The sequence below is a fragment of the Pseudomonas reinekei genome (assembly GCF_001945365.1).
Lineage (GTDB): Bacteria > Pseudomonadota > Gammaproteobacteria > Pseudomonadales > Pseudomonadaceae > Aquipseudomonas > Aquipseudomonas reinekei.
This window is the reverse complement of record NZ_MSTQ01000002.1, coordinates 286867-491272: the sequence shown is the minus strand read 5'-3', so window position 1 is coordinate 491272 and position 204406 is coordinate 286867. Positions and strand designations below refer to the sequence as shown.

Below are 204406 nucleotides of genomic sequence, written 5' to 3'. Positions count from 1 at the left end.
ATGGTGCGAGAGGCCGTCACGATCTACAACCAAGAGCGGCCGCACCTCTCTTTAAAATACAAAACGCCCGATGCGGTGCATCGGGCGTTAGGGTGAAACAGGTGTAAACCTATTTCAGGACTAGACACAGTGAACCATTCGCCGGTTTTGAACGTTACCCGGTAAATGCCTTTCTCCAATGACTTTCCATCCGGATAGAACTCAGGGATCCGGCCTTGATCGTTGGTTGACGCAGTGTTGAGCATATCCCAGTTCTGGCCATTCTTTTTCTCCAGGGTCACCTTGACTGCCGGGGAAGGTAGCCCGTCCTGTAGATTCAATACATGTACGCTCAGGGGATTTGCCGCAGCTGATGCCAGCGAGGAGAGAGCGCTCAATACGGCGCCTGCGAAAAACAATTTCATTACTTTCATGATCGTCTCTTAATGAGTGGCAGTTAAAATTTTTGAAATGGCTGTCAAAGCACAGCCTTCGTCGAATGCTGCTCCTCCAGCACCGGCGACACCGATTGCACCGATAACCTCTCCCTCGACCAACAACGGCACGCCGCCGCCGAGCAGTAACAACTCAGGCACAGTGTTCAGGTTTTCGGCATCGGCAGTACTGCGAGCACGTTCTGCCAGCAGCCTCGTTGGTGTCTTGGTCGACAGCGCCGTAAAGGCTTTGCGCTGCGCTGCCAACGTGTTGTGCGGGCCGACGTTGTCGTCGCGTTGTACGGCGACCAGATTACCGCCACGGTCGACGACAGCGACAACGCCTGATCTGCCCTCCAAATGGCAGGCTGCCAATGAGGCACTGGCCAGGTTATTCGCCAACGCCAGCGTAATATCCTTGCGCTGCGCAACTTGATTATCGGGTGCCGCAACTGCAAACGTAGAGCTCACCGCCAATGTGATCAGCAATGAGGTTGATCCGGTTGAACGCATGCCTTTCCCCTGGTTGAGCGTGACTGAAAAATCGTCAGGCATAATGAGCCGCTCATCCCGACAGGATGATTGCCCCCGGATTACCAATTTGTAATGTGAGAGGGCGGCATATCGGCTTAGCCTATGCGCCTGTTCTGGAGGAAAAGATGCGTATCCTGATCGTTGAAGATGAAGCGAAAACTGCCGATTACCTGCACAAAGCCTTGAGTGAGTCCGGGTATGCAGTGGACGTCGCTTTGAATGGTCTGGATGGCCAGCACTTGGTGCAAGAAAGTGAATACGACTTGATCATTCTCGACGTAATGCTCCCCGGCTTGGACGGCTGGCAATTACTTCAGATCATCCGGCGCAAGTGGCAAACGCCTGTGTTGTTCCTCACTGCACGTGACTCCATCGACGACCGGGTCAAAGGATTGGAACTGGGAGCAGATGATTATCTGGTCAAGCCTTTCTCCTACGCCGAGCTGCTGGCGCGCGTGCGTACGTTGTTGCGCAGGGGGCCGCCTCGCGAGGTTGAACAGTTTCTTGTTGCCGATCTGAGTCTGGATTTATTAGGGCGTAAGGTCACTCGCAACGGCCAGCGTCTTACCCTGACCAACAAGGAATTCGCGCTACTGCATCTATTGCTCAGTCGAGAAGGAGAGGTGCTATCACGCGCGCTTATTGCCTCCCAGGTGTGGCAAATGAATTTCGACAGCGACACCAACGTTGTTGACGTCGCCATCCGCCGGCTGCGGGCAAAGGTGGACGATCCTTACCCGCTCAAGCTGATCCATACTGTTCGCGGTATTGGCTACCTGCTTGAGGTGCAATCTTGAAACTCGTGCCGAGCGCCTTGAGTGTTCGCCTTGCCGTCATGTTTGCCTTGGTCAGCATGCTACTGATGGGCTCTATCGGGTTTTATCTTTATCAATCGTTACAGCGAGAGATAGCCTGGCGCGATGACCAGGCTTTGCTTGGACGGTTACAACGCATGCAAGCGTTGATCAACGACAGCGACAGCATCGAAACGCTGCGCGGCCGGCCAAAGCTTTATGAAAACATGCTGGGAAATCGTGACAACCTGTTATGGATTGTCGATGACGCGGACAAGGTGTTAATCGAAATCAACCCTGCCCAGTTGGTCTTGCCCAAGTTGCAGGCTACCCCAACGGCGCAACTGGGTGACGGCAACTACGCTGAGCCCGTCCGTCTGGCCTGGCTGACGGTCGTCAATGGAGACCGCCATCTCACCCTGATTGCCGCCAAGTTGCTGATTGAGCGCGAGCAGATGCTCAGCGTCTACCGATTCAAGCTTTGGCTAGCCTTGTCCGTCGGTGCTCTACTCGCCTTTGCGCTCGGCTGGTGGGTCAGTCAACGTGGCTTGCGACCGGTGCGCCAACTGGCTGTGCGAGCCGCTGGAATTGATGTTCAGCATCTGCATCTGCGGTTGGATGACTTCAATGAGCTGAGCGAGCTCCAGGTTCTCAGCAAAGCCCTCAACCAGATGTTGGCGCGACTTGAAGACGGGTTCGCTCAACTCTCCCGTTTCTCGGAAGATCTCGCTCATGAGATGCGTACGCCATTGAGCAACCTGATGGGCCATACCCAGCATATGCTCAGACATGGCCGCACTGTTGATGAGTATCAGAACCTGCTGGTCTCCAATCAGGAAGAATATGAGCGTCTGGCACGAATGATTGACAGCATGTTGTTTCTTGCGCGTACCGAGCAGTCACATATCTCGATCAAACCTGAGCGGGTGGATCTACCCGAACTCAGTGCGCAGTTGTGCGAGTATTTCGAAGGCGTCGCGCAAGAGCGAGATATCCAGCTCATTGATCAAACCAACGGTGAGTTGGTGGCAGATCCGATCTTGATCCGTCGAGCATTGGCTAACGTGCTTGCCAATGCGCTGCGCCATGCGACGCCCGGTACTGCCGTAATCATCACCAGCGAGCGTCGGGAAAACATGCTCGAACTCAGCGTGCACAACCACGGTGATCCGATTGCTCCGGAGCATCTGCCACGCCTGTTTGAACGCTTTTACAGGTGTGACCCATCACGGAATCAACCAGACGATTCCGGCGGCCTGGGCCTGGCAATCGTTCGGTCGATTATGCAAGTGCATGGCGGGCGCGTGAGTGTTGATAGCTCTGAAAGCGGGACAAGCTTTTGCCTGGCGTTTCCCCTGTAAAACCAGTGGTCGACTTTCAGGTCCAGCGGCAGCCATTGGGTGACGTTTCAAAACGACTCCCCGGCATCCAGTTTGGCGAGCAGTTGCTCGCCCCGTTCCCAAAGTGCTTGTTGCTTGAGTTCAGTCATGCGGTCGAGGTTTTTGTAGACCATGCCCATGCGCTGATTGCTGCGCAACAGGTCGCTGTGACGCATCAGGAAATGCCAGTAAAGCGCATTGAAAGGGCAGGCATCGTCCGTCGTGCTTTCACTGACGTTGTACGCGCAGTTACGGCAGTAATCCGACATGCGCTTTATGTACTGGCCACTGGCGCAGTACGGCTTGGAACCCAGGTAACCGCCATCGGCGTGCATGACCATGCCCAAGGTATTGGGCAGCTCAACCCAGTCGAACGCGTCCATGTAGATCGCCAGGTACCAGTCGCAAATCTGCTTTGGCGCAATGCCGGCCAGCAGCGCAAAGTTGCCGGTCACCATCAGCCGCTGAATATGGTGGGCATAGGCATGTTTCAGAGTTTGACCGATCGCCTGGCCCATGCAGTTCATTTTAGTGTCGCCCGTCCAGTAGAAATCCGGAAGCGGCCGGCTGTTGCCAAACAGATTGCCGTCGGCGTAGTCGGGCATTTTCAGCCAGTAGACGCCCCTTACATATTCACGCCAGCCGATGAGTTGACGGATAAAGCCTTCCGCGGCGTTCAGAGGTATTTGGTGCGCCCAGTACGCCGCCTCGACGTCGCTGCACACCTGACGCAGATCCAGCAGGCCAATATTCAGCGCGGCGCTGATGCGCGCATGAAACAGGAAGGGCTCGTCACTGGCCATTGCATCTTGATAGTCGCCGAAGGCCGCCAGACCCCAATCGAGGAAGTAGTCCCACAAGGCTTGGGCATCAGCGTGGGTCACCGGGTAGTCAAAGGTGTCGAGAGCCCCGTAGTGGCCGGAGAAGTTATTTGCCACCAGTGCCAGCACATCCTGGGTGATGGCATCGGCCGAAAAGCGCAGGGGAGAGGGCGCTCTGATGCCTTTGGGCAGGGCTTTGCGGTTCTCGGCATCAAAGTTCCAGGCGCCGCCGACCGGGCTGCCATCACCATTGAGCAGCAAACCGCTTTTACGCCGCATCTCGCGGTAGAAGAACTCCATGCGCAGCTGCTTTTTGCCTTCGGCCCAGGACGAAAATTCGGCGCGGGTGCAAAGAAAACGGCTATCGCCATGCCACTGTATTGGTAAGCCACAGTCCTTGAACGACTGCTCCAGACGCCAGTCACCGCACTCGGTCAGGTGCAATTCCTGGGGTTGCAGCAGTGACTGCAAACGCCGTAACTCGCCGGGTAACGATCCGCTGTTGTGCGGGTCATTGAGGGTGACGTAGTGCACGCGCAGACCGCGCTGCCTCAGCGCCTCGGCAAAATGGCGCATCGCGCTGAAAATCAGTGCGATTTTTTGCGGGTGATGGGGCACATGGCTGGCTTCTTCAATCACCTCCGCCAGCAGCACCGTATCGTGCTCGGGGTCCAGCCCCTGCAATGAGGCCAGGTCGAAGGACAGTTGGTCGCCCAGAACCAGGCACAGTCGGCGAACTTTGCTCATTTAACGGTCCCCGGCCAACTGTGACTCACCAGGGCGCTGCCAGCGAGAAAGGAATGCGCATTGGCTCGACGGGCCCGTCACGTGAGCCGCACATTTCATCGTGAACGCAATGCTGTACAAGTACGCAGGGGAATGGAGGGACAAGCTGCAATAATTCGCGCAGGTGATTGACGGAGCGAAGGTGCAAAGGCTTCGCTGTGTCATCCAGCAAGGTGAACTGGCCGTGATCGAACCTTACTCGCGCCAGATAAAAACCGCCTTCCAGCGAAAGCAACTCCAACTCTCGTACTTCACCCTTCGTAGCTCGTTCACTCAACGTTTGCAGGTTCAAGATGTACTCCTTGCTAGCCGAGTCGGCCTATCAGTTGCAAGAACTCGTGACGCGTAGCGGGCGACTCGCGAAAGGCGCCCAGCATCACAGATGTGGTCATCACCGAGTTTTGCTTTTCCACGCCTCGCATCATCATGCACATGTGCTTAGCCTCAATGACCACAGCCACGCCGGCGGCATCGGTGATGAGTTGAATGGTCTCGGCAATTTGTTTTGTGAGGTTTTCCTGGATCTGTAAACGGCGGGCGAAGATATCGACCACGCGTGCGACCTTCGACAAGCCCAGGACCCTACCGGTGGGGATGTACGCGACATGAGCTTTGCCGGTGAACGGTAGTAGGTGGTGCTCACACAATGAATACAGCTCGATATCGCGCACGATGACCATTTCATCATTGAGCGATTCGAACAGTGCGCCGTTGATGACTTCCTCCAGGCTCATGGTGTAGCCGTTGCACAGGTATTGCATCGCCTTGGCAGCACGCTCGGGCGTGTCGCGCAATCCTTCTCGCTCAGGGTTCTCGCCTACGCCGACAAGAATGTCACGGTAATGCTCGGCTAATGATCGATTCATTTGTGGTCCTCGCAGCCATGCTGCGCTTTATGTGACGGCCATCCCTGACAGTAGGGGCTTATCTGCTGTGTCAGTGGCTAACTGTTTTCTTGTACATTTGTGGTTGTCGTGTATAGGTTTTGTATAAGATAGGCCTAAAAAAACGAGCTGACAATGTGCGTCATGTTGGCGCGGTGACAACCACGCGCCAATGCCAATGGCAGCTGGAGAGCCGCGTCAGCGAAGCCGGAATCGCGCTGAGTCGCTGGGCACGTGCGTTGTTCGGGCATGTCGTCGGTGTCCGTTTTTTTCAGGGTCAGTCGAATTTGAGACGAAAACTATACAAATCCAATATTTGGTATAACTTTTAAAGGCGTTCATTGAGTCTTATCGAGGCCTTCGCATGACCAGGCAGCCGGACCGCTTGATCCGTCGCGTTATCTGTTTCGTTCTGATGCTCCAGAGCGCAGAACTGTTTGCTGATTGGCGCGAGGCTTTACCCGATGCTCGTCTGTTGGGGCGCGGGGACATGCGCATCTTTGGTTTTTCTATCTACAGCGCGCAATTCTGGAGCCCGCGTCTGATTGCCGGTCAACCGCCGGGTGCGGATGTGCCTTTTGCCCTGGAACTGACCTACCGGCGCGCTGTAAGTCGCGATGATCTGGTCGAGGCCAGCATCAAGGAAATTCGTCGTCTTTCACCCAACACGCTGACTTCAGAGTTGTTGAATCGCTGGGAGTGGGAAATGCAGCAGGCGTTTGTCGATGTGCGTGAAGGTGATCGCATCACCGGAGTCTATAAACCTGGAGAGGGCGCACGTTTTTACGTCGGCGAGAAACTGCAACATGTCGTGAAGGATGCTGCGTTCGCCAAGGCTTTCTTTGCGATCTGGCTAGACCCGCGAACACGCAACCCGGAGCTGCGCGCCCAATTGCTGGGTGCAGAAAAACCCTGAAACCGTTGAGGAAGAGCCCATGTCGAAGCTTTGTATGTTGCTGTTATGCATTGCCCTTGCGAGTTGCAGCCGGGTGGATGTGCATACCTACAGCCAGGAAACGCCCACGCTTGAGTTGCGCGAATTCTTCGAGGGGCGGGTCGAAGCCTGGGGTATGTTTCAAAAGCGTTCAGGCGAGGTCACCAAGCGCTTCCATGTGGTAATCAATGGCCACTCCGAGGGCAGCAGGCTGATCCTCGACGAATCGTTTACCTACAGCGATGGTACCAAGCAAAAACGGGTGTGGACGCTAACCCCTGATGGCCCTGGCCAATGGCGCGGAACCGCTGGCGACGTGGTGGGCGAGGCGCGGGGTGAGATGGCGGGAAATACACTGCGCTGGAAATACGTGCTGAGCCTTCCGGTGGATGGCACGGTGTACGAGGTTCACTTGGACGACTGGATGTACCTGATGGACAAGAACACCATGATCAATCGATCGTTCATGACTAAATTCGGAGTGGAGGTCGGTCAGATCACCTTGTTTTTCCGCAAGCAGCCTTGAGGCAAAGGGACTGCTGTGCGGCCATCCGGTGCAATGCCGGCATCAAACATCGCTGATCGAGCAAAAACGGCCTTCACTGATCTGCCGGCGGATTCACCCTTGTTCGATCAAGCCGAGATTGTGGTCTCCAATGGCTGGATGAAAAGTGCTTCGGCGTTTGAAGCGAACAAACCGGTCACCCGGGAAGAGTGGGTTGAAGCCGCCAGGGTTCTGGTTGCTCAAGGTCGGGTTAAAACGGTGATGCCTGAAACGCACAAGGGCACGACAGTACGCCGTGATGAAGTGGCCGAACTGATCGCCCGAGCTTATGCGCTGGGCCACTGAATGGGTTCGAAAGCCCTGGATCAGATTGAGATGTTTGTGCTCTCCAGGCTGTCGGCCACGGCCTTTGGATTGGACACCATCACAACGTGTGAGCCACCCGATCTGGCTGGGGTTCCGTCAAGGCGTGACCCCTTGTCCCACAGAAAACAGAAGGCACATATCTTGGTTTTGCTAACAATCACATTATCGATAGCTAGCAAAAGAGGGCTTTTGAACCATGATCGCCACTTCCAGTCGCGCTGTGATCTGTACGCCCCATGCCGATGCCAGCGCCGCTGGTATGCGCATTGGAGGATTCCCACTCAAGGCATTGGTTTCGACTACAGTAGAAAGACTCTGCATAAAGCCATAACAAGACGGAGAGTTTTTCATGCGAGTAATCAAACGCTTTAGCCTCTTTGCGGCCACCGCTGCATTGACAGTCTCATGCGCAGCTAACGCCGCACCTGTGTTCATAAACATCCTGACAGGTGGTACTAGCGGGGTCTATTACCCCATTGGGGTTGGGCTGTCACAGATATACAGCGATGGCATTCCAGGGGCGAAGACGTCTGTCCAGGCGACCAAAGCCTCAGTGGAAAATCTCAACCTTTTACAAGCCGGTCGTGGGGAGCTCGCTCTGGCACTGGGGGACTCTGTCGCTGATGCAAAAAATGGCGTGGAGGATGCCGGATTTAAGGCCCCACTGACTAAGTTGCGAGCCATTGCAGGTGCTTATCCGAATTACATTCAAATTGTTGCGAACAAAGAGTCCGGCATCAAAACCCTGGCGGATCTGAAAGGGAAAACCATCTCCGTCGGCGCCCCGAAATCCGGTACCGAGCTGAACGCGCGTGCGATCTTCAAAGCGGCGGGATTGACGTACGAAGACATGAGCAAAGTTCAATACCTGCCCTTTGCGGAGTCGGTCGAACTGATCAAGAACCGCCAGTTAGACGCCACGCTTCAGTCTTCGGGTTTAGGAATGGCGGCCATCCGCGACCTTTCCTCAACCATGCCATTGAACTATGTCTCCATCCCTCCTGATGTGGTTTCGAAAATCGGCAATGCTGCGTATCAGCCTGCACAAATTCCAGCCAATACCTATGACGGACAGCCCGAATCGGTGCCTACGGTGGCGATCACCAATATCTTGGTGACACGCGAGGACATTTCGGATGACCTTGCCTACCAGATGACCAAGCTGATGTTCGAGAACCTCACCCGTTTAGGCAACTCTCACTCAGCCGCCAAGGACATCAAGTTGCAAAACGCTGCCAGGAATTTGCCCATTCCACTTCACCCCGGCGCCGAGCGCTACTACAAGGAAGCTGGAGCGCTGTAATCCTGAAATGCGCCACGGGGATGGTCGCTAGCGCGATAGAGCGGTTCGTACCCCTTCAATGTAGTTTTGAGGCAGGTACCCAATGAGCGAAGATCATCAAGGCATCGCCGCCAACCCACGCGACTGGCCAAAGACGCTGTTCTACGTGGCGTTGTTGTTTTCAGTTTTCCAGATTGTCACCGCTGCGTTTGCGCCGGTTTCCAGCCAGGTGCTGCGTGCGGTGCACGTTGGTTTCCTGCTATGGGTGGTGTTTCTGAGTTACCCGGCGTATGGCAGAGCTCGTCCGTGGCAGCCGTTGGCCTGGATATTGAGCCTCGCCGGGATTACCACTGCCTTGTATCAATGGTTCTTCGAGGCGGATTTGATCCAGCGTTCAGGTGACCTGACATCTGCAGACATGGTGGTTGGGCTGGTATTGATCGCATTGGTGTTTGAGGCGGCTCGACGGGTGATGGGTATCGCATTGCCTGTCATCTGTGGACTGTTTTTGGCATACGGTCTATTGGGTGAATACCTGCCAGGCGACCTGGCACATCGAGGCTACGGATTCGATCAAATCGTCAACCAGTTGTCATTCGGCACCGAAGGTCTCTACGGGACACCCACCTACGTTTCCGCTACCTATATTTTCCTGTTTATTTTGTTCGGTTCCTTTCTCGAACAGGCGGGCATGATCAAATTGTTCACTGACTTCGCGATGGGACTGTTTGGCCACAAACTCGGTGGGCCGGCAAAAGTATCGGTCGCGTCATCGGCTTTGATGGGGACGATCACAGGCTCAGGCATTGCCAACGTTGTCACGACCGGACAGTTCACGATTCCATTGATGAAGCGCTTTGGCTACAAGGCAGCATTTGCGGGCGGCGTAGAGGCGACTTCGAGCATGGGCAGCCAGCTGATGCCACCTGTGATGGGGGCTGTGGCCTTCATTATGGCGGAAACAATTAATGTCCCGTTTTTCGAGATCGCCAAAGCTGCGTTAATTCCAGCCATCCTGTATTTCGGTTCGGTGTTCTGGATGGTTCACCTTGAGGCAAAACGCTCCGACCTTAAAGGGTTACCCAAAGACCAATGTCCCAGTGCATGGGGTGCGGTAAAGGAAAGCTGGTATTTGCTGATTCCGCTTTTTGTCTTGGTCCACCTGCTGTTTTCCGGCCGCACGCCGTTGTTCTCCGGAATGGTGGGTCTGGCGCTGACAGCCATCGTTATTCTCGGTTCGGCAATCATTCTTCGGGTGTCCAGTTTCGCGTTGCGATGTGCGTTCTGGATCGCTCTTGGCGTCCTCTGCGTGGGTTTTTTCCAGCTGGGTATCGGTGTGATCTTTGCGGTGATCGCCTCGTTAGTGGTCAGCTGCTGGTTCATTCAGGGAGGCCGGGAAACCCTGAGTATTTGCCTGCATGCCCTGGTCGAAGGTGCTCGTCATGCTGTGCCGGTCGGTATTGCTTGCGCGCTGGTGGGGATCATCATCGGCGTAGTGTCATTGACGGGCATAGCCTCGACCTTCGCCGGCTACATACTGGCCATCGGCAGGGATAACTTGTTGTTGTCACTGATATTGACGATGGTTACCTGCCTGGTGCTGGGTATGGGTATCCCGACGATTCCCAACTACATCATCACCAGTTCGATTGCAGCACCCGCACTGTTGGAGTTGGGTGTACCGCTGATCGTGTCGCACATGTTCGTTTTCTATTTCGGAATTCTTGCAGACCTTACTCCACCGGTTGCCTTGGCTTGCTTTGCCGCAGCGCCCATCGCCAAGGAAACAGGATTCAGGATCAGTCTGTGGGCGGTTCGTATTGCTCTGGCCGGCTTTGTCATTCCGTTCATGGCGGTCTACAACCCTGCGCTGATGATGCAAGGCGACAATTTGTGGATGACTGCCTATATGTTGGTCAAGACGATGTTGGCCGTTGGCCTTTGGGGAATGGCGTCCACAGGTTATCTGCAACAGAAGATGCCGGTTTGGGAGCGTTTATTGTGTTTCGCGGCGGGCGCCTTGTTGGTCGTTGCGCTGCCGTTGACCGACGAAATCGGATTTGTGCTGGGTGTGTTGCTGATACTTCAGCATGTCTGGCGGTCTCGCCGTGTCGGACTGGCCAGAGCATGATCGGCTTGTGCCTGGGTCTGGCGGGCGTCGCCTGGGCCCAACTCCCGATCTCAAGCTTTACACTGGCTTGGAATCACACAATCGAAAAAATTCGTTGGGAAGAAGACTACCGTGTCTCGCTACAGGGACTTGTGCTCACCGAGGCCAGGGTCAAGGGAAACGGCGCAGGCATGGAAATTCCCCCGGAGGCCAGGTTGGAAAAAGGCAGTTGGCACTATCAACGTCAGCTGCCGCCCTTGCAGCCTCTGAGTCTGGGACGCTCCCCGCAAGCAGGTGACTACCAGTTATGCTTCGATCAGCAATGTCATGAGATGGACGAGTGGCTGGGGCCACCCGCCAGCAATCCGTCCTCCGTGGAGCTATGGAGTTGCTGGACGGACTCAGGGCAACATTAAGTGGCCAGTGTCACAAACGAGAAGGCCCTGTCCGGATACTGACGAACGTCCAGCACCCGGACAGGCAGGCATCAACTCATGCCCAGCCAGTTAGGCAAAGCCAGGGAGATCCAGGGCACGTAGGTAATCAGGATCAGGAACAGCAGCAGGATCATTAGCCAGGGCATGGCGGCTCTGATGGTTGCAGGCAGCGTCATGCCCGTCACAGCAGAGGTCACGAACAGGTTCAGACCCACGGGCGGCGTGATCAGGCCGATTTCCAGGTTCACCACCATAATGATGCCCAGGTGAATCGGGTCGATACCCAGCTTCATGGCGATGGGGAAGAGGATCGGTGCCAGGATCAGGATGATGGCCGAAGGTTCCATAAAGGCCCCGGCGATCAACAGCACAATGTTCACCACCAGCAGGAACGTCACTGGTGTCAGCCCCGCTTCAATCACCCACGCGGTGATCTGTTGTGGTAGCTGCTCAGTGGTCAAGACGTGCGCGAAGAGCATGGCGTTGGCAATGATGAACATCAGCATGATGCTCAGCTTGGCCGAGTCCAGCAGGACTTTTGGTGTTTCGCGGAACGTCAGGTCTTTGTAGACGAACAAGGCGATGAAGGCCGAGTAAACGGCCGCCACTGCCGCAGCTTCGGTTGGGGTAAACATCCCGGAGTAGATACCTCCCAGGATGATGAACATCAACAGTAGACCCCAGATCGCCTTGCGTGCCGTGCCAAGCCATTCACGGAACGTCGCGCGCGGCATGGCGGGCAGATTTTTCTTAACGGCGACGATGTAGATCGCCACCATCAACGCCAGCCCCAGCAGCAGGCCCGGTATCACGCCCGCCATGAACAGCTTGCCGACAGAGGTTTCGGTCGCGGCCGCGTAGACCACCATGACGATCGAGGGTGGTATCAGGATGCCCAAGGTCCCCGCGTTACAGACGATCCCCGCGCCAAAGGCCTGCGGATAACCGGAGCGGACCATGCCGGCAATGGCAATTGAACCCACTGCGGCGACCGTGGCCGGGCTCGATCCGGAAAGAGCAGCGAACAACATGCACGCCAACACGGCAGCGATGGCCAGACCACCACGGATATGGCCGACGCAGGCATTGGCAAAGTCAATCAGCCTCCGAGCCACACCACCGGTGGTCATGAAGGCCCCCGCGAGGAGAAAGAACGGGATGGCCAGCAGCGTGTAGTGCTCCGACGTCTCGAACAGTTTGATTGCCAGTGAGCGCACGGAGTCCGGGCTGAAAAAAACGATGGTCAGTGAGCCTGCCAACCCCAGGGAGATGGCAATGGGAACGCCGATGAACATCAGCACGAACAGTGATACAAACAGGAAGGCAATGGTCATGACTTGTCATCCTCGTGTTCGGTCAGTTTCATCGCATCGGCGGCTTCATCGGCCAGGCCCAGGCCGGTCTGCCGGTTCTGCAGGATACGCACGAGAATTTCAGCAAACCGGATGAACACCAGGGCGAACCCTACGGGGACGATCAACCCTATGTGCCATTGCATGATCCCGTACTGGCCCAAGTCTTCGGCGCCTATTTGGGCCTCCATCAGGGTCTGGATCCAGCCAAAACTGGCAATGCTGAGCAATCCGGCATAAGTCAGGCAGAAAAGACAGGCAATGATACCAATAAGCCGTTGCACCGGTTTGCTGGCCAGATTGACCAGCGCGTCAACGCCGATATGGCCCGCTGTGCGCACGCCATATGACAATCCGAAAAAAATCAGCCAGCCAAACAGGGCTTTGGTCAGTGAGGTGCTCCAGGTCATGGCCTGCGCCATTCCCATGACCCCGTCGCCGATGGCGAACAGCGATTCGCTGGCGCCTTGCCAGCTCTCGGCGAGGCTGTAGAACAGGGTGTAGAGGTTGTTGAGGACAACGTAGACGAATGTTACCAACGTCATGGCCGCCAGAAGGAAGACAATGAAGCCTTCCTCGAAGTGTTCCCAGATGCGCCGAAGAGCATTCATGGATGGCATCTCCTGTAGCAGACGACAGGCAGGTGCTGTCAGGGCGGCAACGCCTGCCGACGACCGATCATTGAGCCTGGTTGGCGGCTTCAGCGGCAGTGATCAGCTCGGCGCCGATATCGCCTTCGAATTTTTTCCACACCGGTTTCATCGCAACACGCCATTGATCGCGTTGTTCAGGTGTCAGGATGATAATTTCGGTGGTTTTGGCCGCGATGATGCTCTGCTTGGCATCCTGGTTCAGTTTCTCTGCCTCTTTGTTCACATGAGCGGTGACTTCGACGAGGATCTTGTCCAGCTCGCTGCGAAGCTCCGGCGACAAACCGTTCCAGAACTTGGTGTTAGTGATCAGCATGTAGTCCAGTACGCCGTGGTTGGATTCGGTGATGTACTTCTGTACCTCATGCATTTTCTGGCTGTAGATGTTCGAGTAAGGATTCTCCGCGCCATTGACGACCCCGGTCTGCAATCCCTGATAAACCTCGGCGAAGCTCATCTTGCGCGGATTGGCGCGTATGACCTTGAACTGTTCCTCGAGCACGGCAGAGGCCTGCACCCGGAACTTCAGGCCACGGGCATCACCCGGCACACGCAGCGCTTTGTTCGCGGACAGTTGTTTCATCCCGTTGTGCCAATAAGCCAGCCCTGTGATGTTTTTATCTTCCATGGACTTGAGCAGTCCCTGGCCCTGCGGGCTCAGTTGGAAGCGGTCAACAGCGGTGATGTCATCAAACAGGAAAGGCAGGTCGAACAGTTGAACGGTCTTGGTGTAGTGCTCGAACTTGGCCAGCGACGGTGCAATCATCTGTACGTCCCCGAGCAATAAGGCCTCCATCTCCTTGCCATCGCCAAACAACGAGGAGTTCGGGTAGACCTCGACCTTGACCTTGCCGGGCAAGCGTTCTTCCACCAGCTTCTTGAATAACAGGGCACCCTGGCCCTTGGGTGTCTGCTCTGCAACGACGTGGGAGAACTTTATAACGACCGGATCAGCAGCCATGACCATGTTCATGGTGCCAAGGGCAAGGGCACAGGCAACTGCTTTCCACATAGGTTTGAACATTGGGGGGATTCCTCTTGTTTTAGTTTTCGTACAGTTCCACGCTCTGAAAAGCATGTGCATGTCGGACAAGAGCAAGTCTAGGCAGAAAACTGGAATTTGGAGGGAGATGGCTGAATGTAGTTAGAAATCCTGTATGTAATAAGGTATTCCCTTGGAAACAACCTTTAACAATTGCTGTTTGTGACGATTGCGATAAGGGTTAGCGGTTTTGACCCAGGCTACCGGAAATCAATGATCTCGGCCGGACCGCAGTCAGACCAACTGCGACGGCACCGGAGCGAGCCTGCTAGCTGAGTGAGCGGGTGCAACAAAGCTCAACTACGAATAAGCGCCCAGAGACCAGCGTTCAATTTGTCAGTTGCAGTCTTGGAAGTCTTGCCAACGAGCAAGTTTCGGGACGGGTTCATAGTGATGAATGCTCGATCGACAGATTTTTTCCTGGGTAACGCCTCAGAATCGCCAGGTCATGTTGCCGGTCAGGGCTTGAATCCAGGCATTGTCGAACTCACCGGAGAGTTGATTGCCCGAGATTTCCTTGGTCTGGTCCACCGGCATGTCGCCGAGCCAGACCATGGCCCAGCTGACGTTGATGTCGGTGTCATTGTTCAGCGCGTAGGTAGCGCCAGTGGCGATGCGCCAGGATTCGCCCATGGGCACGATCACGCTGCGTTTGCTATCGGAGACGGCGCTGCTGTCGTAAGCCACGCCGACATTCCATAGCCATTGTTCGGTGGCCTGGTACTGCGCGCCAAGGGACAGGTGCCACGTGTCCTTGAACCCGGCGTCGACCGACTTCGACTGCGCGCCAAATGCCGTGGTGTCGACCTGTACGCCGATCTCGCCGAACTCTGACCAGTCCTGCCAGTTAGCCGAGGCCAGCAGGGCCCATTGCCGGTCCAGTTGCTGGAACAGGCTCAGGGTTACGGTCTGCGGAACCGTCGTGTCGAGTTTGGTGTTGGTATCGTTGATGCGTTCCAGCAGCCGGCCGTCGCCTTTGACATCCAGGCGGTCCTCGAAGTCCAGGTCGACTTTACTGGTGTAAGCCAGGCCGATACGCGTGCCGGGTTGCGGCGCATAGATCACGCCGACGTTGGCGCCATAACCCCAGGCGCCGTCCTCGTACTTGTACTGACCATCAGTACGATCGGTGAAACCCAAGGGGGAGCGGTCGATGGCGGTTTGCGCCTGCAGCATGCCGTACATGGCCTTGATACCGACGCCCACCGACCATTGTTCGTTGAAGCGATACGCCACACTGGGCACCAGGGACAAACCCAGCAGGCTGGAGTTTTGTGCGAAGTAGCGCCCGGACCAATCGTTGTCATAGTTGACCGCCAGACCGAAATCACCGTACTGGCCGAAGCCGACGCTCCAGTGGTCGTCCAGTTCATGGCTGATGAAGAAACTGCCACCGGGAATCGGATCGAGCGCGTTGCCACTGCCGCTGCCGGCAGAGTTTGTGCCGGCGTCGCGATCGAAGCTCAAGTCGCCATACAACACCTGCAAGCCACCGGTGATTTGTGTGCCTGGCAGGTAACTCATGCCCGCCGGGTTGCTGGCGATGGTCGATGGACCCTGCGCGCGAGCGGCGGCACCCGCGTTGGCCAGGCCAGCATTATCGGTGCCGACTTCGTAAAGCATAATGCCCCCGGCCCAGGCTTGCTGGCAGCACAGCGCAAGGAGTGTAACGGATGGCAAGGCAGCGGTTCTGATTGGCATGGTTGACCTCGGTACTGTCCACTGTCCGAAATGGCGACCCCCTGATGAGGCCGCCATGTTTCGCCTGTCTGATCAGTTGCCGGCTGGCATCGGCAGGTTGATCCCTTCTTTTTTCAGGACGTCACGCACGTACTGGAATTTCTGGTATTGCGACAGTTCGATCGGCCCGTCGTAACCCATGCTTTGCAGTTTGCGGGGTGGGTAATCGACGTAGGTTTTCATCAACTTGATGATCGCCCCCGTGATCGGCACCATCGTCCATGTGCGTTCGGTGAAGTTGTTCATGAACAGGTCATAGCGCTCTTGCGGGTCTTGCCACAAGTCGAAGACCTGCGGCACGGTGGCGACATACTTTTCGGCGCCTTTCCATCCCAAATTGGAGTCCACGGCCAAACCACCGGTTTGCGCGCCGTCATCACCGCGCAGGTTGAACACCGCCTTGTAGTTACCGACACGGGCCGCGCCTGGTGACAGTTCGTTCTCGGTAAAGTAGAACCACTCTTTGCGCGGTGAAGGGCCACTGCCGGTGAGTACGGGCGTCATGTCGTAACTGTCGAAGATGATCGGCTGTCCTTCGCGATCTTTTTCCGGCAACTTCACGCCCGCCACGGAAGCGAACGTTGCCATCAGGTCCAGACCACCGAGCATTTCGTGGTTTTTGCTGTCGGGCTTGATCTTGTCTGGCCAGACGGCAATCGCCGGTACCCGGTTGCCGCCTTCACGCACCGTGCCTTTGGTGCCGCGGAACGGCGTGTAACCAGCATCCGGATAAACATCCTGCCAGGCCCCGTTGTCGGTGGTGTAGACCACCAGGGTGTTCTTATCCAGGCCGAGTGCCTTGAGCTTGTCGATGATGCGGCCAATGTGGGTGTCCAGTTCGACCACGGAGTCGGCGTATTTGGACTTGGACATGGACTTGTGAACGAACTCCGGTGCCGGCATGTTGGGCTGGTGCACTTTCATGAAGTTGACGTTGATGAAAAACGGCTTGTCCGACTTGGCCGCGGTGTCGAGAAACTCCAGGGCGGCTTTTTCGACGTAGTTATCAAAGAACGGAATGCCCACCACGCCGGGTTTGCCGTCTACGACAGGGGTGTCCACGTACTGGCCGTTGACCTTGAATTCTTCGACCGGTTTCTCCCCCGCCTTGCCAGACAAGGCGCCCTTGGTGACCCGTTGGAACATCTCACGGGTTTCCGGATCCATGTCCGGGAACCAGGTCGGGTCTGCGTAGGTGTAGGCATTGAGGTGATACAGCCCGACGTATTTCATCACGTCGTAACCCTGCGCATTGGGCAGCGCATAATCGGCTTCGCCCAAGTGCCATTTGCCGGTGAAGTAGGTGTCATAGCCGCCGGTTTTCAGCACCGATGCCAGTGTCCACTCGGCGGCTGGCAAACCACCGCCCTGGCCCTGGAAGGCCACGGTGGTCATGCCGCTGCGATTGGGGATACGCCCGGTTTGCATAGCCGCCCGACCCGGAGTGCAGCTGGGCTGGGCATAAAAAGAGTAGAAAGTGACCCCTTCTGCCGCCAGTTGATCGATGCTGGGCGTGGGCATGCCCCGACCGACCCCTCCGCCGTAGGGGCCCAGGTCGCCATAGCCGGTATCGTCGGAGACGATAAACAGGATATTGGTCTTTTCCGTTTGTGCCGCATGGGCCAGTCCACTCAATGACAAAAGCGCAGCGAAGACTATTGAGCGTTTGAAACGATCCGATAGCTGTTCCATACCAGGATTCCTCGTTGTTGCTGGGTGCTGGCAACAGGGTGATGTGTGCACATCAAATTGACCCTTGGTGCATTGACCACCGAGTAATTAGCCTAGGTACTGCGTACAGAATCATTTCCCCCTGATACATGACCGTGCACGGATTAAGGCGCAGGGAAGAGTCTAGTGCGGTTTTTTCAAATGAACGGGCGATTGCGGTGTTTTAGTGGTTGATGTAACGCCAGGATTACAAGCTGGATTAACACCACAATGAACACGCTAAACATAATCGCCACCTATAACGCGACTCAACCACGTATGACGCTGGCTACTTCACGCCTTCCAGGCAGTGGGTTGCCTGTAAAAATTTTACGAAAAATTTACGGGGTCTTCAGCGTTGGTATCCAATACTGCGCGGTGCTAATTTGGAACGCTTTTGTCATGTCCCTCGCAGCCATTCGGCTTATCGGCTTCATCCTCGGCATTTTCCTGATCACGCTGGCTACCAGCATGGCTATTCCCATGATCACGCTGGTGGTTTATGAACGTAGCGACGATCTGTCAGCCTTTCTCTGGTCGAGTCTGATTACCTTCATCTGTGGCCTCCTGTTGATCGTGCGGGGACGCCCGGATACTGGCCAGCTTCGTCCCAGGGACATGTACCTGCTGACTACCGCAAGCTGGATAGTCGTGTGCACTTTCGCAGCGTTGCCAATGGTGTTCATCAGCGATATCAGCTACACCGACGCATTCTTTGAAACGATGTCCGGCATCACAACTACTGGCTCGACTGTAATCACCGGTCTGGATAGCGCCTCCCCCGGCTTATTGATATGGCGCTCCATGCTGCACTGGCTGGGTGGTATCGGCTTCATCGGCATGGCTGTGGCAATCCTTCCACTGTTGCGAGTCGGCGGCATGCGTCTGTTCCAGACAGAGTCCTCAGACTGGTCAGAGAAAGTGACGCCGCGCTCCCATGTGGCAGCCAAGTACATTCTTTTGCTTTATCTGGGACTTACCGGGGTTGGCGCTCTGGCGCTCTGGCTCGCTGGAATGACGCCATTTGAAGCGGTCAACCACGCAATGTCGTTGATCTCTACTGGCGGATTCTCCACTTCGGACGCCTCGCTTGGGCATTGGACGCAGCCAGCGATTCACTGGATAGCGGTGGTCATCATGATTCTGGGTAGCCTGCCCTTTACCTTATACGTCGCAACATTGCGCGGCCATCGGCGTGCGCTGCTGAAGGATCACCAGGTACGCGGATTCCTTGGATTCCTGATTGTCACCTGGCTGGCTGTGGGTACATGGCTGTGCTTTCACAGCGACTACGTTTGGTGGGATGCCTTTCGCATTGTGGCGGTCAACGTGACCTCCGTCGTCACGACCACAGGAGTTGCAGTGGGTGATTACACACTATGGGGTAGTTTTGCCGTTCTGTTGTTCTTCTATCTGACGTTTGTCGGCGGATGCTCAGGCTCCACGGCTGGCGGACTGAAAATCTTCCGCTTCCAAGTTGCTGCAGCCCTACTCGTGAGTAGTTTGAAGCAGTTGATCCATCCTCGAGCCGTGATTCAGAAGAAGTACAACGGTCACCCCATTGACGAAGAGATCTTGCGCTCGCTTTTGACCTTCTCGTTTTTCTTCACCATCACGATTGCCGCCATCGCTTTGGGCCTGGCTCTCATTGGGCTTGACTGGACAACCGCGTTGAGCGGTGCCGCCACAGCGGTGTGCAACGTCGGGCCGGGGCTTGGCACCATCATTGGGCCGGCTGGTAATTTCTCATCATTACCGGATGCCGCCAAATGGCTGCTCACCGTGGGAATGCTCCTGGGAAGGCTGGAAATCCTCACGGTGCTGGTACTCGTGACGCCGGTTTTCTGGAGATATTGACCCGGCCAAACGAGGACGAGCAAGGGCGGTTGATGCCTTGTTGCCCATTACGTGTCGCAGGGTGGCGAACACGGTTCGGTGATCTCTGCCACATCGCGCTCCTCATGGGTGATCAGCATTGCCGTAAGCGAACATCGGCAAGCGCTGCAGCATCCAGTTCAGCAGTTCTTGAGCAGGTGCCGCCAGTGGGCGTCCGGATTTCACCAACAATTTCGCCTCGACCCCCTGGAACAATGGATGGTCGATGGCCACGGCCGCGAGGCTGCCCTGTGCGATTTCCCGATAGGCCGCCACCTCGCCCAGCAGCGAAGCAAACTCGCCGGATGCAACAAGGCGCTTGAGGGCGGCCAACGAGTTGCTGACCAGGGCCGGACGGACCTCTATCTTTTCGGCGTACTCGAGCATTTTCAGCGCATGACCGATACCGAAAGTGGTGGGCGTCAGCACCAGTTGGCAGTCGAGCAAATCGGCGACAGTTGCCATTGTCCCTTTCAGGGCCAAGGGATGGTCCGGGCGAACCAACAGCATCACGGGTTGGCGGGACGTCGCTCGATAATCGATGTGAGGGTGGGGAGGAGGGTTGTAAGCCAGGCCGATATGCGCGCGGTTTTCCGCGATTTCGTTGAGGACGTCGTCAACGGGCAGGATGTCCAGCCTGATATCGAGCTTGGGATACTGTTTGCAGAACGGCGCGAGTACGTGGTCGACCAATGTATCGACGTAGCCCTCGCTGATGACGACCCGCACGTGTCCCAACTGTAGACCCTTGATCGCCTGGAGCTGGTCTTCAAGCTTTTCCTGGTGCGATCGATAGCCTCGCCAGAATTCCAGCAGGTGCGCGGCTGCTTCGGTGGGCTGAACGCCACGGGCCAGGCGTTCAAACAGCCGGGTGCCGAGTTCTTCCTCCAGCAGTTTGATCTGACGCGTGATCACTGACGGGGAGGTGTTGATGCTGTCCGCTGCGCCACGGATCGATCCGTGGGTCAGCACCTCATGAAAATACCGCAAGCGTTGCTGGTTGATTTCGCGCATGGAGGGTGTCCTTCGAGATTCTGCGTTGCTCACAGGGCAACGGTATACGAACATAGTTGCTCTTGCTGCTGTTTATGCCGTCGGCGCAACATCTTTGGACACGTCAGACCCAACAAGAAAAACTGGAGACTCGCATGTCGACCATCGTGACGCCCGTAGACAGTGCCGCCCTCGCAACGTTGTACCGCAAACTCAATTGGCGCCTGTTACCACTGCTGTTCGTTTGCTACGTCTTTGCGTATCTGGATCGCATCAACGTCGGCTTTGCCAAACTGCAGATGCAAAACGACCTCGGGCTGTCGGACGCCGCTTATGGTGTCGGCGCAGGTGTGTTTTTTCTGGGGTATGTGCTGTTCGAGATACCCAGCAACCTGATGCTGCCTCGAGTGGGGGCGCGAAAAACCTTCAGTCGCATTCTGGTGTTATGGGGCATCACATCGGCCTGCATGCTGTTCGTGCGCGACGTGCCAACGTTCTACGCCATGCGCTTTCTGCTCGGCGTTTTTGAAGCCGGTTTTGCACCGGGGATGATCTATTACCTGTCGTGCTGGTACGGCCCCAAGCGGATGGCCCGGGCCATTGCCGTCGTGTTCATCGCAGGTCCGGCGGGCGGAATAATCGGCGGTCCGCTCTCGGCCTGGCTGATTTCCACGTTTGAAGGCATCGGTGGCCTGGCGGGGTGGCAGTGGATGTTCCTGATCGAAGGGTTGCCTTGCGTGTTGCTCGGAGCGTTTGCTTATTTTTACCTTTGCAACCATCCCGCCGAGGCGCGCTGGCTGAGCGTCGAGGAAAAGCAAATGCTGCAGCGTGAACTGGGCGTTTCTGCGGCAGGGGCTCACTCGTTCAGAGCCGTGCTGCGCGATCGCAGAATCTACATCCTGGCGTGCGCCTACTTCTGCATCATATTTTCGATCTACGCCATGAGCTTCTGGCTCCCGGCGATCCTTAAAGCGCAAGGCATCCACGACATGATGCAGCTGGGGTGGTGCGCCGCGATTCCGTACGTGGCAGCGGCAGCCGGCATGTACTGGATCGGCCGCCGCTCCGACCGTTTCGGCGAGCGCCGCTACCACTGCGCGGTCCCGGCAGGCGTCGGGGCAATACTGATACTTTTGTATCCTGTTGCCGATGGGAACCTGGTGTTATCAATGGTTCTACTGACGCTGGCAATCGCCATGATGTTCATGGCCTACACGGTCTTGTGGGCAATGCCCTCGGAACTCATCAAGGGCGAAGCGGCAGCGGGCGGCATCGCGCTGATCAACACCATCGGTCTGTCCGGCGGCTTCTGGGGCCCGGCAGTGATCGGTTGGGCAAAGACATCAACGACAAGCATGAACCCTGGCATCGTCGCTGTCGGCTGCGTGTTTCTGTGCGCCGCGTTCGTGATCATCGCGAGCAAACCGCTGGCGCACCGCGAGCGGGTCTTGAATGCACCGCAGACTGATCGGGCGCTTTGAACTTCACACCCACCATGTTCCGCAAGGAACCTTTCCAAAGAGAGAACGCAGATGCTTTTACATCTATCGACCTGGGCCGAAATCGCAAAATTTCTCGAGCGCAGCCGCACCGTAGTCATCCCGATCGGTTCCAACGAGCAGCATGGGCCTACTGGATTGTTGGGCACGGACTGGATGTGCCCCGAAATCATCGCCCATCAGGCGCAGGCGTCAGCGGACATTCTGATTGCCCCGACCTTTAACATCGGCATGGCCCAGCATCATTTGGGTTTCCCGGGAACGATCTCGCTCAGGCCTTCGACATTCATAGCCGCCATCGGTGACTGGACGCGTTCGCTGGCTGCCCACGGCTTTGAAAAAATCTTTTTTCTCAATGGTCATGGCGGCAATATCGCGTCGATCGAAGCGGCGTTTTCGGAACTTTACGCCGAGGCGAGCTTTGCACGTCGTCCGGCGGGTTTTGCCTTGAAGCTGTGCAACTGGTGGGATCTGGAAGGTGTCAATGACCTGGCGAAAGACCAGTTCCCGACAGGACACGGCATTCATGCAACGCCTTCGGAAATTGCCGTGACCCAGTGGGCCTATCCGCACGCCATCAAATCGGCTGACTACTCACCACAGATCGCCAATTGGGGGCCGATTCGAGAGGCTGCCGATTTCCGCGCCCGTCATCCGGATGGCCGTATGGGATCGGACCCGGCGCAAGCGTCCCCGGAAAAAGGCCGGCAACTGGTGATGATGGCAGCACAAGGCCTGGTGAAGGAAGTGCAAGCCTTCAGCCGCGAGCCGATGCCAGGCTGAACCGCGCACGTGTCATTCGACCTGGCCAACGCCTGGGCATAACGGGCGTTGGTGCTCATCGCGGGTAAACCGCACTCGATCAGGTACGCCACGATGTGGAAGATCAATCATAGTTACATTGATGGAGCATTCCTTCCCGTTCAGGGGAATGAAACGGTGCAATGCATCAACCCGGCGACCGAGGCGGTCATCGGTACGCTCACCTTGGGCAACCGTGAAGATGCCAGGCGCGCCATCGCGGCGGCTTCGCGTGCTCAAGTCGCGATGGGCCGCACGTCCAAGGCCGAGCGTATCGAGATGCTTGAGCAGTTGCAGGCTGCCGTACTGGCGAGCACGGATGAGATTCGCGAGACCGCCATCGAGGAGTACGGTGCGCCGTTCGCTCGAGCGCAATGGGTCAGTCGCTACGCCTCGCAGTCATTTGCCAATGCGGCGCAGGTGTTGAAAAACTACGACCTGACTCGCTCGGTCGGCGACGCTACCGTGGTGATGGAGCCGGTCGGCGTAGCGGCGTTGATTGCCCCCTGGAACAGCACCGCCGGGACGATATGCAGCAAACTGGCATCGGCCATTGCAGCCGGCTGTGCCTCGGTCATCAAACCGAGCGAGTTGAGTCCCTTGCAAACCGATGTGCTGGCCCAGGCGTTGCATCGCGCCGATTTGCCCAAAGGGGTTTTCAACATTCTATTGGGGCGAGGCGGTGATGTCGGTGACGAACTCAGCACCAGCCCACACATTGCGAAAATTTCCTTCACGGGGTCCACCGCCACCGGGAAACTCATTGCTCGCGCCGGTATCGAGACCATGAAGCGAGTGAGCCTGGCGCTCACGGGGAAGTCGGCCTCTATCGTTCTTGAGGACGCCGATCTCGACACCGCCATTCCCCTGGCATTGAATGCTGCCTTCATGAACAACGGACAGGCGTGTGTCGCCGGCACGCGCCTGCTGGCGCCGCGCAAGCACGTCGAAGACATCATCGACCGTGTTAAAAGCCTGGTCGAAGCGATGGTCGTCGGCGATCCGCGCGATCCCGCCACCGTTATCGGGCCTCTGGTCAATCGGGCCCAATTCGACCGCGTGCAAGGTTTCATCCGCCGCGGGCAGGCGCAAGGCGCGACGCTGATTACCGGCGGGGAGGGAAGACCGTTCGGCCTGGACAAGGGCTATTTCGTCAGGCCCACAGTCTTTGCCGACGTCAGCAGTGACATGGACATTGCGCGAGAGGAGATTTTCGGCCCGGTGTTGTCGATCATTGCGTATGACTCGCAAGAACAGGCGATCGATATTGCCAACGACACGCTCTACGGCTTGCAGGCCTATGTGTTTTCCCGGCAACCGGAACGTGCCCGAAGCCTGGCGTCCCGGCTGCAGGCCGGCTCGGTGTTGATCAACAGAATCGCGCCAGAGCTGCTTGCGCCGTTCGGCGGGGTCAAGCAGTCCGGTGTCGGCCGGGAGTTCGGTGTCTTTGGGCTGGAAGCGTTTCTTGAGGCCAAAAGTATCGTGGCGGATTAGCCCCGGGTTGTGCGGGAAATTGTGTTCGCGCCTGGTCAAGTCGAAAGACAATGATGGCGAGGCCGCAGAAGCAGGCGGATCCGTCTGCTTCTGCGCAACGTATGGATTCAACCCAGGCGTTCAAGCGCCTGTGCAACGCCCGCCCCATACTCCGGATCGGCCTGAGTGCAATGGTCGATATGGCGCTGTTTGGTTTGTGCCGATGCGCCGCTGATCGAACGCGCGGTGTTCTCGAACAACGCCTGTTTTTGCATCGGGTTCATGAGCCGGAACAGTGCGCCGGGTTGGGAGAAATAATCCGCGTCTTGCCGATGGTTCCAGTGCCCGGCGCGGCCTTGCAGATCTAACGGCGGCTCGCGAAAGTCCGGTTGTTCTGCCCATTGCCCGTGACTGTTTGGCTCATAACCCAAGGTGCTGGCGGCGTTGCCATCCGTGCGCATCTGGCCATCGAGGTGGAAGCTGTTGACCGGGCATCTCGGGGCGTTCACCGGAATCTGATGGTGATTGACGCCCACGCGATAACGTTGCGCATCGCCGTAGGAAAACACACTTGCCTGGCGCATCTTGTCGGGAGAAAAACTGATGCCGGGCACGACGTTGGCCGGATTGAACGCCGCTTGCTCGAGGGGGAAAGCTGATCTTGCGGGCGTTACAGGCATGGCGCAGAGAGCCGAGAAAACAGGCAGACCAGCAAATGGCGAACAATTGCTCGGGATTGGTGCCTGTTCCGGGCGCGCCGGGCGGGGAAAGCTTGAGATCGAGTCGTCCATCATGGCTGCGGCCGCAGCCCTCACGCCCGCCTGTTGTGTAGGTATGGCCGGTGTAGAGGGTTTTTTCGATATTGATCATGCGTACTTCCTGGCTTTAGAGCGCGGTATCGAACGTTCGAATCACGTGACGTGCAAGGCTTCACGGCGGTTGCGCGTCGCCACACTGGCAGGCAGATCAAACGCGGCTTCTGCATCCGGTGTTCCAAGTAGCGTGGAGCGTGCGATGTCGAGAATCCACGACCGGAATGGCAAGTTCGGGTCGTATCGTGGCTGTCCGAGATAGAGCGCCTTGAGGGCTTGCTGAGCCAGGTTCGCCGTCTCTCCCTGCTTGATCCGCCCGGCTTGCACCTGGCCTTCATAAAAGGCGATGAATAAGGGAGTTACCGTCGCGAAAAGTCGGAGTGACTCACGTTTGTCACGTCGGACAACGGCATCCATCAAGGCATGCAACTCGTCGTTTCCAAGTCGCTCAGCTGTGCTCAGGCAACCCACGCGAAAACCTTCGGCCATGATCGGATACCTCGGCGTCATCTGTTCAACTGCTCAGGCAACCGGGGCACAGCGAGGTTGCCAGACCTTGAGTGGTGAGACTCGAGCATGACGACATACGATGAGGCGTACCAGTTAGGCGGTGTTAGCGCTTAATAGCGGGCACGCTGGCTGGACACGAGCGCCGCATGTCGGGCCTTAATCTTCCTGACTGCGACTGTATTGCAGCAGCCGATCGGTCTCGGTCTTGACCACCAGATAACACTCGCAACTGAGTTGTTCGAGGCGGGTGCGGTCGAGCACCGTGATCTGTCCTCGGCTGTACTCGATGACGCCCTGGCGCTGAAGTTTGCCGGCGGCTTCGGTGACGCCCTCGCGGCGTACGCCGAGCATGTTGGCGATCAGTTCCTGGGTCATGTTCAGGCGATTGCCGGGCAGGCGATCCAGCGATAACAGTAGCCATCGGCACAATTGCTGATCGATCGAGTGATGGCGATTGCACAGGGCGGTCTGCGACATTTGTGTGATCAGTGCCTGGGTGTAACGCAGCATCAGCAGGAGCAGATCGCCGTGGCGGTTGAACTCTTTCTTGAGCTTTTGCCCCGGCAGGCGAAAGGCGACACCGGCGCTTTGCACCACCGCCCGGCTGGAGGTGCTTTCGCCGCCCATGAACAGGGCGATGCCGATCAAGCCTTCATTGCCGACCACGGCGATTTCCGCGGACGAGCCGTTTTCCGTGACGTGCAGCAGCGAAACGATGGCGTCGGTCGGGAAGTAAACGTGGCACAGGGTATCCCCGGGTTCATACAGCACATCACCCAGCCCGAGGCTGACCTGCTCCAGATGCGCAAGCAGGCGCTGCAGGTCGTCGGCTGGCAGCGCCGCGAGCAGGTGATTGTGGGTTGGCTGGGGTGAGGCAGGCATGGACAGGACACCGTGGCGCGAGTGAGTACCGGGTCAGGGTACTCCCATGCACGCCACGGCTGGGGATCAATGTCTACTCATCGGCCGCATGCGCGTACTCCAGCGCTTGAGGCCCGGGCAGGCGGGCGCGACAATCGACCCGAACCCAACGCTCCAGGCCATCGTCTTCCAGCGTCAGCACATTGCCGTTCAACGGCTGGCCGTCGAGGGTCATCGAGGTGAGGGCCGAACTGCCCTGATGCACATCGAAGTGGTAAAGGGTGCTGCCGAAGCGGTAGTGCAACTTGAAGCCCGGCCAGTCGGCGGGTATCAACGGTTCGAGGCTCAGCGTGCGACCGCTGCGTTGCACGCCGAGCAATGACTCGACAATCAGCCGATACATCCAGCCGGCCGACCCGGTGTACCAGGTCCAGCCGCCTCGCCCGGCATGGGGCGGGGCGCCGTAGACGTCGGCAGCCATGACATAGGGCTCGACCTTGTAAGTGTCTATTCGCGCGACGTTGGCAGGGGCGGCCGGGTTGATCAGGTCCAGCACTTCCCACGCTTTCCCGGCATCCCCCAATTGTGCGAACGCCATGCCCGCCCAAACGGCCGCGTGGGTGTACTGCCCGCCATTCTCGCGCACACCGGGCACGTAGCCCTTGATATAGCCCGGGTCGAGCGCACCCTTGTCAAACGGTGGGTCGAGCAGGAGCACGGCGCGAATGTCACGTTTGATCAGATGCTGATCCAATGCCTGCATGGCCTTGACCTGGCGCGCGGCAGAACCGGCTCCGGAAAGCACCGACCAGCTTTGTGCAATGGAATCGATGCGGCACTCTTCATTGCTCGCCGAGCCGAGCAGTTGCCCGTCGTCGAACCAGGCACGGCGATACCAGTCGCCGTCCCAGGCGCTGTGCTCAAGATTGCGTTGCAGTGCCTCGGCGCTGTCGCTGCAGCGTTTGGCGAAGGCCTGATCACCGTGCAGACGAGCGGTCAGCGCAAATTGCATCAACACCTGGTAGCTGAAGAAACCGAGCCAGACACTTTCACCTTCTCCCAGATGACCGACGCGATTCATGCCGTCGTTCCAGTCGCCGCAGCCCATCAGCGGCAACCCGTGATGGCCACGGCGCAGGCTATGTTCGATGGCACGCACGCAGTGTTGATACAGGGATTCTTGCAGTGGCGAAGTCCCCGGGAGGTCGTAGTAAGACTCTTCACCGGCTGACAATTGGCGTCCTTCCAAGTAGCCGGCGTGCTCTTCCAGTACCGCTACATCTCCAGTCATTTCGACATAGCGGTTGGTCGCGGCCACCAGCCACAGGAAGTCGTCGGAGCAAGCGGTGCGAACCCCTCGGTTCATCGGCGGGTGCCACCAATGCTGCACGTCACCCTCTGCATACTGATGACCGGCACACAGCAACAGATGCGCGCGAACGGCCGCAGGAGCGGCATGGATCATTGCCATGCTGTCCTGCAACTGATCGCGAAAGCCGATGGCACCGCCCGATTGGTAGAAACCGCTGCGGGCCTGGAAGCGGCAGGCGATGACCTGATACATCAACCAGCCGTTGACCATGACATCGACCGCCGGCGCACCGGTTTCAATACGTATGGCCCCGAGCAGGGAGCGCCAGTGTTCGCGCACGCTGTGCAATTGCTCGGCAGCGACCAGCTTGCCCCGATAGCGCTGCACCAGTTGGCTGGCAGCGTTGCTCGAGGTGGCTGCGCCCAGGCGCAGGATCACTTCCTTGCTCTGGCCATCGGCGAGCTCGACCGACACTTGCAGGGCAGCACAAGGGTCCAGCCCGCCGCCCATGCGCCCGGACAAACCGGCATGTTGCATCGCTGCTGGCGAGGCCAGGGTGCCACCGCGACCAACGAATTCCGTGCGATCGCCGCTGACGCCGTGATCGACCGTGTCGGTGTCGAAGAACGCCACCCGCTCGGAAAACTCCAGCGAGTAGGCGTTGCGGGCGAAGAGGGCGCCTGTGGCAGGATCGGATTGCGTGACCACATGCATCGCCGACTTGCTGCGCAGATCGCCCAGCACCCATTCCACGTACCCGGTGACCGACAGTGACCGGCTGCGCCCCGAGCGGTTGCTCAGCAGTAGTCGCATGAACTTGATCGGTGCATCCAGCGCGACATAGATCCACAGCTCGCTGTAGATGCCGTCTTCTTCATGTTCGAACACGCTGTAACCGAAACCGTGGCGGGTCTGGTAGGGGCCTTTGCCGGGGCAGGGTTGAGGGGCGGCAGACCAGAAGTGCCCGGTCTCTTCGTCGCGCAGATAAATGGCTTCACCGCCGCAATCGGTGACCGGGTCGTTGTGCCAGGGTGTGAGGCGATACTCATGGGCGTTTTCGGCCCAGGTGTAGGCGCTGCCGGTCTCCGAGACCACCGTGCCAAATTGTGCATTGGCGATCACATTGACCCATGGTGCCGGCGTCGCGTGGGGCGCCAGCCCGCTGATGATGTATTCACTGCCATCGGCGCTGAATCCGCCATACGCGTTGCCCAGCAGCAGTGCTGAAGGTTTGGGCCAGGCCACCACCGGGCTCGCTTGATGGCTGCGTTTTGCAATGAATGGCGCGTGCACCGGCGATACCTTGCGGCGATGAATCTGTTCGGCGAGGCTGCCCGAACCTTCGTTCAATACCAGTCTGGCGACCGAGAGCACCAGCACGCGATCTTCGTTCGATAGCTGTTGCACTGCACGTACAAAAATCCCCCCCGGGCGATCGACCAGCGTGGCTTCACTGCCTAACGTGATCAGGCCCATGATCGCGTCCTGCAATTGCTGGCGATAACCGGCCTGGTCTTCGTTCCAGATCAACAGGTCGACCACCAATCCCTTTTGCCGCCAGTAGGCGTGGGCCTGAATCAACTGCCGCACCAGAGTGATGTTGTCCAGGCTCTGGATTTGCAGCAAGACGATGGGCAGGTCGCCAGAGATGACCTGACCCCAGAGCCCCGACTGATTGCGTCGATTGGCGATCAATACGGCGTTGTCGGCGCGCATCGAGGCGTTCGCATACAGCAGCGACGAGGCCATCTGTTCGAACAGCCGAGCGTCGGTCAGCGAGATGTTGAGTTGGCGCAGCAACACTTGGCTATGGGTCCAGGACAGGTCGAACACCCGGTCGGCGAGGTGGCGGTCGCGGTATTTGTTGATCAGGTAGAGGCAGTCGTCCCGGGTGTCGGCGACGCCGGTGACCAGGTCGATGGTGGCTTGTTGGCCAGGTTGCAGGGTAAACCGGCAGCGGACCGCGACCACCGGGTCCAGCACCGGGCCCGCACTGCCGGACAAGTGCACACAATCGGCGTCGAGGGCGGCCGGTGACACCAGGCTGCGCCCGCGGCCGATGAACCGGGCACGGTCGGTTTCATAGGAGATCGCATCGATGTCCACGCCGTGTGCCGCCAGCAGATGGCACATCCACGGCGTCGCTTCGTCGCTGGACCGTGGGCGGCGGCTGCAGACAATTGCCTGGAGCGCCGGCAGCAGTTCGGTTTGCACGAACAGCTTGCTGAACGCCGGATGCATGGCATCGCTGGCCGGGGATGTCAGCACCACCTCGGCATAGGTGGTGATTTCCAGCGTCCTGGCCGATGACGCGCGGTTGGTGACCCGCAGGCGGCGCAGTTCGATGTCGTCTTCTGGCGAGACGACAATCTCCAGGTGAGTGTCGAAATCCAGGTTGCGCGCACGGAATTCCGCTCGGGAGTCACTGAAGATCGCCTCGTGACTCTCAGGCTTTTGCAACGTTGGCTGATGCGCGGTCGACCAGACCGCATTGGACTGCACGTCGCGCAGATAGCAGAACATTCCCCAGTTGTCCTGGGACGTGTCTTCCTGCCAACGGGTGACGGCCATGTCATGGCGGCGGCTGTAGCCACCGCCACCGCTGGTGAGCATGACGTGGTAGCGACCGTTGGACAGCAACTGCACGGCCGGACGTTTACTGCCCGGGTCAGCGAACACCCTAAGCCCGGGGTCCTGGCCCTGGCCTTGATCACCGGGCACGGGCGACTGAGCCGTCTGCAGGTACGGCGCAACGGATTTTGGCACTCGTTCCTGCAACAGCAGGAGGGCTGATTGCAGCGCCGGGTCAGCCTCGAATCGTCGTTGCATGGGTTGATCGAGCAAGCGGCTGGTCAAGGCCAGCAGGCTCATGCCCTGATGGTGAGCCATGAACGAGCGGACCACGGCGTTGCTCTGGCCACGGGGTAAGCGTGCCTCGGTGTAGTCCACCGCTTCATACAAACCGAACCGCCCCGACGAGCCTTGCAGGGCGAGCCGTTGCAGGTTGGTGCAAGCCGCATCGGCATCGACCATCAACGCCAAAACGCTGGCGTAGGGCGCGATCACCACGTCATTGCTCAACCCGCGTTGAAGCCCGAGGGCCTGAACGCCGAAGGCGCGATACTGATAATTGAAATGCGCATCGAGGGTGTAATAACCCGATTCCGAAACACCCCACGGAATCCCCAGCAAGTCGCCGTGTTCGATCTGTACCGCTACGGCGGCGCGGCAAGTCTGGTCCAGCAGGCTGCCGTCATAGTTAGGCATTACCAGCATGGGCATCAGGTATTCAAACATCGAGCCCGACCAGGACAGCAACGTCGGCACACCCGCGTTTTCCCCCAGAAGCCTGCCCAGGGTGAACCAGGCACGCTGGGGAATTTGTCCTTGAGCGATGGCCACGTAATTGGTCAGCCGCACTTCGGAGGCCAGCAAGTCGTAGTAACCGCTGTCGAGCCTGAGTTCCTCGGCGTTGTAGCCGATGACGAACAGGTCGCGCTGATTGTCGTAAAGCAATGAAAAATCCATCTGCGCCAGCGAGGTCGACAGCGACGCCAACCGCTCCAGATGCTCCAGCCGCTTGCTGGCGATACCGCGCACCTGTTCGATTTGAACGAGATGCTCGGCCGCCCAGTCAGCGGGGTTCAGCGCGGCCCATTGGCGCAAAGCGCCCGGCGGCTGCATGGCGGCCAGCGGGGCAGGGAGGCGAAAGCGCTGCAGTTCTTCGGTCCAGTCGCTGCATTGGCGCAGAAACGTTTCGCGCCAGTAGAGGCTTTCCTCGTCGGTGTCTGCGGGGGTGGCGTTTACCATCAGGCGAGCCGTGTTCAGCAGGTCTGTCAGGATCTCGGTTGTCATGACGGGCGAGGCATGCTCAAGGGCGTTGGTCAGTGGAATCAGGGCGGTTTCATCCGCGCCCGAGTCGCGCCGGGCATCTGCCAGGATGTTCAGGGTATCGCGCAGGCCTTTGACCACGCAGGGGCCGAACATCGGGGCGTCTGCAAGCTGTCTCAGGCCGACGCTCAAAGTCAGCAGCAGCCCCGCCAGGTTGCCGCTGTCGACGGTGGAGACGTACTGCGGGTGCAGCGGCTGCAGGGTCTGCGTGTCGTACCAGTTGTAGAAGTGCTGCCGATAACGTTCCAGGCCGTCCATGCTGTCCAGCGATGCCGCCAGGCGCGACAGCAGCCGTTCGGTGCTCAAGTAACCGAAGTCGTGCGCGGCCAGATGCGCAAGCAGAGACATGCCCATGTTGGTCGGTGAGGTGCGATGGGCAATCGCGGGCTTCGGTTCTTCCTGCACGTTGTCCGGTGGCAGCCAGTGATCCTCGGGCCCGACGTATTGATCGAAGAACGCCCAGGTCTTGCGCGCCAGCAACCGCAGGAAGCGCAATTGGTCCGTCGACGGTGCGAATGTCGACTGCCTGGGCGGCGAGCTGAGCCGCCAGGCGATCCACGGCCCCGCCAGCCATGCCAGCAGCAGTGGACTGGCGATGGCCAGCGTCTGTGGATTATCCGTCAGCAGACCCAGTGCAACGAGGACCACCAGCGGCTGAATCCACATCTGCCGATAGAGAGCGGACAGCCGGTTTTCAGTGGCACGCTCCACCTCCCGAGAGGGCTGCCATTGCAACAGCAGGCGTCTGCTGAAACCGATTCGCCACAACGAGCGCAGGAGCGCGTCGGCGTTGTAGAACATCTCGAAGGGCAGCCACGCCAGGGTCAGACCAGCCCGGGCCAGGTCCTGTCCCAGATCGCCGAGCAACGCGCGCACGTATTGGCCGTAGGGCACATCGGCGACCGGTTGCATCAGGTCGGTCACCGCCCGCAGCAGCGGTTGAATCACCAGCAACCCGATCACGGTCAGCGTCCAGTTGAAAGGCGCGCTGCTGGCAAACCATCCCCATGACAGCATCAGCACCAGCGCCAGTGGTTCCAGGCTGCGGCGCAGATTGTCGAGAATCTTCCAGCGCGCCATCACGCTCAGCCGGTTGTGCACCCAATTGCCGTCGGCGTTGCGTACCCAGGGCAATGTCCACGGCAGCAGTTGCCAGTCGCCGCGAACCCAGCGATGCCGGCGTTTGACATCAGCCCCGAAGCGCGAGGGGTATTGCTCGTAGAGTTGCACATCGCTGAGCAGCCCGGAGCGTGCATAACAGCCTTCGATCAGGTCGTGGCTGAGGATCTGGTTGTCCGGCAGGCAGCCTTCCAGGGCCCCGGTGAACGCATCCACATCGTAGATGCCCTTGCCGATGAACGAGCCTTGCTGGAACAGGTCCTGATAAACGTCCGACACCGCCCGGGTATAGGGATCTACCCCAGCGTCGCTGCCAAACAGTCGGGCGTAGACCGAGCGCGTGGCGCTGGTCAGGCTGATGCCCACTCGCGGTTGCAACACCGCGTAGCCGGAGACGATCTGCTCGCCGGCACGATCAAACAACGGCCGATTCAACGGGTGCATCATCGCCGCCACGCATTGGCGGGCGACATCGCGGGGCAGCAGGGTGTCGGTGTCCAGGGTGATCACGTAACGCACCGTGCTCAGCGGGCTGATGTCGCCGACGATGGCATCGAAACGGTCCTGTCCCTGACCACGCAAGAGGGCGTTGAGCTCGATCAGCTTGCCGCGCTTGCGCTCATGGCCCATCCACACCCGTTCGCCTGCGTTCCAGCGCCGCGGCCGGTGCAGCAGAAAGAAGCGGTCGCTGAGGCCGTCCGCATATTTCTGGTTGAGCAAGGTGATTGCACGGGTGGCCTGGGTCAGCAACTCGGTGTCCTGGGCCTCGGTTTCCTGCGCGGCATCGAGAAAATCGCTGAGCAAGGCGAAATACAGGTTGCTGTCGCGGTTGGCCAGAAAGCGCACTTCAAGGCCTTCCACCAGTTCGTCCACATCGGCCAGGCTGGCGATCAGCGTCGGGATCACCACCAGGCTTCTCGCCTGATCGGGAATACCTGAGGCGTAATCCATTTTCGGCAAAACCGCCGGCACCAGACTGAAGGTCACCAACCAGTTGATCAGGCCGATCGCCAGTCGACTGGTCATGATCAGGCAGGGGATCGCCAGTAACACAAGCGCCGCATCGGCCATCCCGTCGCGCCGCGCAGAGGCCAACAGTGGCCAGGCGAAGATGAGCGTGAGAAAAGCCACCGGCGCCAGGTAGAACATCAGTGGCGACAGCTGCAACAAACGGTTCCAGCGCTCATGGAGTGGCACCCGGGCGCCAAGTTTTCGCTCCAGCGTGGGCAGGCCCGCGCTGATCAGGTAATACCCGACATGGCGGGCCAGCACTGGACAGGCAACCTTGGCCTGTGCGCTGGCGGCGAGGTCGATCGCGGTGCGGGCGACCTGGATTTCCGAATGCTGGGGGCTTCTTCGGGCGAGGCGCTCAATGACATGTCGATAGCTGTCCCGGGTGCTGAAATCCATCTGGGTATAAACGGCCGCCGGGTCTTCCCTGAGTATCTGGTCGACATGACTCATCGACTCGACGAACTCGCGCCAGTCAGTGGCGGACAGGAAACGCAGGCTGGCAATGCTGTTGCTGATGGACACCTGGTCCGCTGACTGTTGTTGCGCGTCGAGCTGCACCTGGCGTTCGATACTGGACCCGGTCTCGCTGAGCAGCTGCTCGATCCAGTTCAAGGGCAGTGCCAGGGCAGCGCTCTGGCCCTGCAGGCGACGGGTGAACTCGGCGACAAATGCGGCGGTGATCGGTGGCGCGGAGCGGGCCATGTCGGCCACGGTCAACACCACGCTCTTGATGTCGCGTTCCGAGGTTTCGATCAGGCGCTCGGCCCAGTCATCGGCCAGGTTGCGGTCATCGGCGTTGGCCATGACCCGCGAGGCCACTCGCCGCAGGTTTTCGATCAGCGCCAGACGCAACATGATCGGTACCGCCCACAGCTCTCCCAGCGCCAGCGGCATCACGGTCTGATAGGAAACAATGAAGCGGCACAGGCTTTGTTCATCAACGCGACCGTCACCATGGGAAATGGTCTCCAGTGCGATGTCGTAGACCCGAGGCAGCCCGGCGGACGGGCCGTTGATCAAGCGTGGCAACTCCCGGCTGTAGCCTTTGGGCAAGTGCGTGCGGGCGGTACGAATGTGCTCTTCGACCAGAAAAAAATTGTCCAGCAACCATTCCGCTGCGGGCGTTACCCGGCGGCTGGACAACTGCCCGTTGGCCAGCGCGGTACAACTGCGTTTGAGTAATTGTTCGTTGTCATCGAGCCTGCGCAGCATCGAGTCCCGCGAGGACAGCGAGGTCAGACGATGCTGCCCGGCCAGGATGATGCCGTGGCAGGCCATCTGATCGGCACTGAAAAGCTCCGAGCGCAGGATCGGCTCGTACTTGAATTTAGGGAGGGAAAACTGCCCGGTTCGCCTAAAGCCGGGCGAACGAGTAAACACCCTTTGGATGCGTGTCCATATGCTGTTCATAAGGTCCTGTGCCAGAAACGCACGCCTGAAATTGCGCGCATTTGAAAGGTGCGCCAACGCATTGCGCCAGCACCGAGCAGCGCCTTTTTGACGTAGCTTTTCAGCCTCGAGTGTGAGGGGCAGGAGGGCGGTTGGTCTGTTCGTTAGCGAACATAGCGAGCGTGGAGGCAGCGAAGCACCAGTTAACGTTGAACAACTTACTGGAAAGAACGGACCTGCATCTGGGGCACATTGAAGATCTCGAAGCGGACCAGTCCTACGACGCCGCCACGTTGATCGGTGTCCTGCATCATCTGGAGGGTGATGATGCCAAACACCAACTGTTGCAATCCATTCGGGCTCATCTGAAGTCGGGTGCGCCGTTGATTGTCGCGGGAAATCAATACGCATATGCCAGCCAGCCCCTATTGCTGGCTGCCTGGGGCCAGCGGTGGCGACAGCAAGGGGCTAGCCCGGATGAAGTGAAGGTCAAACTGGGGAAAATCCTCCAGGGCGCCGCCCCGCCACACTCTGATGATGGCCACACAACTGCGGCCTGAACTGGACAGCGTCAACAAGGAGCTGATCCTGATCTCGGCGTATTTCGTCCCGCAACAGCCGAGCATGCGCTACTTGCTCGGGCGTGCCGACGCCGGTGTTGATGTGCGGCTGCTGACCAACTCACTGGAAGCCACCGATGTACCGGCAGTGCACGGCGGCTATGCGCCATACCGCAAAACCCTGCTCGAACATGGCGTGAAGCTCTATGAGCTGCGGCGCCAGCCGGACGATCCCAGTGGCGGCTCTTCCTTCGGTTTCAGCGGCGGTTCGGACTCCAGCTTGCACACCAAGGCCATCATCCTCGACAAGCAGAAGGTGTTCATTGGTTCCTTCAATTTCGACCCGCGTTCAGTGTTCTGGAATACGGAGGTCGGAGTGCTGGTCGACAGCCCTGAATTGGCAGGTTACATGCGCAAGCTGGCAGAGGAGGGCATGGCGCCGGCCGTGAGTTACCAGGCTCGCCTGGAAAAAGGCGAAATCGTATGGATCGCCGAAGACGACGGCCGCCTGTATACCCTGCGCAAAGAGCCCGGCGGCAAATGGCGCAGCTTCAAAGCCTGGCTCAGCGAAGCGATTGGTTTGGAGAAAATGCTTTAGATCGAACGAGCGAAAAAGGGGGGCAGATTACAAGTTCTGTCCCCCTTTTTCCTCGCACTTACGAGATGAGCGATGGCTCCACTGCAATCACGATTTTTCCTTGAAGGCCGTTGTTGGGACTTTCCAACCGGGCGTGGGCGAGCGCAAGGTCGGCGAGTGAATAGACAGCGCCGACGTGTGGGCGCAGCTGACCGCGCTCTATCAAGGCGCTCAACTCGTCAAGCTTGCCGCGGTTTTGTCGCGTGAAAACGAAGTGATAACTCGCGTTCTTGCCCCAGGCCTGAACGACGTTTTGTGGTTGTGCAATGTCGACGATCGTGACCACGCGGCCCAGTTGTGCGAGTGCGTCGGGGCTGCGCGTCAAGGCGTTGCCGCCGATGGTGTCGAACACGACATCAACGCCACGACCACCCGTTTCCCGCATGACGGCGTCGACATAGTCTTCTTTTTCGTAGTCGATGATTACATCGGCGCCCATGTTCCGTGCGAACTCAACGTTTGCTTCGCGCACGGTCGTGAACACTTTTGCGCCTATCGCTTTTGCGAGCTGGATCGCCACATGGCCGACCCCGCCGGCACCGCCGTGTATAAGAATGCTTTCCCCGACTCTGAGCGCTGCACGCACGACCAGTGCTTCCCACGCCGTCCCGCCCACCAGGGTCAGGCTCGCCGCCTCGAGGTGGCTGAGTGAGGCAGGCTTCTTGCCGATAATGTTTTCGGCTGCGACGTGGTACTCGGCATAACTTCCCGGACCGTCAAATATTTGCGGGGTGTACCAGACTTCGTCTCCTGGCACGAAGTTCGTCACACCCGGCCCAACGGCTTCGACGACGCCGGAAACGTCGTGTCCGGTAATGGTGGGCAGTGCGACGAGGTCGGGGTAATCGCCACGTCGAACCTGGTAATCCAACGGATTGATGGAGGTGGCGTGTACCCGCACCAGAACTTGTCCCGCATGCGGCACCGGCTTGGGCACATCGCGCAGTTCAAATGATTCGGGGCCGCCGAATGCTTTAAGGATCATCGCTTTCATTGTGAAACCTCATATCGATAAAAAGGGATATCGAGATATCTCGATATCATGCGGTAAAAAATTACAGCTCTTTCCCTATGAGCTCAGCAAGAACACGGATGGTTGCTTCGTTTCGCTTGTAATAGGTCCACTGACCGATGCGCCTGACTTCGACCAGGCCCACCCGCTGCAGGGTTGCAAGGTAGCCAGACACCGTCGACTGCGACAGCCCGATACCTTGCTGAATACTGCTGACGCAGACGCCCACCACGAGAACGTCACCCTCATCCTGAGGAGGGAAGTTCTTTGCGGGATCCTTCAACCCTTGCAAGATTTCAAGTCGCGTAGGGTTTGAGAGGGCTTTGAAGATTTCGAGTAAGTCCATGAGCTGAGGATATCGAGATTTACCGATATGTCAATACGAAAAATCAGAACCTCATTGAGCGTTGAACCCGGCCACTCGATCCTCATGACAATCGGCCAACAGCGCCACACTTCAACCCCGCAAAACCCTCAAAGCAACCGATCAATGGCAGAATCCCCTCACTTTGATCGATTTGGAGAACTTCATGCTTCGTGTGTTTGAACGAAGGCTAGACCCGTTTCCTCCTGACGAGGTACCACCGCCACCCGACGGTCTGGCCCGCTTCCTGTGGGCCTGTACACGGGGCGCCCGCGGTTACGTCCTTGCGCTTGCGCTGCTCAGCGCCGCGGTGTCGATTTACGAAGCCTGGCTGTTTTCTTTCCTCGGCCAGGTCGTGGACTTACTCTCGACCTGGCAGGCGGGCGGGGAGGCGGCGGCCCAGGAAAGTCGCGTGTTATGGGGCATGGGCATCGTCATGGTGACCAGTGTCGGGCTGGTGGCGTTGCGCACGATGGTGCAGCACCAGATATTGGCGATTAACTTGCCGCTGCGGTTGCGCTGGGATTTCCATCGTCTGATGCTGCGGCAAAGCCTGTCGTTCTTTTCCGATGAGTTTTCCGGCCGGGTCACCACCAAGGTCATGCAGACGGCGCTGGCGGTGCGCGACGTGCTGTTCACCCTGATCGAGATCGTGCCCGGGATCGGGGTGTACTTCATTGCGATCATCGCCCTGGCCGGCGGCTTTGCGCTGAAACTGATGTTGCCGTTCGTTGCCTGGGTCGTGTTGTTCGCGCTGGCCATGCTGTACTTCGTGCCCCGCCTGGGGAAAGTCGGGCAGGAGCAGGCCAATGCGCGGTCGATGATGACCGGGCGTATCTCGGACGCCTACACCAACATCACGACAGTGAAACTGTTCTCCCACTCCAATCGTGAAGCGCATTTCGCGCGTGCAGCGATGGAGGACTTCAAGCTGACCGGCTTCCGACAGATGCGCCTGGTCAGCCTGTTCGAGATCGTCAACCAGGCGTTGGTGGTAGCGTTGATCATGGGGGCCGGTGGTTATGCGCTGTGGCTATGGCACCAGGGTGAGGTCGGCGCAGGTGCCGTGGCGGCAATCATCGCCATGGCTTTGCGTATCAACGGCATGTCGAACTGGATCATGTGGCAAATGACCTCGCTGTTCGAGAGCATCGGCACCCTGCAGGACGGCATGGCGACGCTGACCCTCGGTACCAAGGTGCAGGACGCGCCTGACGCCGGCATGCTGGTGACCTCCGGCGGCGCGGTCACCTTCGACAAGGTGAGCTTCAACTACAACGGCGAACGCCAGGTGCTCGATGGCCTGAGTCTGAACATCCGCCCGGGCGAAAAAATCGGCCTGGTTGGCCGCTCCGGCGCCGGCAAATCCACACTGATCAACTTGCTGCTGCGCTTCTATGACGTCGACAGCGGGGAGATCCGCATCGACGGGCAAAACATCGCACACGTGACGCAAGACAGCCTGCGCAGCGCCATCGGCATGGTCACGCAGGATACCTCGCTGCTGCATCGTTCCATTCGCGACAACATCGCCTACGGCCGTCCGGATGCGACCGACGCGCAAATCCGCAACGCCGCGGCCAATGCCCAGGCCGATGAGTTCATCAGCCAATTGAGCGACCGGCAAGGTCACACCGGCTACGACACCTTGGTGGGCGAGCGGGGCATCAAGTTGTCGGGCGGCCAGCGCCAACGCGTGGCGATTGCCCGGGTGATGCTCAAGAATGCGCCGATCCTGCTGCTTGACGAGGCCACCAGTGCGCTGGACTCGGAAGTCGAGGTGGCCATTCAGGAAAGCCTCGATGAAATGATGCAGGGCAAGACCGTGATCGCCATCGCCCATCGGTTGTCCACGATTGCGGCCATGGACCGGCTGATCGTCATGGATGATGGCCGCATCATCGAGCAGGGCACCCACACCGAATTGCTTGCCAGAAACGGCGTCTATGCGCGGCTGTGGCAGCATCAGAGTGGTGGGTTCCTGGGTGAGGACAAGGGCGTGGTCGAGGCGGTGGATCAGGCTTGAGCGAGGGCTTACGACGACAAGGCCTCAAGTAGTAGTTGTAACTTGTTACGAATGGACGTGGGCCACATGGCCCTTTGCCAATCGACGTTCATAAAATCGTCACAAATATGTTGCAGAGTTCGGGAGCCCGTAATCACAAGGATATTTTTCGATGAAAAGTTTCATGAAGTCTGCTGCGCTAGCCATCACGGTTTCTCTTTGTGCCAGCTCGGTGTCGTTCGCTGCGGAAAGCGTTCGCCTGACAGGTTCCGGCGCCAGTTTTCCGGCTCCGATTTACCTGACCTGGTTCAAGGATTTCAGCAAGAAAACCGCTGGCGTGACCGTGGATTACCAATCCAAGGGCAGCGGTGCGGGTGTACAGGACTTCTTGAACAAAACCGTCGACTTTGCGGCCAGTGACTCGGCAATGAAGGACGAAGACATTGCCAAGGTCGCCGAAGGCGCGCAGTTGCTGCCGATGACAGCGGGTGAAATCGTGCTCGCCTACAACCTGCCGGGCAATCCCAAGGGCCTGAAGCTGCCACGCGACGTTTACTCCAACATCTTTCTGGGCAAGATCACCCGCTGGAACGATCCACAGATCGCCGCCGCCAACCCGGACCTGAAACTGACCGACATGCCGATCACCGTGGTCGTACGTGCTGACTCCAGCGGTACCACCGCCGTATTCACCAAGCACCTGGCGACGATCAACCCGACGTTCCAGAAAGACTTGGGTGAAGGCAACACCGTCAACTGGCCAGCCAGCGACAAATTCATCAAGTCGCCCAAGAACGATGGTGTGACGGCCACTGTGCGTCAGACCCCGGGCGCGATTGGCTACATCGAATACGGCTTCGCCAAACTGGCCAAGGTTGACTTCGCCCAGTTGCAGAACAAGGCCGGCAATTACGTTGTGCCGAACGCGGAAAGTGGTGCAGAGGCGCTGGCGGCTGTGAAGATGCCTGAAAACCTGGTGGCCTGGCTGCCTGATCCGGACGGTGCCAAGTCTTACCCGATCACTTCCTACACCTGGATGATCTTCCGCAAGCAGAACGAGAACCCGGCCAAGGCCAAAGCCATGCGTGAGATGGTCGAATACAGCCTGACTGAAGGTCAGAAAATTGCCGATTCGATGGGGTACATCCCTCTGCCGCCATCGGTGGTCGATCAGGTTCGCAAAGCTTCCGCCAACATCCAGTGACGCTCGCGAAGTCTCTCTCGGCGTGAGCTTTCAGCCTCGCCGAGGAGCTTTCCCCTACGCTCCGGAATAGCCCATGATCCAGCCATTTGTCGTACCGGTTAACCCGGATTCTGCTTGCCGTCCACCGTCTACCAAGGATTTTCTGGTTGACCGAACCTTCCGCGCGCTCGCGCGCATCGGTGTGGTTCTTATCCTGGCGCTGGTCTTTGCCTTGGTGTTCGAGGTAGGACGCAAGGCACTTCCAGGCATGGAGAAACACGGACTCGACGTTCTTTTTGGAACGGTATGGGACGTGAACCAGGGCAAGTACGGCATTCTGCCGGCCATTTGGGGAACGCTCTACAGCGCCTTCATCGCTCTATTGATAGCCGGTGTTTTCGGTGTCAGCATGGCGATTTTCCTGACCCAGGACTTCCTTCCCGCGCAACTGGCGGCCATTTTTCGCACCATCGTCGAATTGCTCGCGGCCATTCCCAGCGTCGTTTATGGTCTGTGGGGCATCTACGTGGTGATCCCGGCCATTCGGCCCCTCACGGAATGGCTTAACAGCGAACTTGGCTGGATACCTTTTTTCGGTACGACCTTGAGCGGACCGGGACTGTTACCTGCCGCGCTGGTACTGGCCATCATGATTCTGCCGACCATCGCTGCCGTTTCGCAGGATGCCCTCACGGCTGTTCCGATGAAAACCAAACAGGCGGCCTATGGCATGGGGACCACCCATTGGGAAGCGATTCTCAAGGTGATGGTGCCATCCGCAGCCACCGGCATTTTCGGTTCCCTGGTCCTCGGCCTGGGCCGCGCGCTGGGTGAAACCATGGCGCTGGCCATGCTGGTGGGCAACGCGAACAATATCTCGCTTTCTCTGTTTGCCCCGGCCAATACGCTGGCGGCCTTGTTGGCGCTGAACTTCCCCGAAGCCGGCCCGAACGAGATCGAAGTGTTGATGTACGCCGCACTGGTACTGATGTTTATCACGCTGCTGGTGAACGTCATCGGTTCCATGATCATGGTCTATGCCCAGCGTGGTACTAAATGATGACTGACATCACGTCCTCTACAGCTGCTTTTCCAAGCCTGCAACGCAAGTTCGAAGGCCGCGCCCTGCGCAGCCTGGTGTTGACCACACTGGTCTGGGCGGGCGCTCTGGTGGCGAGCGTGCCGCTGATTTCCGTGCTTTATATGCTGATCACCCGTGGCGGTGCTCGCCTCAGCCTGGAAGTGTTCACCGAGCTACCGCCGACCGGTTTCGAGATGGGCGGCGGCTTCGGCAACGCGATGGCGGGCACCTTCGTCATGGTCGGTATCGCGGCGGCGATCGCGGTGCCGGTCGGCATCATGGCGGCCATCTTTCTGGCGGAACTGGGGCCGGACAGCAAGCTGGCCAATGCTGCACGCTTTGCCGCCAAGATGCTCACGGGGCTGCCTTCGATTTTGGCCGGTGTATTCGCCTACGCCCTGGTGGTGATGACCACCGGTACTTACTCGGCTCCGGCGGGCGGCGTGGCATTGGCAGTACTGATGCTGCCTATCGTCGTGCTCACGGCTGAAGAGTCGATGCGCATGGTGCCCAAGATCATGAAGGATGCCGCCTACGGTATGGGCTGCACCCGCTCGCAGGTGATCTGGAAGATCATCTTGCCTACCGGCCTGCCGGCGATCCTGACCGGCGTAATGCTCGCGGTTGCGCGCGCAGCCGGCGAAACCGCGCCGCTGTTGTTTACCGCGTTGTTCAGCAACTACTGGATCTACCACGACGGCAGTCTGGCGGTGATGAATCCGACTGCATCGCTGGCCGTACTGATTTACAACTTCTCCGGCATGCCGTTCGACAATCAGCTTGAGCTCGCTTGGGCGGCCTCGCTGGTATTGGTGATGATCGTGCTGTTCGTGAATATCGTCAGCCGAATTTTCGGCAAGCCAAAGTTTTAAGAATGGGAGCAAACAGTGTGAACGTATTATCTGCGCAAAAAGTCGCCCCGTTCGAGGCCCAGGCCCCTGTGGTCATGGACTGCAAGCTGGACAAGATTTTCTACGGCAACTTCATGGCCGTGCGTGACAGCCATGTGCCGATCGAAAAAAACAAGATCACCGGGTTCATCGGTCCGTCTGGCTGCGGTAAGAGTACGGTGCTGCGCAGCCTCAACCGGATGAATGATCTGGTAAAAGGCTTTCGCTTCGAGGGCCATGTGCATTTCCTCGGGCAAGACGTCTATGGCAAGGGCGTGGATCCAGTGGTCGTGCGCCGCTATATCGGGATGGTGTTTCAGCAACCCAACCCGTTTTCGATGAGCATTTTCGATAACGTCGCTTTTGGCCTGCGCCTCAATCGCTACCAGGGCGATCTGGGTGACCGCGTGAAGCACGCCCTGCAAGGCGCGGCGCTGTGGGACGAGGTCAAGGACAAGCTCAAAGTCAGCGGCTTGTCCCTTTCCGGTGGCCAGCAGCAACGCCTCTGTATCGCCCGCGCCATCGCGACCGAGCCGGAAGTTTTGTTGCTGGATGAGCCGTGCTCGGCACTCGACCCGATTGCCACTCGCCGTGTCGAAGAATTGATGGTCGAGTTGAAGAAGGATTACACCATCGCGCTGGTGACTCACAACATGCAGCAGGCGATCCGTGTCGCTGACACGACGGCATTTTTCTCGGTGGATATTTCCCAGGGTACGCGTACCGGCTACCTGGTTGAGATGGGCCCCACTGCACAGATATTCGACAACCCGCGCGAACAAATGACAAGCGATTACATCAGCGGCAAATTCAGCTGACCCGCAATCATCCGGTCAAGGCCGACGCAACTGTCAAACGACAGTTGCGTGCATCCGGTCGATTTTCCTCTCAGCCATCTCTCAGGATTATCAATGTCTGCAAAGCGTCGTCTTGACTTGCCAGCGATTGAACGTGCACTGCGTGACGTGCAAGGTCGCTTTGCCGAGCTCAGCAGGCACTTTACCGAGCCGCGTGATCCCTTGACTGACGAAGTGCTGCGTAATGTGCTCGATGGCTATGCACTGATTGACGACTACGTCGCTCGTGGCGTCGACCTGTTCGATCTTCAGCAACTGAATCTAATGCTGGAGATCAATGCCACCGTTCTCTGTGGTCGCGACCCGGCACGCCGCCTGGAATACGCTCAGCACCTTACTGCCACCGAGGAACACTTCTTCAACAACGTTGAAGGGGGAATCAAGGATTTGTACAACTGGTACAGTGCGTATCGCAGCGAATCCATCTGGAAGCGTGCGGCCGGTGTCTACGTACGAATACTCAGCAAGCCGCAGTTGTTCATCGAAGGCAATCACCGCACCGGATCGCTCATCGTCAGTTATTTGCTCATGCGTGCGGGGCTGCCTCCATTTGTGCTGACGCTGGATAACGCCGAAGGTTACTTCAACCCCTCATCGGTCATACGCAACTCCGCCAAACATGGCGTCAAGGCTTTGTACGAATTGCCAAAGATCAAGAAAAAATATGCAGCCTTCCTGGAAGAACAAGCGCCTGATCCAAAGGAATTTTTTGTGAGCGACAAACCAGTGCCCGTCTATCTGGGTGGCGAATGATGAGCAGGTATCCGATGCCCGACAAGTGCCGGGTTTCCAGCAGTCGAGTGTGGCAATCCATCAAGGATTCTCTTGCGATGCACGCATTCAGGCGTCAGCGCATACGTATCTCGTTTGATATCGATGACACGCTGGCCTGTCAGCTCCATCACTGCGCCGTCGAGCAAAGCAGGCTGCCGGCCTGTGTTCATCGTTGGCTGGGCGAGCCTTTGCGCACAGGAACACGCGCACTGACTCGAGAATTACGCCGTCAGGGATGCAGTATCTGGGTCTACACGTCGTCCGGGCGGACACCGTCCTACATCAGGCGTTGGCTATTACTGTACGGCATCCACGTTGACGGTGTGGTCAACAGTGTCCGGCATAGCCATGCCCTGACGGCGCACGGGCTGTCGAACTCCCCGTCGAAGTTTCCACCGGCATTCGATATCGACTTGCACGTGGATGATTCAGAGGGCGTGCATATTGAAGGCTGTGATCACGGTTTTCGCGTCGTGGTGGTACGTCCGGATGACGAGAACTGGGCGCAGAAAGTGTTGAATGCCGTCGCTGAAGTCCAGGCTCAGCTGGCTAGACAGCAACCCTACAGATACAAGGCGCCTGAGCGCGAACGCGGGACGGCAGCGCAGGCACCTCTGTGGATGGGCAGGTGACAGTTGCCTGTCATGCGCGGCTTGCCTGATCACGGGTACGGTTCGACGGACAGTGATGAGTATGGGGGCCGACATCTTCCAGGACGATGTTAGCCCCTGAGAGTGCCAACCTCGCGCATCTGGCTTGGCGGCACCTTATAAAAACGAGCCCACGCCCGCCGTAACTGGCGCGCCGATGCGAATCCAGCGCGCTCGGCGACCGCTTCGATATCAAGCTGCGAGCCGATTAACAACTCTCGCGCCAGTGCCACGCGCATGCGATTGATGTACTCCGCAACACTCATGCCCGTGTGTAGGTTGAATAGCCGTGAGAGATTGCGCGAGCTCGCACCCGTTACGTGCGCCAGTGTCTCGACCGACCAGTCTCGCGTTGGCTCTGCCACCACGGCATCCTGTGCGCGGTGTATGGTGGGATGAATATGACTACGCCCTTCAAGCCAGGGCGATAGCTGCGGATCAGCGCCTGCGCGGCGCAGATAGACCACCAGGTATCGGGCCACTGCAAGCGCGACGGCATGACCGGTGTGCTGAGTCACGATGTGCAGCATCAGATCAATACCGGCCGTAATGCCGGCGCTCGTCAGTCGCTCGCCGTCCTCCACATACAGTCGATTTTCCTTGACCCTGGCGAGCGGGGCGGCGCTGGAAAGTTCTGCAATGCAGGCATGATGGGTGGTGCAGTCGTGGCCGTCCAGAAACCCGGCCCGGGCAGCTACAAGGGCGCCAGAACAAATCGATACCAAGCGAATACCGGGCTTGATTGTCCGTCTGAGCCACGCTGCGATCGTCGCTTCGTGCATAGCCGAAGCCGCGTCTTCTTCAACACCGACAGATCCGTTGCCGGGAAGAGAGGAGGCGCTGTCGAGTATCTGATCCGATGTTCCGGGCAATACCACCAGAGCACCACTCGGCAACGGGTCGGGCAACGATTCAATGCCGTTGATACCCAACCCGATAGAACTTGTCACCGAAGGCATCGTACCAACGTAGCGCACACGATAGTGCACGGCATCCTGCTCAAGATTAGCCTTGCGCAGTACCTCGATAGGTCCGGCCACATCCAGCAGCAGGACGCGCGGCGGTACGACAACAATAACCTCGATCACAACCGGATGCCGCGCACAGGTAATCATGCGACTGCTGTACCCCCTGGGCTCGGCAATGCCTCTGCGGCCCCCGCTAGCGCCTCCTTGACAGTGGCAACCCGGACGAAGCGTCCACTCAATACCAGTTTGGTACGGGCATGCAGTTCATCAGCGCTCCATTCACGGCCAGCGTCGTCGGTCATCGGGAAAGTAAGCGTCGCCTCGCTGACGAAATCGACGTTGTAGCCCAGGTCGTACGCGTGTCGAGCGGTGGTTTCACAGCACTGCTCGGTGCGGATACCAGAAATGATGACGCGGCGGATGCCGTGCGTGTTCAGCCAGACATCGAGGCCGGACCCCACCAGTGCACTGTGTCGCGGCTTCTTGAAGATGGCGTCAGGCTCAATGTTGAGCGGCGCCATGGTCTCGACGAGGCCAGATGCCTCGGAAAACGGACCGGTACCCTCCGCATGAAAGACCTGAAGCACCGGCATGCCGGCGGCTTTCGCGCCATCTATCAGCGGTTGCAGGTGAGAAAGAAAGGTCGGCAAGCTATCTTCGTCCCAGTAAGGAGCAGCGCGAAACGACTCTTGTACATCAATGACAATCAGTGCAGTTTTCTGAGCGGACATTATGGCATTCCTCAGCGGGTTGGTAGGGAGCAAGGTTAGCCCTGCCGTACAGCGCCCGAAACGCCTGAGGCGGACGAATTCAGGACATTTCACGCCAATCACTCTGAGGTGCTGTCGATGCAGCTGGGGTGAAGATCCTCCTGCGCCCTCAACCGCTTCCGGCCCTTTCCTTGTTCCCCTTTTCCCGCTTGAAAATGCGATGCGAGTCACGCCTCTCGACGATAACGTCCTGGCGATTTCCCGTGGATGCGCCGGAACGCGACACCGAAGGCTGCGTCGGATAGATACCCGAGAGAGGCGGCAATCTTCGAGATACTTTCAGCGCTGTTACGCAAGCGTGTCGCCGCAACACGCATTCGCCAACGGGTGGCGTACTCCACTGGCGCCTGTCCTACCCGGGTTTTGAACACCGCAGCGAAACTGGAGCGCGACATGCAAGCGATATCGGCCATCTCTCCCAGTCGCCATATTTTTTCAGGCTGCCGATGGATCGCTCGGAGCACGGGCGCGATGGATGAGTCTCGCAACCCACCCAGCCAGTTCAGGTCTGCGACATCAGCGGTCAGTACGTGATGCCGTAACGCGTGCACGAAAATCATCCGTAGCAGGTCGTTGCACATAGCGAACGCGCCGACCTGGCTAGACTGCCATTCTCGATCGAGCTCGTCGAGCAACCAGGCGAATGACGACGCGCTTGTAGATTTTGCCTTGATCACCACGACAGAAGGCAGCAGATCTATCAGTTCAACGGCGCCAGGGCTGTCAAACGAGACGCTACCTCCCAATAACTCCACGTCGTTACCGACCCCGAACGTCGCTGTCATAACGTTGTCAGTGAAGACTTCAGCGGCATCTATCGGTTCAACGTCTGGTCCACTGGCCAATATGAAAGGTGTGCGTGCAATCACGAAGCAGTCTCCTGCTCGTAGCAGACACGGGGCCTTATCCTGCATCAAAAGCCAACACTCACCATGCCTCACCACGTTGAACTTCAATTCGATGGGTTTAAAGCGCAGGGCCCAGATGCCGCCGGCCTGTAAACGAACAGAGCAAGCTGCGCGCAGGCCAGCAACAGCGAGTACGTCAGATAACGGGTCGGTAACAGCTTTTTGGATGATCACGATAAAAAACAGGACTTAGTGAACTGGTTCGTCCAGACAGCCTAAAGAAAAATGGCGCTTTCCGAAACCCAAATGGGATTTATCAAATGACCAGCGCGCAAAAACCTGTCGAAAGTTCATTCACCGCCGCCAGCACCGCATCCGAAGTGATGGCAGGGGTGGATTTAACTGGCCAACTGGCAGTCGTGACAGGTGGCTACTCTGGAATCGGTCTCGTCACTGCGAAGAGTCTCGCCCTTGCCGGTGCGCAGGTCATCGTACCGGCCCGAGATATTGAACGTGCCCAGGCAGCCATGGAGGGTATCGAAAATATTTCGATTCACGAGATGGACCTCATGAATCCAGAGTCGATCCATGAATTCAGTCAGCGTGTAGCCAGCCGTGGGCGGGCCTTATCGCTGCTGATTAATTGCGCGGGTGTTATGGCCGCGCCTTTGATACGCGATGCCGATGGCCATGAAAGTCAATTTTCCATTAATCACCTCGGTCACTTCCGTTTGACATGCGCACTCTGGCCGATGCTGGTTGCGGCAGGTCAAGCCAGGGTTGTGTCGATGTCGTCCCGAGGCCATCAAATTGCGGGAGTAGATTTCGATGATATTGATTTTCTCCAGCGACCGTATGACAAATGGGTTGCTTACGGGCAATCCAAGACGGCCAACGCGCTGTTTGCAATAGCGTTGGACCGCCGGGGTCGCAGTCATGGCGTGCGCGCATTTTCATTACATCCTGGACAAATTTTGACTGATCTGGCGCGTCACCTTAGCGCCGAAGAAATCGCCGGGTTCGATGCGTTAGATGAGCAAGGACGGCCACGAATTGCTCCCGAAGCGGGGATGAAGACTGTTGAACAGGGCGCCGCGACCGGACTTTGGTGCGCGACGAGCAAAGCGCTGGACGGGAAGGGGGGCGTTTATTGTGAGGATTGCAATGTTGCGCCCATCAACGAATCGGGAACGGGCCGTAAGGGCGTGAAAGAATGGGCCGCAAACGCCGATTTCGCTGAGCGCTTGTGGACAATCTCGGAGCGCTGGACAGGGCTGACTGTCGATTGAGTAAAAATTCCTCACCCCGTGTTTGGGTTCGACAAGCGATTTTCCAACCGAGAGCGATCGACCCGAACAAGCAGTGGCCCGTTTGGATTGCCCCGGGCCGAAACGCAAACGCCACGGCAAATACCGCAAAGGTCTTGAGCAGCGCCGCACTGGCATTGCCACTGGGGAAAAATTGCTGGGCGATGGTGGTGGCCAGGAAACCATAGACGGCGAAATCGAACCACTCGACGAAATTGCCGATACCGGCCGCCACGATCACTCTTCTCAGGGTTTGCGGGCTGACTTGTTCCGTAGTTGTGCTCGTCATGCTTGACCTCGCCAGTTCGTCGGTAAGCGAACGATTATCGAGGCAGGCGCCGCAGCGGTTCAGTTCAAAAATGTCGTTCACGTAGTCAGAACCGACGATGCCTGATCGGCGTGCTCAAGGACACAGCCTCGCGCGGCGGTTCCCAGAGCCTGCACGAGCAGATCAACAGCGGCGACCGCCAGCAACACCAACAACTGCCCGCCCGGGGGCGCGCCCAAGGCATAACCGGTGGATTGCAGGTCATGAAAATCGTCGGTGCCCAACATAACGAAGTCGCCACTCAATCCCGAGCCATCTTGTCATTTGCCAAGGCTTAGGGCAGGGTCGATAACACGGACATCTCTGCCGAAGGAGTCAACCATGTCAAAGGTCTATCCGAGTATCGATCCCGAAGGGCTGGTCGAGTACTCAGTGGTCTACACCGACCGCTCGCTCAACCACATGTCGCAGTCATTTCAAGGCGTGATGAAGAGCATTTCCAGCACCCTGAAACAGGTCTACAACGCCCAGGCTGTTGCGGTGGTTCCGGGCAGTGGCACCTTTGGCATGGAAGCGGTGGCGCGCCAGTTTGCCTCCGGCCAGCAATGCCTGGTGATACGCAACGGCTGGTTCAGCTATCGCTGGAGCCAGATCCTTGAGATGGGCAACATCCCGGCGGCCACGACGGTGCTCAAAGCCCGGCCGGTGGACACGGGTCGCCAGGCGGCCTACGCCCCACCCCCTCTGGACGAGGTGCTGGCAGCCATTGCGGCGCAAAAGCCGAAGATTGTCTTTGCCCCCCATGTTGAAACCTCGTCAGGGATTATCCTGCCCGACGAGTACCTGCGTGCCGTCGGCGACGCCGTGCATGAGGTGGGTGGTCTGTTCGTGCTGGACTGCATCGCTTCAGGCACGCTTTGGGTGGATATGCAGAAATGCGCAGTCGACCTGCTGATCAGCGCTCCCCAGAAAGGCTGGAGCGCCTCACCTTGCTGCGCCCTGGTGATGCTCAGTTCGTTGGCCCTCCAGCGCATCGAACAGACGCAGAGCAGCAGCTTCGCCTGCGACCTGAAAAAGTGGCTGCAGATCATGCAGGCCTACGAACAGGGCGGCCATGCCTACCATGCGACCATGCCCAGCGATTCCCTCGCGCGATTCAACGACGTGATGAAAGAGACGCAAGCTTACGGTTTCGACAAGGTCCGCGCCGAGCAACAGGCGCTGGGCGATCGGGTGCGCGCCCTGTTGACCGGCAAAGGCTTCAAAAGCGTGGCCGCTGCCGGCTTTCAGGCCCCTGGCGTCGTGGTGAGCTACACCGATGATGGCGACATCAAGAACGGCAAGAAATTTGCCAGCCACGGCCTGCAGATCGCCGCCGGAGTGCCGTTGCAATGCGACGAGCCGGCCGACTTCCAGACCTTCCGAATCGGTCTGTTCGGACTCGAAAAGCTGCACAACATCGAGCGTACGGTCAGCACCCTCGAGCAGGCACTGGACGAGGTGATGGGGGACGACTCGCACTGACTCAAAGCAGGCTCCACGACACCCCGAGGTACATCGCCATGCCTTCACCGGGCGTGGATCGCGCCGCGTCGAGCCCTTTGTCGTCGTAGCCCGGGGTGACGGTGGCGGCGTAGTGCTTGTCTGTCAGGTTGCGCATGTCCAGCCACGTCTGCCAGTCGCCCTTGGGCGCGTTGTAACCCAGCGTCGCACCGAATATCGCGTAGGGGTCGGCGTAGTAGCTGTTGGCGTAGTCGACTGCAACCTTCGATACCCACTGCGTGTTGAACGCCGCGAACAAACCCTGTGGCCAGTCGTAGCGCAGTTCGCCCTGGTAGTAGTGCATCGGCAGGCCCGGCAGGCGGTTGTCGCCGAAGCGCTCGTCGTCGCGGTAATGGAAGTCACTGAAGGTGTAACTCTGGCGCAGGCTCAGTTGGCCGCCACGGTCCGGCGACCACAGGGTGCTCAACAGGCTGGCTTCCACACCCTGATGCACGGTCGGGCTGGCGTTGAGTTCATAGGGCGTGGTGGCGTTGGCATCCGGTAACACCGAAAGCAACTCGTTGTGCACTTGGGCGTAATACCAGGCCAGGCTCCATTGGCCCATCGCGCTGTCGCCGCGACCTCCGAGCTCCAGGGTGGTCGCGGTCTGGTTTTTCAGTTCGATCGGATCGCGCTGGGCACCCGTGGCCGGGCCCGTGCCAGCCGGGAATCGAACGTTGGAGCTGTAGATCAGCGACCAGGGATGCGGGGCCTCGACGGAACGACTGAGGTTGCCGAACAGTTGCAGGTCAGGCGTCAGTTGATAGCGCAGTCCCACGCGCGGGGCGTAGTCCCAATCGCTCAGGCTGGTCTTGCCGCCCGTTTCGGGGTAGGTCACCGCACTTTCCCGGCGGGTGTAGAGGGCGGCAAGGCCGGTGGTCAGCCACAGGTCGTCGGCGATCTCCAGATCATTGCCCACGTGCAGCACGCTGTCCGAACCCTGATAGGTGAAATCGCGGATGTGCGTGCCCGGCGCGTAACCGGCAGTGTTGCCGGTGGGAATGCGCACCTGCTCGCTGGCGCCGGCGTTGGGCAGGTGCTTGGTCACGCGCAGGCCCAAGGTGCTTTGGCTTTGCAGGCCCCAGAGGGTATCGCGACGCTTGTAATCGAACGTGCCGCTGACATCGGTGTACGCGACCTTCAGGCGGTTGGGACCTTCGCGTAAATCCATCGGGTAGTCGTGGTAGACAAGGCCGGTCTGGATGCTCGAATCGTCATCGATATAGAAGGTGGTCTTGTTGCCGATAAACGTGCTGCCGGGTTGCTCACGGCGGTCATCGCGCGACACGTACGCGGGGTTGGCGGCCCGAGGATCGTGTTCGATGGAGTGCTGGGTTACCCGGCCGGCGAGGTCGTTGTCGGTCTGGCGGTAGCGCAGGTAGAAGCGGGTTTCCAGGTTCGGGTTGAAGCGATAACCAACGTTGGCAATCACCCCCTGGCTATCGCTGGCGGTGTGGTCCTGATAGCCATCGGCATTGGAGTCGGTCATCGACACGTAGTAATCGAAATCGCCCAGAACTTGCCCGGAGCTGACCTGGCGTTGCTGATAGCCATGGCTGCCGGTCGCGTAGCGTACTTGCAACTTCGGCGCGTCGTAGCCGGTGTGGCTGACGTAATCGATGGCGCCACCCAGCGCCAGTGCGCCCCTGTCGAAACCGTTGGCGCCGCGCAGCACTTCCACATGATCGAGCCACAAGGGTTCCAGCAACTCATAGGGCGTGCCGCCGGGGCCGGTCAGCGGCAGACCGTCGAGCATGGCGTACAACCCCGAGGCGTGGGCGCCGGGAGCACGATTGATCCCCGAACCACGGATTGAAATTTTCACCCCTTCGTTACCCGCCGACTGCGCATAAATCCCTGGCTGGTAAGCCAGCACATCCTGATTGCTGGCCACGCGGCCCTGCAGAGGGCGGCGCATGTCGACCACGTTGCTGCCGCCGGGCACTTGCGCAAGCCGCTCCTTGGCCTGTTCGATCGACAGATCTTCGCCACTTTGATCCTCAGCCCCGATCAACACTTGCCCCAGTTCAAGGCCCTGGGCCCCGACCATGGTCGGGCAAGCGAGGGCCAGCCCCAACAGCGCAGCGGGGAAGGAAGTGGGCGAGGGCATCGAACGAACTCCAGACATTAGACACGGGCAGTGAACACTGCGACGTAAGAATGAACGAAGGGAGCACATGGGAAATTTGCTTTTTTCGTTGAACGAGAACGGGGTGGGGCGGGCAAGCCAGTCTCGTCATCGATAAACGTCTTCAGTCATGCCGGCATAACGTCGCTGCCTTCAACCAACAGCATGCGGTATTCAGCGCCCTTCAGACGATGCTGGCGCGCTTCCTGATAGGCCGGGCTGGCGTACCACGCGCGTGCTGCGGCCATGTCGGGAAAACGCAGGATCGCAACGCCTTCCGCCGAGGGGCCTTCGAGCACTTCGAACTGGCCGTAGAAGGCGACGCGGGTGATGTCGTGGCCCGTGCGGGCGGCGGGGGCTTTCTGCGCATACGCCTGCATTTGCGCGGCGTCTTTGGTTTCTTCGCGGATGAAAATGACGTAGGCGGACATGGTTAATTCCTCAGTGAAATCATGCACAGTGCAAAAGCGGGTAGAAGCCGGATTCAAGCCCTGCCGCAGTATCCGGCAGGGCTCGCGTCAGGGCATGCTCAGCGCAACGCTTCAACAATGGTTTTTGCCAACAGGGCACTGGAGGCGGGGTTTTGCCCGGTCAGCAGGTGCCCGTCGACCACGATTTTTTCCTGCCACGCCGCGGCCGACGAATACTCGGCACCTTCGGCACGCAATGCGTCTTCCAGATTGAACGGCACGTCTGCCTGTGCGTAGCCGGCTTCTTCTTCGTTGGAGAACGAGGTCAGCTTGCGGCCGCGAATCAGCGGGGTGCCGTCCTCCCGCTTGGCGCCGAGTAAGGCCGCGGGGCCATGGCAGACGGCTGCGATGATTTTGCCGCCGTTCCAGGCTCGCTCCACCGCACGCTTGACCTCAGGATCGTTGGCAATATCCACCATCGGGCCCAGGCCGCCAGGGAAGAAGATCGCGTCGTAGTCCAGCACATCCACGTCCGACAGCTTGCGGCTGTTGGCCATGCGCCGGATCGCAGCGCTGTTGCGGAATGCCCGTTGCGCCGGATCGCTTTCGTCGTAACCGTCTTCCGGTGGCGTGCCGCCCAGTGGGGATGCGTATTCCACCGCCACACCTGCTTCGGCGAAGACCTCGTAGGGGTGAGCGACCTCAGGGAAGAAGTACCCGGTGCGACGCTGATTCGGGCCGATTTCGGCGGTGTTGGTCAGGATGAACAGGACGTGTTTGATGCTCATGATGAATTCCTCGAGATGAACAGGCTGCAATGGATTTGGCGGATCGCTTTGGATGGGCTAACTTTGCCCCATGCCCAGATATTCGAGAAATTTACTTATCTGATTTCAGATATTCACAGAGCGTTATGAGTCATGCGATACGATCTCAATCTGCTGCCGGTGTTCATGGCGCTGATGGAAGAGCGCAGCGTTACCCGCGCGGCTGTCCGTCTCGGCATTACCCAGCCTGCGTTGTCGAACGCACTGAATCGGCTGCGCGACACCCTGCGCGATCCTCTGTTCATTCGTGAGCGCTATGGCATCAAACCCACGCAGTTCGCTGAAGAGATCGCCCCGGTGATCCTTGAAACCCTGGCCAGGCTCGATGAAGTGATCATCGGCCGACAGCATTTCGATCCCGCCACGTCCACCCGGCAGTTCAACATCGCGCCGAACAGTTTTGTCGAGATTGTTCTGATGCCGAGCATCATCGCCAGACTTCGCCAGCAGGCGCCCGGGGTCAAAGTGTCCCTGACGCCCTACGGCAATGACCTGACGGAGACGGGAGTGATCTCGGGAACGACCGACATGGCGCTGGGGCGCATCATCGATCCGCCGGACAATTTGATCGTTCAGCATTTGATGGACGATGGCCTGGCCTGCGTCGTGCGCGCCGACCATCCCGATATCGCCGACAGCCTGTCGCGCGAGCAGTACGAGCAGTTGCGGCATGTCAACGTGCTGCCGCCGGGACGGATGCGCGTCGGCCTTTTCCAGGCACTTGAGCGACAAGGACTACGACGTGACCTGGCGATTTCCGTGACGCATTTCCTCGCGGTGCCGGAAATCATCGCGATGACCGATTACTGCGCGACGCTGCCTCGACTGATTTGCCGGCAGATCGCCAAAGACCCGCGGCTCAAAATCGTGCCGTCGCCTGTCGACCTCGGCAGCTTTCCCGTCGAGATCGCCTGGCATGTGCGTTATCGGCAAGACCCGGCGCACCAGTGGTTGCGCCAGCTATTGGTGGAAACTGCGTCTGAGCTGACCGGGGAAACTCTAGAGCCCAGTGAGTGAAAGCGCGGTAAGCGGTGCTCCGGAAAGCACCGCTTACCGCCTTCTGCGTCAGGCGCCTTGCGGAGTTTCTCCGCGTGCCAGTCGAGCGTTGATGTCTTCGATGATCGCCGGCAGTTCGGCGATGGTGTCGATCAGATAATGTGGGCGCGACCCTTCGAACATCTTGGCGATGCGAGTGCGTTCTACCGCCAGTTTGTCTGAGGGCAGGGCTTTGAATTGGTCGTAGGTCAAACCCAGGGCATTGCCGGAACAGGTCAGGGCCACGGTCCACATCCCGGCGCTACGGCCTTCGAGGATGCCCGGCCAGGTGTCATCGACCTTGACGCAGGCAGCGACGTCGCTGATCCCCAGGGCAATCACGTTGGCCAAGGCCTGTGCCGGGTGAGGCCGACCGTTGGGTACTTCGTCGGTGGCGACGACGTGATCGGCGACGTATCCGTTGTGGCGCGCAAGCTCGACCACTTTAGCCATGACCACCGCCGGGTACCCGGAGCAGGAGCCGATCTTCAGACCCTTGTCACGCAAGGCCGCAATGGCGTCCAGGGCGCCGGGGATCAGCGCCGAGTGCAGGGCGATCTTCTCGATTTGCAGCGGCATGAACCGCTCGTACAGTGCGGTGACATCGTCATCGGTGGGCAGGCGATCAAACGCTGCGCGGTAACGTTCGGCGATCTGCGGTTGATTGCACAGCGTGCGGATGTGATCCCACTTGCCCATGCCCATCGGACCCCGTGCCTCCTCCAGCGAAACGGCAACGCCGAATTCGGCAAACGCTTCGACGAAAATCTGCGTGGGGGCGAAGGACCCGAAATCGACGACGGTACCCGCCCAGTCCAGGATGACGGCTTGCAGCTGTGATGGTTGTTGGTAATTCATGGTGATTCTCCATTTTTTGTTGTGGGCCGGCCGTCCCTCTTGTGATCAAGAAGTAAGCCAGTGAGGTGGATCAGAGTGAGTCGCAATCAGGTGGTCGGCAGTGGGCCGGAATCGAACAGTTCGGCGATCATCGGCCGGTTCCTGCGAATGCCCAGGCAGCACAGGTGGTAGTCGATGGAAAACGGGTGATTGACGAACGTGATCGGCTTGGTGCCTGGGGTTTCGGCGTACTCGACCGCCGAGACGAAACCGATGCCGATGCCCTTGGCGATCGCATGCACGATGGCTTCACGGCTGTTGAGTTGCATGACGCAATTGAGTGCAACACCCAGCTGCTTGCAGCTTTCTTCAACCAACTGACGGGTGCGTGAGCTTTTCTCGCGCATGACCCATTTTTCATCGCTGATTTGTTCAACGTGCACTTCTTTTTGCCGGGCCCATGGGTGGTCGTCACGGACCACGGCAATGATCGGATAACGTCGGTACAGCTGTGTATCGAAGCGTTGGTCGAATTCGGAAAGCGCCAGAATGGCCACGTCGATATCGAAGTTGAACAGGCGGTCCAGGGTTTCCTTTTCAGGCGAGAACGAGGTTTCCAGTTCGATGTCCGGGTGCCGTTGCATCAATTCATAGGTCAGGTTCATCGCAATCGGCGGCGAGACCGCACCCAGTCGCAGCATACCAAGCTTGCGTTGCTTGAAACTTTGCAGCAATTGCACGGCTTCATCCTCCTGACCGAACAGCCCCTGGGTGATTGCATAGAGCTGGTGACCCGCTGAACTCATTTCGATAAAGCGGCCCCGGCGATGGAACAACTCGACCGAAAAGCGCTTCTCCAACGCATCGACCTGTTCACTGACGGTCGGCTGCCCGACGCTCAGGTACTCGGCGGCGAGGGTGAAACTGCCGGTCTTCGCCACCGCGTGAAAAGAACGCAGCCACTTGTGGTACTGGTACATGAAATGATCCTGTTCCTGGGTCGTCGCTTGTCGTTCTAGCCGCTACGTCCGCCATCAACGCCTGATGAACAGCGCGACTAAGGCGCTGCACAGGCAGGCAGCGGTGACCACGATGAAAATCAACGACGTGTTGCCGGTACTGTCGAGCATACTGCCGATCAGCGGTTCCGCCAGGCCGGCGAACAGATAGGACGAGAAGTTCATCACGCCGGTGGCGGTACCCGCGCGCTTGGCACCCACCAGGTCCGGACACAACGCCCAGAAACTGGAAGCGGGGCCGTAGACAAAGAAACCGCAGAGAAATAGCGCCACCAGGCCGGTTGCGCTGTGCGGCGCCAGGGTCCACATCCACAGGCTGGTGCCGGCACCGAGGACCATGTAGAGCATGATCGCCAGGTAGCGTTTGGAGCCGAACAGTTTGTCGGAAATCCAGCCGTTGCTGAGGGCGCCGATGGCCATGCCGACCGGCAGGGCAACGGTGATCCATTTGGGATCGAGCAGGCTGTCGCCACTTTTCCAGTCGGCGCCGAGGAAGTGCACCGGCACCCAGACGATCAAGCCATAGCGCGCGGCGTTCTGAAAGCCGAGGGACAGTGCAGCAATGATCAGGCGGAAGTTCTTCAGGACGGCCTTGTAGCGTTGCGCGGAGGTCTCGGTTTCACCGTGGGCGACTTCGTGACCTTTGTCGTCGGCGTTGGCCACGCCGGTGTCGGCCAGTGGTTCAAAACCCATGTCCTGCGGGCGCTCACGGGCCACCAGGTAAAAAATGATGCCGCCGGCCAACATCAGCAACACCGGCAGACGGAAGATCCAGCGCCACTCCAGTTGCATCACTTCCAGCACAACGATCGAGGTGACGTAGGACAGCACGGAGGCGCAACCGGCCGCGAACACATAAAAGCCATAAACCTTGCCGCGCTCTCCGGTGCTCCACCAGTTGGAGATCAGTCGACTGCCTGGCGCCCAGCCCAGCGCCTGGAAGTAGCCGTTGGTTCCCCAAGGCAGGATCAGCCCGGCAAAACCGCTGGCGAAACTGGTCACCCAGTTGGCGCCGCAGGACAGCACCGCGCCGAGGGTCATGATGCGCCGGCCACCGAATTTGTCGGCCAGGTTGCCATTGATGGCCTGGCCGATGGCGTAGGCCCAGAGCATGGCGGCCGATGCCCAGCCAAGGGTTTCCTTGGACAGGCCGAACTCGGCCTGGATGCCGGGTATGGCAAAGCCGAACGTTTGCCTTCCGGTGTAGAAAAACAAATAACAAAACATGGCTGCCAGCAGCATGCGCCACTGGGCGACCCGGAACGATGAAGTGTTTACGGCAAGGCCTGGCATGGTTTGGGCACGATTCATGATCTTTTCCTTATTCTTGTTGGTTCCCGGCGACTTGCATCGCGGGGTGCACTCTTTTCAGGTGCAGCAGGAAATCGTCGCGGCTCGTTACGCCGCTGGCAGTGCTGTGTCGGGGGCTGGCAGGACCTAGGCCGCTCGTGAACCGATGAAGTTCTTGCCGCGTGCACCTTGCATCGCGAAATCGATCATTTGCTGGGCCTGCGTGGCCGTGACGCCGTAGTCGGCGAACTCGGTTTTCACATTGAGGCTGTGCAGAAAGTTGCGCAGCCGGTCCTGGGCGCGGTGCAGGTCATTGCCGAAAATGTGCTGGAGGGTGCGATCGCGTGCTTCGTCATGGCCCCAGGCAAGTCCGAGTACCAGCGGCAGCGTGAAGGAGCAGGCGATGCCATGGGGCAGGCCGTGGTGCAGGGTCATTTCATAGGAAATGGAATGGGCCAGGGCGGTCTTGGTGTTGGAAAACGCCAACCCCGCCTTGAGCGCTGCCAATGCCATGCGGCTACGCAGTTCCTTGTTGGACAGGTCACGACTCAGGAGCGGCAAGCATTCGAGAATGTCCGAGATCGCGGAGACGGCGAAGGTGTCGGAAACCGGATTGGCGTTGATGTTCCAGACTGACTCCAGGGCATGGGACAAGGCATCCAGCCCCGTGGAGATGGTGACGCTGCCGGGAACGGTCAGCATCAACTCCGGGTCGACGATCGCCACCGTCGGCCAGGTACATTCCAGGTGCAGGGAGTATTTTTTGTGGCTGGCAGCGTCCCAGATCGTAGCCCAAGGCGTGACTTCACTTCCGGTGCCCGCGGTGGTCGGCGCCGCGATCAGCAGCTTGCTGCGCGGCGGGGTAAAGGGCTTTCCCGTTGCCAGCAACGAGAGCAATTCGTCAAAGGCCCCCGACGCGGTCCCCACGATCAAGGCTTTGGCTGTATCAATGGCACTGCCACCGCCGACCGCCAGCACTGTATGGCAATCTCCAGCCTCTTGCCAAAAGCGCTCATACGTACCGCGCAGTTGGGCGACATCCGGATTGGGTTGCACATCCTCGATCACATGGACCAGGCGATCGCCGAGCAGATCCTGGATTCGGTTAACCAGTCCCAACCCGCGGGCTTCGGGAAAGGTGACGAGAGTGACTTTCTGATTTTCGGTGAGGGAGACAAGCTCCTGCAGGCTACCCCAGCCGAAACGTGTATCGACGGGATTGTGGAATCGGGCAGTCATGGCGGGTCCTTGGTTCTTGTTGTTGGAAGTGGCTCCATGCTCGCGGCCAGGCATCAACTGCACAAATCGATAATTCGCAGGTTCGCATCGGCTGAGCCGATAACAAAGCGTGCATCGGACGCCGACTGCGTCAGCGTCACGCACATAACGGATACGACGCCAGAACGGCGTCGTGGAAGGCGTAGCGTTGTCGGCAGACCTTGCTGTTACGGCTTCGGCTCTTTGACTTCGTCTGGCGAGCCGCTCGATGTCGCGGCATCTTTTTCCGCGGCACTTGTATCAGCCCCGGAGTTGGAGCCCGATGCCTCTTCGCCCTTTTTGTCGGCCTTGTCCGCGTTGGATTCAGCGCCTTGAGCATGGTTGACGCCCGGCAGGGCGGCAGGAGGAACGGCGGAGTCTGAGCCGGTTTTTTCAGCGGCGAAGGCGAAAAGCGAGCCGGTCGACATCAGGCCCGCAAGCAGGAACACAGCGGCTTTACGATTCATGATTCGAGTCTTCCATAGAAGGGGATGTACAACGTTGGAAGAGTGGGCGACGGGAAGGTGCTGAGCGGCTGACCAGCGGTAATCATCGACTAGTCACAGGCATCGGCGACCGCTTTTTCGGCGCGATTGAGTTCCTGCTTGATGTCCGTGGTGATGCGCTGTTTTTTCAGCTCTTGACCCAGGAACGGTTGGTCGCCTTTGGATTTTACTTCCGCATCTTCGGCAACGATCTGCGCTTCGATGACGGCCGAATGCTCGTCGATCACCGCATTGACCTCCGCTTCGTTACGGGCGGTATCCAGCGCGCGAACCAGTTTGCCGGCCTCGGCTTTTTCGGCCTCGGCATAGCCTTCGACCGACAGTCCGGCGGTCATGGCCCGGGCCTGGGTTTTCAGGTCTTTGAGATGTTCCTGGTTTGCCAGGCACACCGCTGCCTGGCGTTGGCTTTCGACCTGCTCCCAACGGTTCAGCCCATAGATGCCGGCGCCCACAACGAAGAGGGTCAGGGCGACACCCAGTACTTTGCTTTTCATATTTCACCCCGCGTGCGCGCCGCGAAACAGTCTTCCGCCATCGTCGGCTGAGTCCATTCAAGGATAAAAAAGCGTAGCAGACCCCGTATCCAGTTTGCTCGATACATTCTTTACCGGTTGGACATTCGACGAGAGGAGGGCACCTCACGAAGCACCCTCCTTGTGATAAGGGTATTACCTAGCGTACTGAGGCAAATCCCGTGAACAAGGGGATTTGCCTCAATACCCCGGATCCGGGCGCTGGCATAGGCTGGCGCAATGGGAAGCCGTCGATGGCTGACAATTGCCGGAGTGGGTTATGCGTTTTTTTGAACTGATCACGTTAACGGTGCGCGTACGTACGGTGGCGGACGCCCTGGCGCGTATCGAGCTCGCGTTGCTACAGCCTGAGGTGGGCGGCACGTTGATGGGGTGCTGGGCTTCGGAGCTGGGCAAGCTGAACCAGATCGCCGTGCTGCGCGGTTATGCCGACGAAAACCTCAGACAAGCGGAGCGCGAGCGGTTTCTGCTGGCGGGGGATGTGTTCGGCATCGGTGCGTTCATCACCGATTTGCGCATTGAAAACTACAGCCTGTTTCCTTTCCTCGAGCCCCTGCGTGCCGGTCAGCACGGCCCGTTCTACGAACTGCGAGTCTACGACCTGATCAGCAGCGGCCTGCAACCGACCCTCGACGGTTGGCGCAAAGCCATCGAAGCACGCACCGCCGAACCGTATTCACCGGTGTATGCGGCCTTTTACGCCACCGACGGCTCGCTGCCGCGCTACTTGCACATCTGGCCATGGACGACCCTTGAACAGCGCCTGCAAGTGCGCACCCAAGCCGTCGCCGACGGCGTCTGGCCACCAGAAAACTCCGGCCCGCAACTGCAGGACATGTGCTCGACGATTTATCTGCCGGCGAAGTTTTCGCCGTTGCAGTGAGGCGATTTTCTGCGGCGGTGGCTCAAAATCGATCCAGCCTGTAAGCCGCCATTGTCGGTAATCCATGGCTCTGGAAAATGCTCGTCGGTGAGGCCAATTGAGCGATCAGTTGCGCGGTGACCGCCGCTTGCGTCAACCCCAGATGCTGGTGCCCGAAGGCGAGCAGTACCTTGCCGTCGCACGCGCTGTCGATGATCGGCAGCGAGTCGGGCAGGGACGGGCGAAAACCCATCCACGGCGTCGCCGCCTCAGCGTTCAGGTCTCGACGGAACAGGCCTTTGCTCAGGCGGTGCAACTGCCATGCGCGCTCCATGCTCGGCGGGCTGTCGAGGCCGGCGAACTCGACGGTGCCGGCCAGCCGCAGCCCGCCTGTCATCGGCGTCATGATGAACTTGCGCTCCAGCGAGGTGACGGCGAACGGCAACCGCTCACGCTCGTGGGGCAGCATCAGGTGATAACCGCGCTCGGTGTCCAGCGGCACTTTTTTACCGGTCAGCGCCTGGGTGAGTTGCGCTGAATGAGCGCCGCAGGCGATCAGGACCCGGTGGCTGCTCAGTTCTCCCTGATCGGTGATCAGCGACACCCCCCCAGCATCCAGATGTCCGTCCTGCACCCGGCGCTTGAGAAATTGCACACCACAGGCTTTAGCTGCGTGGACCAGTTCGCAGACCACGCGATAAGGGTCGAGGAAATGCCCGGTGCGCTCGAAGAACAATCCCCCCTGCAGGTGTTCGCTCAGTTGCGGTGCGGCATCGCGCACGGCGTTGGCCTGCCAGCGCTCGACCGGCACCTGTTGCTGGCGCATGCGCGCCTGCAGCGCTTCAATCGCCGGTTGCGAATCGGCGCGTTCGAACACCAGCAACGAACCGTCCTCCTTGAGCAGGTCGGGACGGACGATCGTCTGCAACAGCCGTTGCCACGCGCCGAGGCTGCTTTCATTGAGCGCGCGTATGCCGGCCACCGTGCGCTGGAATGGCGCCGGACGCAGGTTCAACAGTAGACGGGCAAACCACGGCAGGGCGCGCGGCATGTACTTCCAGTCCAGGCGCAACGGCCCCATCGGGTCCATGAGCATGGCAGGCAAGCGTTTCAGGATCGACAAGTCCGCGATGGGAAACACCTGCTCGGTCGCCAGATGCCCGGCATTGCCGAACGAGGCACCATGGCCGGGCTCCTGCTGGTCGATAACCGTCACCCTCAGTCCCTGACGCGCCAGTTGCAGTGCGCAGGCGACGCCGATGACTCCCGCACCGATGACGGTTATGTCGTGGCGATTGTTGGCAGTGGAATCGTTGGGCATGTCCTAGGCCTCGACGTTCTGCTCGGCCGACCAGTGTTCGTACCACTGGCGGAACAACGTGTACTGGTTCTCGGCATAACGACGCTGGGCATCGCTGAGGGCATCGGTTTCGTTGAAGTGCAGGGCGTATTCCTTGTCGCCGTTGAGCACCATCAGGTGCTTGTAATAGAGTACCAGGTCGCAGCCTTCGTCGAAGGACGACAGCACCGCCAGGGCCGCTTCCAGTTCCCGAGCCTGACGGCGGGCCCTGGCATCGCCTTTCGCGGCTTGCTTGCTCAGGGCCACCAGTTGCAGCACTTCGCGTGGCAACGCATTGCCGATACCGGTGATCGCGCCGGTGGCGTTGCAGTTGACGAAGCCGTGCACCACTTGGGTGTCGACACCAACCATCAAGGTTACGTCGTCGTCCTGGGAGGTGATGTGTTCAGCGGCGTAGCGCAGGTCGGCGGCACCCCCGAATTCCTTGAAGCCGATCAGGTTCGGGTATTCGCGACGCAGTTCGAAGAACAGCTCCGCACGGGTCGCGAAGCCGTAGTAAGGGCTGTTGTAGATCACGGCCGGCAACCCCGGGGCCGCCTTGAGAATCGCCGCAAAGTGAGCTTTTTGCGCGGTAGCCGACGCGCCACGGGACAGCACGCGCGGAATGACCATCAGGCCATGGGCGCCGACTTTGGCGGCGTGGGCGGCGTGGGCTACCGCTTCGCGGCTGTTGACCGCCCCGGTGCCGACGATGGTCGGGAGGCCGGCGGCCACCAGACGTGCCACGCCTTCCTGACGCTCGGCTTCGGTCAGCAGCGGCCAGTCGCCCATGGAGCCGCAGTACACGATGGCGCTCATGCCGATGTCGATCAGCTCGCGACCCTTGGCCACCAGTGCGTCGAAGTCCGGTTTGCGCTCGGCGGTGCAGGGGGTCATCAATGCAGGCATGCAGCCAGTGAAAATGTTGTCGCTCATTGTTGTAACTCCTTGAGGCGTTCATTCAGATCTGTTGAGGGGGCAGGTGCCGCAATGGCTGCATTCGGCGAGGGCTCAAATGCCCCACGCAAAGGGATCCTGTTCGTCGATCAGCAACGTGGCATCGGCGGTCATGTAGGCGCGACCGGTGATGGAGGGGCGCACGCGTTCGCCTTCCCATTCATAGCTGCCGACAAACTGGCTGCCAGTGATGCTGGCCTGGACCCAACGCTCACCGGCAGCGAGTTTTCCGTCGGCCGCCAGACAGGCGAGTTTGGCGCTGGTGCCGGTGCCGCAGGGCGAACGGTCATAGGCTTTGCCCGGGCACATGACGAAGTTGCGGCTGTCGGCCTGAGCGTCGTCGGCGAACAGCTCGACATGATCGATCAGCGCGCCGTGTTCGCCATGGATGCCTTGCGCTTCAAGCGCCTTGAGCATTGCCCAGGTGTATTCGGTCAGGGTTTCGACGTTGTCCATTCGCAGTGTTTTGCCGTGATCGGAGACCAGGAAAAACCAGTTGCCGCCCCAGGCGATATCACCAACGACACGGCCATGGCCGGGCACGTTCACGGGCACCTGCTGGCGGAAGCGGTAAGCCGGGACGTTGCGCAGCGTGACGGTGCCGTCTGCATGCAACGTGGCGTTGACCGGGCCGACCGGCGTATCGATTTTGTGCTCGCCAGAGCCGATCAGCCCAAGGTGCTGCAATGAGTTGACCAGGCCTATGGTGCCGTGACCGCACATGCCGAGGTAGCCGTTGTTGTTGAAGAAAATCACACCGCACACGGCATCCGGCGATACCGGTTCGCAATACAGCGCACCGACCAGCACGTCGTTGCCACGGGGTTCCAGCAGGCAGGCGCGACGCCATTGGTCATGCTGGTCGCGCAGGCTATCGCGCTTCTCGACCATGGTGCTGCCCGCCAACGGCGGAAAGCCTTTCATCACCAGGCGAGTGGGTTCGCCGCCGGTGTGGGAATCGATGATGTGTACCTGTTTCATAGACCGTCCAATGAGGTGGGCATCGGGTGACCGAATCAGCACCCTGGCGGTAAATGCCCAGGGCGCAAGCGGCAACGTGTTCTGCACTGCGCGGATACAGATTGAACTCGCCGGGGCGGGGGCGATTGATGGTTTTTGCAAGTCGCGATGACGAAATCGGCACAATGCCGGGCGCTGATCCGTGGCGCCGATCTCGTCTCGACAGCGCTCCGGCCTTGGGGCAAGCTGCCGGACTTTCGTCGATCCGGACCGAGGGAGAGAGACTCATGACGCAGAACGCCTTTGCGATCCTGTGCCAGGCCAACGAACGGCATCGCCCTGAAACCATGGAGCAATTGCTGGCAGGCGTGGCGCTTGTGCTACCGATGCTGGACGTCATCCCCAACGCCGCGATCTTTATCAAGGATGTTCAGGCACGCTACGTCATGGCCAATCAAACGCTGGTGCAACGCTGCGGCCTCAAACACTTGCAACCGTTGCTGGGCAGAACCAGCGCCGAGGTTTTTCCCGAGCAATTGGGGCCTGGCTACACCGAACAGGATCGACGGGTGCTGGAGCAGGGTTTTGTCCTGGAAGATCAGCTGGAACTGCATCTGTACGGCAGTCGCGAGCCTGGTTGGTGCCTCACGCACAAACGGCCGCTGTACAACCGCAAGGGTGAAATCATGGGCCTGGTGGGCATTTCGGTTGACCTGCAATCGGCCAGCGACACCCATCCGGCGTACCAGCGCCTGGCAGCGGTCGACGAACACATCCGCAGCCATTTTCACCGTCGCGTCAGCCTTGGCGAGCTGACGCATATCGCCGGCATTTCGGTGGCGCAACTGGAAAGGTACTGCAAGCGCGTGTTCCACCTGACGCCGCGCCAGATGATTCAGAAAGTGCGCCTGGAACACGCGCATCGTCTGCTCCACAGCGATATGCCAATCACCGATGTCGCCTTGCAGTGCGGCTACACCGACCACAGCGCGTTCACCCGCCAGTTCAAGGCGTTGACCGGTTTCACCCCGCGCCAGTATCGCCAGGCTACGGGCGGTTGAAGAGGGCCGGGATTTCTCTTCTGACTTGCCATGTCGAGCGTTTGACCTTGGACTAGACTCACGCGGTGAGGGTGCGAGTCGAGTCTCCAGCAACGGGCTGCCTAACGTCAGTCACTGGCAATTTTGAGGTCTTGGTCATGGCGAAGGATAAAAAAAAAGCGGCTAAGGGTTCCACAGAAGGTCCGAAGTTGAAGAACAAGGACTATCTGGAACAGCTGCGCCGGTTGCACGTCGAGATGGTCAAGCTTCAGGAGTGGGTGAAAGAACGCGGCATCAAGGTCTGCATCGTGTTCGAAGGGCGCGACGGCGCGGGCAAGGGCGGGACGATCAAGGCCATCACCGAACGGGTCAGCCCCCGGGTCTTTCGTGTGGTGGCGCTGCCTGCGCCGAGCGAGCGTGAAAAAAGCCAAATGTATGTCCAGCGCTATTTGCCACACCTGCCGGCGGCGGGCGAGGTGGTGATCTTCGATCGCAGTTGGTACAACCGCGCGGGCGTCGAGCGCGTGATGAACTTCTGCAGCCAGGAACAGGTAGACACTTTCCTCAAGTCCGTCCCTCTCGTGGAACGCGCCATCGTCGACTCCGGGGTCATCCTGCTCAAGTACTGGCTGGAAGTCAGCCCCGAAGAACAGACCCGCCGCCTCGAAGCGCGCATCAAGGACGGGCGCAAAATCTGGAAACTGACGCCCATGGACCTCAAGTCGTACAGCCGCTGGTTTGACTACTCGCGAGCCCGAGACGACATGTTCGCAGCGACCGACTCCGATCACGCGCCTTGGCTCGTGGCCGACTCCAATGACAAGCGTCGCGCGCGGCTCAACATCATCAGCGATTTGCTCAGTCGCATCCCCTATAAGGACGTGCCCCGCGACAAGGTGGTGCTGCCCAAACGGCAGAAGCCAGGCGGCTATCGGGAACCCGATTACCCGCTCAAACGCATTCCCGAGAAATTCTGACCGTTACCGTCAGCGAACCCGCGACTCACAGAAAAGGGCCACTGTCCCATGAGCCATTCGGATGCTTCGCCTTCCGATCCGGAACCGGGCCGGATCGCACGTAGAGACACGGCGGGCGATCAGTCTGGCTGGAGTCGCTGGTTTCCCGGGCTGCGCACGCTGCGTGGCTATCACCTGTCATGGTTGCGCCACGACCTGGTTGCCGGCCTGGTGTTGACCACGATGCTGGTGCCCGTCGGCATCGCCTATGCGGTAGCCTCCGGGGTGCCGGGTATTTATGGCCTGTACGCGACCATCGTTCCGTTGCTGGCCTATGCGCTGTTCGGTCCCAGCCGGATTCTGGTGCTGGGTCCCGACTCATCACTGGCGGCAGTCATTCTTGCCGTTGTCTTGCCGCTGTCCGGAGGTGATCCGCAGCGGGCCATCGCACTGGCGGCGGCGATGGCCATCGTCTCGGGGGCGGTGTGCGTGCTGGCCGGCATTGCCCGTTTGGGATTCGTGACCGAGCTTCTGTCCAAACCGATCCGCTACGGCTACATGAACGGGATCGCCCTCACGGTCCTGATCAGCCAGGTACCCAAACTCTTCGGCTTCAAAATCGAATCCGAAGGCCCATTGAGAAGCCTGTGGGAGATCGTGACTGCGATCATGGACGGCAAAACCAACTGGATCACTTTTGCGGTCGGTGCTGCCACACTGGTGATTATCCTGCTGCTCAAGGGTCATAAACGCGTGCCCGGCATCTTGATTGCCGTGGTTGCCGCTACGGTCGCCGTGGCCGTACTGGACCTGGCGGCAAACGCCGGAGTATCGGTGCTCGGCTCTCTGCCACAAGGCTTGCCGGGTTTCGCCATCCCCTGGATCACCCGCGCCGACATCGTCCCCGTGCTGATCGGCGGGTGCGCCGTGGCGCTGGTTTCCTTCGCCGACACCAGCGTGCTCTCCCGCGTCTACGCGGCGCGGACCCGGACCTACGTTGACCCGAACCAGGAAATGGTCGGCCTGGGTGTCGCCAACCTGGCCGCCGGTTTCTTCCAGGGGTTTGCCATCAGCAGCAGCTCATCGCGCACGCCCGTGGCCGAAGCCGCGGGCGCGAAAACCCAAATGACCGGTGTGGTCGGCGCGCTGGCCGTTGCGCTGTTGTTGGTGCTGGCCCCCGATCTGCTGCGCGACTTGCCCAACAGCGCCCTGGCTGCGGTGGTCATCGCATCGGCCATCGGCCTGATCGAGATCACTGACCTGCGACGCATCTATCGCATACAGCGCTGGGAGTTCTGGTTGTCGATCGTCTGCACCGTCGGCGTGGCCGTGTTTGGCGCCATCGAAGGTATTGGCCTGGCCATCCTGATCGCGGTCATTGAATTCCTGTGGGATGGCTGGCGTCCGTATTCCGCTGTGCTGGGGCATGCGCAAGGGGTCAAGGGTTTTCACGATACCCAGCGCTATCCCGACGCGCGCCTGATTCCCGGTCTGGTGCTGTTTCGCTGGGATGCCTCATTGTTTTTCGCCAACGCCGAATTATTCCATGACCGGGTGATTGATGCCCTGGCGGCCTCGCCGACGCCGGTGCGCTGGCTGGTCATCGCCGCAGAACCCATCACCAGTGTGGATGTGACCTCGGCCGACATGCTCGCCGAACTGGACGAAACCCTGCGCGCAGCGGGCATCAAGTTGTGCGTGGCTGAAATGAAAGACCCGGTCAAGGACAAGCTCAAGCGGTTCGGACTGTACACGTTGCTGGGGGAGACGGCGTTTTTTCCCACGGTAGACGACGCGGTCGGCAGCTATCTGCAGAGTCATTCGATGGGCTTGGCGGGGTGGGAGGGTGATGGACGCTGAGGGGTGTTTGCGCTGACCGACGCTTACAGCTCAAACAGCTGAACTCACCCCGGCACCTTTGTGATCGATTGTCCTCACAACCATTTGAACCGCGCCGGGAATCTCGCGACAAAGCATGTTCCCGTGGTGATCGTCGAGGACACACTCAAGGTGCCGTTATGGGCCGTAGCGATTTGCGCGGCGATGTACAGCCCAAGGCCCAACCCTTCACCCCGTTGTCCGGCTTCGGAGCGGGAGAAGGGTTCGAACAGCAGCGGCATCAAATCGGGCGCAATGGGTGGGCCCTGGTTGGTCACCGAGAGAACGATTTCATCGTTCTCTGAACGGGCTGTCAGGATGATCGGTGTTGCGGTGGAACCATGGGTGACCGCGTTTCCAAGAAGGTTTGAGAGCAACTGGCTGATGCGTAGCGAATCGCAATAGACACCCTTCGGCACGTCTAGCGAATGAACGATGTTCGCGTGGGGATTTGAGGCTTGCACTTCTTCAAAGGTCAGTCGAAGTGTGCGTTCCAGATCATCCACCAGCTTACGCTGAATGGGTATGCCGCCACCCAGCCGTCCCCGCGCGAAGTCCAGGACGTTTTCGATCAGTACGCCCATTCGCGTCGAGCTGTTGCGGATCGCGCCAATCAGGCTCAGCGAGCGTTTGTCCTCTGTTTTGGTTTCCAGTAAATCTGCACTCATGCGAATCGCGCTGAGCGGCGTTCGCAAGTCGTGGCCGAGCACCGCGATAAATTGTTCCCGCAGTCTGCCGAGTTCATTGACGCTTTTCAGTTCCGCTTTGGTCGCCTCCAGACGACGTTGGGTGTCGAGGCTCATGGCGATCAGTTGGGCGAACAACGTGAGGGTTTGCGCAATGGCGGGCTCGTCGAGGTTCGCCGGAACTGAATCAATCGCGCACAGCGTGCCAAAAAAATCACCGTTGGCTTTGATGATGGGAATGGAAATGTAGCTTTCCAGTCCATAGGTTTTTGGCGTGTGGTGCCGCGAAAAAACCGGGTGCGTGCTGGCGTGACCGAAAATGACCGGCGATCGGTGCTGGCGAATTTCGTGACAGATGGTTGATTCCAGGACCAGCTCCCCACCGGGCTTCAGGCCGAACTCGATGGAGTCATCGACAGCGCACGCCACCCAGTTTTGTTCGGTGACCCTGGCCACCGCCGCGAAGCGCATACCGGTGAGGTGTTTGACCATGCTCAGAATCACCGGCACCGCGTCAATGCTGCGTATGGCTTCAATGTCCAGGGAGAACTGTGGGCTAGTCATGGGGGGCGCGTCGAAGGAGGTTGAAGAGAGAATAATCACCTTTGCCGGACACTTCGATCCGTTTTTGCGGGCGCCGACCGAATACGCCTTTGGCCTGCTAATAAATCTGCGCCTTGCTCATCAACTGCGTTGAGCGCCCGGCAGAGCTCCACCGGCTATTGAAATGCCCTCCGGCCTTGTTGGTTGCGGACTGATTCCGGCTGCTCAGCCGATCTGAAATCTCGGCTGAGCGTGACGCTACGCATGTTCAATGAACTCCTGCCACTCGTCTGCCTCTGAACATCAAGAGCACTTCGACGCGCGTTCATATCCTGCCTTTCGCCAGTTGCTCGGCAACCCCCCGTATTCAGCCGTCCACCAGGGAGCGTCGGCGATGAGCAACGCCGCAAACTTACAAAACCTGCTGATCAGGTTCGCAGCCCGCCCCGTGAGTTCATCACCGGACACCGAGCTGCCACAGCTCATGCAGAAACTCATCGACAGCGGATTCGCCTCCCTGCCGATGCCCGGACAAGGCCTGACGCTGGAACGATGGCGGACGCTGGCCGCCGTAGCCGCAAGCGATCTGGCGTTGGTCAAATTATTCGAAGGCCACACTGATGCGATGGCCATCATGGCCGAGCTTGAACCCGACGAACCCATGCCTGCCGGCGTCTGGGGCACTTGGGCCGCCGAACCGCATTTCGCCCGGGTCAATATCATGGATCGTCAAGGCGACCGCGTGTATTTGCACGGGCGCAAAGCCTGGTGTTCCGGAGCGCCAATGCTTGACTGGGCGTTGCTCACGACCTGGGATGAACAGCATCGACCGCAACTGGTCGCCGTGGATTTGCGGCAATCCACCATCAGCCGACTGGACGATGCCTGGCAGGCAGTTGGCATGGCCGGTACGGCCAGCGTCGATGTGGCGTTCAAAGGTGCGTTGGGGCGTTGTGTCGGGATGCCCGGCCAGTATGTGGATCGCCCCGGGTTTTGGCAGGGCGGTGGAGGGATAGCCGCCTGTTGGTACGGGGCAGCGTGTGCGCTTGCCGGGTACCTTCGCGAGCATTGTCGCCAACCACACCACGACGCGCATGCCGCCGCGCACCTTGGCGCCGTCGATGCAGCGCTGTGCAGCGCGGCGGCCTGCTTGCGCGACACGGCGATGTGGATTGACGCCAACCCAAGGGTCTCGGCGCAAATACCTGTACGGCGATTACGCACCCAAGTGGAAAGCGCAGTCAATGTAGTGCTTGAGCAGGTGGGGCGTGCGCTGGGTGCTACGCCATTTTGTCGCAATGCTCACTTTGCCAGGCTCGCTGCTGATCTGCCGGTGTTCATCCGGCAAAGTCATGGACAGAAAGATCTCGCGGCACTGGGTGAGCTGATCGCTGTGCAACCGGCGGATGGGTGGCGGCTGTGAGCGATGAAGCGCCTGAGGCAGAAAACCTCATTCGGGGGAAGGGCACCACGCTGGCCGAATGGCAGGCCTGTCCGGCGCTGGCGGACGTGCAGACCATCACCCATCAGCAACTGATCCCCGATGGACGGCGTCTGGTCGTCGTCGCCCCGCACCCTGACGATGAAGTCCTCGGCTGCTCTGGCATCCTGGCCGGGATGAAGGGCAGGGAGGCTGATGTGGTGATGGTCGCGGTGACCGATGGCGAAGCGAGTCATCCTGGGTCCCGGGAGTGGCCAGTTTCACGGTTGCGTGAACAGCGCCCGTTGGAAAGCACCCGCGCCCTCGACCGGTTGGGGCTCGATGGCAAAGCCTTGAACTGGCGGCGCTTGGGGCTACCGGATAGCGGTGTGCCTGGGCACGAGCTGCAGTTGGTCGAGCGGCTGCTGGAATTGATACGGCCCGGTGATCGAGTGGTGACCACTTGGCGATCGGATGGGCACTGCGATCATGAAGCAACCGGCAGGGCCGCGGCGTTCGCGGCATCGCAGCGTCATGCATGCCTGATCGAAGTGCCGGTCTGGGCCTGGCATTGGGCACGGCCACAGGACTCGAGAATCCCCTGGGCGCGCGCGCGCAAGTTGATGCTCGATGCAGACGTATTGGCGCAAAAGCGTCAGGCGATCAACGCCCACGTCTCACAAGTCAGCCGCGCTGACCGGGCCTTGGCGGTGCTGGATCGCGAAACCATCGAACGGCTGTTACAGCCCTTTGAACTGGTGTTTCCATGAGCGTATCGCCCGATTATTTTCAGCAGATGTTCAACGCCAGTGATGACCCCTGGTCGTTCCGCACCCGCTGGTACGAAAAGCGCAAACGTGAACTGATGCTGGCGAGTCTGCCGCGACAGCGATATCAGCGGGTTTATGAACCCGCCTGCGCCAACGGTGAGTTCAGCGCGCTACTGGCCGAGCGCAGTGAATCGCTACTGTGCCAGGACATCATCGAAAAGGCAGTCACGCTCGCGCGTGGACGGTTAAGTCACTTGTCCCATGTCCGTGTCGAGCAGGCCCGCATTCCCGAGGATTGGCCGCAGGGCACCTTTGATCTGGTCGTCTTGAGTGAAGTCGGCTACTTTCTGGATGCCAAGGCCTGGCGGCACGTGATCGAGAAAACGTTGCTGAGCCTGGGCCCTGAAGGCGCGGTGCTGGCCTGTCATTGGCTGCATCCGATTGAGGGATGCTCGCAGGATGGTCATGGGGTTCACGCCGCGCTGGCGGAACACCTGCCTCTGCACCGTCTGGTGCGTCATGAGGACAAGGATTTCCTGCTTGAATACTGGAGTCGCAACCCCGCTTCGATTGACCTCGCCGAAACCTGCGAATAGCTATTGGGCCAACGACTGTAGATAGTCGCCAAAACCTTCGCGACAACGGCTGTTTTTGCGCGCGCTGGTGATCACCCGGTTACTTGCCGTCCACAGGATATTCGCGCCGCAGCGCTCCAGATCAGAAACCAGTTGCACATCTTCGTGGGCAGCCAAGGCCTTGAATCCGCCCGCCCTGCGATAAGCCGCCGAAGAAACGCCAAGATTCGCCCCATGGATATGACGATGGCCGTCCATGGGGCGGTAGTGGGCGTGGTAACGCTCACGCACCCCATGGGGATGTTCCGACCAGTCGCTGACCTCGACCAGCCCACACACGGCATCCACATTGAAGCGAATTTGATCGGCGAGCCAGGTACTGGGAACCACCGTATCGGCATCGGTGAACGCCAGCCAGCGTGCGTCCACCGCCAGCAGATGCTCGGCGCCGTGTGCCCGGGCCTTACCGACGTTGCGATGAGTGCAGGTCAATGTCATCACCCCATAGGACTGGGCGATGTCCAGTGAAGTGTCCGTGCAGTCGTCCAGTACGATCAGGATCTTTACTGCTTCGTCGCCAAGGCCCTGGTGAAACGCCGCCTCCAGCAGTGACTCGATGCATTGGTTCAAAAGCCGCTCTTCATTGTGCACCGGGACAATGACTCCAATCATTTGAAGGCCTCCATAACGCCTGCACCCAATAGCCGGCTTCTCGATGTCGACCGGTGCGCAGGGCGATTGGTTGCAATAAACGTGTGGAGGAAAAGTACAACACCGGCCCAGGGCCGGTGTTGTGCTTTGCTCGTGGTGTGCGGATGTGGGGGCAAGCAAACAGCGCCCCCGTCAGCGTGACCCTTAGAAGCGATACCTCGCCGAAGCCGTGATGCTGCGCGGCGCGCCGTAGGTCAGGGCACCGTAGGCGTCGAAGATGTCGAAGTACTTCTCGTCGGTGACGTTATTGGCATTCACTTGGGCCGAGAGATTTTCGGTGATCTCGTAGCGAGCCATCAGGTTGACCAGTGCATAGGCATCTTGTTGGATCTTCTCGGAGTTGCCGGCCGGATTGACCGCGTAGGTGTAGATGGAGTCCTGCCAGTTAACGCCGCCGCCAATGGTCAGCTTGTTGAAAACACCGGGCAGCCGGTAGGTGGTAAAGGTGCGTAGCAGCTTGGTCGGGTACAGCGTGTTGACGTCGTCGCCGTTGGCATCTTCAGCCTTGAACTGGGTGTAACCCACCGATGCGTTCCAGTCTGTCGCTAGCTCGCCGGACACCTCCAGCTCGAACCCCTTGCTGGTGGCGCCTTCACTGGCCTCGTAGGCAAAACCGCCGACCGGGTTCGAAGGATCAATCAACTGACCTGTGTTCTGCCCCAGGTTATCCTGCTTGATCTGGAAAATCGCAGCGGAGGCGTTCAAGCGGCCACCGAAGTATTCACCCTTGAGACCCAGCTCGGTGCTCTCGCCAACGATAGGCTCCAGTTGCTGGCCACTGCTGTCGCGTACGGATTGCGGCAGGAAAATTTCCGTATAGCTGGCGTAGGCCGAGAGGTTGTCGTTGAGGTCGTAGACGACACCTGCATAAGGCGTCAGCTCGTGGTCGACATCGACCTTGCTCACCTGCGAGAAGATGTCATCGCTGGTCTTTTCGTACCAACTCTCCCGCGCGCCGAGAATCACTTTCAAATCCTCAGTCACATTCAGGCGGGTTGCTGCGTACAGTCCCTTCTGGCGAGTCTCGCTGTAGCCGTAGTCGGTCCTCGCGCCCCAAACCGGTTCAGGGAAATGGCCGTTATAGGCATCGAAATCGGCGACCCCGTCAAAGCCGGTTTGCGCATTGAGTGAGTCGGCGTCGAACTTCTGCTTGCTGTCCACATAACCAAAGGCCAGTTCATGCTCGCGGCCGAGCAACGAGAAAGGGCCATTGAAGCGGATACCGTAGTCGTCCTGGGTGGTCTCGGTCTTGTAGGTCGCCGGGAACGACGACATGCCGGAACTGCCGTTCCTGCCTGGATTACCGGACAGGTACAACAGGGAAGAGTCGCCGGTACGCTCGCCACGGTTGTAGCTGAGGTTAACCTGCCACTCGTTGGCAAAGGTGTGATCGAGGTTGACGAAGTAAGTCTCGAAGGTTGTATCCCACTTGCTCCAATCGGCAGAGGTGGTCTTCGAGCGACTCCAGTTGGTGCGACCGCCGTCTGCATACCAGACGGGCAAGCCGCCCCACATCGGCGACTCGGCATTGCTTTCCTGCCGGCTCAAACCGAACCAGAGCGTGGTGTCGGGCGTCAGGTCGATGTCCATCGTGCCGTATAAGGTCTGGCGCTTGTTCGAGTTCATATCGATCCACGTGTCACCCTCATTGGTTTCACCGACCAAACGAGCACGAATCGTGCCTTCCTCGTTCAGCGCCGTCGACACATCGGCTTCGACGCCATAGGTGTCCCATGTGCCGGCGCTCAGTTCCAGCGAGCCTTTCAAGGCCGTACTGTTGGCGCGTTTGCGTACCATGTTGATGGACGCGGATGGATCACCGGCACCGGTCATCAAACCGTTGGCGCCGCGCACGATTTCAACACGGTCATACATGGCCAGGCTGCTGAAAATCTCCCCCGAACTCCATGGCTGCTCGTAAATGGTGGGCACGCCGTCGATCATCAGCGAGTTGAGTTCAAAGCCCCGTGCGTTGAATTGCGCCCGGCTTGTCTCGTAGCGGTTGACCGATACACCGGTAGCGTTGTTCATCACGTCGAGGATCGTATTCAGATCCTGATCCTGCATGCGTTGTTGGGTGATGACGCTGACCGACTGGGGCGTTTCGCGCAGTGACAGGGTCAATGGCGTGGCGGTGCGCGCTGCTTCAGTCGTGTATGAGTGGGTGTCTTCGGTGACAGCACTGCGTACGCGTGTGGCTGTCTCCGTGACAGCGATAGGCGCCAGGACCACAGGACTTCCAGTCTCCGTCTGTTCAGCCGGTTCTGCCGCTTGCACGCAGGGTGCAGTCATGGCGATACCGGCTGCCAGCATGTGCACAGTAAGAGCCAGTGGACGAAGGGCCGAAGGCGAGTGCGGCGTCACGGGATGAAGTGAACACAGGGAATATGGCGTGGTCATGCGAGCTCACATCTGATTAGGTAGTAATGAGAATCGATATCATACGCAACTAAGTATTATTTGATAATGGGATGTGCAGGTAATTGAGATTCATTGTCATATTTGGTTTGTGGCACCGCCCCTGGGGTTTTAGTTTCCCGACGTGATTAACCCGACGACCTCCACCGCAGCGTTGTCCAAATAACGCTGCATTTGCGCGCTGCTCTTTCGATCTGCGGCCAGTGCGGGCACAATGCGCATCCTTTTTTGGCTGGCCTTGCCGGAGGCCTCGAAATGATCAAGACACCGTACTACCTCATCGATAAACAAAAGCTTCTGGTCAACATGCAGAAGATTGCCTACGTGCGCGAGCAATCCGGCGCCAAGGCCTTGCTGGCACTCAAGTGCTTCGCCACCTGGTCGGTGTTCGACCTGATGCAGCAATACATGGACGGCACCACGTCGTCGTCGCTGTACGAGCTCAAGCTCGGTCGCGAGAAGTTCGTTGGCGAAGCCCATGCCTACAGCGTGGCCTGGGCCGACGACGAGATCGAGGAGATGCTCGATAACTGCGATAAGATCATCTTCAACTCCATCAGCCAGCTGCAGCGCTTTGCCGAGCGTTCAGAAGGCAAGACCCGCGGCCTGCGCGTTAACCCGCAGGTGAGCAGCTCCGATTACCTGCTGGCCGATCCGGCGCGCCCGTTCAGCCGTCTGGGCGAGTGGGATCCGGCGAAGATCGAAGGCGTTATCGACCAGATCTCCGGTTTTATGTTCCACAACAACTGCGAGAACGGCGATTTCGGCCTGTTCGACCAGATGCTCAACACCATCGAAGAGCGCTTCGGCTCGCTGCTGCACAAGGTCAGCTGGGTCAGCCTGGGCGGCGGCATTCACTTCACCGGTGAGGGTTACGCGCTGGATGCGTTCTGCGCGCGACTCAAGGCGTTTTCGCAGAAGTACGGCGTGCAGGTTTATCTGGAGCCGGGCGAAGCGGCGATCACCAACAGTGCCTCGCTGGAAGTGACCGTGCTTGACACCCTGTACAACGGCAAGCACCTGGCGGTGGTGGACAGCTCCATCGAAGCGCACCTGCTTGACCTGCTGATCTATCGCCTCAACGCCAAGCTGGCGCCGAGCGAGGGTGATCACACCTACATGGTGTGCGGCAAGTCTTGCCTTGCCGGCGACATCTTCGGCGAGTATCAGTTTGATCGCCCGCTGGCGATCGGCGATCGACTGTCGTTCATCGACACCGCGGGTTACACCATGGTCAAGAAGAACTGGTTCAACGGCCTGAAAATGCCGTCCATCGTAGTGAAACAACTCGACGGTACAGTCGAAGTGGTTCGCGAATTTGGTTATGAAGACTACCTGTCCAGCCTTTCGTAAGCGGACAAATTAAAGGAGAGATCAAGCAATTGAAAAAGAACGTTCTTATCATTGGTGCAGGAGGTGTCGCCAAGGTGGTGGCCCACAAGTGCGCGCAGCACAACGATGAACTCGGTCGTATTGCTATCGCGTCGCGCAACATCTCCAAATGCCAGGCCATCATCGAAAGCGTCAAGGCCAAGGGCAGTCTCAAAGTGCCCGCCGATATCCAGGCCTTCTCGCTCAACGCCCTGGATGTGGAAGCAACCAAGGCGCTGATCCGCGAAACCGGATCACAGATCGTTATCAACGTGGGTTCCGCGTTCCTGAACATGTCGGTGCTGCGTGCCTGCATCGATACCGGCGTCGCTTACCTGGACACCGCTATTCACGAAGAACCGGGCAAAGTCTGCGAGACGCCGCCTTGGTATGGCAACTACGAGTGGAATCACCTCCAAGAGTGCCAAGAGAAGAACATCACCGCCATTCTCGGTGTGGGTTTCGACCCGGGCGTGGTCAACGCCTATGCCGCACTGGCGCAACAACAGTATTTCGACCGCATTGATTCGATCGACATTCTCGACGTCAATGCCGGCTCCCATGGCAAATATTTCGCCACCAATTTCGATCCGGAAATCAACTTCCGCGAATTCACCGGGCAGGTGTGGAGCTGGCAGAACAGCCAGTGGACCAGCAACACCATGTTCGAAGTCAAACGCACCGACGACTTGCCGGTCGTCGGTTCGCAGAACCTGTACCTGACCGGTCACGACGAAGTGCACTCCCTGTCGAAGAACCTCGACGTGCCTAATGTTCGTTTCTGGATGAGCTTCGGCGAGCACTACATTAACGTGTTCACCGTCCTCAAGAACCTCGGCCTGCTGTCCGAAAAACCGGTCAAGACCGCCGAAGGCCTGGAAGTGGTGCCGCTGAAAGTGGTCAAGGCCGTGCTGCCTGATCCGAGTTCGCTGGCGCCTGGCTACACCGGCAAGACCTGCATCGGTGATCTGGTCAAGGGCACCAAGGATGGCCAGCCGCGCGAAGTGTTCATCTACAACGTGGCTGACCACGAAGAAGCCTTCGCCGAAACCGACAGCCAGGGCATTTCCTATACCGCTGGCGTACCTCCTGTCGCCGCGGCCCTGCTGGTTGCCCGTGGCGAGTGGGATGTGCAGCGTATGGCCAACGTCGAAGAACTGCCGGCTGAGCCGTTCCTCAAGGCGCTGGACATCATGGGCCTGCCGACCCGCATCAAGGACGAGAATGGAGACCGTCCCTGGAACTGAGGCGCCTGAGCCTGCCCGCAGGCAGGTGAGTCTGGTTCCTGGCTCCATACGCAAAAACGCCGCTCTTTGAGCGGCGTTTTCGGTTGTGTGAATGGTTTTCGGTAAAGCCCGGTATTTCCAGCTTGTCACTACGGTAGTGCATAGATCTTGAATAGCTTTTTGGCCGCATCGCTGGCCCCGCCCAGGTACTTGTCGAATGCCTGTTCAATCTCGCCGGAGCGATACATTTCACTCAGCGCGGTGTCGACCAGCAGACGGAAATCTTCATCCTCTCGATCCACTGCCATTGCAGTCGGTGCGTACTCAAACATTCGCTCCAGCACCACCAGGTTTCCCGCGGGGTAATTCCTGTCCAGCAGATGCTTGAGCATCATGCGCTCAGCGAAGAACGCATCGGCTTTGCCATCGGCAACCAGCTTAAGACCTGCATCGGCGTTCTCTACTGTCACCAGAGTGGCCACAACACCCAGCAATCGCATCTGCTGTTGTATCCACGTCTCGGTTATACCGCCAGCGATGGCGGCGTATGTCTGATTGGACAGGCCACGGTTTACAGTGGCTCGCCACGTTGGCCCGGTATGAGCCACCTTGCCATCCAGCGCATTGAGCAAGGCTTCGGATGAATCCTGGCGCACCACTGCCGCGAGACCGGCGGTGTAGATCGGCACCGAGTAGCTAACCCTCTTGCGCCGTACCAGTGTGGGTGGCGTCGGCGTACAGAGAATGTCGATTTTCCCCGAACTGACGGCAGTCATCTCGTCGCTCATGGAGACAGGCTGGTACTGAATACTCAGCTCGGGCAACCCCAGATCGGTCTTGACCCTCTCGGCAATCTTCAGACAGAGATCGATGGCATAACCGCTTGCTTTATCGGCTGCCTGATCACTAAAGGGCGCGAAGTCAGGCAAGTAGCCGAGGGTAAACGTATGACTCGCGCGTATGCGCTCAAGCGTATTGCCATGGGCCATTACCGGTATCAGTGCAACCAGGCAGACGAGTAGCAGGTTGTTGGCGTTGCTCAGTTTCACGTTCATGCGCGGCTCCTCGAATTCAGATGTCTGTGCTGTCCTGAAAATTGCGATCAAGGGCTATCGATCCGGGGGGACGCGGGCGCAGGGGCGTCGACAAACCGTTTAGCGAGGAACGCGTAAAGCAGATAGCCGAACACCAGGACAAGGATGCCGCCGAACACGGCGTCTTTGCCGCAGGCATAAAGCGCGTAGAGGGAATAGGCCACGGCAACCACCAGCAGCAGAGTGTTGCGTGTGTATACGCCTGCACTGACTTTGGCTTTGTACATCATGACCAGCAGCCCGGTTGCAGCCGTCACATAGGGGATCAGGTTGGTCACCGCTGCGAGGCTGACGAGTTTTCCGAACTGCGCACTCGCGTTGGGCGAAATGGTCGACAGCGCCATCAAGGTCTGCAGCACGCCACAGACCAGCATCCCGACGATGGGGGCATTGCGTGCGCTGACCTTGCTGAACAGTTTTGGGAACATGCCCTGGTCTGCGGTCATCTTGGCGGTCTGCGCCAAAGTGAACTGCCAGCCCAACAACGAACCCACACAGGCCATTATCGCGAGCGCCATGATGATGTAGCCGACCGTGGGGTTGAACATATGCGCATAAACGAGCGCGAAGGGGGCTGATGAGTTGGCCAGTTCGGCATTGGGAATGATGCCCTGAATGACCGTCGTCGATAGCACATAGACTGCTGCTGCCCCCAGTGTGCCGAACAGGCAGGCCAGCGGCACGGTGCGCTTGGGGTCTTCCACTGCATCAGAGGCTTGGGCAGCTGACTCCATGCCGAGAAAGGCCCAGAGGGTCAGAGGAATCGCTTTGCTGATCGCTTCGGATATCGGCAGGTCGTTCGGGTTCCAGGCGGCGATTATCAGATCGGGTTTGAACCAGAACCAACCGAAGATGCTCAAGCCCGCTACCGGGATGATCACTCCCCAGACAGTCACCGCGCCAATCCTGCCCGTGATGCCAGGGCCGCCAAAATTTGCCACGGTGGTTAACCAGAGCAGGCCGACCGTTCCAACGAATAATGGAATGGCGCCACTTCCCAGCCAGGGCATGAACGACGTCATGTACCCGACTGCGGAGATGGCCACCGCCACGTTGGCGATGGCCAGCGACAGAAAATACAAATACGAGCAGAGGAAAAAACCTGACTTTGCGTGCGCCTCTTCGGTGTAGGCGGATAACCCGCCTGAGCGCAGACAGTAGATGCCACATTGGGAGAAACAATACGCGATGGCCATGGAGCCGACCGCGGTGACGATCCATGACAACAATGAAACAGCCCCGAGTTGGGCCATGCTCGTCGGCAACATGATGATGCCTGAGCCCATCATGTTTACCGTCACCAGTGTGGTGAGCCCCATGAGGCTCATTTTCTTGCTTGAGTCGGTCATCGGAAACCCCTCGATTTGCGCAACGCGTCACCGCTCAGCCATCGAACGCACCGGGAAGCAGGCTCAGGCTCCCGACGAAAATGGCGAGGGGCATTCTGACCAACTGCCTGAAAACGCTCACGCTTCTGCCCATACTTTGCGCTGTGAGGGTTGCTCGGACAGACGCTTGGTCACGCTCTCGTCACAACACTAGTACAGGCAGACGGTGGCATTTCTGACAATTATCAATCAGCACGATTTGCCAGTCGTGAGACCCATGGATTGGCACTCAAGCCATGCAGCAGCACGCTGAGTAAAACGGTACAGGCGGCTACAGCGACCAAAGTACGACCGGCTTGCAGAGGGTAGTCCAATATCATTACCGCGAAGACGATGCTTGCCAGACCTCGTGGGCCGAACCAGCCGATGAACAGGCGGGTTTCGAAATCGAAGCCGGTTCCTGTCAGGCTGATGAGTACCGGCAGTATGCGAATCACGGTCAGACTGAGCACTGCATACAGCCAGATATTCAGCGTAAAACTGCTCCAGGCCCAAGGGATCACCAGCGCGCCGAATACGACCCAGGTAATGACCGATAGCAGGCTCGCGAACTCTTCGCTGGCCTTGAGCAGATTGTGCTTTTGTTCAAAAAACAGGTAGCTGGCGAGCAGCCCTCCAACGAACGCGGCGATAAACCCGCTACCGCCGAGTGCTTGTGCGGTGGCAAAGCAAAGCAGGGCTAACCCTGGGAGCGTCAGCTGCGACCACATGGGGGTTTGCCAGTGATGTTTTCGAGAGTAGCGCTGCAACAGCCAGGCAATGAAAGTAAGGGCGGCGCCGATGAGAGCGCCGATACCAAGCGCCTCGACAAACAGCTCCACCGCCAGCGAGAGGGGAGAGTGCGCCTGCTCTTCGACCAACAGGGCCAGGAACATCAACAGCACCGGGACGCAGATGCCGTCATTGAGCCCGCTCTCCACATTCAATCCTTCACGCACGGACGCCGCAACCTTGGGATTGCTCACTACAGCTTTACCCAGTGCCGCGTCGGTGGGCGCCAGAAGGGTTGCCAGTATTGCCAATTCTATCAAGGGTATCTGCGGGAACAGCCAGATGCCGACCAGCCAGCCGCTTAGCATGGTCAGCGGCAGGCCGATCAACAATAAGCGCAGCGGTAATCCTTCGTGCGCTTTCAGAACCTTGAGGTCGGCGCTGGCTGCATCACTGAAGAGCACAATCGCCAATGTCAGTTCTGCCAGAATTTTGAGACCTTCTCTGTCAATCCGTGGTTGCAGAATGCTCAGAAACGCAGGGCCGAGAATCAGACCGGCCAGCATGAACATCAGAGGTCCATTGAGCAGGCGTGACTCGAAACGACCCGCAAATATGCTGTAGGTCAGAAGGAAAGCGGCAAGCAGGGCCAAGTTCTGATACATGATGACTTGCCTGTCCTGGTTGATACCGTAGCAACGGCCGTGTTGGCATTCTGACGCGGATGTTCAAAGCGCTGACCGACAGATTGCCTGGGCTTGACCGACTATCCCGACTTCATGCATTGCTCACGTTCGGCGACGAAGCGGTTGCCACCGGTTTTCATCACGCCAATGCAGGAGAAGAGGTAAAGCAGGTTGAATTCATTCACCGCTGTGTCATCTGATTTAAATCAATCATGACCAGATTCCATTCCGGAACTTTTATCAACGTCATGTCTGTCTGGAACTTGAGGCCGTAGCCATCCATCCGAGGTCTCCTTGCCACCGTCTTCTGCAAACTGACATTTTCGACAAAAGATTCGTCATGGAGTACAACGCCAAAAGAACCACGTTGCCGCAAGAGGCCAAGAGGCCAACAATTTGAGGAATGAATTTTTCTCCTGATTACGGGTCATCGATTTCTGGCACCATGTGTTATGCCGGCTCGACGGTTTTGCGCATTGAGAGTGGCGCAAAATTTATATCTGATAGAAAACAGCAGAGGGACAAGATTTGAACCAGCTTAAACGCCTTGAAAGCGGAATCGATGGCCTCGATACCCTTTTGAAGGGAGGCCTGATCGCCGGTTCGTCCTACATCATTCAAGGGCGACCAGGTTCGGGGAAGACCATCCTGGCAAATCAGATCGGCTTTAACCACATCAAGCAGGGCGGTAGTGTCCTTTTTGCGACTTTGCTTGCCGAGCCACATGACCGGCTCTTTCAGTTTCTCTCCACGCTCAGTTTTTACGATGAGGCTCAAGTCAATCAGAGCATTCAGTTTGTCAGCGCATTTGATACCCTGGAAAATGAGGGTTTAGACGCGGTAGTCAAGTTGCTGCGTCGAGAGATCAGCCGGCAAAAATCTACTCTTCTCGTTCTTGACGGACTTTTGAACGCTCGATCCAAGGCCGAGTCGCCTCTGGATACGAAGCAATTTATTTCTGAATTACAAGGGCATGCCGCTTTCGCGGGATGCACCGTATTGTTTCTGACCAGTTCCCAGCTTGATGAGGGAAGCCCGGAACACACCATGGTCGATGGTGTAATTGAAATGGGTGAGGAGTCTGTAGGCTCTAAAACCGTCCGGCTGATCAAGTTGCGCAAGACGAGAGGCAGTGGTGCGATTGCCGGTGCCCACGAATTCGAGATCAATCAGGACGGTATTGCCGTTTACCCCAAAATTGAAAGCCTCCTGGGTGGGTCATCGTTGCATGACAGTGATCATCTCAGTCTGATCAGTAGCGGCATTCCGTCTCTTGATAGTCAGATAGGGGGCGGTCTTACAACATCGTCCGTCACGCTGATAATGGGGCCATCCGGTGCGGGGAAAACCTCATTGGGGATCCAGTTTTTGAGCGGCGCCACCCAAGATGAACCCGGCTTGTATTTCGGTTTTCATGAGTCACCGCAACGAGTGCGAATCAAGGCAAGGGCGCTTGGTCATGATTTTTCGGCATTGGAAAAATCGGGTGCCATGCATATTGTCTGGAACTCGGTCTCTCAGGGCATGATTGATCGTTCCTCCTATGAGCTATTGAAACTCGTTGAGCAAAAAAACATCAAGCGCGTTTTTATCGATAGCCTTGTCGGGATGTCCAGACTCGCGATTGACCAGAGTCGAGTGAACGAGATCTTCACAGCCTTGCTGGGAGAACTGCGTTCGCGCGGCGTGACCATAATGGCCACCTGGGAAACACAGCGCATGCTGAATGACCTGCCCGGCGCCACAGCTCCTGATTTGTCGGGCCTGATGGATAATCTTCTGCTTATCCAATTCAGCCGCAACGGGACTGAACTTCAACGCCAGCTCTCCATTCTCAAGATCAGAGACAATGCTTACGATCCCTCGCTGCTCGAGGTCGTTATGGGGAATGCCGGAATCACGTTGAAGAAGGTTTGAGATATGCGCAAGGCAACGAGACAGCGGTCTGCTCCAATGAGTCGCTTACGGTTCTCGAAGCTGGCTTGGGGCATGATTAGAAAATGACCACAATTCTGATTATTGATGATGAGTACCTGATTGCCGATATCTTGAGCTTTGCGTTAGAGGATGAGGGGTTTTTGACCGTAACCGCTGGGAGCGGCACGAGGGCTCTTGAGATTCTCGACAGAGAAAAGCCCGACCTGATCATCACTGACTTTATGATGCCGGGTTTGACGGGGCTTGAATTTGCGGAAGCGGTGAAGGCGAAGGATGATCTCAAGACTATTCCGATTATCCTCATGAGTGGCGCTCAGGCGCATCTGGGAAATGCACGATCAGATTTGTTTGTCAGCGTGTTAGAAAAGCCATTCAACATCGACCTGGTAGTCTCCAAAGTCAAAGACATTCTCAACACCTGAGCATCAGGCATTCCGTTTCATTGCAGTCAACCTTGGCAATGCTTTCTGCCAGCCTGAAGTAAGCTCCATTGGTAATTGCAACGCTCGCAACCTGCGTTATTGCTGTATGTCGGAACGGCCGCAGGAGCGACTCTTTTTCTGCTGCGTGTGCGATCGAGTGTTCACAATTTTAATCTCGTGCTTGAGATAGCTGCCCCGTCTTCAGGAATCAGAAGCACAGCAATAGAGGTATGCGTATGGACGCCCTATGGATCTCGGTCGCGGTTTTTATGTGTCTGCTTTCGGCCTCGCTCATCATGATGCATTGGTATCCAAAACTGGCTTCCCGACATAGAGATGACGACACCAACACCGTGGTTCGGTTAGTGGCCAATATTTTCGTCGTCATGACCTCGCTGGTTTTTGGGCTAATGATCAATTCAGCCAAAAACACTTTCGAGTCTATTGATTCAAGTTTTCATTCGTACGCAACCAGCCTGATCATTTTTGACCGTACTTTGCGGGGCTACGGGGAAGCAACACACGATACGCGGCGCCGACTGATCACTTATCTTGAACGTGCTATCGAGAATCCATATCGAGGTGACGAGGCGCTGCAGCACCGCAACAGCGAGGCGGCGAGCTACCTGGATGACATCGGAAAATCATTGATCGGAATAAAACCTGCGGACCGTTTCCATGAAACGATGCTCCAGGATATTCGTCAGCAATACCATTTGCTCATCGAACAGCGCTGGAGGATCGTCGAGCAGTCTGAGGGCGCGATTCCGGGCCCTTTGATCGGCATGTTAGTCGCTTGGTTGACACTCATCTTCGCTAGTTTTGGATACCGAGCACCGCGAAATTCCATGGTCGTTGGAATGTTCACCATCTCATCATTGCTCATTGCCGCTTCGGTCTATCTTGTATTGGACATGGATATTCCATTTCATGGCCCCATACAAATTTCCGATCAACCGCTTCGCAGAGCGCTCGCGGAAATGCAGCTTTAATAAATGAGCTGCAGGTGCATCAACCCATCCACAGCAATCAACGTTGCCCAGTCCGGGTGCTCACATCCACCCACACGGCCAACACCAGAATGCTGCCCTTGACGATCATCTGCCAATAACTGTCGACGTCGAGCATGGACATCCCGTTGTCCAGGCTGGTGATGACCAGCGCGCCGAGGAGGGCGCCGTAGACGGTCCCGGAGCCGCCACGCATGGAGGTGCCGCCGATGAAACAGGCGGCGATGGCGTCGAGCTCGCCCATGCTGCCAGCCGAGGGCGAACCGGCGGCCAGACGTGCGGTGTTGACCACGCCGGCGAGGGCGCACATCACGCCCATGATCCCGAAAATCCAGAGCTTCACCGCCTGCACGTTGATACCCGACAGGCGTGTCGCTTCCATGTTGCTGCCCACGGAATAGACGCGTCGGCCGAAGACGGTCTGGCTGGTCATGTAGCTGAATGCGCCCAGCAGAATCAGCAGAAGCAGGACCGGCACGGGAATGCCGTCATAGCTGTTGAGCGTGTGGACAAAGCCGGCCAGCACGGCGCCGATCAACAGCACGCGTACTACGTCACGCACCAGTGAGTGTGCCGCCAGGCCGTGAAGGGCGCGGTTGCGCCGTTGTTTCCAGGTCAGGAGCAACGTCAGCGCGAACAGCACAACGCCCAAGCCTGTGCCGACCGTGTGGGGCAAATAACCCTGGCCTATGTAGACGAGTTCCGGCGATACCGGGGCGATGGTCGTGCCGCCGGTAATCCCCAGCAAAATCCCCCGGAAAGCCAGCATGCCCCCCAGCCCGACGATGAACGACGGAATACGCAGATAGGCAGCCATGTAGCCGTTGGCGAGGCCGATCAACAGGCCGCACAGGGCAACAAGGCTCAGGTTGGCCAACAGCGGTATATGGTAGATAACGTCGAGAATAGCGGCGACGCCACCGAGCAGGCCCAGCAATGAGCCGACTGACAAATCGATCTCGCCGCTGATGATCACCAGCACCATGCCGCAGGCGAGAATTCCGGTAATCGACATCTGGCGCAGCAGATTGGAGAGATTGCGCGGTGTCAGGAATCCGCCGTCGGTCTGCCAGCTGAAGAACATCCAGATAAACGCCACGGCAAACACCAGCGCGAGCATTTTGTAGCGAGTGAAGAGTTGTTTGACCTGATTCATTTACGCGGTTTTCCGATCATTATTGTTATGGCTTTCAGGCTGGCTGAGTGCGGCGGCGAGCACCTGTTCCTGGGTGAGTCCGTGGTTGATGAAGTCGCCACGTAACTGTCCTTCGCCGATCACCAGGACGCGGTCGGAAACACCGAGCACTTCGGCCAGCTCAGACGACACCATGATGATCGACACGCCTTCGGCCGCCAGCGCCCCCATCAGTTTATAGATCTCGTACTTGGCACCGACATCCACGCCTCGGGTGGGCTCATCGAGAATCAGGACCCGGGGCTTGGTCAGCAGCATCTTCGCCAATACGGCTTTTTGTTGATTGCCACCGGACAGGCTGGTGATCGGCAGGAACGGGCTCGCGGTCTTGAGGTGCAGGCGCGAAATTTCTCGACCGATGCTTCCCTGTTCCGCTTCGGCATCGATGCGGGTCAGTTTCGAGTAACTGTCCAGCACGGCCAGGGTGATGTTCTGGCCGACGCCAAGGTCTGGAATGATGCCCTGACGCTTGCGGTCCTCAGGCACCAGGCACAGACCGGCACGGATTGACTTGAGCGGCGTGCGGGTGTCGATGAGTTGGCCGTCCAGCCAGACTTCGCCTTCGTGGCTGCCGGGGTAGGCGCCGAACAGCGCTGTCACCAGCTCGGTGCGGCCTGCACCGACCAACCCGGCGATGCCGAGGATTTCCCCGTGTTTGAGGCTGAACGAAATATCGTCGACCCGTTTGCGCTTGGGGTTGTCGACGTCGTAGCAGGTGATGTGGCGGGCCTCAAAAATCACCTCGCCAATGTCGTGTGGTTCGGTGGGGTAGAGGTTGCTCATTTCCCGTCCGACCATCTGGGTGATGATCTGTGGAATATCCAGGTCGGCCATGTCGGTCGTGGCGATGTGTTTGCCGTCACGGATCACCGAAATGGTGTCGCACACAGCGGCCACTTCATCGAGCTTGTGGGAGATGTAGACGCAGGCGACACCCTTGGTTTTGAGGTCGCGGATGATGTCCAGCAGCACCTCGATTTCCGAACGGGTCAGGGCTGATGAAGGCTCGTCGAGGATCAACAGGCGCGCGTGTTTGTTCAGTGCCTTGGCGATTTCCACCAGTTGCTGATGGCCGCCGCCGTATTGCGAAACCGGCAACGATACGTTCATGTCCGGCACTTTCAGTTCACGCATCAGGGCTTCGGCGCGGTGGATCATCGCCGGGTAATTCATTCGGCCACCGGGCAGCGTCAGTTCATGGCCCATGAAAATGTTCTCGGCCACCGACAGATCGGGAACCAGCGTCAGTTCCTGGTGAATGATGACGATACCGGCGGCTTCCGTTTCGCTGATCGATTGCGCCTTGAGCGGTTGACCGTCCCAGAGGATTTCACCGTCCCAGGTGCCATGGGGATAGACCGCGGAAAGTATCTTCATCAACGTGGATTTGCCGGCGCCATTCTCGCCGCACAGCCCGAGGCATTCCCCTGGCTTGACCTTGAGGTCGATACCATTGAGCGCTTTGACACCGCCGAAGGTTTTGACGATACCGTTCATTTGCAGCAGATAATCGGACATGGCAGAGGGCTCGTATAACAAAGACTCACATCGCACTGATCTTTGTGGGAGCGAACCTGCTCGCGATGGCTTCAGCACATTCAATCGCGATGCAGGCTGAACCACCGTCTTCGCGAGCAGGCTCGCTCCCACAAGTGTTTCGCATAACCAGGGATTGATGCCTTGGTCACTGTCCGGCTATCTGCGCCTTGGTGTAAAACCCGTCCTGTTCCAGGAGGTCGATGTTGTCCTTGGTCAACGGTGTCGGAGTGAGCAGGATGGTGTCGACTTTTTTGCTGCCGTTGTCGTACTGCGAGCTGTAGGCGGGTTTCTCGTTACGGGCCAGTTGCACTGAGAGCTTGGCGGCTTCGGAGGCGATGAGTTTAAGCGGTTTGTAGACGGTCATGGTTTGCGTGCCGGCGATCACTCGCTTGACTGCCGCGAGGTCGGCGTCCTGCCCCGAAATCGGCACCTTGCCGGCCAGTTGCTGAGAGGCCAGTGCCTGGATGGCGCCGCCTGCCGTGGCGTCGTTTGAGGCGACGATACCGTCGATTTTGTTGTCGTTGCGGGTCAAGGCGTTTTCAACAATGCTCAACGCTTCGGTAGGGTTCCATTCCTTCACCCATTGCTGGCCGACGATCTTGATATCCCCCTTGTCGATGGCCGGTTGCAGCACTTTCATCTGACCTTCGCGCAGGACTTTTGCGTTGTTGTCGGTGGGCGCACCACCGAGCAGAAAGTAGTTGCCCTTGGGCGCCGCTTGCAGCACGCCGCTGGCCTGCATCTCGCCGACCTTTTCATTATCGAAGGAAATGTAGGCGTCGATATCCGCGTTGAGTATCAGGCGGTCATAGGACACAACCTTGATGCCGGCTTTCTTCGCTTCGGCCACTGCGTTGGTCAGCACCGTGGCGTTGAACGGCACGATGACAATCACATCGACGCCACGGGAAATGAGGTTTTCGATTTGCGAAATCTGCTTTTGCTCGTTGGCATCGGCTGACTGTACGAAGACCTTGGCGTCCATCTTTTCCGCCGCCGCAACGAAGTAATCGCGGTCCCGTGACCAGCGTTCCAGCCGTAGATCATCAATGGAGAAACCGATTTTCGGGTGGGCAGAATCGGCCATTACTGGCAGCGAAAGCAGCGCCAGGGCGCTGGCCAGTAGCGCGCGTTTTACATTCTTCATGGTGGTGCGTCCTTTTATTTTTGTTTGAAAGACACTGCCTGACGATGAATCTCGGGCTGATAGAACTGTAGAGAATCGGCAGGCGTAGCGGGCACAGATTTGTCGTGCGATTGTCACAGCGTCGTTACGCCCCAAGACCCTGCAGGCGATCAGCGATAGATGAACCGGTTGACGAGGTTTTCGAGCATTTCCTGCCTGCCGCTGACGGCCTGTGGATTCAGTTCATGGGCGAAGGCATGTTCGGCCAATGATTGAAGGTCGAACTCACCCGTCAGCACCGCCTGCCCGAACGGCTGGTGCCAGCCGGCATAGCGTTGATCCTTGAGCACCTGAAGCTGGTCGTTCTGCACCATGGCGGCTGCCCGTTCCAGGGACTGCGCGAGGACGTCCATTGCGCCGACGTGACCATGGAACAGATCGGTCTCATCGAGGCTCTGGCGGCGAACCTTGGAGTCGAAGTTGTAGCCACCATTGGTGAAACCGCCGGCCTTGAGAATTTCATAGGTGACCAGGGTCATTTCTTCGACGCTATTGGGGAACTGATCGGTGTCCCAGCCGTTTTGCGGATCACCGCGGTTGGCGTCGATGCTGCCGAAAATCCCCAGCGAGACGGCCGTCGCCACCTCGTGATGAAAACTATGACCGGCCAGGGTGGCGTGGTTGGCCTCGATGTTGACCTTGATTTCCTTTTCCAGGCCGAACTGCTGGAGAAAGCCGAACACGGTGGCGCTGTCGTAATCGTATTGGTGTTTGGTTGGCTCCTGCGGTTTGGGTTCGATCAGCAGGTCGCCTTTGAAACCGATCTTGTGCTTGTGCTCGACCACCATGCGCATGAAGCGGCCCAGTTGCTCGCGTTCACGTTTCAAGTCGGTATTGAGCAGGGTTTCGTAGCCTTCGCGACCGCCCCACAATACGTAGTTGGAGCCTTTCAGGCGTTGGGTCGCGTTCATGGCGCTGAAGACCTGGGCAGCGGCGAAGGCGAACACTTCGGGGTCCGGGTTACTGGCGGCGCCGGCGGCAAAACGCGGATTGCTGAAGCAGTTGGCGGTGCCCCACAGCAGCTTGATGCCGCTTTCTTCCTGATGGCGCTCCAGGTGATCGATCATTTGTGCAAAGTGGTTGCGGTACTCCTTGAGCGAGTTGCCTTCCGGGGCGACATCCGTGTCGTGGAAGCAGTAATAATCGATACCCAGTTTGGAGAAGAACTCGAACGCGGCTTCTGCCTTGCCAATGGCCAGCTCCATCGGGTCGCCGGCATGTTGCCATGGGCGCTTGAATGTACCTGCACCGAACACGTCGGAACCTGGCCAGACGAAGGTGTGCCAATAACAGGCAGCCATGCGCAGGTGTTCGCGCATGGGTTTGCCGAGGATGACTTTGTCGGCATCGTAATGACGGAAGGCGAGGGGAGAATCGCTGGCAGGGCCTTCGTAGCGAATCTTGTCGACATCGGGGAAGTACAGCATTGGCAATGTCCTTGTTGTTCTTGGCGGTGTCTCGATACTAGCAACGGCCCCCTGCCTGCTGATTATGAAAATCACCAAAGCAGAGTGCGATTTTGCGTATTGAGATTCGTCGTCTGCGCGCCTAGTCTGTGCGGACCGCCTCCGTGACAGAGGCCCCGGAACAAGCATAAAAATAATGAAAACAGTACCGCCTGTTCACCGCATCGCACTGTTGTTCAACGGGAGCAAGATCTATGACCGGGGCATCATCAGCGGCATCGGTGATTACCTGAGCAGCACCCGCGCGTCCTGGGACCTGTTCCTGGAAGAGGACTTTCTCTGCCGGTTGAAAGGGATCGAGCGCTGGCAAGGTGACGGGATCATTGCCGACTTCGACGATCCGCTGATTGGCGAGGCGCTGGCCGACATCAAGTTGCCGGTGGTGGCAGTGGGTGGTTCCTATCAGGATGAGCGTGCCTACCCGAAAGGCATTCCTTACGTCGCCACCGACAATAGCGCACTGATCACCCTGGCTTACGAACACTTGATCGAGGCGGGGCTGCAGCGTTTTGCCTGCTTCAGCCTGCCTGAAGCGCAGGCCAATCGTTGGGCCCAGGAACGGGAAAAATCCTTTCGACGACTGATGCAACGTGACGGCTTGCACGCCGAGGTCTATCGCGGCATGGGCACCAGCGCACCGCTCTGGGACAGCGCCGTCGAACAACTGATCGCCTGGCTCCAAAGCCTGTCAAAGCCCATCGGTATCATTGCTGTCAGTGACGCCCGCGCCCGCCAGTTGCTGCAAGCCTGCCTGACCGCCGGAATCGCCGTGCCGGAGCAGGTGGCGTTGATTGGTATCGACAACGATCCCCTGACACGCAGCCTGACCCGAGTCCCCCTGAGCTCGGTCATACAGGGCACCGAAGCCATGGGCCGCACCGCCGCGCAACTGCTGCACCAGATGCTGCACGGCATGCCGTCCACTGGCAGGCAAATCCTGATCCCGCCGGATGCGGTCAACGTACAGGTGTCGAGTTTGCACCAACCATTGGGCAACCCCTACGTCATGCAAGCGCTGCTGTTCATCCGCCAATATGCGTGCCAGGGCATCAAGACCGCGCAAGTGGCGGCGTATGTCGGTGTCTCGCGCTCATCGCTGGAATCGCACTTTCGAACTGAGCGAGGCTGCAGCGTGCACGACGAGATCCTGCGTTTCAAATTGGCGGCGGCTACGAGCGGGTTGGAAAATACCGACACCGCGATTGCGGACGTTGCCCGCACTTGCGGCTTCAAATCTGCACAATATCTACACACGGTGTTTCGTCGTGAGTTTGGATGTACGCCTCGTGAATATCAGCAGGGTGCACGGTATGACCTGCCGTCCGCTTCCGGACGGTCACTGTAATGTTCATGGCTTGTCCTCCTGGTTTAAGGAGGACAAGGGGGGATCGAGGGCAAAGCCATGGCCCGTTCGATCAAGCCATCGCCACCTCAAGGGTAATCGTCGCGCAGAAACCCAAATGGCACAGGATCCCAACACCATAGAAACAGTTCGCCTTTGATTCGATCAAAGGTGTTCATCCTCGGCACTGACACTGATCTTGGCTTCTTGGGCGAAGCGAAACAGACCCACACCAAGGAAGAAGGTGGCGATTATAAAAAGAAGGCCGGCACCATAGGCGTACTTGAAGCCCATGAACTCAGTTAAAAAGATGATAGCGAGCAGCAGCGTGGCGCAAAGTCCGCCGCGCAAAGAAGAGAGGATACCAGCGTTCAATAAGGTAGCCCGTCGCCTCAGTCTCTCCAGATCAGCTCTGAGGTGCGCACGTCTCTGGTCGTCTTCGGGGATCGCGTTGAGTACACGTGTACGGTCGATGACAGCGGATAACCTCGAAGTCATTAACGAAACGAACGCAGCAATTGCACCAAGGAAAAATGTAGGGGCTGTGGCTTGTGAAAAGATGTGGGACAACCGCACAGCGTCAGGAATGAATTCGTTCAATTGAGGGTCCGCCCAGGTTCGTCGGAGCGCGCGCAATCTGAATCGCCCCGTGCCTTGAATTCATGACTTACTCTTTGCCGCTTTCGATGGCTTGCTGGGCCTGTTTCAGTTTCTCGATATCGGCTTGGCTCAGCTCGGGGCGGTCAATCTTCAGGGTGATTTTATTCAGCTTGCCCGTGAAGGTAAAAGGCGGCAGATAGTCAGCGTCGTTGACCCCGGTGAGGGAGTCAGATCCGATATCCAGACTTTCATCCCAGGCCAGGGTGAAGGGAAGGCTGTGCTCCATTTTGTGTTGGTCGACTACTTTGCCGTCCACCTTGAGGGTGCCCATTCCGCCGAGACCGACCCCTGAAAAACTGTTGAACGCGAGCGTTGCAGCGCCGAGACCGTCGTACTTGAAGTCGAACTCCAGCACATGTTTGCCCGGTGTGAGCGCGTCGGCACCGGCCCAGCGTACCCGCTCCAGATCGATCAGGTTCCACAGGAATACCGGTTTGCTCTTCACGAGGTAGAAGCCGTAGCCCGCGAAACGCCCGCCCTGGGTGATCAACATGCCTTCGGCACCGTTATCGCCAACTTCCATCTCGGCGGTGTAGGTGTAGGACGTATTCAGCACGCTCGGCGCATCGCCATTGGGTGTGCCCGTCAGAGGGTGTTCCCAGGTGAAGATGTTGCGTCCGGCCGTAATGCTCGGTCTCGGCGCTATCATCCGCGGCAGTACCGAAGTGTCGAGCGGCAATACCTGATAATTGCGGGCTTCATCCATGAACATGGCCTGCAACTGCTTGAGCTTCTCCGGGTTCTGCAACGCCAGATCGGTAGACTGTGAGTAGTCCTCGTTCAGGTTGTACAACTCCCATTGCATCTGCATGGGGTCGGAAGCTTTGGCGGTCATATTCCAAGGGGGGCGCACCACTTTGGTACTGGCCATCCAGCCGTCGTGGTAGAGCGCGTGGTCGCCGAGCATTTCGAAGTATTGAGTCTTGTGGGCAGAGGGCGCCTGGGCGTTTCCCTTGTCGAAGGAGTAAAACAGGCTGTTGCCTTCGATGGGTTTCTGGGCAATGCCGTTGACTGTGTTCGGCGCACTGATGCCGGTGGCCTCCAGGATGGTCGGCACAATGTCGATGACGTGGTGGAACTGGGTACGGATGCCACCCTTGTCGGTAATCCGTGCGGGCCAGGAAATGGCCATGCCCTGGCGCACGCCGCCCAGGTGCGATGCGATCTGCTTGACCCATGTAAAGGGTGCATCAAAGGCCCAGGCCCAGCCCGCAGCCATGTGGTTGTAGGTCTGGTCGGTACCCCAGGCGTCATAGTATTTCTTCAGTTGCAACTCGACCGGTATTTGCACGCCGTTGAACATGGCGACTTCGTTAGGAGTGCCCAGCATCTGCCCTTCAGAGCTTGTGCCATTGTCGCCGGTGATATAGACGATCAGGGTGTTGTCCAGTTTGCCCATGTCCTCGATGGTCTGGATCACACGGCCGATTTCGTGGTCGGTATAGGCCTCGTAAGCGGCGAACACCTCAACCTGGCGGATATACAGTTTCTTCTGGTCGGCGTTCAGGCTGCCCCAGGCGGGCAACAGATCGCTGGGCCATGGGGTCAGTTTGGTGTCCGGCGGAATTACGCCGAGCTGTTTCTGGTTGGCAAAGATGGTCTCGCGTAGCTGGTTCCACCCCCCATCAAAGAGGTGCATGTCGCTGATCTTCTTGATCCACTCCTGCGTCGCATGATGTGGCGCGTGGGTGCCGCCGGGTGCGTAGTAGACAAAGAATGGGCGGTCAGGGGTCAGGGCGTTCATGCGCTGCATGTAATCGATCGCATCGTCGGCCATCGCCGTGGTCAGGTTCCAGCCAGGCTTGCCTTCGAATGGATAGATTTGTGTGGTGTTGCGGAACAGGTTGGGCTGCCACTGATTGGTGTCGCCGCCGATAAATCCATAGAAGTACTCAAAACCCATACCGGTTGGCCACTGACCGAATGGACCGGCCTGGCTCGCTTGAAAGGCAGGGGTGTTGTGATCCTTGCCGAACCAGGAGGTGTGGTAACCGTTATCTTGCAAAATCCGGCCGATCGTCGACGTATTTTTTTCAATGATGCTGTTATAGCCGGGATAACCGGTGGCCGTTTCGGAAATAGTCCCGAAGCCAACGGAGTGGTGGTTGCGTCCGGTGATGAGCGCTGCGCGGGTAGGAGAGCAGAGCGCGGTGGAGTTGAATTGGGTGTAGCGCAGGCCGTTGGCTGCAATGCGATCCATGGTTGGCGTTGGAATCACCCCGCCGAAGGTGCTGGATACCCCGTAGCCGGCGTCATCGGTGATGATCAGCAACACATTCGGCGCGCCCTTGGGCGGCACGATGGTCGCCGGCCAGTAGGGGGTGGAGCTCTGCGCAATCTCGGTGATCGTGCCCCCGAACGGCATGTCGGGCGCCGGTAGCTGCTCGCCGGAAATGACCCGGGTGGTGCTGGTCGTGCCTGGGGGACCATTGAGTTGGTCGGCCTGTGGGTAGTTGGTGTACGCGCCGAAGGCAAGGCATAGCAGCAGGGGGGAGAGAGTTCGCAGTGCCGAGGTTGAACATGGAGGGATCATCATTGGCACCTGGTGAACACAATGCTGCGGATGGGTTGCCGCTCGGGCAGAGAACGTGCGCGATTAAAAGTGGCCTGTGTTGGTGTTGCCTTTATTGATATTTGTCAATTTAACCAGTCTTACCAAATGCATTGGATCAGCGATTGGCCGCACAATCCTCGCTGGCTGAGAAACCAATGGACGCGCAGATGCAGGTCAAGAACAAACGCTGGGGCATTGCCATTGTTGCAGTCGGACTCCTGAGTGTCGGCTTGGCGCTCGCGGCGTATCAACACCTTCGTGATCCATCGCCGATGACGCTGGGGGATGGAAATAATGGCCCCTCGGAGATGGTCTGGATGCCTGCTGGCGAATTTTTGATGGGCAGCGATAACAAGCAGGCGAAGCCTAGCGAGGGGCCTGCCCACAAGGTTCGGCTCGATGGTTTCTGGATTGACCGTCATGATGTCACTAATGCCGATTTCGCCCGCTTCATTGCTGAAACCCGTTACGTCACCACTGCCGAACGCAAGCCTGAATGGGACGATCTGAAAGTGCAGCTACCCGCCGGTACTCCAGAACCGCACGACAGCGTCCTGGTGCCTGGCGCATTGGTTTTCGTGGGCACGGACCGGCCAATCCCCCTGGATGATTTCAGCCAGTGGTGGGCATTTGTTCCCGGGGCTGACTGGCGTCACCCGTTGGGACCGGACAGCACCGTCGAGGGCAAGGAAAACCATCCGGTCGTGCAGGTCTCGCATGAAGATGCAAAGGCGTACGCGCAGTGGGCACATAAACGTCTGCTGACCGAAGCTGAATGGGAATACGCCGCAAGAGGCGGACTGCAACAAGCGGACTACGCGTGGGGCAATGACTTCACGCCGGGGGGGCAAAAAATGGCCAATACCTGGGACGAGGTACAACCGTTTCCAATTATCGGGTCCAGTAATAAATTCAAGATTGGCACCAAACCGGTAGGAAGTTACAAACCTAACGCGTACGGGCTGTACGACATGTCCGGGAACGTTTGGCAGTGGGTTGCCGACTGGTATCGTACTGATGCCTTTAACCTTGAACTCAAACGTCAGTCCGCTGGCGGCGTTTCATATAACCCGATGGGTCCGCCTGACAGCTATGACCCTGCGCTCGGAGTAACGGCCAACGCGCCTCAGCGTGTGATTCGAGGTGGATCTTTTCTTTGTAGCGACAGCTACTGCACGAGCTTTCGAACCAGTGCCAGGCAGGGGGCGGATCCTATGAATGCCATGTCGCATCTCGGGTTTCGCTTGGCGATGAGCAATGATCAATGGAAAAAGATCCACTGAAGACAATCCGCACGCCGATGCCACGCCTTGCCGTCGAAAAAGTCCGGATCACGTCATGCCCGAACAGGATCCGATTATTAGGCCCAGGGCCATATTATTCAGATGTTCCCTCTGCTCGATGTAAACATTTGAATCTCAAACGCGTGCTTTTCTACCGTGCAAATCAGGGTCGACTATTCCAACAGAATCGCCCCCTGGCGGACTCTCAGAAGATAACTACGACTACTTTTGATCGTCTTAAGGTTTCAGATTCCATGCTTTGAGTTTTTTTGCAGCGGTGCCGAAGGGCCCCAACTGATAAACCGCTGCGCCAGTGGGCGAGAAAACAAATGACTGGAACGGCTCGGCATTCATCTTGTCGAGATAGTCGCGAGGTGCAACGCCTGTGCTCACATGGGGATTGAAATTCTCACCAGACATCTTCGGGACGAATGTTGATACGTATTGGATGAGCGCCGCGTCACTAGCAGGATCGTCATGTGCTGCAGTAAAAGCACCGATAGAGCCGGACTCAACCGTGAAAGGCTCCACGGCAGTAATGAGGTCCGCTTGCAGCTTGATGATTTCCGGCGTTGGCTTCGCGCAAATTCCGGCGACCCCGACCGCTCCAGCGGGAGCGTAGTAGTACTTGAACGCCTCCAGCTTCATGGCGTTTACGTTGGCGCTGACGAGGACTTTCTCCGCAGCGGCATAGACCTTGTCGAGATCCTCCGTGCGGACGAATCGCTGAATCAGTGTTACATGTGGACGGTGCTCGGCATCCAGAGCGAAACCTTTCGGGAACACAGCGAGCAGTCGGGCGTTATTGGCATCGGAGTATTTGAGCATTGTGCTGTCTGGCTCCAGGAGGATATCGATGGCGGTGACCTTGGACTGTGCGGGCGGGAAAACGGTTTTCCAATCGTTCTTCATGCTGACTACAGTCCAACCGCTCGACTTCGCCTGCTCATCCAGTTCGGTTGGGAAAGCACCCGGTTTGACGTCCGGCAATCCACGAGCCGGACCATAGGCGAATTCGCGCGTCGCATCGTCGTGTAGCACAAGCAACTCGAAACGCGCACCGCTGCCGCCTTGCGTATATTCCAGCATTTCTTTGTCGCCGCGAGAGTTACCAAAAGCGGCGATAGGGCGGCGGCCAATATGCTGATTGATACCGACCGGTTTCTCGCTCTTGTCATCATTGAAATTGAGTTCTGACCGGCGTACGAGCACCGGCTTGCCATCACGCAGTTCAAATGTCGTCTTAACGCTGCTGCCAGTGATCTGTTCTGGCGGGATACCGTAAACCTGCTCGGTCCAGGGCCGCATGAACTCAATGCCACCGCCTGCCACGATGAAGGTCTTGAAACCGTTCTCGCGCAAGTAGGCGAGCAGTTCGAGCATGGGTTGATAGGTCATTTCGGTAAAGCGCTTACCGGTTTTCGGATTTTTCGCCGTCGCGATCTTGATCATGCCGTTGCGAATGGGAACGGAACCGCCAGTCAATGCTGCACGTCCTGCGGTACAGCTTTGTTGGGTGTAATAATCAGTGAACCCCAAACCTTCCCTGGCGATGCGGTCGATGTTTGGCGTCTGGTAACCCATCATCCCGCGGTTGTTATAGCTGGTATTTTCCATGCCGATGTCATCCCCCCAGATAACGAGGATGTTGGGTTGATTGGATTGTGCAAAGGCTGTAATTGATGACAGAAAAATAATTGAGGCAGCGAGCAGCATAACCGTTCGGTTCATGGCTATTACTCCTGAAGAACAATTGCACCGAGCACGCTAATTTTTCGCAGGTTGTTGTAGTGCCGAATGCGCGGGGTACCGATGAATCGATGTTGTTTTTCGAGCTCGCAGGGTTGCCAGCTCATCTAGATCGCTGCTCTGCCAAACGATGGAGCTGCAGTGGGCAAAAGCAATATCTGCGGATTCAGATAGTTCCTCTAATGTCGAGAGGGCCCGGGCCTTTTCCCGCAGCAGGCGTGCAACGTTTTTCAACGTCGCCTGAGTTTTCACGCTGCCGTTACAAACGGATCTGATTTAAATCAACTAACCGGCTATATACGATTGGAGATGGAGCACCGCTGTAGATCATCGGCAGACGGTGACCTTGACGTCGCGAATCAGCTTTTTGATAGGTGCTGGAACGTTGCACCGATGCGATCAAGAGGTTTCGTGCTTTGTGTTGTATGGGCACTTTGAATGACCACTATCGGCCGATTGTGTTGAAAAAGTCGATGTTGATATCCTCAACCGTTCTCGTGGACTGATTCTGGATAGATGCTCATGTTGACTGGCTTGAATCATTTTACGTTGGCGGTTGTGAACCTCTCTCGCAGCATTGAGTTTTATGAGGCTCTACCTGGGTTTAGATTGGCTGCCCGCTGGGAGACGGGGGCCTATCTTTCCCTCGGTGATCTCTGGCTTTGTCTGTCTCTCGATGAGAGTCGTGTGGCGGAAAAACAGCCTGATTACACCCACTATGCGTTTTCGGTGGGGCAGGATGATTTTGAAGAAGTCACCGCTTACTTGCGGCTTCGTAACGTTATTGAGTGGAAATCCAATTCGAGTGAAGGTAACTCGTTTTATTTTTCGGATCCCGATGGGCATCGTCTGGAAGTGCATGTAGGCAGCCTCGCTTCAAGGCTTGAGGAATGTCGGCGCCATCCGTATGCAGGTATGGAGTTTTTTGACTGACCGTTTTCGTCTGATTTTATTGAAAAAGTAGCTCTGCTATCTGGCCTGCGGCAAAATCTCTACGTTGGTCAGCAGGGAAACACGCAGCATGAAGGGACAGTTATCGAGTGGGCAGGAACGACTGTTTTACTCGTTCAACCTTGAAGATCACATTCCCGCCAATCACCTTCTGCGCAGCATTGATCGGTGTCTTGATCTCAGCGACCCACGCCATTACCTCACCGATTTCTATAGCCCGATTGGGCGTCCGTCGATTGATCCTGAACTGATGATCCGCATGCTGATCGTCGGCTACTGCTATGGCATCCGCTCCGAACGGCGGCTGTGCGAAGAGACCCATTTGAACCTGGCGTATCGCTGGTTCTGCCGGTTGAGCCTTGAAGATGAAGTCCCCAACCACTCGACCTTTTCCAAAAATAAGCACGGCCGTTTTCGGGACCGTGATCTGTTTCGCTGGTTGTTCAATGAGGTGCTGCGTCGCTGCATGGACGCAGGTTTGGTCAAGGGCGAAGGGTTTGCCGTGGACGCTAGCATCATCAAGGCGGATGCGAGTCGGCAGCGCGGCGTACCGGGTGACGAACCGGTTAGCTGGAGCGATCCGTCTCTGAGCAGCCGCGCTGTACGTGAATACCTTGAGGCACTTGATGAAGATGCTTTGGCCGAAACGCTGCCGAAGCGTTTGTCACTGACTGATCCTCAGGCTCGCTGGACCGCTGCTCCAGGCGGCCCGGCGTTCTACGCTTATTCCACGAATTATCTGATCGATACCGAGCACGGCGTCATTGTGGATGTGGAACCCACACCAGCTCATCGCACAGCGGAGGTCGAGAGCACCAAGACGATGATCGATCGGGTCGAAGCGCAGTTCGACATCAAGCCGGAAGGCCTCATTGGCGACACCGCTTACGGTACCGCGCCGATGCTGGCCTGGATGGTGGAGGAAAAAAACATCGAGCCGCATGTGCCGGTGTGGGACAAAACCGAGCGCAAGAACGACAGCTTTTCGAGTAACGATTTCCACTGGAATGAAGAGGCCGAGGAATACCGCTGCCCAGCCGGCAACGTATTACGCAGCGAATGGCGAGCCTTCAAAAACGAGCGTTCGCACGTCACCAAAGCTAACACCATCATCTTCCGATCCAGACAGGCCGACTGCGTAGCCTGTCCGATGAAGGCCAAGTGTTGCCCCAACACTGCGTTTCGCAAAATCGCTCGCAGCGTCCATGAAGCCGCTCGTGATGTGGCTCGGCGCATCGCAGCGACGCCGGAGTACGTGCGCTCTCGCCACGAGCGTAAGAAGGTCGAAATGTTGTTCGCCCACCTCAAGCGCATCCTGAAACTGGATCGCTTGCGACTACGTGGCATGAGCGGCGCGACCGATGAGTTCACACTGGCGGCCGCGGTGCAGAACCTGCGACGGCTGGCCAAACTTACATCCCAAGGTCCGCCAGTTACGGGATAGGTGCGCCTGCACTAAGCAAAAAACCTCAAATTAACCCACTAACTGAGCAGAAACGGTCAACGAAGGGCCGAGAAACCACTCAATGTGGTGAGTCGGTTCTTAGGCGATGGTCGTGCCTGAGTTCAGGTCAGCTGAAAATCCGACTTTTTTCAACAGAATCGACCCATAACTGACATTGAAAGCAAGCGCAAAGTGGCCGATTGCTGCCTGTCGCGAAGGGCACCTGGCGACCCTTTAGCCAGTCATCTATATCGTCTGAATCCATGGTGGGTTTCAGCAGTGTTCAGAAGATCTCCAGCTCATGCTGTTACATCACGATGGGCATCGGTCAGAACGCTTGAGCACCGCACTGAGGACGCGTTGTCCGTATAAGCCGACGCCAAGACCCGACACAATTAGAACCACTGCAACGATTTTGTTGGCTGACAGGCTCTCACTGAAAATCATGACTGAACCAAGCAGTCCGAATACCGGCACCAATAACGACAAAGGCGCGACTGTAGACACTGGATATCGTTTCAGAAGTGAATTCCACACCCAGTAGCCGAACAGTGTATTGGGGTAGACCTGGAACAGGATCGACAGGACGGCGCGGTAGTCGAGTTGATTCACCAGTGCGCTGTAACCCGTCGATCCGTTAACAGCGTAATCCAGCGCGAAAAGAGGGATGGGTGAAAACGCACTGGACCACACCAGGAAAGCGAAGACCTGGGTGGTCTTCGCTTTTTTGTTGATCACGTTGGCTGCACTCCAGGCGACCGCTCCCATCAGCACCAATACCAGCCCGGCCGTCGTTACTGTCCCATCAACAATTGAGATGATGCTCAACAAACCACAGGAGGCGATACCCATACCCGCAAGTTGGTAGCGGGAAATCGCTTCCTTGAATATCCATGAGCCCAGCAGGATGGTGAAAAATGCGCTGAACTGAAGCACAAGCGAAGCGATCCCTGCGGAAAGACCAGACTTAATACCAAGGTTAACGACGCCCCAAAGTCCGATACCGAAGACCAGACCGTAACCAATGAGGTAGCGCCACTGCACATCGGGTTTCGGAATGAAAAAGATCGCTGGAAGTGCGCAAAGCGTGAAGCGAATGCCAGCAAGAATCAGCGGGTCAACACTGGTGAGGCCCAGTTTGATAACCGAGAAATTCAAGCCCCATATTGCAGTAATCGAGATTGCGAGCAGTAGGTGCCTGGCTCTCATGCTGATCTTCCTTGATGGGTTGTTGAAAAATGAAACGTGAAAAACCACAGCACCAGGGCAGTAGCGCTGATCAAGGCGCCCAGCAGGCTTACTGCAATCCAGCCCCAAAGCGCATAAACCTGGGTCGCCGCTGCGGCTCCCAGTGCGCTGCCGACCGAGTAGAAGCACATGTAGGCGCCGACCATGCGACTTTGGGCGTCGGGTTGTGCAGCAAAAATGAGGCTCTGGTTGGTGACGTGCACTGCTTGCACCGCGAAGTCGAGCAAGACTACGCCGCAGACCAGTGCGATGAGGGACGTCTCGGCAAACGTGATGGGCAACCAGGACAGTGTCAGGAGCCCCAGCGAAATACCGGTCACTCGCTGCCCCAGGCCTTGATCGGCCCAGCGACCGGCTTTACTGGCAGCAAGGGCGCCGGCGACGCCGGCCAATCCAAACAGGCCGATGGCAGTGTGTGAAAGCGACAGCGGCGGTGCGCTCAGTGGCAGCACCATGGATGTCCACAGCACGGAAAACGCGGCAAAGATCAGTAAAGCCAGAAGGCCCCTGGTGCGTAAGGTGCGTTCGGTGATGAATAGTTTGAAGAGTGAACTGATGAGCTCCAGGTAGGAATCTTTGTGCCTTGGCGCCGCCGCGACAGGAACCACTTTCCACAACACCGTCGCGATGGTCAGCATCAATCCTGAGGACACGAAGTAGACGGCGCGCCAGCCCGCGATGTCCGCAATCAGGCCAGAGGTAAGCCGAGCCAGAAGAATGCCCAGGACAATTCCACTGGTTATTGTCCCGACTGATTGCCCGCGTTGTGAGGGTGTTGCCAGCGCGGCCGCGTATGCCACCAATACCTGAACGACCACTGCCAGCAAGCCCATCATGATCATGGCGCCCAACAGGGCCAGCCATTGCTGTGCTGCACCGACCGCAGCGAGCGCCGCCGCCGACAGCAGTACCTGCGTCAGAATCAGCCGCTTGCGGTTTATCAAATCGCCCAGCGGGACTATGAACAGCAACCCCAACGCGTAACCAACCTGAGTGGCCGTCACCACAACGCCGATCATTGATGAGGCCACACCCAGGCTGAGTGCCATTGAGTCGAGTAACGGTTGCGCGAAGTAAACGTTGGCTACGGTCAGTGCGCAGGTGATTGTTAACAATAACGTCAGCGCCGGAGAAAGCCCTGGAGAGCGGTCGCAGCTGCTGCTCTCAGCGGTATGTGAATGCAGCAATTGCGAAGGATGTCTGGAGAACCGCTTGGTGACTGAGTCGGTATCTGCTGTCATGTGCACCTCCATGGTGCTAATCTGGTTTCAATTAGAAACTAGATTTCATTGTTGCCGCATCAGGTTTTAAATTGCAACCACATTGCGCCAGACTGGTGGACAGACTTGGCCACCCCACACCGCACAAGGTCAAAAAGATGGAAGAATATGCCTCACCACACAGCAGCGAATGCCCGGTAGCAAGGACGCTGGAGGCCATTGGGGATCGCTGGTCGCTTATGATCATCCGCGACGCTTTTGACGACATTCGCCGGTTCAGCGAATTCCAAAAGAGCTTGGGCGTGGCCAAGAATATTCTGGCATCGCGACTGAAGACGCTGGTTGAGGTCGGCGTTTTCGACATTCGACCGGCGTCAGATGGCAGTGCCTACAAGGAGTACGTCCTTACGGAAAAAGGAAGGGAGATCTTTCCAGTTGTGATAAGTCTCAGGCAGTGGGGCGAACGTTTCCTGTTCAAGCCGCAGGAGACGCGTTCCGTGCTGATAGACAAAGAGTCCGGCCAGCCTCTGATGCCGATTGATGTTCGCTCATCAAACGGTCAAAAACTTGGACCGTCTGACTGCCACAGAGTGAGACTTGTTGGCGGCGAGTCGTGAATCGACAGCAGACTTGCCTCCAACCAGAACAATGCCGGGATAATTACAGCCAGTGTGTTGGGCGTAGTTGACATGAGCATGTCCGCTTTTGGCCGGTTCCAGCCCTTCGAGTCAGGCAGAAATCTGCCAGAAGCAGACGATCGCTGGAACGCTCCAGGCTTGATGCTTTTCCGATCATGCTGAAATGAGCATCGTCTCTGTGCAGGAGGAGCGGTGGAGGCTCGATACGTCTTAGGATGTCGCTGCTTTGAGGTCTGAATCCCTCCCGACCTTTCAATAACACTCGATGCGGTTGCGCCCGGCACGCTTTGCGCAATAAAGCGCCTTGTCGCTGCGTGAGAGGCTGGCCTCAGCGCTGACATCGGTTGAATGGAGGGAGGCGATACCTACACTCACCGCCAAGGTTAGACTTTCGTCTCCGTGGTCCAGTGGCGCGCTGGCCAGCTCATCCTGGACTCGTTGGGCGAATATTTTGGCTTCGTTGACGGAAGCATCGCTCAACACCACGGCGAACTCTTCGCCGCCCATGCGACCGGCGGCATCGGTTCTGCGCAGCTGCCTGCAGAGAATGGCCGAGAAGTGCTGCAGCGCGAGATCACCTACCGAATGGCCCCAGCGATCATTAATGGCTTTGAAGTGGTCAAGGTCGAACATCAGGATTACCGCAGGGTAGCCGGCAGAACGCTGCACCCGCGCCAACTCGCTTTCGAGGTGCTGCATGAAATGGCGACGATTGGAGAGTTGCGTCAGGGAATCCGTGCTGGCGAGCACATGCAGCTCGGCTTCGATTAGCTTGCGCTCGGTGATATTGGTGATGATGCCGTGCCAGAGCACGCTGCCGTCCGCCAGTGCCCTGGGACGCGCAGCACCATGACGCCAAGCGGCGCCCCCACCGGGCAGCACTACCCGGTATTCAAGGCTCCAGGGCTTGAGATCCCTCGCGGACGCCTCCAGGGATCCGAGGTAGGCAGCCAGATCGTCCGGGTGGATGATCAGGTGCAGAATGTCGGCATCCTGCATCAGTTGCTCCGGCGTCACTCCGTAAATGTCGCGGGCCCCGATGCTGACGAAGGAAAAACTGTACTGTCCATGCACCTGCCGCAGATTCTGGAAAACCATGCCGGGGACTTCGTTGGTCAAGTCGGTCAGCAGCGCGGCCTTCAGCTGTATCTGTTCCGACAGGGCGTACATGGCAGTGACGTCGGTGGTGGTTCCGACCATGCGCACGGGTTTGCCGGCGCAGTCGTATTCCACAACCTTGCCGCGACTGCAGACCCACTTGTAACTGCCGTCTCGGCAGCGTAGTCGGTGCTCCACTTCGAAAACCTCGGTGCGCCCGTCGATGGCCTCCTGGTATACGGCCAGCACGTAGGCGAAGTCGGTAGGATGGATGCGGGTGTAGGCCTCCGCGGCGTCGTCGCCGACCTCGTTGTTGGTGTAGCCCAGCAAGGCCTTCCAACTACTGGAATAGTTGACTTTGCCGGTGAGCATGTTCCGGTCCCAAACACCGGTGCCGCTGGTGACGATGGCCAGCGCTTTACGTCGCTCGCTTTCGCTAGGAAGCTCAAACTCCGCTCGATCCGACTCCTTCAGCAGCAGCGCCCCAACTGCCAATTGAGCGAACTCCTGCAACCCTTTCTGTTGTTCGGCATCCAGCTCGCGGGGTTGGTCGTGAAGCAGGCAGAGCAGGCCGAGTTGCCCTCCATCTGGCGCCTGCAAAGGGCAGGCAGCGAGAAAGCGCAGCGAGGGAAACGTTTTTGTCAGCTGGTGATTGCGCAGATGCTCGTCGCGGCTGATATCCGGCACGAGCAGCAATGTATGGGCATTGGCATCGGAGGGAAGCGGCATGCGGAGGTCTGGCAGTGTGTCGCGCACAATCGGGCCGGCGCTAGCGCAAAAACGCTGGAGATCCTGGGCGCCGGTTGTCAGCAGGACGGCCAAGACACCGAACTGCCTCCTAACCATATGGAGCAGGCCGTCGAAGCGCTCGTCTCGGGACCCTGCTGGCGACGTGGATTTGCTGGACAACATTCGGATTTTTCCACTCCGGGTTGCGAGTTGTGCCTCTTGGTGCTTATCGGCTTGGATTTGAAAAACTTAATAATAATAGCTTTCTGCCGTCACAATTTCGTTACGCGTACTGTTCCACCGTGACGAACTGGCTGACAGCCACTACCGTTGCCCCGTGGGAATCGAAAGGGGACGGACTCGTGTCACCCATATTGGCAGGCGATGGCCAGCCCCCATGTGGTGAATAAATAGCTCTGGTGTACCTACCTCCCGTCAACCTGACTCGTGCCATAGACGGCCATCTGCTGATTACAGACTTATGTTTACGATTTGATTGACTGCTGCTGGAGGTAATGGGCCGAGTCGAATACGACGGGAATCTATTAGCCGTTTTCTGCCTCATGCGACGGGCAGCTTTGGGTCGCTCTCTGACGCTGACGTCAGGCAACAATCTGTAGACTGCTGCCTACGCACCATTACACGTTGACTAGGGCTTGACCGGATCTGCCGGACGCCAGATTAGCTTGCGGGTGTCATACCCCTGTTGCTGAGCAATCTTTAGCAGTTGCTCGCGGTTGGCGCCGTTAATTTCAGAAGCGCGTGAAAGGACCCATAGATACTCTCTGTTCGGGTGGCCCACCAGTGCGAACTGGTAGGCGGGGTCGTGGTAAAGCACCCAATACTCACCTTTGGTTATTCCTGGTGCGATGCGGCTGAACCAGTTATCAAATCGCACCCACAGTTTGTCTGTCTTGCCGGGCTCCTGCGGTTCGGCAATTCCGCGTGCCTCTTTCCAGTTGCCATCCTGTTCCCTGCAACGATTGGTGACGTCAATGCGGCCATCATTGCGAAGGCCGTAATGCGCTTCTGACTGCTGGCAATTGCGCTGGAAGAACATCGGTAACCTGGCCTGCTCGTACCAGGTGCCCTGGTATTTTTGCAGGTCGACTTGCATGGTAGTCGGAGGGGGTTCTTGGCTTGACCCGGCGCACCCGGCGAGTGCCAAACCCAGGCAGGAAAGTAGAACGGTCTTGCGAATCGACATATAGACCTCCAGATTGTCAGGAGAAACACACATGTCATTGGAGGCAGGCGAGGGTGAAAAGTGCTATCGATTTCTTGGTGGTGGCGTTCACTGTTGGTACAGGCCGATCGCTGCCACGGTCAGGTGGAACGCATGTCCTGGCGCACAAGCCCTCGGTGTGTCGGGAGACGGTGGTGCTGGAGCCAAGACAGATCAGCCCGCAGCACCCACGCCGGGTTCAGCCCGAACGGCCGATCAGGATCGCTTCAATTTCGCCAGCATGGCCACGGCGACGGCTTTCGCCGACTGAGGGTTCTGGCCGGAAATGACTTCGCGGTCTTCGATCACGTGCTCGCTCCAAGGCTTGGCTTCGGAGAAGTCAGCTCCGGCTGCCGTCAGGCCATCCTGCGGGAACAGTTTCATATGGCCGCCGCCCAGGAAGCCTTTGGCCTGCTCTTCTTCCTCGTCAGTGAAGGCCGTGACTTTGTAACCCTTGTAGATCCAATTGGCTGGCGCTGCCGGCTGTTTGCCGGATTCCAGCGCGGACACAAAACCGTGCGCGTCCGGGATTGCCGACAGCATGGCGATGGTGCCGTGGCATGTGAAGCCGGTGATCTTGCCGTTTTCATGGAAGTTGGTCAGCAACTGACCCAGTTGCTTGTCTTTCAGCAGATCCTGCATCGGGATATGGCCGCCAGGCACGAACACGGCATCGAATTTGTCGTATCCGATTTTCTGAACCTGCGCGAAGCTGATGGCCGGCGAGCCGGTCTTCGACGTCAGCTTCAGCGTATCCAGCAGCGCGAGACTTTCCTGGCGGGCCTTTTCATCGCCGCCCCAGAAGTTCACATCATTGGATTTCTGGTCGGCGGTTGGCGCCTTGCCGCTAGGGGTGGCAAACACCACAGTTTGACCCGCCGCGATAAACGTCTGGACCGGTTGCATTAATTCGTTCAGAAAGAAACCTGTCTGCATGACCTTGCCGTCTTTCAGGTTCAGTTGATCCTGATCTGAAAGCACGACCAATACCGTGCCGGCATTGGCATAGTTAGCGGCAGCAGCTAGCAGGGCGGCACTAATGATTTTCTTCACGGGATTCTCCAGTAGGGATGATTGGCTGGAGCCATCTTATTACTGGAGCAGAAAGTGATAGAGCCCCTGAATTGAATTTCACTTGTTACATTGGGTAATCAACATTTGAGATTTCTCTCGTCGCATTATTTTCAAGCGGACTGCCACAATGGCCACCACTTGCCCCAGCACGGTCAGCTCCCGGCGTTCCGGATCGAGCACAAAGTCTTCAAACGCGTATTGCACAGTGAACCTCCCCGACGGAGCGCCGCCAACCCGGCGGTTGGTCGTTGCAACTGACCATACGGCAGATGCAAAACCGCTACAGAATGGCTTTGGACTCAAATCCAAGGGTTCGCCAAGACAAAACCAAGGCTGGCACAAGGACTTGTCAGCTGCGCCCAGGCAATCTGACTCCACACCGACGCAACCCACGCCGTTGCCCAGTGGAGAAAGTCATGAAAATCATCGTCATCGGTGGCTTCGGTCTCAGCGGTTCCAAACTGGCAGGCACCCTGCGGGCGCGCAGCCATGAGGCGCTGGCCATCAGCCCCAACGCAGCCGCAATGATCGTCCACATATCCACAACGCTGCGTACAAGCGCCGCGCCTTCTCGGGGCGGGGCAAGGCCCATATGCTTTGTCTACACCCAAGGCAGTCGGCAACAGCACAGACGCCAGAAACGGGAATCACTGAAACTCCACACTAAGAATAAAGGAGACAGGAAATGCCGAATGCCCTGTTCATTGATGATCTGATTCGCGAACGCAGTGCGAAGCGCGGTTTTCTGGATCGAGCGGTGCCCATGGAGATGGTGAGGGACATTCTGTCGGCGGCCAAGCATGCGCCGAGTTCGAGTAACAGCCAGCCATGGCGTTGCTATGTCATCACCGGCAAGTCCCGCGAGCGCATTACCGAGGCCGCCGTGCAAGCCTATCGCGCATCGCCGGAAGGGCAGGTGCCGGAATATCCCTTTTTTCCGCCAGAGCTGCATGACCCTTACAAGACCCGCTTCCATACCTTCCGCGGGCAACTGGGCGATGCCCAGGGCTGCTGCCGCAGTGACAAGCAAGGACGGCGGCGTGATGTCGAGCGCCAGTTCCGTTTTTTCGATGCACCGGTGGGCATCATCTTCACCATGGACCGACGCCTGGAGTGGGCCAGCTTCCTATGCTATGGCTGCTTCCTGCAGAACGTGATGCTGGCCGCCAAGGGCCGCGGGCTCGATACCTGCCCGCAGCAGATCTGGTCGCTGCAGCACCCTTTGCTGCGCGCCGAACTCAACCTGTCCGATGACCAGATGGTCGTCGCCGGCATGTCCCTGGGCTGGGCCGACAACAGCCTGGCGGAAAACAAAATGACCGTCGCCAGGCTGGAACTCGAAGAGTTCACGACCTTCGTCGACTAAGCACTTCGACAACACCACGTTAATTACCCACGGCGCTGTAAACGCGTTGCGGACCCTGCTTGTCCACGGAAAACTGGAGAATCACATGTCAGCCATTAAAGGGTTTCACCACCTGACCGCCGGCGTCGCCGGCGCCCAAGAGGACGTCGACTTCTACGTGAAGCTGCTGGGACAGAGCCTGATCAAGAAAACCGTGTTGCTGGACGGAGACGAACCGATCTATCACCTGTACTACGGTAATGCCCGGGGTGACGCCGGCACGCTGGTGACCTCGTTCCCGTTCCGCCAGCGCGGCGTCAAGGCCCGTCCAGGCTCTGGCCAGATCCGGGTCATCAACTACTCCGTGCCGAAGAACTCCCTGGACTTCTGGCGTGCCCGTTTCGAAGCGTTCGGCGTGACCTACGACAAGCAAACGGTCACTCGTTTCGGCGAAACACGCCAGCGTTTCCTGCACCCGTGCGGCATCGAATTCGATCTGGTCGCCTCCGACCAGGACAGCCGTACTGCCTGCGTCGCCGCTGACATCCCCGAGCAATTTGCCATTCGTGGCGTGCACAGCATCACGCTGTCGCTGCGCGAGGTGGCCGAGTCGGTCATCTTCATGAAAGACGCGCTGGAGTTCCGCTACGCCGGCGAACAGGGTCCTTATCACCGCTTTGAAACCGCCAGCGGCGCGCCAGGCACCGTCGTCGAGTTCCAGCACGAGCCCGACCGCCTGCAAGGTTCATCGATCTATGGCGAAGGCACGATCCACCACGTGGCATTCGCGGTGGACAACGTCGAACAGCAGATGGCACTCAAGGACAAGCTGATGTCCATGGGGCATATCGACACCTCCGAATCGGTGAACCGCAACTACTTCCGCTCCATGTATTTCAAGATGCCTGGCGGAGTGATGTTCGAAGCGGCGACCACCGACATTGGTTTCACCATCGATGAAGCCGCCGACGAATTGGGCGCCGAATTCCAGACGCCGTCGTGGCTGAGCGAGCGCAAGGAAGAGCTGCTGAGCCGGCTCGAACCGATCTCGATCTGACTCGACACCTCACACCCTGCACCCAGCGATCGCATCCAGCGGTCGCTGTTCACCTTCCTTCCTGCACAGGTTGCATCATGTCCAAACCAAACGTTCTGATCGTGTTCTATTCGCGCACCCGTTCCACCGAAATACTGGCCAACGCCATTGCCGCTGGGGCCGTGGCCGAAGGCGCCGAGGTTCGACTGCGTCGGGCTCGGGAGCTGGTCGGTCCTGAAGTCATGCAGCAGGTTCCGGGCTGGTTCGACAGCGCCGAAGCCATGAACGCCAAATATGAAAAACCGACCGAAGCCGACGCCGAATGGGCCGACGCCATCATCTTCGGCACGCCGACACGCTTTGGTTCGATCTCTTCGGAGCTCAAGGCCTACATCGATGGCCTCGGCGGCCTGTGGTTCGCCGGCAAGCTCAACGGCAAGGCCGGGTCGGTGTTCGGTTCGACCTCGTCCAGGCATGGCGGCAACGAATCGACCCTGCTGTCGATCTATGCCCCGATGGCCCACTTGGGCCTGATCATCGTGCCGCTGGGCTATGCCGATCCGTCGATGTTCAAGGCCGGTACCCCTTACGGCGCGACCCATGTCTCGGTGCACGACACCCTGGTGCCGGATGACGACCACCTGGCCGTCGCCGAGTACCAGGGCCGTCGGGTGGCTTCGGTCGCGCGCTCGTTGCGCTGCGTGCCGTCGGTCACCGAAGCCGCCTGAAAGCGGTGAGTCGCCGGCAGGGTGCTCATCCTGCCGGCAGCAGTTCGACCCAGCCTGGCTGGTTTTTGACCCGCTCCAGCCACTGCCCGATGGCGGTGAACCTGTGCATGTCAAAACCACCCTGGCTGGCCAGCGAGACATAGGCAAACAGGCCCAGGTCAGCCACGGTGTAGTGGTCGCCCACCAACCAGGTGTGTTGCACCAGCCATTGCTCGAGTCGAGCCAGTGCGAGGTAGCCTTCGTTATGGAATTGCTCGATCTGCGCGGCCATTTGTTCGGTGATGCCCTTCAAATGGTAAACCCGGCAAAGCGCCAACGGTTTTTGCAGGTCGCCCTGTTCGAACGACAGCCAGCCCGTGACTTGCGAGCGCAGCCAGGGATCGTCCGGCAGGTAGCGGCTACCCTCTGCCAGGTGCAGCAGGATGGCGCCGGACTCGACGACGGTCCGGCCGTCATCTAGCTGCAACACCGGCACTCGGCAGAAACGGTTGAGTTGCTGGAACTGTGGGGTCAGTTGTTCCCCTTTGGCCAGGTCCAGGGTGATGCGCTCGTAAGGCTGCCCCAACTGATTGAGCAGAATGCGCACCTTCCAGGCGTTGCCCGACATTCGGCTGTCATAGAGTCGCAAGATGTTCGCTCCAACGGGAAATCAGGGGCCAGGCATGACCGCGATGAACCCGCGATCCCGTGCCTGGGACATTTCCCATCCTACCGGATTTGCTCGTGCCTGACGGTGCGCCGTTTGGCACTTCTTGGCGAACGGACACCGGCAGATCAACGCTCAAAAAAGACCCCGATCTTCTACTGAAATCAAAAAAAACGAACCGAAGGAGAGACTGTCGTGGATGTTGATAAAGCAGATGTGACCAAAACCATCGAACAACTCAAGCACATGGCTGCCGCTGTGCGCGTCGGCATGCTTGACCCCTGGCGAAGCACCCTGGTGGGTGATGAGCCTGAGCCGCGTTTTGAACTGTTCCATGCCGCGAGTTCGTTGTGCTCGCAAAAAGTCCGCACGGTCCTGCATGAGAAACAACTGTCCTACCGCTCCAACGACTTGATCATCCTGTGCTCGATGGGCGCTGACGGCGTCATTGCAGCCGAGCATTACAACCCCTCGTATGTGCGCTTGCGACTTATCGCCGGTAAAGAAATGGGGCAGGCATTGGTCAACGGCTATAGCGGGCGTACCTCGGTGGAGACCGAGGGCTTCGATCCCTGTGCGGTACCGTTACTCATCGATTATGTGGCCGGGCGGGTGATCGCGGATTCCAAGCGCATCTGCTGCTACCTCGATGGTGTGTCCCGTGAGCCGTTGCAACTGTTACCGGTCCATGGGGAAGCTCATGCCCAGGCGATGCGCCAGGTCAGCATCGTCGATCGGTTGCCCAATGCCGCGCTGCTGTACGGTTTTCACCCGGACGCTGACCACCGTCCCGACAGCCTTAAGTCGGTGATGGAAACGGTGTATGACTACAAGGTAATAGCGCTGCTAGCCCTGGCTGCGGCCAATGCCGGGGACGCGGGACTGGTGGAGGCCTATCACGCCAAAATTGCCAAGGAAAGCGGGGGTAAAAAGGTCTGCCGCGACGCAGCGTTCCAACGCGCCGCCCGGCAGGATGCCAGCGATTTGCTGATGGTGCTCGAGCAGTCCCTGGGTGCGCAGTCGTTTCCGTATCTGAAGGGTGATGAGTTCTCACTGGCGGACGTTGTCTGGGGTGTCAACCTTATCCGTATGGCCTATCTCGGCCTGGCCTCGCTTTGGGAGAACATGCCCAAGGTTACGCGGTATTTCGAGGCCCTAACCCAACGGCCGTCGCTATGCCGCGAGGCGATTGGCGCGTCCATCGATTCACTGCCGCCTTCAGAGTATTTCGCTGGTTTGTCAGACTGTTCTGCCCGGTGAGCCCGTAGGAGCAAAGCTTGCCCGAGCTGGCGTCGTGTCAGGCGCTAGCAATGTTGAATGTACGGGCGCAATCGCGAGCAAGCTTTGCTCCTGGAGTAATGGCGGGTGCCGGCCGAGTCGAGGCGTTGCTGCTGTACCTTTAGGAGCAAGGTTTGCCCGCGATTGCGGATTCAGATTTGAAACCCGCCCTCAGCTTTTGTGCTTGGCCATATGCGGGCACCCTGTTGGTGGATTGCCGATGAAGGTGCGGGCCGACCAAAGTTCCGGGAACGGAATTTCATCCAGAGTCGGTGCCAGCCAGGCGACGCCTTCGGTGCCGAAGTAGGCGGGGCGGGTACCGAAAGTTCGTCGGGTTGCCATCAGGTGACGGTACTTCCATTGGCTGAACGCCTCGGCGATGTCGGCCAGGGTTTCGCCAATCTGCTGTAACTGGAGGTTGATATCGGGACCGGCATAAATCTCGCGCCATAGCTGTTCGATGGCTTGGCTTGGAACATACGGGGCACTGAAATCACGCGCCAGTACCGCTTTGGGCACATCCATGCCGATGCGGCTGAAATAGGCGAGCAGTTCATCATAGAGGCTCGGTTCGGCCAGGGCCTGCTTGAGTTGTGCCAGGCGCGCCGGTTGCGGTTCGAAATGTTGAAGATGCTCGGCCTGCTTGATCCCCAGCAAATAAACCATGTGTCGATAGGTCCAGCCTTGCAGCGCAGTGTCCTTGCCGTAGGTCGCGGCGGCGCGTGAGAGGATTGCCATCAGGTCGTTCGGCGTCATCCAGTCAATCGAGCGCCAGTTGGCGTCCAGCACCTCTTGATGGCCGACCACCCGCATCAAGGTGCGGTAGACGTGGCCCAGGTTGTTTTCGCGCAATTGGCGTTGCGCCGTTTGCAGTTCCTTGACGATGAGCATCCAGTAGAGCTCAGACACTTGCACGTGGGCGATCCAGGCATGTTCGCCAGGGTGATCGCTGACCGGGGTCTGTAGGGAGTGCAGCACATCAGTGTGCATCCAGGCGCTGTAGGGCGTTTGACCGACGGGGGTGTCGGTGGGAGCGAGGCTCGCGGTATCTAGGGTGTTGTTCATTGTTATTTTCCTGGTCGTGTTCAGCCTGCCAATCAGCGGCGGGGATCAAGAAAATACTAGGGCGAGGGCGCAGGCCTGAGAAGTTGGCCGTGCTGTACGTTAAGTCCCGGATCGGCGAACGATCCTTGCGGTAAATACCCCCTGAATCCTGCCAGAATAACTGTCATTGTCGTCAGACGGTCACGTACTTATGATGAAGCAATCGATGATCGCAGGGCCTCTATTGCGCAGCGGTTAGCATCAATTACCGAGGGCTCATTCCAGAAAAAAAACGCCCCGGTTTTCTCCATCGTGATTCTGCCCAGGTAATGCCCGGATGCTGGATTTGAAAGATGTCTTTTACTTTGTTCAAGTGGTCGACCGAGGTGGCTTCACCGCCGCCGGCAACAGTCTGCGACTTCCCAAATCGACACTGAGCCATCGGGTCCATGAGCTGGAAAACTATCTCGGCGTTCGCCTGCTCAACCGCACTTCGCGCCAGTTCGGCATGACCGACATCGGTACTGAGTTCTACCAGTACGCCATCGCCATGCTCAACAGCGCGGACATCGCCGAAGAGGCGGTGCGCCAACGGCTGGCCGAGCCCAGCGGCGTCGTGCGCATCACCACGGCGGTAGAAATCGCCCAGTTCGCCCTGCGCGATTTGCTGCCCACGTTCCTTGCCCGTTATCCCAAGGTACAGATCGTGGAGATATCCACCGACCGGCTGGTGGACATTGTCGGCGAAGGCTTTGATCTGGCGATTCGCGGGCACATCTCGCCGTTGCAGGACTCGTCCCTGGTCCAGCGGGCGATTGCCAGTGTGCCATGGTTCCTGTTCGCCGGGCCTGAGTATCTGGAGAAATCGGGGGCACCGGCGACCCCGGAGGACCTGGCGCAACACACGACCATTTCGATCGTGCGCGGAGGTTCGCCGCATTGGAATTTGCGCAGCTCGACTGGCCAGGACACCAGCGTGCCTATCGCGCCACGATTCCAGAGCAACGACATGATCTCTACCAAGGAAGCCGCCTGCGCGAACCTGGGGATCGCTGCGCTGCCGGGCTATATCTGCAAGGAAGAACTCAAGAACGGCACCCTGCGACGGGTGTTGCCGGGGTGGATGGTCGCGGACGCACGCATGACCGCGCTGATGCCTCATCGCACCGGGCTGCTGCCGGCGGTAAGGGCGCTGATCGATTTTCTCGCCGTGGAGATTCCCAAGGTCACGACCTTCGACGACGCGTAAGGCACAAGACGTGTGGGAGCGAGCCTGCTCGCTCCCACACGGGGGGCAGTCAGTGGGATTGCTTGCCTTCAGCAGCCCTCAGCCAACAGACTTTCCAGCGCCATCGCAATCCGCAGCAGGCCCGCATCATCGCCCGCTCGGCCGACGATTTGCAGGGAAGCGGGTAGGGGACTGTCGGGCGCCCGCAAAGGTAATGGAATTGAAATGGCCGGAAAACCCGCGAGATTGAAAGGGGCGGTATAGGTCATCAGGGCTTCGCGCACCGTGCCCTGCCAGGCGCCGATGTTCAAGCTCGACTGGCCTACCCGCGGCGCGGTGCAGGGGCAAGTCGCCAGCAATAGATAATCGACACCGGCCATGGCCTGCTCGAGCTTGACGCGCAGTGTTCGGCGCACTGTTTGCGCGTTGGCGTAATCGCTCATCACCACCGCCCTGGACCGCTCGAGACGCTCTACCGTTTCTGCGCCATAGTGACGCTTGATGAAGTCCCAGTCATGGCGAGCAAAGTGGGACACGCCACCCTCCGTCAGGACAATCTGCGCGAAAGCCTGAAACGCCCCCTCGAACAGCCCCGGGGTATCGACTTCGTCGCACCCATACACCTTACGAACACTGTCCACGGCATGCTCGAACGCCTGCGCCACTGCCGCGCTCATGGGCACCGGGTCGACCTGGCTGATAATCTTAAAGCGCGGTGCCACGACTGGCCGGTCATCGGGTGCGATACCCAATGCGGCCGCCAGCAGCATCACGTCCGACACGCTGGCGCCGAGCAACCCCGGATGATCCAGGCTGGGCGCCAGGGCAAAAATACCCTGGGTCGGGAACCGGCCATAGGTTGGCTTGAAACCGGTCACCCCGCACATCGCCGCCGGGATTCGCACCGAACCACCGGTGTCGGTACCCAGGCCCGCGGCGACTGCACCACCGGCAATCGCCGCCGCCGCACCGCCGCTCGAACCACCGGGAATGCAGCGGGTGTCGAGGGGATTGAAGGTGTCGCCGAACTCACTGCTGGAGGTGGTGACGCCCCAGGCAAATTCGTGGGTGGTGGTCTTGCCGATAATGATCGCGCCTTGCTCCACCAATACCTGCACCACTTGGGCGTTGGCCGACGGCACATTGCCCAGGCAGGCGGGCGAGCCGTAGCGGGTTTCCAGGCCTTGGGTGTCGATCAAGTCCTTGACGCCGATCGGCAGGCCTTCAAGGGCTCGCTGGGTACCGGCGGCATAGCGTCGGTCACTGTACGCCGCAGCCTCCAGCGCCGAGTGGCGGGTGATACTGGCAAACGCATTCAAGGTCGGCTGGGTAGCTTGCGCTATTGTCAGCGCCTGCTCGATCAACACTGTCGCGCTGACATTGCCGCTTAGCAGAGCCTGACGCGCGTCACGCAACCCTGACATGCGAGCGATCACCACAGGCGCTCCAGCAGCAGCTCAAGCTTGACCGCCGCGTTGTCGCCCAAGTCCTCGACCTCTTTCGGGTAATTGGCGTTGAGCAACTCGGCAATTTTGCCCAGTTGCGACTTGTCGATGTCAAAGCTGCTGATGCGATGAGGCAGGCCGAGTCTGAGCACCAGACCAGCGACGCGCTCGGCCAATTGTTCGGCGGCCTGCCCGTTGGGCGCCGGCGTAAAAATATCGAGTTTGGCCCCGTAGTGTTCGGCGCACGCGCGGATGACCGGTGCCAGGGTGATGCACGAAGTCATGCTATGGGGAAGGCCGAAAGTACCGCCCAAGATATGACCGATGCGGTGGCTGAGCCCGTAAATCACCGACGCGGGTGAGAAGTAGCATTGCCACGCCGCCAGTTGCAGTTGCAGCAGGTCGTGGGGGGTGACCAGGCCATGGTCGATGGCGAGGCGGGTTTCGAACCGTTCAGGCCAGCGCTCCAGCACGTTGAAGAAACGCTGCAAACCGCTGGCCGACATGATCGCGTGGGGGTGGTCGACGCGGACCTTGCGCATGCCTTCCACCGCGTGATCCATGCCCTTGATCGCCGAGGACAGTAGCAACGAGCGGGGCGTATCCAGCAACAGTACAGGGTCGAGCACCACCACTTTGGGGGTCGTTTCGCGAATGGCGTAACTGCGTTTGAATTTCACCCGACCGGTGGTTTCGGTGATGCCGAAGTAATGGGAAAACTCCGAGCCTGACAGGGTGGTGGGCAGCGCCGCGATAGGCAGGTAAATGCCGGTACGCTGAAAGTGCTGGTACGACACAGCCTTGGCCGCGTCGAGCACCGAGCCGCCGCCCAGAGCAATGATCGACTTGGCGCCGAGGCGAATGCACGCCTGCAAGCCCTCCTGGACTGCGACGTCCGGTACATGCGCCGGCAAATCGGTGAACACGCCCACACTCTGCTGGATGTGCGGTTGCAGCGCGGTCTCATTCAAGGATTCAAGCGGCGCCACCGTGAAAGTAATCGGGCGCTCTATGCCATGGTCGGCAAATCGGGCAACGGCGTCCGCCAGGATGTTTGTGCCCCACAACACCGAATCCTGCGGCAGGCAAGTGAGTTGATTCATTGTTATTGACCTTGTTGGCTGCTGAATACGCCTTGAGGCTGACGCGTGGCGCGCATCGTCACAAGACTGTTGTCCAGAACGTAGCGTCCAGGGTTTTGGACGATCAATTGTTTTGTTGGCTTACTGGCCTTCTGAGTTTTTCTTTTGGTGAATTAATGCAGGGGTTAGTTGCGGGAGTTGGTTGTACGCAGAGTTCTTAAATTGCGAACGATTGGAGTTCGGTTGTTTATTCTAAGTGGGTGATATTGCTTGATTATTTTTCACTTCTTTATGTAATTGATTGATTTGTAAGGTTTTTACTGCCTGATTTAGCCTGTTTTCAAGTGCGGATTGTATTTGAAAATCAGCCGCTACACCGGGCCTCGCAATGTTTTGTCGGCCTGGCAGGGTAGTTTTTAATCGTGACATTTTAAATTGACGGCTCTATAAATCCGTCGAAGTTTCCCCAGCGAGTAACACCCGTAACCCGTCGCGGGAACTCAGCCGTGCGCCCGAACAAAACAATAAGAAGGCTTAAAAACATGAATCGACAATCGTTGTTCAACCTCACCGGTGTTACTTGCATGGCCTTGAGTTGTATGGCGAACGCCAGCGAAGGAGGTGGTTCGTCTTACCCCTTGGGCGCGGAATCCTACATGGCCGGCGCGATGCCTCCCCCGGGTATGTACGGCCAGGTGTTCGTAAGCCACTACGAGGTCGATAGCTTTCGGGGCAACGATGGCAAGAAGCTGCCCATGGATTTCGACCTGCGAGCCGATTGCATCGCCGGCCGCTTTATTTGGGTAACCGAGCAGCAAGTGCTGGGTGGTCAACTCGGCTTTCACCTGATTGCGCCGCTGGTGGACGTCAAGGTCAGCATCAACGACCAGTCGCAAAGCAAAAGCGGCCTGGGTGACATCATCCTCGCGCCTGCCTTGGGCTATCACTACAGTGACAAGATGCACGCGATTTTCGCCGTCGATACCATCGTCCCCACAGGCCGTTACGAACGCAATGACCTGGCCAACACCGGTCGCAACTACTGGGTGATCCAGCCCGTTGTCGCACTGGCGTATGTCGACCCGGACGGCCTGAACGTCGACGTCAAGACGATGTATGACTTCAACTTCGAAAACCCCGCAACCAACTATCGGTCTGGCCAGTCACTGCACATGGACTATTCCGTCGGCTGGGGGATGGGCAACGGCTGGGTGCTTGGCGTGGGCGGTTATGCCCTGTGGCAAACCACCGACGACCGCCAGGACGGCGAGCGGGTGGAGGACAACAAAAGCCGGAGCCTGGCCATTGGTCCATCCATCAAGTACTCGAGTAAAAGCGGCTGGTTCCTCACCGCAAAATGGCAAAACGAAACCGAGGTCCGCAACCGCCCCGACGGTAATGCCTATTGGCTAAAACTGAGCGTGCCGTTCTAGCGCCCGCCAAGCGCCCGGCTGATCAAGCCGGGCGCTTGGCGGGGGGACGATCCCCCTATGGGAGCCAGCTTGTTCGCGATGGCGCTGGGTCTAACGCTGATGATGTTGGAATTGCCGCCCCATCTCCGGTGGTGATCTTGCGTAAGTTCAGGAGATCTGAAATTTCGACTTTTTCAACATGATCGACCAAAGCGGACATTGGCATGGCTACCACTCTATCGGTCAACCGGCATTTAGCCGGGCAGCGGGAGCTCTGCCTTTTCAAGTAAATTAGCGATTTCACAAGTTTATCTTTGGTAGCGCAACGTCTTCCTTGTAGTTCAAACTTCTTGGCAAGAGATTGGATAGCTTGAGGGTTGTTGATCAGCTAGAGATCAGCGCAGGTAGACATCTGAAAGGCAGTTCCGAGAGTTAGCGCCGCTAATTAAAATTTTATTGATATCGAATCCACTACGCTGTTGGAAGATGTCGACGATGAATGAAACGAGTCTGGAAGTGGCAGAGTAAGTGTGAGGTTTTAGCACAATGTATGAAGGTTTGTTGAGCGCGGTGTGCGCAATAAAGCTGCCTATTATTTCGATAAAGCGCTACGTAAACTCACTATGATCATTGGCATTATGCTCCGCTTTGCCTCAGGTATGGCAGTAACGATTTTAACTCTGGATCCATGGAGATATTAGAGTAGTTAATGGTGGCTGCAGTCTTATGATCGGTTTTTTCCAGCTTCAGCCGAAATTCAGAAAAGCATACTTACGTGCTGGCACATCCGACGCTTAGACACCTGCCTGGTTTGTACTCGACTGTGGCAGTGAGAGATTCTGTTTTGTTTTAGCCTGGGCGGCTCGCGCTGAGGTTTTGCGACTGATGAATTTTTAGTGATGATGTCATTATGATACGTATGTATGAGTGTTACTTATGAGGACTGTACGTATGCTCTCTCGTTTCTCACCATTCTAGGGGTATATGGATGTCGGTCATACGAAATATGGGTGTCGCACCGCGTGCTTTTCTGGGCTTCTCGCTAATTGCTCTTTTAGTCATCGCCTTAGGTTTATTTTCAATGAGTCGAATGGCGTTGATCCGGCAAGCCGCCGTCGACATGGAAACAAACATGCTGCCCAGCATCGTGTATTTGGGCGACGTACAGGAAAATACTCTTTATTTACGGATCGTTGCTTCACGCATGGTTAACAACCGCGATCATGCTCAACTGCAACAGATGTATAATTCTCTCCCTGAATATATCCAAAAACTACAAGCAGCGAAAAATGCTTACGGCGCTACTCCAGCCGGTGCTGAAGAAAAATCCACCTTCGCTCAGTTCAACAACTCCCTGGATTCGTACCTGAAGATCCAGGGCGAAGCGCTAGAGCTATCGAAGCAGGACAAGGTGGAGGAATTACGAGCGTTACTCAATACGCGTCTGACTAGCTCTTTAGAAGTGATGTCGGCGAGCCTTCAAAAGCTGATAAACATCAATCAAAATGCGGCAGTCATCTCTTCGAAGGAATCAAGCGAACAATTCGATAACGCCACCCACGCAATCATCGGCACATCGATCATAGCGGTCGTCTTGACCGTATTTCTAGCGTGGCTACTGACCCGCAGTATTGTCGTTCCCCTGGCCCGCGCGCTCGATGCAGCAGAGCAAATCGCCGCTGGCGATCTGACTAAGCCTATTGAAGTAGATGGCAACGATGAGCCGGGTAAGGTGCTAGCGGCCTTGCTGGTAATGCAGCAAAATCTGCGTCGGACGATAGAGCAGATTTCCGGATCAGCGACGCAGTTGGCATCAGCCTCTGAGGAATTGAGTGCGGTAACCGACGAATCGTCCCGAAGCCTGCAAAAGCAAAACAACGAAATCGAGCAGGCCGCGACCGCCGTCAATGAAATGACCGCGGCCGTAGAAGAAGTAGCGCGCAATGCGATTTCTACATCTGAAGTATCGAAGCAATCCAGCGTCTTTGCAGTCCATGGACGTGACCGAGTGGTACAGACCGTCGCAGCCATTGAGTCTATGACCTTTGACGTTCAAAACACCTCCATACTGATTGAAGGCCTGGCGGCGAAGGGGCGTGATATTGGCCGGGTACTGGATGTAATCCGCTCCATCGCCGAGCAAACCAATCTGCTTGCACTTAACGCTGCAATTGAGGCTGCCCGCGCGGGTGAAGCCGGCAGAGGGTTCGCCGTTGTTGCCGACGAAGTCCGGGCACTTGCGCATCGTACTGCAGACTCCACTCAAGAAATCGAGATCATGGTGGCCGGAATTCAAAGCGGCACTGCCGAAGCGGTTCTGTCAATGGCACGCAATACCGATCGCACACAATCAACGTTGGAACTGGCAAATGCTGCTGGCGAGGCTCTGACGCAAATTACCGAGTCGATCTCGCAGATCAACGAACGCAATCAGGTAATCGCCAGCGCATCGGAGGAACAGGCACAGGTGTCCAAGGAAGTTGACCGGAACCTGGTCAACATCCATGACCTGTCTATGCAGACTTCGGCCGGCGCCAATCAAACCAGCGCCGCCAGCAACGAGTTGTCACGCCTGGCGGTTGACCTAAGTGCGATGGTGACGCGGTTTGTAATTTAAGGGCGACTTGTCGCAAACGCTGACTCAGCCTTGTACAACCCGGAGGCGGGTGTCATTCGCGAGTGTAGATGCCCATGGCTTTGCCATGTACTTCAATTTCTGCCTCAAAGGTCAGATCAAGCCGCCTGACCAGACTAAGGGGTGATTCATTGACATGAGTGATAAGTGCCCGGATCCTCGGCTCTCGACGAACTTCAATGGCATAATTCATAGCTGCTGCTGCTGCCGCTGCCTTGCTTGCGAAACCTTGTCCTCCAGAGTGAACGATAAGTGTTCCAGCCGAGTTCCATTACACTTGGCCCCTCGCGAAAGAATGCCCCCACGTTACGCTCAACGAATTATCGCCATCACCGACGAAGGCGACCGGGCTGTGATTGCGTTGGCGGCCTGCCAAGTCTATGTCAAAGCAATAACGCGCTGAGCCGTACCTTATCAGTGCATGTGCCGAGAGCGAGGGGAGGCGAGGCTTATACCAAGGTATAGGTAAAGCAAGATGTGCAGCCGGCCGATACCTGGGTGAGAAAAATCGCCACCCAATTTAAGAAGGACTTCATCATGTTTAGTGCCATCCGCTTGCGTACCAAGCTGTTGCTGCTTGCGTTGGTGCCAATATTTCTATTGAGCATTTTGTTTAGCGCGGTCTCCATGGTGCTTTTGGAGCGGCTTGCGGTACAGCAAGAAGAACTGACTCGTGAACGGCTGGTTGGTGATCATCGTAATGATATTCAGCAGTTAGTGGCTATGGCGAGAAAGGCAATTGAGCCGCTCTATGACCAGTCGGCGAACGGTGATGTGGCTGCTCGTGCAAAGGCCATCGAAGTACTAAAGCGGTTGTCGTACGGAGCCGATGGCTACTTCTGGGGTTACGATGAGAGCGGTGTGCGATTGCTTCAGGGGGCTACAGAAGACAAAATCGGACAGAGCTTCTCTGATTACCGCGATCCTAATGGGCTGTATGCAATTAGAGAACTTGTAGCTGCGGGAAAGAGCAATAGCCATTACGTCGGCTATAGCTTTGTGCTCGGCTCTAGCAATCGGATTGTACCTAAAATTGGATATGCCGAGTATTTGCCAAAATGGGGCATGGTATTTGGTACGTCAATAAACCTTGATGATGTCGACGTTAGCGTAGAGAAGGAGCGAAAGCAATTTAGGGAGAGTATTAACCATTCGCTGTTAGTTATGCTCGGCTCTACGATTGCATTGTTGATTGTGGTGGGCATACTTGCAAAGGGAATGAGCGGCTCGATTTTGCGACCGTTGCTGCAGATCAAGGCCAGCCTTGACGACATTGCCTCCGGAGATGGCAATCTTAGCCACCGGTTACCGGTGGCTAGTGGTGATGAGCTTGGCGAACTAGCATTATCCTTCAATCTCTTTGTTGATAAAATTCATGTTTTGGTCCAACAAGTTGCTGGGACAACCACCGAGTTATCCGGGCTGGTTAGTGCGGTATCCAGTCAGGCGCAACGCTCTGAAAAAGCGATGATTGGGCAACGTCATGAGACTGAGCAGGTAGCGACAGCAATTAATGAAATGTCTGCTGCAGCCCATGAGGTGTCTGCCAGTGCCCAGCGGGCTGCTGATGCTGCACGAGAGACAGACGAGGAGGGAGCGTCTGCCAAATGTGTGGTGGAAGGCAGTGTCGAGAGTATCCATCAATTGGTTGGTGAAGTCCGTAGCAGCAGCGACTCACTGAATAATCTACGCCAAGACGTTCAGTCCATTGTGGGCGTGCTCGAAGTCATTCGCTCGATTGCTGATCAGACCAACCTTCTGGCGCTCAACGCGGCCATTGAGGCAGCCCGGGCCGGAGACGCTGGTCGTGGTTTTGCAGTGGTAGCCGATGAGGTGCGAGCACTGGCGAGTCGTACCCAACAAAGCACTGGCGAAATACAGAGAATGATTGACAGTTTGCATGGCACCACGCGCAATGCGGTGGAGGCTATGAAGCGCGCGAGCGCAATGGGTGAAAGTACGACCGAGCAAGCAATTCGTGCAGGCCAGTCGCTGGACACTATCGCCAAGTTAATCGGCACCATAAACTCGATGAGCGCGCAAATTGCTAGCGCTGCCGAGGAGCAGACGGCGGTGGCGGAGGAGATCAATCGCAGCGTGCACGAAATCTCCGTTGCAGTGGAAGGTGTCGCCGACGATGCCGTGCAAGGTGCCAGCACGGCCCGAGAGTTGAATAGCCTGGGTGGGCGTTTGCAGGTACTGGTCGGACAATTCAAAATTTGAGTGCTTACTGCCGCGCAATACTTCCTGCCCCAGTGGGCGGTATTGCGCTCTTCTTGGCTGGTTATGAGGTTAGCGTAACACCGCGTTACATGAAGATTTTTTAACGGTCAGCAGGACGCCGGAAGAGGCGGGGACTTAGCTATGGAACACATGGCTGACCTGGGATCGCGGCAAAGAGATGGCTGACCTTAAGCGCTTTACGGTGGCTACCGACATAAAGGTCTACTTCTGCGATCCTCATCGTCCTTGGCAACGGGGATCGAATGAGAACACCAACGGGTTGTTAAGGCAGTACTTCCCAAAAGGAACCGACCTTGCGGATCACTCGCAAGCCACGCTCAATGAAGTCGCAAGGCAGCTAAATAGCCGCCCTAGGAAAACACTAGACTACGAAACACCCGCTGAACGATTTAGCCAATCTGTTGCGTCGACCGGTTGAATCCACAGCCGATTGTTGGCTCACTAGAGCCCCCCCCCTACGCTTGCAAAAATCGATCGGGCCGGCATGGGCAAAGGGCACTGGACACCTTGTCATCGATGATCTCCTCGCTGGCCAGACGTCCCACTGCCGCCGCCAAAGTAATTCCAGGGTGCATTGCACAAACGTAGACGCCACCCACTTTGGGTAGATAACCAATGATGGGGATGCCATCGGCAGGCATGGGCCTGAGTCCGACACAAGCCCGTTCCGGATCTATGGAAACAACACCATGGAGTTCGTTCTGGATCGTCTTGGCAGTTCGAAGCGCTATCGCTGCCGGCTGATTTTCCACGGCGTCGTCCAGATAATCTTCTGCCGCCAGCAACGCATCATCCGAACTTTGCCTCACTTCCATATCAGGGCTGGAGATGAGGGTGTGCACGAGGTTGGGTTGTGACTTGTAACGGATGAAAATGGCAGGAGATGCCTCTATTGGCAGGGACACTCCAAGCGTGTCTGCCAGCTTCGTGATGCCTGTCCCGGCTGCCAGTACGACAATATCGGCATCGAGGATGCCTATTGTTGTTTCGACTCCAGTCACCGTTGCACTCTGGGTTACAAAACCGAGCACTCGCGTCTGAGTGAGAATCTTCGCCCCATGCGCCTGGGCACCTGCGATCAACGCATGCGTAGCTGCTACTGCGTCCAGCGCTCCTTCTTCAGCCGCATACAGAGCAGACTGGGGAGGGTTCTTGAGATTTGGTTCCAAGTCGAGAATCTGCGATCGAGACACCAGGTTTGCCGAAGCTTGGTGACCTGAGGTTGGCAGCGCTTCAATCGCCATCACGCTGTAAGACAAGGCGCCTGTCCATCTTATCTCTAGATCTGGCAGCTGCGTTTCGAGTCGGCGGTACTCCTTGATGGCAGAACCGCGCAGTTGCGCGATTGGGTCGGGTTCGGGGTGTGAGGCATTGAGCCAAGCGAATGAGCTGCCAGTCACTCCCGAAGCTATATCTTCCGCTTCTACCAAAGTGACATTCGCGCCTTTACCTGCCAAGTGATACGCCAATGACGCGCCAACGATGCCTGCGCCAATGACAACGACTCGTTTGCCCTGACCATCTCCCATATCAACCTCCGTTTTGTTGATGTGCCGATGGTACGACAGCTGGATGATTTCATTACATGAGAACCTGATCGTTCAGGACGCTTTCTGAGTGTCTGCTACTGGCCGATTTCTGCCTGTTGCCACCGTCAACTATGGGGAGGTAGTTACTCCTTGGTCAGAGTATCGAGACGATTTTCCTGTCCTGGTTTTCCGTCATTGCTGACACTGACAGATTGCCCCTCGCAGCTTCCTGAATGCGATCACTCCACCGGGCAATCATTGGTCGCCTGCGTTCGATGTAGTCCGCCCAGTTATATTGCACTCGTTACGGCATGCGCCCGATCATTCCCCGTCGCCCCATACATCGGCGCCCGCGCCCAGGCCTGCTGCACCAGTTCGACCGACCGAAATATCGCCAGCGCACTGTGGTGGAGCGTCTGTTTGGCTGGTTAAAGGAAAAGCGGCGTCTAAATACGCGATATGACAAGCTGACAGCAGCTTTAGAGCCATGGTGACGCTCGCCTGTATCGAGCGCTGCATGAGGGCCAACTTTTCAGGCAGACCCTAGGTCGTTCTTATCAACGTGACCTACAACGGCGCTGATCTGGTCCGGGAATGTTAAGCGGACATCAACCGGCAAAGTAGCTGTCCGCTTCTCACTATGTCTTAGTCGGCGCTTAGGTCAGCGTGCCGCCATCAACTGTCAAGATGGTTCCGGTGATTTGCCTAGCCGCACCAGAAGCGAGGAATGCCACTGCAGCGGCGATATCCTCCGGCTCACCGTAGCGGCCAAGCGGTATTAGAGCGCGCTGGAAATCGCCGAACTCGCCCTCGGCCGGGTTCATCTCCGTGTTGGTCGATCCTGGCTGGATGAGGTTGACGGTGATGTCGCGGGGCCCAAGCTCTCGCGCCAGACCGCGGGTGAAGGATTGAAGCGCCGATTTGGTCATAGAATAGACCGTCGACGGTCCGACGATCCGTTCAGCGCCTGCGGAACCAATTGTGACAATCCGGCCGCCCTGGCTGAGGTAAGGCATGGCGGCTTGAGATGCCAAGATCGGTGAGCGCGCATTGACAGCGAAAAGTGCGTCGATCTCGGCGACGGTGAAGTCCGCCACGTCCTTGTAAATCGCAATCGCCGCGTTGTTCACCAGGATGTCGAGACCGCCCAATGCCTGAGCGGCCTCATTGACCGACCGTTTGACCGCCTCGGGGTCCATGCTGTCGGCCTGGATCGCCAACGCCTTGCGCCCTTTGCCCTCGATTGTCGCCACAACTTGCGCTGCCCGATCGGCGGCGCGTTCGTATGTAATCGCGACATCTGCTCCCTTTTCAGCCAGCGCGATCGCGATCGCCGCTCCGATGCCGCGCGACGCGCCGGTCACTAGAGCGCGTTTACCAGTTAGTTCACTCATCAATCATTCCTCTTTGTGTCGACAGGGGACATGTTTCGCCCCGCCGCGACGCGGCGGGCGTCCGTGCGGCCTGCCGCCGCACGATTGTTCCGGGTCAGGCGATCAGGACGGGCAGACCGCTCAGGCGGCGGTTGTCCATGTCGTCATGTGCGCGGGCTATCTCGTCGAACGGATAGCGGGCCGTTTCGAGATCGCTGAAAATGCCGGAGCGCATCGCATCCCATAACTGCGAGGTCGCGATTTCGACGGCCGGTCCGCGCACATATTGCGGTGAACCGCCGCTGCGAACATCCACGCCGCGTCGCGCGAGATCGTAGGATGGCGCGGGCTGGCCCGACGCGGCTCCGATCGCAGCAATCACACCACCGTCGCGGATGCTAGCCGCGCCCAGCGCGAAAGTTGCCTGCCCCACCAGGTCATAGACGACATCGACACCGTCTGGTGCGATCGCACGGATCCTGGCGGCGATGTCCGGCTCTCCAGTGTGGAAGGCATAAGTAGCACCTGCCGCGACCTTGTCGAACTTGTCAGGCGATCCGGCCACACCGATAACCGTTGCGCCGAGTGACTTCGCCCAGCGAGACAGGATGGCGCCCACGCTTCCCGATGCGCCCAGTATCAGCACCGTGTCGGTGGATTTGATATCGTGGAGCCCGCGCAGCCCCATCCATGCCGATCCACCCTTTGCCAGAAACGTCGCCGCTGTCTCGTTCGAGATATCGGCAGGCAGGCGAATGAGCGGTGCGGTCGAGATGATCCTCTCGGTGGCATATGCGCTTTCAGCAAAGAAATAAGCAACGCGGTCACCGACCGACAGCCCCTCCACGCCCGGTCCGACCTCGGTGATTGTTCCAGCCGCTTCGAAACCGGGGGCCGCCGGCAACGCCATCGGATATTGGCCCTTTCGTATCATCGTATCGACGAAGTTGAGGCCTATCGCGTCTTGTGCGAGCCTCACCTCGCCGGCGCGCGGCGCGCTGAGCTCCCTTTCGATGATCTGCAGGACGGAGGGACCGCCGATCGACCGCATCTGAATGATTTTTGTCACGATATTGTCTCCGGGCTCGGACGCCGCGCGGTACTTCCGATGAAATAAGAGGTTGGCGCAGCGATGCTCAGTTGAACTTGACGAGGTTGAGAGCAGGCAATGGACCGCCGGGGGAACTGAATCAGTTGGCCGCCTATCGAGAGGGAGACGAGATCGATCACGGCTTCGTTGCCTGCCTTACCGAGCGCCATGGCAAACGCACCTTCGATATTGGCTCCGATGATTCCAACGGTCATGATCCAGTCCTTCCCGGCCAGTTAGCGGTCCTTCTACTCCATCCTTGACCTGATGCTGCTGGCGTCGCAGAAATCCGGTGTTGCTGTTGAACCGAGTATTGCTGGAAAATAGACTCAGGATAAGTCATGAATGGGTTGTTTTAGTTTCAATCAATGCTTGAAGACTGGTGATTATGGAAACCCTTGCAAACCTTGAAGCGTTCGTCCGAAGCGCAGAAGCAAGCAGCTTTTCCGGGGCTGCGCGGCGTCTCTCGATGACTCCGGCTGCCGTCAGCCGCAATGTTGCGATGCTGGAGCGGAACCTCGGCATTCGGCTGTTTCACCGCTCGACGCGGAAGTTAACATTGACCGAAGCGGGGGAGTCTTTTCTGGCAAGCATCGGAGAAAGCCTGAACCACCTTCAGGGGGCTATTGATGGGGCATCACAAACGAAGGGTGAAGCTGTCGGCGTTCTGAAGGTCAGCATGAGTTTGTCGTTCGCCATGGGATACGTTCTTCCCGCATTGCCCGATTTTCTGGCGCGCTATCCGGGCGTTAGACCTGACTGGCATTTCGATAGCCGCAGGGTCGACTTGATTGCGGAAGGCTTCGACGTCGCGATCGGTGGTGGCTTCGACCTCAATCCAGGCATCGTTGCGACGACGCTGGCACCGGTGCACGTTATCGCGGTCGCATCGCCCAGCTATTTTGACGAGCGGCGGCGACCGACAAGTCCTGCCGATCTGGTCGATCATGCGGGGATACTGATGCGGTCTTCGAATTCGGGTCGGGTTAGGCAATGGATGATGCGTGACGCCCAGGGGTGCGAAGAGCACGCGCTGCTCAACGAGACGATCGTGATGAGCGACGCCTTCCCCATGGCGCAAGCAGCGATCGCGGGGCTCGGCATCGCGTTGCTGGCTGTGCCCGATGTGTTGCCGCATCTGGAAAGCGGTGCGCTCGAACGTATCCTCCCGAAGTGGTATGCCGATGCCGGATCGATCTCGCTCTACTATTCAGGCCGTGCGCTCCAACCGTTGAAGACACGCGCCTTCATTGATTTTTATACTGAATACTTCCGCCGCGAGCGTCTCAGCACCCGGTTCGCAGGCAGCCTCATATAGTGCCAACGCGTCCTTGTAAGCTCTGCAAGCTTCGATCGCTTCCTCCGTCATGCGGGTGCAAGCACAATTGCAGACTTCTGCTAAACCGCGGCCCCTGAACCTTTGAATCGCCCTTGATATTGTAGCAATTCGATGGCTGCTTTTGGCCGAAAGCGGTCTACTGAGCATTCAATGCTACCGACGCGCTGTGCTTAGTTTGATTTGTTTAGCACCAACTTAACGGTGTCAGAAGGGTTGGGTTGCGGAAATGCCCGAATAGATGCGGAAACGATCCATAGAGAGAGGAGCAAAATTCCTGAGTGCCAGAAACGACAAAGCCCTGAATAATCAGGGCTTTGTCGTATAAAGATGGCGGAGGCGATGGGATTCGAACTCATGGACCTGTTACAGTCGACGGTTTTCAAGACCGTTGCCTTAAACCACTCGGCCACACCTCCGTTTGCGTTGCGGGCGCCATAATACCTGAATGAAACACACTGTCAAACTCTCTGCATAGCTTGTTACAGGGCGTCTGTTATGATCTTTGCGACTGAACGTTTCAAACCAACAGGAGTGTCGCCATGCGCGAACAGGATTACGCAGTTAATAACAGCGTGCAGGTTGAGCAGCTAGAGGTTAGCCGCGTCCTGCGCAACACATACGGCTTGCTCGCCCTGACTCTCGCATTCAGCGGTGTAATGGCTTTCGTTGCCCAGCAGATGCGTGTTGGCTACCCGAATATTTTCGTGGTGCTGATCGGCTTCTACGGTCTTTTCTTCCTCACCAACAAACTCCGTGATTCCGCCTGGGGCCTGGTGTCGGCATTTGCCCTGACCGGTTTCATGGGTTTCCTGCTCGGCCCGATCCTCAACCGTTACCTTGGCATGCAAGGCGGCGCTGAAGTCGTCAGCTCGGCATTCGCGATGACGGCACTGGTGTTCGGCGGCTTGTCGGCCTACGTGCTGATCACCCGTAAGGACATGAGCTTCCTTGGCGGCTTTATCACTGCAGGCTTCTTCGTTCTGCTGGGTGCAACGCTGGCGAGCTTCTTCTTCCAGATCAGCGGCCTGCAACTGGCGATCAGCGCAGGTTTTGTGCTGTTCTCCTCGGTTTGCATCCTGTTCCAGACCAGCGCGATCATCCATGGCGGCGAGCGCAACTACATCATGGCGACCATCAGCCTGTATGTATCGATCTACAACCTGTTCGTCAGCTTGTTGCAGCTGTTCGGTATCATGAGCCGCGATGACTAATCGTCGGCACTGACAAAAAAACCCGCTTCGGCGGGTTTTTTCGTTCTCGGGTTTGGGGACCGATTCTACAGGCGTCGTTTTAGCCAGGTTTGCAGAGACTTATGCTCAAAGCCTCTATGCCATCGGCGGCAAGCGGCGCTTGACCGGGGTCTTCTTGACGATGGCGGTGTTGGTTTCCGCGTGGGTGTTGAGGCGATCGAGCAAGGTGTCTAATTGCTCCATCGAGCGGACGTGCAGGCGCGCAATGAAGCAGTCGTCGCCGGTGACTTTGTCGCACTCAGTGAACTCGGGTATGGCCATGATTTGCCGTTCCACCTCGTGAAGCTGGCCTGGCAGCGGGCGAATGCGCACGATGGCCTGGAGTTGGTAACCGAAGTATTTCGGGTCGATTTCCACGGTGTAACCCCTGAGCACCCCACGCTCTTCGAGGCGCCGCAGGCGCTCGGCAACGCTCGGTGAAGACAAACCGCTGATTTGCGCCAAGGCCTTGAGCGAGCGTCGCGAGTCTTCCATCAATGCCGTGATCAGCACCTGGTCGATGTCATCTGTCATGACGAAACCTCTATTAGGCAGATCGTAGGAAATGCCTTCGCATGAAAGGCAGATGTCGAGTTTAGCCTTATTTTTGCGCTGGAGAAGCGCCGAAGCGGATCGGCATAATTTGCCCATCAACAAAGGAGTCTGAAGATGGACAAAACAATACGTCGCGGCTCGTTCGAAATGACCGCCGCCATGCTGATCTCCGGAACCATCGGCTGGTTCGTACTGATTTCAGGACTACCGGTACTGGAGGTGGTGTTCTGGCGCTGTGTGTTCGGGGCCGGCACCTTGTTGCTGATTTGTGCAGCGTTTGGCTTCCTGCGTCCCGGGATTCTGACCCGTACCACGTTCCTGCTGGCCGTTCTCAGCGGTGTGGCAATTGTCGGCAACTGGGTGCTGTTGTTCGCCTCTTATTCTCGTGCTTCGATTGCCATCGGCACTGCGGTTTATAACGTTCAGCCGTTCATGCTGGTCGGCCTTGCGGCGATGTTCCTCAACGAGAAAATTACCCTGACGAAACTGGCGTGGTTGGGGGTGTCGTTTCTCGGGATGTTGGCGATTGTCAGCGCCCATGGAGGGCAGGGCGAAAGTGGCGACGAATACCTGCTGGGCATCGCACTGGCGTTGGGTGCGGCATTTCTTTATGCGATCGCCGCGTTGATTATCAAGCGCCTGACGGGCACTCCGCCGCATCTGATCGCGCTGATTCAGGTCAGCACCGGTGTGCTGCTACTCGCGCCTTTTGCACACTTTTCGGCAATGCCACAGGCGCCGAATGCGTGGGCCAGCCTGATTACACTGGGCATCGTACATACGGGCGTGATGTACGTGCTGTTGTACGGCGCGATCCAGAAGTTGCCGACCGCATTAACGGGCGCGTTGTCATTCATCTACCCGATCGCGGCGATCTTTGTCGACTGGTTTGCCTTTGACCACCGTCTGGTGTTGCTGCAATGGGTCGGGGTCGCCGCAATTTTGTTGGCCGCTGCAGGAATGCAGCAGGGCTGGAGCCTGATGCTTCGACGACCTGTCACCCAATAAGCGGTGAAGATACGCAAGGCGCAGCGAGTACGTCGCCGCGCTTTGGAGGATCGCGATGTCTTGAAGCAATTTGGTCAGTTTGTACCGTCAAAGAATGTTTTGATCCGCGCTGGGCTCACGCTGTGATTTGCATAGTAGTTTTGCGCCCCGTTGTTATTGAATGCCTCGGATTTGGAGGAATGGGTGATAAAGACGCCACAGGCTTCCAGCCATCCGGGTGATAGCAGCGCATCTTCGGGCGTCATGTTCCATGCGGATGAACAGTCTTTTTTGAAAACGAGATAAACCTTGATTTGATCACTCCCCATCATTCTAAAGAGCGGAGTGGTGCTAATGTGCTGATCGTTCAAGAGCTGCTCACAGGCAGCCTGAAGTCGAGAGATTTTTTCTCTCCAGTCAGCTTGCTGCAAGTCAACGGTCTCGCACATCGTCGGCAGATGCCAATTGAGCATTTGCGGTTTGGCATTGTCTTCTTCTGGCGGTGTACGAGAGAAGATGGGGAGAGGAACCTGATCAGGGATGAACTGAAAGTGCGGGGTGTTTTTATCGCTGCTGCTTTCAAGGGCATTCTGGACGATGAAATCTCCCGGTTTTGCCCGCTGAATCAGGAACTCAGCCATCTCGGTAAAATAAGTCGCCTTATTTGACAGGTCTTCTTTCTCGCGCCGTCGGGTTTCGTTTAAAAAAACTGCGTTGTTGTACTGCTGTAGTCTGTCTACTGGCGCTTTGTTGAAGGCTATTTCACTGTCGTCCCGGGATTTGCAGAGCAGCAAATCCATTGTCCGAGACATTTCTTCACCCCTGAAAATCCTGGGATCAGGTGTGATGATTTTTTGCCCGTGAAAGTATGGGTTGGTTGGCTCCTGCTCGAGGAAAGGGCGACCGTTCAATGTCAATGCAGTCGGTTGGACTGCGTGTGAATAGAATCTGGAAATTGCGGTGTGATCAGAAAATAATCGAATTTCACGCTTTCGATGGTGCGTGTCGTCAATGCCAAGTTTATCAAGTAACCTTTTTCTCGGCGCTTGAAGTGCTTTTTCAGCGAAGGCTAATGTTCTGGTTTTACCGAGCAAGTCGATCATGTACGGAGATAATTGATCCGAGTCGTCAGGCTGGGCGAGAGGGTGAGTCATTTTTTCAATGTTGCTGCTGCTGTGTCCACGGACCTGGCTCATTTGCGTATGGTCGCGGTTGTCTTTTTTTTCCGTCAATTGCGCTGAGTGCGCCTCCATTGTTGACGTGAGCGGAATGAATGCCCGTACGGTTGATCTGTAATCGTTGCCGATCATTGGTCTTGGCCTTGTTCGTTGTGATGGAAGTAGAGAAGCGTCGGGGGCTCTCTTTTGTCAGAGATAATTAAATGTGGGTTATAGGTTGTTTCTATCGCTTAATATTCGATGGGTGATGAAGTGCTGGAGTAATTGTGGTTTGGGTTCTTTAGCATGGTCTAAAGTGGCACTGGCGATTCTAATGTTGTTCTCGGAGAATACCTGGCTGGCAGCATCCAGATCGTCAAGCATGTAGTAGGTGAAGAGAGTAAGTGTCTGATGGGTCTCAGGTAGGGTAGCTCTGGATCGAAATTGCTCGATGTATTCCTTGGCAAGGGCCGCACGGCTTTCGAACAAACTCACAAACGGGTTGCCTGGATGGACGGCTTTTAAAAGAGGGGTGTAGGTTCTGTAAAGATTGTAAACGTTTTGCGCGACTTCTGTGATTTTCTCGAGTGGGAGAAGATTGTCTTGTTCTGAACCAAATTTTACTTGGGTGAGATCCCTTTCCAGTGGTTTGAAAAAGGCTTCATTGGTTCTCTCTCTGAGCTGGGTACGGGCGGGAAATGCGTCGTTTTCTGTACAGTCAGGCTTAAGCTCCGCGTTCTGATCATAGTTCATCAGCATCGGAATCATCCTGAACAGCGTTTCTGCTTGCCAAGCACTTTCATCTGCAAGGCTCGGTACTTTTTCGAGTACCTCTGGTAGGTTTTCGTAGGTGTTCATCTGCTTGTCGAACAATGGCTTGTTTTTCACTACTGTGAAGTCTTTTTCGAATGTTGCGACGGTCAGGTTTTCAAGAGGTTTGAATTTGCTGCCCTCAATGAGTGCTCGGACTTGGGAGTTGAGAACCTCTTTCTCGGAGGTAAGGCATTCCATGAATTTTTCAGGGCTCGTGGTTTTGAAACCGCCCAGTACGAAGGTCTGTAACGGCGTCAGATTTCGCGCTTGCGACAACGCTTGGCCTGAAAGGAAAGGCTTGCACCGGTCCAGTCCATGAAAAGTCATTAACTCAGAACTTCTGGATTCGCCTTGGTCCTGTCCGTCTTTACTGCTGGCCGACCGATGATGGACGATCATCTCGGTTCGAATACCGGTTTCCAATGGCGTATCGTTATCCGGGTTCTGAATCACTACATAGCTCGCACCGGGCACACCTCGAAATTCAGTTTCCAGATCCTGCAGGTTTGGAAATTTGGTGGCTGCTTCGCTTTGTGTGTAGCGAATGGAGGCTGTGGTGTCATAGGGGAACGCTGCCAGGCACTGTTCTTTGTTGGCTTGGGCAGTTCCTTTTACGCGCGTGGTGATGAGTTTGAACTCCGCTGCGTAGTTACTGTTATCAAAATGAAACATCCATTCCCTGTATTTGCCGTCATCTTTGCTGGCTGGGTTGTCCATGAATCGGAAGTTTGACACGGCGGGAATGTCACCCAATTGGTAGGCAGCTTTAAAGATTTGAAAAGGTGTAAGTTTGGCCTCAAGGCAACGGCTGTCAGTTATAAGTGGCTTGATATTTTGCGTGGCAAAATCAAGCTTTGTGTAGTCTTCTTTTTGGGTGGCATGGTCGCTCATGACTTCATCGTAAAATGCTTTGAAGTTTTCAAAAGTGCTGACGTCAATCTCGCTGACAGATACACCGAATTTCGACCACTCATTCAGAATCGAATGGAAGGGCTCTCTTAAATCTTCGTCTATCAATGATACTAATTTGCAACGAAGTGCGTCAGTCGAAGGAATTTCAGAGATTTGTTTATACTGTGTTTTCTCCACTTCATTTAAATCGGTTATTGCTCTAAAACGATTGGGGATGGAAGTGCTGTTCGAGTATTGAGCGAGAAAAGTACGTACCACGCCAGGCTCTTTTAACATTTCGGCAGGGTTGCACTGAATGATCTTGTTAATAAATTGTATGTTCAGGTCGTGTAATTCTGAGTTTGATAAATTGTGGAGCTGAAGACCTGGTTTTTCCGTGTTTTGTGTTTTTTGAACTAAATAAGTTAGCTTGTTCTTGTCGTCATGTATGAGTTGTTTATTACCTTGAGCGGTTTGTACTTGTATGATTTTGAAGGGGGTGGTTGGTTGGTAGCAAGCAATACTAGTGTTAAGCAATTGGCGTCCTTGTAGTATTATCTTTTATTGGGCGCGCCATTCTAATAAGGGATGTTCTATTGGCTATTAAAAAAAGCTCATTTTGGGGGGCGGTAGCAAAGTTACGGGTGTAAGGTGAGGGAGCTTCGAAAAGCTCCCGTCACATTCAAAAAATGTAGTCAGTGGTCAAAAAGCTCGAACTGCGACCGCTGATGATCTCGCTGATCAGGTCTTTGTTGGTCTCCTGGAATTTGGTTGCCACCAGCGTGCGGATCGAAAACACCCGCAACGCATCGTGCACCGACAAGGTGCCTTCGGCGGAGTTCTTGCGTCCGTTGAACGGGTAGGTGTCCGGGCCGCGTTGGCACTGGGCGTTGAGGTTGATGCGCCCGACCTGATTGGCGAAGGTGTCGACCAAGCGGCCGACGGCCACCGGGTTGGTGCCGAAGATGCTCAATTGCTGGCCGAAGTCCGACTCCAGGACGTAATCGATCACCGTGTCCAGATGGCGGTACGGCACGATGGGGACCACCGGGCCGAACTGTTCTTCCTGGTAAACGCGCATCTGTGGAGTCACCGGGTACAGCACGGCGGGGTAGAAGAACGATGCCCGGGCTTCGCCGCCATTGGGGTTGACCACTTTGGCGCCCTTGCTGACGGCATCGGCCACCAGCGCGTGCAGGTAGTCGACTTTGCCCGATTCGGGTAATGGCGTCAGAGCAACGCCGCTATCCCACGGCATGCCGGGTTTTAGGGTGGCGAGTTTGGCGTTGAATTTCTCGATGAATGCATCGACCACATCCTCGTGGACAAACAGGATTTTCAGCGCGGTGCAGCGCTGGCCGTTGAACGACAGCGAACCGGTGACCGCTTCGTTGACCGCGTTGTCCAGGTCCACCTCTGGCAGGACGATGCCGGGGTTCTTTGCATCGAGCCCTAATGCGGCGCGCAAGCGGTGGGGTTTGGGATGGAGTTTTTTCAGGTCGCTGGCGGCTTTGTTGGTACCAATGAAGGCGAAGATGTCTATCTTGCCGCTGGCCATCAGCGCACTGACGGTTTCCCGGCCGCTGCCGTAGATCACGTTGATCACCCCGGCCGGGAAGCTGTCGCGGAAGGCTTCGAGCAATGGCCGAATCAGCAGCACACCGAGCTTCGCCGGCTTGAACACCACGGTGTTGCCCATGATCAGCGCCGGGATCAGCGTGGTGAAGGTTTCATTCAACGGATAGTTGTAAGGCCCCATGCACAGCGCCACACCGAGCGGGACGCGGCGGATCTGGCCGAGGGTGTCTTGCTCCAGCTCGAAACGACTGGAGCGGCGGTCAAGTTCCTTGAGTGCGTTGACGGTGTCGACGATGTAATCGCAAGTGCGGTCGAACTCTTTTTCCGAGTCCTTGAGGTTCTTGCCGATTTCCCACATCAGCAATTTGACCACCGCGTCGCGTTGCTCCCGCATGCGCGCGAGAAAGCTTTCGACGTGCTGGATACGTTCAGCCACGCGCATCGTCGGCCACAAGCCCTGGCCGCGATCATAGGCACGGACGGCGGCGTCGAGGGCGGTCAGAGCGGTGTCGGCATCAAGCAGTGGCGTGCTGCCGAGGATCACTTGTTCGTCGCCATTGGCTCCGCTCAGGTAAACCGGGCTGCGGACCTGGGCGAGGGGGCCTGGCCAGGTTTTCAGGACGCCATCGACCAGGTAATCGCGCTGCTCGGTCGGACCGTCGAGCCGGTATTTTTCCGGAATGCTGCCGGCCTCGGGAAACAAATTGCCAAGGAGATCTGCTGTGCTCATGTCGCTACCCCGTGTGAGATGTCAGCCGTACGCTGATGGCCTGTCGTTCGGAAATCGCTGCAAAGGTTATACGCCCTAATGACCCGGTTTTTTAAGTCAATCGAGTGGCGACCGGCAGAATAGAGGGGTGGTGATCTGGATCTTGTGCCTCAAGCGTAGACCGCTTTGCCCGGATCTTGAAAGGCGACTTTTGACCTTGGAGCACACAACGCTCGGTGCTGCGGTTAAACTTCGCGTTCTTTTTCAAGGAGTTCATATGAGTCATTACCAGCCGGGCATTCTCGCCACCCCAGTTCCGTCTCACGCCCGTCATATGTTCTTCGCCCTGGAATCCGCCGCTGAACTGCCGGCGGCGCTGGATAAACTGCTGCAATGGGTGGACGGCAAATCGGCGGTGGTGGGTTTCGGTGAGTCCCTGGTCAAGGCGTTGGATGGCAACATCAAAGGCTTGCGCGTGTTCCCGGCGTTGACCGGTGTGGGCGTCGACAACCCCTCGACGCAACAGGCGCTTTGGTGCTGGTTGCACGGTACGGATCGTGGCGAGTTGCTCAATCGCAGCAAAGCCTTTGAAGCCGCGCTGGCACCGGCCCTGCGCCTGGTACAGGTGACGGAAGGCTTCCGTCACCGCGACGGCCACGACCTGACCGGCTATGAAGACGGCACCGAAAACCCTCACGACGAAGCCGCTGTGGCTGCCGCGTTGGTCAGCGACGGCGCTGTCGGTACGGTGGGCGGCAGTTTCGCCGCGATCCAGCAATGGCAGCATGACCTCAAGCGCTTTCACGCCATGCCGTCCCATGAAAAGGACGACATCATGGGGCGCCGTCTGAGTGACAACGAAGAACTCGATGACGCGCCGATCTCCGCACACGTCAAACGCACCGCCCAGGAAAGTTTTGCGCCCGAGGCATTTGTGGTCCGGCGTTCGATGCCATGGATCGAAGGTGGACGTGCAGGCCTGATGTTCCTGGCTTTCGGTTTTTCCCTCGATGCCTTCGAAGTCCAGTTGCGCCGCATGAGCGGTCTGGAGGACGGCATCACTGACGGTCTGTATCGCATCAGCCGCCCGATCACCGGCGGTTACTACTGGTGCCCGCCATTGCAAGATGGTCGACTGGACTTGCGCGCACTGAACATCGGCTGACCCTCCTGGAGTGACTATGAACGTGGTGCGTTGGGGCATGATTGGATGCGGCAGCGTTGCCGAGCGCAAGAGCGGGCCGGCCTTCTACAAGGCGCCTGGCTCGGCGCTGGTGGCGGTGATGGGGCGCCGGCTAGAGGCGGTCAGCGATTATGCGGCGCGCCACGGAATCGAGCGGGTCTACACCGATGTCGATGCCTTGATCGCCGATCCGCATGTGGACGCGGTGTATATCGCCACGCCGCCCGACAGTCACCACGCCTATGCGTTGAAAGTGGCGGCTGCCGGCAAGCATTGCTGCGTCGAAAAGCCGATGTCGCTGAATGCCGGGCAAAGCCGCGAGATGCACCAGGTGTTTGCCGATGCCGGACTGCATCTGTTCGTGTCTTACTATCGACGTTCGCTGCCGCGTTTTCAGCAAGTGCGGCAGTGGTTGCAGCAAGGCCGAATCGGCGAGGTCCGGCACCTGACCTGGACACTCACCAAGGCGCCCTCGGTGACGGATCTGGAGGGCGTCGGCAATTGGCGAACCGACCCTGCAATTGCCGGCGGCGGTTACTTTGCCGATCTGGCAAGCCACGGTTTTGATCTGTTCCAGTACCTGCTGGGCGACATCGTTGACGTCGCCGGCTTTACCGGACGGCAGGCCGGTTTGTATGCCGCCGAAGACGCCGTCAGCGCCAGTTGGCGATTCGCTTCGGGCGCAATGGGCATGGGGTGCTGGAACTTTGTTGCCGACCGCCGCGAAGACCGTGTCGAGGTGATTGGCAGCAAGGGCCGGATCAGTTTCTCGGTGTTCGATGAACATCCTGTGCAGCTGCAGGCAGACGAACACCTCAGCCTCGACATCGAGCATCACGCCCACATCCAGTGGCACCACGTGTTGGGGATGAATGCGCACATCCGTGGGCAAGCGCAGCATCCGGCGGTGGCCGGGGAGGCGCTGAAAACGGATTGGGTGATGGATCAGATCCTCAAGCGCGGCTGAGCTCTTCAATTCCCCTGTGGGGCGGGCTTGCTCATGGCCTTACCTGGCACAACTCCCGCCGCACGCAGCGGGGGTTGATGATTTGAGTTCGCCTGCAGGTCCTCAGTGAACCTGCTGGATGGCAGCTGGCAGGGGTAACTCGATGGGCGTCAGCACCGGTTGCCCGGAGAAAAACGCCACCAGATTCTTGCCCACCAGTTCCACGGTACCTTGGGTCGCTTCCGGCGAAAGTCCGGCAACGTGGGGCGTGAGGATCACGTTGTTCAGGCTCTTGAGCGCATCCGGTACCTGAGGTTCGTTGTCGAAGACATCCAGTGCGGCGCCGGCGATCCGTCGCTGCTCCAGTGCGGTCACCAGGTCGGCAGTGACGATCACGCTGGCCCTGGCGATGTTGACGATGAAGCCTTTCGGCCCAAGGGCATCGAGCACTTGCCGGTTGATCAGGTGTTTGGTGCCGAGCCCGCCCGGCGTGGCTACGATCAGAAAGTCCGAGGCCCGTGCCAGTTCGGTGGGTGTTGAACAGAAGGTGTAAGGCAAGTCGCTGCGATGCTGGCGGTTGTGGTAGCACACACTCATGTCAAAACCGGCATTGGCGCGTTTGGCAATGGCCATGCCGACCGCGCCAAGGCCGAGGATGCCCAGGCGTTTGCCTGCCAGGGACGGGCGCATGATTTTTGGCCATTCACCCCGGCGTACGGCCGCATCGCAGCGAGGAATATCACGTACCAGCGACAACAGCAGGGCCATGGCGTGGTCCGCTACCGAAGAGGCGTTGACGCCGGCACCGTTGGTCACGGTGATGTGACGGTCGGCCGCGGCTTGCAGGTCGACGTGTTCATACCCGGCACCGATCACGCAAATGATCTTGAGGGCGGGCAGGGCGTCTATTTCTTCGGCATAAAGCCCCAGTGGACCGCGGGTCAGTACCGCGTCGATCTGGCCACCGTGTCGGGCAATGGCGGCAGCGCGTTCGGCCGGGGTCGGGGCCAGGATCAGGTGAAACCCCTGATGTTCGAGGATGGGCAGGTAATCATTAATGGTTTCCACCAGTACCAGAACGGTTGCGGGCATGCTTGGCTCCTGTGTGCATCGCAAAATCAGGCTCGAACGTCACTTGAGGTTGCTGGCTGCGGGGCTTTTTGGCAATGGCCAATGCTGCACGTCCTCGCCGCTGCGCTCCTGAGTGTAGGAGCTGGCGAGGCCTGCGAGGGGTTTCTCTTGGCAATTCAGACGGGAGAAGGGGCGTCGGGTTTTGCAGCGGTCAGATAACGGCACACCGTTTCGAGGATTTCATCTGATAGCGCTTCGCCACGGGTGGCGCGGGCGAGTGTCAGTGCGCCGACCATCATCGAATACTGCACCAGCGCCTGCTGGCGGTTTTCGCCGGGATCACTCGATTCCATCAGTTGGCTGAAGGAATCAAGCAGTCTGTTCAAGCCATCCATGAACGGCTCACGCAAGCCGCTTTCCGCACTTTCATGGCACATGTCTCCGGCGAAGGCCACCACCGGGCAGCTGTCCCCGGGGTTATCCCGGCTGTGAGCGGACAGGTACGGTTCAATCAACGCGCGGCGTGATGAGGCTTTATCCTCGCCCGCAGCGGCGCGTTCCCGCCAGCGCGTTCCCACCTGTTTGAATGCCCGCTCGCTGGCCTCCCTGGCCAGCGCTTCCTTGGATTCGAAGTGGCCATAGAACCCGCCATGGGTCAGGCCGGCCGCGGCCATTACATCGACCACGCTGATGCCATGCAGGCCGCGCTCGCGAAACAGCCGCGTGGCGGCCTCGACGATGATTTCGCGGTTGAGGTCGGCTTGCTTGCGGGAAACTCGGGGCATCAGGCACTCACAGTTATCAGGTTTGAATGTCAGAGGGCGTACTGGGCAATGCCATTGCCGAACGACCAGTTCTCTTTCTTCACTTCCACCAGATTAATGAAAACATCTTGCGCACGCACGGCCAGTTGCGAATGAAGGCCATCGACGATGGTTTTGTAGAGCAGTTTCTTCTTCTCCAGCGTTCGCCCTTCACTCAGGGTGATCTGAATAATCACCAGGTTATCGGTGCGCTGGATGCCCAGATACTGCGGATCAAAAATGAAGTGCTGCTCATCGTGCTCGTTGAGGATCTGGAAGTTATCGTTTTCGGGCACGTCGATGGCGCTGCGCAGAGCGGCATAGATCAACTGCCCGATACGTTTGGCGTAAGCGGGATCCTGCTGTTTTTTGATGTCGACTCGAACCAGCGGCATGGGCAGACTCCAGAAGAAATACAGGTGCATTCAAAATACATGACGGAAAACCTTTATCAAGCGCTAACGGTTATTTGGCGATGAAATGCAAACCTGAAAAACACAACACTCCTACCGGGGCCTCAGTGCCTCATAAACTTTGATCTGGCACCACCGTTCCTCACCTAAGTCTTTGCTTCTGTTCACTAATCCCGGACAATCGCGCCCCTGTTTCGGCCATAGCGCAGCCTGTCGGGTATTCCGACGCGTTCTGGCCGGGTGGCAAGTGACCGGAATGTGGAGATCCCACCGGATGAATGATCAGGCCAATAGCGTCAACAAGCGCTATGTAGAAGCGACACCAGCGACGCTTTCCAGCTGGAACCGCCAAGACACCACCTGGATGCTGGGCCTGTTTGGCACGGCGATTGGTGCAGGTACCCTGTTTTTGCCGATCAACGCAGGTCTGGGCGGCTTCTGGCCGTTGCTGGTCCTGGCGCTGCTGGCGTTTCCGATGACGTTCTACGCACACCGCGGTCTGACCCGGTTCGTGCTGTCCGGTCGCGAAGGCGCCGACATCACCGACGTGGTGGAAGAGCATTTCGGCATCAAGGCCGGCGCGCTGATCACCCTGTTGTACTTCTTCGCGATATTCCCGATTCTGCTGATCTACAGCGTGGCGCTGACCAACACCGTGGGCAGTTTCCTTGAGCATCAATTGCACATCACGCCGCCACCGCGCGCCGTGTTGTCGCTGGTGCTGATCCTCGGCCTGCTGGCCGTGGTGCGTTGCGGCGAGCAAATGATCATCAAGGCCATGAGCCTGATGGTTTACCCGTTCATCGTCGCGCTGCTGTTTCTCGCGGTGTACCTGATTCCGCACTGGAACGGCGGCATTCTCGCCACCGCAAGTCAGGTGCCTGCGCCGTCGGCGCTGCTGCACACCTTGTGGCTGGCCATTCCGGTGATGGTGTTCTCGTTCAACCACTCGCCGATCATCTCGGCGTTTGCGGTCGACCAGAAGCGTCGTTATGGCGAACACGCCGAGGAGCGAAGCTCGCAGATCCTGTCCCGCGCCCATCTGTTGATGGTGGTGATGGTGCTGTTCTTCGTCTTCAGTTGCGTGCTGACCCTCTCGCCAGCGCAACTGGCTGAGGCCAAGGCGCAGAACCTGTCGATCCTGTCGTACCTGGCCAACCACTTCAGCAACCCGACCATCGCTTTCGCGGCGCCATTGATTGCTTTCGTGGCCATTTCCAAGTCGTTTCTGGGCCACTACATTGGCGCCAGCGAAGGCTTGAAAGGCCTGATCGTCAAGAGCGGCAAGCGACCGTCCGCCAAGAGCCTGGACCGCATGACTGCAGCGTTCATGCTGGTGGTGTGCTGGATCGTAGCCACGCTCAACCCGAGCATCCTCGGCATGATCGAAACCCTGGGTGGCCCTGTGATCGCGGCGATCCTGTTCCTGATGCCGATGTACGCGATCCGCAAGGTACCGGCCATGGCGCGTTATCGTGGTCAGGCTTCCAGCGTCTTCGTGGCGGCGGTGGGTCTGGTGGCGATTACGGCGTTGATCTACTCGCTGACGGCGTGATCGCCTGGCCTGCTCGCGCAGTACCGTATTGACAGCTACAGTGGCCGCTGCGCGTGATACGCGCAGCGGTTTTTTTCGCCTGTCGGACGGAGATACCGGTTTGTCGAGCGCCTCAACCCCCAGCCCCACCGAACAGCCCCATCGCTGGCAGGATGTTCTCGCCGGGCTATCGATTGCCGGTCTGTTGCTGCCCGAAGCGGTCGCCTATTCGAGCATCGCCGCGTTGGCCCCCCAGGCCGGGGTCATCGCGCTGTTTGCCGGGTTGCTCTGTTATGGGCTGTTCGGCACCAGTCGGTTTGCCATTGTCTCGGCCACGTCATCGGCGGCGGCGGTGCTGGCGGCAGCGACGGCGACCATGGCCAACGGCGACCCGCAACTGCGTTCGACCCTGGCGGTCGGGCTGGTGCTGGTGACCGGCGGGCTGTTTCTGCTGGCCGGGATCTTCCGTTTTGGCAGCGTCACTTCGTTCATTGCCAAACCGGTTTTGCGCGGGTTTGCCTTTGGCCTGGCGCTGACCATCATTCTCAAGCAGATCGCCAGTGTGGTCGGTGTGCAGCTGGTCGACGCCAATCTGGTGCGTTTCGCGCCGCAATTGTTCGAACAATTGCCGCAATGGAACTGGCCGGCGGCCGGTGTGGCGGCCGTGGCGCTGGCATTGTTGCTGCTGTTTTCGCGGTTCCCAAGGGTGCCCGGCGGCTTGCTGGTGGTGGTGATCGGCATCGCGGTGGGCCAGTGGCTGAACCTGTCGGCGCATGGCGTGAAGATGATCGGACTCATCGATCTGAGCCTGGAGGTGCCGAACCTGCCGGTGTTGCCGTTTGCCGATTGGCTGCGTTTGGGCGAAGTGGCGTTTGCCTTGGTGATGATCCTGTACGCGGAGTCCTACGGCTCGATCAGCGCCTACGCGCTCAAACACGGTGACCGCGTCAGATCGAACCGCGACCTGCTGGCGCTGGGGGCCTCCAACCTGCTGTCAGGTCTGTTTCATGGCCTGCCGGCGGGGGCAGGGTACTCGGCGACATCGGCCAACGAGGCGGCGGGCGCCACTTCACGACTGGCCGGAGGCGTGGCGGCGCTGGTGGTGTTGCTGATCGTCCTGACGGTATTGCCCTATATCGCTCTGACCCCGGAACCGATCCTGGCCGCCATCGTCATCCATGCTTTGGCGCGCGGGTTGAGCCTGCAGCCGTTGGGGCGTTATTTCATCTGGCGGCGTGACCGTGTGTTGGTAATGTGCGCGGTGGGTGCGGTGCTGGTGCTAGGGGTGCTGGACGGCCTGCTGGTGTCCGTGGCGATCAGCGTGCTGCTGATGCTCAAGCAGCTGTCGGCGGCCGATCTGCAGATTCTTGGGCGGATCGACGGCGGGCACGACTTTGTCGACGTGCAGCGTCATCCGACGGCGAAAACAGAGCCGGGCGTCCTGATCGTGCGACCGGGTGAAGCGTTGTTCTTTGCCAACGTCGAACGGATTCTCGGCGCCGCATTGCACTTGATCCGGCATTCACCTGCACCGATCCATAGCGTGATCCTCAGCCTCGAAGAGTCGCCGAACCTGGATGGCACCAGCATCGAGGCACTGCAGGAGTTTTTTGTGCGGGTGCATAACGAAGGCAAGAAGCTGGTCCTGGCTCGCCTCAAGGAAGAGGCGCAAGGTGCGTTGGCGGTATTGCCCGAAGTCCAGGCTAATGGTGTGCTGCTGAGCGGGTTGAGTGTGGATGTTGCGGTGCAACAGGCCCTCAAGTACTCCGCGGGACCTGAGTGATGAACTGTGGCGAGTGAGCAAGCGCCCTCGCCACAGGAGTTGAAGTTGGACCGAACGGCATAAAAAAACGCCGCTCATCTCACGATGGGCGGCGTTTTTTATTGCGTTGTAACGTTAGGCTTGAACGACCGGGATGTTGGCGTTCGCTGCAGCTTCACGGAACTCGGCGATCTGGTCGAAGGACAGGTAGCGGTAAACATCAGCCGCCATGCTGTCGATCTTGCCAGCGTATTCCATGTACTCCTCGACGGTCGGCAGGCGACCCAGGATGGAAGCCACCGACGCCAGCTCGGCCGAAGCCAGGTAGACGTTCGCGCCGTCACCCAGACGGTTCGGGAAGTTACGGGTCGAAGTCGACACAACAGTCGAGTTCGGTTCTACACGTGCCTGGTTACCCATGCACAGCGAGCAACCCGGCATTTCCATGCGCGCGCCAGCCTTGCCGTAGATGCCGTAGTAGCCTTCTTCGGTCAGCTGGTGAGCGTCCATCTTGGTCGGCGGCGACAGCCACAGACGGGTTGGCAGCTGACCCTTGACCTGTTCCAGCAGTTTACCGGCAGCGCGGAAGTGACCGATGTTGGTCATGCACGAACCGATGAACACTTCATCGATCTTCTCGCCAGCAACGCTGGAAAGCAGGCGGGCGTCGTCCGGATCGTTCGGCGCGCAGAGCACAGGCTCGTTGATGTCGGCCAGATCGATTTCGATGATTTCAGCGTATTCGGCGTCGGCATCGGCTTCCATCAGTTCAGGGTTGGCGACCCAGGCTTCCATCGCTTGAGCACGACGTTCCAGGGTACGCGCATCGCCGTAGCCTTCGCCGATCATCCAGCGCAGCAGGGTGATGTTGGACTGCAGGTACTCGGTGATCGATTCTTTCGACAGCTTGATGGTGCAACCGGCAGCCGAACGTTCGGCCGAGGCGTCGGACAGCTCGAAAGCCTGTTCCAGCGTCAGGCCTTCCAGGCCTTCGATTTCCAGGATGCGGCCGGAGAAGGCGTTTTTCTTGCCCTTCTTTTCGACAGTCAGCAGACCGTTCTGGATGGCGAAGTAAGGAATGGCATGAACCAGGTCACGGAGGGTGATGCCAGGTTTCATTTTGCCTTTGAAACGCACCAGGATCGATTCCGGCATGTCCAGCGGCATGACGCCGGTGGCAGCGGCGAACGCGACCAGACCGGAACCGGCCGGGAACGAGATGCCCATCGGGAAACGGGTGTGCGAGTCACCACCGGTACCCACGGTGTCCGGCAGCAGCATGCGGTTCAGCCACGAGTGGATGATGCCGTCGCCCGGACGCAGGGAAACGCCGCCGCGGGTCATGATGAAGTCAGGCAGGGTGTGGTGGGTGGTCACGTCGATCGGCTTTGGATAGGCCGCGGTGTGGCAGAAGGACTGCATTACCAGATCAGCGGAGAAGCCCAGGCACGCCAGGTCTTTCAGTTCGTCACGGGTCATTGGACCGGTGGTGTCCTGAGAACCGACGGTGGTCATCTTCGGTTCGCAGTAGGTGCCAGGACGAACGCCTTGGCCTTCTGCCAGACCGCAAGCCTTGCCGACCATTTTCTGCGCCAGGGTGAAACCCTTGGTGCTTTCAGCCGGGGCTTCAGGCTTCTTGAACAGGTCGAACGCTGGCAGACCCAGTTCGGCGCGAGCCTTCTCGGTCAGGCCACGGCCGATGATCAGCGGAATACGTCCGCCGGCGCGAACTTCGTCCAGCAGGACCGGCGTCTTCATTTCGAAGGTGGTCAGGACTTCGTCGGTGCCGTGCTTGCAGACTTTGCCAGCATGCGGGTACAGGTCGATCACGTCGCCCATGTGCATGTTGGAAACGTCGAATTCGATTGGCAGTGCGCCGGCATCTTCCATGGTGTTGTAGAAGATCGGAGCGATTTTGCTGCCGAAGCAGAAACCGCCGGCACGCTTGTTCGGTACGTAAGGAACGTCGTCGCCGAAGAACCACAGAACCGAGTTGGTCGCCGATTTACGCGAAGAACCGGTACCGACCACGTCACCGACGTAGGCGATAGGGAAGCCGCTGTTGCGCATTTCTTCGATCTGCTTCATCGGACCGGTGACGCCTTGTGCGTCAGGCACGATGCCGTCGCGAGCCATTTTCAGCATGGCCAGGGCGTGCAGCGGGATGTCCGGGCGGGACCAGGCATCAGGAGCGGGGGACAGGTCGTCGGTGTTGGTTTCGCCGGTGACCTTGAACACGCGCAGGCTGATCTTGTCGGCCAGGGTAGGGCGGTTCTTGAACCACTCGCCGTCAGCCCAGGACTGCAGCACGCCTTTGGCGTGAACGTTACCGTTCTTGGCTTTTTCAGCGACGTCGTGGAAGGCATCGAACATCAGCAGGGTGTGCTTGAGTTCTTCGGCTGCTACTGGAGCCAGTTCGGCGTCGTCCAGCAGGTTCACCAGGGTCACGATGTTGTAGCCGCCCTGCATGGTGCCGAGCAGTTCAACAGCGCGCTTCTTGTCGATCAGTGGGGATTTGGCTTCGCCTTTGGCGATGGCAGACAGGAAACCGGCCTTTACATAGGCTGCTTCGTCCACGCCAGGCGGAACGCGATTGGTGATCAGGTCAACGAGGAATGCTTCTTCGCCAGCCGGAGGATTTTTCAGCAGCTCGACCAGGCCTGCAGTTTGTTCGGCGTTAAGCGGCTGGGGAACGATACCCAGTGCTGCACGCTCTTCGATATGTTTGCGGTAGGCTTCAAGCACAGTTATTACCCTCATCAGTGGTCCCAAATGGGTGTCCGGGACGCTCATCCCGAAATTGCCGTACTCATGCGCTGCATGACGTTGTGAGCCACTTAGCCAGAATTACCGACAATTCCTTACAGAAGCTGCTTTCAAAGTTTTACGCCTGCAGAACGGGAGCTGATGAGGGTTGGCGTTGGGTTTTTCCCCGCTGGAAAAACCCCTCGCCAACACCGCTCTGAAGGAACGACTGTGCTCGTGACGCTTTGAAAACAGCTTCTAACGGACATTGGCGCCTAAAAAGGCAGGCTGATTCTACGGCAAAAAAAAATTAAAGGTAAGTCGGGGTTTATTGGACTTTGGTGGTGACGCCCGGCAGAGGTCCGTTGACCCTGACCCTTTGATTTTGAGGGGTGATGATTATCGGACAAAGGGCTAACATGCCGGCCTGTTTTGCTTTTTCGCGTTTTGCCTACCTATGCCCAATCAGACCATCAAGACGCCTTGCGTCGGCCTTTGCTCCACTGTTTACGGTGACCTGGTGTGCCGTGGCTGCAAGCGGTTCCACCATGAAGTGATTCACTGGAACGGTTACAACGAGGAAGAAAAGCGCGCGGTGTGGCTGCGTCTTGAGCAGCTTTTGTCCCAGGTGATGGCGGCCAAGGTGGAGATTTTCGACCCGGCGCTGCTCCGCATGCAGCTGGAACAACGCAAGATCCGCTTTGTGCCCCATCAGTCGGAATATTGCTGGGCCTACCAGTTGATCGCGCGGGGTGCGCGGGTGATCAACAACCTGGAAGCCTACGGGATGGTGTTGTTGCCGGAGTTCCGTGAGTGGAACCTGCCGCAGGTGCGTGATGCCATCGATCGGGAGTTTTTCCTGCTGTCCGAGGCGCATTACCAGCGCTACATCGCACCGGGGTTCCTGAAGGACGCCTTCGACGGCTAAATCCCGGTTTCCGTGGCGAGGGAGCTTGCTTCCGCTCGGGCGGCGCAGCCGTCGCAAAACCAGCTGGCGTCGTGTGTCCGGCAGCACGCGAGGGGGGCTTCGCAACCCGACGGGAGCAAGTTCCCTCGCCACACAGGCTGGTCCTCTTCAATGCTTGAATGCCAACTCCTCCAGGTGATCCTCAACCTCCTGCGGCTTGAGCACCAGCACATCGCTCTCCACCGCATCAAGCACCACTTCCGCGGTATTACCGATCAATGTCCCCGATAAGCCGGTACGCGCCACGGTGCCTATTACCGTCACGGCCGCCTGCAGTTTGTGCACCATGAACGGAATCAATACATCCGCCGGGCCCTCGGCGATGTGCAGGTGTTCGTCGTCGATGTCGAACTCCGCCTGAAACGCCTTGCACTGTTCGCGATAGCGCGCCTCGATGGTTTCACTGAGCTGCAACGTCGGGTCGGCCGCCGACAGCATGGGTGACGGATGAGCGCTGATTACGTGCAGATGCGCTTTGGCCAGGCTGGCGATGTCATAGCCGTAATCAATGATGGTGGCGTGCAAATGGCGGTGCTCACTTTCCATATTGCCGACGTCAATGGCCGCCAGAATCACCTTGTCTTTCCACGAGCCGGCAGTTTTCACCAGCAGCACCGGGGAAGGGCAGTGGCGCAGCAACTTCCAGTCTGCGGGGGTCAGCAGCGCCTTTTTAAGCGGGCTGTCAGGGAAGTGTTGCTTGATCACCAAGCCACAACCTTCTGCCTGCTGCACATCGATGATGGTGTCGTGAAGGCTCTGATTCCAGGCCTGTTCGGTGGTGACACTGTAGCCGTCCGCCAGTAACGCAGCCTTGAGCACGCCCAGCATGCCGCTGTGATCGTGCTTGGGATCGCACACCAACAGGTGCAGATGCGCCTGGGTCACCCCGGCAATCAACTTGGCTCGTTTGAGCGCCAGGCTTTCCGAGTGTTCGGGCTCGATGACCACCAGAATGCTGCGAATGGCTTGCATGATCGGAATCTCCTGGAAAAGTAAAAGCATGGCGTTGCACAACTATAGTTCTTGCCCGCCATTCGGCGACTTGATGCATATCAACGGTTGGTAGCTGGTGGTCTGCAGGCAGGCCGGTATAATCGGCGCCCTTCGATTTGAACCTTTTATCCCGTGGGCCACATGATCCTTCCCGAAATTCACGAGTTCCTTGGTTGTCGCACCCCTGACGGCTGGGTCCAGGCCGCGCTGGCCGATCAGGAAACCTTGCTGATCGACCACAAGAATTGCGAATTCAAGGCTGCCAGCACCGCGCTGAGCCTGATAGCCAAATATCACTCCCACGTCGATTTGATCAATATGATGTCGCGTCTGGCCCGTGAAGAATTGGTGCATCACGAACAGGTCATGCGCTTGATGAAGCGGCGCAAGATCGAACTGCGCCAGCTGTCCGCCGGGCGTTACGCGTCGGGCTTGCGCAAAGTGGTGCGCAGTCACGAGCCGGTGAAACTGGTGGATACGCTGGTGGTCGGCGCGTTCATCGAAGCCCGCAGCTGCGAGCGTTTCGAAGCGCTGGTGCCGCATCTGGACGAGGAACTGGGCACGTTTTATTTCGGCCTGCTGAAAAGCGAAGCCCGGCACTTTCAAGGGTATTTGAAGCTGGCTTACCAGTATGGGGACGCCAAGGATATTGCCCAGGTGATCGACAGGGTTCGCGCGGCAGAGCAAGAGCTGATCGAGTCGGCGGATGTGGAGTTCCGGTTTCATAGTGGTGTGCCGGCAGCCGCATAACGTCAGCGGGCCCGCTCTAACACCTGGAATGCAATCCCCTGTGGGAGCGAGCTTGCTGGCGAATAACGATAACGCGGCCTACCTGCCCGCCACTCGCCACAAATACCACGCAGCCACCGTCCGATAAGGGCTCCACGCCAACCCGATTTCAATCATCTGCTTGCGCGTTGGTTGCACCTCCAGCCCCTTGAGCTTTCGATAACCCTCACGCACGCCAAAGTCGTCGGCCGGCAGGATGTCCGGGCGTTCCAGGCTGTAGATCAACAGCATTTCAACCGTCCAGCGACCTACGCCCGGCAGGGTGATCAGGCGTTCGATCAACGCTTCATCGTCCATGGCCAGGGCCGTGGCGTAAGCCGGTACCACGCCGTCCAGTGCGGCCTGGGCAATGCCCTGGATGGTTGCGATCTTGCGGGCGGAAAAGCCGCAACTGCGCATCCGGTCAAAATCGGTGGCAACCAGTTGTTCAGGTCGGGGAAATGTCTGCCCTGGAAACAACGCCAGCATCCGTCCGACAATCGCATCACCCGCCTTGGCGTGCAGTTGCTGGTACGCAATCGCCCGCACCAGCGACTCATACGGATCGCGCGCGGCGTGGGCTTGATGCAGGCACGGGCCGACGGCGGCGACATGGCGTTGCCAGTCGTCGTCGATGGACGCAAGGAACCGGGTGGCGGGTAAATAAGGCTCGGGCATCAAGCATCCTTGCGGGTTGACAAAACAGCGTGCGGTCAAAAAGCCAGTTGCCGGGTGATCTGACGCGCGGCACTTTCCAGCCTGAGCAGAAACGCCTTGCGCGGCTGTCCTCCACCATAGCCCGTCAGCGAGCCGTCCGCACCGATTACCCGATGGCAAGGCACGACAATCGAAAGACGGTTCTGCCCATTGGCCAGGCCCACCGCACGACGGGCTCCGGGCTTACCGAGCCTGGCCGCAATCGTGCCGTAAGTGGTGGTCTGGCCGTAGGGAATGGTCGCCAGTTCAGCCCATACCTGGCGGGCGAATTCGCTGCCGGGAAGGTGCAGCGCCACCTTGAATTGTTTCAGTTGGCCGCTGAAATACTGCGCCAGCTCCTGTTCGATTTGCTGCAGATGCAGGTTGTGTCCGGGCGCCACGGCGTAGCCATAGCGGTTCTGCAGTTCTTCGACTTCCCGGGTCAGCGCCGGACGGTCGAGAAACTCGAGCAGCACCAGACCACGGCGTTCGGCCATGGCGATCATCGGTCCCAGTGGCGTGGTCAGGCGGGTGAACAACAGTGGCTCGCTGTTGGCGGCGCGTCCCGGGGTGGTGTGAAAGGACTTTTTGAAGGCATCGCGAAAGCCGCTGAGGGATTCGTAGCCGCAGTCGAACGCCGCGCTGTCGATGGAATCGCCCTGCTTGATTCCACCCAAAGCCATGCCCAGGCGCCGGGTGCGCAGCCAGGCATGGAAGGTCATGCCGAAATGCTGTTTGAACCAGCGACGCAACTTCAGCGGCTCGATGCCTTCGGCCAGTAGATGGGCATCGGTCCAGCGCTGTTCGGGACCGGCGTCTACCGATTTGAGCAGCGCGTGCACCCAGTCCGGCGCAATGGCGGCGGCGTCCAGTGGCTTGCACCGCAGGCAGGCGCGGTATCCCGCCGACAGGCATTCATCGGCGTGGGCGAAGAACTCGACGTTCTCCGGTTTCGGCTTGCGCGCCGTGCAACTGGGGCGGCAGAAAATTCCGGTGGTCTTGACCGCAGTAAAGAACACCCCCTCGTAGGCGGTGTCGCGGTCGAGCATGGCGCGGACCATCTCGGCATGGGGCGGAAGTAGCGTGCTGTGCAGGTTCATGGGTTGAGCTTAAGGCCGGCGGCGGAACGTCTCCACCGGAAAATCGACAGAGAATTACGCACAGACGCCCCGGGCTCAGATCGACCGTTGATTGACCCGCTTCGACAGCGCTTCAGCGCTCTCCTTGCGCGGGCTTGACCCCTTCGCGATCCGGCGGTGACGACGCACCCGTCAGACACCATGCCTTGAGTTTCATTTGGCGAATTTCCTGGCCCCGGCGACACACAGGATTACCGCGACCGTTACGCCGAGCATGCCGATACTGACATGCTCGTGCAGCAAGGTGGCGGCCAGTGCCAAACCGAAGAACGGTTGCAGCAGTTGCAGTTGCCCGACAGCGGCAATCCCGCCTTGGGCGAGGCCGCGATACCAGAACACGAAGCCGATCAGCATGCTGAACAGCGAAACGTAAGCCAGGCTGAACCAGGCCGGTGCGCTGATCCCGCTGAACGAATCCGGCATCCGCCACCAGGTCAGCGCCGCCATCATCGGCAATGCCAGTACCAGCGCCCAGGAAATCACTTGCCAGCCGCCCAGCGTGCGGGACAACTTTGCGCCTTCGGCATATCCCAGGCCACAGGCGAGAATCGCCAGCAGCATCAGAATGTCGCCTTGGGGGGAGGCGCTCAGGCCCTGGGATACAGCAAAACCCACCACCAGCACACTGCCCAGCACCGAGAAGAGCCAAAACACCGGCCGCGGGCGTTCGCCACCGCGCAACACGCCGAACGCGGCGGTGGCCAGCGGTAACAGGCCGACGAACACAATGGAATGCGCTGACGTCACGTATTGCAGGGCCAGCGCGGTCAACAGCGGAAAACCCACCACCACGCCCAGCGCCACGATGATCAGCGGCACAAGCTGATGGCGTGCAGGGCGTTTTTCCTTGAACAACAGCAGCAGGCTCAGCGCCAGAAACGCCGCGAGGGTGGCGCGAGCCACGGTGAGGAACACCGGATCGAACTCCAGCACCGCCACCCGCGTCGCTGGCAGTGAGCCGCTGAAAATCACCACGCCGATCAGTCCATTCATCCAGCCGCTGGCGTTGCTCTCCAGCGGCCGGTTTTGCAGGTTCGAAGTCCGTTCCATTTGGCTCTCGCTTATTGTCTGGTTGCCGGAAAGTCATGGTAGGGTTGGGTTATCGATACAATCAAAAAATTGTCATGGATACATCCCGGCATGCCTCGATCCCGCTATAAAACCCTGGTTGATACCTTCGCCGTCGACATTCGCTCGGGGCGTTTGCCACCGGGTACGCGGCTGCCGACCCACCGCCAACTCGCCACCGAGCAAGGTCTGGCGTTGGTCACGGCCAGCCGGGTGTATGCCGAGCTTGAGGGCATGGGCCTGGTAAGTGGTGAAACCGGGCGCGGGACATTTGTCCGGGAGACGTCGCTGCCGCCTGGCCAAGGCATTTCTCAGTCCGTGGTGGCGGCGGGGATGGTCGACCTCAATTTCAACTACCCGTCATTGCCGGGTCAGGCTGACCTGTTGCGCCAGGCGCTGCGTCAGCTTGCATTGTCCGGCGACCTGGAGTCGCTGTTGCGTTATCAACCCCACGCCGGGCGGCTGCATGAGCGGGCTTCGGTGGCCCGCCACCTGGGCGAGCGTGGCCTGAACGTATCGGCCGAACAGGTGTTGATCGTCAGTGGTGCCCAGCATGGTCTGGCCGTGGTGATGATGACGCTGCTCAAACCTGGCGACGTGATTGCGGCTGACGCGTTGACTTATCCGGGATTCAAGACATTGGCCGAAACGCTGCACCTGGAGGTGCTGCCCATTCCTGTCACGGCCAACGGGCCGGATTTATCGGCCTTGGACAAACTGTGTCGCAGTCGCCCGGTGCGGGCCGTGTACTCGATGCCCACCTTGCATAACCCGCTGGGTTGGGTGATGGACACCGCGCAGCGCGAGCGCTTGGTGGCGATTGCGCGTCAGCATGACCTGATGATCATCGAGGACGCGGCCTACGCCTTTCTGGCCGAGAATCCGCCACTACCCGTGGCGGAGATGGCGCCGGAAAGGACGGTTTACGTTTCCGGTTTATCCAAGAACATCGCCACCGGGTTTCGCGTCGGTTTTGTCGCGGCACCTCTGCATTGGGTCGCGGGATTCGAGCGCACGGTGATGGCGACGACCTGGAACACGCCGGGGGTAATGACAGCGATCGCCACCGCCTGGCTCGATGACGGCACCGTCTACCAACTGGAAGCGCAAAAACGTGCGGATGCGCAGGCCCGACAAGCCTTGGCGCGCGAAGTGCTGACGGGGCTGGAGACGGTCACTCATCCGTCTTCGTATTTCATCTGGTTGCCATTGGCCGAAGACGCCCGCGCCGACCAGATCGCCATGGCGCTGATGCGCGAGCACGTGTCGGTGTCGCCCGCCGAACCCTTTGCGATCACCCCGCATGTACCACACGCCATCCGCCTGGCGCTGGGCTCGGTGGACATGGACTCGCTTCAACAAGCGTTGCTGAAAGTGAAAAGGGTGGTGGGGTATTACGCGTAGCGCAGGGCAGTTTTCTTCAATACACCCATCGCCGGGCTCTTTACCTTGGGGCTTGGTTCAATTGACGAGAGTAGGTGTGCGATGAGTTTGATCATGTCCATGGCGGCGTTTGCGTTGGCCGCGTCGATCACCCCGGGGCCGGTGAATATTGTCGCCTTGAGTTCGGGGGCGCGTTTCGGCTTCAAGGCCAGCCAGCGGCATGTGGCCGGGGCGACCCTTGGGTTCGTGTTGCTGCTGGTGTTGATGGGTTTGGGGCTGCACAAGTTGTTGCAGCTGTGGCCCGCCATGACCCAGGTGGTGCAATGGGCCGGCGTGGCGTTTCTGTTGTACATGGCCTTTAAACTGGCCGCCGACAACGGGCAGCTGGAGGCGAAGGATTCAGCGCGCGCACCGTCGATGCTGTACGGCGCCGTCATGCAATGGCTCAACCCTAAGGCCTGGCTGGCCTGCGTGGCTGGCATGGGCGCATTCGTCGCCGATGGCGAGGCACGGCTGGTGTGGCAGTTTGCGGCGATCTATCTGGTGATTTGCTATCTGTCGGTCGGCTGCTGGGCCTATGCCGGTACGTTCTTGCGCGGCTACCTGAACAACCCGGCGGGCATGCGCTGGTTCAACCGGACGATGGCGTTGTTGCTGGCGGTGAGTGCGGTTTATCTGGTATTGCCCGAAACCCTGTAGGCGCCAGCAAGCCGGCGCCTTCGAGGAGCCGATCGGTTCAGCCACGATACTGTCCCGGTGTCGCCGCCAAATGCTGTTTGAAGGCCCGCTGGAAATGCGCCTGATCGGCAAAGCCCGCTTCCAGTGCCACGTCGGCGATCAGCTTGCCGTGGCGCAGTTGATCACGGGCGAACTGGATGCGCCGGTTGATCAGAAAGGCGTGGGGCGTCATGCCGTAATGCTGCTTGAATGCGCGGATCAGGTAGGACGGCGACAACTGCGCCGCTTGGCAAATATCTTCGAGCTTGAGCATCTGCGTGCAATGTTCACGGATGAATTCGGCAGCGCGTTCCAGTTTGAAATTCGGTTCGCGCAGTAACTGCTCGACGGGATTGAGGTGTAGTTGCACGTCAGTGAAAAACTCAATCGCTACGCTTTGTTTGCGCAATACGTCCTGCTGCGGATCGACCAGCACTTCATACAACCCCTGCAGCCCCGCAAACAGCTCGGGGTCAGCGGTATGGGTGATCGCGAAACGGCGGAACGCCAGGTCATCGCTGAACCCCAGCTGATGCTGCAATTCGGTCAGCCACGCGGTTTCGACATACAGCATCAAGTACGACCAGGGCTCGTCGTTGATCGGATTGCAGGCATGGACATCGGCGGGGTTCATCAATACCACGGTGCCGGCGCTGACTTCGAAGTGCGCCTGCTCGTGGATGTAGGTGCTGCGCCCGGCGGTGATCGCACCGATGGAAAAGTGCTCGTGGGAATGCCGGGTGTAGCAGACCTCGCGGCCATCGGCGATGGCGCGCGCCTCGATGAAGGGCAGGGCATCGTCGCGCCAGAAACGCGGGGCTTTATCGGTGTCCCGGGGCTTGGAGAGTTTCATGGTCAGTCCTTGGCAGCTTCGCCACGGAGTGTATTAGCTCTCACCGTTAAAGGCTCGCTGCAACGCGGCGATATCGAGTTTTTTCATCTGCATCATGGCCGCCATGGCGCGCTGGGATTTGCTCGTGTCGGGATCTTTGAGCATGTCCATCATCGTTATCGGGACGATCTGCCATGAAACACCGTACTTGTCCTTGAGCCAGCCACATTGCTGAGCCTCGACCGGACCGCCGGCAGACAGCCTGCCCCAAAAGTGGTCGACCTCTTCCTGGGTCTGACAATTGACCTGGAACGAGATCGCCTCGTTGAACTTGAAGTTCGGCCCACCATTGAGGCCGGTGAACGTCTGTCCGTCGAGTTCGAAGCTGACCGTCAGCACTGAACCTTCCGCGTGACCATGAACCTCTTGGCCAGCCTTGCCGTAGTGGGTGATGGCAGTGATTCTGGAGTGGTCGAAGATCGCGCAGTAGTACTTCGCAGCCTCTTCCGCCTGGCCATCGAACCACAGGCAGGGGGTGAGTTTTTGAACGTGGAGCATGGCGGGTCTCCCTGGAAGGTTTTTGCATGCTGGACTAACAGCGTAGCCAGCCTCGGCCTGGCGGGTGTTGCCGTAGATCGATAAAGGTGCAAGCAAATGTTGTAAAAAATAGTCGGTATGACCATTGGTCGAGTCATAAAGACTATTTTTGTATGGGGTCGTTATGACTGCTTTTCATTAAGTGGTTGATTAACAAAGGCTGAATAGCTGGCACGGGACTTGATACGTCTGCAGTACAACTGAACGGCTACAGGAGTACGGAAAATGTTCCATTTCTTCAGCAATGCTCAGAACGTTCTGCAACTGTCCAACCGTGTGCTCGTTGTCGGCCTGGCGATGCTGCTGGCCGGCATCTACGGTGCTTACCTCTACGAGGGGAATCTGTCGATCCTGGCGCTGGTGTCGTTGCATGCCATGACCATCGTAGGGCCGACGCTGCTGAAAATCGGCTACGTCATGCGCCTGCTGTCCCAGCACCGGTTGAGTAAACCTCTGGGCCGGGCGCTGGCCTGATGCGCAATCTGGCGGCTGCTCCCGTTTTCAGTCTTGGCTTTCGTCCGTTCTTTCTGGCGGGAGCCGCGTTCGCCGCGCTGGCGGTGGCGATCTGGGCCTTTTGGCTATACGGCCGATTGCCCGGCGCGAACCCATTGGGCGGCATGCTTGCCTGGCATCGGCATGAAATGCCGTTCGGCTTCGCCGTGGCAATCATCGCCGGGTTCCTGCTGACGGCGGTACCGAACTGGACGGGGCGTCCGGGGCTCAAAGGCTGGCAGTTGATCGGGCTGGTGCTGGTCTGGCTATTGGCGCGACTTGCCTGGTTTCTGCCTGTGTCGCCGACTGTGTTGCTGTGGTTGCAACTGCCGTTTTTACCACTGCTTGTGTGGGTGCTGGGCCGCGATCTGGTGGCAGCCGGCAAGCGTGAGAATTACCCGGTTTTGTTGATGATCACGCTGCTGGCCGGATGTCAGGCGATGACGTTGTGGGGCCTGCGGATCGATGATATCGGCCTGCAACGGCGTGGTGTGCTGGCGGCGTTGTGGTTGGTCGGTGCGTTGATGAGTGTGATTGGCGGGCGCGTTATCCCATTCTTTATTCAGCGTGGCTTGAATCTGCCGGCTTTACCGGCAGCCAATCCCTGGCCAACCCGGGTGTTGCTGGTGAGTGGGTTGTTTGTGGCGCTGACATTCGCGCTCGGCTTGCAGGATGTGCCCAGGCGCTGGATGGCGGCAGTGTTTGGGTTGATGGGGGTTCTGCATGTGTTTCGGCTGTGGCGTTGGCATGACCGAGGTCTGTGGCGGGTGCCACTGTTGTGGTCGTTGTATTTATCTTATGTCTGGTTGGTAGTGGCGATTGTTGCCATGGGTTTGTGGCACCTGGGCTTGATGCCGCAGCAGAGTCTGGCGACTCATTCGCTGGCGGTGGGGGGCGTGGGTGGGTTGATTCTGGCGATGATCGCGCGGGTGAGTCTGGGACATACCGGACGGTTGTTGCAGCCATCCAAGGGGATTGTCTTGGGGTTTGGCATGATTCTGCTGGCTGGGGTGTCGCGGGTTTTGCTGGTGCCGGTTTCCGGGTTGGGACTTGGGGTTTCGGCGCTGTTGTGGTGTCTGGCGTTTGGGGTGTTTTTGCTTTGCTTCACGGGGATTTTGCTCAGGCCCCGGGTTTAAGTCGGCCTATCTGTTTTGCTCTCCCTCAGTGACCGGTGGTCGATACGCCCCGGTCATCCAGTCAATTTGCGCTTAGCTGTAGGGATAACCCAAGGCGCGCGCAGATCCCCGTTCAACACAGCGACGCCCCTTCAGAACACCGTGAGTCTGAGGACCATCGCAATGTTGACCCTGAATATCAATGGCAAGGACCAGGAGCTGGATGTCCCCGCGGACATGCCGTTGCTTTGGGTCTTGCGCGATGTTGCGCACCTGACCGGAACCAAGTTTGGCTGTGGCATGGCCCAATGCGGAGCCTGCACCGTGCACGTCGATGGCACGCCGCTGCGTTCCTGCATTACGCCCGCCACGGCGGTGGCCCACGGGCAAAAAATCCTCACCATCGAAGGGCTTTCCCTCGACGGTTCGCACCCGGTGCAGCAGGCCTGGACCGAGCTCGATGTGGTGCAGTGCGGCTATTGTCAGTCAGGCCAGATCATGGCGGCCGCGGCATTGTTGGCGAAGATCCCCAAGCCAACGGATACCGACATTGATCAAGCACTGTCGGGCAATATCTGCCGTTGCGGCACCTACCCAAGAATTCGTGCGGCGGTCAAACGCGCCGCCGAGCTGGGTTGAGGTGGCCATGAACAATCTCAATCCGTTATCGCGTCGCGGTTTCCTCAAAGGCACGGCTGTGTTGGGTGGTGGGCTGGTCGTCGCGTTTGTCATCCCCGGTGGCCATCGTTTTGCCGGGGCGGCGGAAAATCAGGGCAACGTCTTTGCACCCAATGCGTTCCTGCGTATCGGCAATGACAACACCGTCACGGTATTGCTCGGCCATTCGGAAATGGGCCAGGGCATCTGGACGGGCCTGACCATGTTGATCGCCGAAGAACTGGACGCCGACTGGTCGACAATCAAAGTCGAGCATTCGCCAGCCTCGGCCGCCGATTACGGCATGGCCGGGTTCGGCGGGATGCAGATCACCGGGGGGTCGACCTCGACCTGGATGGAGTTCGATCGCTATCGCCTGGCGGGCGCGGCCGCGCGGCTGATGCTGATCGAGGCGGCCGCCAAGCGTTTCAACGTGCCGCCGTCGCAGATTCGTACCGAGTCCGGCGTGGTCATCGCCGGCGACCAGCGCGCCACGTACGGCGAGTTGGCCGATCATGCCGGCAAGCTGCCCGTGCCGGACCCAGCGTCAATCGAGCTCAAGCAGGCCAAGGACTGGAAGCTCATTGGCAAACCCACCAAACGCCTCGACACGCCGGAGAAAATCACCGGTCGGGCGAAGTTCGGCATGGACGTGCAGTTCGACGGCTTGATGACCGCCATGGTCGCCCGTTCGCCGGTATTCGGCGGCAAGGTCAAATCCTTCGAAGGTGCTGAAGCGTTGGCGATCCCCGGCGTCCACAAAGTGCTGCAGGTGCCCACGGGTGTGGCGGTGATCGCCGATCATTACTGGGCTGCGAAGCTGGGCCGCGATGCCCTGCACGTCGAGTGGGACCTGGGGCCGAATGCCGGGCTCGACAGCCAAAAACTGTTGGAGCGCTTTCGCAAACTTGCCGCCACCCCCGGCTTGCCGGCCAGCAAGGCAGGGGACACCAAGGCTGCACTGGCCAAGGCGACGAAGACGCTCGAAGTCGAATACAGCGTGCCTTACCTGGCCCACGCACCGATGGAGCCACTCAACTGCACCGTGAGCATCACCCAGGACAAATGCGAGATCTGGACGGGCACCCAGTTCCAGACCCTGGACCAGATGATCGCCGGGAAAATCACCGGTCTCAAACCCGAGCAGGTCGAGATCCATACCGAATTCCTCGGTGGCGGTTTCGGTCGGCGGGCCAACCCGACCTCGGACTTTGTCGCTGAAGCGGTGTACGTGGCCAAAGCGGCCGGCGGTCCGGTCAAAACCGTGTGGGCGCGGGAGGATGATATCCGTGGCGGTTACTACCGCTCGGCCTTCCTGCACCAGGCGCAGGTCGGCCTGGGGGCCGATGGAATGCCGGTGGCGTGGCAGCATGTGATGGTCGGGCAGTCGATCATGGCCGGCACTTCATTTGAAGCGACCATGGTCAAGGACGGCATCGATAAAACCTCGGTCGAAGGCGTGGCGGACAGTCCCTACCTGGCGGGAATGACCAACCATCAGGTTGATCTTCACTCGCCGCAAACCGGCATCAGTGTGTTGTGGTTGCGCTCGGTGGGGCACAGTCATACGGCTTTCGTCATGGAGTCGTTGATCGACGAGTTGGCCAGCGCGGCGGGCAAGGATCCGGTGGAGTACCGACGAACACTGCTTAAAGAGCATCCGCGTCACCTGGGCGTATTGAACCTGGCCGTGGAAAAAGCCAACTGGAAGGCTCCGCTACCGGACGGCCATGCCCTGGGCGTGGCGGTGCATGAATCATTCGGCAGTTACGTGGCGCAGGTGGCGGAGGTGTCCCAGGACAATCTGGCGATCCGCGTGCATCGTGTGGTGTGCGCGGTGGATTGCGGGATCGCGGTCAACCCGCAGAGCATCGCCGCACAAATGGAATCCTGCATCGCCTTCGGCCTGGGCTTTACCTTGCACAGCCACCTGACGTTCAAGGATGGCCAGGTGGTGCAATCCAACTACCACGACTATCAAGTGCTGCGGCTCAACGAGATGCCGGTGGTTGAAGTGCACATCGTGCCCAGCAGCGACAAACCCGGTGGCATCGGCGAAGCCGGCGTACCGCCCACGGCGCCGGCAGTGGCCAATGCGGTGTTCGCCTTGACCGGTCAGCGGCTGCGCGAGCTGCCACTGCAATTGTCGGGGGTGTGAAATGAGACGCCATCATTGGTTGCTGGGTTCGCTGACCCTGTTCTGCCTGTTTGTCTACACAACGGAGCTATTTGCCGAAGACAAGGAGGCCCTGAAAGCATTCGACACGGTGCGACAAGTCTTCCAGAGCCCCCGCTGCCAGAATTGCCACATTCCTGGCGATTCGCCGTTGCAATTCGATGCCGGAACACCCCACGCGATGAACGTGGTGCGCGGGATGGACGGCAAAGGGGCGGCCGGTTTGCCCTGCGCCAGCTGCCACGCCGAAGCCAATCCTCCGGCCAGCTACGGCCCCAAGGCGCCACCGGGCGCGCCGCACTGGAGCCTGCCGCCAGCGGCCCACAAAATGGCCTGGATTGGCCTGCCACCCGATCAGCTGTGCAGCATGATCAAGGACCGCAAAACCAACGGCGACCGCGATTTCGCAGCGCTGATCAAGCATGTCAGCGAGGACAAACTGGTGCTGTGGGGCTGGAATCCGGGCGGCAATCGCGCACCGGTGCCAGTCGCGCACGATGTTTTTGTCACGCAATTCAAGCTTTGGGCCGATGCCGGTGGCCCGTGCCCGGTGAGGTAGCTGACCAACGGCCTGTGAACAGGGAGTCAAACCCGCTATCGGGTGCTCTAAAGAACATACCCGCCACTGGAGTATGTGATGCTGATTTCCGGCAAGCTGCACAAGAAAAGCGTCTGCGCCGATCCTTTGCGCACGCCCGCACAGGAGCGCGAGTTGTTGCGCGACCTGGCCCGCAAGGCTGAGCAGGAGTTGACGGGCGTGCAGATGGCAAGCATGGATGAGTTGACCCTGCTGTCCAATCGCCATGGTTTTCTGGCGTTGGCTCAAAGGGGACTGGATGCCTGTTCTCAGCTGGAACGGCCTGCGACGCTGCTGTTCTTCAACCTCGATGATTTCAAGCGTATCAACTACTTATTCGGGCGAGGCGAGGGCGACGATGCCCTGAAAACCTTTGCGGATGTGCTGCGTATTGGCTTCAGGGAAAGCGATGTGATCGGCCGGCTGGAAGGCGCGACCTTTGTCGCGTTATTGACGGGCTCCGGCAGTGTCGATCTTACGGCGATCAAGGCGCGGTTCGAGGAAATGCTCGATGAGCGCAATGCCACGTTGCATCGTGGCTATGACATCAGGTTCAGCATTGGACAGATCGAATACGACCCTGCCGCGCATGGTTTGGTAGAAGCGCTTTTGGCTGAGGCGCAAGCGATGTTGGGCCGCTAGATTTGTGCTGAATTGGCTGGCCCTTTCGCGAGCAGGCTCGCTCTCACATTTGATCAGCGGCGCTCACAATTCCCTGTGGAAGTGAGCGTGCGCGCGATGAGGTCCTTACAACCACCACCTACTTGGCAAAGAGCTGCCCAATATCCTTGAACGCCTTGAATTCCAGCGCATTGCCGCACGGATCGAACAAAAACATCGTCGCCTGTTCCCCCACCAATCCCTTAAAACGAATCCCCGGTTCAATCACGAAGCGCGTCTCCAGCGATTGCAATCGCTCGGCCAATGCCTCCCACTCCGCCATCCCCAGCACCACACCGAAATGCGGCACCGGCACGTTGTGACCGTCGACAGCATTGGTATGGGCAGCTTCCTGCGAGGCGTTCTTCGGCGCCAGGTGAATCACCAGTTGATGACCGAAAAAATTGAAATCGACCCAGTGATCACTGGAGCGGCCTTCTTCGAGGCCAAATACCGAACCATAAAAGTGCCGCGCGGCCGCGAGGTCGTAAACGGGAATGGCCAAATGAAAAGGGGAAAGTTGCATCGGACTAGCCTCGGTCATGTGAAGTCAGATCGAGTTTAGCCTTGTGCAATTTGATCGAAAGACGATAGTTTTTGCGCCGAGCTCAAATTATTTCGATTAATCGAGGGCGATCATGCTGCGAGAACTGAAAACCTTCATCGCGGTGACGCGCCACGGCACGTTCGCAGCGGCCGGTATGCACATTGGCCTGACCCAGTCGGCGGTCAGCGCGCAGATGCGCAACCTGGAGCAGGCCCTTGGCATTCAGCTGTTCGATCGCACCGGGCGCCAGGCTTTGCTCAATGCGGCGGGCCAGCGTGCGCTGCCGATGGCGCGGGAAATCCTCGAGACTTTCAACCGCATGGCGGTCAGCGATGACGTCAGCCAATACCGTGGCGAATTGAAGATCGGTGCCGTGGCGACTGCGCAAACCGGGTTACTGCCTCAGGCGCTGTTACGTTTGCGTCAGCAGGCACCCTTGCTGGAGCCGAAATTGGTGCCTGGCGTTTCGCTCAACCTATTGAGCCAGGTGGACACCGGCGAAGTGGACCTGGCGATCCTGATCAAGCCGCCGTTTGAGCTGCCCAAGGAGTTGTCGGCGCACGTGATCCGCCGCGAGGCCTTCGTGCTGATCGTGCCGGCGGACCTCGAAGGGGACGACCCGCTGACGTTACTCGCTGAACATCCCCATGTACGTTACGACCGCAACTCGTTCGGCGGCCGATTGGTCACGCGGTTTCTAAAGGAACAGCAGATTGACGTGCACGTCGCCCTGGAGCTGGATGAGCTGGAGGCAATCGTGAAAATGGTCGAGTGCGGTTTGGGCGTGTCATTGCTGCCCGAAGCCGGGCTGTGGCTTGACCATGGAGCAAAGGTGCGGGCGATTCGTTTGGGCGAGTTGACGTTTTACCGGGAGATTGTCCTGTTGCAGCGTTACAGCCAGCGCAAGCAGCCGATCCAGCAGTTGTTTGCGAGCTGCCTTTCACAACACCCACCCCTGTGTTTGCCTGCTGAATCCAAGGCATAAAAAAACCCGCCATAACAGGCGGGTTTTTTATCGGCTAACCGAAGATCACTCTTCGATGTTGCCCATGGCCGTGGTGTTGAAGCCACCGTCCACGTACATGATTTCACCGCTGATGCCGGACGCCAGGTCCGAGCACAGGAAGGCGCCGGCGTTGCCGACTTCGTCGATGGTGACGTTGCGACGCAGCGGGGTTTGCGCTTCGTTGGCGGCCAGCATCTTGCGGAAGTTCTTGATGCCGGAAGCGGCGAGGGTGCGGATCGGGCCAGCCGAGACGCAGTTAACGCGGGTACCGTCCGGGCCCAGGGAGCCGGCCAGGTAACGCACGCCAGCTTCCAGGGAAGCCTTGGCCATGCCCATGACGTTGTAGTTCGGCATGGTGCGCTCGGCGCCGAGGTACGACAGAGTCAGCAGGCTGCCGTTGCGGCCTTTCATCATTTCGCGACCGGCTTTGGCCAGGGCCACGAAGCTGTAGGCGCTGATGTCGTGAGCTATGCGGAAACCTTCACGGGTGGTGGCTTCGGTGAAGTCGCCGTCCAGTTGGTCGCCCGGCGCGAAGCCCACGGAGTGCACGATGCAGTCCAGGCCATCCCACTTCTTGCTCAGTTCTTCGAAGACCTTGGCGATTTCTGCATCGCTGGCCACGTCGCACGGGAAGCACAGCTCAGGGCTCGAACCCCAGCCTTGTGCGAACTCTTCGACACGACCCTTGAGTTTGTCGTTCTGATAAGTGAAGGCAAGCTCAGCGCCCTCGCGATGCATGGCGGCAGCGATGCCGGATGCGATGGACAGCTTGCTGGCGACACCGACGATCAGTACGCGCTTACCGGCGAGAAAACCCATGTGTTGCTCCTCTTTTCAGGTTATTGCGCAGTGGCTGGTGCCAGGAAAGCGGCCTCCAGCAACTGCTGTGTATACGGATGTTGGGGGGCGGCAAAAATGCTTTGCGCGTCTCCCTGTTCGACCACTTGGCCATGCTTGACCACCATCAGCTGGTGGCTCAGCGCTTTCACCACAGCCAGGTCATGGCTGATAAACAGATACGTCAGGTTGTACTTGCTTTGCAGTGAACGCAAAAGCTCCACCACTTGGCGTTGCACGGTGCGGTCGAGGGCCGAGGTCGGCTCGTCCAGCAGAATCAACGCCGGTTTTAGCACTAACGCGCGGGCAATGGCGATTCTCTGCCGCTGCCCACCGGAAAATTCGTGGGGGTAGCGGTTCCGGGTTTCCGGGTCCAGACCGACCTCCTTGAGTGCCGCAATGATCGCTTGTTCCTGTTCCGCCTCGGTGCCGATCTTATGGATCCGCAGGCCTTCGCCGACGATCTGGCTCACGCACATCCGTGGACTCAGGCTGCCAAACGGGTCCTGAAACACCACCTGCATCTCTCGACGCAGCGGCCTGACTTGTTGCTGCGTCAGGCAGTCTAGCTGCTTGCCTTCAAAACGGATGGCGCCGGTACTGCCGATCAACCGCAAGATCGCCAGCCCCAACGTCGATTTACCGGAACCGCTTTCTCCCACAATCCCCAGGGTCTGGCCCTGGGGCAGGCTGAAATTGATGCCGTCCACCGCTTTGACGTAATCCACCGTGCGCTTGAGCAGGCCTTTCTTGATCGGGAACCAGACTTTCAAGTCCTCGACCGTCAGCATCGGCGGGCCGATTTCATTGGTCGCCGGTGTGCCGCTGGGCTCCGCTGCCAGCAGGATCCGAGTGTACGGATGCTGCGGCGCGCGGAACAACTCTTCGCACGATGCCTGTTCGACGATGCAACCGCGCTGCATGACACATACGCGATGCGCAATTCTTTTCACCAGGTTCAAATCATGGCTGATCAGCAGCAAAGCCATGCCCAGACGCGCCTGCAACTCCTTGAGCAATTCGAGGATTTTCAGCTGAACGGTCACGTCCAGGGCGGTGGTTGGTTCGTCGGCGATCAACAGCTCCGGCTCATTGGCCAGGGCCATGGCGATCATCACGCGCTGACGCTGGCCGCCGGATAATTCGTGGGGCAGGGCTTTGAGGCGCTTTTGCGGCTCGGGAATGCCGACCATCTCCAGCAGCTCCAGGGTGCGCCGGGTCGCGATCTTGCCGGTCAGGCCCTTGTGGATGCCCAGCACCTCGTTGATCTGCTTCTCGATCGAGTGCAGCGGGTTGAGCGAGGTCATCGGCTCCTGGAAGATCATCGCAATCCGGTTGCCGCGGATGTGGCGGATGGTCTTTTCCTTCAGGTCCAGTAAGTTCTGGCCGGCATACTCAATGGTGCCGGAGGGATGCCGGGCCAGCGGGTAGGGCAGCAGGCGCAGGATCGAGTGCGCGGTCACCGATTTGCCGGAACCGCTTTCGCCCACCAACGCCAGGGTTTCGCCACGCTTGATGTCGAAACTGACGCCCTCCACCACGCGCTGACTGCGGTCACCGACAACGAATTCGACGGCGAGGTCGCGCACTTCGATCAGATTGTCCTGATTCATTTCACTTCCTCGGGTCGAAGGCATCGCGAGCGGACTCGCCGATAAACACCAGCAAACTCAACATCAACGCCAGCACGGCAAACGCGCTCATGCCCAGCCACGGCGCCTGCAGGTTGGATTTGCCCTGGGCCACCAGCTCACCCAGCGACGGGCTGCCGGCCGGCAAGCCGAAGCCGAGAAAATCCAGAGCCGTCAGCGTGCCGATGGCGCCGGTCAGGATGAACGGCATGAAGGTCATGGTCGAGACCATGGCATTGGGCAGGATGTGGCGAAACATGATCGCGCCATTTTGCATGCCCAGGGCCCGCGCCGCACGCACGTATTCCAGGTTACGCCCACGCAGGAACTCTGCGCGCACCACGTCCACCAGGCTCATCCAGGAAAACAGCAGCATGATCCCCAGCAGCCACCAGAAATTCGGCTGGACGAAACTGGCGAGGATGATCAGCAAGTACAGCACCGGCAACCCGGACCAGATCTCCAGAAAGCGCTGCCCCGCCAGATCGACCCAGCCGCCATAAAAGCCCTGCAACGCGCCGGCGATCACGCCGATCAGCGAGCTGAGCAGGGTCAGCGTCAGGGCGAACAGCACTGAGATGCGGAAGCCATAGATCACCCGCGCCAGCACATCGCGGCCCTGGTCGTCGGTGCCCAGCAAATTGTCCGCCGAGGGCGGTGCCGGTGCCGGGACTTTGAGGTCGTAGTTGATGCTCTGGTAGCTGAACGGGATCGGCGCCCACAGCACCCAGGCGTCCTTGGCCTTGAGCAGTTCGCGGATATACGGGCTCTTGTAGTTGGCTTCCAGCGGGAATTCGCCGCCGAAGGTGGTTTCCGGGTAGCGCTTGAGCGCGGGGAAGTACCAGCCATTGTCGTAGTGCACCACCAGCGGTTTGTCGTTGGCGATCAGCTCGGCGCCAAGGCTGGCACCGAACAGGATCAGAAACAGCCACAGCGACCACCAGCCGCGCTTGTTGGCCTTGAACAGTTCAAAGCGGCGGCGATTGAGAGGGGACAGGTTCATCTCAATGCTCCCGGCTTTCGAAGTCGATGCGCGGATCGACAAAGGTGTAGGTCAGGTCTCCGATCAGCTTCACCACCAGTCCCAGCAAGGTAAAGATGAACAGCGTGCCGAACACCACCGGGTAATCACGGTTGATCGCGGCTTCGAAACTCATCAGGCCCAGGCCGTCGAGGGAGAAGATCACTTCGACCAGCAGCGAGCCGGTGAAAAAGATCCCGATGAACGCCGACGGGAAACCGGCAATCACCAGCAGCATCGCGTTGCGGAACACGTGGCCGTAGAGCACGCGATGGTGGGTCAGGCCCTTGGCCTTGGCGGTCACCACATACTGCTTGTTGATCTCGTCGAGGAAGCTGTTTTTGGTCAGCAGGGTCATGGTCGCGAAGTTGCCGATCACCAGCGCCGTCACCGGCAGCGCCAAGTGCCAGAAGTAGTCGAGGATCTTGCCCCCCGTGCTCAGCTCATCGAAGTTGTTCGAGGTCAGCCCGCGTAACGGGAACCAGTCCAGATAACTGCCGCCGGCGAACACCACGATCAGCAGGATGGCGAACAGGAACGCCGGAATTGCATAGCCGACGATGATCGCCGAACTGGTCCAGACATCGAAGTGGCTGCCGTGTCGCGTGGCCTTGGCGATCCCCAGCGGGATCGACACCAGGTACATGATCAGCGTGCTCCACAGCCCGAGCGAGATCGACACCGGCATCTTTTCCTTGATCAGGTCGATGACCTTGGCATCGCGGAAAAAGCTGTCGCCAAAATCCAGCGATGCATAGTTCTTGACCATGATCCACAGACGTTCCGGCGCCGATTTGTCGAAGCCGTACATGTGCTCGATTTCCTTGATCAGCGCCGGGTCCAGGCCCTGGGCGCCGCGATAGGCGGACCCGGCCACCGACACTTCGGCACCGCCGCCGGCAATGCGGCTGGTGGCGCCTTCGAAGCCTTCGAGTTTGGCAATCATCTGTTCCACCGGCCCGCCGGGGGCGGCCTGGATGATCACGAAGTTGATCAGCAAAATGCCGAACAAGGTGGGAATGATCAGCAACAGTCGCCGAAAAATATACGCCAGCATCTGATTACTCCGTGCCCGCAGGGTCGGCTTGCAATTTGGTTTCGATCTCTATGGCCGGTTTGGCATCGGGCTTGACCCACCAGGTGGCCGTGCCGATGTCATATTTAGGCGAGACCTTCGGGTGGCCGATGTGGTTCCAGTAGGCCACGCGCCAGGTTTTGATGTGCCAGTTGGGGATCACGTAATAGCCCCATTGCAGCACGCGGTCCAGTGCACGGGCGTGGGCGACCAGGCTGGCACGGGAGTCGGCGTTGATCAGTTGTTCGACCAACTGGTCCACCACCGGGTCTTTCAGACCCATGGAATTGCGGCTGCCGGGTTTGTCGGCGGCTGCAGTCATCCAGAACTCACGCTGTTCGTTGCCCGGCGAGTTGGACTGCGGGAAGCTGCCGACAATCATGTCGAAGTCCCGTGAGCGCACGCGGTTGACGTACTGCGAGACGTCGACCCGGCGAATCACCAGCTCGATGCCGAGGTCGCTGAGGTTGCGTTTGAACGGCAACAACACCCGCTCGAATTCGGTCTGGGCCAGCAGGAATTCGATGCTTACCGGCTTGCCGGTGGCGTCGACCATCTTGTCATCGACGATACGCCAGCCAGCCTCTTGCAGCAGTTGATAGGCCTTGCGTTGCTGGGTGCGGATCATGCCGCTGCCGTCGGTGACCGGGTTCTGGAACGCCTCGGTAAACACCTGCTCGGGGATCTTGCCGCGGAACGGTTCGAGGATCGCCAGCTGATTGGCGTCCGGCAGGCCGGTGGCGGCCATTTCCGAGTTCTCGAAATAACTGCGGGTGCGCGCGTAGGCGCCGTTGAACAACTGCTTGTTGGTCCATTCAAAATCCAGCAACAGCGTCAGGGCCTGGCGCACGCGCACGTCCTGGAATACCGGCCGGCGCAGGTTGAAGACGAAGCCTTGCATGCCGGTGGGGTTGCCGTTGGGGATCTGTTCCTTGATCAAGCGACCTTCGGTGACGGCCGGAACGTTGTAGGCGTTGGCCCAATTCTTCGCGGTCATTTCCAGCCAGTAATCAAACTGCCCGGCCTTGAGCGCTTCGAGGGCCACGGTGTTGTCACGGTAATAGTCGGTGGTCATGACATCGAAGTTGTAGAAACCGCGATTCACCGGCAGGTCCTTGCCCCAGTAATCCTTGACCCGTTCATAGCGCACCGAGCGCCCGGCCTTCACTTCACTGACTTTGTACGGCCCGCTGCCCAGCGGGGCTTCGAGGTTGCCCTTGTTGAAGTCGCGGTTCGCCCACCAATGCTTGGGCAGCACCGGCAACTGGCCGAGGATCAACGGCAGTTCGCGGTTGTTGCTGTGCTTGAACTTGAACAGCACTGTCAACGGGTCTTCGGCAACCACGTCGGCGACGTCGTTGTAGTAGCCGCGGTACATCGGCGCGCCATCCTTGATCAGCGTCTGGAAGCTGAACACCACGTCTTCGGCACGCACCGGATGGCCGTCATGGAAGCGCGCTTCGGGCCGCAGGTAGAAACGCACCCAGTCGTTGTTCGGGGCTTTTTCCATCCTGGCCGCGATCAGACCGTACTCGGTGAAGGGCTCGTCAAGGCTTTGCTTGGCCAGGGTGTCGTAGATCAGGTCGATGTCGTTGGCCGACATGCCTTTGCTGATGAACGGGTTGAGGCTGTCAAAGCCGCCGAACCCGGCCTGACGGAATTTGCCGCCCTTGGGGGCATCCGGATTGACGTAGTCGAAGTGTTTGAAATCCGCCGGGTACTTCGGTGGTTCGTTGTACAGGGTCAGGGCGTGTTGCGGGGCGGCGCAGGCCAACCCGGCGAACAGCAGGGCGCCGGCCTGCAAGAGCAGGGCGCTGATGGCTTTCATCGATCTTTCTCCGAAGATTTCAGCCACCACGCGCTCAGGCCCAGGGTGTAGGGCGGCGTGGTGACGAAGGCAAACCGGTTGCGGTACGCCAGGCGGTGATAATTGAGGTACCAGTTGGGAATGATGTAGTGCTGCCACAGCAGCACCCGGTCGAGGGCCTTGCCGGCGGCGACCTGCTCGTCTCGGGTCTTGGCCGCGAGCAGTTGGTCGAGCAGTTGGTCGACCATCGGATTGGCGATACCCGCGTAATTTTTGCTGCCCTTGACCGCGACCTGGCTGGAGTGGAAGTACTGCCACTGTTCCAGTCCGGGGCTGAGGGTCTGGTTGAGGGTCATCAGAATCATGTCGAAGTCGAACTGGTCGAGGCGCTGTTTGTACTGGGCGCGGTCTACCGTGCGCAGCTTGGCGTCGATGCCGATGCTGGCGAGGTTTTCGACGTAGGGCTGAAGGATGCGTTCCAGGTTTGGATTGACCAGCAGAATCTCCAGGCGCAACGGCTGCCCGGACGCGTTCTGCAGGCGTTGGCCATTGAGCTTCCAGCCAGCCTCGGCGAGCAGGCTCAGGGCTTTGCGCAGGGTTTCCCGGGGGATGCCCTGACCCTGGGTTTGCGGCAGGCTGAACGGCTCAGTCAGCAAACGGGCGGGCAGTTGCTCGCGGTACGGCTTGAGCAGTAGCCATTCATGGCCGACCGGCAGGCCGGTGGCAGAGAACTCGCTATTGGGGTAGTAACTCATGGCGCGCTTGTAGGCGTCGCTGAACAGTGTGCGGTTGGTCCACTCGAAGTCGAACATCATCCCCAGAGCCTCTCGAACCCGCGCCTCGGCAAACGTCGGGCGACGGCTGTTCATGAACAGGCCCTGGGTCTGGGTGGGGATCTGGTGCGGTATTTGCGCCTTGATCACCTCGCCACGGCGGATTGCCGGAAAGTTGTAACCGCTGGCCCAGTTCTTGGCCTGGTGCTCGATGTAGATGTCGAATTCGCCAGCCTTGAACGCCTCGAACGCCACGTCGCTGTCTCGATAGAACTCGACTTCCATGCGGTCGACGTTGTACTTGCCGCGGTTGACCGGAAGGTCCTTGCCCCAGTAGTCCTTGACCCGTTCGAAAACGATCTGCCGCCCCGGCGTCACCGAAGTGACGCGATACGGCCCGCTACCCAGTGGCGGTTCGAAGGTCGTGGCCTTGAAGTCTCGGTCTTTCCAGTAATGCTGTGGCAGCACCGGTAGCTCGCCAAGGCGCAGGATCAGCAGCGGATTGCCGGCACGCTTGAACACGAAACGGATGCGCTGCGAATTGAGAATGTCGACCCGCAACACTTCCTGAAGATTGGTGCGGTACTGCGGATGGCCTTCCTTGAGCAGCAAGCGGTAAGAGAATGCCACGTCGTAGGCGGTGATCGGCGTGCCATCGTGGAAGCGTGCTTGCGGTCGCAGGTTGAATACCACCCAGCTTCGGTCCTCGCTGTACTCGACCGATTGGGCGATCAGGCCATAGCTTGAGGTGGGCTCGTCGCCGGACGGCGCGTATTGCCCGGTGCCGACCATCAGCGGTTCGTTCAGCTCGTTGATGCCGTACTGCAGGAAGTTCGGCGTGGCGACCGGGCTGGTGCCCTTGAAGGTGTAAGGATTGAGCGTATCAAACGTGCCAAATGCCATTACCCGCAACGTACCGCCCTTGGGCGCTTGCGGGTTGACCCAGTCGAAGTGGGTAAATCTGGCCGGATACTTGAGCGTGCCGAACTGCGCATAACCATGGCTTTCGCTGATCGTCGCGCTTGCGGTGGAGCTCAAGGCCAGGCTGATCAGGAGCGGGAGCAGGGGACGCTTCAAATAAGAAATCCGATCCAGGCGGCTTGGGCTTTGTGGCCCGTACAGTAACAGCTTGTATGGACAGGAAAAAGACGGGGGTTTAATGCGTTGTTAATTGCCAAGGGGTTGAGCCTGCAAGCGGGAAATCTGTGGCGAGGGAGCAAGCTCCCTCGCCACAGCGTTTGCCAAACTACAAAGTCAAAAAAAGCCCCTGGAATCAGGGGCTCGTTTTTAATGCGGATTGGCAACCGTCAACATCTGTCCAGGCTTGAGCGCCTGGCCGACGCGCGGATTCCAGCGCTTGAGATGCTGCATTTCAACGTTGAAACGCTTGGCGACGATGTACAGCGAGTCGCCTTGCTTGACCTTGTATTGGGTCTTTTGCTTCTTGGTGCTGGTCTTGGAGTTGGCGGCAACCACGGTGTTGACGCGTCCCGAGCTGCGTTTGCCGGTGTCTTGCATGACCAGGGTCTGGCCGGGCTTGAGGTTCTTGCCGGACAGCTTGTTCCAGCGCTGGAGATCCTTGACATCGACGTTGTTGGCCTTGGCAATGGAACCCAGGTTGTCGCCGCGCTTGACCCGATAACTGCGTTTGGCACTGGCCACTGCCGTGCTGTCCGCGCCATCGAAGACCGGCTTGAGCGGCTTCTTGCTGATCAGCTCTTCCGGACGCATGGTCTGCAGGCTGGTGGTCAGTAGCTGCGCCTTGGACGTCGGCACCAGCAAATGCTGGGGGCCGTCGATGGTGGTGCGTTGCTTGAAGGCCGGGTTGAGCTGGAACAACTCGTCCTCGTCGATGTTGGCCACCGCGGCGACCTTGGAAAGGTCCATGCGCTGGTTGATTTCGACGACCTGGAAGTACGGCTCGTTGGCGATCGGGTTGAGGTTCACCCCGTAGGCTTCCGGCGCCATCACGACCTGCGACAGGGCCAGCAACTTGGGTACATAGGCCTGGGTTTCGGCCGGCAACGGCAAGTTCCAGTAGTCGGTCGGCAGGCCTAGCTTTTCGTTGCGTTCGATGGCACGACTGACCGTGCCTTCACCGGCATTGTAGGCAGCCAGTGCCAACAGCCAGTCACCGTTGAACATGTCGTGCAGACGGGTCAGGTAATCCATCGCGGCGTTGGTCGACGCGGTAATATCTCGGCGGCCATCATAGAAACGGGTCTGGCGCAGATTGAAGTAACGCCCGGTGGACGGAATGAACTGCCACAGGCCAACCGCATTGGCCCGGGAATAGGCCATCGGGTTGTAGGCGCTTTCAATCACCGGCAACAGCGCCAGCTCCAAGGGCATGTTGCGCTCTTCGAGGCGTTCGACGATGTAATGAATGTAGAGGCTGCCGCGTTCGCCGGCGTTTTCGAGGAAAGAAGGATTGCTGGCAAACCACAGGCGCTGTTGCTCGATACGCGGGTTCACGCCCAGGTTGTCCTGCAACTGGAAGCCCTGGCGCATGCGCTCCCAGACGTCCTGCGGGATCTGCGGGGTCGGCTTTTCGCTGAGCCAGATGGGCTTCTGCTTGGCGCGGGCAGCAATGTTGGGCGTATGTGTCGCTTCAGATTGCGGAGCGTGGCTGGAGCAGCCCGCCAAGGTGGCGGACACAGCCACCGCTATGGCTTGAGCCAAGCGGGTCAATGCGTCTGAATTGATGGACTTACGTATGGATGACGACATTGGCTGGAAGTAAGTTCCGGGCAAAAATGTCGGGCGATTCTAGAAAGCGCACCCCCTGCGGTCAACCATTCAGCGTTTTTGGACCATCGTACAAGCTCTTTAGAACGTGTCTTTCCAGGCTCTGAGCGCCGCAAAAACCATGTCGGGCCGAGAGTTATCGGTGCCGGTCCGTTCGTCCGCTTTTTCTTTAACGGATGTTACGCCGGTACGTAAAAACGGATTTGTGCGCTTTTCCAGTGCGACTGTGGAAGGCAGTGTGATGACCCCGGCTTCCCGCTGACGGGTGACGGTGGCGAGGCGTTCCAGGGTGTCCGGATTGCCCGGTTCGACGGCGGCGGCGAAGCGCAGATTGCTCAGGGTGTATTCATGGGTGCAGTAGACGCGAGTATCCTCGGGAAGGGCTGCGAGGCGCGACAGCGAGGCATGCATTTGTTGCGGTGTGCCTTCGAACAAGCGACCGCAACCGGCAGCGAACAGAGTGTCGCCGCAAAACAGCAGGCCGCTGTGATAGTAGGCAATGTGGCCCAGGGTATGGCCCGGGACGGCGATGACATCAAAGTCATGGCCGAGCACGGTAATGCGGTCATCGTCCTTGAGCGCAACGTCCCGCGCCGGAATGTTTTCGCTGCCCGGCCCGTAGACCTTCGCGTCCGTCGCTTTCTTCAACTGTTCGACGCCGCCGACATGGTCATGATGGTGGTGAGTGATCAGAATATCAGTCAGGGCCCAGCCGGGATTGGCCGCAAGCCAGGCTGATACCGGGGCGGCATCCCCCGGATCGACGACCGCGCAGCGGTGCGTGTCGGGGTCTTGTAACAACCAGATGTAGTTGTCGGTGAAGGCGGGCAGGGCAGTGATCTGTATCATCGTCGGATTCGCCAAGCTGGAAACAATGGCGCATCTTAGAACTTCCTGGCGCGTTGGAGAATGCAATGACCGATAAAGCGTTCGCTCAGGCTGATCCTGACTGGCTGGCGTTGATCAGCACGGCCCGTGACTGGCTGTCCGGCCCCCTCGGGCAATTTTTGCTGGACGAAGAACGGCGCATGCTCGAAGACGAGCTCGGGCGCTTCTTTGGCGGCTACCTGGTGCATTACGGCCCGTCGGCCCAGACGCCGCCATCAGCACCGCAGGTACAGCGCAATGTGCGCCTGGGTGCGCCGTTGCCGGGCGTCGAGATTGTGTGCGAGGAGCAGGCCTGGCCGCTCAGCGAACATGCCGCCGATGTGGTGGTGTTGCAGCACGGTCTGGATTTCTGCCTGTCGCCCCACGGGCTGCTGCGCGAAGCTGCGAGCAGTGTGCGACCTGGCGGGCATCTGTTGATCATTGGCATCAACCCCTGGAGCAGTTGGGGTTTGCGCCATGTGTTCGCCCAGGACGGGCTGGGCAAGGCGCGCTGCATTTCGCCGTCACGGGTGGCTGACTGGCTGAACCTGCTAGGCTTCGCGCTGGAGAAACGCCGCTTCGGGTGCTATCGTCCGCCGCTTGCTTCGCCTGCCTGGCAAACTCGACTGGCGGGCTGGGAGCGCAAGGCCGGTGACTGGCAGTTGTCCGGCGGCGGCTTCTATTTATTGGTCGCGCGCAAGATCGTTGTAGGTCTGCGACCGCTCCGTCAGGAACGTCGCGAACCGATGGGCAAGCTGATTCCGTTGCCCATGGCCAAGGTCAACCGTCGCAATATCGAGCCCTAATACCCCATTTCATTTTCCGACCGGGTTGTCCCGGTCTCGGGCGTTGTCGATCGACGATCGGCGAGCCACCGTATTTTCTGGATAGACTGCATGAGCGATAGCGTAGAACTTTTCACCGATGGCGCCTGTAAAGGCAACCCTGGCCCTGGCGGCTGGGGCGCGTTGCTGGTGTGCAAGGGCGTGGAAAAGGAACTCTGGGGTGGCGAAGCCAATACCACCAACAACCGAATGGAATTGATGGGCGCGATTCGTGGCCTGGAAGAACTCAAGCGTTCGTGTGATGTGCTGTTGGTGACCGACTCCCAGTACGTCATGAAGGGCATCAACGAGTGGATGGCCAACTGGAAAAAACGCGGCTGGAAAACCGCCGCGAAAGAACCGGTGAAAAACGCCGATCTGTGGAAGCAGCTCGACGAGCAGGTCAACCGCCACAACGTCACCTGGAAATGGGTGCGCGGGCACATTGGCCATCATGGCAACGAACGCGCCGACCAGCTGGCCAACCGTGGCGTGGATGAAGTGCGCGGGTTCAAGCAGGCCTGATGACCGAGTCGTCCCCTTCGCGAGCAGGCTCGCTCCCACACTGGATCGCAGGTGAACTCAAGATCTGCGTTCAAGGAGATCAATTGTGGGGGCGAGCAGGCTCGCGAAGGGGACGAGTCGGTGTATCTGAAGATCCCGGCAAGCGTGTTAACATCGCCGCTTTTGCACGATTGACCGATTGAGAGCTGAACACCTGATGGCCACCAGATCCGTTGTACTCGATACCGAAACCACCGGCATGCCGGTGACCGACGGCCACCGGATTATTGAAATCGGTTGTGTCGAGTTGATCGGTCGGCGCCTGACCGGCCGGCATTTTCACGTTTACCTGCAACCGGACCGCGAAAGTGACGAAGGCGCCATCGGCGTCCACGGCATTACCAACGAATTCCTGGTGGGCAAACCGCGTTTCGCCGAAGTGGCCGAAGAATTTTTCGAGTTTATCAAGGGCGCGCAGCTGATCATCCATAATGCGGCGTTCGACGTTGGCTTCATCAACAACGAATTCGCCCTGATGGGTCAACACGACCGTGCCGACATCACGCAGCACTGTTCGATTCTCGATACGCTGATAATGGCCCGGGAGCGTCACCCGGGGCAGCGCAACAGCCTCGACGCCTTGTGCAAGCGCTATGGCGTCGACAACTCCGGCCGCGAACTCCACGGCGCCTTGCTCGACTCCGAGATCCTCGCCGACGTTTACCTGACCATGACCGGCGGCCAGACCAGCCTGTCCCTGGCCGGTAATGCCTCCGACGGCAATTGTTCCGGTGAGGGCGCGGACAACTCTGCAACGGAAATCCGTCGCCTGCCGGCTGGCCGCGCGCCGACCCGCATCATTCGCGCGAGTGAAGATGACCTGGCGCAACACGCGACGCGCCTGGAAATCATCAGCAAATCCGCCGGCGCGCCGGCACTGTGGTTGCAGTTGACCGAGGCGCAAGCCGAAGCTCAGGCGTAAATCAAAAACACAGGTTTTTGTGGCGAGGGAGCAAGCTCCCTCGCCACAAAATAGTGCGCTCGTTGTCCGGGATAGGGCATCTCGCTCGCCACATCCGCTCCAACCCTCTACCCTGAGGTGATTGGCAGGCTCAGGTCTGCCGCCTCAGGACACTGAGCCCCATGTATAAAGATTTGAAATTCCCGGTCCTGATCGTCCATCGCGACATCAAGGCCGACACCGTTGCCGGCGACCGTGTGCGGGGTATCGCCCGGGAGCTGGAGCAAGAAGGTTTCAGTATCGTCTCGGCGATGGATTACACCGAAGGGCGCCTGGTGGCTTCTACCCATCACGGCCTTTCGTGCATGTTGATCGCGGCGGAAGACGCCAGCGCCCACTCCCATTTGTTACAGAACATGGCCGAGTTGATCGGATTGGCGCGGGTGCGTGCGCCGGATTTGCCGATCTTCGCCCTCGGCGAGCAAGTGACCCTGGAGAACGCGCCCGCCGACGCGATGGCCGAACTCAATCAGTTGCGCGGCATTCTCTATCTGTTCGAAGACACCGTGCCGTTCCTTGCACGGCAAGTGGCGCGGGCCGCACGCAAATACCTGGACGGTTTGCTGCCACCGTTCTTCAAGGCCTTGGTGCAGCACACCGCCGACTCCAACTATTCCTGGCACACTCCCGGTCACGGTGGCGGCGTGGCCTATCACAAGAGTCCGGTGGGGCAGGCGTTCCACCAGTTTTTCGGGGAAAACACCCTGCGCTCGGATTTATCGGTGTCGGTGCCAGAGCTGGGTTCGCTGCTCGATCACACGGGGCCTCTGGCGGAAGCCGAGGCACGGGCGGCGCGCAACTTTGGGGCTGATCACACGTTCTTCGTCATCAACGGCACGTCCACGGCCAACAAGATCGTCTGGCATTCGATGGTCGCCCGCGATGACCTGGTGCTGGTGGACCGCAACTGTCACAAGTCGGTGCTGCATTCGATCATCATGACCGGCGCCATCCCGCTGTACCTGTGCCCGGAGCGTAATGAGTTGGGCATTATCGGCCCGATCCCCCTGAGTGAATTCAGTCCCGAGGCGATTCAGGCCAAGATCGACGCCAGCCCGTTGACCAAGGGGCGGGCGCCCAAGGTCAAGCTGGCGGTTGTCACCAATTCGACGTACGACGGCCTCTGCTACAACGCCGAGCTGATCAAGCAGCAACTGGGCAGCAGTGTCGAGGTGTTGCACTTCGACGAGGCCTGGTATGCCTACGCGGCGTTTCATGAATTTTTCAGCGGGCGCTATGGCATGGGCACTGCTCGTGGCGAAGCCAGCCCGTTGGTGTTCACCACCCATTCCACCCACAAACTGCTGGCAGCCTTCAGTCAGGCATCGATGATCCATGTGCAGGACGGCGGTGCGCGGCAGCTGGACCGTGACCGTTTCAACGAAGCGTTCATGATGCACATCTCGACCTCGCCGCAGTACGGCATCATTGCTTCGCTGGATGTCGCCTCGGCGATGATGGAGGGGCCAGCCGGGCGTTCGCTGTTGCAGGAAATGTTCGATGAAGCCCTGAGCTTTCGTCGCGCCCTGGCCAATTTGCGTCAGCACATCGCTGCGGATGACTGGTGGTTTTCCATCTGGCAGCCGCCCTCGGCCGAAGGCATCAATCGCGTGGTCACCGAAGACTGGTTGCTGCAGCCGGACGCTGACTGGCACGGCTTTGGCGGTGTGACGGACGATTACGTATTGCTCGATCCGATCAAGGTCACCCTGGTGATGCCGGGGTTGACTGCCGGCGGCGCGCTCAGTGAGCGTGGCATTCCTGCGGCGGTGGTCAGCAAGTTTCTCTGGGAGCGTGGGCTGGTGGTGGAGAAGACCGGGCTGTATTCGTTCCTGGTGCTGTTCTCCATGGGCATCACCAAGGGCAAGTGGAGCACGCTGCTGACCGAGTTGCTGGAGTTCAAGCGCAGCTATGACGCCAACGTCAGTTTGTCCAGTTGTCTGCCATGCGTGGCACAGGCGCATGTCTCGCGATACAGGGGCATGGGGCTGCGCGATTTGTGCGATCAGTTGCATGCCTGTTATCGCAGCAATGCCACGGCCAAGCACCTTAAACGCATGTACACGGTCTTGCCGGAAATCGCCATGAAGCCGGCTGACGCCTATGATCATCTGGTGCGCGGTGAAGTCGAAGCGGTCTCGATCGATGCCCTGGACGGGCGTATCGCTGCCGTGATGCTGGTGCCGTATCCACCGGGGATTCCGTTAATCATGCCCGGTGAGCGTTTTACCGACACGACCCGCTCGATTATTGACTACCTGGCGTTTGCTCGCACATTCGATAGCAATTTCCCGGGGTTCGTCGCCGATGTACACGGATTGCAACATGAAGACGAGGGCAATGGGCGGCACTACACCGTCGATTGCGTCAAGGAATGAGGACTTTTCCCAGTATGCAACCGGTCATCAATCCGAATCATCCAGGGCTGTCGGTGCGCGTTGCCGACGAAGGTTTTGCCGCCTATATCTGGGGCAGTGATTTCAGTTTTGAGGTCGCCGCTTACGGAACGCCTGAAATGGGGCACCCGGTGGAGCAATGGCGGGTCACGTCAATCACGCCGTATCGCAAATGCTATGGCATCGATCCCGAAGAGTTCAGCAGTTTTCGCGACGCACCGGACAGCGCAATTTTCATGGCGTTCCTTGACGACGAGCCGGTGGGCCATCTAGTGATCAGCACCAATTGGAACGGCTTTGCCCATATCGACGAGCTGGCGGTGCACGCGCCGGCGCGACGTCATGGTGTGGCCAAGGCGCTGCTGGACGTGGCGCAATTCTGGAGTCGCAAGAAGAAATTGCCGGGCATCATGCTCGAAACCCAGAACAACAATCTCGGTGCCTGCCGCCTGTACGAGCGCTGCGGCTATGTGATTGGCGGGATCGACCACCTGCGCTATCGCGGCATCGACCCCCATACCGCTGAGGTCGCGCTCTTCTGGTATCGATTGTTCGATAACCCGCTGGAAAACCCGATCAGTTCGCCAGCATCGCCGCGGCTTGTTCCGTAATGATGGTCAACAAGGTCTGGACGGCGGGCGATGGCTCACCGTTCTTCAAGGTCAACGCATAGAGGCTGATCGGCACGGCGGGGGACAGCGGGCACACATCGAGCCCGGTGGATTTGGCGCCGAGGGCGGTGAACGGGTCGACGATGGCCAAACCTTCACCGGCCTCGACCATGCTGCGCATCATCTGATGGGTCTGCACGCGGGTCTGGATCACCGGTGCCGGACGCAAGCCATGCAGCTTGTTTTCCAGTGCCGGGCTCAGCGGGTCATGGCCTTCGAGGCCGACCATCGTTTGTCCGGCCAGGTCCTGCAGTGAAATGTACTTCTGCTTGGGTTGCAGCCAGCCATGGGGCGCAAGCAGTTGCAGTTTGCCTTGAGCAATCACCTGGCAATCAATGTCGGCACGATCGGGGTCGTGCAGGCTCAGGCCCAGATCGCTTTCACGCAGCAACAGGCTTCTGACGATGTCGCGGGTTGGCTGGGCCAAGAGAGAGCAGGGTGCCTCGGGCAGGCGTCGACGCAGGGTCGCAATACTCTGTGGCAGCAATTGCTGGGCAAGGGGCGGGGTGCAGATGATGCGTAAGGGCGGTGCCAGGTACTGCTTTAGGCTATTGGCCAGGCGTTGCACCGGTTCCAGTGCGTCGTAGACGTGGGCGATTTCGGCCTGCAGCTCCCGCGCCTCGCGGGTAGCCTGCAAGCGCCCGCGCACGCTTGAGAACAGCATGAAGCCCAGTTGACCCTCGGCATCGCGCAAAATACCTTCGACTTCGGCCACTGGCAGCTGCAGCCATTCGGCGGCGGTGCCCAGGTGACCGGTCTGCAAGAGCGCCTGGATCACTTCGATATGGCGTAAGCGCATGCGTGAAGTCCATGTTCAGCGGGTGAAGGAGTCAGTCGCTGAATCCTAACCCAAGTCCGCGCATATGACTTCTGCTCATAACATCGAGTTATGACGCGACGCTGGTCACCGGCTCACGGGTGATGGTGACGCCCGTTTGCACCAGCATGAATTCATTGTCATCGACCTTGTTGACGCGATCGCCAATGGCCAGTTTGTACGTGGTTGCAGGCCCGGAACCGTCTGCAGACGGGGTGGACTCCTGGAACTCGTGTACCGAATAAATGCGGCCTTCCGCGTCTCTTGCATGGAACTGACCGACGAGTACTGCTGCCATCTGCTTAGAACCTCTGGAGATAAAACGCTTGATTTACGGCTTTGTAGACCGCCATCGAGCCAGGTAAGTTTTGCTGCTGAAAAAAAATAATCAGGACGCAGATATACCTGTGTTTACTGGCTGAACCATCGTCCGATCATCTATAACTACAGGCCTCCCCCCACGGACAATCGAGAGTCTTCCATGAGCAATGTCTATAACGTCGCCGTTGTTGTCGGCAGCCTGCGCAAAGCATCGATCAACCGCAAGATCGCGCTCGCCCTGGCCGATCTGGCGCCGGCCAATCTCAAGCTCACCATCGTTGAAATCGGCGATCTGCCGCTCTACAACGAAGATATCGATGGTGATTCACCGCCGGCAGCCTACAGCACTTTCCGGCAACAAGTGAGCTCATCCGACGCGGTGTTGTTCGTCACCCCGGAATACAACCGTTCTGTGTCGGCGCCAATGAAAAACGCCATCGACGTCGGCTCGCGCCCTCACGGCAAGAGCGCCTGGAGCGGCAAACCGGGCGCGGTGATCAGTGTGTCGCCGGGCGCGATTGGCGGTTTCGGCGCCAACCATCACCTGCGTCAATCCATGGTTTTTCTCAATGTGCCGTTGATGCAGCAGCCCGAGGCTTACCTGGGCGGTGCCGGTTCGGCGTTCGATGAAGCGGGCCAGTTGTCGGAATCGGTCAAACCGTTCCTGCAAAGTTTTATCAATGCATATGGACAATGGGTCGAGCAGCACAAGAAGGCCTGACTGAATCTGAGAGGCGGGGGCTTGATCGCAAGCCCCTTGGCCGCTGCGAAATGCTGCTTTACTGCATATTCGAAATTCCATATATTCACGCCTCGTTTGTTCAGAGGCGTGTTCTTCATGTCCGACTCCGCACTCGCGCGGCGTTGCTGATCGCACGTGATGGCGGACCGGCCGGTCCGTTGCTGCTGATTATTTCTCCATTCTTTGAAGGCAGTTGCGCATGTTTGTAGCGTCACTGATTTTTCTGCTGACCATCACCCTGGTGATCTGGCAGCCCAAGGGACTCGGCGTTGGTTGGAGCGCGGTACTTGGCGCGGTGCTGGCCTTGATTTTTGGCGTGGTACACCTGAGCGACATTCCACTGGTGTGGCAAATCATCTGGAACGCCACCGGCACCTTTGTCGCGCTGATCATCATCAGCCTGTTGCTGGACGAAGCCGGGTTTTTCGCCTGGGCGGCGCTGCATGTGGCCCGTTGGGGTAAGGGCAGCGGGCGCAAATTGTTTGCCTATATGGTATTGCTCGGGGCGTTGGTGTCGGCATTGTTCGCCAATGACGGTGCGGCGCTGATCCTCACGCCGATTGTGATCTCCATGCTGCTGGCACTGCGTTTTTCCCCGGCAGCGACCCTGGCGTTCGTCATGGGCGCCGGCTTCATCGCCGACACGGCCAGCCTGCCGCTGGTGGTGTCGAACCTGGTGAACATCGTTTCCGCAGACTTCTTCAACATCGGCTTCAACCGGTACGCGGCGGTGATGATCCCGGTCAATCTGGTCAGTGTCGCGGCCACGCTGGCGGTATTGATGTGGTTTTTCCGCCGCGACATCCCGAAAAACTATGACCCTGAGCAGTTGGAACATCCAGCGTCGGCCATTCACGACAAGGCGACGTTCTACGCCGGTTGGGCGGTGCTGGTGATCCTGTTGCTCGGCTGTTTCGCGCTCGAGCCGCTGGGCATTCCTATCAGTGCGATTTCGGCGGTGTGCGCGGCCTTGCTGCTGGCGATCGCCGCACGCGGCCACAAGATATCCACACGCAAGGTGATCAAAGAAGCGCCGTGGCACATCGTGATTTTCTCGCTGGGCATGTATCTGGTGGTCTACGGCTTGCGCAACGCAGGGCTCACCGGCTACCTGGCAAGCTGGCTCAATGGTTTTGCCGAATACGGGGTTTGGGGCGCGGCGCTGGGCACGGGGGTGTTGACCGCATTGTTGTCGTCGATCATGAACAACTTGCCGACGGTGCTGATCGGGCTGCTGTCCATCGATGCCAGCCAGGCGACCGGTGTGGTCAAGGAAGCGATGATCTACGCCAACGTCATCGGCAGTGACCTGGGGCCGAAAATCACCCCGATCGGCAGTCTGGCGACGTTGCTGTGGTTGCATGTGCTGGAACGCAAAAACATTCAGATCGGCTGGGGGTATTACTTCAAGGTCGGGATTGTGTTGACGGTGCCTGTGTTGTTGGCGACGTTGGCGGCGCTGGCTGTGCGGTTATCTCTTTAAACCGCGATAGCGGTAGTCCAGTCCACTCGGTGCTCAACCTTGCCCCGGCACATTGGGCCAAAGATCCGCTACCAGAAACAACCGCTCGGCCTCTTCCCAGTCGCCACGGGTATTTTCCGTCAATCGCACCAGCAATTGCGCCGGCGCGAGTGGGTCGAGGTCACTCAGCCATGCGCTCAGTTGCCCGGTGTTCCAGGTGTGTTCCGCCGTGTAGTGCGCCGGTGCCAGCCAGGCGTGGCGGGGAAGGGGTTGCCAGCGCCCCGGCAAGCTTTGCTCGACAAAATCAGACCAATCCTTTTGATGCAACCAGCGACCGCGCAAGTGTTGGGGGTGTGCACCGCTCGGCGCCGCCGCTTGCCCCGGCCATGGATAAAGCAAATAACCGCCCAGCCACAGGTGCGCACTGAACTCGCGAATGTCCAGCGACGCCAGCACTTCGCGGCTTTCGGGGCGTGCGGATATGGGCAGTTGATGCTGGCTCAAATGCGCCAGTTTGCGATCCAGCCGATCGTGACAGCCAGGGCCGAGCCATTGCGCGGCGTCATGCCCGTCACCCGATTGCGGGCCCAGATACAGCTTGATCGCCAGCTCCAGGTGATGCACGCCGTCGCGGTCACGCAGCAGCATATCCAATTCGCCCAAGGTGTGGCCTTCGCGGCGGATCGGCAGGTTGGCGGCAATCAGTTCGATGCCTGGCGCATGCTCCACGGCAAATTGCCAGAGTCGCTCATAGTACAAGCCAAGACGACGGGTGCGAGCCTGCGCCAACCAATGCAGCAAGCCATAGCTGTCCTGATCCAGCCGGCGCAGCCATTGTTCCAGACGCTCCGGAGCCTGTACCCAGTCGCTGCCGGCCAGCGGGTGGCGTTGCGGCCACGGTGTGTCGGCGAGCATCGGCGGCGCGAGAATGACCCACGCCAGGTCGCGCACTTCGGGGTGGCGCAGCTGGTGGGGTAACGGGAGCAAGTCTGGAAATAGGATCATCTTGCGAGCATAGCCCGAAACGCGAGCACGCCCTTGAGGCTGAAAGGATTTTGTCTATCAGCGCCTTTCGCCCATAATCGTGTTTTTGTCGCCGCACAGATTCCCAGCAGGAGCCCCATGGAGCAATTTCGCAATATCGGCATCATCGGTCGCCTGGGCAGTTCCCAGGTGCTGGATACCGTCCGCCGACTGAAACGGTTTCTGCTCGATCGTCACCTGCACGTGATTCTCGAAGACACCATCGCCGAAGTCCTGCCGGGCCACGGCCTGCAAACCTCGTCGCGCAAGATGCTCGGCGAAGTCTGTGACATGGTGATTGTGGTCGGCGGTGACGGCAGTCTGCTCGGCGCCGCACGCGCGTTGGCCAAACACAATATTCCGGTGCTCGGTATCAACCGTGGCAGCCTGGGTTTCCTGACCGATATCCGCCCTGACGAGCTGGAAATCAAGGTCGCCGAGGTGCTCGACGGCCACTATCTGGTGGAAAACCGGTTCCTGTTGCAGGCTGAAGTCCGTCGCCACGCCGAGGCCATTGGCCAGGGCGATGCGCTGAACGACGTGGTCCTGCACCCCGGTAAATCCACGCGGATGATCGAATTCGAACTGTACATCGACGGCCAGTTCGTTTGCAGCCAGAAGGCCGACGGCCTGATCGTCGCCACACCGACCGGTTCGACCGCCTATGCATTGTCCGCCGGCGGGCCGATCATGCATCCCAAGCTCGACGCCATTGTAATCGTGCCGATGTACCCCCATACCTTGTCGGGCCGGCCGATTGTGGTCGATGGCAACAGTGAGCTGAAAATCGTCGTGTCCAAGGATATGCAGATTTACCCGCAAGTCTCGTGTGACGGGCAGAACCACTTTACCTGTGCGCCCGGCGACACCATCACCGTCAGCAAGAAAGCCCAGAAGCTGCGGTTGATCCATCCGCTCGACCACAACTACTACGAAGTCTGCCGGACCAAGCTCGGCTGGGGCAGCAAGTTGGGTGGTGGAGGCGACTGATGCTCGATCCCGCGCGTAGCTACGACCTGATCGGTGACGTGCACGGTTGCGCAATGACCCTTGAGCATTTGCTCGACCGGCTCGGTTATCACAAACAAGGTGGCGTCTGGCGCCATGCTTCGCGCATGGCGGTGTTTGTCGGCGACATCATTGACCGTGGCCCGCGGATTCGCGAGGCGCTGCACATCGTCCACGATATGGTCGAGGCCGGTCAGGCACTGTGCATCATGGGCAACCACGAATTCAACGCGCTGGGCTGGGTGACACCGGCGCTGCCTGGCAGTGGCAAGCAGTTCGTGCGCGAACACACGCCGCGCCACGCGCGCCTGCTGCATGAAACCCTGACTCAATTTGAACAGCATCCCGGCGACTGGCATGACTTCCAGCAATGGTTCTACAAGCTGCCGCTGTTTCTCGATGCCGGGCGTTTCCGCGTGGTGCATGCCTGCTGGGATGCCGATCTGATCGAACCGCTGCGGGCGTTGTTTCCCAGCGGTTGCATCGATGAGCATTTCCTCCAGGCTTCGGCCGAGTCCGGCTCCTTTGCCTGTACCGTGTTCGATCGTCTGCTGCGTGGTACCGACATGCGCTTGCCCCATGGCCTGACCATGACCAGCGGCGACGGTCTGGTGCGTTCGTTCTTCCGCACCAAGTTCTGGGAGGACGACCCGAAAACCTACGGCGATATCGTGTTCCAGCCGGACGCCTTGCCTGAGCCAGTGGCCCAGACGCCATTGACTTCCACTGAAAAGAACAACCTGTTGCGCTACGGCGTCGACGAACCCTTGCTGTTCGTCGGCCATTACTGGCGCAGCGGCAAGCCGGCGCCGATCCGCCCGAACCTGGCGTGCCTGGATTACAGCGCCGTGCTCTACGGCAAACTGGTCGCCTATCGCCTGGACCAGGAAACGCGGCTCGATCCGCATAAGTTCGTCTGGGTCGATGTCGAGCGACCTGAGGTTTTGCAATGAAAGAGATGCTGCGATGAGCTCGGTAGCGGTTTTGCGACTGCCCCTGGCGGTGGACCTGAGCGGGTTCGTCAAATTGCTGCAACGCATGCAGGTGCCGCATCGGGTCAGCGAAGAGTCCGGTGAGCAGGTGTTGTGGGTGCCGCAGAACATCAGTGACGACGTCCTGGCGCTCTACGAACGGTTCCCGGCGGGCGATCCCGATCAGCAACTGGATATTCCGCTGGCACAAACCCGCAAGCGTCCGGGCTTCGTCGAGCAGGTGCGCTATGCGAAAGCCACGGCGCTGGTGCTGATCCTGAGTCTGATCGTCGGTGCATTGACGATGTTGGGCGACAACCTCAATACGATGCGCTGGCTGACGTTCCTCGATTTCCGCATCGTCGGCGAATACATCCACTTTGTACCGCTGGCCGACAGCCTCGCGGCGGGGCAGTGGTGGCGACTGGTGACGCCGATGCTGATCCACTTCGGCATCCTCCACCTGGCCATGAATGGCATGTGGTACTGGGAACTGGGACGGCGCATCGAGTCGCGCCAGGGCAGCATCAATCTGGTCGGCCTGACCTTGCTGTTCAGCCTCGTCTCCAACTACATCCAGTATTTTTTCAGCGGCCCGACCCTGTTTGGCGGGTTGTCCGGGGTGCTTTACGGCTTGCTCGGGCATTGCTGGATCTTCCAGTTACTGGCGCCGAACCCCGCCTATCGTCTGCCCCGGGGCGTGCTGGTGATGATGCTGGTGTGGTTGCTGCTGTGCCTGTCCGGGCTGGTCTCGATGATCGGCTTCGGCGAAATCGCCAACGCGGCCCACGTCAGCGGGTTACTCATCGGATGCTTCACCGGTTTGTTGGGCGGTTTGTATAACCGCCGTAAACTGGCCGCCTAATTCAGAACATGCCTTAAAGAGACGGAGACCCAATGTCCTCTTTTAACGAAATGATCAAGAACATCACCCCGGACATCTACCAGAGCCTGAAGCTGGCGGTGGAAATCGGTAAATGGTCCGACGGTGGCAAACTCACCGCCGAGCAACGCGAACTGTCGCTGCAAGCGATGATCGCCTGGGAAATCCAGAACCTGCCCGAGGAAGAGCGGACTGGCTACATGGGCCCGCAAGAATGCAGCTCCAAGTCGATCCAGGTGCCGAATATCCTGTTCAAGTCGGATGCCATCCATTGATTGAGATTGGCCGCGGTGCAATCAGTAAAATGTCGGCGCGCCTGGACGGGCCGAACGTGCAGTACGCATTTCGTCTGGGCGATGTCGAGGTACCGGTCAACCCGTTGATCGGTACCACGGTGCGCCTTGAGTACCTGGGGGCGATCCATTGCACCCATTGCGGACGCAAGACCAAAACCAGTTTCAGCCAGGGTTACTGCTACCCGTGCATGACCAGACTGGCCCAGTGTGACATGTGCATCATGAGCCCGGAACGCTGCCATTACGACGCCGGCACCTGCCGGGAGCCGGAGTGGGGCGAGAAGTTCTGCATGACCGACCACATCGTCTACCTGTCGAATTCATCCGGGGTCAAGGTCGGGATCACCCGTGCCACCCAGTTGCCGACCCGCTGGATTGACCAGGGTGCCAGTCAGGCGTTGCCGATCGTGCGCGTCGCGACCCGCCAGCAATCGGGCTTCGTCGAAGATCTGTTCCGCAGCCAGGTCGCCGACAAGACCAACTGGCGTGCCTTGCTCAAGGGCGATGCCGTGTCGGTGGACCTGCCGCAGATCCGTGACCAGCTGTTCGACAGCTGCGGGCAGGGCCTGCAAGGTTTGCAGGAACGATTCGGCCTGCAGGCGATCCAGACGATTGCCGACGTCGACCCGCTCGAAATCCGCTTTCCGGTCGAGCAGTATCCAGCGAAAATCGTCAGCTTCAACCTGGACAAGAATCCGATTGCCGAAGGCACGCTGATGGGGATCAAAGGCCAATACCTGATCTTCGACACCGGCGTGATCAACATTCGTAAGTACACGGCCTACCAGCTCGCCGTGCATAGTTAAGGACTCCAGCATGCGCACCGAACAACCGAAGATGATCTACCTCAAGGACTATCAGGCGCCCGAGTACCTGATCGATGAAACGCACCTGACCTTCGAGTTGTTCGAGGACCACAGCCTGGTCCATGCGCAACTGGTGATGCGCCGCAACCCCGAGCGCGGCCCGGATTTGCCGCCGCTGGTGCTGGATGGCCAGCAGCTTGAGCTGTTGTCGGTCACGCTGGCCGATCAGGAACTGACTGCAGCGCAGTATCAGTTGACCGAGAATCACCTGACCCTGCACCCGTCCAGCGCGACCTTCACGGTCGATACGAGCGTCAAGATCCACCCGGAAACCAACACGGCACTGGAAGGCCTGTACAAGTCCGGCACGATGTTCTGCACCCAGTGCGAGGCCGAAGGTTTCCGCAAGATCACCTATTACCTCGACCGTCCGGACGTGATGAGCACGTTCACCACCACCGTGGTGGCCGAGCAGCACAGCTATCCGGTGCTGCTGTCCAACGGCAACCCGATTGCCTCGGGGCCCGGCGAAGATGGCCGGCACTGGGCGACCTGGGAGGATCCGTTCAAGAAGCCGGCGTACCTGTTCGCGCTGGTGGCCGGTGATCTGTGGTGTGTCGAAGACACGTTCACCACCATGACCGAGCGCAACGTCGCGCTGCGCATCTATGTCGAGCCGGAGAACATCGACAAATGCCAGCACGCGATGAACAGCCTCAAGAAATCCATGCGCTGGGATGAAGAGGTCTACGGTCGCGAATACGATCTGGACATCTTCATGATCGTCGCCGTGAATGACTTCAACATGGGCGCGATGGAGAACAAGGGCCTCAACATCTTCAACTCCAGCGCCGTACTGGCCCGCGCCGAAACCGCCACCGACGCTGCGCACCAGCGGGTCGAGGCGATCGTCGCCCACGAATATTTCCACAACTGGTCGGGCAACCGCGTGACCTGCCGCGACTGGTTCCAGTTGTCGCTCAAGGAAGGTTTCACCGTATTCCGTGACTCAGGCTTCTCCGCCGACATGAACTCGGCGACGGTCAAGCGCATCCAGGATGTGGCCTACCTGCGCACCCACCAGTTCGCCGAAGACGCCGGCCCGATGGCCCACGCCGTGCGCCCGGACAGCTTCATCGAAATTTCCAACTTCTACACCCTGACCGTGTACGAAAAGGGCTCGGAAGTGGTCGGCATGATCCACACCTTGCTCGGCGCTGCAGGCTTCCGTAAGGGCAGCGACCTGTACTTCGAGCGCCACGACGGCCAGGCCGTGACCTGTGATGACTTCATCAAGGCCATGGAAGAGGCCAACGGCGTCGACCTGACCCAGTTCAAACGCTGGTACAGCCAGGCCGGCACGCCGCGTTTGGCGGTGAGCGAGTCTTACGATGCCACGGCTAAAACCTACAGCCTGACCTTCCGCCAGAGCTGCCCGGAAACCCCGGACAAGGTTGAAAAACTGCCGTTCGTGATTCCGGTCGAACTTGGCCTGCTGGACAGCAAGGGTGGTGAAATCGCCCTGCGTCTGGCCGGTGAAGCGTCGGCGCAAGGCACGTCCCGCGTGATCTCGGTGACCGAAGCCGAGCAGACGTTCACCTTCGTCGATATCGCTGAACAGCCGCTGCCATCGCTGCTGCGTGGTTTCTCGGCACCGGTAAAACTGACCTTCCCATACAACCGCGATCAGTTGATGTTCCTGATGCAGCACGACAGCGACGGCTTCAACCGCTGGGATGCCGGGCAGCAATTGTCGGTGCAGGTGCTGCAGGAATTGATCGCCCAGCAGCAGAAAGGCGAAACCCTGGTGCTGGATCAGCGTCTGGTTTCGGCCCTGCGTTCGGTGCTGTCCGATGAATCGCTGGATCAGGCGATGGTCGCCGAAATGCTCTCGCTGCCAAGCGAAGCATACCTGACCGAAATCAGCGAAGTGGCTGATGTCGACGCCATTCACACCGCCCGCGAGTTTGCCCGCAAGCAGCTGGCGGACGCGTTGTTCGAAGGTTTGTGGCTGCGCTATCAAGCCAACCGCGACCTGTCCAAGCAAACCCCTTATGTGGCCGAGGCCGAGCATTTTGCTCGTCGTGCGTTGCAGAACATCGCGCTGTCGTACCTGATGCTCAGTGGTAAGCCGGAAGTCTTGGCGGCGACGCTGGAGCAGTTCGACGCGTGCGACAACATGACTGAACGCCTCACCGCGCTCGCGGTGTTGGTCAACTCGCCCTTCGAAGAGCAGAAAGCCAAGGCGCTGGCGAGCTTCGCCGAGCACTTCAAGGACAATCCATTGGTCATGGACCAGTGGTTCAGCGTCCAGGCTGGCAGTGTCTTGCCGGGTGGGCTGGAGCGGGTCAAGGCGTTGATGCAGCACCCGGCGTTCAACATCAAGAACCCGAACAAGGTTCGGGCGCTGGTCGGTGCGTTTGCCGGGCAGAACCTGATCAACTTCCATGCGGCGGATGGTTCCGGGTATCGCTTCCTGGCGGATCTGGTGATTGAACTGAACGGCTTCAATCCGCAGATTGCTTCGCGTCAGTTGGCGCCTTTGACTCGCTGGCGCAAGTATGACGACGCTCGTCAGGCGTTGATGAAAGGGGAGCTGGAGCGGATTCGTGGTTCAGGGCAGTTGTCCAGCGATGTGTTTGAGGTGGTCAGCAAGAGTTTGGCTTGATCTTGGCTCTTTTGGACTTGGCGGCCGCTGGGCCGACCAAGGCCTTGGCTGACTGAGTACATATCCATTGCTTCGGTAACGGCAGCTTAGGGTTTCGCCCTTACGGCGACTCACTTTTTTACAAGCGCCTAAAAAAGTAAGCAAAAAACGCTCGCCCCTTGCGTACGGCCCCTCGCTAAGGCTCGGGGTCCCTTCGTTCCGGCATTCATCCGGGGGCATCGCCTCCGGTTGGCTTCGCTTCAACCGCCTCTCGATGTGTGCGGCTTCGCCGCACGGCGCTGCGCGCCCACCCCCGGATAAACGCCTCCACTCAGCCTGCCGAGGGGGCGGGTAAATCAAAAGGGCCGAGGCGGCCTACCGGCCGGCCTGTTTGTTTTGGTGGTCTGCATTCCAACCTGTATGAGCCAGCTCGCGGGCGATGTCGGCCTGACAACCGACCAATCTCCTGGGGTATGTCATCCAGTTGTAGGAGCCAGCTTGCTGGCGATAACGCTATGTCAGGCGCAACGATGTGGCCTGAACAACCGCCATCGCCAGCAAGCCGGCTCCTACAGGGGGAGATGCGCACCAACCAGATAAACAGGTCGGCCGGCAGGCCGCCTCGCGGTGCTGTGGCGGTTTTCGCCCCCTCGTGAGGCCGAGTGGAGGTTCTGCGCAGTGGGCAACCCGGCATGGATGCCGGGTTAGCCGCCCCCGGCCATGGATGGCCGATGGCGGCGGGCCCACGGAGCAGGACCGGAGCGCGGGCATGCCGAGCCACAGCGAGGCACCGAACGAAAGGGGCAAGAGCGCTTTGGTTACTTTCGCGCTTTTCGAAAGTGACCCGCTGTAAGAGCGGAACCATAGGTAGCCGTTACCGAAGAAACGGATATGTACCCAGCCCCCACACCCAGCCCACCTCAACCCCAATCACCCCACCTGATACCCAACCATTCAGAAAAAAACATCTCCCCGCGGTTAACAAAACATAACGTGCCGTCGATTGTCAGCCCTTCAAAAACACCGATAGGATAAGCCAGCTTCCGAAGGGGCTCTGGATTGCGGGTTTCAGGACTATGCTCTGAAACAGTCATTCCGGTGAGCACCCTTACGGCGCCCAGAAAGGTTGAATGACCTAACAATAATAAATGGGGGAAGGTCTATGAGTGAGCCTGTCATGGGTGTGGGTCTCTGCCGCCCGCTGGCGTTACGCAAATTCGCGTTGCTGGCTACAGCGCTCTCGCTGTTGGGCTCTGCCATGCTGTCAGCCCCTGCGCTGGCCGCGGCTGCGCCGGCATCCGACGTTGTTTATTCCATTGAATCGGCCAAGGCCAGCAAAAGCCTGATGCTCGATGTCGTTCACGCAGGCAAGCGCCTGGTGGCGGTCGGGGATCGCGGGCATATTCTCTATTCCGATGACCAGGGCACGACCTGGACGCAAGCCAAGGTGCCGACCCGGGCACTGCTGACTTCGGTGTTTTTTGTCGATGACAAGCACGGCTGGGCCGTCGGCCATGATGCGCAGATTCTCGCCAGCGAGGACGGTGGCGTCACCTGGACCAAGCAATTCGAAGATCTCAAACGCGAATCGCCGCTGCTCGACGTCTGGTTCCAGGACGTCAACAGCGGCTTTGCCGTAGGCGCTTACGGCGCGTTGCTGGAAACCACCGATGGCGGCAAACACTGGGAAGACGTCAGTGACCGCCTCGATAACGAAGACCAGTTCCACCTCAACGCCATCGCTGCCGTCAAGGACTCCGGGCTGTTCATCGTTGGCGAGCAGGGCAGCATGTTCCGCTCCGCCGATGGGGGCCAGACCTGGGAAAAACTCGAAGGTCCATACGAAGGCTCGCTGTTTGGTGTGATCGGCACCGCACAACCTTCTACGCTGTTGGCCTATGGCCTGCGTGGCAATCTGTATCGTTCTACCGATTTCGGCGGTAATTGGGAGCAAATCGAACTCAAGGCCGAACGCGGCGATCTGGAGTTCGGGCTGTCCGGTGGCACGCTGCTCGAGGATGGTTCCATCGTGATCGTTGGCAACGGCGGTTCGGTGATTCGCAGCAAAGATGATGGCGAAACCTTCCAGGTGGTCAACCGCGCGGATCGCATTTCCGTCTCGGCAGTCACGGCGGCAGGCAATGGCAATCTGGTTCTGGCTGGACAGGGCGGCGTTCGCGTCACCTCGCCTGACGGCACCAACGGCACCGAGTCGGGCAAATGAGCCGGGTTAATAATAAGAAGGCGCAGTTATGACTTCCTTGAGCACTCATCACCAGGAAAAGGCGACATTCCTCGAGCGCCTGATCTTCAATAACCGCCCGGCAGTGATCTTTATCTGCCTGTTGGTCAGTATTTTCCTGTTCTGGCAGGCGACGCTGATCCGTCCGTCCACCAGTTTCGAAAAAATGATCCCGCTGGAGCACCCCTTCATCCAGAAGATGATGGAGCACCGCAACGATCTGGCGAACCTGGGCAACACCGTGCGGATTTCGGTGGAAGCCACCGATGGTGACATCTTCTCCAAGGAATACATGGAGACCCTGCGCCAGATCAACGACGAAGTGTTCTACATTTCCGGTGTTGACCGTTCAGGCCTCAAGTCGCTATGGAGTCCGAGCGTACGCTGGACCGAAGTGACGGAGGAGGGCTTCGCCGGGGGGGAAGTGATCCCGCAGAGCTATAACGGCTCCCAGGCCAGCCTCGACCTGCTGCGCAACAACGTGCTCAAGTCCGGGCAGGTCGGCCGCCTGGTGTCCAACGATTTCAAGTCGAGCATTGTCGACATCCCGTTGCTCGAGGCCTATCCGGACCCGCAGGACCAAGGCAAGTTGCTGTCACTGGACTACCGCAAGTTCTCCCATGAGCTTGAAGACAAGATCCGCAACAAGTTCGAAGCGCAGAACCCCAACATCAAGATCCACATCGTCGGTTTCGCCAAGAAGGTCGGTGACCTGATCGATGGCCTGGTGATGGTGGTGATGTTCTTCGGCGTCGCCTTTGTCATCACCCTGATCCTGCTCTACTGGTTCACCAACTGCATGCGCAGTACGGTGGCGGTGTTGAGCACCACGCTGGTGGCGGTGGTCTGGCAGCTCGGGTTGATGCACTTCTTCGGTTTCGGTCTCGATCCTTATTCAATGCTGGTGCCGTTCCTGATCTTTGCCATCGGTATTTCCCATGGTGTGCAGAAGATCAACGGTATCGCCCTGCAGTCCAGTGAGGCGGACAACGCCCTGACCGCCGCGCGCCGGACGTTCCGCCAGCTGTTCCTGCCCGGGATGATCGCGATTCTCGCCGATGCCGTAGGCTTCATCACGCTGCTGATCATTGATATCGGGGTGATTCGTGAGCTGGCCATCGGTGCGTCCATCGGCGTGGCGGTGATCGTGTTCACCAACCTGATCCTGCTGCCGGTGGCGATTTCCTATGTCGGCATCAGCAAGCGCGCGGTAGCCCGCAGCAAAAAGGACGCGACCCGCGAGCATCCGTTCTGGCGCCTGTTGTCGAACTTCGCCAGCCCGAAAGTGGCGCCGGTGTCGATCGCGCTGGCCCTGATCGCATTCGGCGGTGGCCTCTGGTACAGCCAGAACCTAAAAATCGGTGACCTGGACCAGGGGGCGCCGGAACTGCGTCCGGACTCGCGCTACAACAAGGACAACAATTTCATCATCAGCAACTATTCCACCAGTTCTGACGTGTTGGTGGTGATGGTCAAGACCAAGGCTGAAGGCTGCTCGCGCTACGAAGCCATGGCACCGATCGATGAGTTGATGTGGAAGATGCAGAACACCGAGGGCGTGCAGTCGGCGATTTCCCTGGTGACCGTGTCCAAGCAAATGATCAAGGGCATGAACGAGGGCAACCTGAAGTGGGAAACCCTGTCGCGCAACCCTGACGTTCTGAACAACTCCATCGCTCGCGCCGATGGCCTGTACAACAACAGTTGCTCGCTGGCACCGGTGCTGGTGTTCCTCAACGATCACAAGGCTGAAACCCTGGATCGCGCAGTGCACGCCGTGCAGGACTTCGCCAAGGAGCACAACACCGAAAACCTGGAGTTCATTCTGGCGGCCGGTAACGCCGGGATTGAGGCGGCCACCAACGAGGTGATCAAGAAGTCCGAGCTGACGATCCTGATTCTGGTGTACATCTGCGTGGCGGTCATGTGCATGATCACCTTCCGCTCCTGGGCGGCGACCTTGTGCATCGTGTTGCCGCTGGTGCTGACGTCGGTACTCGGCAACGCCCTGATGGCGTTCATGGGTATCGGGGTGAAAGTGGCGACCTTGCCGGTGGTGGCGCTCGGGGTGGGGATTGGCGTGGACTACGGCATCTACATCTACAGTCGCCTGGAAAGCTTCCTGCGTGCCGGCCTGCCGTTGCAAGAAGCCTATTACCAGACCCTGAAGTCCACCGGTAAAGCGGTATTGTTCACCGGTCTGTGCCTGGCCATCGGCGTGTGCACCTGGATCTTCTCGGCCATCAAGTTCCAGGCCGACATGGGGCTGATGCTGACCTTCATGCTGCTGTGGAACATGTTCGGTGCGCTGTGGCTGCTGCCGGCACTGGCGCGGTTCCTGATCAAGCCGGAGAAACTGGCGGGGCAGAAGGGCAACTCGCTGTTTGCTCACTGATCCACGCTGAAATGAAAAAGCCGCAACCTCAGGGTTGCGGCTTTTTTACACCTGAAGATAAACCCAACCTTTGTAGGAACCAGCAAGCCGGTTCCTGCAAGGGGCACGTTTTATTCGGGATCGGCGCCTAGCACCACATTCAACGCACTGCGCGCATCATCCAGCTGCACCAGCGTCGCGTGCCGCGCGCCGAGGGCATCGCGGTTTTCGATGGCGGTGAGAATCGCCTTGTGCCGTGGCAGCGCCAGTTCATGCAGGTTCGGCCGCTGGTTGGAATGCTTCAAGGCCTCGGCGATGGCCACCGACAGCATGTTGCACAGATTGGCCAACAAGTCGTTGTGGGTGGCGTCGGCGATGCGGCTGTGGAAATCCAGGTCTGGTTGCAGCAAGGCTTCGGGTGTCGGCGCGGCTTCCATCCGTTGGTAGGCTTCGCCGATGGAGGCGATGTCGTCGTCGGTGGCAAATTGCGCGGCGAGGGCAGCGGCGGCCGGTTCGATGATGCTGCGCACGCTGGTCAACAGATTGAAGAATTCATTCTGCGGGCTGCTTTGCATCAGCCAGTGCAACACATCCGGGTCGAGCATGTGCCATTCCCGACGCGGTTTGACCACCGTGCCCACCCGCGGGCGGGAATACACCAGCCCCTTGGCAACCAGCACTCGCGTGGCTTCGCGCAATACCGGCCGACTGACCGCATATTCCTCACACAGCAGGGCTTCGGCGGGCAGTTTGTCGTCCGGCAGGAAACGTCCGGAGACGATCTGCATGCCCAATTCCTGGACGATGCGCGAGTGCATGCTTTTGCGGTCGGAGGGTTTGCGGTAATCCATGGGGAGTGGCGCGGTCCTGTGCGATAGAGATGCCGCGCATGATAGCAGGCGCGGCGCAATCTTGAGGCGGGCATGGAGCGAATGTGCGAGCGAGCCTGCTCGCGAAGGCGTCTTATCATTCAGCACTTATATTGACTGACATTATGCTTTCGCGAGCAGGCTCGCTCCCACAAGGTTTTGTGCAATCAGTGAGAGTGACGCGGCACTTCTGCCCCACGGCAGCCGACCAGGAAGTCGAAGTCGCAACCCTGGTCCGCCTGCAATACATGGTCGATGTACAGCTGGCGATAACCGCCCACCAGCAACTGCTGCGGCGGTTGCAGGTCGGCCATGCGCGCGGCCAGTTCGGCATCCGGAATATCCAGGTGCAACCGGCCACTCGCGCAGTCGAGCTCGATCCAGTCGCCTTCTTTTACCGTCGCCAAAGGTCCACCCGCAGCGGCTTCAGGGGCGACGTGCAGCACAACCGTGCCATAGGCGGTGCCGCTCATGCGCGCATCGGAAATACGCACCATGTCGGTCACGCCCTGGGCCAGCAGCTTGGCCGGCAAACCCATGTTGCCGACTTCAGCCATGCCCGGATAACCCTTCGGTCCGCAGTTTTTCATCACCAGAATCGAGTTGGCATCCACATCCAGTTCCGGGTCGTTGATCCGTGCCTTGTACATGTCGAAGTTCTCGAACACCACGGCGCGGCCGCGATGCTGCATCAATTCAGGCGTGGCGGCGGACGGCTTGAGCACCGCGCCGAGCGGTGCCAGGTTGCCGCGCAACACACAAATACCGCCGTCGGCGCGGATCGGGTTGTCCAGGGTGCGGATGACTTCGTCTTCGCCGTAGATCGGCGCGTCCTTGGTGTTCTCGCCGATTGATTTGCCGTTGACGGTCAGGGCATTCGGGTTGGGAATCAGATTGGCTTCGCCGAGACGGCGCAGGACTGCCGGCAACCCGCCGGCGTAGTAGAACTCTTCCATCAGGAAACGCCCGGACGGTTGCAGGTCGACGATGGTCGGCATGCCGCGACCGATGCGGGTCCAGTCGTCCAGATCCAGTTCCACGCCGATGCGCCCGGCGATGGCTTTCAAGTGGATCACCGCATTGGTCGAACCGCCGATCGCCGCGTTGACACGAATGGCGTTTTCGAAGGCTTCCTTGGTCAGGATCTTCGACAGTTTCAGGTCTTCGCGGACCATCTCCACCGCACGCATGCCGGACATGTGCGCCAGCACATAACGGCGCGCATCCACGGCTGGAATTGCCGCGTTGTGGGGCAGGGAAGTGCCGAGGGCTTCAGCCATGCAGGCCATGGTCGAGGCGGTGCCCATGGTGTTGCAGGTACCGGCCGAGCGGGACATGCCGCCCTCGGCCGCGAGGAAGTCGTCGATGGTGATGGTGCCGGCCTTGACCTGTTCGCTGAGCTGCCAGACCACGGTGCCCGAACCGATGTCCTTGCCCTTGTGCTTGCCGTTGAGCATCGGGCCGCCGGTGACGACGATCGCCGGCACGTCGCAACTGGCGGCGCCCATCAGCAAGGCAGGTGTGGTTTTGTCGCAACCGGTCAGCAGCACCACACCGTCAATCGGGTTGCCGCGAATCGCTTCTTCAACGTCCATGCTCGCCAGGTTGCGGGTGAGCATGGCGGTCGGGCGCAGGTTGGATTCGCCGTTGGAAAACACCGGGAATTCCACCGGGAAGCCCCCGGCCTCGATCACGCCGCGTTTGACGTGTTCCGCAATCTGGCGGAAATGCGCGTTGCACGGGGTTAGTTCCGACCAGGTATTGCAGATGCCGATGATCGGCTTGCCGTGGAACTGGTGGTCCGCGATGCCCTGATTCTTCATCCAGCTGCGGTACATGAAGCCGTTTTTGTCGGCGGTGCCAAACCATTGGGCGGAGCGCAGGGTGGGTTTCTTATCAGACATGATCGATTCTCTTATTGTATGACTATATTGTTCGAGCTGAGGCTTAACATAAGCGTAAATTCACCTATTTGGAAGTGTTGTTGGGTAATTAGTAATACTATATAGTCGTTTTCAGCGGAGGGATTGCCCTGGCGATTTATTGCGAGAGGCGTCTCCCGAGGTTCTATAAAAACAACAATCGGAGACCGATCTCATGAGCCAGGAATTGCGGCTTATTCGTCGCATCACGCTGAAACTGATCCCCTTCCTGATCCTGCTGTACCTCATCGCCTACGTGGATCGCTCCGCCGTGGGCTTCGCCAAATTGCACATGGGCGCCGACATCGGCCTGGGTGATGCGGCCTACGGTCTCGGTGCCGGGCTGTTCTTCATTGGTTACTTCCTGCTGGAAATCCCCAGCAACCTGATGCTCGACCGCTTCGGCGCGCGGCGCTGGTTTGCGCGGATCATGGTCACCTGGGGCGCGATCACGATCGGCATGGCCTTCGTCCAGGGGCCCAACAGCTTCTACGTCATGCGCTTTTTGCTCGGTGCCGCCGAAGCCGGTTTCTTCCCCGGTGTCCTTTACTACATCACCCAGTGGTTCCCGGTTCGCCATCGCGGCAAGATCCTCGGGCTGTTCATCCTGTCGCAACCCATTGCCATGATGATCACCGGCCCGGTGTCCGGCGGCTTGCTGGGCATGGACGGTGTACTCGGGCTGCACGGCTGGCAGTGGCTGTTCATCGTCATCGGCGCCCCGGCGATCCTGCTGACCTGGCCGGTACTGCGCTGGTTGCCGGACGGTCCGCAACAGGTGAAGTGGATGAATCAGGCGGAAAAAGACTGGCTCACGGGCGAACTGCAAAAGGACCTCCAAGCGTACGGCCAGACCCGTCACGGCAATCCTTTGCACGCGCTCAAGGACAAGCGCGTGTTGTTGCTGGCGTTGTTCTACCTGCCGGTAACCCTGAGCATTTATGGCCTCGGTCTGTGGTTGCCGACGCTGATCAAACAGTTCGGCGGCAGCGACCTGGTGACCGGGTTCGTGTCCTCGGTGCCGTACATTTTCGGGATCATCGGCCTGCTGATCATCCCGCGCAGCTCCGACCGTTTGAATGATCGCTACGGCCATCTGGCTGTGCTGTATGTACTGGGCGCTATCGGCCTGTTCCTGAGTGCCTGGCTGACGGTGCCGGTGCTGCAACTGGCGGCACTGTGCCTGGTGGCGTTTGCGCTGTTTTCCTGCACGGCGGTGTTCTGGACTCTGCCGGGCCGGTTTTTTGCCGGTGCCAGTGCGGCGGCGGGGATTGCGTTGATCAACTCGGTGGGCAACCTCGGCGGCTACATCGGCCCGTTCGTGATCGGTGCGCTGAAGGAGTACACCGGCAACCTGGCTTCCGGCCTGTATTTCCTGTCCTGCGTGATGGTTTTCGGGCTGATTTTGACCGGCGTGGTTTACCGCTTGCTGGAGCGCAAGCACGTGTTGCCTGCGGATGATTTTGCGGCCAGTGCACGCGGGGCGACCCGTACCTGACCCATAACTGCAAATCACCACTATCCCTGTGGGAGCGGGCTTGCCCGCGATAGCAATCTATCTGGCACATGAATGTTGAATGTGCTGCCGTCATCGCGGGCAAGCCCGCTCCCCACAGGGAGTCAAGTGTGCCCAAGTTCTGTGTTTACAGGAGAAATTTCATGCGTTTGGTTCAATTCGAATTGAGTAACGGCGAGCGCCGCGTTGGCGTGGTCGAGGATGGGCTGGTGCGCGAAGTGCAAGGCGCCCGCACCGTTCGCGACCTGGCCCTGGCGGCGATCGAGGCGGGCGTCGGACTTGAGCAGCAGGTACAGGCCCTGGGCCTGGGCATCAGTCACGATTACGCGCAACTGCTGGCACAACTGCGCATCCTGCCGCCGCTGGATCACCCGGACCCGGCACACATGCTGGTCAGCGGCACTGGCTTGACCCACCTGGGCAGCGCTTCGGCCCGAGACAAGATGCACCAGCAGGCCGGTGACGAATCGGCAATGACCGACACCATGCGCATCTTCAAGTGGGGCGTGGAGGGCGGCAAACCCGCTTCAGGCCAGGCGGGCGTACAGCCGGAGTGGTTCTACAAGGGCGACGGCAGCATCGTCGTGCGTCCCGGCCAGCCGTTCCCGTTGCCGCCGTTTGCGGAAGACGCGGGTGAAGAGCCGGAGCTCAGCGGGCTGTATGTCATCGGCCATGACGGCAAACCCTACCGCGTCGGTTTTGCCGTGGGCAACGAATTCTCTGATCACGTCATGGAGCGCAAGAACTACCTGTATCTGGCGCACTCGAAACTGCGCAGTTGCAGCTACGGCCCGGAGTTGCGGGTCGGCGAATTACCCCAGCATCTGGCCGGCACCAGCCGCATCTTGCGCGACGGCGAAGTGCTGTGGCAGAACGAGTTCCTCAGTGGCGAGGCCAACATGTGCCATAGCCTGGCGAACCTTGAGTTCCACCATTTCAAATACAGCCAGTTCCTGCGCCCGGGGGATGTGCACATTCACTTCTTCGGCACGGCAACGCTTTCGTTTGCCGATGGCGTGCGCACGCAACCGGGGGATGTGTTCGAGATCAGCCAGGCCGAATTCGGCGCGCCGTTGATCAATGGCATCGCACCGGTTGCAGCAGCGTTTGAACCCGGCACCGTCAGCACACTTTGAGGAAAAATGCATGTCCCTGATTCTTGGTCATAACTACATCGGCGGTCAGCGCAGCGCGTTGGGTAGCGTCAAACTACAGAGCGTCGACGCCGAAACCGGCGATGCATTGCCCCATGATTTCATCCAGGCCACGCCGGAGGAAGTCGACGCCGCCGCCCAGGCCGCCGCTACGGCGTTTGCGGCTTACCGTAGCCTGAGCGCTGAACGTCGCGCGCAGTTCCTGGATGCGATAGCCGTTGAACTGGATGCGCTGGGTGATGATTTCGTGTCGTTGGTGTGCCGCGAAACCGCGCTGCCCGCCGCACGGATCATTGGCGAACGGGGTCGCACCAGCGGCCAGATGCGTCTGTTCGCCAGCGTGCTGCGTCGAGGTGATTTCTATGGCGCGCGTATCGACCAGGCATTGCCGGACCGCCAACCGCTGCCGCGTCCCGACCTGCGTCAATACCGAATCGGCCTGGGCCCGGTGGCCGTGTTCGGTGCCAGCAACTTCCCCCTGGCGTTCTCGACAGCCGGCGGCGACACCGCATCGGCCTTGGCCGCCGGTTGCCCGGTGGTGTTCAAGGCCCACAGTGGTCACATGGCAACCGCCGAAATGGTGGCCAATGCGATCATCCGTGCCGCCGAAAAAACCGAGATGCCGGCCGGTGTGTTCAACATGATCTACGGCGGTGGAGTCGGTGAAGCGCTGGTCAAGCATCCGGCGATTCAGGCGGTGGGCTTCACCGGGTCGCTCAAGGGCGGCCGCGCCTTGTATGACATGGCTGCCGCACGTCCGCAACCGATTCCGGTGTTCGCGGAAATGTCGAGCATCAACCCGGTGATCATCCTGCCCGAGGCGTTGCAGGTACGCGCTGAAACCATTGCTCGCGGGCTGTCGGCTTCGGTTGTTCAAGGGTGTGGTCAGTTCTGCACCAGTCCGGGCCTGGTGATCGGCATTCGTTCCGCACAGTTCAGCGCATTTCTCAAATTGCTCACCGACATGATGGCGGATCAACCGGCGCAAACCATGCTCAATGCCGGGACGCTGAGCAGCTACGGCAAAGGCTTGCAAAAGCTCCTTGATCATCCCGGCATCGAACATCTGGCGGGGAGTGCGCAACAAGGACGCCAGGCGCAGCCACAGTTGTTCAAGGCTGATGTCAGCCTGTTGATCAACGGCGACGAAGTGCTGCAGGAGGAAGTGTTCGGGCCGGCCACCGTGGTCGTCGAAGTGGCGGATCAGGCGCAATTGAGCGCGGCGTTGAACGGTCTGCACGGTCAACTGACGGCGACTGTCATTGGTGAACAGGCGGACTTCCAGCAGTTCAGCGAACTGACGGCGTTGCTGGAACAAAAGGTCGGCCGAATCCTGTTCAATGGTTATCCGACCGGCGTGGAAGTCTGTGATTCGATGGTCCATGGCGGGCCGTATCCGGCGACCTCGGATGCCCGTGGCACGTCGGTGGGCACCTTGGCCATTGACCGTTTCCTGCGCCCGGTTTGCTTCCAGAACTACCCGGACAACCTGCTGCCGGAAGCGCTGAAAAACGCCAACCCGCTGCGTATTCAACGGCTGGTTGATGGCAAGCCCTCGCGCGACGCGATTTAACCGCTGGTGACTGTCCTTGTGGGAGCTAGCAGGCTGGCTCCCACAGGTTTGCGTGGAACTGTCATCAAATGCATGAGCTATCATTGCGTCTTTCTCATTTAAAGATTGACTGCCATGACTGCTGTAACAGACACCTTGCTCAACGCCCTCGAACACTGCGGGATGGTGGAAATCGACGGGCTGCATGCCTTCGAATTCGCCCTCGATGAGGACGACAATCTGCACATCGAATGCATGGATGGGCGCAATGCCCTGCACTGGGAATTCACCCCGGCGCAAATCCAGGCCGCGACCTTCGACGTCACGCTGCAAAGCTGGCTGATCAACGACAACAATGGCGAACACCGACTGGTGTGCCTCGGCGATGTCATCAGCGGCGATAACGACGACGATGAGCCTGCGGATGAATAAGCTCTGGCCGCTGTTGATCGCCGGCAGCATCGGCGCGATGGGCGTCCAGGTTGCCTGCGCCGACGACTATCAACTGCTCGTCGGTTCGTACACCGCCGGGCAAAGCGAAGGCATCTATCGGCTGAGTTTCGACAGCGCCACCGGGCAGATCAACGCCAGGCCGCTGCAAGTGATCAAAAGCGAAAACCCGTCCTGGCTGACCCTTTCAAGAGATCAGCGACACCTGTTCGTGGTCAACGAAAATGGCCCGGGTCAGGCCGATCCGGTAGGGCGTGTCAGCAGCTATTCCATCGACCCCAAGAGCCATGCGCTGAGCCTCATCAATCAGGTGCAGAGCCTGGGCAATGAGCCGACGCATTCAAGTCTCAGCGGCGATGCCAGCTATTTGTTCGTCAGTAACTACTCGGTAGCCGAAGACCCGGGCGGCACGCTTGCACTGTTGCCGATTGGTGCGGATGGCGCACTCAAGCCCGTGGTGCAAATGAGCAGCCATCCGGCCAGTCGGGTCAATCCCGAGCGGCAGATGTCGGCGCACGTGCATTCGACGGTGCCATCGCCCGACGGCA

General features: G+C 58.7%; 174 protein-coding genes, 1 tRNA gene and 10 pseudogenes (1 of these 185 cut by a window edge). 93 read left to right on the top strand and 92 right to left on the bottom strand.

Going from position 1 to position 204406, the window contains the following annotated elements:
- Positions 1–96: integrase core domain-containing protein (locus tag BVK86_RS30080; RefSeq protein ID WP_139315762.1), on the top strand; the 96-nt coding region annotated here is incomplete at its 5' end.
- 35 nt (positions 97–131) lie between these two features.
- Here the strand turns inward: BVK86_RS30080 and BVK86_RS04660 are convergent.
- Both BVK86_RS04660 and BVK86_RS04655 read right to left on the bottom strand, forming a co-directional pair.
- Positions 132–413, bottom strand: a pseudogene (locus tag BVK86_RS04660) (hydroxyisourate hydrolase); the annotation flags it as partial.
- A gap of 9 nt (positions 414–422) precedes the next feature.
- Positions 423–926, bottom strand: coding sequence for a GlcG/HbpS family heme-binding protein (locus BVK86_RS04655; RefSeq protein WP_075945328.1), 504 nt, complete (start codon positions 924–926; stop codon positions 423–425).
- A 146-nt stretch (positions 927–1072) separates the two neighbouring features.
- Between BVK86_RS04655 and BVK86_RS04650 the strand changes: the two genes are divergently transcribed.
- The gene (locus BVK86_RS04650; RefSeq protein ID WP_075945304.1) at positions 1073–1744 is read left to right on the top strand and encodes a heavy metal response regulator transcription factor; all 672 of its coding nucleotides are present in this window, start codon (positions 1073–1075) and stop codon (positions 1742–1744) included.
- Positions 1741–3102 (top strand): heavy metal sensor histidine kinase, encoded by a 1362-nt coding sequence (locus BVK86_RS04645; RefSeq protein WP_075945303.1) that lies wholly within the window; start codon positions 1741–1743, stop codon positions 3100–3102. Before BVK86_RS04650 ends, BVK86_RS04645 begins: the two co-directional genes overlap by 4 nt.
- Positions 3103–3149: 47 nt before the next feature.
- Here BVK86_RS04645 and BVK86_RS04640 read toward each other — a convergent pair whose 3' ends face one another.
- The 3 genes from BVK86_RS04640 to folE are packed head-to-tail and all read right to left on the bottom strand — an operon-like array spanning position 3150 to position 5593.
- Positions 3150–4688: a cryptochrome/photolyase family protein gene (locus BVK86_RS04640; RefSeq protein ID WP_075945302.1), complete on the bottom strand. Its 1539-nt coding sequence runs from the start codon at positions 4686–4688 to the stop codon at positions 3150–3152.
- A 25-nt stretch (positions 4689–4713) separates the two neighbouring features.
- Entirely contained in the window at positions 4714–5019 is a 306-nt protein-coding gene (locus tag BVK86_RS04635) for a DUF6482 family protein (RefSeq protein WP_075945301.1), read from the bottom strand.
- A 13-nt stretch (positions 5020–5032) separates the two neighbouring features.
- Entirely contained in the window at positions 5033–5593 is a 561-nt protein-coding gene (gene folE, locus BVK86_RS04630; protein WP_075945300.1) for a GTP cyclohydrolase I FolE, read from the bottom strand.
- A 382-nt stretch (positions 5594–5975) separates the two neighbouring features.
- Here folE and BVK86_RS04625 point away from each other — a divergent pair, with 382 nt between their 5' ends.
- The 6 genes from BVK86_RS04625 to BVK86_RS04600 all read left to right on the top strand — a co-directional run bounded on the left by BVK86_RS04625 (position 5976) and on the right by BVK86_RS04600 (position 11224).
- Positions 5976–6527 (top strand): chalcone isomerase family protein, encoded by a 552-nt coding sequence (locus BVK86_RS04625; protein ID WP_083659299.1) that lies wholly within the window; start codon positions 5976–5978, stop codon positions 6525–6527.
- A 19-nt stretch (positions 6528–6546) separates the two neighbouring features.
- Positions 6547–7071 (top strand): DUF3833 domain-containing protein, encoded by a 525-nt coding sequence (locus BVK86_RS04620; protein ID WP_075945299.1) that lies wholly within the window; start codon positions 6547–6549, stop codon positions 7069–7071.
- 99 nt (positions 7072–7170) lie between these two features.
- A complete protein-coding gene (locus BVK86_RS04615; protein WP_139315750.1) occupies positions 7171–7395 on the top strand; it encodes a hypothetical protein in 225 nt (74 codons plus the stop codon).
- Positions 7396–7765: 370 nt separating this feature from the next.
- On the top strand, positions 7766–8719 hold the full coding sequence (locus BVK86_RS04610; RefSeq protein WP_075945297.1) for a TAXI family TRAP transporter solute-binding subunit: 954 nt from the start codon (positions 7766–7768) through the stop codon (positions 8717–8719).
- An 82-nt stretch (positions 8720–8801) separates the two neighbouring features.
- The gene (locus BVK86_RS04605) at positions 8802–10829 is read left to right on the top strand and encodes a TRAP transporter permease (RefSeq protein WP_075945296.1); all 2028 of its coding nucleotides are present in this window, start codon (positions 8802–8804) and stop codon (positions 10827–10829) included.
- A complete protein-coding gene (locus BVK86_RS04600; RefSeq protein ID WP_075945295.1) occupies positions 10826–11224 on the top strand; it encodes a DUF1850 domain-containing protein in 399 nt (132 codons plus the stop codon). Before BVK86_RS04605 ends, BVK86_RS04600 begins: the two co-directional genes overlap by 4 nt.
- A gap of 71 nt (positions 11225–11295) precedes the next feature.
- Here BVK86_RS04600 and dctM read toward each other — a convergent pair whose 3' ends face one another.
- The 5 genes from dctM to BVK86_RS04575 all read right to left on the bottom strand — a co-directional run bounded on the left by dctM (position 11296) and on the right by BVK86_RS04575 (position 17721).
- Positions 11296–12579 (bottom strand): C4-dicarboxylate TRAP transporter large permease protein DctM, encoded by a 1284-nt coding sequence (gene dctM / locus BVK86_RS04595; RefSeq protein WP_075945294.1) that lies wholly within the window; start codon positions 12577–12579, stop codon positions 11296–11298.
- Positions 12576–13208: a TRAP transporter small permease gene (locus BVK86_RS04590; RefSeq protein WP_075945293.1), complete on the bottom strand. Its 633-nt coding sequence runs from the start codon at positions 13206–13208 to the stop codon at positions 12576–12578. The genes dctM and BVK86_RS04590 overlap by 4 nt, the downstream gene beginning before the upstream one ends.
- Before the next feature lie 67 nt (positions 13209–13275).
- Positions 13276–14271: a TRAP transporter substrate-binding protein gene (locus BVK86_RS04585; protein ID WP_075945292.1), complete on the bottom strand. Its 996-nt coding sequence runs from the start codon at positions 14269–14271 to the stop codon at positions 13276–13278.
- A gap of 450 nt (positions 14272–14721) precedes the next feature.
- Positions 14722–15990 carry an OmpP1/FadL family transporter gene (locus BVK86_RS04580; protein ID WP_075945291.1) on the bottom strand — a complete coding sequence of 423 codons (1269 nt, stop codon included), beginning with the start codon at positions 15988–15990 and terminating at the stop codon, positions 14722–14724.
- Between the two features lie 72 nt (positions 15991–16062).
- Positions 16063–17721: an arylsulfatase gene (locus BVK86_RS04575; RefSeq protein WP_075945290.1), complete on the bottom strand. Its 1659-nt coding sequence runs from the start codon at positions 17719–17721 to the stop codon at positions 16063–16065.
- A 420-nt stretch (positions 17722–18141) separates the two neighbouring features.
- Between BVK86_RS04575 and BVK86_RS04570 the strand changes: the two genes are divergently transcribed.
- Positions 18142–19596 (top strand): TrkH family potassium uptake protein, encoded by a 1455-nt coding sequence (locus tag BVK86_RS04570; protein ID WP_075945326.1) that lies wholly within the window; start codon positions 18142–18144, stop codon positions 19594–19596.
- A gap of 102 nt (positions 19597–19698) precedes the next feature.
- Here the strand turns inward: BVK86_RS04570 and BVK86_RS04565 are convergent, their stop codons facing one another.
- A complete protein-coding gene (locus tag BVK86_RS04565; RefSeq protein WP_075945289.1) occupies positions 19699–20628 on the bottom strand; it encodes a LysR family transcriptional regulator in 930 nt (309 codons plus the stop codon).
- A gap of 134 nt (positions 20629–20762) precedes the next feature.
- Between BVK86_RS04565 and BVK86_RS04560 the strand changes: the two genes are divergently transcribed.
- The 3 genes from BVK86_RS04560 (at position 20763) to BVK86_RS04550 (ending at position 24401) form a co-directional block, all read left to right on the top strand.
- A complete protein-coding gene (locus BVK86_RS04560) occupies positions 20763–22088 on the top strand; it encodes an MFS transporter (protein ID WP_075945288.1) in 1326 nt (441 codons plus the stop codon).
- 51 nt (positions 22089–22139) lie between these two features.
- On the top strand, positions 22140–22889 hold the full coding sequence (locus BVK86_RS04555) for a creatininase family protein (protein WP_075945287.1): 750 nt from the start codon (positions 22140–22142) through the stop codon (positions 22887–22889).
- A 93-nt stretch (positions 22890–22982) separates the two neighbouring features.
- Positions 22983–24401, top strand: a complete 1419-nt coding sequence (locus BVK86_RS04550) for an aldehyde dehydrogenase family protein (protein ID WP_075945286.1) — start codon at positions 22983–22985, stop codon at positions 24399–24401.
- A 107-nt stretch (positions 24402–24508) separates the two neighbouring features.
- Here BVK86_RS04550 and BVK86_RS04545 read toward each other — a convergent pair whose 3' ends face one another.
- The 5 genes and pseudogenes from BVK86_RS04545 to BVK86_RS04525 form a co-directional block, all read right to left on the bottom strand.
- Positions 24509–25060 carry a catalase gene (locus tag BVK86_RS04545; protein WP_408002952.1) on the bottom strand — a complete coding sequence of 184 codons (552 nt, stop codon included), beginning with the start codon at positions 25058–25060 and terminating at the stop codon, positions 24509–24511.
- Positions 25020–25250, bottom strand: a pseudogene (locus tag BVK86_RS30075) (OsmC family protein); the annotation flags it as partial. The gene BVK86_RS04545 and the pseudogene BVK86_RS30075, both read right to left, overlap by 41 nt.
- 41 nt (positions 25251–25291) lie before the next feature.
- On the bottom strand, positions 25292–25681 hold the full coding sequence (locus BVK86_RS04535; protein WP_075945325.1) for a hypothetical protein: 390 nt from the start codon (positions 25679–25681) through the stop codon (positions 25292–25294).
- 177 nt (positions 25682–25858) lie between these two features.
- Positions 25859–26584, bottom strand: a complete 726-nt coding sequence (locus BVK86_RS04530; RefSeq protein ID WP_075945285.1) for a Crp/Fnr family transcriptional regulator — start codon at positions 26582–26584, stop codon at positions 25859–25861.
- A gap of 73 nt (positions 26585–26657) precedes the next feature.
- Positions 26658–35309: a GH36-type glycosyl hydrolase domain-containing protein gene (locus BVK86_RS04525; RefSeq protein ID WP_075945284.1), complete on the bottom strand. Its 8652-nt coding sequence runs from the start codon at positions 35307–35309 to the stop codon at positions 26658–26660.
- Positions 35310–35470: 161 nt separating this feature from the next.
- Here BVK86_RS04525 and BVK86_RS04520 point away from each other — a divergent pair.
- Positions 35471–35824, top strand: a pseudogene (locus BVK86_RS04520) (class I SAM-dependent methyltransferase); the annotation flags it as partial.
- Positions 35808–36446, top strand: a pseudogene (locus BVK86_RS04515) (phospholipase D-like domain-containing protein); the annotation flags it as partial. The pseudogenes BVK86_RS04520 and BVK86_RS04515, both read left to right, overlap by 17 nt.
- Before the next feature lie 58 nt (positions 36447–36504).
- On the opposite strand, the gene BVK86_RS04510 reads toward BVK86_RS04515, so the two are convergent.
- Complete coding sequence (locus BVK86_RS04510; RefSeq protein ID WP_075945283.1) at positions 36505–37479, bottom strand: zinc-dependent alcohol dehydrogenase family protein; 975 nt, start codon at positions 37477–37479, stop codon at positions 36505–36507.
- 61 nt (positions 37480–37540) lie between these two features.
- The gene (locus BVK86_RS04505; protein WP_075945282.1) at positions 37541–37843 is read right to left on the bottom strand and encodes an ArsR/SmtB family transcription factor; all 303 of its coding nucleotides are present in this window, start codon (positions 37841–37843) and stop codon (positions 37541–37543) included.
- Between the two features lie 184 nt (positions 37844–38027).
- Here BVK86_RS04505 and BVK86_RS04500 point away from each other — a divergent pair, with 184 nt between their 5' ends.
- From BVK86_RS04500 to BVK86_RS04470, 7 genes are all read left to right on the top strand, one after another.
- The gene (locus BVK86_RS04500) at positions 38028–39887 is read left to right on the top strand and encodes an ABC transporter ATP-binding protein (RefSeq protein ID WP_075945281.1); all 1860 of its coding nucleotides are present in this window, start codon (positions 38028–38030) and stop codon (positions 39885–39887) included.
- A 151-nt stretch (positions 39888–40038) separates the two neighbouring features.
- Positions 40039–41070: a phosphate ABC transporter substrate-binding protein PstS gene (gene pstS, locus BVK86_RS04495; protein ID WP_075945280.1), complete on the top strand. Its 1032-nt coding sequence runs from the start codon at positions 40039–40041 to the stop codon at positions 41068–41070.
- A gap of 73 nt (positions 41071–41143) precedes the next feature.
- A complete protein-coding gene (pstC, locus tag BVK86_RS04490) occupies positions 41144–42109 on the top strand; it encodes a phosphate ABC transporter permease subunit PstC (protein ID WP_075945279.1) in 966 nt (321 codons plus the stop codon).
- The gene (gene pstA, locus BVK86_RS04485) at positions 42109–43002 is read left to right on the top strand and encodes a phosphate ABC transporter permease PstA (protein WP_075945278.1); all 894 of its coding nucleotides are present in this window, start codon (positions 42109–42111) and stop codon (positions 43000–43002) included. Before pstC ends, pstA begins: the two co-directional genes overlap by 1 nt.
- 74 nt (positions 43003–43076) lie before the next feature.
- The gene (gene pstB, locus BVK86_RS04480) at positions 43077–43838 is read left to right on the top strand and encodes a phosphate ABC transporter ATP-binding protein PstB (RefSeq protein ID WP_218232072.1); all 762 of its coding nucleotides are present in this window, start codon (positions 43077–43079) and stop codon (positions 43836–43838) included.
- A gap of 93 nt (positions 43839–43931) precedes the next feature.
- Positions 43932–44630, top strand: a complete 699-nt coding sequence (locus BVK86_RS04475; protein ID WP_075945277.1) for a hypothetical protein — start codon at positions 43932–43934, stop codon at positions 44628–44630.
- Positions 44631–44707: 77 nt separating this feature from the next.
- Positions 44708–45283 carry a hypothetical protein gene (locus BVK86_RS04470; protein ID WP_092267293.1) on the top strand — a complete coding sequence of 192 codons (576 nt, stop codon included), beginning with the start codon at positions 44708–44710 and terminating at the stop codon, positions 45281–45283.
- Between the two features lie 89 nt (positions 45284–45372).
- Here BVK86_RS04470 and BVK86_RS04465 read toward each other — a convergent pair whose 3' ends face one another.
- The 3 genes from BVK86_RS04465 to BVK86_RS04455 form a co-directional block, all read right to left on the bottom strand.
- Complete coding sequence (locus tag BVK86_RS04465; protein WP_075945275.1) at positions 45373–46416, bottom strand: GlxA family transcriptional regulator; 1044 nt, start codon at positions 46414–46416, stop codon at positions 45373–45375.
- A complete protein-coding gene (locus tag BVK86_RS04460) occupies positions 46413–47000 on the bottom strand; it encodes an isochorismatase family protein (RefSeq protein ID WP_075945274.1) in 588 nt (195 codons plus the stop codon). Before BVK86_RS04460 ends, BVK86_RS04465 begins: the two co-directional genes overlap by 4 nt.
- Positions 47001–47206: 206 nt before the next feature.
- Positions 47207–48121 carry an AraC family transcriptional regulator gene (locus tag BVK86_RS04455; RefSeq protein ID WP_231977875.1) on the bottom strand — a complete coding sequence of 305 codons (915 nt, stop codon included), beginning with the start codon at positions 48119–48121 and terminating at the stop codon, positions 47207–47209.
- An 86-nt stretch (positions 48122–48207) separates the two neighbouring features.
- Between BVK86_RS04455 and BVK86_RS04450 the strand changes: the two genes are divergently transcribed.
- The gene (locus tag BVK86_RS04450; protein WP_075945273.1) at positions 48208–49176 is read left to right on the top strand and encodes an oxidoreductase; all 969 of its coding nucleotides are present in this window, start codon (positions 48208–48210) and stop codon (positions 49174–49176) included.
- A gap of 94 nt (positions 49177–49270) precedes the next feature.
- On the opposite strand, the pseudogene BVK86_RS30070 reads toward BVK86_RS04450, so the two are convergent.
- Both BVK86_RS30070 and BVK86_RS29210 read right to left on the bottom strand, forming a co-directional pair.
- Positions 49271–49483: pseudogene (locus BVK86_RS30070) on the bottom strand (MFS transporter); the annotation flags it as partial.
- Between the two features lie 77 nt (positions 49484–49560).
- Positions 49561–49749, bottom strand: a complete 189-nt coding sequence (locus BVK86_RS29210) for a hypothetical protein (protein WP_139315748.1) — start codon at positions 49747–49749, stop codon at positions 49561–49563.
- A 94-nt stretch (positions 49750–49843) separates the two neighbouring features.
- On the opposite strand from BVK86_RS29210, the gene BVK86_RS04435 reads away from it, so the two are divergent.
- Entirely contained in the window at positions 49844–50986 is a 1143-nt protein-coding gene (locus BVK86_RS04435) for an aminotransferase class V-fold PLP-dependent enzyme (protein WP_075945271.1), read from the top strand.
- A 1-nt stretch (position 50987) separates the two neighbouring features.
- Here BVK86_RS04435 and BVK86_RS04430 read toward each other — a convergent pair whose 3' ends face one another.
- From BVK86_RS04430 to BVK86_RS04420, 3 genes are all read right to left on the bottom strand, one after another.
- Entirely contained in the window at positions 50988–53114 is a 2127-nt protein-coding gene (locus BVK86_RS04430) for a TonB-dependent receptor family protein (protein WP_075945270.1), read from the bottom strand.
- 146 nt (positions 53115–53260) lie between these two features.
- On the bottom strand, positions 53261–53563 hold the full coding sequence (locus BVK86_RS04425) for a DUF1330 domain-containing protein (RefSeq protein WP_075945269.1): 303 nt from the start codon (positions 53561–53563) through the stop codon (positions 53261–53263).
- Between the two features lie 98 nt (positions 53564–53661).
- Positions 53662–54330: a type 1 glutamine amidotransferase domain-containing protein gene (locus BVK86_RS04420; protein ID WP_075945268.1), complete on the bottom strand. Its 669-nt coding sequence runs from the start codon at positions 54328–54330 to the stop codon at positions 53662–53664.
- A 132-nt stretch (positions 54331–54462) separates the two neighbouring features.
- Between BVK86_RS04420 and BVK86_RS04415 the strand changes: the two genes are divergently transcribed.
- Positions 54463–55386 (top strand): LysR family transcriptional regulator, encoded by a 924-nt coding sequence (locus BVK86_RS04415; protein WP_075945267.1) that lies wholly within the window; start codon positions 54463–54465, stop codon positions 55384–55386.
- Positions 55387–55434: 48 nt separating this feature from the next.
- Here BVK86_RS04415 and phnX read toward each other — a convergent pair whose 3' ends face one another.
- From phnX to BVK86_RS04385, 6 genes are all read right to left on the bottom strand, one after another.
- A complete protein-coding gene (gene phnX / locus BVK86_RS04410) occupies positions 55435–56262 on the bottom strand; it encodes a phosphonoacetaldehyde hydrolase (protein ID WP_075945266.1) in 828 nt (275 codons plus the stop codon).
- A gap of 86 nt (positions 56263–56348) precedes the next feature.
- Positions 56349–57221, bottom strand: a complete 873-nt coding sequence (locus BVK86_RS04405; protein ID WP_075945265.1) for a LysR substrate-binding domain-containing protein — start codon at positions 57219–57221, stop codon at positions 56349–56351.
- A gap of 54 nt (positions 57222–57275) precedes the next feature.
- The gene (locus BVK86_RS04400; protein WP_075945264.1) at positions 57276–58571 is read right to left on the bottom strand and encodes an MFS transporter; all 1296 of its coding nucleotides are present in this window, start codon (positions 58569–58571) and stop codon (positions 57276–57278) included.
- Between the two features lie 126 nt (positions 58572–58697).
- A complete protein-coding gene (gene psrA, locus BVK86_RS04395; protein ID WP_075945263.1) occupies positions 58698–59789 on the bottom strand; it encodes an iron-containing alcohol dehydrogenase PsrA in 1092 nt (363 codons plus the stop codon).
- Positions 59790–59995: 206 nt separating this feature from the next.
- Positions 59996–60274 (bottom strand): hypothetical protein, encoded by a 279-nt coding sequence (locus tag BVK86_RS04390; protein WP_075945262.1) that lies wholly within the window; start codon positions 60272–60274, stop codon positions 59996–59998.
- Positions 60275–60363: 89 nt separating this feature from the next.
- Positions 60364–60807 (bottom strand): hypothetical protein, encoded by a 444-nt coding sequence (locus tag BVK86_RS04385; RefSeq protein ID WP_231977876.1) that lies wholly within the window; start codon positions 60805–60807, stop codon positions 60364–60366.
- A gap of 298 nt (positions 60808–61105) precedes the next feature.
- On the opposite strand from BVK86_RS04385, the gene BVK86_RS04380 reads away from it, so the two are divergent.
- Positions 61106–61729 (top strand): NIPSNAP family protein, encoded by a 624-nt coding sequence (locus tag BVK86_RS04380; RefSeq protein WP_075945261.1) that lies wholly within the window; start codon positions 61106–61108, stop codon positions 61727–61729.
- A 22-nt stretch (positions 61730–61751) separates the two neighbouring features.
- Here BVK86_RS04380 and BVK86_RS04375 read toward each other — a convergent pair whose 3' ends face one another.
- The 3 genes from BVK86_RS04375 to BVK86_RS04365 form a co-directional block, all read right to left on the bottom strand.
- Complete coding sequence (locus BVK86_RS04375; RefSeq protein ID WP_075945260.1) at positions 61752–63029, bottom strand: FAD-dependent oxidoreductase; 1278 nt, start codon at positions 63027–63029, stop codon at positions 61752–61754.
- Positions 63030–63032: 3 nt separating this feature from the next.
- Complete coding sequence (locus tag BVK86_RS04370) at positions 63033–63983, bottom strand: dihydrodipicolinate synthase family protein (protein WP_075945259.1); 951 nt, start codon at positions 63981–63983, stop codon at positions 63033–63035.
- A 75-nt stretch (positions 63984–64058) separates the two neighbouring features.
- Positions 64059–64985 (bottom strand): 4-hydroxyproline epimerase, encoded by a 927-nt coding sequence (locus tag BVK86_RS04365; protein ID WP_075945258.1) that lies wholly within the window; start codon positions 64983–64985, stop codon positions 64059–64061.
- Positions 64986–65251: 266 nt separating this feature from the next.
- On the opposite strand from BVK86_RS04365, the gene BVK86_RS04360 reads away from it, so the two are divergent.
- The 3 genes from BVK86_RS04360 to BVK86_RS04350 all read left to right on the top strand — a co-directional run bounded on the left by BVK86_RS04360 (position 65252) and on the right by BVK86_RS04350 (position 68820).
- Positions 65252–66025, top strand: coding sequence for an AraC family transcriptional regulator (locus BVK86_RS04360; protein WP_075945257.1), 774 nt, complete (start codon positions 65252–65254; stop codon positions 66023–66025).
- Positions 66026–66162: 137 nt separating this feature from the next.
- Complete coding sequence (gene ppk2, locus BVK86_RS04355; protein WP_075945256.1) at positions 66163–66981, top strand: polyphosphate kinase 2; 819 nt, start codon at positions 66163–66165, stop codon at positions 66979–66981.
- A gap of 48 nt (positions 66982–67029) precedes the next feature.
- Positions 67030–68820, top strand: coding sequence for a SulP family inorganic anion transporter (locus BVK86_RS04350; protein ID WP_075945255.1), 1791 nt, complete (start codon positions 67030–67032; stop codon positions 68818–68820).
- Between the two features lie 74 nt (positions 68821–68894).
- On the opposite strand, the gene BVK86_RS04345 is transcribed toward BVK86_RS04350, so the two are convergent.
- A complete protein-coding gene (locus BVK86_RS04345) occupies positions 68895–70088 on the bottom strand; it encodes a GAF domain-containing sensor histidine kinase (RefSeq protein WP_075945254.1) in 1194 nt (397 codons plus the stop codon).
- A 373-nt stretch (positions 70089–70461) separates the two neighbouring features.
- On the opposite strand from BVK86_RS04345, the gene BVK86_RS04340 reads away from it, so the two are divergent.
- Genes BVK86_RS04340 through BVK86_RS04330 form a run of 3 tightly spaced genes read left to right on the top strand, consistent with a single transcriptional unit; the run spans position 70462 to position 72853 of the window.
- Entirely contained in the window at positions 70462–71490 is a 1029-nt protein-coding gene (locus BVK86_RS04340; protein ID WP_075945253.1) for an acyl-CoA dehydrogenase family protein, read from the top strand.
- A complete protein-coding gene (locus tag BVK86_RS04335) occupies positions 71487–72257 on the top strand; it encodes a PIG-L deacetylase family protein (protein WP_075945321.1) in 771 nt (256 codons plus the stop codon). Before BVK86_RS04340 ends, BVK86_RS04335 begins: the two co-directional genes overlap by 4 nt.
- Entirely contained in the window at positions 72254–72853 is a 600-nt protein-coding gene (locus BVK86_RS04330; protein ID WP_075945252.1) for an SAM-dependent methyltransferase, read from the top strand. Before BVK86_RS04335 ends, BVK86_RS04330 begins: the two co-directional genes overlap by 4 nt.
- On the opposite strand, the gene BVK86_RS04325 is transcribed toward BVK86_RS04330, so the two are convergent.
- Complete coding sequence (locus tag BVK86_RS04325) at positions 72854–73504, bottom strand: glycosyltransferase family 2 protein (RefSeq protein ID WP_075945251.1); 651 nt, start codon at positions 73502–73504, stop codon at positions 72854–72856.
- A 183-nt stretch (positions 73505–73687) separates the two neighbouring features.
- Positions 73688–75943 (bottom strand): TonB-dependent siderophore receptor, encoded by a 2256-nt coding sequence (locus tag BVK86_RS04320; protein WP_075945250.1) that lies wholly within the window; start codon positions 75941–75943, stop codon positions 73688–73690.
- 273 nt (positions 75944–76216) lie between these two features.
- On the opposite strand from BVK86_RS04320, the gene BVK86_RS04315 reads away from it, so the two are divergent.
- Positions 76217–77314 (top strand): carboxynorspermidine decarboxylase, encoded by a 1098-nt coding sequence (locus BVK86_RS04315; protein WP_075945249.1) that lies wholly within the window; start codon positions 76217–76219, stop codon positions 77312–77314.
- Positions 77315–77343: 29 nt separating this feature from the next.
- Positions 77344–78579 carry a saccharopine dehydrogenase family protein gene (locus tag BVK86_RS04310; RefSeq protein ID WP_075945248.1) on the top strand — a complete coding sequence of 412 codons (1236 nt, stop codon included), beginning with the start codon at positions 77344–77346 and terminating at the stop codon, positions 78577–78579.
- 128 nt (positions 78580–78707) lie between these two features.
- On the opposite strand, the gene BVK86_RS04305 is transcribed toward BVK86_RS04310, so the two are convergent.
- The 3 genes from BVK86_RS04305 to BVK86_RS04295 form a co-directional block, all read right to left on the bottom strand.
- Positions 78708–79613: an amino acid ABC transporter substrate-binding protein gene (locus tag BVK86_RS04305; protein ID WP_075945247.1), complete on the bottom strand. Its 906-nt coding sequence runs from the start codon at positions 79611–79613 to the stop codon at positions 78708–78710.
- Between the two features lie 47 nt (positions 79614–79660).
- Positions 79661–81001 carry a putrescine-ornithine antiporter gene (gene potE, locus BVK86_RS04300; protein ID WP_075945246.1) on the bottom strand — a complete coding sequence of 447 codons (1341 nt, stop codon included), beginning with the start codon at positions 80999–81001 and terminating at the stop codon, positions 79661–79663.
- Between the two features lie 224 nt (positions 81002–81225).
- Complete coding sequence (locus tag BVK86_RS04295; protein WP_075945245.1) at positions 81226–82416, bottom strand: cation:proton antiporter; 1191 nt, start codon at positions 82414–82416, stop codon at positions 81226–81228.
- Between the two features lie 549 nt (positions 82417–82965).
- Between BVK86_RS04295 and BVK86_RS04290 the strand changes: the two genes are divergently transcribed.
- The 3 genes from BVK86_RS04290 (at position 82966) to BVK86_RS04280 (ending at position 85789) form a co-directional block, all read left to right on the top strand.
- Complete coding sequence (locus BVK86_RS04290; RefSeq protein WP_075945244.1) at positions 82966–84354, top strand: ATPase domain-containing protein; 1389 nt, start codon at positions 82966–82968, stop codon at positions 84352–84354.
- Positions 84355–84437: 83 nt separating this feature from the next.
- Positions 84438–84797 carry a response regulator gene (locus BVK86_RS04285; RefSeq protein WP_075945243.1) on the top strand — a complete coding sequence of 120 codons (360 nt, stop codon included), beginning with the start codon at positions 84438–84440 and terminating at the stop codon, positions 84795–84797.
- A 236-nt stretch (positions 84798–85033) separates the two neighbouring features.
- Positions 85034–85789 (top strand): bestrophin-like domain, encoded by a 756-nt coding sequence (locus BVK86_RS04280; protein ID WP_083659298.1) that lies wholly within the window; start codon positions 85034–85036, stop codon positions 85787–85789.
- Between the two features lie 37 nt (positions 85790–85826).
- Here the strand turns inward: BVK86_RS04280 and BVK86_RS04275 are convergent, their stop codons facing one another.
- The 4 genes from BVK86_RS04275 to xylA all read right to left on the bottom strand — a co-directional run bounded on the left by BVK86_RS04275 (position 85827) and on the right by xylA (position 91154).
- Positions 85827–86963 (bottom strand): sugar ABC transporter permease, encoded by a 1137-nt coding sequence (locus BVK86_RS04275; RefSeq protein ID WP_075945241.1) that lies wholly within the window; start codon positions 86961–86963, stop codon positions 85827–85829.
- Positions 86964–88520, bottom strand: coding sequence for a D-xylose ABC transporter ATP-binding protein (xylG, locus tag BVK86_RS04270; protein WP_075945240.1), 1557 nt, complete (start codon positions 88518–88520; stop codon positions 86964–86966).
- A 166-nt stretch (positions 88521–88686) separates the two neighbouring features.
- Positions 88687–89688, bottom strand: a complete 1002-nt coding sequence (xylF, locus tag BVK86_RS04265; protein ID WP_075945239.1) for a D-xylose ABC transporter substrate-binding protein — start codon at positions 89686–89688, stop codon at positions 88687–88689.
- 149 nt (positions 89689–89837) lie between these two features.
- Positions 89838–91154 (bottom strand): xylose isomerase, encoded by a 1317-nt coding sequence (gene xylA / locus BVK86_RS04260; RefSeq protein ID WP_075945238.1) that lies wholly within the window; start codon positions 91152–91154, stop codon positions 89838–89840.
- Positions 91155–91329: 175 nt separating this feature from the next.
- On the opposite strand from xylA, the gene BVK86_RS04255 reads away from it, so the two are divergent.
- On the top strand, positions 91330–92538 hold the full coding sequence (locus BVK86_RS04255) for a XylR family transcriptional regulator (RefSeq protein ID WP_075945237.1): 1209 nt from the start codon (positions 91330–91332) through the stop codon (positions 92536–92538).
- A gap of 162 nt (positions 92539–92700) precedes the next feature.
- On the opposite strand, the gene BVK86_RS04250 is transcribed toward BVK86_RS04255, so the two are convergent.
- Positions 92701–93135 carry a DUF2721 domain-containing protein gene (locus tag BVK86_RS04250; RefSeq protein WP_075945320.1) on the bottom strand — a complete coding sequence of 145 codons (435 nt, stop codon included), beginning with the start codon at positions 93133–93135 and terminating at the stop codon, positions 92701–92703.
- A 67-nt stretch (positions 93136–93202) separates the two neighbouring features.
- Positions 93203–95728 carry an arylsulfatase gene (locus tag BVK86_RS04245; RefSeq protein ID WP_075945236.1) on the bottom strand — a complete coding sequence of 842 codons (2526 nt, stop codon included), beginning with the start codon at positions 95726–95728 and terminating at the stop codon, positions 93203–93205.
- Positions 95729–95871: 143 nt separating this feature from the next.
- Between BVK86_RS04245 and BVK86_RS04240 the strand changes: the two genes are divergently transcribed.
- Positions 95872–97032, top strand: coding sequence for a formylglycine-generating enzyme family protein (locus BVK86_RS04240; RefSeq protein ID WP_231977877.1), 1161 nt, complete (start codon positions 95872–95874; stop codon positions 97030–97032).
- Between the two features lie 237 nt (positions 97033–97269).
- Here the strand turns inward: BVK86_RS04240 and BVK86_RS04235 are convergent, their stop codons facing one another.
- Positions 97270–98763, bottom strand: a complete 1494-nt coding sequence (locus BVK86_RS04235) for a sulfatase-like hydrolase/transferase (RefSeq protein WP_075945235.1) — start codon at positions 98761–98763, stop codon at positions 97270–97272.
- Between the two features lie 540 nt (positions 98764–99303).
- Here BVK86_RS04235 and fos point away from each other — a divergent pair.
- On the top strand, positions 99304–99714 hold the full coding sequence (fos, locus tag BVK86_RS04230; RefSeq protein ID WP_059181040.1) for a fosfomycin resistance glutathione transferase: 411 nt from the start codon (positions 99304–99306) through the stop codon (positions 99712–99714).
- An 88-nt stretch (positions 99715–99802) separates the two neighbouring features.
- Positions 99803–101176 carry an IS5/IS1182 family transposase gene (locus BVK86_RS04225; RefSeq protein ID WP_075945234.1) on the top strand — a complete coding sequence of 458 codons (1374 nt, stop codon included), beginning with the start codon at positions 99803–99805 and terminating at the stop codon, positions 101174–101176.
- A 312-nt stretch (positions 101177–101488) separates the two neighbouring features.
- Here the strand turns inward: BVK86_RS04225 and BVK86_RS04220 are convergent, their stop codons facing one another.
- Both BVK86_RS04220 and BVK86_RS04215 read right to left on the bottom strand, forming a co-directional pair.
- A complete protein-coding gene (locus tag BVK86_RS04220; RefSeq protein ID WP_075945233.1) occupies positions 101489–102385 on the bottom strand; it encodes an EamA family transporter in 897 nt (298 codons plus the stop codon).
- The gene (locus BVK86_RS04215; RefSeq protein WP_075945232.1) at positions 102382–103665 is read right to left on the bottom strand and encodes an MFS transporter; all 1284 of its coding nucleotides are present in this window, start codon (positions 103663–103665) and stop codon (positions 102382–102384) included. The genes BVK86_RS04220 and BVK86_RS04215 overlap by 4 nt, the downstream gene beginning before the upstream one ends.
- Before the next feature lie 137 nt (positions 103666–103802).
- On the opposite strand from BVK86_RS04215, the gene BVK86_RS04210 reads away from it, so the two are divergent.
- Positions 103803–104261, top strand: a complete 459-nt coding sequence (locus tag BVK86_RS04210; RefSeq protein ID WP_075945231.1) for a winged helix-turn-helix transcriptional regulator — start codon at positions 103803–103805, stop codon at positions 104259–104261.
- Positions 104262–104534: 273 nt separating this feature from the next.
- Here BVK86_RS04210 and BVK86_RS04205 read toward each other — a convergent pair whose 3' ends face one another.
- From BVK86_RS04205 to BVK86_RS29765, 4 genes are all read right to left on the bottom strand, one after another.
- Positions 104535–106292 carry a sensor domain-containing diguanylate cyclase gene (locus tag BVK86_RS04205; protein ID WP_075945230.1) on the bottom strand — a complete coding sequence of 586 codons (1758 nt, stop codon included), beginning with the start codon at positions 106290–106292 and terminating at the stop codon, positions 104535–104537.
- A gap of 466 nt (positions 106293–106758) precedes the next feature.
- Positions 106759–107316, bottom strand: coding sequence for a lipocalin family protein (locus BVK86_RS04200; RefSeq protein WP_075945229.1), 558 nt, complete (start codon positions 107314–107316; stop codon positions 106759–106761).
- A 234-nt stretch (positions 107317–107550) separates the two neighbouring features.
- Entirely contained in the window at positions 107551–108387 is an 837-nt protein-coding gene (locus BVK86_RS04195; RefSeq protein WP_075945228.1) for a type 1 glutamine amidotransferase domain-containing protein, read from the bottom strand.
- Between the two features lie 78 nt (positions 108388–108465).
- On the bottom strand, positions 108466–108612 hold the full coding sequence (locus BVK86_RS29765; RefSeq protein WP_157720461.1) for a hypothetical protein: 147 nt from the start codon (positions 108610–108612) through the stop codon (positions 108466–108468).
- 212 nt (positions 108613–108824) lie between these two features.
- Here BVK86_RS29765 and BVK86_RS30440 point away from each other — a divergent pair, with 212 nt between their 5' ends.
- The 4 genes from BVK86_RS30440 to wrbA all read left to right on the top strand — a co-directional run bounded on the left by BVK86_RS30440 (position 108825) and on the right by wrbA (position 111517).
- Positions 108825–109124, top strand: coding sequence for a Rossmann-fold NAD(P)-binding domain-containing protein (locus BVK86_RS30440; protein ID WP_197678081.1), 300 nt, complete (start codon positions 108825–108827; stop codon positions 109122–109124).
- Positions 109094–109774 carry a nitroreductase gene (locus BVK86_RS04190; protein WP_075945227.1) on the top strand — a complete coding sequence of 227 codons (681 nt, stop codon included), beginning with the start codon at positions 109094–109096 and terminating at the stop codon, positions 109772–109774. The genes BVK86_RS30440 and BVK86_RS04190 overlap by 31 nt, the downstream gene beginning before the upstream one ends.
- Before the next feature lie 85 nt (positions 109775–109859).
- Positions 109860–110810: a ring-cleaving dioxygenase gene (locus tag BVK86_RS04185; RefSeq protein ID WP_075945226.1), complete on the top strand. Its 951-nt coding sequence runs from the start codon at positions 109860–109862 to the stop codon at positions 110808–110810.
- A 77-nt stretch (positions 110811–110887) separates the two neighbouring features.
- Complete coding sequence (gene wrbA / locus BVK86_RS04180; protein ID WP_075945225.1) at positions 110888–111517, top strand: NAD(P)H:quinone oxidoreductase; 630 nt, start codon at positions 110888–110890, stop codon at positions 111515–111517.
- Positions 111518–111542: 25 nt separating this feature from the next.
- On the opposite strand, the gene BVK86_RS04175 is transcribed toward wrbA, so the two are convergent.
- Positions 111543–112145: a glutathione S-transferase family protein gene (locus tag BVK86_RS04175; RefSeq protein WP_197678082.1), complete on the bottom strand. Its 603-nt coding sequence runs from the start codon at positions 112143–112145 to the stop codon at positions 111543–111545.
- A 213-nt stretch (positions 112146–112358) separates the two neighbouring features.
- On the opposite strand from BVK86_RS04175, the gene BVK86_RS04170 reads away from it, so the two are divergent.
- Positions 112359–113423, top strand: a complete 1065-nt coding sequence (locus BVK86_RS04170) for a glutathione S-transferase family protein (RefSeq protein ID WP_197678083.1) — start codon at positions 112359–112361, stop codon at positions 113421–113423.
- A gap of 189 nt (positions 113424–113612) precedes the next feature.
- Here BVK86_RS04170 and BVK86_RS04165 read toward each other — a convergent pair whose 3' ends face one another.
- Entirely contained in the window at positions 113613–114506 is an 894-nt protein-coding gene (locus BVK86_RS04165) for a tryptophan 2,3-dioxygenase (RefSeq protein ID WP_075945223.1), read from the bottom strand.
- A gap of 316 nt (positions 114507–114822) precedes the next feature.
- On the opposite strand from BVK86_RS04165, the gene BVK86_RS04160 reads away from it, so the two are divergent.
- Positions 114823–115734, top strand: a complete 912-nt coding sequence (locus BVK86_RS04160) for a LysR substrate-binding domain-containing protein (RefSeq protein WP_075945222.1) — start codon at positions 114823–114825, stop codon at positions 115732–115734.
- A 68-nt stretch (positions 115735–115802) separates the two neighbouring features.
- Here BVK86_RS04160 and BVK86_RS04155 read toward each other — a convergent pair whose 3' ends face one another.
- Positions 115803–117149 (bottom strand): amidase, encoded by a 1347-nt coding sequence (locus BVK86_RS04155; protein WP_197678084.1) that lies wholly within the window; start codon positions 117147–117149, stop codon positions 115803–115805.
- The gene (locus BVK86_RS04150; RefSeq protein ID WP_075945221.1) at positions 117146–118261 is read right to left on the bottom strand and encodes an iron-containing alcohol dehydrogenase; all 1116 of its coding nucleotides are present in this window, start codon (positions 118259–118261) and stop codon (positions 117146–117148) included. The genes BVK86_RS04155 and BVK86_RS04150 overlap by 4 nt, the downstream gene beginning before the upstream one ends.
- A gap of 521 nt (positions 118262–118782) precedes the next feature.
- On the opposite strand from BVK86_RS04150, the gene BVK86_RS04145 reads away from it, so the two are divergent.
- The 6 genes and pseudogenes from BVK86_RS04145 to BVK86_RS04130 all read left to right on the top strand — a co-directional run.
- Positions 118783–119673 carry a SphA family protein gene (locus BVK86_RS04145; protein ID WP_075945220.1) on the top strand — a complete coding sequence of 297 codons (891 nt, stop codon included), beginning with the start codon at positions 118783–118785 and terminating at the stop codon, positions 119671–119673.
- Positions 119674–120640: 967 nt separating this feature from the next.
- Positions 120641–121135, top strand: a pseudogene (locus tag BVK86_RS30680) (MCP four helix bundle domain-containing protein); the annotation flags it as partial.
- Positions 121136–121216: 81 nt separating this feature from the next.
- On the top strand, positions 121217–122269 hold the full coding sequence (locus BVK86_RS30430) for a methyl-accepting chemotaxis protein (protein ID WP_411961625.1): 1053 nt from the start codon (positions 121217–121219) through the stop codon (positions 122267–122269).
- Between the two features lie 555 nt (positions 122270–122824).
- Positions 122825–123652, top strand: a pseudogene (locus tag BVK86_RS30425) (cache domain-containing protein); the annotation flags it as partial.
- Between the two features lie 102 nt (positions 123653–123754).
- Positions 123755–124510, top strand: coding sequence for a methyl-accepting chemotaxis protein (locus BVK86_RS30420; RefSeq protein WP_408002996.1), 756 nt, complete (start codon positions 123755–123757; stop codon positions 124508–124510).
- 154 nt (positions 124511–124664) lie between these two features.
- A pseudogene (locus tag BVK86_RS04130) lies at positions 124665–124949 on the top strand (IS30 family transposase); the annotation flags it as partial.
- A 37-nt stretch (positions 124950–124986) separates the two neighbouring features.
- On the opposite strand, the gene BVK86_RS04125 reads toward BVK86_RS04130, so the two are convergent.
- The gene (locus BVK86_RS04125) at positions 124987–126060 is read right to left on the bottom strand and encodes an NAD(P)/FAD-dependent oxidoreductase (protein ID WP_075945218.1); all 1074 of its coding nucleotides are present in this window, start codon (positions 126058–126060) and stop codon (positions 124987–124989) included.
- A gap of 154 nt (positions 126061–126214) precedes the next feature.
- A pseudogene (locus BVK86_RS30055) lies at positions 126215–126364 on the bottom strand (integrase); the annotation flags it as partial.
- Here BVK86_RS30055 and BVK86_RS04120 point away from each other — a divergent pair.
- Positions 126354–126607 (top strand): annotated as a pseudogene (locus BVK86_RS04120) (transposase); the annotation flags it as partial. The pseudogenes BVK86_RS30055 and BVK86_RS04120 overlap by 11 nt on opposite strands.
- A gap of 109 nt (positions 126608–126716) precedes the next feature.
- Here the strand turns inward: BVK86_RS04120 and BVK86_RS04115 are convergent.
- From BVK86_RS04115 to BVK86_RS29945, 3 genes are all read right to left on the bottom strand, one after another.
- Positions 126717–127454, bottom strand: coding sequence for an SDR family NAD(P)-dependent oxidoreductase (locus BVK86_RS04115; RefSeq protein ID WP_075945217.1), 738 nt, complete (start codon positions 127452–127454; stop codon positions 126717–126719).
- A gap of 94 nt (positions 127455–127548) precedes the next feature.
- Positions 127549–128502, bottom strand: a complete 954-nt coding sequence (locus tag BVK86_RS04110) for a zinc-binding dehydrogenase (RefSeq protein WP_197678085.1) — start codon at positions 128500–128502, stop codon at positions 127549–127551.
- The gene (locus BVK86_RS29945; RefSeq protein ID WP_075945216.1) at positions 128499–128738 is read right to left on the bottom strand and encodes a hypothetical protein; all 240 of its coding nucleotides are present in this window, start codon (positions 128736–128738) and stop codon (positions 128499–128501) included. Before BVK86_RS29945 ends, BVK86_RS04110 begins: the two co-directional genes overlap by 4 nt.
- Positions 128739–128911: 173 nt before the next feature.
- On the opposite strand from BVK86_RS29945, the gene BVK86_RS04100 reads away from it, so the two are divergent.
- Positions 128912–129841, top strand: coding sequence for a LysR family transcriptional regulator (locus BVK86_RS04100; RefSeq protein ID WP_075945215.1), 930 nt, complete (start codon positions 128912–128914; stop codon positions 129839–129841).
- A 349-nt stretch (positions 129842–130190) separates the two neighbouring features.
- Here the strand turns inward: BVK86_RS04100 and BVK86_RS04095 are convergent.
- Positions 130191–130278, bottom strand: a tRNA-Ser gene (locus BVK86_RS04095).
- A 123-nt stretch (positions 130279–130401) separates the two neighbouring features.
- On the opposite strand from BVK86_RS04095, the gene BVK86_RS04090 reads away from it, so the two are divergent.
- A complete protein-coding gene (locus tag BVK86_RS04090; protein ID WP_010461027.1) occupies positions 130402–131073 on the top strand; it encodes a Bax inhibitor-1/YccA family protein in 672 nt (223 codons plus the stop codon).
- Between the two features lie 114 nt (positions 131074–131187).
- Here BVK86_RS04090 and BVK86_RS04085 read toward each other — a convergent pair whose 3' ends face one another.
- Positions 131188–131625 (bottom strand): Lrp/AsnC family transcriptional regulator, encoded by a 438-nt coding sequence (locus tag BVK86_RS04085; RefSeq protein WP_075945214.1) that lies wholly within the window; start codon positions 131623–131625, stop codon positions 131188–131190.
- A gap of 135 nt (positions 131626–131760) precedes the next feature.
- Between BVK86_RS04085 and BVK86_RS04080 the strand changes: the two genes are divergently transcribed.
- Positions 131761–132654: a DMT family transporter gene (locus BVK86_RS04080; RefSeq protein WP_075945213.1), complete on the top strand. Its 894-nt coding sequence runs from the start codon at positions 131761–131763 to the stop codon at positions 132652–132654.
- Between the two features lie 74 nt (positions 132655–132728).
- On the opposite strand, the gene BVK86_RS04075 is transcribed toward BVK86_RS04080, so the two are convergent.
- The 3 genes from BVK86_RS04075 to BVK86_RS04065 form a co-directional block, all read right to left on the bottom strand.
- Positions 132729–133943, bottom strand: a complete 1215-nt coding sequence (locus BVK86_RS04075; protein ID WP_075945212.1) for a hypothetical protein — start codon at positions 133941–133943, stop codon at positions 132729–132731.
- A 78-nt stretch (positions 133944–134021) separates the two neighbouring features.
- Positions 134022–136031: a hypothetical protein gene (locus tag BVK86_RS04070; protein ID WP_075945211.1), complete on the bottom strand. Its 2010-nt coding sequence runs from the start codon at positions 136029–136031 to the stop codon at positions 134022–134024.
- Between the two features lie 145 nt (positions 136032–136176).
- Complete coding sequence (locus tag BVK86_RS04065) at positions 136177–137802, bottom strand: NADP-dependent glyceraldehyde-3-phosphate dehydrogenase (RefSeq protein ID WP_075945210.1); 1626 nt, start codon at positions 137800–137802, stop codon at positions 136177–136179.
- A 256-nt stretch (positions 137803–138058) separates the two neighbouring features.
- On the opposite strand from BVK86_RS04065, the gene BVK86_RS04060 reads away from it, so the two are divergent.
- A complete protein-coding gene (locus tag BVK86_RS04060) occupies positions 138059–138946 on the top strand; it encodes a Dyp-type peroxidase (RefSeq protein ID WP_075945209.1) in 888 nt (295 codons plus the stop codon).
- A gap of 16 nt (positions 138947–138962) precedes the next feature.
- Positions 138963–139931: a Gfo/Idh/MocA family protein gene (locus BVK86_RS04055; protein ID WP_075945208.1), complete on the top strand. Its 969-nt coding sequence runs from the start codon at positions 138963–138965 to the stop codon at positions 139929–139931.
- A gap of 102 nt (positions 139932–140033) precedes the next feature.
- On the opposite strand, the gene BVK86_RS04050 is transcribed toward BVK86_RS04055, so the two are convergent.
- The 3 genes from BVK86_RS04050 to BVK86_RS04040 form a co-directional block, all read right to left on the bottom strand.
- Positions 140034–141002, bottom strand: a complete 969-nt coding sequence (locus BVK86_RS04050) for a 2-hydroxyacid dehydrogenase (RefSeq protein ID WP_075945207.1) — start codon at positions 141000–141002, stop codon at positions 140034–140036.
- A gap of 155 nt (positions 141003–141157) precedes the next feature.
- Positions 141158–141766 (bottom strand): TetR/AcrR family transcriptional regulator, encoded by a 609-nt coding sequence (locus BVK86_RS04045; RefSeq protein ID WP_075945206.1) that lies wholly within the window; start codon positions 141764–141766, stop codon positions 141158–141160.
- Between the two features lie 29 nt (positions 141767–141795).
- A complete protein-coding gene (locus tag BVK86_RS04040; protein ID WP_075945205.1) occupies positions 141796–142179 on the bottom strand; it encodes a tautomerase family protein in 384 nt (127 codons plus the stop codon).
- A 292-nt stretch (positions 142180–142471) separates the two neighbouring features.
- Here BVK86_RS04040 and BVK86_RS04035 point away from each other — a divergent pair, with 292 nt between their 5' ends.
- Positions 142472–143752, top strand: a complete 1281-nt coding sequence (locus BVK86_RS04035; protein ID WP_075945204.1) for a serine/threonine transporter — start codon at positions 142472–142474, stop codon at positions 143750–143752.
- A gap of 100 nt (positions 143753–143852) precedes the next feature.
- Positions 143853–145514 carry a SulP family inorganic anion transporter gene (locus tag BVK86_RS04030; protein WP_075945314.1) on the top strand — a complete coding sequence of 554 codons (1662 nt, stop codon included), beginning with the start codon at positions 143853–143855 and terminating at the stop codon, positions 145512–145514.
- 114 nt (positions 145515–145628) lie between these two features.
- On the opposite strand, the gene acnB is transcribed toward BVK86_RS04030, so the two are convergent.
- A complete protein-coding gene (gene acnB, locus BVK86_RS04025; RefSeq protein WP_075945203.1) occupies positions 145629–148238 on the bottom strand; it encodes a bifunctional aconitate hydratase 2/2-methylisocitrate dehydratase in 2610 nt (869 codons plus the stop codon).
- Positions 148239–148695: 457 nt separating this feature from the next.
- Here acnB and BVK86_RS04020 point away from each other — a divergent pair, with 457 nt between their 5' ends.
- Positions 148696–149166, top strand: coding sequence for a DUF1289 domain-containing protein (locus BVK86_RS04020; protein WP_075945202.1), 471 nt, complete (start codon positions 148696–148698; stop codon positions 149164–149166).
- Between the two features lie 147 nt (positions 149167–149313).
- On the opposite strand, the gene BVK86_RS04015 is transcribed toward BVK86_RS04020, so the two are convergent.
- The gene (locus BVK86_RS04015) at positions 149314–150177 is read right to left on the bottom strand and encodes a universal stress protein (RefSeq protein WP_075945201.1); all 864 of its coding nucleotides are present in this window, start codon (positions 150175–150177) and stop codon (positions 149314–149316) included.
- Between the two features lie 162 nt (positions 150178–150339).
- Between BVK86_RS04015 and BVK86_RS04010 the strand changes: the two genes are divergently transcribed.
- A complete protein-coding gene (locus tag BVK86_RS04010) occupies positions 150340–150948 on the top strand; it encodes a MiaE family protein (RefSeq protein ID WP_075945200.1) in 609 nt (202 codons plus the stop codon).
- 78 nt (positions 150949–151026) lie between these two features.
- On the opposite strand, the gene BVK86_RS04005 is transcribed toward BVK86_RS04010, so the two are convergent.
- The 3 genes from BVK86_RS04005 to BVK86_RS03995 form a co-directional block, all read right to left on the bottom strand.
- Positions 151027–151644, bottom strand: a complete 618-nt coding sequence (locus tag BVK86_RS04005; RefSeq protein ID WP_075945199.1) for a DNA-3-methyladenine glycosylase family protein — start codon at positions 151642–151644, stop codon at positions 151027–151029.
- Positions 151645–151679: 35 nt separating this feature from the next.
- The gene (locus BVK86_RS04000; protein WP_075945198.1) at positions 151680–152762 is read right to left on the bottom strand and encodes a bifunctional transcriptional activator/DNA repair enzyme AdaA; all 1083 of its coding nucleotides are present in this window, start codon (positions 152760–152762) and stop codon (positions 151680–151682) included.
- 192 nt (positions 152763–152954) lie between these two features.
- The gene (locus BVK86_RS03995; protein WP_075945197.1) at positions 152955–153851 is read right to left on the bottom strand and encodes a DMT family transporter; all 897 of its coding nucleotides are present in this window, start codon (positions 153849–153851) and stop codon (positions 152955–152957) included.
- A gap of 90 nt (positions 153852–153941) precedes the next feature.
- Here BVK86_RS03995 and BVK86_RS03990 point away from each other — a divergent pair, with 90 nt between their 5' ends.
- Together BVK86_RS03990 and BVK86_RS03985 are read left to right on the top strand one after the other, a co-directional pair.
- Positions 153942–155273: an aminotransferase-like domain-containing protein gene (locus tag BVK86_RS03990; protein WP_075945196.1), complete on the top strand. Its 1332-nt coding sequence runs from the start codon at positions 153942–153944 to the stop codon at positions 155271–155273.
- A gap of 81 nt (positions 155274–155354) precedes the next feature.
- The gene (locus tag BVK86_RS03985) at positions 155355–155951 is read left to right on the top strand and encodes a LysE family translocator (protein ID WP_075945195.1); all 597 of its coding nucleotides are present in this window, start codon (positions 155355–155357) and stop codon (positions 155949–155951) included.
- A gap of 37 nt (positions 155952–155988) precedes the next feature.
- On the opposite strand, the gene BVK86_RS03980 is transcribed toward BVK86_RS03985, so the two are convergent.
- A complete protein-coding gene (locus BVK86_RS03980; protein ID WP_075945194.1) occupies positions 155989–156822 on the bottom strand; it encodes a helix-turn-helix transcriptional regulator in 834 nt (277 codons plus the stop codon).
- A 33-nt stretch (positions 156823–156855) separates the two neighbouring features.
- Positions 156856–157359, bottom strand: a complete 504-nt coding sequence (locus BVK86_RS03975) for a VOC family protein (RefSeq protein ID WP_075945193.1) — start codon at positions 157357–157359, stop codon at positions 156856–156858.
- A gap of 264 nt (positions 157360–157623) precedes the next feature.
- Between BVK86_RS03975 and BVK86_RS03970 the strand changes: the two genes are divergently transcribed.
- The 6 genes from BVK86_RS03970 to BVK86_RS03945 all read left to right on the top strand — a co-directional run bounded on the left by BVK86_RS03970 (position 157624) and on the right by BVK86_RS03945 (position 163057).
- A complete protein-coding gene (locus BVK86_RS03970; protein ID WP_075945192.1) occupies positions 157624–157872 on the top strand; it encodes a transmembrane sensor/regulator PpyR in 249 nt (82 codons plus the stop codon).
- A complete protein-coding gene (locus BVK86_RS03965; protein ID WP_075945191.1) occupies positions 157872–159026 on the top strand; it encodes an NnrS family protein in 1155 nt (384 codons plus the stop codon). Before BVK86_RS03970 ends, BVK86_RS03965 begins: the two co-directional genes overlap by 1 nt.
- Positions 159027–159188: 162 nt before the next feature.
- Positions 159189–159644 carry a (2Fe-2S)-binding protein gene (locus tag BVK86_RS03960; RefSeq protein WP_075945190.1) on the top strand — a complete coding sequence of 152 codons (456 nt, stop codon included), beginning with the start codon at positions 159189–159191 and terminating at the stop codon, positions 159642–159644.
- Between the two features lie 7 nt (positions 159645–159651).
- Complete coding sequence (locus tag BVK86_RS03955; protein ID WP_075945189.1) at positions 159652–161820, top strand: xanthine dehydrogenase family protein molybdopterin-binding subunit; 2169 nt, start codon at positions 159652–159654, stop codon at positions 161818–161820.
- A 1-nt stretch (position 161821) separates the two neighbouring features.
- Positions 161822–162397 carry a hypothetical protein gene (locus tag BVK86_RS03950; protein ID WP_075945188.1) on the top strand — a complete coding sequence of 192 codons (576 nt, stop codon included), beginning with the start codon at positions 161822–161824 and terminating at the stop codon, positions 162395–162397.
- 78 nt (positions 162398–162475) lie between these two features.
- Positions 162476–163057 (top strand): GGDEF domain-containing protein, encoded by a 582-nt coding sequence (locus BVK86_RS03945; protein ID WP_075945187.1) that lies wholly within the window; start codon positions 162476–162478, stop codon positions 163055–163057.
- Between the two features lie 118 nt (positions 163058–163175).
- Here BVK86_RS03945 and BVK86_RS03940 read toward each other — a convergent pair whose 3' ends face one another.
- Complete coding sequence (locus tag BVK86_RS03940) at positions 163176–163601, bottom strand: VOC family protein (protein ID WP_075945186.1); 426 nt, start codon at positions 163599–163601, stop codon at positions 163176–163178.
- Positions 163602–163713: 112 nt separating this feature from the next.
- On the opposite strand from BVK86_RS03940, the gene BVK86_RS03935 reads away from it, so the two are divergent.
- Positions 163714–164607: a LysR family transcriptional regulator gene (locus BVK86_RS03935; RefSeq protein WP_075945185.1), complete on the top strand. Its 894-nt coding sequence runs from the start codon at positions 163714–163716 to the stop codon at positions 164605–164607.
- A gap of 45 nt (positions 164608–164652) precedes the next feature.
- Here BVK86_RS03935 and fabI read toward each other — a convergent pair whose 3' ends face one another.
- The 8 genes from fabI to gloB all read right to left on the bottom strand — a co-directional run bounded on the left by fabI (position 164653) and on the right by gloB (position 175369).
- Positions 164653–165447, bottom strand: coding sequence for an enoyl-ACP reductase FabI (fabI, locus tag BVK86_RS03930; protein WP_034146538.1), 795 nt, complete (start codon positions 165445–165447; stop codon positions 164653–164655).
- A 20-nt stretch (positions 165448–165467) separates the two neighbouring features.
- The gene (locus tag BVK86_RS03925) at positions 165468–167078 is read right to left on the bottom strand and encodes an ABC transporter ATP-binding protein (protein ID WP_075945184.1); all 1611 of its coding nucleotides are present in this window, start codon (positions 167076–167078) and stop codon (positions 165468–165470) included.
- A gap of 1 nt (position 167079) precedes the next feature.
- Positions 167080–168099, bottom strand: coding sequence for an ABC transporter permease (locus tag BVK86_RS03920; RefSeq protein WP_075945183.1), 1020 nt, complete (start codon positions 168097–168099; stop codon positions 167080–167082).
- Between the two features lies 1 nt (position 168100).
- Positions 168101–169174 (bottom strand): microcin C ABC transporter permease YejB, encoded by a 1074-nt coding sequence (locus BVK86_RS03915; RefSeq protein ID WP_075945182.1) that lies wholly within the window; start codon positions 169172–169174, stop codon positions 168101–168103.
- Positions 169175–169178: 4 nt separating this feature from the next.
- On the bottom strand, positions 169179–171020 hold the full coding sequence (locus BVK86_RS03910; protein ID WP_075945181.1) for an extracellular solute-binding protein: 1842 nt from the start codon (positions 171018–171020) through the stop codon (positions 169179–169181).
- Positions 171017–172837 (bottom strand): extracellular solute-binding protein, encoded by a 1821-nt coding sequence (locus tag BVK86_RS03905; RefSeq protein WP_408002997.1) that lies wholly within the window; start codon positions 172835–172837, stop codon positions 171017–171019. Before BVK86_RS03905 ends, BVK86_RS03910 begins: the two co-directional genes overlap by 4 nt.
- A gap of 222 nt (positions 172838–173059) precedes the next feature.
- Positions 173060–174502 carry a transglycosylase SLT domain-containing protein gene (locus BVK86_RS03900; RefSeq protein ID WP_075945179.1) on the bottom strand — a complete coding sequence of 481 codons (1443 nt, stop codon included), beginning with the start codon at positions 174500–174502 and terminating at the stop codon, positions 173060–173062.
- Between the two features lie 99 nt (positions 174503–174601).
- The gene (gene gloB, locus BVK86_RS03895) at positions 174602–175369 is read right to left on the bottom strand and encodes a hydroxyacylglutathione hydrolase (RefSeq protein WP_075945178.1); all 768 of its coding nucleotides are present in this window, start codon (positions 175367–175369) and stop codon (positions 174602–174604) included.
- Between the two features lie 65 nt (positions 175370–175434).
- On the opposite strand from gloB, the gene BVK86_RS03890 reads away from it, so the two are divergent.
- From BVK86_RS03890 to BVK86_RS03870, 5 genes are all read left to right on the top strand, one after another.
- A complete protein-coding gene (locus tag BVK86_RS03890) occupies positions 175435–176193 on the top strand; it encodes a class I SAM-dependent methyltransferase (RefSeq protein WP_075945177.1) in 759 nt (252 codons plus the stop codon).
- 90 nt (positions 176194–176283) lie between these two features.
- Positions 176284–176736, top strand: a complete 453-nt coding sequence (gene rnhA, locus BVK86_RS03885) for a ribonuclease HI (protein ID WP_075945176.1) — start codon at positions 176284–176286, stop codon at positions 176734–176736.
- A gap of 196 nt (positions 176737–176932) precedes the next feature.
- Positions 176933–177697 (top strand): DNA polymerase III subunit epsilon, encoded by a 765-nt coding sequence (gene dnaQ / locus BVK86_RS03880; RefSeq protein WP_075945175.1) that lies wholly within the window; start codon positions 176933–176935, stop codon positions 177695–177697.
- A 161-nt stretch (positions 177698–177858) separates the two neighbouring features.
- The gene (locus tag BVK86_RS03875) at positions 177859–180114 is read left to right on the top strand and encodes an arginine/lysine/ornithine decarboxylase (protein ID WP_075945174.1); all 2256 of its coding nucleotides are present in this window, start codon (positions 177859–177861) and stop codon (positions 180112–180114) included.
- A 14-nt stretch (positions 180115–180128) separates the two neighbouring features.
- Complete coding sequence (locus BVK86_RS03870) at positions 180129–180743, top strand: GNAT family N-acetyltransferase (RefSeq protein WP_075945173.1); 615 nt, start codon at positions 180129–180131, stop codon at positions 180741–180743.
- Here the strand turns inward: BVK86_RS03870 and BVK86_RS03865 are convergent.
- Positions 180709–181602: a LysR substrate-binding domain-containing protein gene (locus tag BVK86_RS03865; RefSeq protein WP_075945172.1), complete on the bottom strand. Its 894-nt coding sequence runs from the start codon at positions 181600–181602 to the stop codon at positions 180709–180711. The genes BVK86_RS03870 and BVK86_RS03865 overlap by 35 nt on opposite strands.
- An 88-nt stretch (positions 181603–181690) precedes the next feature.
- The gene (locus BVK86_RS03860) at positions 181691–181918 is read right to left on the bottom strand and encodes a hypothetical protein (protein WP_075945171.1); all 228 of its coding nucleotides are present in this window, start codon (positions 181916–181918) and stop codon (positions 181691–181693) included.
- Positions 181919–182101: 183 nt separating this feature from the next.
- On the opposite strand from BVK86_RS03860, the gene BVK86_RS03855 reads away from it, so the two are divergent.
- Positions 182102–182662 (top strand): NADPH-dependent FMN reductase, encoded by a 561-nt coding sequence (locus BVK86_RS03855; RefSeq protein WP_075945170.1) that lies wholly within the window; start codon positions 182102–182104, stop codon positions 182660–182662.
- 220 nt (positions 182663–182882) lie between these two features.
- Complete coding sequence (locus tag BVK86_RS03850; RefSeq protein WP_075945169.1) at positions 182883–184166, top strand: arsenic transporter; 1284 nt, start codon at positions 182883–182885, stop codon at positions 184164–184166.
- A 33-nt stretch (positions 184167–184199) separates the two neighbouring features.
- Here the strand turns inward: BVK86_RS03850 and BVK86_RS03845 are convergent, their stop codons facing one another.
- On the bottom strand, positions 184200–185150 hold the full coding sequence (locus tag BVK86_RS03845) for a DUF1853 family protein (protein WP_075945168.1): 951 nt from the start codon (positions 185148–185150) through the stop codon (positions 184200–184202).
- A 117-nt stretch (positions 185151–185267) separates the two neighbouring features.
- Here BVK86_RS03845 and BVK86_RS03840 point away from each other — a divergent pair, with 117 nt between their 5' ends.
- From BVK86_RS03840 to BVK86_RS03800, 8 genes are all read left to right on the top strand, one after another.
- Positions 185268–186158, top strand: a complete 891-nt coding sequence (locus tag BVK86_RS03840) for an NAD(+) kinase (protein WP_011333623.1) — start codon at positions 185268–185270, stop codon at positions 186156–186158.
- Positions 186158–187129, top strand: a complete 972-nt coding sequence (locus BVK86_RS03835) for a metallophosphoesterase (RefSeq protein ID WP_075945167.1) — start codon at positions 186158–186160, stop codon at positions 187127–187129. Before BVK86_RS03840 ends, BVK86_RS03835 begins: the two co-directional genes overlap by 1 nt.
- Positions 187130–187142: 13 nt before the next feature.
- Positions 187143–188012 (top strand): rhomboid family intramembrane serine protease, encoded by an 870-nt coding sequence (locus BVK86_RS03830; protein WP_075945166.1) that lies wholly within the window; start codon positions 187143–187145, stop codon positions 188010–188012.
- Between the two features lie 32 nt (positions 188013–188044).
- On the top strand, positions 188045–188305 hold the full coding sequence (locus BVK86_RS03825) for a YeaC family protein (protein WP_056855543.1): 261 nt from the start codon (positions 188045–188047) through the stop codon (positions 188303–188305).
- On the top strand, positions 188302–189132 hold the full coding sequence (locus BVK86_RS03820) for a DUF2797 domain-containing protein (protein ID WP_075945165.1): 831 nt from the start codon (positions 188302–188304) through the stop codon (positions 189130–189132). Before BVK86_RS03825 ends, BVK86_RS03820 begins: the two co-directional genes overlap by 4 nt.
- Before the next feature lie 10 nt (positions 189133–189142).
- A complete protein-coding gene (gene pepN / locus BVK86_RS03815) occupies positions 189143–191800 on the top strand; it encodes an aminopeptidase N (RefSeq protein WP_075945164.1) in 2658 nt (885 codons plus the stop codon).
- A 1141-nt stretch (positions 191801–192941) separates the two neighbouring features.
- The gene (locus tag BVK86_RS03805) at positions 192942–194003 is read left to right on the top strand and encodes a WD40/YVTN/BNR-like repeat-containing protein (RefSeq protein WP_075945163.1); all 1062 of its coding nucleotides are present in this window, start codon (positions 192942–192944) and stop codon (positions 194001–194003) included.
- Between the two features lie 28 nt (positions 194004–194031).
- Positions 194032–196416, top strand: a complete 2385-nt coding sequence (locus BVK86_RS03800; RefSeq protein ID WP_075945162.1) for an efflux RND transporter permease subunit — start codon at positions 194032–194034, stop codon at positions 196414–196416.
- A gap of 110 nt (positions 196417–196526) precedes the next feature.
- Here BVK86_RS03800 and BVK86_RS03795 read toward each other — a convergent pair whose 3' ends face one another.
- Positions 196527–197246 carry a FadR/GntR family transcriptional regulator gene (locus tag BVK86_RS03795; RefSeq protein ID WP_075945161.1) on the bottom strand — a complete coding sequence of 240 codons (720 nt, stop codon included), beginning with the start codon at positions 197244–197246 and terminating at the stop codon, positions 196527–196529.
- Positions 197247–197431: 185 nt separating this feature from the next.
- A complete protein-coding gene (locus BVK86_RS03790; RefSeq protein WP_075945160.1) occupies positions 197432–199168 on the bottom strand; it encodes an IlvD/Edd family dehydratase in 1737 nt (578 codons plus the stop codon).
- A 193-nt stretch (positions 199169–199361) separates the two neighbouring features.
- On the opposite strand from BVK86_RS03790, the gene BVK86_RS03785 reads away from it, so the two are divergent.
- The 5 genes from BVK86_RS03785 to BVK86_RS03765 form a co-directional block, all read left to right on the top strand.
- Positions 199362–200684 (top strand): MFS transporter, encoded by a 1323-nt coding sequence (locus BVK86_RS03785; protein ID WP_075945159.1) that lies wholly within the window; start codon positions 199362–199364, stop codon positions 200682–200684.
- Positions 200685–200845: 161 nt separating this feature from the next.
- The gene (gene araD1, locus BVK86_RS03780; protein ID WP_075945158.1) at positions 200846–201838 is read left to right on the top strand and encodes an AraD1 family protein; all 993 of its coding nucleotides are present in this window, start codon (positions 200846–200848) and stop codon (positions 201836–201838) included.
- Between the two features lie 10 nt (positions 201839–201848).
- Positions 201849–203429 carry an aldehyde dehydrogenase (NADP(+)) gene (locus BVK86_RS03775; protein WP_075945157.1) on the top strand — a complete coding sequence of 527 codons (1581 nt, stop codon included), beginning with the start codon at positions 201849–201851 and terminating at the stop codon, positions 203427–203429.
- A gap of 114 nt (positions 203430–203543) precedes the next feature.
- Entirely contained in the window at positions 203544–203840 is a 297-nt protein-coding gene (locus BVK86_RS03770) for a DUF5629 family protein (protein WP_075945156.1), read from the top strand.
- On the top strand, positions 203833–204406 hold the 5' portion of the coding sequence (locus tag BVK86_RS03765; RefSeq protein ID WP_075945155.1) for a lactonase family protein. 596 nt of this gene lie beyond the right edge of the window; the window shows 574 of its 1170 coding nt (coding positions 1–574); it begins with the start codon at positions 203833–203835; its stop codon lies off the right edge, out of view. The genes BVK86_RS03770 and BVK86_RS03765 overlap by 8 nt, the downstream gene beginning before the upstream one ends.

What these genes read in the sequence shown, in the direction of transcription:
- BVK86_RS04655 (WP_075945328.1), bottom strand. Translation starts at nt 926, where the DNA reads ATGCGTTCAACCGGATCAACCTCATTGCTGATCACATTGGCGGTGAGC.
- BVK86_RS04650 (WP_075945304.1), top strand. Translation starts at nt 1,073, where the DNA reads ATGCGTATCCTGATCGTTGAAGATGAAGCGAAAACTGCCGATTACCTG.
- BVK86_RS04640 (WP_075945302.1), bottom strand. Translation starts at nt 4,688, where the DNA reads ATGAGCAAAGTTCGCCGACTGTGCCTGGTTCTGGGCGACCAACTGTCC.
- folE (WP_075945300.1), bottom strand. Translation starts at nt 5,593, where the DNA reads ATGAATCGATCATTAGCCGAGCATTACCGTGACATTCTTGTCGGCGTA.
- BVK86_RS04625 (WP_083659299.1), top strand. Translation starts at nt 5,976, where the DNA reads ATGACCAGGCAGCCGGACCGCTTGATCCGTCGCGTTATCTGTTTCGTT.
- BVK86_RS04620 (WP_075945299.1), top strand. Translation starts at nt 6,547, where the DNA reads ATGTCGAAGCTTTGTATGTTGCTGTTATGCATTGCCCTTGCGAGTTGC.
- BVK86_RS04610 (WP_075945297.1), top strand. Translation starts at nt 7,766, where the DNA reads ATGCGAGTAATCAAACGCTTTAGCCTCTTTGCGGCCACCGCTGCATTG.
- BVK86_RS04605 (WP_075945296.1), top strand. Translation starts at nt 8,802, where the DNA reads ATGAGCGAAGATCATCAAGGCATCGCCGCCAACCCACGCGACTGGCCA.
- BVK86_RS04600 (WP_075945295.1), top strand. Translation starts at nt 10,826, where the DNA reads ATGATCGGCTTGTGCCTGGGTCTGGCGGGCGTCGCCTGGGCCCAACTC.
- dctM (WP_075945294.1), bottom strand. Translation starts at nt 12,579, where the DNA reads ATGACCATTGCCTTCCTGTTTGTATCACTGTTCGTGCTGATGTTCATC.
- BVK86_RS04590 (WP_075945293.1), bottom strand. Translation starts at nt 13,208, where the DNA reads ATGAATGCTCTTCGGCGCATCTGGGAACACTTCGAGGAAGGCTTCATT.
- BVK86_RS04585 (WP_075945292.1), bottom strand. Translation starts at nt 14,271, where the DNA reads ATGTTCAAACCTATGTGGAAAGCAGTTGCCTGTGCCCTTGCCCTTGGC.
- BVK86_RS04580 (WP_075945291.1), bottom strand. Translation starts at nt 15,990, where the DNA reads ATGCCAATCAGAACCGCTGCCTTGCCATCCGTTACACTCCTTGCGCTG.
- BVK86_RS04575 (WP_075945290.1), bottom strand. Translation starts at nt 17,721, where the DNA reads ATGGAACAGCTATCGGATCGTTTCAAACGCTCAATAGTCTTCGCTGCG.
- BVK86_RS04570 (WP_075945326.1), top strand. Translation starts at nt 18,142, where the DNA reads ATGTCCCTCGCAGCCATTCGGCTTATCGGCTTCATCCTCGGCATTTTC.
- BVK86_RS04565 (WP_075945289.1), bottom strand. Translation starts at nt 20,628, where the DNA reads ATGCGCGAAATCAACCAGCAACGCTTGCGGTATTTTCATGAGGTGCTG.
- BVK86_RS04560 (WP_075945288.1), top strand. Translation starts at nt 20,763, where the DNA reads ATGTCGACCATCGTGACGCCCGTAGACAGTGCCGCCCTCGCAACGTTG.
- BVK86_RS04555 (WP_075945287.1), top strand. Translation starts at nt 22,140, where the DNA reads ATGCTTTTACATCTATCGACCTGGGCCGAAATCGCAAAATTTCTCGAG.
- BVK86_RS04550 (WP_075945286.1), top strand. Translation starts at nt 22,983, where the DNA reads ATGTGGAAGATCAATCATAGTTACATTGATGGAGCATTCCTTCCCGTT.
- BVK86_RS04545 (WP_408002952.1), bottom strand. Translation starts at nt 25,060, where the DNA reads ATGCCTGTAACGCCCGCAAGATCAGCTTTCCCCCTCGAGCAAGCGGCG.
- BVK86_RS04535 (WP_075945325.1), bottom strand. Translation starts at nt 25,681, where the DNA reads ATGGCCGAAGGTTTTCGCGTGGGTTGCCTGAGCACAGCTGAGCGACTT.
- BVK86_RS04530 (WP_075945285.1), bottom strand. Translation starts at nt 26,584, where the DNA reads ATGCCTGCCTCACCCCAGCCAACCCACAATCACCTGCTCGCGGCGCTG.
- BVK86_RS04525 (WP_075945284.1), bottom strand. Translation starts at nt 35,309, where the DNA reads ATGAACAGCATATGGACACGCATCCAAAGGGTGTTTACTCGTTCGCCC.
- BVK86_RS04510 (WP_075945283.1), bottom strand. Translation starts at nt 37,479, where the DNA reads ATGAAAGCGATGATCCTTAAAGCATTCGGCGGCCCCGAATCATTTGAA.
- BVK86_RS04505 (WP_075945282.1), bottom strand. Translation starts at nt 37,843, where the DNA reads ATGGACTTACTCGAAATCTTCAAAGCCCTCTCAAACCCTACGCGACTT.
- BVK86_RS04500 (WP_075945281.1), top strand. Translation starts at nt 38,028, where the DNA reads ATGCTTCGTGTGTTTGAACGAAGGCTAGACCCGTTTCCTCCTGACGAG.
- pstS (WP_075945280.1), top strand. Translation starts at nt 40,039, where the DNA reads ATGAAAAGTTTCATGAAGTCTGCTGCGCTAGCCATCACGGTTTCTCTT.
- pstC (WP_075945279.1), top strand. Translation starts at nt 41,144, where the DNA reads ATGATCCAGCCATTTGTCGTACCGGTTAACCCGGATTCTGCTTGCCGT.
- pstA (WP_075945278.1), top strand. Translation starts at nt 42,109, where the DNA reads ATGACTGACATCACGTCCTCTACAGCTGCTTTTCCAAGCCTGCAACGC.
- pstB (WP_218232072.1), top strand. Translation starts at nt 43,077, where the DNA reads ATGGACTGCAAGCTGGACAAGATTTTCTACGGCAACTTCATGGCCGTG.
- BVK86_RS04475 (WP_075945277.1), top strand. Translation starts at nt 43,932, where the DNA reads ATGTCTGCAAAGCGTCGTCTTGACTTGCCAGCGATTGAACGTGCACTG.
- BVK86_RS04470 (WP_092267293.1), top strand. Translation starts at nt 44,708, where the DNA reads ATGCACGCATTCAGGCGTCAGCGCATACGTATCTCGTTTGATATCGAT.
- BVK86_RS04465 (WP_075945275.1), bottom strand. Translation starts at nt 46,416, where the DNA reads ATGATTACCTGTGCGCGGCATCCGGTTGTGATCGAGGTTATTGTTGTC.
- BVK86_RS04460 (WP_075945274.1), bottom strand. Translation starts at nt 47,000, where the DNA reads ATGTCCGCTCAGAAAACTGCACTGATTGTCATTGATGTACAAGAGTCG.
- BVK86_RS04450 (WP_075945273.1), top strand. Translation starts at nt 48,208, where the DNA reads ATGACCAGCGCGCAAAAACCTGTCGAAAGTTCATTCACCGCCGCCAGC.
- BVK86_RS29210 (WP_139315748.1), bottom strand. Translation starts at nt 49,749, where the DNA reads ATGTTGGGCACCGACGATTTTCATGACCTGCAATCCACCGGTTATGCC.
- BVK86_RS04435 (WP_075945271.1), top strand. Translation starts at nt 49,844, where the DNA reads ATGTCAAAGGTCTATCCGAGTATCGATCCCGAAGGGCTGGTCGAGTAC.
- BVK86_RS04430 (WP_075945270.1), bottom strand. Translation starts at nt 53,114, where the DNA reads ATGCCCTCGCCCACTTCCTTCCCCGCTGCGCTGTTGGGGCTGGCCCTC.
- BVK86_RS04425 (WP_075945269.1), bottom strand. Translation starts at nt 53,563, where the DNA reads ATGTCCGCCTACGTCATTTTCATCCGCGAAGAAACCAAAGACGCCGCG.
- BVK86_RS04420 (WP_075945268.1), bottom strand. Translation starts at nt 54,330, where the DNA reads ATGAGCATCAAACACGTCCTGTTCATCCTGACCAACACCGCCGAAATC.
- BVK86_RS04415 (WP_075945267.1), top strand. Translation starts at nt 54,463, where the DNA reads ATGCGATACGATCTCAATCTGCTGCCGGTGTTCATGGCGCTGATGGAA.
- phnX (WP_075945266.1), bottom strand. Translation starts at nt 56,262, where the DNA reads ATGAATTACCAACAACCATCACAGCTGCAAGCCGTCATCCTGGACTGG.
- BVK86_RS04405 (WP_075945265.1), bottom strand. Translation starts at nt 57,221, where the DNA reads ATGTACCAGTACCACAAGTGGCTGCGTTCTTTTCACGCGGTGGCGAAG.
- BVK86_RS04400 (WP_075945264.1), bottom strand. Translation starts at nt 58,571, where the DNA reads ATGAATCGTGCCCAAACCATGCCAGGCCTTGCCGTAAACACTTCATCG.
- psrA (WP_075945263.1), bottom strand. Translation starts at nt 59,789, where the DNA reads ATGACTGCCCGATTCCACAATCCCGTCGATACACGTTTCGGCTGGGGT.
- BVK86_RS04390 (WP_075945262.1), bottom strand. Translation starts at nt 60,274, where the DNA reads ATGAATCGTAAAGCCGCTGTGTTCCTGCTTGCGGGCCTGATGTCGACC.
- BVK86_RS04385 (WP_231977876.1), bottom strand. Translation starts at nt 60,807, where the DNA reads ATGAAAAGCAAAGTACTGGGTGTCGCCCTGACCCTCTTCGTTGTGGGC.
- BVK86_RS04380 (WP_075945261.1), top strand. Translation starts at nt 61,106, where the DNA reads ATGCGTTTTTTTGAACTGATCACGTTAACGGTGCGCGTACGTACGGTG.
- BVK86_RS04375 (WP_075945260.1), bottom strand. Translation starts at nt 63,029, where the DNA reads ATGCCCAACGATTCCACTGCCAACAATCGCCACGACATAACCGTCATC.
- BVK86_RS04370 (WP_075945259.1), bottom strand. Translation starts at nt 63,983, where the DNA reads ATGAGCGACAACATTTTCACTGGCTGCATGCCTGCATTGATGACCCCC.
- BVK86_RS04365 (WP_075945258.1), bottom strand. Translation starts at nt 64,985, where the DNA reads ATGAAACAGGTACACATCATCGATTCCCACACCGGCGGCGAACCCACT.
- BVK86_RS04360 (WP_075945257.1), top strand. Translation starts at nt 65,252, where the DNA reads ATGACGCAGAACGCCTTTGCGATCCTGTGCCAGGCCAACGAACGGCAT.
- ppk2 (WP_075945256.1), top strand. Translation starts at nt 66,163, where the DNA reads ATGGCGAAGGATAAAAAAAAAGCGGCTAAGGGTTCCACAGAAGGTCCG.
- BVK86_RS04350 (WP_075945255.1), top strand. Translation starts at nt 67,030, where the DNA reads ATGAGCCATTCGGATGCTTCGCCTTCCGATCCGGAACCGGGCCGGATC.
- BVK86_RS04345 (WP_075945254.1), bottom strand. Translation starts at nt 70,088, where the DNA reads ATGACTAGCCCACAGTTCTCCCTGGACATTGAAGCCATACGCAGCATT.
- BVK86_RS04340 (WP_075945253.1), top strand. Translation starts at nt 70,462, where the DNA reads ATGAGCAACGCCGCAAACTTACAAAACCTGCTGATCAGGTTCGCAGCC.
- BVK86_RS04330 (WP_075945252.1), top strand. Translation starts at nt 72,254, where the DNA reads ATGAGCGTATCGCCCGATTATTTTCAGCAGATGTTCAACGCCAGTGAT.
- BVK86_RS04325 (WP_075945251.1), bottom strand. Translation starts at nt 73,504, where the DNA reads ATGATTGGAGTCATTGTCCCGGTGCACAATGAAGAGCGGCTTTTGAAC.
- BVK86_RS04320 (WP_075945250.1), bottom strand. Translation starts at nt 75,943, where the DNA reads ATGACCACGCCATATTCCCTGTGTTCACTTCATCCCGTGACGCCGCAC.
- BVK86_RS04315 (WP_075945249.1), top strand. Translation starts at nt 76,217, where the DNA reads ATGATCAAGACACCGTACTACCTCATCGATAAACAAAAGCTTCTGGTC.
- BVK86_RS04305 (WP_075945247.1), bottom strand. Translation starts at nt 79,613, where the DNA reads ATGAACGTGAAACTGAGCAACGCCAACAACCTGCTACTCGTCTGCCTG.
- potE (WP_075945246.1), bottom strand. Translation starts at nt 81,001, where the DNA reads ATGACCGACTCAAGCAAGAAAATGAGCCTCATGGGGCTCACCACACTG.
- BVK86_RS04295 (WP_075945245.1), bottom strand. Translation starts at nt 82,416, where the DNA reads ATGTATCAGAACTTGGCCCTGCTTGCCGCTTTCCTTCTGACCTACAGC.
- BVK86_RS04285 (WP_075945243.1), top strand. Translation starts at nt 84,438, where the DNA reads ATGACCACAATTCTGATTATTGATGATGAGTACCTGATTGCCGATATC.
- BVK86_RS04280 (WP_083659298.1), top strand. Translation starts at nt 85,034, where the DNA reads ATGGACGCCCTATGGATCTCGGTCGCGGTTTTTATGTGTCTGCTTTCG.
- BVK86_RS04275 (WP_075945241.1), bottom strand. Translation starts at nt 86,963, where the DNA reads ATGAATCAGGTCAAACAACTCTTCACTCGCTACAAAATGCTCGCGCTG.
- xylG (WP_075945240.1), bottom strand. Translation starts at nt 88,520, where the DNA reads ATGTCCGATTATCTGCTGCAAATGAACGGTATCGTCAAAACCTTCGGC.
- xylF (WP_075945239.1), bottom strand. Translation starts at nt 89,688, where the DNA reads ATGAAGAATGTAAAACGCGCGCTACTGGCCAGCGCCCTGGCGCTGCTT.
- xylA (WP_075945238.1), bottom strand. Translation starts at nt 91,154, where the DNA reads ATGCTGTACTTCCCCGATGTCGACAAGATTCGCTACGAAGGCCCTGCC.
- BVK86_RS04255 (WP_075945237.1), top strand. Translation starts at nt 91,330, where the DNA reads ATGAAAACAGTACCGCCTGTTCACCGCATCGCACTGTTGTTCAACGGG.
- BVK86_RS04245 (WP_075945236.1), bottom strand. Translation starts at nt 95,728, where the DNA reads ATGATCCCTCCATGTTCAACCTCGGCACTGCGAACTCTCTCCCCCCTG.
- BVK86_RS04235 (WP_075945235.1), bottom strand. Translation starts at nt 98,763, where the DNA reads ATGAACCGAACGGTTATGCTGCTCGCTGCCTCAATTATTTTTCTGTCA.
- fos (WP_059181040.1), top strand. Translation starts at nt 99,304, where the DNA reads ATGTTGACTGGCTTGAATCATTTTACGTTGGCGGTTGTGAACCTCTCT.
- BVK86_RS04225 (WP_075945234.1), top strand. Translation starts at nt 99,803, where the DNA reads ATGAAGGGACAGTTATCGAGTGGGCAGGAACGACTGTTTTACTCGTTC.
- BVK86_RS04220 (WP_075945233.1), bottom strand. Translation starts at nt 102,385, where the DNA reads ATGAGAGCCAGGCACCTACTGCTCGCAATCTCGATTACTGCAATATGG.
- BVK86_RS04215 (WP_075945232.1), bottom strand. Translation starts at nt 103,665, where the DNA reads ATGACAGCAGATACCGACTCAGTCACCAAGCGGTTCTCCAGACATCCT.
- BVK86_RS04210 (WP_075945231.1), top strand. Translation starts at nt 103,803, where the DNA reads ATGGAAGAATATGCCTCACCACACAGCAGCGAATGCCCGGTAGCAAGG.
- BVK86_RS04205 (WP_075945230.1), bottom strand. Translation starts at nt 106,292, where the DNA reads ATGTTGTCCAGCAAATCCACGTCGCCAGCAGGGTCCCGAGACGAGCGC.
- BVK86_RS04200 (WP_075945229.1), bottom strand. Translation starts at nt 107,316, where the DNA reads ATGTCGATTCGCAAGACCGTTCTACTTTCCTGCCTGGGTTTGGCACTC.
- BVK86_RS30440 (WP_197678081.1), top strand. Translation starts at nt 108,825, where the DNA reads ATGAAAATCATCGTCATCGGTGGCTTCGGTCTCAGCGGTTCCAAACTG.
- BVK86_RS04190 (WP_075945227.1), top strand. Translation starts at nt 109,094, where the DNA reads ATGCCGAATGCCCTGTTCATTGATGATCTGATTCGCGAACGCAGTGCG.
- BVK86_RS04185 (WP_075945226.1), top strand. Translation starts at nt 109,860, where the DNA reads ATGTCAGCCATTAAAGGGTTTCACCACCTGACCGCCGGCGTCGCCGGC.
- wrbA (WP_075945225.1), top strand. Translation starts at nt 110,888, where the DNA reads ATGTCCAAACCAAACGTTCTGATCGTGTTCTATTCGCGCACCCGTTCC.
- BVK86_RS04165 (WP_075945223.1), bottom strand. Translation starts at nt 114,506, where the DNA reads ATGAACAACACCCTAGATACCGCGAGCCTCGCTCCCACCGACACCCCC.
- BVK86_RS04160 (WP_075945222.1), top strand. Translation starts at nt 114,823, where the DNA reads ATGCTGGATTTGAAAGATGTCTTTTACTTTGTTCAAGTGGTCGACCGA.
- BVK86_RS04150 (WP_075945221.1), bottom strand. Translation starts at nt 118,261, where the DNA reads ATGAATCAACTCACTTGCCTGCCGCAGGATTCGGTGTTGTGGGGCACA.
- BVK86_RS04145 (WP_075945220.1), top strand. Translation starts at nt 118,783, where the DNA reads ATGAATCGACAATCGTTGTTCAACCTCACCGGTGTTACTTGCATGGCC.
- BVK86_RS30420 (WP_408002996.1), top strand. Translation starts at nt 123,755, where the DNA reads ATGATTGGGCAACGTCATGAGACTGAGCAGGTAGCGACAGCAATTAAT.
- BVK86_RS04125 (WP_075945218.1), bottom strand. Translation starts at nt 126,060, where the DNA reads ATGGGAGATGGTCAGGGCAAACGAGTCGTTGTCATTGGCGCAGGCATC.
- BVK86_RS04115 (WP_075945217.1), bottom strand. Translation starts at nt 127,454, where the DNA reads ATGAGTGAACTAACTGGTAAACGCGCTCTAGTGACCGGCGCGTCGCGC.
- BVK86_RS29945 (WP_075945216.1), bottom strand. Translation starts at nt 128,738, where the DNA reads ATGACCGTTGGAATCATCGGAGCCAATATCGAAGGTGCGTTTGCCATG.
- BVK86_RS04100 (WP_075945215.1), top strand. Translation starts at nt 128,912, where the DNA reads ATGGAAACCCTTGCAAACCTTGAAGCGTTCGTCCGAAGCGCAGAAGCA.
- BVK86_RS04090 (WP_010461027.1), top strand. Translation starts at nt 130,402, where the DNA reads ATGCGCGAACAGGATTACGCAGTTAATAACAGCGTGCAGGTTGAGCAG.
- BVK86_RS04085 (WP_075945214.1), bottom strand. Translation starts at nt 131,625, where the DNA reads ATGACAGATGACATCGACCAGGTGCTGATCACGGCATTGATGGAAGAC.
- BVK86_RS04080 (WP_075945213.1), top strand. Translation starts at nt 131,761, where the DNA reads ATGGACAAAACAATACGTCGCGGCTCGTTCGAAATGACCGCCGCCATG.
- BVK86_RS04075 (WP_075945212.1), bottom strand. Translation starts at nt 133,943, where the DNA reads ATGATCGGCAACGATTACAGATCAACCGTACGGGCATTCATTCCGCTC.
- BVK86_RS04065 (WP_075945210.1), bottom strand. Translation starts at nt 137,802, where the DNA reads ATGAGCACAGCAGATCTCCTTGGCAATTTGTTTCCCGAGGCCGGCAGC.
- BVK86_RS04060 (WP_075945209.1), top strand. Translation starts at nt 138,059, where the DNA reads ATGAGTCATTACCAGCCGGGCATTCTCGCCACCCCAGTTCCGTCTCAC.
- BVK86_RS04055 (WP_075945208.1), top strand. Translation starts at nt 138,963, where the DNA reads ATGAACGTGGTGCGTTGGGGCATGATTGGATGCGGCAGCGTTGCCGAG.
- BVK86_RS04050 (WP_075945207.1), bottom strand. Translation starts at nt 141,002, where the DNA reads ATGCCCGCAACCGTTCTGGTACTGGTGGAAACCATTAATGATTACCTG.
- BVK86_RS04045 (WP_075945206.1), bottom strand. Translation starts at nt 141,766, where the DNA reads ATGCCCCGAGTTTCCCGCAAGCAAGCCGACCTCAACCGCGAAATCATC.
- BVK86_RS04040 (WP_075945205.1), bottom strand. Translation starts at nt 142,179, where the DNA reads ATGCCGCTGGTTCGAGTCGACATCAAAAAACAGCAGGATCCCGCTTAC.
- BVK86_RS04035 (WP_075945204.1), top strand. Translation starts at nt 142,472, where the DNA reads ATGAATGATCAGGCCAATAGCGTCAACAAGCGCTATGTAGAAGCGACA.
- BVK86_RS04020 (WP_075945202.1), top strand. Translation starts at nt 148,696, where the DNA reads ATGCCCAATCAGACCATCAAGACGCCTTGCGTCGGCCTTTGCTCCACT.
- BVK86_RS04015 (WP_075945201.1), bottom strand. Translation starts at nt 150,177, where the DNA reads ATGCAAGCCATTCGCAGCATTCTGGTGGTCATCGAGCCCGAACACTCG.
- BVK86_RS04010 (WP_075945200.1), top strand. Translation starts at nt 150,340, where the DNA reads ATGATCCTTCCCGAAATTCACGAGTTCCTTGGTTGTCGCACCCCTGAC.
- BVK86_RS04005 (WP_075945199.1), bottom strand. Translation starts at nt 151,644, where the DNA reads ATGCCCGAGCCTTATTTACCCGCCACCCGGTTCCTTGCGTCCATCGAC.
- BVK86_RS04000 (WP_075945198.1), bottom strand. Translation starts at nt 152,762, where the DNA reads ATGAACCTGCACAGCACGCTACTTCCGCCCCATGCCGAGATGGTCCGC.
- BVK86_RS03995 (WP_075945197.1), bottom strand. Translation starts at nt 153,851, where the DNA reads ATGGAACGGACTTCGAACCTGCAAAACCGGCCGCTGGAGAGCAACGCC.
- BVK86_RS03990 (WP_075945196.1), top strand. Translation starts at nt 153,942, where the DNA reads ATGCCTCGATCCCGCTATAAAACCCTGGTTGATACCTTCGCCGTCGAC.
- BVK86_RS03985 (WP_075945195.1), top strand. Translation starts at nt 155,355, where the DNA reads ATGAGTTTGATCATGTCCATGGCGGCGTTTGCGTTGGCCGCGTCGATC.
- BVK86_RS03980 (WP_075945194.1), bottom strand. Translation starts at nt 156,822, where the DNA reads ATGAAACTCTCCAAGCCCCGGGACACCGATAAAGCCCCGCGTTTCTGG.
- BVK86_RS03975 (WP_075945193.1), bottom strand. Translation starts at nt 157,359, where the DNA reads ATGCTCCACGTTCAAAAACTCACCCCCTGCCTGTGGTTCGATGGCCAG.
- BVK86_RS03970 (WP_075945192.1), top strand. Translation starts at nt 157,624, where the DNA reads ATGTTCCATTTCTTCAGCAATGCTCAGAACGTTCTGCAACTGTCCAAC.
- BVK86_RS03965 (WP_075945191.1), top strand. Translation starts at nt 157,872, where the DNA reads ATGCGCAATCTGGCGGCTGCTCCCGTTTTCAGTCTTGGCTTTCGTCCG.
- BVK86_RS03960 (WP_075945190.1), top strand. Translation starts at nt 159,189, where the DNA reads ATGTTGACCCTGAATATCAATGGCAAGGACCAGGAGCTGGATGTCCCC.
- BVK86_RS03955 (WP_075945189.1), top strand. Translation starts at nt 159,652, where the DNA reads ATGAACAATCTCAATCCGTTATCGCGTCGCGGTTTCCTCAAAGGCACG.
- BVK86_RS03950 (WP_075945188.1), top strand. Translation starts at nt 161,822, where the DNA reads ATGAGACGCCATCATTGGTTGCTGGGTTCGCTGACCCTGTTCTGCCTG.
- BVK86_RS03945 (WP_075945187.1), top strand. Translation starts at nt 162,476, where the DNA reads ATGCTGATTTCCGGCAAGCTGCACAAGAAAAGCGTCTGCGCCGATCCT.
- BVK86_RS03940 (WP_075945186.1), bottom strand. Translation starts at nt 163,601, where the DNA reads ATGCAACTTTCCCCTTTTCATTTGGCCATTCCCGTTTACGACCTCGCG.
- BVK86_RS03935 (WP_075945185.1), top strand. Translation starts at nt 163,714, where the DNA reads ATGCTGCGAGAACTGAAAACCTTCATCGCGGTGACGCGCCACGGCACG.
- fabI (WP_034146538.1), bottom strand. Translation starts at nt 165,447, where the DNA reads ATGGGTTTTCTCGCCGGTAAGCGCGTACTGATCGTCGGTGTCGCCAGC.
- BVK86_RS03925 (WP_075945184.1), bottom strand. Translation starts at nt 167,078, where the DNA reads ATGAATCAGGACAATCTGATCGAAGTGCGCGACCTCGCCGTCGAATTC.
- BVK86_RS03920 (WP_075945183.1), bottom strand. Translation starts at nt 168,099, where the DNA reads ATGAACCTGTCCCCTCTCAATCGCCGCCGCTTTGAACTGTTCAAGGCC.
- BVK86_RS03915 (WP_075945182.1), bottom strand. Translation starts at nt 169,174, where the DNA reads ATGCTGGCGTATATTTTTCGGCGACTGTTGCTGATCATTCCCACCTTG.
- BVK86_RS03910 (WP_075945181.1), bottom strand. Translation starts at nt 171,020, where the DNA reads ATGAAAGCCATCAGCGCCCTGCTCTTGCAGGCCGGCGCCCTGCTGTTC.
- BVK86_RS03900 (WP_075945179.1), bottom strand. Translation starts at nt 174,502, where the DNA reads ATGTCGTCATCCATACGTAAGTCCATCAATTCAGACGCATTGACCCGC.
- gloB (WP_075945178.1), bottom strand. Translation starts at nt 175,369, where the DNA reads ATGATACAGATCACTGCCCTGCCCGCCTTCACCGACAACTACATCTGG.
- BVK86_RS03890 (WP_075945177.1), top strand. Translation starts at nt 175,435, where the DNA reads ATGACCGATAAAGCGTTCGCTCAGGCTGATCCTGACTGGCTGGCGTTG.
- rnhA (WP_075945176.1), top strand. Translation starts at nt 176,284, where the DNA reads ATGAGCGATAGCGTAGAACTTTTCACCGATGGCGCCTGTAAAGGCAAC.
- dnaQ (WP_075945175.1), top strand. Translation starts at nt 176,933, where the DNA reads ATGGCCACCAGATCCGTTGTACTCGATACCGAAACCACCGGCATGCCG.
- BVK86_RS03875 (WP_075945174.1), top strand. Translation starts at nt 177,859, where the DNA reads ATGTATAAAGATTTGAAATTCCCGGTCCTGATCGTCCATCGCGACATC.
- BVK86_RS03870 (WP_075945173.1), top strand. Translation starts at nt 180,129, where the DNA reads ATGCAACCGGTCATCAATCCGAATCATCCAGGGCTGTCGGTGCGCGTT.
- BVK86_RS03865 (WP_075945172.1), bottom strand. Translation starts at nt 181,602, where the DNA reads ATGCGCTTACGCCATATCGAAGTGATCCAGGCGCTCTTGCAGACCGGT.
- BVK86_RS03860 (WP_075945171.1), bottom strand. Translation starts at nt 181,918, where the DNA reads ATGGCAGCAGTACTCGTCGGTCAGTTCCATGCAAGAGACGCGGAAGGC.
- BVK86_RS03855 (WP_075945170.1), top strand. Translation starts at nt 182,102, where the DNA reads ATGAGCAATGTCTATAACGTCGCCGTTGTTGTCGGCAGCCTGCGCAAA.
- BVK86_RS03850 (WP_075945169.1), top strand. Translation starts at nt 182,883, where the DNA reads ATGTTTGTAGCGTCACTGATTTTTCTGCTGACCATCACCCTGGTGATC.
- BVK86_RS03845 (WP_075945168.1), bottom strand. Translation starts at nt 185,150, where the DNA reads ATGATCCTATTTCCAGACTTGCTCCCGTTACCCCACCAGCTGCGCCAC.
- BVK86_RS03840 (WP_011333623.1), top strand. Translation starts at nt 185,268, where the DNA reads ATGGAGCAATTTCGCAATATCGGCATCATCGGTCGCCTGGGCAGTTCC.
- BVK86_RS03835 (WP_075945167.1), top strand. Translation starts at nt 186,158, where the DNA reads ATGCTCGATCCCGCGCGTAGCTACGACCTGATCGGTGACGTGCACGGT.
- BVK86_RS03830 (WP_075945166.1), top strand. Translation starts at nt 187,143, where the DNA reads ATGAGCTCGGTAGCGGTTTTGCGACTGCCCCTGGCGGTGGACCTGAGC.
- BVK86_RS03825 (WP_056855543.1), top strand. Translation starts at nt 188,045, where the DNA reads ATGTCCTCTTTTAACGAAATGATCAAGAACATCACCCCGGACATCTAC.
- pepN (WP_075945164.1), top strand. Translation starts at nt 189,143, where the DNA reads ATGCGCACCGAACAACCGAAGATGATCTACCTCAAGGACTATCAGGCG.
- BVK86_RS03805 (WP_075945163.1), top strand. Translation starts at nt 192,942, where the DNA reads ATGAGTGAGCCTGTCATGGGTGTGGGTCTCTGCCGCCCGCTGGCGTTA.
- BVK86_RS03800 (WP_075945162.1), top strand. Translation starts at nt 194,032, where the DNA reads ATGACTTCCTTGAGCACTCATCACCAGGAAAAGGCGACATTCCTCGAG.
- BVK86_RS03795 (WP_075945161.1), bottom strand. Translation starts at nt 197,246, where the DNA reads ATGGATTACCGCAAACCCTCCGACCGCAAAAGCATGCACTCGCGCATC.
- BVK86_RS03790 (WP_075945160.1), bottom strand. Translation starts at nt 199,168, where the DNA reads ATGTCTGATAAGAAACCCACCCTGCGCTCCGCCCAATGGTTTGGCACC.
- BVK86_RS03785 (WP_075945159.1), top strand. Translation starts at nt 199,362, where the DNA reads ATGAGCCAGGAATTGCGGCTTATTCGTCGCATCACGCTGAAACTGATC.
- araD1 (WP_075945158.1), top strand. Translation starts at nt 200,846, where the DNA reads ATGCGTTTGGTTCAATTCGAATTGAGTAACGGCGAGCGCCGCGTTGGC.
- BVK86_RS03775 (WP_075945157.1), top strand. Translation starts at nt 201,849, where the DNA reads ATGTCCCTGATTCTTGGTCATAACTACATCGGCGGTCAGCGCAGCGCG.
- BVK86_RS03770 (WP_075945156.1), top strand. Translation starts at nt 203,544, where the DNA reads ATGACTGCTGTAACAGACACCTTGCTCAACGCCCTCGAACACTGCGGG.